The sequence below is a fragment of the Aromatoleum aromaticum EbN1 genome, from assembly GCF_000025965.1.
In the GTDB taxonomy this organism is placed as follows: Bacteria; Pseudomonadota; Gammaproteobacteria; order Burkholderiales; family Rhodocyclaceae; genus Aromatoleum; species Aromatoleum aromaticum.
In genome coordinates, this window is record NC_006513.1 from 1 (window position 1) to 230,686 (window position 230,686).

201 protein-coding genes, 4 tRNA genes, 1 other RNA gene and 2 pseudogenes (1 of these 208 cut by a window edge) are annotated in these 230,686 nt (G+C 63.6%); 96 read left to right on the top strand and 112 right to left on the bottom strand.

The genetic code is table 11. The features are described 5' to 3' along the window. Nucleotide 1: 1 nt before the first annotated feature. Nucleotides 2–412 carry a helix-turn-helix domain-containing protein gene (locus EBN1_RS00005; protein ID WP_011235864.1) on the bottom strand — a complete coding sequence of 137 codons (411 nt, stop codon included), beginning with the start codon at nt 410–412 and terminating at the stop codon, nt 2–4. Between the two features lie 74 nt (nt 413–486). Between EBN1_RS00005 and EBN1_RS00010 the strand changes: the two genes are divergently transcribed. The 3 genes from EBN1_RS00010 to EBN1_RS00020 all read left to right on the top strand — a co-directional run bounded on the left by EBN1_RS00010 (nt 487) and on the right by EBN1_RS00020 (nt 2,120). Next, nucleotides 487–1,176 (top strand): LexA family protein, encoded by a 690-nt coding sequence (locus tag EBN1_RS00010; RefSeq protein WP_011235865.1) that lies wholly within the window; start codon nt 487–489, stop codon nt 1,174–1,176. Between the two features lie 67 nt (nt 1,177–1,243). Then, nucleotides 1,244–1,549 (top strand): hypothetical protein, encoded by a 306-nt coding sequence (locus EBN1_RS00015; RefSeq protein WP_041645316.1) that lies wholly within the window; start codon nt 1,244–1,246, stop codon nt 1,547–1,549. A 22-nt stretch (nt 1,550–1,571) separates the two neighbouring features. Continuing rightward, nucleotides 1,572–2,120 (top strand): hypothetical protein, encoded by a 549-nt coding sequence (locus EBN1_RS00020; protein WP_011235866.1) that lies wholly within the window; start codon nt 1,572–1,574, stop codon nt 2,118–2,120. Between the two features lie 130 nt (nt 2,121–2,250). On the opposite strand, the gene EBN1_RS00025 is transcribed toward EBN1_RS00020, so the two are convergent. After that, entirely contained in the window at nt 2,251–2,685 is a 435-nt protein-coding gene (locus EBN1_RS00025) for a pilin (RefSeq protein ID WP_011235867.1), read from the bottom strand. A gap of 213 nt (nt 2,686–2,898) precedes the next feature. On the opposite strand from EBN1_RS00025, the gene EBN1_RS00030 reads away from it, so the two are divergent. Continuing rightward, on the top strand, nt 2,899–3,441 hold the full coding sequence (locus EBN1_RS00030; protein WP_011235868.1) for a tetratricopeptide repeat protein: 543 nt from the start codon (nt 2,899–2,901) through the stop codon (nt 3,439–3,441). Between the two features lie 238 nt (nt 3,442–3,679). Here EBN1_RS00030 and EBN1_RS00035 read toward each other — a convergent pair whose 3' ends face one another. Further along, a complete protein-coding gene (locus EBN1_RS00035) occupies nt 3,680–4,150 on the bottom strand; it encodes a hypothetical protein (protein ID WP_041645318.1) in 471 nt (156 codons plus the stop codon). Nucleotides 4,151–4,345: 195 nt separating this feature from the next. Here EBN1_RS00035 and EBN1_RS00040 point away from each other — a divergent pair, with 195 nt between their 5' ends. The 16 genes from EBN1_RS00040 to EBN1_RS00115 all read left to right on the top strand — a co-directional run bounded on the left by EBN1_RS00040 (nt 4,346) and on the right by EBN1_RS00115 (nt 12,035). Continuing rightward, nucleotides 4,346–4,651, top strand: a complete 306-nt coding sequence (locus EBN1_RS00040; RefSeq protein WP_049780123.1) for a DUF7673 family protein — start codon at nt 4,346–4,348, stop codon at nt 4,649–4,651. 34 nt (nt 4,652–4,685) lie between these two features. After that, nucleotides 4,686–4,889: a hypothetical protein gene (locus tag EBN1_RS00045; protein ID WP_041645320.1), complete on the top strand. Its 204-nt coding sequence runs from the start codon at nt 4,686–4,688 to the stop codon at nt 4,887–4,889. A 57-nt stretch (nt 4,890–4,946) separates the two neighbouring features. Next, on the top strand, nt 4,947–5,297 hold the full coding sequence (locus EBN1_RS00050; protein ID WP_011235870.1) for a hypothetical protein: 351 nt from the start codon (nt 4,947–4,949) through the stop codon (nt 5,295–5,297). 37 nt (nt 5,298–5,334) lie between these two features. After that, nucleotides 5,335–6,183, top strand: coding sequence for a YfdQ family protein (locus EBN1_RS00055; protein ID WP_011235871.1), 849 nt, complete (start codon nt 5,335–5,337; stop codon nt 6,181–6,183). Between the two features lie 4 nt (nt 6,184–6,187). Beyond that, nucleotides 6,188–6,592: a DUF6378 domain-containing protein gene (locus EBN1_RS00060; RefSeq protein ID WP_049780124.1), complete on the top strand. Its 405-nt coding sequence runs from the start codon at nt 6,188–6,190 to the stop codon at nt 6,590–6,592. After that, nucleotides 6,589–7,728, top strand: a complete 1,140-nt coding sequence (locus tag EBN1_RS00065; protein WP_011235872.1) for a hypothetical protein — start codon at nt 6,589–6,591, stop codon at nt 7,726–7,728. The genes EBN1_RS00060 and EBN1_RS00065 overlap by 4 nt, the downstream gene beginning before the upstream one ends. Continuing rightward, nucleotides 7,728–7,985 carry a hypothetical protein gene (locus EBN1_RS00070; RefSeq protein ID WP_041645323.1) on the top strand — a complete coding sequence of 86 codons (258 nt, stop codon included), beginning with the start codon at nt 7,728–7,730 and terminating at the stop codon, nt 7,983–7,985. The genes EBN1_RS00065 and EBN1_RS00070 overlap by 1 nt, the downstream gene beginning before the upstream one ends. Nucleotides 7,986–7,995: 10 nt before the next feature. Next, the gene (locus EBN1_RS00075) at nt 7,996–8,340 is read left to right on the top strand and encodes a hypothetical protein (RefSeq protein ID WP_157866539.1); all 345 of its coding nucleotides are present in this window, start codon (nt 7,996–7,998) and stop codon (nt 8,338–8,340) included. Continuing rightward, nucleotides 8,337–8,792: a hypothetical protein gene (locus tag EBN1_RS00080; RefSeq protein ID WP_041645326.1), complete on the top strand. Its 456-nt coding sequence runs from the start codon at nt 8,337–8,339 to the stop codon at nt 8,790–8,792. Before EBN1_RS00075 ends, EBN1_RS00080 begins: the two co-directional genes overlap by 4 nt. Next, nucleotides 8,789–9,112: a hypothetical protein gene (locus EBN1_RS00085; protein WP_041645328.1), complete on the top strand. Its 324-nt coding sequence runs from the start codon at nt 8,789–8,791 to the stop codon at nt 9,110–9,112. Before EBN1_RS00080 ends, EBN1_RS00085 begins: the two co-directional genes overlap by 4 nt. A gap of 67 nt (nt 9,113–9,179) precedes the next feature. Then, nucleotides 9,180–9,665: a hypothetical protein gene (locus tag EBN1_RS00090; RefSeq protein WP_041645330.1), complete on the top strand. Its 486-nt coding sequence runs from the start codon at nt 9,180–9,182 to the stop codon at nt 9,663–9,665. Nucleotides 9,666–9,727: 62 nt separating this feature from the next. Further along, the gene (locus EBN1_RS00095) at nt 9,728–10,003 is read left to right on the top strand and encodes a hypothetical protein (RefSeq protein WP_041645331.1); all 276 of its coding nucleotides are present in this window, start codon (nt 9,728–9,730) and stop codon (nt 10,001–10,003) included. Between the two features lie 105 nt (nt 10,004–10,108). Beyond that, complete coding sequence (locus tag EBN1_RS00100) at nt 10,109–10,375, top strand: hypothetical protein (RefSeq protein WP_041645332.1); 267 nt, start codon at nt 10,109–10,111, stop codon at nt 10,373–10,375. After that, the gene (locus EBN1_RS00105; protein WP_041645335.1) at nt 10,372–10,728 is read left to right on the top strand and encodes a hypothetical protein; all 357 of its coding nucleotides are present in this window, start codon (nt 10,372–10,374) and stop codon (nt 10,726–10,728) included. Before EBN1_RS00100 ends, EBN1_RS00105 begins: the two co-directional genes overlap by 4 nt. Nucleotides 10,729–10,795: 67 nt before the next feature. Then, complete coding sequence (locus EBN1_RS00110) at nt 10,796–11,803, top strand: integron integrase (protein ID WP_011235876.1); 1,008 nt, start codon at nt 10,796–10,798, stop codon at nt 11,801–11,803. Nucleotides 11,804–11,810: 7 nt separating this feature from the next. Beyond that, on the top strand, nt 11,811–12,035 hold the full coding sequence (locus EBN1_RS00115; RefSeq protein ID WP_083782910.1) for a hypothetical protein: 225 nt from the start codon (nt 11,811–11,813) through the stop codon (nt 12,033–12,035). Here EBN1_RS00115 and EBN1_RS00120 read toward each other — a convergent pair. Further along, nucleotides 11,947–13,056 (bottom strand): site-specific integrase, encoded by a 1,110-nt coding sequence (locus tag EBN1_RS00120; protein ID WP_157866540.1) that lies wholly within the window; start codon nt 13,054–13,056, stop codon nt 11,947–11,949. The two genes, EBN1_RS00115 and EBN1_RS00120, sit on opposite strands and share 89 nt — an antisense overlap. A gap of 164 nt (nt 13,057–13,220) precedes the next feature. Here EBN1_RS00120 and EBN1_RS00125 point away from each other — a divergent pair. Further along, nucleotides 13,221–13,295, top strand: a tRNA-Arg gene (locus EBN1_RS00125). Nucleotides 13,296–13,334: 39 nt separating this feature from the next. Here EBN1_RS00125 and EBN1_RS00130 read toward each other — a convergent pair. The 11 genes from EBN1_RS00130 to EBN1_RS00180 form a co-directional block, all read right to left on the bottom strand. Then, entirely contained in the window at nt 13,335–14,132 is a 798-nt protein-coding gene (locus EBN1_RS00130; RefSeq protein WP_011235878.1) for a S1 family peptidase, read from the bottom strand. Continuing rightward, nucleotides 14,129–15,085, bottom strand: coding sequence for a transglycosylase SLT domain-containing protein (locus tag EBN1_RS00135; protein ID WP_011235879.1), 957 nt, complete (start codon nt 15,083–15,085; stop codon nt 14,129–14,131). Before EBN1_RS00135 ends, EBN1_RS00130 begins: the two co-directional genes overlap by 4 nt. Nucleotides 15,086–15,141: 56 nt before the next feature. After that, entirely contained in the window at nt 15,142–16,422 is a 1,281-nt protein-coding gene (locus EBN1_RS00140) for a nucleotide sugar dehydrogenase (RefSeq protein WP_011235880.1), read from the bottom strand. Nucleotides 16,423–16,475: 53 nt separating this feature from the next. Next, nucleotides 16,476–19,262: an XrtA/PEP-CTERM system TPR-repeat protein PrsT gene (gene prsT, locus EBN1_RS00145; protein ID WP_011235881.1), complete on the bottom strand. Its 2,787-nt coding sequence runs from the start codon at nt 19,260–19,262 to the stop codon at nt 16,476–16,478. Between the two features lie 2 nt (nt 19,263–19,264). Continuing rightward, on the bottom strand, nt 19,265–20,623 hold the full coding sequence (gene prsR / locus EBN1_RS00150; RefSeq protein WP_011235882.1) for a PEP-CTERM-box response regulator transcription factor: 1,359 nt from the start codon (nt 20,621–20,623) through the stop codon (nt 19,265–19,267). Next, complete coding sequence (prsK, locus tag EBN1_RS00155; protein ID WP_241762885.1) at nt 20,616–22,721, bottom strand: XrtA/PEP-CTERM system histidine kinase PrsK; 2,106 nt, start codon at nt 22,719–22,721, stop codon at nt 20,616–20,618. The genes prsR and prsK overlap by 8 nt, the downstream gene beginning before the upstream one ends. Before the next feature lie 94 nt (nt 22,722–22,815). Then, on the bottom strand, nt 22,816–24,201 hold the full coding sequence (locus EBN1_RS00160; RefSeq protein WP_011235884.1) for a TIGR03013 family XrtA/PEP-CTERM system glycosyltransferase: 1,386 nt from the start codon (nt 24,199–24,201) through the stop codon (nt 22,816–22,818). A gap of 307 nt (nt 24,202–24,508) precedes the next feature. Next, nucleotides 24,509–25,453, bottom strand: a complete 945-nt coding sequence (locus tag EBN1_RS00165; protein ID WP_011235886.1) for an alpha/beta hydrolase — start codon at nt 25,451–25,453, stop codon at nt 24,509–24,511. A 104-nt stretch (nt 25,454–25,557) separates the two neighbouring features. After that, entirely contained in the window at nt 25,558–25,887 is a 330-nt protein-coding gene (locus EBN1_RS00170; RefSeq protein WP_011235887.1) for a hypothetical protein, read from the bottom strand. A gap of 90 nt (nt 25,888–25,977) precedes the next feature. After that, the gene (locus EBN1_RS00175) at nt 25,978–26,238 is read right to left on the bottom strand and encodes a hypothetical protein (RefSeq protein WP_049780125.1); all 261 of its coding nucleotides are present in this window, start codon (nt 26,236–26,238) and stop codon (nt 25,978–25,980) included. Nucleotides 26,239–26,434: 196 nt separating this feature from the next. Next, complete coding sequence (locus EBN1_RS00180) at nt 26,435–28,864, bottom strand: DUF3141 domain-containing protein (protein WP_011235890.1); 2,430 nt, start codon at nt 28,862–28,864, stop codon at nt 26,435–26,437. A 403-nt stretch (nt 28,865–29,267) separates the two neighbouring features. On the opposite strand from EBN1_RS00180, the gene EBN1_RS00185 reads away from it, so the two are divergent. From EBN1_RS00185 to EBN1_RS00195, 3 genes are all read left to right on the top strand, one after another. Beyond that, nucleotides 29,268–30,170, top strand: coding sequence for a DUF808 domain-containing protein (locus EBN1_RS00185; protein ID WP_011235891.1), 903 nt, complete (start codon nt 29,268–29,270; stop codon nt 30,168–30,170). A 223-nt stretch (nt 30,171–30,393) separates the two neighbouring features. Beyond that, the gene (locus EBN1_RS00190) at nt 30,394–30,672 is read left to right on the top strand and encodes a type II toxin-antitoxin system HicA family toxin (RefSeq protein ID WP_011235893.1); all 279 of its coding nucleotides are present in this window, start codon (nt 30,394–30,396) and stop codon (nt 30,670–30,672) included. Between the two features lie 126 nt (nt 30,673–30,798). After that, entirely contained in the window at nt 30,799–31,263 is a 465-nt protein-coding gene (locus EBN1_RS00195) for a ferritin-like domain-containing protein (RefSeq protein ID WP_011235896.1), read from the top strand. 31 nt (nt 31,264–31,294) lie between these two features. Here EBN1_RS00195 and EBN1_RS00200 read toward each other — a convergent pair whose 3' ends face one another. The 19 genes from EBN1_RS00200 to EBN1_RS00290 all read right to left on the bottom strand — a co-directional run bounded on the left by EBN1_RS00200 (nt 31,295) and on the right by EBN1_RS00290 (nt 48,658). Beyond that, nucleotides 31,295–32,155 carry a PA4780 family RIO1-like protein kinase gene (locus EBN1_RS00200; protein WP_011235897.1) on the bottom strand — a complete coding sequence of 287 codons (861 nt, stop codon included), beginning with the start codon at nt 32,153–32,155 and terminating at the stop codon, nt 31,295–31,297. Between the two features lie 419 nt (nt 32,156–32,574). Next, nucleotides 32,575–32,814, bottom strand: coding sequence for a hypothetical protein (locus tag EBN1_RS00205; RefSeq protein ID WP_011235898.1), 240 nt, complete (start codon nt 32,812–32,814; stop codon nt 32,575–32,577). A gap of 34 nt (nt 32,815–32,848) precedes the next feature. Next, on the bottom strand, nt 32,849–33,475 hold the full coding sequence (locus tag EBN1_RS00210) for an SAM-dependent methyltransferase (protein ID WP_011235899.1): 627 nt from the start codon (nt 33,473–33,475) through the stop codon (nt 32,849–32,851). Nucleotides 33,476–33,774: 299 nt separating this feature from the next. Further along, complete coding sequence (def, locus tag EBN1_RS00215) at nt 33,775–34,302, bottom strand: peptide deformylase (RefSeq protein ID WP_011235900.1); 528 nt, start codon at nt 34,300–34,302, stop codon at nt 33,775–33,777. 42 nt (nt 34,303–34,344) lie between these two features. Continuing rightward, nucleotides 34,345–34,803, bottom strand: a complete 459-nt coding sequence (dtd, locus tag EBN1_RS00220) for a D-aminoacyl-tRNA deacylase (RefSeq protein ID WP_011235901.1) — start codon at nt 34,801–34,803, stop codon at nt 34,345–34,347. A 474-nt stretch (nt 34,804–35,277) separates the two neighbouring features. Beyond that, nucleotides 35,278–36,324: a Fic family protein gene (locus EBN1_RS00225; RefSeq protein WP_011235902.1), complete on the bottom strand. Its 1,047-nt coding sequence runs from the start codon at nt 36,322–36,324 to the stop codon at nt 35,278–35,280. After that, nucleotides 36,321–37,226, bottom strand: coding sequence for a restriction endonuclease (locus EBN1_RS00230; RefSeq protein ID WP_011235903.1), 906 nt, complete (start codon nt 37,224–37,226; stop codon nt 36,321–36,323). The genes EBN1_RS00225 and EBN1_RS00230 overlap by 4 nt, the downstream gene beginning before the upstream one ends. 89 nt (nt 37,227–37,315) lie before the next feature. After that, nucleotides 37,316–37,579 carry a hypothetical protein gene (locus EBN1_RS00235; protein ID WP_197531840.1) on the bottom strand — a complete coding sequence of 88 codons (264 nt, stop codon included), beginning with the start codon at nt 37,577–37,579 and terminating at the stop codon, nt 37,316–37,318. After that, a complete protein-coding gene (locus EBN1_RS00240; RefSeq protein ID WP_011235904.1) occupies nt 37,576–37,824 on the bottom strand; it encodes a hypothetical protein in 249 nt (82 codons plus the stop codon). The genes EBN1_RS00235 and EBN1_RS00240 overlap by 4 nt, the downstream gene beginning before the upstream one ends. Before the next feature lie 236 nt (nt 37,825–38,060). Further along, complete coding sequence (gene istB / locus EBN1_RS00245) at nt 38,061–38,795, bottom strand: IS21-like element ISAzo4 family helper ATPase IstB (RefSeq protein ID WP_011235905.1); 735 nt, start codon at nt 38,793–38,795, stop codon at nt 38,061–38,063. 22 nt (nt 38,796–38,817) lie between these two features. Next, nucleotides 38,818–40,377, bottom strand: a complete 1,560-nt coding sequence (gene istA / locus EBN1_RS00250; RefSeq protein ID WP_011235906.1) for an IS21-like element ISAzo4 family transposase — start codon at nt 40,375–40,377, stop codon at nt 38,818–38,820. A gap of 205 nt (nt 40,378–40,582) precedes the next feature. After that, entirely contained in the window at nt 40,583–40,891 is a 309-nt protein-coding gene (locus EBN1_RS00255) for a hypothetical protein (protein WP_011235907.1), read from the bottom strand. A gap of 84 nt (nt 40,892–40,975) precedes the next feature. Then, nucleotides 40,976–42,319, bottom strand: a complete 1,344-nt coding sequence (locus EBN1_RS00260; protein ID WP_083782911.1) for an IS4-like element ISAzo5 family transposase — start codon at nt 42,317–42,319, stop codon at nt 40,976–40,978. A 468-nt stretch (nt 42,320–42,787) separates the two neighbouring features. Next, nucleotides 42,788–43,912 (bottom strand): ISAs1-like element ISAzo3 family transposase, encoded by a 1,125-nt coding sequence (locus EBN1_RS00265; RefSeq protein ID WP_011235911.1) that lies wholly within the window; start codon nt 43,910–43,912, stop codon nt 42,788–42,790. Nucleotides 43,913–44,014: 102 nt separating this feature from the next. Further along, a complete protein-coding gene (locus EBN1_RS00270; RefSeq protein ID WP_157866542.1) occupies nt 44,015–44,242 on the bottom strand; it encodes a nuclease-related domain-containing protein in 228 nt (75 codons plus the stop codon). A 347-nt stretch (nt 44,243–44,589) separates the two neighbouring features. Continuing rightward, nucleotides 44,590–45,027, bottom strand: a complete 438-nt coding sequence (locus EBN1_RS00275; protein WP_157866543.1) for a hypothetical protein — start codon at nt 45,025–45,027, stop codon at nt 44,590–44,592. Nucleotides 45,028–45,168: 141 nt separating this feature from the next. Beyond that, on the bottom strand, nt 45,169–46,293 hold the full coding sequence (locus EBN1_RS00280) for an ISAs1-like element ISAzo3 family transposase (RefSeq protein WP_011235911.1): 1,125 nt from the start codon (nt 46,291–46,293) through the stop codon (nt 45,169–45,171). Between the two features lie 80 nt (nt 46,294–46,373). Then, complete coding sequence (locus tag EBN1_RS00285; RefSeq protein WP_041645351.1) at nt 46,374–46,907, bottom strand: hypothetical protein; 534 nt, start codon at nt 46,905–46,907, stop codon at nt 46,374–46,376. A gap of 446 nt (nt 46,908–47,353) precedes the next feature. Further along, a complete protein-coding gene (locus EBN1_RS00290; RefSeq protein WP_241762783.1) occupies nt 47,354–48,658 on the bottom strand; it encodes a hypothetical protein in 1,305 nt (434 codons plus the stop codon). A 332-nt stretch (nt 48,659–48,990) separates the two neighbouring features. Between EBN1_RS00290 and EBN1_RS00295 the strand changes: the two genes are divergently transcribed. After that, nucleotides 48,991–49,335 (top strand): hypothetical protein, encoded by a 345-nt coding sequence (locus EBN1_RS00295; protein ID WP_041645357.1) that lies wholly within the window; start codon nt 48,991–48,993, stop codon nt 49,333–49,335. A gap of 44 nt (nt 49,336–49,379) precedes the next feature. Next, nucleotides 49,380–49,661 (top strand): hypothetical protein, encoded by a 282-nt coding sequence (locus EBN1_RS00300; protein ID WP_011235915.1) that lies wholly within the window; start codon nt 49,380–49,382, stop codon nt 49,659–49,661. Here EBN1_RS00300 and EBN1_RS00305 read toward each other — a convergent pair. Further along, nucleotides 49,658–49,885, bottom strand: a complete 228-nt coding sequence (locus EBN1_RS00305) for a type I toxin-antitoxin system ptaRNA1 family toxin (RefSeq protein ID WP_041645359.1) — start codon at nt 49,883–49,885, stop codon at nt 49,658–49,660. The two genes, EBN1_RS00300 and EBN1_RS00305, sit on opposite strands and share 4 nt — an antisense overlap. 107 nt (nt 49,886–49,992) lie before the next feature. Continuing rightward, entirely contained in the window at nt 49,993–51,597 is a 1,605-nt protein-coding gene (trbL, locus tag EBN1_RS00310; RefSeq protein ID WP_011235917.1) for a P-type conjugative transfer protein TrbL, read from the bottom strand. Nucleotides 51,598–51,662: 65 nt separating this feature from the next. Here trbL and EBN1_RS00315 point away from each other — a divergent pair, with 65 nt between their 5' ends. After that, nucleotides 51,663–52,787 (top strand): ISAs1-like element ISAzo3 family transposase, encoded by a 1,125-nt coding sequence (locus EBN1_RS00315; RefSeq protein ID WP_011235911.1) that lies wholly within the window; start codon nt 51,663–51,665, stop codon nt 52,785–52,787. A gap of 357 nt (nt 52,788–53,144) precedes the next feature. On the opposite strand, the gene EBN1_RS00320 is transcribed toward EBN1_RS00315, so the two are convergent. The 13 genes from EBN1_RS00320 to EBN1_RS00380 form a co-directional block, all read right to left on the bottom strand. Next, nucleotides 53,145–53,426, bottom strand: a complete 282-nt coding sequence (locus EBN1_RS00320) for a helix-turn-helix domain-containing protein (protein WP_011235918.1) — start codon at nt 53,424–53,426, stop codon at nt 53,145–53,147. Continuing rightward, nucleotides 53,423–53,761 carry a type II toxin-antitoxin system RelE/ParE family toxin gene (locus tag EBN1_RS00325; RefSeq protein WP_011235919.1) on the bottom strand — a complete coding sequence of 113 codons (339 nt, stop codon included), beginning with the start codon at nt 53,759–53,761 and terminating at the stop codon, nt 53,423–53,425. The genes EBN1_RS00320 and EBN1_RS00325 overlap by 4 nt, the downstream gene beginning before the upstream one ends. Before the next feature lie 325 nt (nt 53,762–54,086). After that, the gene (locus EBN1_RS00330; protein WP_197531842.1) at nt 54,087–54,728 is read right to left on the bottom strand and encodes a helix-turn-helix domain-containing protein; all 642 of its coding nucleotides are present in this window, start codon (nt 54,726–54,728) and stop codon (nt 54,087–54,089) included. A gap of 885 nt (nt 54,729–55,613) precedes the next feature. Further along, nucleotides 55,614–55,689: transfer RNA gene (locus EBN1_RS00335), tRNA-Ala, on the bottom strand. 50 nt (nt 55,690–55,739) lie between these two features. Beyond that, nucleotides 55,740–56,795, bottom strand: a complete 1,056-nt coding sequence (locus EBN1_RS00340) for an L-threonylcarbamoyladenylate synthase (protein WP_011235924.1) — start codon at nt 56,793–56,795, stop codon at nt 55,740–55,742. Then, on the bottom strand, nt 56,782–57,942 hold the full coding sequence (locus EBN1_RS00345) for a 5-(carboxyamino)imidazole ribonucleotide synthase (protein WP_011235925.1): 1,161 nt from the start codon (nt 57,940–57,942) through the stop codon (nt 56,782–56,784). The genes EBN1_RS00340 and EBN1_RS00345 overlap by 14 nt, the downstream gene beginning before the upstream one ends. 82 nt (nt 57,943–58,024) lie before the next feature. Continuing rightward, a complete protein-coding gene (gene purE, locus EBN1_RS00350) occupies nt 58,025–58,519 on the bottom strand; it encodes a 5-(carboxyamino)imidazole ribonucleotide mutase (RefSeq protein ID WP_011235926.1) in 495 nt (164 codons plus the stop codon). Between the two features lie 4 nt (nt 58,520–58,523). Next, a complete protein-coding gene (gene folD, locus EBN1_RS00355) occupies nt 58,524–59,396 on the bottom strand; it encodes a bifunctional methylenetetrahydrofolate dehydrogenase/methenyltetrahydrofolate cyclohydrolase FolD (protein WP_041645364.1) in 873 nt (290 codons plus the stop codon). Between the two features lie 62 nt (nt 59,397–59,458). After that, nucleotides 59,459–60,067: an indolepyruvate oxidoreductase subunit beta gene (locus EBN1_RS00360; RefSeq protein ID WP_011235928.1), complete on the bottom strand. Its 609-nt coding sequence runs from the start codon at nt 60,065–60,067 to the stop codon at nt 59,459–59,461. Nucleotides 60,068–60,072: 5 nt separating this feature from the next. After that, on the bottom strand, nt 60,073–61,944 hold the full coding sequence (locus EBN1_RS00365; protein WP_011235929.1) for a thiamine pyrophosphate-dependent enzyme: 1,872 nt from the start codon (nt 61,942–61,944) through the stop codon (nt 60,073–60,075). Between the two features lie 107 nt (nt 61,945–62,051). Next, complete coding sequence (locus tag EBN1_RS00370) at nt 62,052–62,222, bottom strand: hypothetical protein (protein WP_157866544.1); 171 nt, start codon at nt 62,220–62,222, stop codon at nt 62,052–62,054. Nucleotides 62,223–62,347: 125 nt separating this feature from the next. Then, nucleotides 62,348–62,983, bottom strand: a complete 636-nt coding sequence (locus EBN1_RS00375; RefSeq protein WP_011235930.1) for a response regulator transcription factor — start codon at nt 62,981–62,983, stop codon at nt 62,348–62,350. Further along, a complete protein-coding gene (locus EBN1_RS00380; protein ID WP_041646686.1) occupies nt 62,958–65,666 on the bottom strand; it encodes a PAS domain-containing sensor histidine kinase in 2,709 nt (902 codons plus the stop codon). Before EBN1_RS00380 ends, EBN1_RS00375 begins: the two co-directional genes overlap by 26 nt. A 253-nt stretch (nt 65,667–65,919) precedes the next feature. Here EBN1_RS00380 and EBN1_RS00385 point away from each other — a divergent pair, with 253 nt between their 5' ends. From EBN1_RS00385 to lpdA, 4 genes are all read left to right on the top strand, one after another. Then, a complete protein-coding gene (locus EBN1_RS00385; protein WP_041646687.1) occupies nt 65,920–67,098 on the top strand; it encodes an ABC transporter substrate-binding protein in 1,179 nt (392 codons plus the stop codon). A 419-nt stretch (nt 67,099–67,517) separates the two neighbouring features. Continuing rightward, nucleotides 67,518–70,193, top strand: a complete 2,676-nt coding sequence (gene aceE / locus EBN1_RS00390) for a pyruvate dehydrogenase (acetyl-transferring), homodimeric type (protein WP_011235933.1) — start codon at nt 67,518–67,520, stop codon at nt 70,191–70,193. 21 nt (nt 70,194–70,214) lie between these two features. Further along, nucleotides 70,215–71,966 carry a dihydrolipoyllysine-residue acetyltransferase gene (aceF, locus tag EBN1_RS00395; RefSeq protein WP_011235934.1) on the top strand — a complete coding sequence of 584 codons (1,752 nt, stop codon included), beginning with the start codon at nt 70,215–70,217 and terminating at the stop codon, nt 71,964–71,966. A gap of 12 nt (nt 71,967–71,978) precedes the next feature. Continuing rightward, entirely contained in the window at nt 71,979–73,826 is a 1,848-nt protein-coding gene (gene lpdA / locus EBN1_RS00400) for a dihydrolipoyl dehydrogenase (protein WP_011235935.1), read from the top strand. Nucleotides 73,827–73,941: 115 nt separating this feature from the next. On the opposite strand, the gene EBN1_RS00405 is transcribed toward lpdA, so the two are convergent. Both EBN1_RS00405 and EBN1_RS00410 read right to left on the bottom strand, forming a co-directional pair. Then, nucleotides 73,942–75,330 carry a DUF3482 domain-containing protein gene (locus EBN1_RS00405; protein WP_011235936.1) on the bottom strand — a complete coding sequence of 463 codons (1,389 nt, stop codon included), beginning with the start codon at nt 75,328–75,330 and terminating at the stop codon, nt 73,942–73,944. Beyond that, a complete protein-coding gene (locus EBN1_RS00410; RefSeq protein WP_041645367.1) occupies nt 75,323–76,741 on the bottom strand; it encodes a DUF2868 domain-containing protein in 1,419 nt (472 codons plus the stop codon). Before EBN1_RS00410 ends, EBN1_RS00405 begins: the two co-directional genes overlap by 8 nt. A gap of 375 nt (nt 76,742–77,116) precedes the next feature. Here EBN1_RS00410 and ssrA point away from each other — a divergent pair. Beyond that, nucleotides 77,117–77,443, top strand: a transfer-messenger RNA (tmRNA) gene (gene ssrA / locus EBN1_RS00415). A 70-nt stretch (nt 77,444–77,513) separates the two neighbouring features. On the opposite strand, the gene EBN1_RS00420 is transcribed toward ssrA, so the two are convergent. Both EBN1_RS00420 and EBN1_RS00425 read right to left on the bottom strand, forming a co-directional pair. Further along, nucleotides 77,514–78,752 carry a glycoside hydrolase family 2 TIM barrel-domain containing protein gene (locus EBN1_RS00420; protein ID WP_011235938.1) on the bottom strand — a complete coding sequence of 413 codons (1,239 nt, stop codon included), beginning with the start codon at nt 78,750–78,752 and terminating at the stop codon, nt 77,514–77,516. Further along, the gene (locus EBN1_RS00425; RefSeq protein WP_011235939.1) at nt 78,749–79,450 is read right to left on the bottom strand and encodes an SOS response-associated peptidase; all 702 of its coding nucleotides are present in this window, start codon (nt 79,448–79,450) and stop codon (nt 78,749–78,751) included. The genes EBN1_RS00420 and EBN1_RS00425 overlap by 4 nt, the downstream gene beginning before the upstream one ends. 264 nt (nt 79,451–79,714) lie before the next feature. On the opposite strand from EBN1_RS00425, the gene EBN1_RS00430 reads away from it, so the two are divergent. Next, complete coding sequence (locus EBN1_RS00430) at nt 79,715–80,209, top strand: methyltransferase family protein (protein WP_011235940.1); 495 nt, start codon at nt 79,715–79,717, stop codon at nt 80,207–80,209. Nucleotides 80,210–80,211: 2 nt separating this feature from the next. On the opposite strand, the gene EBN1_RS00435 is transcribed toward EBN1_RS00430, so the two are convergent. After that, nucleotides 80,212–80,733, bottom strand: a complete 522-nt coding sequence (locus EBN1_RS00435) for an O-acetyl-ADP-ribose deacetylase (RefSeq protein WP_011235941.1) — start codon at nt 80,731–80,733, stop codon at nt 80,212–80,214. Between the two features lie 212 nt (nt 80,734–80,945). Here EBN1_RS00435 and EBN1_RS00440 point away from each other — a divergent pair, with 212 nt between their 5' ends. The 3 genes from EBN1_RS00440 (at nt 80,946) to EBN1_RS00450 (ending at nt 86,075) form a co-directional block, all read left to right on the top strand. Next, entirely contained in the window at nt 80,946–81,284 is a 339-nt protein-coding gene (locus EBN1_RS00440; RefSeq protein ID WP_011235942.1) for a 4a-hydroxytetrahydrobiopterin dehydratase, read from the top strand. Nucleotides 81,285–81,672: 388 nt separating this feature from the next. After that, nucleotides 81,673–83,469, top strand: coding sequence for a thiamine pyrophosphate-requiring protein (locus EBN1_RS00445; protein ID WP_011235943.1), 1,797 nt, complete (start codon nt 81,673–81,675; stop codon nt 83,467–83,469). A gap of 65 nt (nt 83,470–83,534) precedes the next feature. Continuing rightward, a complete protein-coding gene (locus EBN1_RS00450) occupies nt 83,535–86,075 on the top strand; it encodes an NAD-dependent epimerase/dehydratase family protein (RefSeq protein ID WP_011235944.1) in 2,541 nt (846 codons plus the stop codon). Nucleotides 86,076–86,113: 38 nt separating this feature from the next. Here EBN1_RS00450 and EBN1_RS00455 read toward each other — a convergent pair whose 3' ends face one another. The 4 genes from EBN1_RS00455 to coxB are packed head-to-tail and all read right to left on the bottom strand — an operon-like array spanning nt 86,114 to nt 90,598. Further along, on the bottom strand, nt 86,114–86,923 hold the full coding sequence (locus EBN1_RS00455) for a cytochrome c oxidase assembly protein (protein ID WP_041645370.1): 810 nt from the start codon (nt 86,921–86,923) through the stop codon (nt 86,114–86,116). Further along, entirely contained in the window at nt 86,914–87,261 is a 348-nt protein-coding gene (locus tag EBN1_RS00460) for a hypothetical protein (protein ID WP_041645373.1), read from the bottom strand. The genes EBN1_RS00455 and EBN1_RS00460 overlap by 10 nt, the downstream gene beginning before the upstream one ends. After that, a complete protein-coding gene (gene ctaD, locus EBN1_RS00465) occupies nt 87,261–89,768 on the bottom strand; it encodes a cytochrome c oxidase subunit I (protein ID WP_011235946.1) in 2,508 nt (835 codons plus the stop codon). Before ctaD ends, EBN1_RS00460 begins: the two co-directional genes overlap by 1 nt. Continuing rightward, complete coding sequence (coxB, locus tag EBN1_RS00470; RefSeq protein WP_083782912.1) at nt 89,765–90,598, bottom strand: cytochrome c oxidase subunit II; 834 nt, start codon at nt 90,596–90,598, stop codon at nt 89,765–89,767. Before coxB ends, ctaD begins: the two co-directional genes overlap by 4 nt. A gap of 36 nt (nt 90,599–90,634) precedes the next feature. On the opposite strand from coxB, the gene EBN1_RS00475 reads away from it, so the two are divergent. After that, on the top strand, nt 90,635–91,138 hold the full coding sequence (locus tag EBN1_RS00475) for a DUF2231 domain-containing protein (RefSeq protein WP_011235948.1): 504 nt from the start codon (nt 90,635–90,637) through the stop codon (nt 91,136–91,138). Here EBN1_RS00475 and EBN1_RS00480 read toward each other — a convergent pair. After that, the gene (locus EBN1_RS00480) at nt 91,133–91,546 is read right to left on the bottom strand and encodes a CopD family protein (RefSeq protein WP_041645375.1); all 414 of its coding nucleotides are present in this window, start codon (nt 91,544–91,546) and stop codon (nt 91,133–91,135) included. The genes EBN1_RS00475 and EBN1_RS00480 overlap by 6 nt on opposite strands. Before the next feature lie 494 nt (nt 91,547–92,040). Between EBN1_RS00480 and EBN1_RS00485 the strand changes: the two genes are divergently transcribed. Together EBN1_RS00485 and EBN1_RS00490 are read left to right on the top strand one after the other, a co-directional pair. Further along, the gene (locus EBN1_RS00485; protein ID WP_049780126.1) at nt 92,041–95,226 is read left to right on the top strand and encodes an EAL domain-containing protein; all 3,186 of its coding nucleotides are present in this window, start codon (nt 92,041–92,043) and stop codon (nt 95,224–95,226) included. Next, complete coding sequence (locus EBN1_RS00490) at nt 95,213–95,320, top strand: GntR family transcriptional regulator (protein WP_241762784.1); 108 nt, start codon at nt 95,213–95,215, stop codon at nt 95,318–95,320. The genes EBN1_RS00485 and EBN1_RS00490 overlap by 14 nt, the downstream gene beginning before the upstream one ends. A 91-nt stretch (nt 95,321–95,411) precedes the next feature. On the opposite strand, the gene EBN1_RS00495 is transcribed toward EBN1_RS00490, so the two are convergent. From EBN1_RS00495 to acs, 6 genes are all read right to left on the bottom strand, one after another. Beyond that, nucleotides 95,412–97,493 carry a sodium:solute symporter family protein gene (locus tag EBN1_RS00495; protein ID WP_011235951.1) on the bottom strand — a complete coding sequence of 694 codons (2,082 nt, stop codon included), beginning with the start codon at nt 97,491–97,493 and terminating at the stop codon, nt 95,412–95,414. A gap of 70 nt (nt 97,494–97,563) precedes the next feature. Beyond that, the gene (locus EBN1_RS00500) at nt 97,564–99,732 is read right to left on the bottom strand and encodes a 3'-5' exonuclease (RefSeq protein WP_041645378.1); all 2,169 of its coding nucleotides are present in this window, start codon (nt 99,730–99,732) and stop codon (nt 97,564–97,566) included. A 3-nt stretch (nt 99,733–99,735) separates the two neighbouring features. Further along, nucleotides 99,736–100,107: a response regulator transcription factor gene (locus tag EBN1_RS00505; protein WP_011235953.1), complete on the bottom strand. Its 372-nt coding sequence runs from the start codon at nt 100,105–100,107 to the stop codon at nt 99,736–99,738. A 29-nt stretch (nt 100,108–100,136) separates the two neighbouring features. Beyond that, the gene (locus EBN1_RS00510; RefSeq protein WP_011235954.1) at nt 100,137–102,893 is read right to left on the bottom strand and encodes a sensor histidine kinase; all 2,757 of its coding nucleotides are present in this window, start codon (nt 102,891–102,893) and stop codon (nt 100,137–100,139) included. A gap of 11 nt (nt 102,894–102,904) precedes the next feature. After that, complete coding sequence (locus tag EBN1_RS00515) at nt 102,905–103,102, bottom strand: hypothetical protein (RefSeq protein ID WP_011235955.1); 198 nt, start codon at nt 103,100–103,102, stop codon at nt 102,905–102,907. Nucleotides 103,103–103,299: 197 nt separating this feature from the next. After that, complete coding sequence (acs, locus tag EBN1_RS00520) at nt 103,300–105,282, bottom strand: acetate--CoA ligase (protein WP_041645381.1); 1,983 nt, start codon at nt 105,280–105,282, stop codon at nt 103,300–103,302. Between the two features lie 248 nt (nt 105,283–105,530). Here acs and EBN1_RS00525 point away from each other — a divergent pair, with 248 nt between their 5' ends. From EBN1_RS00525 to EBN1_RS00595, 15 genes are all read left to right on the top strand, one after another. Then, complete coding sequence (locus tag EBN1_RS00525; RefSeq protein ID WP_011235958.1) at nt 105,531–107,063, top strand: fumarate hydratase; 1,533 nt, start codon at nt 105,531–105,533, stop codon at nt 107,061–107,063. A 184-nt stretch (nt 107,064–107,247) separates the two neighbouring features. Next, nucleotides 107,248–108,096, top strand: a complete 849-nt coding sequence (locus EBN1_RS00530; RefSeq protein WP_011235959.1) for a DUF6502 family protein — start codon at nt 107,248–107,250, stop codon at nt 108,094–108,096. After that, nucleotides 108,096–109,625, top strand: coding sequence for a DUF5666 domain-containing protein (locus EBN1_RS00535; protein WP_011235960.1), 1,530 nt, complete (start codon nt 108,096–108,098; stop codon nt 109,623–109,625). The genes EBN1_RS00530 and EBN1_RS00535 overlap by 1 nt, the downstream gene beginning before the upstream one ends. Then, nucleotides 109,622–110,374, top strand: a complete 753-nt coding sequence (locus EBN1_RS00540; protein ID WP_011235961.1) for a hypothetical protein — start codon at nt 109,622–109,624, stop codon at nt 110,372–110,374. Before EBN1_RS00535 ends, EBN1_RS00540 begins: the two co-directional genes overlap by 4 nt. 291 nt (nt 110,375–110,665) lie before the next feature. Beyond that, a complete protein-coding gene (locus EBN1_RS00545; RefSeq protein WP_011235962.1) occupies nt 110,666–111,091 on the top strand; it encodes a c-type cytochrome in 426 nt (141 codons plus the stop codon). A gap of 37 nt (nt 111,092–111,128) precedes the next feature. Further along, the gene (locus EBN1_RS00550; protein WP_011235963.1) at nt 111,129–112,511 is read left to right on the top strand and encodes a cbb3-type cytochrome c oxidase subunit I; all 1,383 of its coding nucleotides are present in this window, start codon (nt 111,129–111,131) and stop codon (nt 112,509–112,511) included. Nucleotides 112,512–112,700: 189 nt separating this feature from the next. After that, nucleotides 112,701–113,297, top strand: coding sequence for a cytochrome c oxidase subunit 3 family protein (locus EBN1_RS00555; protein ID WP_011235964.1), 597 nt, complete (start codon nt 112,701–112,703; stop codon nt 113,295–113,297). A gap of 13 nt (nt 113,298–113,310) precedes the next feature. Further along, nucleotides 113,311–113,616, top strand: coding sequence for a cytochrome C oxidase subunit IV family protein (locus EBN1_RS00560; protein WP_011235965.1), 306 nt, complete (start codon nt 113,311–113,313; stop codon nt 113,614–113,616). Beyond that, nucleotides 113,613–114,413 carry a CbbQ/NirQ/NorQ/GpvN family protein gene (locus tag EBN1_RS00565; protein ID WP_011235966.1) on the top strand — a complete coding sequence of 267 codons (801 nt, stop codon included), beginning with the start codon at nt 113,613–113,615 and terminating at the stop codon, nt 114,411–114,413. Before EBN1_RS00560 ends, EBN1_RS00565 begins: the two co-directional genes overlap by 4 nt. Nucleotides 114,414–114,454: 41 nt before the next feature. After that, on the top strand, nt 114,455–114,862 hold the full coding sequence (locus tag EBN1_RS00570; protein ID WP_011235967.1) for a hypothetical protein: 408 nt from the start codon (nt 114,455–114,457) through the stop codon (nt 114,860–114,862). A gap of 3 nt (nt 114,863–114,865) precedes the next feature. Continuing rightward, nucleotides 114,866–115,936: a 4Fe-4S binding protein gene (locus EBN1_RS00575; RefSeq protein ID WP_011235968.1), complete on the top strand. Its 1,071-nt coding sequence runs from the start codon at nt 114,866–114,868 to the stop codon at nt 115,934–115,936. Between the two features lies 1 nt (nt 115,937). After that, nucleotides 115,938–117,803, top strand: a complete 1,866-nt coding sequence (locus tag EBN1_RS00580) for a nitric oxide reductase activation protein NorD (RefSeq protein ID WP_011235969.1) — start codon at nt 115,938–115,940, stop codon at nt 117,801–117,803. 2 nt (nt 117,804–117,805) lie between these two features. Further along, nucleotides 117,806–118,585 (top strand): Crp/Fnr family transcriptional regulator, encoded by a 780-nt coding sequence (locus EBN1_RS00585; RefSeq protein WP_011235970.1) that lies wholly within the window; start codon nt 117,806–117,808, stop codon nt 118,583–118,585. 73 nt (nt 118,586–118,658) lie between these two features. Next, nucleotides 118,659–119,816, top strand: a complete 1,158-nt coding sequence (locus EBN1_RS00590; protein ID WP_011235971.1) for an HD-GYP domain-containing protein — start codon at nt 118,659–118,661, stop codon at nt 119,814–119,816. Between the two features lie 97 nt (nt 119,817–119,913). After that, a tRNA-Thr gene (locus tag EBN1_RS00595) sits at nt 119,914–119,989 on the top strand. 169 nt (nt 119,990–120,158) lie between these two features. On the opposite strand, the gene EBN1_RS00600 is transcribed toward EBN1_RS00595, so the two are convergent. The 6 genes from EBN1_RS00600 to EBN1_RS00625 all read right to left on the bottom strand — a co-directional run bounded on the left by EBN1_RS00600 (nt 120,159) and on the right by EBN1_RS00625 (nt 124,738). Next, a complete protein-coding gene (locus tag EBN1_RS00600) occupies nt 120,159–120,362 on the bottom strand; it encodes a hypothetical protein (protein WP_157866546.1) in 204 nt (67 codons plus the stop codon). 74 nt (nt 120,363–120,436) lie between these two features. Further along, nucleotides 120,437–120,628: a hypothetical protein gene (locus EBN1_RS00605; protein WP_041645388.1), complete on the bottom strand. Its 192-nt coding sequence runs from the start codon at nt 120,626–120,628 to the stop codon at nt 120,437–120,439. Between the two features lie 544 nt (nt 120,629–121,172). After that, on the bottom strand, nt 121,173–121,907 hold the full coding sequence (istB, locus tag EBN1_RS00610; protein WP_011235973.1) for an IS21-like element ISAzo4 family helper ATPase IstB: 735 nt from the start codon (nt 121,905–121,907) through the stop codon (nt 121,173–121,175). Between the two features lie 22 nt (nt 121,908–121,929). Then, nucleotides 121,930–123,498: an IS21 family transposase gene (gene istA / locus EBN1_RS00615; protein WP_011235974.1), complete on the bottom strand. Its 1,569-nt coding sequence runs from the start codon at nt 123,496–123,498 to the stop codon at nt 121,930–121,932. Between the two features lie 212 nt (nt 123,499–123,710). Beyond that, the gene (locus EBN1_RS00620; protein WP_162014364.1) at nt 123,711–124,073 is read right to left on the bottom strand and encodes a hypothetical protein; all 363 of its coding nucleotides are present in this window, start codon (nt 124,071–124,073) and stop codon (nt 123,711–123,713) included. Then, the gene (locus tag EBN1_RS00625) at nt 124,070–124,738 is read right to left on the bottom strand and encodes an AAA family ATPase (protein WP_011235975.1); all 669 of its coding nucleotides are present in this window, start codon (nt 124,736–124,738) and stop codon (nt 124,070–124,072) included. Before EBN1_RS00625 ends, EBN1_RS00620 begins: the two co-directional genes overlap by 4 nt. Before the next feature lie 302 nt (nt 124,739–125,040). Here EBN1_RS00625 and istA (EBN1_RS00630) point away from each other — a divergent pair, with 302 nt between their 5' ends. Both istA (EBN1_RS00630) and istB (EBN1_RS00635) read left to right on the top strand, forming a co-directional pair. Beyond that, a complete protein-coding gene (gene istA, locus EBN1_RS00630; RefSeq protein ID WP_011235976.1) occupies nt 125,041–126,561 on the top strand; it encodes an IS21-like element ISAzo12 family transposase in 1,521 nt (506 codons plus the stop codon). A gap of 12 nt (nt 126,562–126,573) precedes the next feature. Continuing rightward, nucleotides 126,574–127,362 (top strand): IS21-like element ISAzo12 family helper ATPase IstB, encoded by a 789-nt coding sequence (gene istB, locus EBN1_RS00635; protein ID WP_011235977.1) that lies wholly within the window; start codon nt 126,574–126,576, stop codon nt 127,360–127,362. 369 nt (nt 127,363–127,731) lie between these two features. On the opposite strand, the gene EBN1_RS00640 is transcribed toward istB (EBN1_RS00635), so the two are convergent. From EBN1_RS00640 to EBN1_RS00665, 6 genes are all read right to left on the bottom strand, one after another. Continuing rightward, entirely contained in the window at nt 127,732–129,243 is a 1,512-nt protein-coding gene (locus EBN1_RS00640) for an AAA family ATPase (RefSeq protein WP_011235978.1), read from the bottom strand. A gap of 9 nt (nt 129,244–129,252) precedes the next feature. Beyond that, nucleotides 129,253–129,687, bottom strand: coding sequence for a hypothetical protein (locus tag EBN1_RS00645; RefSeq protein ID WP_049780127.1), 435 nt, complete (start codon nt 129,685–129,687; stop codon nt 129,253–129,255). Next, nucleotides 129,684–129,881, bottom strand: a complete 198-nt coding sequence (locus tag EBN1_RS00650; RefSeq protein WP_041645397.1) for a hypothetical protein — start codon at nt 129,879–129,881, stop codon at nt 129,684–129,686. The genes EBN1_RS00645 and EBN1_RS00650 overlap by 4 nt, the downstream gene beginning before the upstream one ends. A 142-nt stretch (nt 129,882–130,023) precedes the next feature. After that, nucleotides 130,024–130,803: a hypothetical protein gene (locus EBN1_RS00655; RefSeq protein ID WP_011235980.1), complete on the bottom strand. Its 780-nt coding sequence runs from the start codon at nt 130,801–130,803 to the stop codon at nt 130,024–130,026. A 100-nt stretch (nt 130,804–130,903) separates the two neighbouring features. Further along, a complete protein-coding gene (locus EBN1_RS00660) occupies nt 130,904–132,322 on the bottom strand; it encodes a tyrosine-type recombinase/integrase (RefSeq protein ID WP_011235981.1) in 1,419 nt (472 codons plus the stop codon). A 330-nt stretch (nt 132,323–132,652) separates the two neighbouring features. Further along, nucleotides 132,653–133,537, bottom strand: coding sequence for a universal stress protein (locus EBN1_RS00665; RefSeq protein ID WP_011235982.1), 885 nt, complete (start codon nt 133,535–133,537; stop codon nt 132,653–132,655). 253 nt (nt 133,538–133,790) lie between these two features. On the opposite strand from EBN1_RS00665, the gene EBN1_RS00670 reads away from it, so the two are divergent. Further along, nucleotides 133,791–136,526, top strand: coding sequence for a cation-transporting P-type ATPase (locus EBN1_RS00670; RefSeq protein WP_011235983.1), 2,736 nt, complete (start codon nt 133,791–133,793; stop codon nt 136,524–136,526). A 55-nt stretch (nt 136,527–136,581) separates the two neighbouring features. Continuing rightward, nucleotides 136,582–137,124, top strand: a complete 543-nt coding sequence (locus EBN1_RS00675; RefSeq protein ID WP_011235984.1) for a hypothetical protein — start codon at nt 136,582–136,584, stop codon at nt 137,122–137,124. A 91-nt stretch (nt 137,125–137,215) separates the two neighbouring features. Here the strand turns inward: EBN1_RS00675 and EBN1_RS00680 are convergent, their stop codons facing one another. Next, entirely contained in the window at nt 137,216–137,578 is a 363-nt protein-coding gene (locus EBN1_RS00680; protein WP_041645400.1) for a YajD family HNH nuclease, read from the bottom strand. A 216-nt stretch (nt 137,579–137,794) separates the two neighbouring features. Here EBN1_RS00680 and EBN1_RS00685 point away from each other — a divergent pair, with 216 nt between their 5' ends. Beyond that, the gene (locus EBN1_RS00685) at nt 137,795–138,691 is read left to right on the top strand and encodes a ketopantoate reductase family protein (RefSeq protein WP_011235986.1); all 897 of its coding nucleotides are present in this window, start codon (nt 137,795–137,797) and stop codon (nt 138,689–138,691) included. 57 nt (nt 138,692–138,748) lie between these two features. Here EBN1_RS00685 and aroD read toward each other — a convergent pair whose 3' ends face one another. Beyond that, the gene (gene aroD / locus EBN1_RS00690) at nt 138,749–139,531 is read right to left on the bottom strand and encodes a type I 3-dehydroquinate dehydratase (RefSeq protein WP_011235987.1); all 783 of its coding nucleotides are present in this window, start codon (nt 139,529–139,531) and stop codon (nt 138,749–138,751) included. 231 nt (nt 139,532–139,762) lie between these two features. On the opposite strand from aroD, the gene EBN1_RS00695 reads away from it, so the two are divergent. The 8 genes and pseudogenes from EBN1_RS00695 to EBN1_RS00730 all read left to right on the top strand — a co-directional run bounded on the left by EBN1_RS00695 (nt 139,763) and on the right by EBN1_RS00730 (nt 153,485). Beyond that, nucleotides 139,763–139,839: transfer RNA gene (locus EBN1_RS00695), tRNA-Met, on the top strand. 343 nt (nt 139,840–140,182) lie between these two features. Continuing rightward, a pseudogene (locus EBN1_RS23035) lies at nt 140,183–140,626 on the top strand (type II toxin-antitoxin system YoeB family toxin); the annotation flags it as partial. Between the two features lie 954 nt (nt 140,627–141,580). After that, nucleotides 141,581–143,380, top strand: a complete 1,800-nt coding sequence (locus tag EBN1_RS00705) for a putative bifunctional diguanylate cyclase/phosphodiesterase (protein WP_011235989.1) — start codon at nt 141,581–141,583, stop codon at nt 143,378–143,380. A gap of 332 nt (nt 143,381–143,712) precedes the next feature. Next, a complete protein-coding gene (locus tag EBN1_RS00710) occupies nt 143,713–144,099 on the top strand; it encodes a helix-turn-helix domain-containing protein (RefSeq protein ID WP_083782916.1) in 387 nt (128 codons plus the stop codon). Further along, a complete protein-coding gene (locus EBN1_RS00715) occupies nt 144,021–144,662 on the top strand; it encodes an IS630 family transposase (RefSeq protein WP_157866549.1) in 642 nt (213 codons plus the stop codon). Before EBN1_RS00710 ends, EBN1_RS00715 begins: the two co-directional genes overlap by 79 nt. 405 nt (nt 144,663–145,067) lie before the next feature. Then, on the top strand, nt 145,068–145,940 hold the full coding sequence (locus tag EBN1_RS00720; protein ID WP_011235993.1) for a BrxR family helix-turn-helix transcriptional regulator: 873 nt from the start codon (nt 145,068–145,070) through the stop codon (nt 145,938–145,940). A gap of 8 nt (nt 145,941–145,948) precedes the next feature. Next, nucleotides 145,949–148,891, top strand: coding sequence for a DEAD/DEAH box helicase (locus EBN1_RS00725; protein WP_011235994.1), 2,943 nt, complete (start codon nt 145,949–145,951; stop codon nt 148,889–148,891). A gap of 58 nt (nt 148,892–148,949) precedes the next feature. Beyond that, the gene (locus tag EBN1_RS00730; RefSeq protein ID WP_011235995.1) at nt 148,950–153,485 is read left to right on the top strand and encodes a DNA methyltransferase family protein; all 4,536 of its coding nucleotides are present in this window, start codon (nt 148,950–148,952) and stop codon (nt 153,483–153,485) included. On the opposite strand, the gene EBN1_RS00735 is transcribed toward EBN1_RS00730, so the two are convergent. Beyond that, nucleotides 153,436–154,779 carry an IS4-like element ISAzo5 family transposase gene (locus EBN1_RS00735; RefSeq protein WP_083782911.1) on the bottom strand — a complete coding sequence of 448 codons (1,344 nt, stop codon included), beginning with the start codon at nt 154,777–154,779 and terminating at the stop codon, nt 153,436–153,438. The genes EBN1_RS00730 and EBN1_RS00735 overlap by 50 nt on opposite strands. 346 nt (nt 154,780–155,125) lie before the next feature. Between EBN1_RS00735 and EBN1_RS00740 the strand changes: the two genes are divergently transcribed. From EBN1_RS00740 to EBN1_RS00775, 8 genes are all read left to right on the top strand, one after another. Beyond that, nucleotides 155,126–155,578, top strand: a complete 453-nt coding sequence (locus EBN1_RS00740; RefSeq protein WP_041645406.1) for a hypothetical protein — start codon at nt 155,126–155,128, stop codon at nt 155,576–155,578. Further along, entirely contained in the window at nt 155,575–156,930 is a 1,356-nt protein-coding gene (locus EBN1_RS00745; protein WP_011235997.1) for a hypothetical protein, read from the top strand. Before EBN1_RS00740 ends, EBN1_RS00745 begins: the two co-directional genes overlap by 4 nt. A gap of 104 nt (nt 156,931–157,034) precedes the next feature. After that, entirely contained in the window at nt 157,035–158,192 is a 1,158-nt protein-coding gene (locus EBN1_RS00750) for a sacsin N-terminal ATP-binding-like domain-containing protein (RefSeq protein WP_041645408.1), read from the top strand. Nucleotides 158,193–158,306: 114 nt separating this feature from the next. Next, a complete protein-coding gene (gene istA / locus EBN1_RS00755; protein WP_011235999.1) occupies nt 158,307–159,803 on the top strand; it encodes an IS21-like element ISAZo16 family transposase in 1,497 nt (498 codons plus the stop codon). Continuing rightward, nucleotides 159,800–160,597, top strand: coding sequence for an IS21-like element ISAZo16 family helper ATPase IstB (istB, locus tag EBN1_RS00760; protein WP_011236000.1), 798 nt, complete (start codon nt 159,800–159,802; stop codon nt 160,595–160,597). The genes istA (EBN1_RS00755) and istB (EBN1_RS00760) overlap by 4 nt, the downstream gene beginning before the upstream one ends. 146 nt (nt 160,598–160,743) lie before the next feature. Then, the gene (locus EBN1_RS00765) at nt 160,744–167,130 is read left to right on the top strand and encodes a hypothetical protein (RefSeq protein ID WP_157866550.1); all 6,387 of its coding nucleotides are present in this window, start codon (nt 160,744–160,746) and stop codon (nt 167,128–167,130) included. Then, nucleotides 167,111–169,765, top strand: coding sequence for a DEAD/DEAH box helicase (locus EBN1_RS00770; RefSeq protein WP_041645414.1), 2,655 nt, complete (start codon nt 167,111–167,113; stop codon nt 169,763–169,765). The genes EBN1_RS00765 and EBN1_RS00770 overlap by 20 nt, the downstream gene beginning before the upstream one ends. Nucleotides 169,766–169,882: 117 nt before the next feature. Next, entirely contained in the window at nt 169,883–173,623 is a 3,741-nt protein-coding gene (locus EBN1_RS00775; RefSeq protein WP_011236003.1) for a DEAD/DEAH box helicase, read from the top strand. A 114-nt stretch (nt 173,624–173,737) separates the two neighbouring features. Here EBN1_RS00775 and EBN1_RS00780 read toward each other — a convergent pair whose 3' ends face one another. Beyond that, nucleotides 173,738–174,775 (bottom strand): IS5-like element ISAzo11 family transposase, encoded by a 1,038-nt coding sequence (locus tag EBN1_RS00780; RefSeq protein WP_011236702.1) that lies wholly within the window; start codon nt 174,773–174,775, stop codon nt 173,738–173,740. On the opposite strand from EBN1_RS00780, the gene EBN1_RS00785 reads away from it, so the two are divergent. The 11 genes and pseudogenes from EBN1_RS00785 to EBN1_RS00835 all read left to right on the top strand — a co-directional run. After that, nucleotides 174,725–177,562 (top strand): DUF1998 domain-containing protein, encoded by a 2,838-nt coding sequence (locus tag EBN1_RS00785; protein ID WP_157866551.1) that lies wholly within the window; start codon nt 174,725–174,727, stop codon nt 177,560–177,562. The genes EBN1_RS00780 and EBN1_RS00785 overlap by 51 nt on opposite strands. Then, nucleotides 177,559–179,634 carry a UvrD-helicase domain-containing protein gene (locus tag EBN1_RS00790; protein WP_011236006.1) on the top strand — a complete coding sequence of 692 codons (2,076 nt, stop codon included), beginning with the start codon at nt 177,559–177,561 and terminating at the stop codon, nt 179,632–179,634. Before EBN1_RS00785 ends, EBN1_RS00790 begins: the two co-directional genes overlap by 4 nt. A 66-nt stretch (nt 179,635–179,700) precedes the next feature. Continuing rightward, nucleotides 179,701–179,934 carry a TrfB-related DNA-binding protein gene (locus EBN1_RS00795; RefSeq protein ID WP_083782917.1) on the top strand — a complete coding sequence of 78 codons (234 nt, stop codon included), beginning with the start codon at nt 179,701–179,703 and terminating at the stop codon, nt 179,932–179,934. Between the two features lie 104 nt (nt 179,935–180,038). Beyond that, nucleotides 180,039–180,461: an IS66 family insertion sequence element accessory protein TnpA gene (gene tnpA / locus EBN1_RS00800; RefSeq protein ID WP_157866552.1), complete on the top strand. Its 423-nt coding sequence runs from the start codon at nt 180,039–180,041 to the stop codon at nt 180,459–180,461. Beyond that, on the top strand, nt 180,458–180,805 hold the full coding sequence (gene tnpB / locus EBN1_RS00805; protein ID WP_011236007.1) for an IS66 family insertion sequence element accessory protein TnpB: 348 nt from the start codon (nt 180,458–180,460) through the stop codon (nt 180,803–180,805). The genes tnpA and tnpB overlap by 4 nt, the downstream gene beginning before the upstream one ends. A 78-nt stretch (nt 180,806–180,883) precedes the next feature. Beyond that, the gene (gene tnpC / locus EBN1_RS00810; protein ID WP_157866553.1) at nt 180,884–182,182 is read left to right on the top strand and encodes an IS66 family transposase; all 1,299 of its coding nucleotides are present in this window, start codon (nt 180,884–180,886) and stop codon (nt 182,180–182,182) included. Between the two features lie 189 nt (nt 182,183–182,371). Further along, nucleotides 182,372–183,931, top strand: a complete 1,560-nt coding sequence (istA, locus tag EBN1_RS00815; RefSeq protein WP_011236009.1) for an IS21-like element ISAzo4 family transposase — start codon at nt 182,372–182,374, stop codon at nt 183,929–183,931. Between the two features lie 22 nt (nt 183,932–183,953). Then, nucleotides 183,954–184,688: an IS21-like element ISAzo4 family helper ATPase IstB gene (gene istB, locus EBN1_RS00820; RefSeq protein ID WP_011236010.1), complete on the top strand. Its 735-nt coding sequence runs from the start codon at nt 183,954–183,956 to the stop codon at nt 184,686–184,688. A 266-nt stretch (nt 184,689–184,954) separates the two neighbouring features. Next, complete coding sequence (locus EBN1_RS00825; RefSeq protein WP_041645420.1) at nt 184,955–185,206, top strand: type II toxin-antitoxin system ParD family antitoxin; 252 nt, start codon at nt 184,955–184,957, stop codon at nt 185,204–185,206. Between the two features lie 66 nt (nt 185,207–185,272). Beyond that, nucleotides 185,273–185,509: a type II toxin-antitoxin system RelE/ParE family toxin gene (locus EBN1_RS00830; protein ID WP_083782918.1), complete on the top strand. Its 237-nt coding sequence runs from the start codon at nt 185,273–185,275 to the stop codon at nt 185,507–185,509. Nucleotides 185,510–185,953: 444 nt separating this feature from the next. Further along, nucleotides 185,954–186,464, top strand: a pseudogene (locus tag EBN1_RS00835) (IS91 family transposase); the annotation flags it as partial. Nucleotides 186,465–186,762: 298 nt separating this feature from the next. Here EBN1_RS00835 and EBN1_RS00840 read toward each other — a convergent pair. The 15 genes from EBN1_RS00840 to EBN1_RS00910 form a co-directional block, all read right to left on the bottom strand. Then, nucleotides 186,763–187,113, bottom strand: coding sequence for a c-type cytochrome (locus tag EBN1_RS00840; RefSeq protein ID WP_157866554.1), 351 nt, complete (start codon nt 187,111–187,113; stop codon nt 186,763–186,765). Further along, nucleotides 187,110–188,756 carry an FAD-binding oxidoreductase gene (locus EBN1_RS00845; RefSeq protein WP_011236014.1) on the bottom strand — a complete coding sequence of 549 codons (1,647 nt, stop codon included), beginning with the start codon at nt 188,754–188,756 and terminating at the stop codon, nt 187,110–187,112. Before EBN1_RS00845 ends, EBN1_RS00840 begins: the two co-directional genes overlap by 4 nt. Further along, a complete protein-coding gene (locus EBN1_RS00850; protein WP_011236015.1) occupies nt 188,756–189,418 on the bottom strand; it encodes a twin-arginine translocation signal domain-containing protein in 663 nt (220 codons plus the stop codon). The genes EBN1_RS00845 and EBN1_RS00850 overlap by 1 nt, the downstream gene beginning before the upstream one ends. 127 nt (nt 189,419–189,545) lie before the next feature. After that, nucleotides 189,546–190,553 carry a zinc-dependent alcohol dehydrogenase family protein gene (locus EBN1_RS00855; protein ID WP_011236016.1) on the bottom strand — a complete coding sequence of 336 codons (1,008 nt, stop codon included), beginning with the start codon at nt 190,551–190,553 and terminating at the stop codon, nt 189,546–189,548. 110 nt (nt 190,554–190,663) lie between these two features. Continuing rightward, the gene (locus EBN1_RS00860) at nt 190,664–190,981 is read right to left on the bottom strand and encodes a hypothetical protein (RefSeq protein ID WP_011236017.1); all 318 of its coding nucleotides are present in this window, start codon (nt 190,979–190,981) and stop codon (nt 190,664–190,666) included. 43 nt (nt 190,982–191,024) lie between these two features. Beyond that, a complete protein-coding gene (locus EBN1_RS00865) occupies nt 191,025–192,209 on the bottom strand; it encodes a lipid-transfer protein (RefSeq protein WP_011236018.1) in 1,185 nt (394 codons plus the stop codon). A 37-nt stretch (nt 192,210–192,246) separates the two neighbouring features. After that, nucleotides 192,247–192,993: an SDR family NAD(P)-dependent oxidoreductase gene (locus EBN1_RS00870; RefSeq protein ID WP_011236019.1), complete on the bottom strand. Its 747-nt coding sequence runs from the start codon at nt 192,991–192,993 to the stop codon at nt 192,247–192,249. A gap of 45 nt (nt 192,994–193,038) precedes the next feature. Continuing rightward, complete coding sequence (locus EBN1_RS00875; protein ID WP_011236020.1) at nt 193,039–193,842, bottom strand: glucose 1-dehydrogenase; 804 nt, start codon at nt 193,840–193,842, stop codon at nt 193,039–193,041. Nucleotides 193,843–193,864: 22 nt separating this feature from the next. Further along, a complete protein-coding gene (locus EBN1_RS00880; RefSeq protein ID WP_011236021.1) occupies nt 193,865–195,400 on the bottom strand; it encodes an FAD-binding oxidoreductase in 1,536 nt (511 codons plus the stop codon). A gap of 74 nt (nt 195,401–195,474) precedes the next feature. Continuing rightward, a complete protein-coding gene (locus EBN1_RS00885) occupies nt 195,475–196,356 on the bottom strand; it encodes an HAD-IIA family hydrolase (RefSeq protein WP_011236022.1) in 882 nt (293 codons plus the stop codon). Continuing rightward, on the bottom strand, nt 196,349–197,677 hold the full coding sequence (locus tag EBN1_RS00890; RefSeq protein ID WP_422103701.1) for a biotin carboxyl carrier protein: 1,329 nt from the start codon (nt 197,675–197,677) through the stop codon (nt 196,349–196,351). Before EBN1_RS00890 ends, EBN1_RS00885 begins: the two co-directional genes overlap by 8 nt. A 160-nt stretch (nt 197,678–197,837) precedes the next feature. Further along, on the bottom strand, nt 197,838–199,220 hold the full coding sequence (locus EBN1_RS00895) for an acetyl-CoA carboxylase biotin carboxylase subunit (RefSeq protein ID WP_011236024.1): 1,383 nt from the start codon (nt 199,218–199,220) through the stop codon (nt 197,838–197,840). Beyond that, nucleotides 199,217–199,708 (bottom strand): acetyl-CoA carboxylase biotin carboxyl carrier protein, encoded by a 492-nt coding sequence (locus EBN1_RS00900; protein WP_011236025.1) that lies wholly within the window; start codon nt 199,706–199,708, stop codon nt 199,217–199,219. The genes EBN1_RS00895 and EBN1_RS00900 overlap by 4 nt, the downstream gene beginning before the upstream one ends. Continuing rightward, on the bottom strand, nt 199,705–200,946 hold the full coding sequence (locus tag EBN1_RS00905) for a Tm-1-like ATP-binding domain-containing protein (protein ID WP_011236026.1): 1,242 nt from the start codon (nt 200,944–200,946) through the stop codon (nt 199,705–199,707). The genes EBN1_RS00900 and EBN1_RS00905 overlap by 4 nt, the downstream gene beginning before the upstream one ends. A 36-nt stretch (nt 200,947–200,982) precedes the next feature. Continuing rightward, entirely contained in the window at nt 200,983–202,977 is a 1,995-nt protein-coding gene (locus EBN1_RS00910) for an acetoacetate--CoA ligase (RefSeq protein WP_011236027.1), read from the bottom strand. Between the two features lie 299 nt (nt 202,978–203,276). Between EBN1_RS00910 and EBN1_RS00915 the strand changes: the two genes are divergently transcribed. Continuing rightward, nucleotides 203,277–205,097, top strand: a complete 1,821-nt coding sequence (locus tag EBN1_RS00915) for a sigma-54-dependent Fis family transcriptional regulator (RefSeq protein ID WP_011236029.1) — start codon at nt 203,277–203,279, stop codon at nt 205,095–205,097. A 152-nt stretch (nt 205,098–205,249) separates the two neighbouring features. Here EBN1_RS00915 and EBN1_RS00920 read toward each other — a convergent pair whose 3' ends face one another. The 5 genes from EBN1_RS00920 to EBN1_RS00940 form a co-directional block, all read right to left on the bottom strand. Continuing rightward, a complete protein-coding gene (locus tag EBN1_RS00920) occupies nt 205,250–205,702 on the bottom strand; it encodes a universal stress protein (protein ID WP_011236030.1) in 453 nt (150 codons plus the stop codon). Nucleotides 205,703–205,721: 19 nt separating this feature from the next. Continuing rightward, complete coding sequence (locus EBN1_RS00925; protein WP_011236031.1) at nt 205,722–208,121, bottom strand: efflux RND transporter permease subunit; 2,400 nt, start codon at nt 208,119–208,121, stop codon at nt 205,722–205,724. Beyond that, nucleotides 208,121–209,230 (bottom strand): WD40/YVTN/BNR-like repeat-containing protein, encoded by a 1,110-nt coding sequence (locus tag EBN1_RS00930; RefSeq protein ID WP_049780129.1) that lies wholly within the window; start codon nt 209,228–209,230, stop codon nt 208,121–208,123. The genes EBN1_RS00925 and EBN1_RS00930 overlap by 1 nt, the downstream gene beginning before the upstream one ends. Before the next feature lie 163 nt (nt 209,231–209,393). Continuing rightward, entirely contained in the window at nt 209,394–210,758 is a 1,365-nt protein-coding gene (locus EBN1_RS00935) for a DUF1329 domain-containing protein (RefSeq protein WP_011236033.1), read from the bottom strand. 36 nt (nt 210,759–210,794) lie between these two features. Further along, nucleotides 210,795–212,480: a DUF1302 domain-containing protein gene (locus EBN1_RS00940; protein ID WP_011236034.1), complete on the bottom strand. Its 1,686-nt coding sequence runs from the start codon at nt 212,478–212,480 to the stop codon at nt 210,795–210,797. 159 nt (nt 212,481–212,639) lie between these two features. Here EBN1_RS00940 and EBN1_RS00945 point away from each other — a divergent pair, with 159 nt between their 5' ends. The 4 genes from EBN1_RS00945 (at nt 212,640) to EBN1_RS00960 (ending at nt 215,953) form a co-directional block, all read left to right on the top strand. Continuing rightward, the gene (locus EBN1_RS00945; protein WP_277813118.1) at nt 212,640–212,768 is read left to right on the top strand and encodes a hypothetical protein; all 129 of its coding nucleotides are present in this window, start codon (nt 212,640–212,642) and stop codon (nt 212,766–212,768) included. Nucleotides 212,769–213,779: 1,011 nt separating this feature from the next. Further along, nucleotides 213,780–214,169, top strand: coding sequence for an HIT family protein (locus EBN1_RS00950; RefSeq protein WP_011236038.1), 390 nt, complete (start codon nt 213,780–213,782; stop codon nt 214,167–214,169). Next, nucleotides 214,166–215,221 carry an HNH endonuclease gene (locus EBN1_RS00955; protein ID WP_011236039.1) on the top strand — a complete coding sequence of 352 codons (1,056 nt, stop codon included), beginning with the start codon at nt 214,166–214,168 and terminating at the stop codon, nt 215,219–215,221. The genes EBN1_RS00950 and EBN1_RS00955 overlap by 4 nt, the downstream gene beginning before the upstream one ends. A 99-nt stretch (nt 215,222–215,320) precedes the next feature. Next, complete coding sequence (locus EBN1_RS00960) at nt 215,321–215,953, top strand: SOS response-associated peptidase (protein WP_041645439.1); 633 nt, start codon at nt 215,321–215,323, stop codon at nt 215,951–215,953. A 49-nt stretch (nt 215,954–216,002) separates the two neighbouring features. Here the strand turns inward: EBN1_RS00960 and EBN1_RS00965 are convergent, their stop codons facing one another. Next, complete coding sequence (locus EBN1_RS00965; protein ID WP_011236041.1) at nt 216,003–216,386, bottom strand: H-NS histone family protein; 384 nt, start codon at nt 216,384–216,386, stop codon at nt 216,003–216,005. 292 nt (nt 216,387–216,678) lie between these two features. Here EBN1_RS00965 and EBN1_RS00970 point away from each other — a divergent pair, with 292 nt between their 5' ends. Continuing rightward, complete coding sequence (locus EBN1_RS00970; RefSeq protein ID WP_011236042.1) at nt 216,679–217,020, top strand: helix-turn-helix domain-containing protein; 342 nt, start codon at nt 216,679–216,681, stop codon at nt 217,018–217,020. A gap of 16 nt (nt 217,021–217,036) precedes the next feature. On the opposite strand, the gene EBN1_RS00975 is transcribed toward EBN1_RS00970, so the two are convergent. Further along, the gene (locus EBN1_RS00975) at nt 217,037–217,282 is read right to left on the bottom strand and encodes a hypothetical protein (RefSeq protein ID WP_041645442.1); all 246 of its coding nucleotides are present in this window, start codon (nt 217,280–217,282) and stop codon (nt 217,037–217,039) included. A 301-nt stretch (nt 217,283–217,583) separates the two neighbouring features. Between EBN1_RS00975 and EBN1_RS00980 the strand changes: the two genes are divergently transcribed. Next, nucleotides 217,584–218,318 (top strand): DNA/RNA non-specific endonuclease, encoded by a 735-nt coding sequence (locus tag EBN1_RS00980; RefSeq protein WP_157866555.1) that lies wholly within the window; start codon nt 217,584–217,586, stop codon nt 218,316–218,318. Between the two features lie 146 nt (nt 218,319–218,464). Here the strand turns inward: EBN1_RS00980 and EBN1_RS00985 are convergent, their stop codons facing one another. Further along, nucleotides 218,465–219,403 (bottom strand): GIY-YIG nuclease family protein, encoded by a 939-nt coding sequence (locus EBN1_RS00985; RefSeq protein WP_011236045.1) that lies wholly within the window; start codon nt 219,401–219,403, stop codon nt 218,465–218,467. A gap of 114 nt (nt 219,404–219,517) precedes the next feature. Beyond that, nucleotides 219,518–220,066, bottom strand: coding sequence for a superinfection exclusion B family protein (locus EBN1_RS00990; RefSeq protein ID WP_011236046.1), 549 nt, complete (start codon nt 220,064–220,066; stop codon nt 219,518–219,520). A 209-nt stretch (nt 220,067–220,275) separates the two neighbouring features. Between EBN1_RS00990 and EBN1_RS00995 the strand changes: the two genes are divergently transcribed. Then, a complete protein-coding gene (locus EBN1_RS00995) occupies nt 220,276–221,619 on the top strand; it encodes an IS4-like element ISAzo5 family transposase (protein ID WP_083782920.1) in 1,344 nt (447 codons plus the stop codon). Between the two features lie 608 nt (nt 221,620–222,227). Here EBN1_RS00995 and EBN1_RS01000 read toward each other — a convergent pair. Then, the gene (locus EBN1_RS01000) at nt 222,228–223,673 is read right to left on the bottom strand and encodes an alkaline phosphatase D family protein (protein ID WP_011236049.1); all 1,446 of its coding nucleotides are present in this window, start codon (nt 223,671–223,673) and stop codon (nt 222,228–222,230) included. Nucleotides 223,674–223,847: 174 nt separating this feature from the next. On the opposite strand from EBN1_RS01000, the gene istA (EBN1_RS01005) reads away from it, so the two are divergent. Next, nucleotides 223,848–224,936 carry an IS21-like element ISAzo17 family transposase gene (gene istA / locus EBN1_RS01005; RefSeq protein WP_011236050.1) on the top strand — a complete coding sequence of 363 codons (1,089 nt, stop codon included), beginning with the start codon at nt 223,848–223,850 and terminating at the stop codon, nt 224,934–224,936. Further along, nucleotides 224,933–225,712, top strand: a complete 780-nt coding sequence (istB, locus tag EBN1_RS01010) for an IS21-like element ISAzo17 family helper ATPase IstB (RefSeq protein ID WP_011236051.1) — start codon at nt 224,933–224,935, stop codon at nt 225,710–225,712. The genes istA (EBN1_RS01005) and istB (EBN1_RS01010) overlap by 4 nt, the downstream gene beginning before the upstream one ends. 646 nt (nt 225,713–226,358) lie before the next feature. Here the strand turns inward: istB (EBN1_RS01010) and EBN1_RS01015 are convergent. The 6 genes from EBN1_RS01015 to EBN1_RS01040 all read right to left on the bottom strand — a co-directional run. After that, nucleotides 226,359–226,772 carry a single-stranded DNA-binding protein gene (locus EBN1_RS01015; protein WP_011236053.1) on the bottom strand — a complete coding sequence of 138 codons (414 nt, stop codon included), beginning with the start codon at nt 226,770–226,772 and terminating at the stop codon, nt 226,359–226,361. Between the two features lie 68 nt (nt 226,773–226,840). Continuing rightward, nucleotides 226,841–227,095: a hypothetical protein gene (locus EBN1_RS01020; protein WP_157866556.1), complete on the bottom strand. Its 255-nt coding sequence runs from the start codon at nt 227,093–227,095 to the stop codon at nt 226,841–226,843. 193 nt (nt 227,096–227,288) lie between these two features. After that, complete coding sequence (locus EBN1_RS01025; protein ID WP_049780131.1) at nt 227,289–228,434, bottom strand: PFL_4669 family integrating conjugative element protein; 1,146 nt, start codon at nt 228,432–228,434, stop codon at nt 227,289–227,291. Between the two features lie 11 nt (nt 228,435–228,445). Next, nucleotides 228,446–228,844: a hypothetical protein gene (locus EBN1_RS01030; protein WP_041645447.1), complete on the bottom strand. Its 399-nt coding sequence runs from the start codon at nt 228,842–228,844 to the stop codon at nt 228,446–228,448. A gap of 189 nt (nt 228,845–229,033) precedes the next feature. Further along, entirely contained in the window at nt 229,034–229,588 is a 555-nt protein-coding gene (locus EBN1_RS01035; protein ID WP_011236056.1) for a DUF2857 domain-containing protein, read from the bottom strand. Between the two features lie 145 nt (nt 229,589–229,733). Continuing rightward, on the bottom strand, nt 229,734–230,686 hold the 3' portion of the coding sequence (locus EBN1_RS01040) for a hypothetical protein (RefSeq protein WP_193759530.1). It continues 547 nt past the right edge of the window; 953 of the gene's 1,500 nt are visible here — the last part of the coding sequence; the start codon falls outside the window, past its right edge; the stop codon is at nt 229,734–229,736.

Below are 230,686 nucleotides of genomic sequence, written 5' to 3' on the forward strand. Positions count from 1 at the left end.
ATCACGCCCTCCCATCCCGCCGATCCACCGCCCGACGATCCTTCCGCCGCTGCTCGCTCCGCACGCGCCGGTCACCATCGCGACGTTCCACCGCGCGGCGGTCGTCATGGACGGGCTCGACATAGGTTCGCTCGGCCACATCAACCGGAGTTGGCACGAAGGCGGGGAGCGTGGTTTCGCTTTCCACGTCGCCAGTCCCGCGCAGATACCCCCAATCCACGTCGGGGCGGAGTTCTTCGCAGCGGACGGCGCCGGCTGTGGCGCGCTCGATGGCCGGGCAGCGCTCGGCGGGGATCGGTCGAACGCCAGTAACCCACTGGCTGACCGCAGCAGGCGTCACGCCGAGAGCACGGGCCAAGGTTGCTTGGCCGCCTACGGATTCGCACGCCAAAAGGATCGGGTTTCGGTTCATGCCACGACTATAGCACCGCTACAGATTACATATCAAGCCATGCTATTCATTCCAATAGATAGCATTGCTTCATCATGCTGATATGGTCACCGCACGAAGAAGCAGAACGTCTTAAGGCCCGTTTTGGAGCGGTCCCCAACCGGGAGAAGTTCGCTCGAGAAATTGGACTTCACGGCGGCGGATCAATGATCTACCAGCACATAAAGGGGATTCGCCCGATCAGCCGCGAAGCGGCGGTTGCGTATGCGAAAGGCTTCAATTGCAGGCTCGAAGAAATCAGCCCGCGAATCGCCCTTGAGATACAGCAGGCCACTTCTGTCTTGTCGCCAACGCCAGACCGTCCGCCCGAGTCGCCGAACATCTGCGCCGGACCGGACCGCAAAGGCAAGGTGCCGCTAATCTCGTGGGTGCGCGCAGGTGAGTTCGCTCATGCCGCTGATCTTTTGCCGGTCGGCGAGGCCTATGAATGGGTGGAGACCGGCGTGAACGTGCAGCCCCACACTTTTGCGCTGCGCGTCCAGGGCGACTCGATGGAGCCGGAATTCGTCGCTGGCACGATCATCGTGATCGAGCCGCACATGGTCGCTGAGCCCGGCGACTACGTCATCGCCCGCAACGGCGACAACGAGGCCACTTTCAAGCAGCTCGTGCGCGACGGGGCGGACCTGTACCTCAAACCGCTGAACCCCCGCTACCCGATCAAGCCGCTGGGCGCCACGGCGATCATCGGCGTGGTTCGAGAGGCCGTGAAGCGCTATCGGTGAGCGGGTGTTTTCCAGGCCATCACCCCTTGCCCGCAATCTGTAACAGCCTCCCAACAACAACAGACTCATGCTATTTTTCAAGGGCTTGAACGGCCCGAAATTTGTCAAGTCCATCGTCGAAGGGGTCGGATTGTGGCTCGGTATCGTCAGCGGCTTGGCGTGGCTGTGGTCCGAATTGGCGATCGTGAAGGTCGAACTGACATGGGCCGTGACAGTCACGACCGGATTTTTCGTGTTCTACGTCGGGGTCCTGCTTTGCTTCACGCGGCAGGGGGTTCTGCAAACGCGCATCGACGAATGCGCCCAGGCCAAGAAAGCGCTGGAAGAAGAAGTGCTGCGCAAGCGGCTGTCGTCCAGGAAAAAAGGCCGGTGAGGCTGATGGGGAGAAGTGGAAAATGAGCGTGATTGCCATTCACGCGGCGATCGTCGGCGTGACGGTCGTCGTCGCATACGTCCTGCACATGCGCACGATGCGCATGAAAGCCTGTTTCAACCTCTTCCGCGTGCGCGACCGCTTCGTCCTGCTCGTCGCCAAAGACATCCTGCCCGAAGACAGCAGGGTGTTCGTCCACTACTACGGACGCATCAACAAGCTGCTTTGCGACGCCCCGAAAGTCGGCATCGACGACATGCTGGCCACGATCTTTCGTCACGTGCCCAATGGTGAGTTCGACCAGGCACTGGAGCGCGCCCGCTCCCAGTCGCAAAAAATGCTGGCCGATCCGCTCATGCAGAACGACGAAGTGCGAGCGGCCGTGGCCGATTACTACCGCGCCATCCGCGCGATGCTGCTGTCCCACAGCAGCATCCTGAAGGTCATCTACCTGCTGTCGCACCGCTTCGCCACGTCGCTCCACTCCGGCTGGATCGGCGGCGAAGTCAGCCGCGGGCTGAAGGCCGCCGACTACGCCGACGAAGAAGCTGCCCTGTTTAAACCCGCCTGAGGTTATGGCGCCGGGGTGACGCCACGGCAGCCGGTCCTCGACACGGCCGGCTATGTTGTGGTGGGTGGCGGCATAAAAAAAGACCGCCGAAGCGGTCTTTACGTGGAATATGCAGACTCTTGCCCTACTCTTATTCCGCTGCCGCCGCCCGGCAGGTCGACGGGCGATACTTCGCGTCCACAGATCCGGCGCACGCCCACACTAGCACGCCAGTTGCGTCGGCCTTAGGCGTCAGCGTGATCGTCTCTGCGGCAATCGCGTCGTTTGCATCTACGCCGCCGGTCGATGTAATGACGCCGCTTGGTCCGATTGCGACGCTGGCGGTGTACTTACCCACGGCACCACCGTAGCCCGCAGCGGCATCACTGGCAGGGAGGGCGCCAGTCGACTGAAAAGTTTCAGCAACGGCAACCTTGGCGCCATCTGTCAGGGACATCAGTTCTGAAACCTGAGCCCGGATCGTGTAATCCTGATACGCCGGCAGCGCGACCGCTGCCAAAATCCCGATGATCGCGACGACGATCATCAGTTCGATCAGCGTGAAACCTTGTTGGACCTTTTTCATTTTCAGCTCCCTTGCTTGTTTGACGGGACGTCCCGTGCACATCGTCACGCAACAAGCGTGCCAACCACCAAAGCGGCATAATCGCCCCGGAGTGCCACCCATGTCGCACTTATTACTGTGACATTCGGGCGAATGTCGCAGCGTGGCACACGACACGCCGCCCCCTTCCGGGCTTGAGCGCAGCCCTCTAAACTCCGTGCCCTGGAGGCTCCCATGACCGCAATCACCGTTCCCACCGCCGCACTCATCCTCGACCGGACCACGCGCACCATCTGGCGCCGCATCGCCGACGGATCGCTGCCGGCGATCACCGAAGACGACCGGCAGAAGATCCCGCTCGACGCCGTCATCCGCGAGGCGTGCATTCCGATCGACCCGGACGACTACGAGCTCGTCACCGGCACCGACGCCGGCGATGCCGAATCGCAGTGCGACCTCGCACTGCTGTTCCTGCTGCGCGACCGCCCGCACATCGCCATGCCGCTGCTCAACCTGGCCGCCAAGGACGACTACCCGGAGGCGCTCTACCAGATCGCCCGCTGCCACATCGCCGGCAAGGGCGTGCCGCGCGACGGCAACGCCGGCATCATGTGGCTCGCTCGGGCCGCCAGCCGCGGCCACTCCGTAGCCCAGGAGCAGATGCGCGTCGTGCGCGAGTCCGGCACCGGCACCGACCTCGACGCCCTCGACGCGCTGCTCGAGCGCATCGAACAGCGAGTCGTGTTCGCTGCACTGGAAACCACCGCAACCCGCTAGACCCCCCGCGCTTCGCAATCTGCCCGCCGCTTGAGCGGGCTTTTTTACGTCCGTAGCTTAAAGCCATTTCGCTGATATATAGCTGCGCTATTGACATTAAATATAGCGTTGCTATTATTTCTCCAACGCCTCCCTCGAGGCACCGGAGACCGCGATGCCCCCCGCTGCACCCCATCCCGTCCCGCCCGAAAAAAAGGCCGCACTCGGCGGCCTCGTTGCCTGGTGTTGCGGAGCTGCGTCAGGCGATCAAGGCGACCAGCTTCTCGCGGCACCCTTCGCCGTAGCACGCGGCCTCGTCGAGGCCGCGCTCGCGGACCACATCGTTGTAGGCGAGCCGCTTCAAGGTGTCAGACACGATGATGTCGTCGTCGGCGCACAGCGCCTGGTAGGCATCGTCGAGCGCCGCGTCGTCGAGCGCGCGGGCCCTCGCCTGCAGGGCCGCGTACTGCCGACGCTGCGCCAGCGACTTCGCCGCCACCTCGGCCGGGTGCAGCGCGAACTCGACCGCCTGGAAAACGGCGAACACCACGCCGAGGCCCACCGCCCAGCCCGCGTGCTCGGCGCCGATCGCCCCGATCGCCCCAGAACCGGCCAGCAACGCCATCACCCGAACGGATGCGTCCAGACGTCGCCACAGGCAGGCGTGTCGTTCGAGCACGCGGGCGGCGTAACGGACGTTGAACGAAGTGTCGGCGCGGCTGGGTTCCATGATCAGGCTCCTGTCATTTCGGCTTGGGTGCCGGCTTCGGCGGCACTTGGCCTTTCACGTTTTCGGGATCAATTTCCACGGCGGTTCCTTGTTTGTGTTGTTGATGGGCTTGTCCTGGTAGACGCCCCCATTTTAGCAAGAAGCCGCCGCCCCTATTCCGTTGGCAATTTGAGCGCATATGCGCAGGAGGCAACCATGGCCACACCCACCCCCCAGCAGCTCGAAGCGCTCGACCGCCTGTGGCAAGTCGCCAATGGACACAGCGGCCAGTGCCGCACCGTCGCCGCGTTCCTGCTCGGCCTCTACAACGGCCAGCGCTTCCCGTTCGATCTCACGAACTTCCGCTGCCTGGACGCCGAAATCTTCAAGGACTGCCTGCAGGTTCTGGTGATGGACAGCCGCCCGCGCGCCGAAGTGCACGTGCTGCTCGGCGTGCCAGGCAGCGACTTCGAACAGCTCGCCACCGGCTGGAACATCCGCGACCGCGAAACCGGTCAATAACTGCCGCCCATCTCGTCACCCCGGAGTAACGACCATGTCCTTCGCCCTGACCGCAGCCCTCACCCGCCCCCGCGCCCTCGAACGCGAGCGTGCCCGCCTCGCCGAAATGCGCGACAACGCCGCCGCGCTCCTCGGCGCCCAGGCCGACGTCGTCGCCCGCCTCGAAGCCGGCGCGCCGACCTCCCGCGACATCGTCCGCAGCGTCGAGCGCCGCGCCAAAGCCGCAGTTTTTGCCTGACCCGCACAAACCCACGCCGGCGGGGCTGACGCCGGCAAACAAGATCAGGAGATCACCATGAGCACCAGACCGTTCTTCGACACCGCGCGCGAAATCCGCCGCGGGCAGTTCCTCGAGGACTGCGCAGCCGAACTGCAGAAAGCCGTGCGCGCCGTCGACGAAACCGGCAAGCCCGCCAAGCTCGTCGTCACGATGACCATCAAGCCCGCCAGCAAAGGCCAGGGCGCCTATGTGATCAGCGACAAGGTCGCCGCCAAGCTGCCCGAGCTGCCGGTCGGCGAAACCATCATGTTCGGCACCCCCGAAGGCAACCTGCAGGCGCGCGATCCGCGCCAGGGTGAAATGGAACTCAAGGCCATCACGGCCGACGCCCCGCAAGCCGCCCAGCTCAAGACCGTCAACGGCTAACCCTCCCCCCTCTCCACCGACAACACGGACCCACAACATGACGGAAAACGTCCTCGAAATCTCCACCGGCCTCGTGCAGGACATCGAAGCCCTCGCCCGCAAGCCCTTCATCGTCGACGACATCGACGGTGTTGCCCTGGCTGCGGTGCCGGACGGCTACAAGCTCGTCAGCCTCGAAACCCACAACGCCTCGCCGGCCCGCAAGTCCGGCAGCACCACGCTGCACGACGCCGACAGCTTCATCGCGATGGTCAAGCGCCACGGCACGGCGGAAGACTGCGCGGTGTACATCGACGCCGACTATGCCGCGCAGAAAATCAGCGCCGTCGCCCTGTTCAACGACCACAGCGAAGACGGCCCCGGCTGGCGCGACCACCGCGCCGTCTTCGCCCCGCGCTTCACCGAAGAGTGGAAGCGCTGGACGGGCAAGTCCGGCGTGCCGATGAAGCAGGCCGAGCTCGGCATGTTCCTCGAGGCCAACGTCGGCGACATCGTCGCCCCGCCCGACAGCAAGCTCCCGACCGGCAGCGACGTGCTCGGCTTCGTCCTCACGCTGCAGGAAAACCGCAAAGTGCGCTACGGCAGCGCGGTCAATCTGCAAAACGGCATGGTCCAGATCGAATTCACTGAAGAAGGCGATTCGGCGACCAAAGGCAAGCTCGAAGTCTTCCGCGAATTCGCCCTCGGCCTGCGCCCGTTCGCCAACGGCCAGGCGTACCAGCTGAGCGCCTTCCTGCGCTACCGGGTCGACCGCAACACGGGAGAACTGAATTTCTGGTTCGAGTTGCAGCGCCCCGACCGCGTGCTCGAAGACGCCTGCCGCGAAACCGTCGAGCTGATCCGCGCCCAGGCCAGCGTACCCGTCGTCTTCGGCCGCCCCGACTGACCCCATGCCGCCGCTCATCACGCTGCCCGCATTCGACCGCTGGTGGACGGCGGCAATCACTCATCTGCCCATCCCGACGACCATGAACAGCCGCACACCATTCCCCCCCCTCACGACTGATACCGTCGACGCCACCGAAATCCTCGTCGCCGCAGCCGACTGCATCGGCGACCGCGCCAGTCAGCGCGACCAGGCCGACGGCGAGCGCTCGATGAGCCGCGCCGTCGACACCTTCAACGTCTTGACCGGTCACAGCTTGAGCGAGCGCGACGGCTGGATCTTCCAGGCCGTCCTCAAGCTCGCCCGCGCCCAGGGCGGCCGCCACGTCCTGGACGACTACATCGACGGCGCCGCGTACCTCGCGCTGGCCGGCGAATCCCTGCGCGTGCGCAGCGAGGCGCAGTCATGAGCGCGCCGAAGACCCGATTCCGCCGCCCGAGCGCTGCTCCTGCCTCGCTGCGCGACGAGATCGTCGACGTGCTGACGCGCGACGGCGAAGCCACCGCCAAGCACATCGCCTGGCAGACCAACGCCGCGAATTTCCCCAGCCGCGTCGCGAACGAACTCAACAAAATGCTCGCCGACGCCCTCGTCGAGTGCGAAAAACGCAAGGGCCGCGGCAACGAGTATTTCTACTGGCTCGTCACCGCATCCCCCGCCACGGGCGCCGCCGAACACGGCACCCGGCCCCAGCCGGAGGTGGGTCAAAACACCGGCAGCGACGGCGAGGAGGTCAACCTTTCCTCCCCGGCCGTCGCCGTCCCCGAGCCCGCGCCGGCCGCCCCCGCCACTCCTGCGGCGGCACCGGTCGCGGAGGACGTCAGCGACAGCGACCTCGAGGTGCAGTATCTGTCGCCCGAAGATTACGAAATGCCGCCGGCAAATCCATCCCTGCTCGCCAGCGCGAACCGGATGATGTCCCAAGCCCTGGACGCCTGGCGCGACCTCGCCAATCGCAACGGCTGCACCACCCCGGAAGGCCTCGGCGCGCACATCACCGACACCGAACAGCGCCTGCGCATGGCGCTCGACGTGGCGGCCGTCGTCAAGGCAGACTGGGAGGCCATCCACGAGGCGCTAGGCCGCGACGACATTGAGATCGAGCCAAACGACATTGTCGGTGCGATCGGCGAGTTGCGCGAAACGTTGAGGCTGCTGAGTCGCGAGGCAACCCGACTGCGCGAATCGACAGCCGCAGCCATCGCCGAACGCGACAACGCCACCGCACTCGCCGACAAGCTGCAGCACCTGCTCGACTCCAGCCGCCATGAGACCGAAGCGCTGCGCGCCGAAGTCGAGCGCCTGCGCGCATCCACCACCGCCACCGTCGAATCGTTCGAGCCCGCCGCCGCAGCCGACGTCCTCGACACCGCCCGCGGCTATCTCCTCCGCGTGCCGAAGCGCCCTGCGCGCATCCTCACCCAGCCGCACAGCGCCCGCGCCGCAGCGATCGCCGCCGCACGCAACGGCGCCGCACGCGCCGAGGTGTTCGCCCTGGTGCACGTCGGCACGGCCCGGCCCGCCGCGGAATGGGGGGAGGCGTGATGCGCCCACACGCCCCTGGCGACGCAGGTTGCATCCGCAGACACGCGCGGCGCTATGTCGCCTGCGTGAATGCGTGCGAAGGCATCAGCACGGAGACGCTCGAGCAGCGCGGCATGGCCCCGATTATCTCGCTCGAGCAGCAGCGCGACGAACTGCTCGCGGCACTGAAAAAAATCGATCAGTTCGGCTTTGCGATGGGCATGGCTGAGTGTCAACGGTTGGCACAGGCCGCCATCGCCCGGGCGGAGGCCGCCTGACATGCTGCCCATGCCCGCTCTCATCTCCATCGGCGACCAGGCGGCCGCCCTCGCGCGCGACTGGCAGCACTGGTCGACGCACAGCGCCGCGGCGCAGATGCGCCTCTCCCGCGCGAATGCCGCCCGCTGCACCGGCCTGTTCGAAACCCTCATCAGCATCCTCGCCACGCGTCCGCATCTGTGGTGGGCGTGCAGCGACCTCGTCGAGCCGCTCGCCGCACGTGGCATGACGCGCACCGCCACCCAGATCGGCAAATGCCTGAGCACCGCCGCAGCCGCCGGCCAGGTGCGCAAGCGCGTGCGCGATGACCGGCGCGTGACGTACGGCGCACCGCAGCGGGAGGCCGCCGCATGAGGCCCCACTACACCGACCGCGCCGGCATGAACCGCGCCTACCGCGCCCGCGTCATCTTCGCCCCCTACTACCGCCTCCTCAACGAGCTGCAGACCGTCGAAGTGACCGCGCTCGACGACGCCCCGGCGATGGAATGGGAAGGCGAATACGAGCTCGCCGCGCCGGTGCTGCACGGCTTCGCCGCCGTCTGGGAGCGCATCCAGCGCGATCGCCCGTGCGGCATCGACCTCGCGGCACTCACGCACCTGGCGACGCAGCTCGAAACCGGCGCACCGCTCACCGAGCGCGACCTGCACCGCGCCCGCGACAGCCTCGACGCCTGCCTGCGCGCCTACAAGCGCCTGCCCCTCACGCTGATCGCGCGGCACGCCAACACCGAAGAGATGGCGATCAAGCTGCACGCGCTCGTCGGCAACCTCGATCAACGCCCCACCGCGCCGGCCGCCCGATGAGCACCTACGACGAGCTCGAGTGTTTGAAAACGAACCCCTTCGAGGGGGATTTCGGCAGCCCAGGCGACAGGACGCTGAAGGACAAGATCGTCACAGCGCGCAAGGGCGGAACCTGCGGCATGTGCCGACAAGAGATTCAGCCCGGCGAGCGCGTACGACTGCTGGCGGCTGTGTTCGACGGCACGCTGATGAGCTACCGCTGGTGCTCGGCGTGCTGCGCGGCAATGGCGGCGAGTTGGACCGATAACGGTGATGCCTGGACGGCCCGAGCGAGGCTCGGGCGCGAGTCATCTAACGACCAAGGCAAGCGGACCCCGTAGGCGCTGCGAAGCGGCGCCGGAGGCGGTCCGCTTGGGCGCAGAGTTGGCAGGCATTTTGGAGGCAGGCATGAGCATGACAGAGGAACTGCGCAACGCCGGCCGCGGCCGGGAAGAGTGGCGCGTGGCAGACCCGAAGGATGGCAGCTACTGCATGGTGTTTTCGCACTATGACGGCCACACCTTCAACCCGGAACGCGAAGCGCATGAATGGCTTGATGATCACCGCCGCCGGTTCCCTGACAGTCAATTCGCCGGACACGAAGTTCGGCGCGTGGTGGCGCGCGACCGCACCGACGACTTGCTGCACTCGGCTGCGGAACACATCGAGCGCCTTTCGGCGCGCGCCCTTGAGCTTGCCGCGGCGAACGATGACATGCGCGGGCTGCTGCTCTGGACGCTGTACCACCACCAGGGCGGCAGCAGTGACATCGGCCAGCCGATCCGGAGGGCGCTCGGCATCGGGCAGCACGACCACCTGACGGCAGAGCAGATTGCGGAGGCGAAGGCTGCCGCGGCCATGCCTGCCAACGCAGAGGTAAGCGGCGGGCTTTAGCCCGTCGCGCTTGAGCGCCCAGTTGGGCGCAACCGTTTCCAATTTGGAAGGAGTTGAAGGACATGAACAAAGAACAAGCCTACGACGAGCAGATTGCCCCGCTGATGACACAGATCATCGAGGTTGCGAAGGAACACGGAATTGCGATGTTCGCCAGCTTCATGATTCCGAACGACGAAGACCCGGAACTGTGCTGCACGACTCACCTGCCGGACGGAGACGGCGATTTCAGGCCGGAATACAGCCGCGCGCACGCCGACATCCACGGGCGACCGGCGCCGCTGCACCTGCGCACCGAGCACGGCGACGGCTCTACGACCATGACGGCGATTCTGTGACGCCCAACGCGTAGCTGTGCGGCCTGCGCGGCTTTTCGCGCAGGTCCGAACGAGCGTTGTGTTATGCGGCAGCTGTAAAGGATTCCTTGACAACTGGAGAGACGAATGCAAGCGGATTTGTTTGACGGCGTGCGACACGACCCGAAAGCGGCCCCAGTGGGATATTTCGCCATGCTCAAGGCGAAGGCGAAGCCGTCAGATGGGAGCAACATCTGCCGCGCCTGCGACTGGCGACCGGAGTGCCAGCGCCCGGAAACCGACTTCACGCGGACGAACCACCGCTGCATGCCGTGGGCTCGCGATGACGGTAGCAGCGTGCTGTTCAAGCGCCTGACGCCCATCGCGGGCGATCGAAACGGAGAACGACAATGACGGACTACAAAAGCATGTTTGAGCAGGCAGTGAGGGCGCTGGCTGCGATTGATGAGGCGCTTGGAATCGGCGATGACGGCTGCGGAGACCCCGACCAGACGCTGACCGCGATTGCTGCCTTGAAGGCGCGCGCGGCTGGTGTCGGCGATGGGCGCGTGACACGTGAAATGCTCACGGCAGCGCATGGCGTGACGTTGGAGAGCGGCGACGTGGTGCTGTCGGCGCGATTGCTGGAGCGCATTTACTCGGCGATGACGCAGGCTGCTCCGCCGCACAGGACGCCGTTTGACACCTGCCCGACGTGCGAGGCACTGGCCCGCACGGTGATGATGGATCAGACAGGCACGGCATGAGGCATAACTCCAATTGAACTGCACTTTTTGTCTGTGAACGTTCCATCGCGACCCGGAGCCCCGCGCCATGACTGAAACCATCGAACGAAACGCGACACTCGCCACCGCAGTGCAGCAGCCGCGCCTGATGGATCGTGTGCGCGCCTCTCTCCGGGTCGCGCACTACGCGCTCAGCACCGAGCGCACGTACTGCCACTGGATCAAGCGGTTCATCTTCTTCCACAACAAGCGACACCCGATCGAGATGGGCGCGCCGGAGGTTGAAGCGTTTCTGTCGCATCTCGCAACGGCCGAGAACGTCTCCGCGAACACCCAGAACCAGGCAATGCACGCCGTCCTCTACCTTTACAAGCACGTCCTCGGCATCGACTTGCCCTGGCTCGACGGCATCACCCGGGCCCGGGAAAGCAAGCGCCTGCCGGTCGTCATGACCCAGCGCGAGACTCAGGCCCTGCTCCGCCACGTGCACGGCACGTCCGGCACGATCATCAAGCTGCTCTACGGCACCGGCATGCGCCTCCTCGAAGGCCTGCGACTCAGGGTCAAGGACATCGATCTTGAGCGACGCGAGATCATCATCCGCGAGGGCAAGGGCAACAAAGACCGCGTGACCATGCTACCCGCCAGCCTGGTCGATGAGCTACGCGACCATCTGCAGGCGCGCCGCGTCATACACGACCGCGACCTCTCCACCGGTCACGCCGACGTTGAACTGCCACATGCCATCGAGCGCAAATACCCGCAGGCCGGGCGGCAATGGGCGTGGCAGTACGTCTTCGCCGCGAAGAGCTACAGCACCGACCCGCGCACCGGGATCTATCGCCGCCACCACGTCGGCGAATGGGTCATCCAGCGCGGCGTCCGCGCTGCGGCACGGGCGGCGGGCATTCCGAAACTCGTGCATCCGCACACGCTTCGACATTCATTCGCCTCGCACTTGCTCGAGAACGGCAGCGACATCCGGACCGTACAGGAGCTGCTCGGCCACGCCGACGTCAAGACAACCATGATTTACACGCACGTACTGAACCGCGGCGGCAAAGGCGTCACCAGCCCGCTAGACCGCCTCGCCTGAGATCACCATGAGCCTACTGACCCACGCCTACCTGCTCGAAAAATACGGCCCCCTGCTGACCACCGAGCAGCTGGGTTCCGTCCTGCACCTCGAACCCGGCACCGTGCGCAACCAGACCGGCGCGCAGACGCTCGGCATCCCCGTTATCCGTCGCGGGAAGACGCCCCTTTACCACGCGCAGGACGTCGCCGCGTACCTCGACCAGCTCCGCTCTCTGTCGCAGGCCGCGTAGTGGGCTTCAATGCCAGCGCCGAGGGGTCGAGGTTCACGTACCGGTCGAGGTGCTCGGAGCGCTTGTGCCCCGTGACGACCCGCGCCTCGTGCGGACTCCAGCCCGCCTCGATCAACGCGCTGGCCGCCTCATGGCGCATGTCGTGAAAATGCAGATCCGGAATCGCCTTGGCACGGCACGCCTCGAGGAAGTACTTCGAGACCGTCTGCGGATGATGCGGAAAAACCCGGGCATCGTCCCGCGGCTGGCGCTGGATGATCGCCAGCGCGTCGCCCACTAGCGGCACCCACTGGTCGTTGCCCTCCTTTTTTCGAGGGTCCTTGCGGTCACGCACCAGGATCAACCGCTTCGCCGCGTCCAGATCCGCCCACGCCAGGCGGAAGATCTCTCCGCGCCGCAGCCCGACCTGAATCGCCAGCCGGATGATGTCCGGCAGCGCCGCGAACACCGGCGACACGGCGGCCCGCTCCGCGCAGTACTCGAAGATCCCCGCGAGCTCATCCGCCGTCGGCCGCCGCTCCCGCCGGCCGCCCCCACCGATCAGCCCCAGGTGGTGCAGCACCGGACGCGCCATGCCGACGACGTCGGGGGCGCGGAAGTTCAGCACCGCCGCCGTGTGCCGCAAGACGGTGCCGAGCTTGCTGACATCCATATTGATCGTGTACGGGCCGGCGCCCTCGCTCCGGCGCGCCTGACAGAACTCGACCAGGTGCGCCACTTCCATCTGCTCGGCGCGGCGCGTGCCCAGGCGGTCGGAAAGCGTCCGCAGCTGGTAGTGTTCATTCGCCGTATCGGCCACCGGGCGCCCCGACCGCTCCCGCAAGTCGCGGTACGCCGCGATCACCTGCGCCACCGTTATCCCGCTCGCGGCCTGGTACTCGCCCGTGTCGATCTGCCCTTCGACCTTGCGCGCCCAGGCCTCGGCAGCCGCTTTGGTCGCAAACGTTTTGCTGCTAGACTTCGCCCCGGCACGGCGCACCTGCGCCCGCCAGCGAGTCCCGACCTTGATGATGCTCGCCATACTTCCCCGCTGTAGCAATCTCTGTAGCAAATCGCGTGCACTCAAGTGTGCAATTGCGTGGTTCAGAGTGTAGCAGCGTGAAGTTAAGGAGGCGAACGAAAGCCGGGATTCACTAGGAAAGACGCGGATTTGCTGGAAGTTCGACGTCATTCCTATTTACCGCACTCCTCGTAGTTCAATGGATAGAACGAGCGCCTCCTAAGCGCTAGATGTGAGTTCGATTCTCGCCGAGGAGACCACTTCGCAACCTCGGGCACCGTCGGGAGCGGGTTGCCCCGTCATTCCAGCCCTTTCAGCAGCGCCTTCAGATACTCGACGGGAATCGCATAGCTGATGCCCGACGGGTCGCTCAGAATGTTTTCCTTGGTGGACTTGACGAACACCATGTTGATCACCCCGACCAACCGCCCCGTCTCCGAATCGAATACCGGGCTTCCGCTGTTTCCGGGGTAAGTCGTCGCATCGAGCTGATAAATGCGGAAGGGGTCTTTCGACAAGCGGCGGATCAGCGCCTGATTGAGATGCTGCGCACGTAGCTGCGGAATACCGATCGGGGTGATCGCGGCGACGATGCCACAGTGCGTCACGGGTGACAGTCCCAGGACGCTGCCGATCGGAAAACCGGTCAGGGCGATGCTCTGACCTTCGCGGACGCGGTCCGAAGACACGTCGACGGACAGGGAAGGCAGCGGCGGTCCGCCTTCGAGCCGCAACACTGCCAGATCGTGGTTCTTGTCGATCGCAAGCTTGCTGACCTTGCGGATCGTCGCCTGCCCCTCGCCGGGAACTGCCACCGCGAGCGTTTCCATCTGATCATCGGCCAGCGCATCGGGGACGACGTGCGCATTGGTCGCGATCATCATTCCATCGCCGACTGCGAAACCCGTGCCGAGGAACTTGAAGGCGGGAGCCCGGGTGCGCTGGAAAGTCCCCACCGCAACCACCGAAGGCTTGATGCGCGACACGGTATCGACCAGATCTGCCACCGCCGGAAGCGGAACCAGCATTGCAGCGGCCGTGGTTGCGGCGACAACGAGCCTGCGCCGAAGCGTACGGTTCGCCGCGCTGAAATTCATGTATCGCTTGCTCCCTCACTTGCCGCCTGCGCTGCCGGCATTTTTGCACTGGGCCGTGCGATGCGGCTGTCGAACGGATGGTCTCGGCGGGCGACGAAGTTCAATATACGGCTCACATAGGCGCGAGTTTCAGGGTAAGGCGGCACGCCCCGGTATCGGTCGACTGCGCCCTCGCCCGCATTGTAGCCGGCGGCTGCGAGTGCGATATCGCCGCGAAAATACGCGAGCAGCCAACGCAAATAGGCAAGACCCCCCTTGATGTTTTCGCGCGGATCGAACGGATCGCGGACATTGAAGCGTGCCGCCGTGTCCGGGATCAGCTGCATGACGCCCATTGCATTCTTCGGCGAGACGGCTCCCGCATCGAGCCGCGACTCGGCCACCGCGATCGCCAGCGCGAACCGGGGGCTGATCTGATAGGTGGGGGCGAGCTCGATGATCATGCGCGCAATGCGCTGCCGTTCGGCTGACAGCGAGCGGATGTGGGTCTCCGGATTCCATTCATGATCGTCGAGCGCGACCGCCGGCGCGGCGTTGAGGCAAGGGGGAACCTGCCCGCTGTGACCGCCGGTGAAGCGCAGCATCCGTCGTGCCTGCACGTCCCCGCGCGCGGCCGCCATCGCGAACAGCGTTCCGGCATATGCATCGTTACGCCGCGTCCCCCGTCCGTTGGCATACATCCAGCCGAGGGCGTACATCGCTTCGGCATCGCCGAGGCGCGCTGCCTCGCAATAATGCGCGACTGCGCGGGCGGGATTGCGCGGTACGCCTTCGCCGTGTTCGTGGGCGACACCCTGCTGGACGAGATAGCGTGCATGCGCTGCGAGCTTCGCGTCGGGGACACCCTGCTCCTTGCGCTCGCCGGCATACGCGGACGGCGCCACAGTGCCGGCCGCAAGGACGAAAAGCAGCGCTGCACGACAGCGATCATGGCGGAGTTTGTAGCGTTTCATCATCCCCCCCAATGGCATTGGCCCGGCTGCCGATACAGGTGTTCTAGCAGATGCTCCTAGAGTCGCCAAACCGTTACACCCGCCTTGGCCAATGCATCGGCGTCATAGGACGATTTCACATCGGAAAAAACGCCTCCCGGCAGCAGCTTGCCTGCGAACTCATCCAGCTGCATATCGAGATAGGGCGCATGGGAAACGGCCGCCACCATTGCCGCGGCCTTCGGCAGCGCTTCCCACGGCTCCAGACGCATGCCGTATTCGCGGGCTGCCTCGGCCGGCGCGGCGACAGGGTCATGGACATGCACGGTGCAACCGAAGCTCTCGAGCTCGCGGATCACGTCGATGACCTTGCTGTTGCGCAGGTCCGGGCAATTTTCCTTGAATGTGAGCCCCAGCACGATGACATCGCAGCCCCTGATCGAGTGCCCCGCCTGGATCATCTGTTTGACGGTTTGTTCGGCGACATATTTCCCCATGCCGTCGTTGATGCGCCGCCCGGCGAGAATGACCTGCGGATGATGACCGAGCATTTCCGCCTTGTGCGTCAGATAATACGGGTCGACTCCGATGCAGTGGCCGCCGACGAGGCCGGGCCTGAACGGCAGGAAGTTCCACTTCGTCCCGGCCGCCTGCAGCACTTCGGTGGTATCGATTCCGATCTTGTGGAAAATCACCGCCAGTTCGTTCATCAGCGCGATATTGAGATCGCGTTGTGTATTCTCGATGACTTTCGCCGCCTCGGCGACCTTGATGGAACTGGCGGGATAAACTCCGGCGCTTATGATCGCCCCATAGACTTCCTTGACCTTCTGCAGCGTCTGCGGCGTATCGCCTGAAACCACCTTGACGATTTTCGTCACCGTGCGCTCCTTGTCGCCCGGATTGATGCGCTCAGGTGAATAACCGACAAAGAAATCCTGCTTCCACTTCAGCCCCGATTCCCGTTCGATGATCGGAATGCAGACTTCTTCTGTCGCTCCCGGATACACCGTGGATTCGAACACCACTACCGCGCCGCGCTTGAGATTGCGGCCCACCGTTTCCGACGAGTGGATCAATGGGGTGAAATCCGGCTTATGAGCAATATCGACCGGCGTCGGCACGGCCACAACGATGAAGTCCGCCTCGCGAATGTGGGCCGGATCGGAATGACAACCGAGATGAATCGCGGCGCGAAGATCGTCCGACGACACTTCCCCGGTCGGATCGACGAAGTCGCGGTAAGCGGCGACCTTGTCGGCCGAGAGGTCGAAGCCGATGGTCTTGAATTTCTTGCCGAACTCGACAGCAAGGGGAAGCCCGACGTAGCCGAGGCCGATCACGGCGATGATGGTCATGAATGCGAGTCCCTAAAGGTTTCCGATACGCCGGTGCCTGAATGCTCGAGACCTTACAACCCTTGCTTCAGTTTGGTCGCTTCGGCATGCAACGGACTTCCCGCAGGCGCCTGCCCGAGCAGATTGTCGAGTTCCTTGCGAGCGTCGTCCTTGCGATCGGCTTTGAGGTAGGCCTTCGCGAGATTCAGCCGGAGCACCCCGGCCCCCGGAGACAGTCCAACAGCCTTGCGAAGATTTTCGAGGCCCTCGTCGCGTTGGCCGCGCTCCACCTGAAGCGTACCCAGCGTGTCAAGAATCGCCGGGTTATTGGGCGCCAGTTTCAGCGCCCGCTCGGCCAGCGCGAGCGCCTCCGGATCCTTACGCTGCCCGGCGATCCATGCCAGGTTGTTCAGCACCTGAGCATTGTCCGGACTTAACTCATCCACCTTGTGAAATAGCTTTTCGGCCTCGTCAAGCCGCCGCTCTGCAAGTGCCCGCCCGGCAAGATAGCTGCGCAATACCACGTCCTTCGGGTGGGTACGGAGCCAGTCGGCAGCCGTCTTCGCCGCATCCGGTGCCTTGCCGGCCAACACTTGTGCGGCATGCAACTTGGCAGCAGTTTGAGCCAAAGCCTCAAGCTCGAGTGCCTTGCGATATGCCTGCACGGCCGGCTCCCAGTTGGCACTGGCGGCGTGGATCTGACCTTCAAGAAGCGGGCCGGCCGCCGCCTTCGGACGCTGCTTCTGAACTGTTGCCGAAATTTTCAGAGCCTCATCCGTCCGCTTGTCTTCGGCCAGCAGCGAAGCAAGGCGCTGCTGGGCTTCGAACATGTCCGGCTTATGCTCGAGCGCCCGGCGCAGCGACCGCTCGGCCCCTGCACGGTCCTTCGCAAACCGTTGCATATCCGCTACTTCGGCCAGCGATGGAGGAGATTGCGACACCAGCTCAGACAACTTGTTTAGTGAGGAGACCGCCTGTTGTTGATCGCCCGCTGCCAGCTGGGCCCGCGCCAGCATACTGATTGCCTGGGGCTGATCGGCGTGGCCGGCGGCGGCTTCCTGCGCGATCAAGAGCGCTTTTTTCGGGTCTTTGCTGCCAAGGTAATAGCGCACCAGTGCAAGTTTCGGCGCAAGCGCAGCCGGATTCGCACCGGCCGCACGTTTGAGCATCGATACTACTTCTGCCGGTTTTGCCTCGGTGCGGGCCAACAGATCGGCAAGCAACAAGTGCGCTTCGACGTTTTTCGGATTGGTTGCGACGATCTTTTCGAAGCGCTTGCGGGCGTCATCGGGGCGTTTCTCCCCAATATCCATCCGCGCGAGATTTGCCGCCGCGGCCACGGAATCAGGATTCAGTTCGAGGGCTTTTTCGAAAGCCAGGCGAGCCCCTGCAGCATCCTTTCGGGCGAGCAGAATTCCTCCCTTGAGCACATGCGTCTGCGGGTTATTCGGCTGCTTGGCTTCGAGTTGCCGCTGCGCAGCCATCGCCTTGTCGAGCTCGCCGCTGCGAAGGTACGCAAGAATCATGATCACATCAGCATGCCCCGTGTCGGACTCGAGATCCGACGCCGCTTCGAGATCGGCAAAAGCCTCGCTGGCGTCCCCGCCCAGCAACTTCGACACCCCGAGGCGCGTCCGCGCCATTGCATTCTCCGGCTCTACCGCCGCCACCTTGGCAAAATACTCCGCTGCACGGTCAAGATCGCCATTGGCCACGTGGATCCGCCCGGCCAGGCCCATCGTCGCGCTATCTACGGACGATGCATCCAGCAGCGGTTGCAGGGTCGTCAGCGCGCGACCCTGATCTCCGGACGCCATTAGCGACATCGCAAGCATTCGACGCGCTAGCGGCTGTTTCGGAGCCCGGGCCAGAACTACCCCCAAGTGTTCCTGGGCCAGGACGTGTTGATTCAGGCGGATGTGGATGGCTCCGGCGAGTAGGCGCGCGGGCAGATAATCCGGAGCCAGCCGCACCGCCTCGGTGACGTTGTCGCGCGCCTCCTCAATTCTGTTGTTCCGCAGATCGACCAACGCCTGGAGGTAGCGCGTCGAGGGATGCTGCGGCGCACTCTTCTTCATCGCCTCCAGATGCGGCATCGCTTCGTCTACGCGGTTTTCCCGCAGCAGCATCGATACCAGCGCGAAGTGGTAGTTCACCGCCTTCGGCCGAGCCTTGATCGCCTCCTCAAGGGCGGCCGCTGCGCCGGGAATGTCCTTCCTCATCAGCAACACATCAGCTCGAACGGCATGAGCATCGGCGGCGCCCGGGTCTGCCGCAATGGCGGCATCGGCGTCGGCGAGCGCTCCGTCGAGTTCTCCGGCGGACAACTTTACCTGCGCCAGGCCTGCCCGTGCGGACCCGCTGGATGGATCGGCCACCGCCGCGGCCTCATACGCCGCCCGGGCCTTTTCGAGGTCCCCCTTGGCGAAATGCGCACCACCCACCGCGCCGAGCAGCACGGCCTGTCCGGCACGATCGTCGAGCGTTTTGCCCTCGAACTCCTTCAGCACCTGGTCGAACTCGCCGGACAGCAGAAGGGCTCGCGCCAGCAGTGGGCTGACCTGTGCGTCCGGATAGCCGCGTTCCGCAGCCCGGCGCAAGTCCTTCACTGCGCCCGCAATGTTGCCCTGTTCGAGGTTTACGCGGCCCAGAAGAAAACGCGCTTCTATCAGATTGCCATCTTTCTGGAGCGCATTCTTCAATTGAATCCCCGCCGCATTGGGGTCGTTCTTGGCGAGATAATCCTTCGCGGAGCGGAGCATGGTTTCCGGGTCATCACTGCAGGCCGTCAACAGCGCAGCGCTTAGGGCGACGGTAACAATTCGGCGAACAGTTGCGCCTGAAGCCTTCCGATTGGACACGGTCAGTTCTCCTTCTTCAAAGCGAAACGGTTCATGAGGTCGTAAAGCGACGGACGGCTCACGCCGAGGATCTCGGCCGCGCGGGCAATATTGCCGTTGGTGCGCGCCAGCACCCGCACGACGGCCCGCCGTTCCGCCTCGTCGCGCACCTGTCGCAAGTTGAGGTGCTGCAGATCGGGGTCGACGCTGTCCAGACCGAGATCGTCGGCCGTGATGCGGCTTCCCTCGGTCATGATGACGGCGCGCTTGAGGCAGTTCTCCAGTTCCCGCACGTTGCCCGGCCAGCGATGCGATTCGATTGCCGCCACCGCGTCGTCGCCCAGGTGCATCGTTCCCCGTCCATTGGCCTGCGCGAAGCGCTGCACGAACGCATGCGCGAGAAGCACCGCGTCGCCGTCCCGGTCGCGCAGTGGCGGGATTTCGATGACGATTTCGGCAAGGCGGTAATAGAGGTCCTCGCGGAACAGCCCGGCGCTGATCTGCGCCTTCAGGTCGCGGTGCGTCGCGCACACGATCCGTACATCGACCGCGATCTCTTCCCTGCCGCCGATCCTCTCGATGACCCGCTCCTGCAGGAAACGCAGCAGCTTCGCCTGCAGCGCCATCGGCAGATCGCCAATTTCGTCGAGGAAAAAAGTCCCCTTGTGCGCAGCTTCGATCTTGCCCTGCGTCTGTTTCACGGCCCCGGTAAAAGCCCCTTTCTCGTAGCCGAACAGTTCGCTTTCGAGCAGCGTCTCCGGGATGGCGGCACAGTTGATCGCGACAAAGCGCTCCTTGGCGCGCGTCGACATCGCGTGCAAGCCGCGCGCCAGGATTTCCTTGCCAGTGCCGCTTTCTCCGAGGAGCGCGACCGTCACGTTCGCCGGCGCCACTTTCTCGACGGTGCGGCAGACCTTGAGCATCGCCGAATCCCGCGTCAGGACGGCGGCCAAGCCGCTTCCCTGGAGCGCCACCAGACGCAGGTTTTCCATTTGCAGGTCGTGCAGGCGAAAAGCACGGTCGATCGTCAGGCCGAGCAACTCAGGTTCAAAAGGCTTGCCGAAGAAATCGTAGGCCCCCATCGCGACCGCCTTCACCGCGTTTTCGCGGTCATGCTGCCCGGTCAGGACGATGACTTTGGTATCGGGGGCCAGCGCGAGCATCTCGCCCAGCAGGCGAAATCCCTCGACGCCGTCATCGGGCGTGGGGGGCAGCCCGAGATCCATCGTCACGACCGCCGGCTCATGACGTCTCAATTGCGTGATCGCGCTTTCCCGATCGCTCGCGACAACTGTTTCGAAAGCGTCGAAAGCCCAGCGCATCTGTTTCTGAAGTGCCGGATCGTCCTCGACGATCAGCAGCGTACGCCGCTTGTCATTCATGATTTTCGCGTACCCTTTCCCGTGTTGCTGGCAAATCCGGATCGGCCCGGGCAGAAACGGGCAATACCACGGTCACGCAGGTACCGCGCCCCGCTTCACTGTCAAAATGAATGCGGCCTCCCAGTTCGTGAATGTACTGCTGGGTCTCGTAGACCCCAATACCCATTCCCGTGGATTTACTTGTGTGAAATGGCTTGAACAGGCGCTCTTTCATGAACTCGGACGTCATCCCGCAGCCGCTATCCTCGACCGCGACACGGGCCGAGGACGGATCCGGCATATCGACCCTTATTGTCACCTTGCCATCGTCCTGCGTCGCATCGAGGGCGTTCTGCACGAGATGCCCGATCACGCGCTCGAGCCGTTCGGGATGCGCCTGGACTTCGAGTCGGTGATCGCGGTCCGCGAACACCTCCACCGTCGGCTGCTGGTGACGCTTGGTCGCCTGGATACGATCGGCCAACGCACAAAGATCGACCCGCCTGTGCGGATCGATCGAACGTTTTTCCTGCAATTGCGCCATCAGCGCGCGCATGCGCGATTCGACATGCGCGACCGTGTCGAGCATGTCTGCCTGGAACGCCGGATTGTGCTTGTGACGCTCGGCGTTGCGCAGCATCAGCGACAGTTGGGCGACGAGATTCTTCAGGTCGTGAACGACGAACGCGGACATGCGGTTGAAGGAGTCGAACTTGCGCGACTCCAGCAAGGCTTCGGTCACCTGCATGCGTGCGAGATAGCTCGCGGCCTGGCGCTGTGCCGTCTTGAGCAGGTCGAGCACTTCCCAGTCGACCTCGAACGCGGTGCGAGGTGAATTGAGCACCACGAAGCCGACCAGCGCGCCCGGCGACTTGAGCGGCACGACGAGCCACGCATCGGGTATCGCGGACAGCCACAGCGGCAACACCAGACCGTCGTAATGAGCGGGACGGGAGCGGAACTCCTCGAGATTGAGGATCCATTCACGCTCGTCGAGAAAACGGCATAGAGCGCTGCCCTCGTCCTCGAAAGCGTCCGAAGCCCCTTGATTGAGGCGCGCGTTGACAGAGAAGCGATCGCTCGCGTCCTTCAGCCAGAGCGTTCCGCCGGAACTCTCGACCAGATCCGAAAGTGCCTTTATGACCGATTGCCCGAGGTCCAGGGTGCCGCCGGCGGACGAAAGCGCCTGAGTGAAGCGCAACCATTCGTTGCGGTAATCGTAGCGGTAGGGGAACAGGTGCTTGTTGATGAACACTCTAAGGCGGGCCCGCTGCGACCCCGAGAAGAGGAAAACCAGCAGCAGCAGGAGCCCGGCGAAGAGCAGGGTCAGTTGCAGGGCCCGGCCCCAGTTCCCGCCAAAATAGCGAACGTAGTATCCGGCTGCGGCGATCACCAGCAGGTACAGGCCCGACACCGCCAGCGCAGTGGAATGAAACGCCATTTCCCGCGATACCGAGATCCGCAGCGTCCACGACGGCGTACGCGCCGCTGAAACCGCGATCAGGGGAATCACCAGAGCATGGGCGATGCCCCGCACTCCCCACACATCGGGATCGAGGCGGCCGAACAGGTATCCGTCGGCGAACAGGTACAGTTCGAATACATAGCCTGCGGCCAGGCCGAGGCACAATGGTTTCAGTCCCCAGCGCGATTCCGCCGGTATCGCACGGAAAAGCTGCTCGACGAGCACCAGGCCGAACACCGCAGCCACCAGAAAGGCGGCGAGCATCAGGTTTGCCGGTTTGAGATCGACGGGCAGATCGAGACCGGAAAGCGCTATCGCGATGAACTCGGCGGAGACCACGAGCACAGCGAACCCTGCCGGCCACCGCAGCCGGTTTCCCCCCAACGGGCGCAGCAGCACAAGCAGGAAGGCAAACCAACAAGCGCTGCGGAAGACATCCAGCGCCGCGGCCACTACCGCCAGCCACGCGCTCGGATAAAGGACGAGAAAAGTGCCCGCAAGGGCCCATGACGTGCTGCTGCCCACGGCAAGAAGCAGAAAACCGCCCGCAATGCCGCCGCGCCATGCAAGCAGAAGATACAGACCGAAAAGAAGGTAAGCTGCCGCGGCTCCGCCGTAGCCCCATACCGCGACGTCGGACAGCTCAACACCCATCAGCCCCCCCCAAGAGCAAGTCGTCTCGTCAACTGAACAGGACACGGATTCTGGCCCTCCGCTGGGTCTGCGAAAGTCGCCAGCCGATATCCAGTCAGTGTGCACCCTCTCCGGTCAGGACGACCCTGACCGTTTCGAACAGTACGAGGGTATCGAGCACGATGGTGTGGTTCTTCACGTAATACAAATCGTATTGCAGCTTCTGAACGGCATCGTCCACCGAAGCGCCATACTGGTATCGGACCTGCGCCCAGCCTGTGACCCCCGGCTTGACGCAGTGGCGAACGGCATAGAAGGGGATCTCCTGAGCCAGTTGATCGACGAAGAACGGGCGCTCCGGGCGGGGTCCGACGAGACTCATTTCACCTTTCAGGACGTTGAAAATCTGCGGGAGCTCGTCGATGCGCAGCTTGCGGATCACCCTCCCGACCCGAGTCACCCTGTCGTCCCCGGATACCGCCCAACGCGGCTTGCCGTCCTTTTCGGCGTCGCGCCGCATGCTGCGAAACTTGATGACACGAAACACCCGCCCGCCCAGCCCGACCCTCTCCTGCCGATAGAAAATCGGCGCACCATCCTCCAGCGCGATCAGCAGCGCGGTGACCGCCATCACCGGCAGGGCGGCCAGCAACAGGATCGACGATGCAGCCAGATCGAAGCAGCGCTTGACGAACGCGCGCGCGAGGCCTTGTCTGAAACCGTCGCCATAGATCAGCCAGCTGGCCTTCAGCGAATCGATGCGGACCTGTCCCTGCACGCGTTCGAAGAAGGACGACAGATCCAGCACCCGGACGCCCCACACCTTGCAGTCAAGTAATTCACGAATCGGAAGGACACCTCCGCGGCGTTCCCGCACGGCGACGATCACCTCGTTCACCCGAAGCTGCCGGACAGTCTGAAGAAGGTCCTTGCAGTCGAGTACACGCCCCCGGTCGACGTCGACCGAATCCTCCCCTTCCACCGCATAGAAGCCGACTACCTCCATGCCGCTGCGCCTCGGGCTGCCCAGCGATCGCTCCACCGTCACCGCGTCCGCGCCCGTACCGATGATCAGCACGCGCGGGGCGAACATCGAAGTCGCCCAGTGGCGGTTGATCACCGCCCGCATCAGGAGGACCAGACCCAGCAACAGCATTACCGAAATCTGCATTGCCTCGGAGGCGAAATAGTTCCACGGAAGCACGAGGAACACCCCGAACGCCACCGGGATACTCACGACAATCGAGATCAGCACGCGGCCTATCGCGGTGCGCGTCGACCACTCGCCTTCGGCCGGCCGGTACAGTCCCATCGCGCTGTTCAGCAGGATCATCGCGATCGCGAAAAGCAGCGCCGAAGGCACGATGACGCGCCAGTCCACCGCCCCGCCGCGCACCTGTACCGCCACCGCGAATATCACCGCCATGAAAAGCACGAGGGCGTCGAAGACGACCTGTTGCAGGACGTGGGACGGAAAATAGTGACTGAAGATTTTTAGCATCGGCACATCCTGGATTACGCGAGCAATTGGAATCACCTGGTCCCGAAAGGATCTCCTTCGTTTCCGGGTCGAGACACGTACCTACTGCGATTCACCCACTCCCGGCTCGTCCACACGATAGTCCCTGCGGAACGCCCTGTACATCATATCTGCATAGGGGCGACGTTTAACCCACACTATGGGATCGCGATGGGCGTTGCTCTCTGTGTAATTCGGATTGCGGCAACGCAGCAGTTCCTCCCATCCGCTCCCCACCACCGCTTCATCCGGCCTCCAGGCTCAGGCGTTGCACTCGACGAATCGACCGTCAGGGCCGGACTGCCCGGCGCAGGCCAGCGGTGATCCGATCCACGGCATGCGTGGCTTCCGGAAAAAACTGTCCGAGCGTGATGAACCCGTGGACGACGCCGTCCACTGCGACATGCTCGATCTCCCCCCCCTCCGCTCGTACCCGCTCTGCAAAGGCCATGCAATCGTCGGCAAGAGGATCGCACTCTGCCGTGACGAGAAGAATCGGCGGCAATCCGGCCAACGACGGCGCGCGCATCGGTGACGCACGCCAATCCTCGTCATTGCCGGCCGGAAGGTAGTGACCGTAAAACCATTCCAGGCTCTCCCCGTCGAGGAGATACCCCTGGCCGAAAAGTTGGCGCGACGGGCGGTCGCTGGCGATCTCGGTACTCGGATACACCAGGAACATGAACCGGATGGCAACACTCGCCCGCTCATGCGCCAGCAGCGCGCCGACAATCGAAAGGTTTCCGCCCGCACTGTCCCCCCCCAATGCGATACACCCGCGGTCTATGCCAAGCCGTTGCGCCTGCTCTGCCGCCCACTCGATAGAAAAAATAGCATCCTCGACTGCTGCCGGAAAGGGATTTTCGGGCGCAAGTCGATAGTCGATCGACAACACCGCGCAGCCCGAGCCGTTTGCCAACTGCCGACAAAGAACGTCATAGCTTTCAAGGTCACCGACGCACCAGCCGCCGCCGTGAAAGTAGATCAGCAGCGGGAGCTCGTCGTCCCGCGAGCTTTCCAGCGGCCGGTACAGGCGTGCGTTCAATGTGCTCCCGTCCACACGGGTCATCGCCACTTCGACCGTCGCCGCAACGGCCGGAGACGGCAGACCGAATGCCCATTGCAGCTTCCGGAATGAATGGCGCGCCTGATCGACGGACAGCTCGTGAAAACGCGGGGCGCCGACACGGTAGACCATGTCCAGCAGTGCCTTGGCCTGGGATGAGAGGGGCATGTGCAGAATCCGGGGCGCGGCACAGGGCTGAACCCCGATATGAAAATCAGGAGGTCCCGATTCTAACGGAGAGCACTGGCACGATGGAAAATGGAAACAGACGGTTAATGTTCGGACGGGACGATGCGGGCACCGGACTGCCGCAGGATGAGTTCCATCGCCCTGCGGTCGGTGTTCGACGCGATTTCCACTCTCAGCACGCACGCTCCGGTATGCGCCATGTCCGCAACATCCGGCAATTCCTCGCCCGGCCCCTGCCCCGGCTGATTCGAATACGTCTGACCGGGAAATTCGGCGGCGACGCCGTCAGCGGTGAGATCCGTGCTGATGGCAATGCAGTTTTCCGCCATGCCGGCTTGCAGAAGGCGCGACTTTGCCTGCTCCGCCTCGCCCGGACTGGCGAACACTCCCGTCATTACGGTATTGCGTGTCATCTTCGACTCCTTGTTCATCGCGAGGCCAGAAACGCTTTCGCCTGGGCGAGTTCGGGGCGCTCGGCATCCCGGGCATCCGGGGTAAGGCGATCAGTTCGCCGGATCCTTCTTGCCGCCCTCCTGGAAAGCCGGATTCGAATGGTCGTTCGCCTGCCCCGGGAGCGGCGTGGGTGGAGTAGGCTCTTTCGGCCGATCCGGCTCGGGAAGCGGGGGAGTCGGGGTCGCGGGCGGCGGGGCGTTTTCCTGCTGCGCAGACGGTTGGGCGGGGACATCGGGAGGCGCCTCTTCTTTCTTCTCACATCCGGCAAGGAACAGTGCCGCAGCGATGACGATTGGTACCAGGTACGTCATGGTCCGCATCCTTCGGGAATGTCTCGTTTATTCTTAGCATCCGCTGTCGTCCATCGCCAGCCGCATGGCGCCGCATTGAATGACGTTGGCATTGAAACGACGCAGCCGCACGAGGCCGTGCGGCTGCGCTCCCCCTCGCCGTCCGGCCGGTCAGTGGCCGGCGGACGCAGGGGACGTGGTGCGACCGCGAACGCGGTCAGGCGTTGCGTGGTTTGCGCGGTGCGCGTCGTCCCGGAGCAGCGGCGGGCTTGTCGCCGTCTGGCATGCGGCCAGTGTCGCTAGCCTGTGCGCCCTGCGACTCGGACACAGGTAGACCGCTCGTAACCGTTTGTCGTGGCTCCGCTGCCTTGGCGATCGGTGCAGGCGAAGCAGGCTCGTTCATGGCGGCCGACGGCGATTGCGGGGCCGCGCCCGGGGACGTCAATGCCACCGCCGTGGCGTTCGGGCGGGCACGGTGGAACAGCGACTTGATGCGTTTGAAGCGATCCGCAGCATGCGCGCTGAGCTCGCCGCTGGCAGCCAGTACGTGCTCGATCTGATTCAGGTGGGTATCGATCTGGGCAGCGCTCTGTCCTTTGAGCAAGGTCGGAATCGCCTCCAGCGCCGCCTCGCGGTCGTGCTTGAGGATGAAGAACTGCTCGCGCAACAGGTTCTTGAAGTCGGCCAGCTTGAGGCTCGGCTCGAGTTCCGCACGCGACGCACGCATCCGCTTGAAATTACGCTCATCGGTGGCAGGGGCTCCGCCCAGTACGTAGATGATCGAACGCATCTTGGCCTCGTGACTGCCGCCCGCTGCAATTCGATCGTGAAGCTCGGCCTGACGGCGCTGGATGAAGCGACGATGCTCCAGTTCGGTGCCGGGACGCCGGCGGTGCGGCTGCCCGTCGGCGCGCAGACCGACGAGAACCTGCAGCAGCGGCTGGCCGTAGATACTCATGAAAAGCTGCTCGCTGGCCTTGTCCCGCAAGTCGCTCCACGTGTCGAGACCGCGGGCGATCTGCTCGGAAACCAGCGTCTCGGCCCTGCGGAAGACGTTATCCTCGCCGACCGGATGGCGGTCGGCCCGTACCTTCTCGGCGAGCGCCGGCAGCGACAAGGTGAGCGGATTGCGGTCGGAAAGCAGTCGGTAGCCGAGACGGTTCGGATGCATGCGCCGCATCCACTTGGCCGACGAGGGGGTCGCCAGCGCGCGCACCCAAGGCTGCAAGAACAGGCGATAGAGACCCAGGTTGATCTCGGAGATGCGGGCGACCGTGGCAAAACGCGCTTCATCGTCGGGCTGATGCCCGATCTCCCGGTCGAGTTCCGCGACCGTGCGCGGCGTGAACTCCAGCAGGTACTCGCGCTCGATCAACCCGGCATCGGCACGCTCATCGGCGCGCGAGATCGACGTCTCGTAGAGCCCCGGCGGCAGCACGTCGATGTAGTCCATGTTGGCGGTGAATTCGGTGTGCTCCTTGCGCGAGACGCTGCCCGAGACGAAGATCCCCAGGTGACCCGTGCTGTCGTGTACGCAGTAAACAATCGTCTGCTCGTTGGCAATGATGCCGTCAACCCCTTCATAGAGATCGCGCACCCAGCCCAGGGCCTGAGGCGGCGGGGTGATGTCGTCGCCCCGCGAGCAGAACACCACGACCGGCGAACGCACGTTGCGCAAGTCGATGCGCCGCCCGTCGGAGGTCATCAGCTGGGCGGTCGAAAGACGGTTGCCGATGAACAGGTTATCGACGATGTACTGGATCTCCTGGCCACCGAGCACTACATGGCCGCCCCACCAGCGCTCGAACTCCAGGTAACGCACAGCCTCGGTATCCACGTTGGCGAACACCCGGTACTGCTTGGTCCACCATGTGTTGGCCGGGTTGAGGTTTTCGAAGTTCTGCACCAACCAGGCGCCGTCGAACAGCCCGTTGCCCAGATCGCTCAACAGCGCCGTCATCCAGCTGCCGCCGGACAGGCCGCCGGTATAGCGCAGGGGCGCCTTGCCACGCTCACCCGCCCAATACGAAAGCGGCGAACCGGCGATAAGGATCGGGCCGAACAGATCCGGTTCCAGCGCCGCGGCCATCATGATCTGCCAGCCGGCTTGGCAATTGCCCACGACCATCGGCTTTTCCGCGGTTGTCGGATGACGTTCGATAACGCAGCGCAGGAACGCGACCTCCGCCTCGACCACGTCTTCCACGGTCTGGCCCGGTTCGGGATAGGGCAGAAAACCGACGAAGTAGCACGGGTGTCCGGCACGCAGCGCGACACCGATCTCGCTGTCGGGCTTGAAGCCGCCGATGCCGGGGCCGTGCCCCGCACGCGGGTCGACGACGACGAAAGGCCGCCTCTGCGGGTCGATCTCGATGCCGGCCGGAGGCAGGACCCGCATCAGCTCATAGTTCACCGGCCGCGGCAATTCACGGCCGTCCATCAGCACTTCAGTCTCGAAGCCCAGTACGCTGGGTTTGGTTTTCTCGATGTGCTCGAGGTACTGGTTGCCACGATGGCGCATCACGTCCATGAACAGCACGCTGCGCTCGACTGCATCCCGCCAGTAGTCGAAAGCGGACCGTGCGAAACCGAACGGATCCATCATGGGCAGTGTCGCTGCCGAAGGTACCGGTATCGGGAAATTCATTCTGAACTCCATGTATTGTCGTGGCGGAGGGCAAGTGCCATGCTCCACGAAAGTCTAATCTGCCGCCCGGCCTCGTAAACCGGGCCATGCCAGCGTTAGGGGACACTCGCAAGTGGAAAGTGTTCCAGGCGCTCGCTGCCAATCCTGGCGTCGTTCGGACAACGGCCGAAGGAAGCGGTTGCGGTTGGCGTTCCCCTCGGCTTGCCTTTATTGTCCGACGCTCGTGGGCATCAATGTTCCGCCTACAAGCTCCAGCCGTCTACCAGGACGTCGCATTCCCGGGCCGGAATTTGTCGAAAGTGACTCGCGTCGGCACTGAGTTTGTCGAAATCCGTGCGTTCCCTCGTCCAAATCTGCTACAACCCTCCATCCCCTCTTTTCTGCCCGTCACGGAACCCTCGCCATGGCCGGAACCACCTTGCTCGCGCTGATCGACGACATTGCGAGCATCCTGGACGATGTCGCCACGATGACCAAAGTGGCAGCCAAGAAGACCGCCGGAGTGCTGGGCGACGACTTGGCCCTCAATGCACAACAGGTCACGGGCGTACAGCCCGACCGCGAGTTGCCGGTCGTCTGGGCGGTGGCAAAAGGTTCGTTGTTGAACAAGGTGATCCTCGTCCCCGCCGCGCTGTTGATCAGCGGGCTCGCCCCCTGGCTCATCGCCCCCTTGCTCATGATCGGCGGTGCATTCCTGTGTTTCGAGGGCTTCGAAAAGCTGGCCCACAAGTTCCTGCACGCGCCCGCCGACGAAGCGGAACACCGGAAAACCTTGCGGGCGCTGACGGACCCGAGCGTGGATCTGGTTGCGCTGGAAAAGGAAAAGATCAAGGGGGCGGTGCGCACCGATTTCATCCTTTCGGCCGAGATCGTGGTCATCACACTGGGAACGGTGGCGGCCGCTTCCCTGATGCAGCGGGTGAGTGTACTGGTCGGCATCTCGCTGCTGATGACGGCAGGCGTGTACGGTCTGGTGGCAGGCATCGTCAAGCTCGACGACCTCGGGCTACACCTGCAGCGCAGCACGTCTCCGCTGCGTCGCAGCATGGGCGCCGGGCTGCTGCGCACAGCACCCTGGCTCATGAAGACCCTCTCGGTCCTGGGCACCGCGGCGATGTTCATGGTCGGCGGCGGTATCCTGATGCACGGCTGGCCCACGCTCGCTCATGCCGTGGAAGAATTTTCGGCGGCCTTCGGCGGGCTGTTGAGCGGCTTGCTGAATACGGCGGCAGGAGCCGGAATCGGTGTGATCGCGGGCGCCGTCGTGCTGGGCGCCGTCACCTTGCTGCAACGCTTGCGCCGGTGACTCGGGCGGCATGACCGAATGAAAAAGAGCGAGCGCGAATCGAGGGTCAAACCGATCGCAAATTGCTTGGCAGACCGGCCAAGGCCAGGATTCCTTCATTCGTGCCGCATGGCTTCGCGAGACGGCGGGACGTTCGACAAGGCAAGCCTTCGCCATACTTGCCCTTGCGTACTGGCATGGCCAGCCGACCGAGCGTGATGCCCCATCGATAGGAAGCCGGATCATGAGTCACAAACACCGGGCTGTCTTGGAATCGATCTTTCACGAACCGCCCAAAAGCAATATTCAGTGGCGCGAGGTGGAGTCCTTGCTCAACCACCTTGGCGCCGTCATCGAGGCAGGCCACGGCGGACGCTTCCGCGTCGAGTTAAACCGTCACGAATTCTTCCTCCACCACCCCCATCACAGCAACGAGTTCAGCAAACAATCGATCAAGCAGTTGCGCGAGTTTTTGGCCGACGCCGGAGTGACTCCCTCGCTCTACGACGCGAATCACGAATAAGGGATGCCGACCCGGACCACGCGCCTCCGAGGTTGCACTCCCTGCGCCGGCGGCGCAGCGGGTCGTGGTCTAGAGTGAATCGACGCGCGGGCGCATCTCGCGCGAAATGTCACAACGGAGGGCGTCATGGGGGAATTCGACAAGGACCCGGTCGTCGCGGTGCTGAACCGCATCCTCGAATCCGAGCTGGCCGGCGTGGTGCGCTACACACATTACTCCTTCCTCGTGTTCGGCTTCGGCCGCATCCCGATTGTCTCGTGGCTGCGCGAGCAGGCCGACGAGTCGCTGATGCATGCGCGCCAGGTCGGCGAATGGGTGACGACGCTTGGCGCCTACCCGTCGCTCACGATCGGCCCGTTGCTCGACTCGCACAAGCACGACATCGGGGCGATCCTGCGCGAGTCCCTCGAAGCCGAGCGCGCCGCGCTGCAGCTGTACCGCGATCTCCTCGCGCTCGTCACCAACCGCTCGGTCGCGCTCGAGGAATTTGCGCGGCGGATGATCGGGGTCGAGGAATTGCACCATGCGGAAGTCGACAAGATGTTGCGCAAACCCGGCGACGTGTCGGCGTTCGCACCGCAGTCACCGTAGGAATGGGCGCTGGCGCTGGGCGCGCCGGGATTCAGATCGCGGGAGTCTCGGCAGCAGTTCGGCCCGCTTGGCGCACCGCCTCCTCCTTGCGCGCCGCCTCGATGACCTGCATGACTTCGTCGAGGTCGGCGAGCCCGTCTTCGCACTGGAAGACGCCGGTGAGTGCGCTCTCGGGCCGCAGCTTCCCGGATTCGTACAGCGACCAGATCTCCTTGCCGTAGGCGGTTTCCTGCAGCTCCGGCGCGAACTGGCCGAAGTACGCGGCGAGGTTGTCCACGTCGCGCTCGAGCATGGCGCGGGCGTTGTTGTTGGCCGCGGCGTCGACGGCCTGCGGCAGATCGATGATCACCGGGCCGGCACGATCGACGAGCACGTTGTACTCGGAGAGATCGCCGTGGACGATCCCGGCGCAAAGCATGCGGACGACCTGTCGCACGAGATCGGCGTGATACTGCCGCGCATCGTCCTCGCTTAGTACTACATCGTTGAGGCGCGGAGCCGGTTCGCCGTCTTCATCGGTCACCAGTTCCATCAGCAACACGCCCTCGTGGAAGTCGTAAGGCATCGGCACACGCACGCCTGCTGCCGCGAGGACGCGCAGCGCATCGACCTCGGCGTGCTGCCACGCGGCCTCCTGTTCCTGCCGCCCGTAGCGCGAGCCCTTGGCCATGGCACGCGCCTGGCGGCTGTTCTTGATCTTGCGCCCTTCGGTGTAGTCGACCGCCTTGTGGAAACCGCGCTTGTTGGCCTCCTTATAGACTTTGGCACAGCGCACTTCGTCACCACACTGGACGACATAGACCATGGCTTCCTTGCCGCTCATGAGCTGGCGAATGACGTGGTCGACGAGACCATCGGCCACCAGCGGTTCGATTCTGCTCGGAGTTCTCATGCGCGGGGATCCGCTCCTGTGCGGGTTGCATTGGTGCATGCGCGATTTCTGCGCAGCGTGTGGGGAAGGTCGCGAAAGTCGAACGGCAGGCCAAGCCCCTCTCTCCCCGGCATAGTACGTCACCACGTCAGGAAGCTGGCAGAAGGCTTCTACGGGGCGTTCCACCGGTTGCGCGCCGCACCATGTCATTTCCCTATTCCTGGCACGGGAATATCGGAGTGACAGAGGGAATGCGGAAGATTAATCGACGGATAAAAAAATTCGTTGTCTATCTTGTTGCGACGCACAAGCTCTTCGCCTACTCTTCAGTTGTCTCCTCCACCCTCCTCCTTTGGTGTGGATTTCAGCCCGGGCCCGAAAGTGCTCGGGCTTTTTCTTGGTTTCTGCTGACCTCGTTTCTGCGGACCTCTCGGGGGACGTCAGGCGTCCGGATCGTTCTTCCTGACGCCGCGCAGGTTCATCGCGAAAAGCCCGATCTGCAGTCCGATCAGTGCGTATGCGCCATCGTGCCAGCCCCACGCGATCCACAACCCATTGCTTGCAATAAAGCACCAGAAACCCCAGTTGCGCTTGCGCGAATCCCGCGAGCCGACGAACCAGGCGGCGACGAGCGTCACGATCATCGCCGGCCACTGCAGCGCGTCCAGAAATTCCGTCATCACCGCCCGGCAGGGAGGAGTCGAGAACGCTTCTTCAAGACTTGCGCGCCACGAGCCCGATCAGCGCCGAACAGCCCCGATGCGCCGCACCTTCCGAGAGGTCATCCTCGTATTCGACGAGTTCCTCGATCTCCCAGTCGGAGAACGCATCGCGCAACAGTTCGCTCGTGTACAGATTCTCGACTGCGGAAGGCCCGCCGGTGCGGTACTCGAGCTGTTTCGGCGTGTAGCCATGCAACAGAATGCGTCCGCCCCGGCGCGCAAGCTGCTTCATCGCGGCGAACTGCCGTTCGCGCGCCGCAGCGTCGACGAACTGGATGAAGATTCCGACAACCCAGTCGAACGCCTCAGCGAGCTTGGCCGGCGGCCAATCGGAGGCCATCATGTCCGCCCGGATGAATTCAACCTCGATACCGCGGCCGGCCGCGAGGCGACGTGCCTTTTCGATTGCAACGTCGGAAATTTCGACCGCAGTCACGTCAAGCCCCTGCTCGGCCAGCCACACCGAGTTGCGGCCTTCGCCATCGCCCACCGACACTGCGTTGCGCCCGCTCGCAAGAAGCGCCGCGCGGTGCGCGAGGAAGCGGTTCGGCCCGGTGCCGAACAGGTACTCGTCGCCGGCGTCACGGTAGCGCTTGCTCCAGATGAATTCCTGCTCCATTCGATTCCTTCCCGTTATGGTGGATAAAACATCCCGGTCGCATTCTCAAGATCCTGCCGCAGTCGACCGGCCTCCTTGCCGACAGTTCGCAGCAGGCCTGCGAATGGAAAGAACAATCCGGGTAATCTCCGCACAAAGCGCGGTGAATTTCTTTCCCCTGCGGAGAATGCGCACCACAATCTCCGCATGACTAGCGGAGATCAAGGCTACATCCGACGTTCTGCCCACCCGCGCGCTCGGGATGGATCACGGTGATCCCGAGTTTGTCGGGCGGGATCACGACCACGAATCGAATCGGACTATGCCTTGTCCAGATCGGGAAACAACACCTCCGTGTAGCCGAAGCGGCTGAAGTCGCGCACCCGCATCGGGTAAAGCACTCCAGCCAGATGGTCGCACTCGTGCTGCACCACCCGGGCGTGAAAACCTTCGGCAATGCGATCGATCGTCTGCCCTTGCGAATCAGCGCCCTGGTAGCGGATGCGGCTGTGGCGCGGAACCATGCCGCGCAGTCCGGGAACCGACAGGCACCCTTCCCAGCCCTCCTCGACAAGTTCGCCGAGCGGGGTGATCACTGGGTTCAGCAAGACCGTTTGCGGCACCGGTGGAGCGTCCGGGTAGCGTTCGCTGCGCTCGAAACCGAATATCACCATCTGCAACCCGACGCCGATCTGTGGCGCCGCAAGCCCGACGCCGCCATGGGCTGCCATCGTGTCGAACAGGTCGACGACGAGTGCGGCGAGCTCTACGGTGCCGAAGGCGTCGACCGGCTCGGCGGGCTGTAGCAGGCGCGGGTCGCCCATGCGAAGAAGAGTGCGGATCGTCATGGATTCGGTCGGCTATTGAAAATAATGAAAACAACGATCGGATCAGACCGGCAGCGCCGTCGGCACGATCCTCAGCGGCACAGTGACCGGCCCGTCGTTGACCAGATGAACCTGCATGTCGGCACCGAACTGGCCGCTCTCGACCTCGGGGTGCAAGGCGCGGGCACCCCGCACGAACACCTCGTACAGGCGCAGTCCGTCGGCGGGCGCGGCGGCTCCGCTGAAGCTGGGCCGATTGCCGCCCGAGGCGTCAGCAGCGAGTGTGAATTGACTCACGATCAACAGTCCTCCGCCCACATCCTGCACCGACCGGTTCATGCGTCCCTGAGCATCTGCGAAGATGCGCAGCTTGAGCAACTTCACGAGCAGGCGCTCGCCTTCGGCTTCGGTGTCGCCGCGCTCGGCACACAAGAACACCAGCAGCCCGCGGCCGATCCGACCTACGACTTCGCCCTCGACGACGACGCGCGCCTCGCAGACCCGTTGTACCAGTGCCAGCATCGTATCAGCCTTCCCGAGGGCGATCCCCCGAGTCGCCGCGCCCCCAATCGACGTTCACGGTTTTGCTCGCATCATCATCTCGCACTCGGTCCCCCTCGCCCACCAAATTACGATTCACACTGCCCCTCGCAACGTATAGGGCACGTGCGAAACGCCTTTCCACAAACACAGAGCAGAGAGTCCTCTCTGCCTCATTTTTATGCAATTTATGACAAAAGTGGGGTTTCAGATGCGCCCACACCTTTCGCACGGATCGGCGGAACCCGCCCCAACACTGGTGTTTCGGGCAGACGTGAAGAAGGCCAGAGCAATGTCTGGCCTTTTTGAATTGGTGGTGCTGAGTTGACTACCGAAGAATCGCTCTTGGGGCTGGAGGGTAATGGCGAGCAATGCTGCGGACGTGTGGCGCTTCTCATCCAGGAATAACCTCAGACCTGAGTTGCTACCCTTTCTATTACCCTTACTAAAGGGTAATTACCCTTTCTTCTTCCACTTCGCCGCCGGCCCGCGTCCCTGGCATCCGACCTTGCCGGCGGCCTGCTGCTCGCGCAGCACCCGGCGCACCATGTCGCGGCTGACGCCCGGGCAGTGCAGTTCGAGCTGGCTGACCGAAAACTCGCCGGCGAACTGCTGGATGGCGGCCAGCACCTGGTCGGTCTTCACGCCGCGCGGTGCCTTGGTTTCACCCACCCGATCAGCAAATTCCTTGTACGCCGTCTTCAGGATGAAGAGCACGTAATTGATGTAGTGCCAGGGATCGTGCTTCCCCTCGTGCCAACCCTGCGAGCTCTTCTCCAGGGTCTCGTAGTAGCGCTCCTTGTTCTGCTCGATCAGCCGCTCCAGGCTGATGTAGCGGCCCACCTCGTAACCGAGTTGGTAGCTCTGCAGCAGCCAGAGCAGACGTGATACCCGGCCATTGCCGTCACGGAAGGGATGGACGCACAGGAAATCGAGGTTGAATGCCGCCAAGGCGATGAGGGGCGGCACCCACCTTTCGTCCTGGCAGCGCCGCCAGTCCGTCACCAGATCGGCCATGCAACTTGGCGTATTGGCGGCGGGCACGGTGCGAAAGCGCACACGCTCTCTACCATCCGGGTAGCGCTCGATAATGTCGCCATCCCTTTCCTTGTACAGGCCGGCGTCCCAGATCTGGCCGCGGGTGATCGCTTGGAGGCGTTTGACGGTCTCCTCGTCGACCGGGATCGTCGCCGACTCGGCATGAATCCAGGCCAGCGCATCGCGATAGCCGCGCACTTCCTCTTCGTCGCGGTCACGGAACAGCGGCTTGGGAGCCGCAAGAATATCCCGGACCCGGGAGGGATCGACCGAAACGCCCTCGATGCGGTTGCTCGAGACTGCGCTTTCGATGAGCGCGTGTTCGCGCAGGGCCTTGAGGCGCTGAGGGGACTGCCGCGTGTAGAGCTCCTGCTTGCCGCGGAATTCCCCCAGGTCAGCGAGATACCAGGCCGTTGAAGGAGGTATCGCGATCTGGCCGGTGGCGAACTGACGGAGGGTATTCATGGTGCTGTGCTCAAGCGCCTATCAGCGGCGGCCCGTACCCCTCGGCATTTCGGAAATTCGGTGCATCCCCAAAACAGCTGATCGGCCTTCGATCCCTGCTTGGCAATGCGCTTCACCATCGCGCCGCCACAGCGGGGACAACTCGGGTCGACCGCAGCCGTAACAGGCACCGTAGACATCGCGGCACCCCCGGAGATTGCGACTTTCTCAGCGGGGGTGCTTGCCCCGCTCGCGGTACGGGCCTTTTCGATCATCGCAGCCAGCGCCGGGCCATCGATCAGCTCGATATTCCGCCCGTTGGCGAAGGCCTGCGCATCACGGGTGAAAACACCGGAGGTCACGACGAAACCGCCCACGGCACCCTCGGCCGCCATCACGCCGAACAGTTCGCGGACGACGTTCACCGATACCTTGTAGGCCCGCCACTGCTTGCACTGCACGAGAAACGCCTCGCTGCCTTTCTGCAGCTTCAGATCGACGCCGCCGTCCGCGCCCCCGCCGCCGGTCTCGGCCACTGCGAACCCACGCATCCGGAAGGCTTCACCCACGAGTAATTCGAAGTCGCGCCAGCTCATGTTGCGCAGCGCGTCACCAGATCGATCACCGGCAACGCCGCGAACCAGTCCCTCACGCTTGCGCCGGCCGAAGTACGAGGCAGCGGCACCGGCCAACAGCAATAGCGGCACGATGTATTGTCCGTAGGTCGCAAGCGCCTTCGTCATCTGCCCAGCGACCATCTGGCCGATCTGTCCCGGCGCGACATTGGCCGGCACCTCCGCGGCGGCGTACCGATGCAGAACGCCGTAGGCCACGGCGGCGAGAATCGTCCCCACCCACCACGGCAGCATCGCCGCGAGCTCGAACAGGTCTTCAAAGACGCTGGTGTTTTTTCTTCTTGCCATCGTGTGCTCCCCCTTGCGGTCATTACTGCCGGATCGCCTTCAGTCCGGACTCGTCGCCGAGGTGAAAGAAGATCCCCCCTTCCACGGGATCACCCTTGAGCCGCAGCCAGCCGCGTCCACTCATCGGGTCGTTCTCGTCGGAACCTTCCCACGAGAAATCGAAGCGTGCGCGCCATCCAGGGTTTCCACCCGCCCATCCAGTTCCCCCTGCACCAGACCGAACTGAAAATCGTGCTCAGATCCTTGCGGATCGTGATGTGCGCCGGCACTTCCATGTTGAGGTAGTCGGCATCCCAGGCCTCCATCTCGGTAATTCGCCACTCGCCCACGAAGGCGCGGCCGATCTTCTTCATTCACCGATCTCCAGGCCGGCGCGTCGCCAGAGCGCATCGAAGTCGTCTCCCACGCCCCACCCCACGTTTTGCCCCATCGCGCGGACATCATCGAGACGGCCGAGAAAGGTTTCGCGCTGCGGCTCGGGCAGGCTGACCACGATCTTCAGCGCCTGCTCGAACATTCGCACCAGGGCACTGTAGTACCCCTCGTCGTCCAGCCCGAACTCGCTGCTGAAACCGATCGCCTGCTCGCAATAGAACACCGTCAGATCCGCGAGCCCCGCCGGCTGGCCTGCGCATTCCGACGAACGTGACCGCCTGCACCGACGAACGTGACCGGGGGGTCTGCGCGCGAAGCGTGGTGTTCAGATTCTAACCGTGTCGGTCACGATCACGGTCAATTCGGGGCACGGCGCAGGCTTATCCACAGGCGGCCGCCAGCGCGCCTCATACGCTGGCGGGCGGGCGCCTGTGGGTAAGGCGTCTCGCGCGCACGGCCTCATGCCTTTTCCTTTCTTCTCATCGACTCGCCCTTGAGGGCGAGCTTGTGCGCGGCGTGCACGACGCGATCGAGGATCGCATCGGCGAAGGTCGGGTCGCCCAGGTAGGTGTGCCAGTGCTCGATCGGCAGCTGGCTGGTGATCACGGTCGAACGCGTGCCGACGCGGTCGTCGAGCAGCTCCAGCAGGTCGCTTCGCTCCTGCGCCGACGGCGCGGCCAGGCCCCAATCGTCGATGACGATGAGATCCATGCGCGCGAGCTGCATGAGGCGTCGGCTGAAGCTGCCATCGGCATGCGCGATGCGCAGCTCCTCGAAGAGCCGCGGCAGACGCACGTAGTAGGCCGCGAGGCCCTGCCGGCACGCCGCGTTGGCGAGCGCGCAGGCGAGCCACGTCTTGCCGCTGCCGGTGGGGCCCGTGATGAGGCAGTTCTGGTGGTGGCGAATCCACTGGCCGGTTCCGAGCGCGGCGATCTGACTGCGCTCGAGGCCGCGCCCGGCGCGGTAGTCGACGTCCTCCAGGCAGGCGGCAGCGGCTTTGATGCGGGCGGCCTTGAGCAGCCGATCGATGCGTTTGCCGTCGCGCAGCAGGATCTCGCGATCGATGAGCTGGGCGAAGCGCTCCTCGAAGCTGAGCGCGGTGATGGCGGGCTGGGTGAGCTGCTCCTCGAAGGCGCGCGCCATGCCTTCCAGGCGCAGGGTGCGCAGTTGTTGCAGGCTGTGTTGTATCAGCATCGATGTTCTCCGGTGGGTGGAATCAGTGGTAGTAGCGCGCCCCGCGCAGGTTCTCGTGAGCGGCCGGTAGCGCGAGCTCGCTTTGCTGCGCAGTGGATGCGGGGAGCGGCGCGCGGTCGAGCCCGCTCTTGAGGATCGAGGCGACGTTGCGGTAACGCATCGCCCCGAGGGTGACGGCGCGGGTCGCCGCGGCTTCGAGGCGTTCGTTGCCGTATTGGCGACCGAGGCGCATCAGCCCGAGGCACGCCCGGTAGCCCTGCTCGGGGTGCGGCATGCGTTCGAGTTGGTGGCTGACCACCTGCTCGGTGTGAGGTCCGACCGTGGCACCCCAGGCGATGAGTTTGCCCGGGGACCACTGGCGATGCGCCTGATGGGATGCGGGCATGTGCTCGGTGAGCGTGGTGAACGCTCCGTACCGGGGGCTTCTCGCATGCACCGCGACGCGGCGGCCCGCCGCAAAGCATTCGATGCTGCTCGCGGTGATGCGCAACTCCACCGGTTGGCCGGCGAGCGCATACGGCACGCTGTAGTAATGCCCGTCGAACTCGACGTGGTAATCGATATTGGGCTTGGCCCGTTTCCACTGGGCGAACTGGAACGCGGTGGCGGGCAACGGGCGCAGCGCCGGCCGATCGAGCGTCTCGAACGCTTCGTGGCGCGAGCCTGGCAGGCGCCGGAAGGCACGCGTGTTCAGCGGCTCGAGTAACGCGGCGATCGCCTCGTTCAACTCTCCCAGCGAGAAGAAACGTCGATGCCGCAGCCGCGCCAGAATCCAGCGCTGCACGATCTGTACGCCGACTTCGACCTTGGCCTTGTCCTGCGGCTTGTAGGGGCGCGCGGGCAGGATCGCCACGCCGTAGTGCGCGGCGAACTCGGCGGTGGTGCGCTGCAGTTGCGGCTCGTAGCGGTCGGCTTGGCCAACGAGCGAGCGCGTATTGTCGGGCACCACGAGCTCGGGCACGCCGCCGATGAAGGCCAGCGCCCGGGCGAGCGAGCCCAGCCAGTCGGCCTGCGACTGCGTCGCCGTGGCGCAGGCGAACGTATAGCTCGAGGCGCCGAGCACCGCGACGAAGATCTGCGCGCGCGAAATCTCGCCCGTGTCGGCGTCGACGATCGGCACCGTGTCGCCCGCGTAATCGATGAAGAGTTTCTCGCCGGCGCGGTGCACCTGGCGCATCGAGCGCTTGAGCGTGCGGGCGAACGCGCGGTACAGGTCGCAAAAGCGCGAGTACTGATAGCTCGGCCCGTCGGCCGTCTGCACGTACTCTTCCCACAGCAGCGCCAGCGTGACGTTCTTTCGCTTGAGCCCCTGATGCACCGCCGCCAGATCCGGCGGCACATTCGCGACGCTCGCGCCACGTCCACGCCGGGCGACCCCCAGCACCCGGCGCAACTCGGCCTCGTCGGCCGCCGACAACTCGGCCCACGGCCGGCCGCACTCCTCGGCCGCCTTCACATACTTGGCGACCACGCCTTTGGAAATCGACAGCGCGCGGGCAATGCGCTCATGCGACAGCGCGCAGTCGTATTTGAGCCGTAACAGCTCCCTGATCTTGTGCATGGCAATCCGCTCCGCCGGCATCCTCGGTCTCCGCGCAAAGCGCGCGAGGGTAGCCGGCCTGACAAACGACGTTGCCACGCTTGGCCTCACAAACCCGTTCCGATTTGATCGTGACCATTGATTCCGACATCGTGACCGCCCATTCCGACAACTCGCCGAAATCGGTCACGATCAAATCGGAATCCGCGGTCACGACCGCGGATTCACCGGTCACACTATTTCGGAGTCAGCGGTCACGTTGGGTCGGAATCCGCAGCTGGCCGATGGCCTTCTTGTAGTCGGCAATCGGCTTCTTGGCCTTGGCGACGGAGTAATCCTGATTCTTGTACACGTCGGGGCACAGCCAGCGGTCGATGGTGGCCTTGTAGGATTTCAACACGTCGCCGCCCAGTGCGAAGCGGGCGTGGAGGAAAGCCTGATTGTCCTTGCTCGCCGCGTAGAGGTCTTGCAGCAGGCCGATCAGGCCGGCGCGGTCGAAGTCGGCCAACTTGGCTTTGACGTCGCTCCAGTTGGGAGTGTTCTTTTTCGTGGCCATCGGCTTATTCCTCGCCGCTGGCCGGGCCCTTGCCAACCTCAATCTTTTTCAGCAGCCGGTCAAAGTCATGTCGTTATACACAACTCAGGCCGCCTCATCGCGTAGCGCCTGTATGGTGGCGGCGGCATCCATGACGCGCTGCAAGCCCAGCCAGATGGTCTTCACACCCGGCTCGCCGTCGCCCTTGCGCGCCAGGAAGCCGCCGAGGGTGGCGATCAGGCGCAGCACTTCGTTGATGGTGGGCGGGGTGGCGGGCGGTTTCTTCTTCGTGAGCAGATACGCGCCGCGGATCTCGTCGGGGTCGAAGAAGAGCGTGGCATCCAGCTCGGGGCAGGTTCGGCCGGTGCGCATCAGATGCGCGATGCGCCAGGCGACGACCATGAACAACGCCAGCGCGCGCTCCAGGCGCTCGATGGCGGACAGTTGCAGCGCTTCGATCCGACAGCCGTTCTTGAGCACGTGAAAGAAAGTCTCGATCTCCCAGCGCGCCCGATACCAGTCGATCAGCTCGACCACGTCGGCAGCCGTCGCAGCTTCCCGGTTGGTGAGCAGGCGCCACTCCACGGGCTTGGTGCCGGCCGGCGCGCCGATCTCGCGCGCCACGATGCAGGTGGCCGATACCGTGCCCGCCTTGCCCGCAGGCAGGCTGACCCGTCGGGCCCACAGTTGCTGGCGCACCTCGCGCGCCTTCTGGCCGTGGCGCGAGCCCATCGTGAACACGATCTCGCCCAGCGGCTCGCCTGCGCAGGTGTGCGACCACAGCTTCGCGCCCTCTGGCAAGCAACGGTTGTGCTTGGCCCGCACCAGCCAGTCGGCCGGCGTGCCCAGCGTCTGGGCGCGCAGCATCATTTCCATCAGATCCGCTTCGCGGTCGGCTACATACACCAGGCGGGTGGTCGCCATCCCCGTGGCCAACTCCGCGACCCGCTCGTAGCCTTCGGGCCAGCGCGCGCTCTCCTTGATGCTGGTGCGCTCGCCTGGTTCATCGACATCCTCGCGCGCCCACATCCACGCATCGAGCACGCCCAGCGGTTCGCGCTCGGGCGTCACCGCATAGGTCGGGTGCAGGTACATGCCGCGGCGCGCCTCGTAGTTCAGCCGCCCCAGACCCGCGATGCCCTGCCCGTTGAAGTCCAGCTCGGTCGTGTCCTGCAGGCACAACACCACCGGATGGGCACGCATGCGGCTGCGGGTGCGCTCCCAATGCGGCGCCAGGATCGCCTGCCAGTCGACCTCGTCGTTGCCCAGGAAGCGGTACGCGCCAACCGTCTCGCCCCAGCCCCGGCACGCCATCGGAATGCCCGCCGTCGGCTTCGCCGACAACCGCTCCATCAGCACCTTCGCCCGCTTGTTCAGTCTCTCGTCGCCCAGCGCCATCCCCGCAAACTCCTCCACCACCCAGCTCTTCGTCGCCAACAGGTCACCCAAATTGCAAAAGTAGACGCGTTTTTATATGGGTTTACAAGCACTTCGTGTAAGTCATTGAAGGTCAACGATTATTCAGATCGGCGTGCCGGCGGTGCGGAGTTGTGTATAACGAGATGGCGTAGAAATCTATTTTCTTGGATTTGTAGTCTTCTTCGTTACGCCGTGACTGTTCGTGAAGCCGATCAAGGTGTGAGTTATACAGACTGTGTATGGCTCGCTTGGTCCCGTGGTGAAAATACACATAGGTCTTGATCATCCTGAAGAAATTGGGACTCTTCAGACTCTTTTCCAAGAGCCCGTTGACATGAATCTCAAAGAAATTCTTCTTGTAGGCGTAGACCTGCTGAAAAGGGGATTTCACCCGCTGTGAGAGAGCCTTGACTGACCATTTATTATTGGAGTCAATGATGTAGAGATCGAGATTCCAGTCCCAGGGCAATTGCACCGTCTTGTCATAACCCGAGGCGCTCAAATGGCCAACCCAAGTAACTCTTCGCGAAAGTCATCCTCCATGCAGGCGAGCAGTCGCTTGGACTTGATGCTGGCCTTGCGGGTGGTGTTGTGGCGCAGCAGGTTCAGTACGATGTGGCGCAGCACCACGAAGTTGTTGGCCGCATAGCCTCGGCGCACACGGGACTGATCATCGTTGAACTGCACATCGAGCGACCAGTGAAGCTGATTTTCGACCGCCCAGTGGCTGCGCACGGCCTGCGCGATTCTGGCGGCATCTGCGGGCAGGGAACTGATGTAGTAATGGCGCTCGACGCTGGTCTTGCCGTCGACGGTGCGTTCGCGCTCGACGAGCGCAAACGATTGCAGCCCGGCCCACTGCTCGGACTTGTACAACTGGCTGACCGCATCATAGGCCCAGCAGCGGCGCACCTCCACGCGGCCGTGGCCCTTGGTTTGTTCTTCGAAATGCGAAGCCGGCGCGATCTTTTCCGCCACGCCGGCCAGGGTGAGCAGAATCGAGTCGGTCAGCGTGGGGTGGTTGTCTTTGACGCACAACACGTAGTCTGCGCCACGACTACGGATGGTGCGGGCAATCGCTGCCTGGGTGCCCATCGCATCGATCGTGACGATGGTGCCTTCGAGCGCCAGCATGGCGAGCAACTCGGGAATCGCCGTGATCTCGTTGCTCTTCTGATCGATGGCGCGCTGCCCCAGCACCAGACCCATCCCGGCGGCAAAGGCGCTGACCATGTGCAACGGCCCCGACGTATCCTTGCCGCCACTGCGCCGACTGGTCTTGCCATCGATGGCCACCACGCTGTCCGGCGCCAGCGCCGGCACCAGCACGCCCACCCAGCGCAGAAAGGCCGCCTCGAAGGCCGCGGGATCGATCATCGCGAGCACCCGGCAGAACGTGTCATGCGAGGGCACGCCCGCCTTGAGCTTCAGGAACTTGCGCAGCCAGGCCAGGTTGGACTTGCCCCACAGCGCCACATCCACGAAATCGTTCGCCCCGCACAGCACCGCGCACACCGCCACCGTCAGCAACTCGGACAGATCGTGCCGGGCCTGACGCTTGCTGCGCGGGTCGGGTACCGACACGAACACTTCGCTCACGGGCATCAACTGGCCTGTCTTCATGGGCGTCCCAAAAAGACAGTAAGCTACACAAAATATGACGTTGTGAACAGGGGCTCGCTAAGCGCATGATCGTAAACGGTTTACCTGTATCGGTTATGCATTTTAGGTGCGATTGCCCTGATTCCAGTCCTTGACCTCAATGATGATGACACCTGCGTTCGGAGACAACAGCACTATGTCTGGACGATCACCGTTGAAGCATGGCTGAAAATAGACTTCTACTTGATGGTCAAAATGGCCCGCCAAAAACTCCAGGAGAAATATCTCACCTTCAGTTGGTTTTTGTTTGGATCCCTTAGCTGCTTCTAAGGCGGGAATGAGGATTGCCATAAGCTCAAGAAACGGATGGGGTTCAGGAGAGCAAAAGCAGGGGGAAAAGGGGCAGGGTTCGCATGTTCGCACTGCGCCTCACAACGCCAACTCTCCTTGACCTTTGCTTGCCGCCGGATTGCCTGGGAGTAGGTGCGGCCGCCCGCGAGGCTATGGTTCGCGGCGCTGCCCGGTCATCTCGTCGATCCTGGCATAGAAGCGCGTTGCCAAGCGGCTGACTCTGGTTCAACGTCAGCCGGATGTCGTCGATCGTCACCTGGTCGAGTTGGGAGCGGAACAATGCGCGATACGTACTTTGGCGCGGCCCCGAGCGCACGGTACAGCACATTCTGCACGATTTGGTTCCGTCACTCTTCCTTGTACAACTCATCGTAGAAATTGGGTCGCTCAATTTCTTTTAGGTAGTTCCGGCTTGCTGCATCGTCGCCGTAATACCTGAGCAAGTTGCCGTACATCACAGTCAGAACTTCAGTGATGAATTTCAACGTCATCTCAGGCGTATCGATGTGTATCAGGATGGATTCCAGTTGCACCACGAACATCGCATCGCGCGCAGGGTACGTCTCCTGATGCTCGAAGGCGACGCTAAAACGTTTCAGGATAAGGGCTACCAACTCGCCACATTGCTCACAAGCGGCGACCAGCCCCAGGAATCCGGCGACAGTTGTGGGCAACTGGCGATGAACCCGATAGAAAGACAGTACAACTTCGTGCAGCCGTGCTTCGACTTCCTTTTTCTCTAAGATATAAAGCAGGATCGGCTCCGCCACCATTTCCTCGCGCAAGAATTTCTCAGGCGACCGGGCATGTTGACGATGATTCTCTGGATTCCTAAATTGCAGCAGATGAATGTGCTCATGCGATACGGTAGACGCGTCGCTCTTGCGGACAGGGCAATTGCACCGTCTTGTCATAACCCGAGGCGCTCAAATGGCCAACCCAAGTAACTCTTCGCGAAAGTCATCCTCCATGCAGGCGAGCAGTCGCTTGGACTTGATGCTGGCCTTGCGGGTGGTGTTGTGGCGCAGCAGGTTCAGTACGATGTGGCGCAGCACCACGAAGTTGTTGGCCGCATAGCCTCGGCGCACACGGGACTGATCATCGTTGAACTGCACATCGAGCGACCAGTGAAGCTGATTTTCGACCGCCCAGTGGCTGCGCACGGCCTGCGCGATTCTGGCGGCATCTGCGGGCAGGGAACTGATGTAGTAATGGCGCTCGACGCTGGTCTTGCCGTCGACGGTGCGTTCGCGCTCGACGAGCGCAAACGATTGCAGCCCGGCCCACTGCTCGGACTTGTACAACTGGCTGACCGCATCATAGGCCCAGCAGCGGCGCACCTCCACGCGGCCGTGGCCCTTGGTTTGTTCTTCGAAATGCGAAGCCGGCGCGATCTTTTCCGCCACGCCGGCCAGGGTGAGCAGAATCGAGTCGGTCAGCGTGGGGTGGTTGTCTTTGACGCACAACACGTAGTCTGCGCCACGACTACGGATGGTGCGGGCAATCGCTGCCTGGGTGCCCATCGCATCGATCGTGACGATGGTGCCTTCGAGCGCCAGCATGGCGAGCAACTCGGGAATCGCCGTGATCTCGTTGCTCTTCTGATCGATGGCGCGCTGCCCCAGCACCAGACCCATCCCGGCGGCAAAGGCGCTGACCATGTGCAACGGCCCCGACGTATCCTTGCCGCCACTGCGCCGACTGGTCTTGCCATCGATGGCCACCACGCTGTCCGGCGCCAGCGCCGGCACCAGCACGCCCACCCAGCGCAGAAAGGCCGCCTCGAAGGCCGCGGGATCGATCATCGCGAGCACCCGGCAGAACGTGTCATGCGAGGGCACGCCCGCCTTGAGCTTCAGGAACTTGCGCAGCCAGGCCAGGTTGGACTTGCCCCACAGCGCCACATCCACGAAATCGTTCGCCCCGCACAGCACCGCGCACACCGCCACCGTCAGCAACTCGGACAGATCGTGCCGGGCCTGACGCTTGCTGCGCGGGTCGGGTACCGACACGAACACTTCGCTCACGGGCATCAACTGGCCTGTCTTCATGGGCGTCCCAAAAAGACAGTAAGCTACACAAAATATGACGTTGTGAACAGGGGCTCGCTAAGCGCATGATCGTAAACGGTTTACCTGTATCGGTTATGCATTTTAGGTGCGATTGCCCTGCTCTTGCGGACGTGGCGACCTGATTTGACGACGATATGCGAGGTGTTCTCAAAAAGCGGCATAAAGTGCCCCAAGATGCGTCGCCTTGGGCCATTACCCACGCGCTTAAGAGTTGTCCGAGCGAGCATCCAGCCGAGCCCTAGGACTACAAATAGTCGTTCCGCGACCTTCGAGCCTCGACCAAGCTTGCTGATTTCGCGTTGAAGGGTACGTATTTCGTTGACGCCAAAGGCTGTCACGAAGTCGCTGGACAAAAACTGCATGTCCGAAACGGCCGCCTGCAGGAGTGCCTTGCGCACTACGAACTCGTGATAGAGCTCGCCAATACCGCGGACCCTGGTGACGCTGAACTCGCCCGTCAGACTTTCGCAGCGTAACGGTTCTGGAGGGAACTCACCAAAATCATCCTGTAGCTGTTGCTTAGACGACTTTTTCTCGATGGAGTGTACAGCATGAACTAGGCGGGCAAGCAATTTCACAAAGAGGATGTCCATTTGACGACTATTTCATGAGTATACCGAGGTCCTACCATCCATGAATGGTCGTAACGAAGGCTGCTCCCCTCCGAGACCTGCCGTTGCCCCTTGATCTTGCGACCGGCAACTACGGGTCGGGGTGCGACCAACGCCTACTCGGGTTCATCGCCGGAAAGCCGCCGCTGGAGATTCGCTTCCCGTAAGCTGCCGCTCGCCGATTAGTCGTCTCGACCCATCAGCGACATCCGCGCCCTTGAACTCGTCACCCCGAAGCGGCCGGTCGGCCTTGTCTGGGCCAGTTGAAATTCCTATGCTCTGGGTGCAGCGAAGCAACTGGGGCCTCTATCCCGTTCCTGCCCCTTCCGACCTCCCGTTTCAAGGGTACGGGGCCCTGCTGACAGGGGCATCCACGGAACCGCTTCGCACTGGCCAGCTTTCCCGGCGTACCAACTGGCCGAGGCGGCCTATTCCGTCATCTCCGCCGCTCTCAGAGGGCCGCGGAAGCTTGAATGCCAGAGCGGGCTTTCCTCCTTCAAGAAAAAATTCGTTGCTCCGCCCGAGTCTGTGCTGCCATCGATAGCGAGAAGAAGGCCGCTTCTACTGCTGAACACAACACCGACAATATGGCCCGGCGCACGATTGAGGAAGTTATTAACTCCGAGTTTCAATCCCGTTGGTTGCTCGCCTGGGGCACTGACTTGTTCGTGTAGCGACAGCAACTGATTTGCATCGAGGCCTTGCAATGCAACCCAGAACAAAGCGCCACGCTTGCGTGTAAACTGTCGTGCCGCGGAGTCGTCGAGGGTGGCAAACACCTGATCCAGCACGTCGTCCTCAACTGCACTTTGCATCACGAACGCCAGCATTCCGCCCGCAGGGGTCCCGTACACGACTGCTTCGCGATTGGCAGTGCCTGTCGTCGCGTCGATGGCCTTCCTCCACTCGTCGCGGCCCTTATCCTTCGCCGCTTCAATCGTGGCAGGATCGAAGGGTGCTATGCGAACTTCCGCGCCTCCACGCAAGGTCGCGCTGCTCCCAGCCACGATACGCGCAACGACTTCTCTCGCGAGTGCGGATCTTTCCCCCGTGTCTACCGGTAAGCGATAAGGAACGGTCAGCACAACCGCAAGCCCCGAGCGCAGGCTCTGTGCAATGCCACCCACGTCTCTCCATAGCTCGCCCCAGAACTCCAGCGCAGCGCGGCGATGGATACGGCGTCCCTTGTTTTCCGAGATGGACTTGCACTCGACCTCAAGCCCACTGTGGCCGAGATCTTCGATCAGGAGATCAAAAGAGCCCCCGTTGTTCTCTCTGTGCCAAGCCACACGTTGCCCACGACGGACGAAGTGGGTCGCTGCCTGCATCTCCAAACTCAGACCGTGCATGTTCTCGGAACTGCTGAAAGCCGTTCGGACCCGTTTGACGAATGTTCTGGCCTGCTTGACCGTGCTCCTCTCCAGGACTCCGAGCACCTGTGCAGCGAAGGCCAGAGACGGAAAAATGCTCGAATCGTTGCAGGCCTCGTGCGGCACGGTGCCAAACCTCGCGACCAGTCTTCGCAAGCCCTCCAACTGGTATGCGATGGCGTACTCCGAACGTAGGTAGTCACCGAGAAACTGATTGGACCGAATCGCCTCTTCCTGCCGGGCCACCGCACCTTGCCAATGTTCCGCACCAATTGCGCTCGCCAGGCGCCGGTACACCCCGGGCACGTCCGCTGTCGTCATCTCAGTAGCTGGCACGTCGCCTCTTTCTTGCTGTTCGATCAAAAGTCAAGACTACCAAACTGGCGGGCCTCGAAAGCTGACCGTCGTGACGGTCTCGCCAAACGCCAGACGCGGGGACCGAACCCCACAACTTAAATGGGCAAAGAGGGGCGCAAGCTGAGAAGCCGGAGCGATATCGAGTTGCAATGCTCTCCAGGGCATCGCGCAGGAAACGCGAAACGTGTCCGCGTAGCAGATCGTCGATACAAGACTGCGTAACGTCGAGGCGCTCCGCCGCCTCGACCTTCCAGGGCGCGTGGCGATGGCTGCGGCCGTTCGAGCATGCGCGACAATTCCATTATCATTCCGCTCCGGAACCAAGATACAGGTCGTCTATGAGCACACGTTACGGGCGTCGCGCCGCCGATGGTACGCTGGAGTACCACGACAGCAAGGAAACGCTGATCGCGGCCGAGCGCCGCGAGAGCAGCGAGAGCCGCGCGGGTTTCTTCGGACTTATCGGTCTGCTGCTTGGCGGCGTGCTGGCCTACGTGGCCATTCTCAAGCTGGACGTCATGGACTGGCCGAAGTGGTTGCGCCTCTCGTGCATCGTCCTTGGCGCTGGCGTCGGTGCGTTCACGCTGTCAAAACTAGCCGATCTCATCTGGAGTCTCATCCAATTCCTCATCGGCATCGCTGTTTTGTACGGGATCGGCTCGATTCTATGGAAGGCCCTGTAAACCCTGCTCGCATCACAACGGACGCTGAAGGGAAGTAATACGATATGACCTCATGGACCGAAGACGACGCCCTCGCCTATGAGTGCGCCCGTGAATGCATCAATCACGTGGTCGCGATCTGCTCTGCCGAGCTATGGGACGAGGAACACAAACTCGCGCCGGATTCAGCCCGGATAGGACTGATCAAGGAGGAAATGACCCGCCTCGCTGGCGAGCGGCGGGCCTTGCGCCTGGGCCAGCACGCTGAGATAGCCCGCGTCAGGGCTGAATACGGGGCGCAGATCCGAGCGGGCTGGAAACCTGTCAACTCGCCAGGTCTTCTTTAAGTCGCCAGCGTCTGCCGCACAGCCGCCAAGGCTTCATGAAAATCGGCTGGCGTCGCCTGGCCAGTTTCGGCCTGATAGAACAGCACCACGAACATGTTCGCCACTGCTTCCGCCAGCGGCGAAATCTGACGTGCTCCCTCCTGATCTACCCATTCGAGCGCCGTCAGTCGAGCGGCGGCCTGGTGCACGATTTCCGTTGCTTCTGTAGCATGCCGAGTTGCCATGATTCACCTCTCCATCAGGTGTTGAGTGGACGTGCCGGCTGGCCCGCAATGCCGGCCGGCACGCTTGGAAGAAGACGAAAACGTCGGTTGTGCTGCGGTCCGAACTGCTACCGCCGAATAGTGCCTTCCGCTTCGGCCGACTCCGCCCGCGGCCGATTCACGAATGACGCGACCTCGTCATCATGATCGGCCGACAGCCCTCCAAGCCCTGCGCCGGTCAGGCTGTTACCGTCAAAGGCGGGGGACTGCTGTTCTGCCATACTGGCCAGAATTGAAGCGCCCAGACGCCCCCCGGCAGTCTGGCTGATACGATCCGCAGCTGCGTTTTTCGCCGCCTCGGCAAGAGCACTCGCGAGTACCGCTCCAGTTTCCACCGCGACCCGCCCCGCCTGCGCCGCAGACGCCACGACACCGTCGCCCTGAGCGCCCTTTGGGGGTTTCTGAGGCGCCCCACCTGAACCCTGCGGGCTCCCGCTCCTGGTCTGGCCGCTCCCTTCGCTTTTACCCGTCGAGCCTGAGCTGCCCATCCTGGCGCCGACCGGGCCGGTCCCGCCGCCGTCTGCCAAGCCCGCAGCCTGAGCGAAGCTGCCCGCTCCGTCGGAATTGCCGTCCAGTCCGATACCGCCGAACAGACCGGCCAATGCATCCGTACCGGAAGCGACGTTCTGGCTCGCCTTGGAGACAGCGGCCATGAGTGCTTGTGCTCCACCCGCCGCCGCGGCGCCCCCTGCCACCAGGGCCGCCCCGCCCGAAGCGAGGGCTGCACCCGCGCCCAAAGCTGCGCCGCCGACCGCCCCGGCGCTAAACGAACTACCGGAACTGGCTGCGTGACCGCCGCCTGGGATCAGACCGGCGATCATGTTGGGAATCGAATGGATGAGCACCGCCAGGACGAGCGCTACAACAAAAATCACCAATAGCTCACGCAACGGAGCGCCTTCCTGCAGGTCGGCGTGATACCCGTCCATTACAGACACCGCAACTCCAATCAGCAGCGTCATGGTCATCAGTTTGAGCGCGATGCCCGTGACGGCCCGGAAGTAATTGATAGCGATGTCACTCGTCCATCGCGACCCGCCGAAGCCGAGCACGAAAATTCCCGCATAGGCCAGTACCCACGCGTTCACCAGCGCCAACAGCACGTTCGCGGCCACAACACCCATGCACGCCAGGATCGCCAGTGTCGTGAAGAATATCGACAGGTTGTCGATCGGACTCAGAACCGTGTAGCTCTTGCCGGCCTTCACAAGGATGTCAAAAGCAATGTCGATCGGCCGCGATGGGGTGAGATCCCGAGAAATGCCGGCGGCAACAGATCCGATATTGCGAAGCGAGTCGATGATCGACATGGCGAAGCCCGGGCCATTGAGGAGGAGCCACCAGAAAAAACCGGTAAAGATGGTGAACTTCACCAGCTCCGCAAAAAATTCGCCTATATCCGCCTTACGCAGAGCCATCATGCCGAAAGTCCAGACCATCGAAATGACAACGAGCGTCCAGAACAGCCATGTGGCGTACTCCGTGATTTTCGAAGCCCAAGCCGCGCTTTCCGTCAGGAAACGATCCGCTACCTGATCGAGCACGCCGCTTGGCTCTATCGCCGCCGATGCAGCTCCAGACAGAAGCAGCATGGACATCATCAGCATCAAGCGCAGTACAGGGCAATCGCACCTAAAATGCATAACCGATACAGGTAAACCGTTTACGATCATGCGCTTAGCGAGCCCCTGTTCACAACGTCATATTTTGTGTAGCTTACTGTCTTTTTGGGACGCCCATGAAGACAGGCCAGTTGATGCCCGTGAGCGAAGTGTTCGTGTCGGTACCCGACCCGCGCAGCAAGCGTCAGGCCCGGCACGATCTGTCCGAGTTGCTGACGGTGGCGGTGTGCGCGGTGCTGTGCGGGGCGAACGATTTCGTGGATGTGGCGCTGTGGGGCAAGTCCAACCTGGCCTGGCTGCGCAAGTTCCTGAAGCTCAAGGCGGGCGTGCCCTCGCATGACACGTTCTGCCGGGTGCTCGCGATGATCGATCCCGCGGCCTTCGAGGCGGCCTTTCTGCGCTGGGTGGGCGTGCTGGTGCCGGCGCTGGCGCCGGACAGCGTGGTGGCCATCGATGGCAAGACCAGTCGGCGCAGTGGCGGCAAGGATACGTCGGGGCCGTTGCACATGGTCAGCGCCTTTGCCGCCGGGATGGGTCTGGTGCTGGGGCAGCGCGCCATCGATCAGAAGAGCAACGAGATCACGGCGATTCCCGAGTTGCTCGCCATGCTGGCGCTCGAAGGCACCATCGTCACGATCGATGCGATGGGCACCCAGGCAGCGATTGCCCGCACCATCCGTAGTCGTGGCGCAGACTACGTGTTGTGCGTCAAAGACAACCACCCCACGCTGACCGACTCGATTCTGCTCACCCTGGCCGGCGTGGCGGAAAAGATCGCGCCGGCTTCGCATTTCGAAGAACAAACCAAGGGCCACGGCCGCGTGGAGGTGCGCCGCTGCTGGGCCTATGATGCGGTCAGCCAGTTGTACAAGTCCGAGCAGTGGGCCGGGCTGCAATCGTTTGCGCTCGTCGAGCGCGAACGCACCGTCGACGGCAAGACCAGCGTCGAGCGCCATTACTACATCAGTTCCCTGCCCGCAGATGCCGCCAGAATCGCGCAGGCCGTGCGCAGCCACTGGGCGGTCGAAAATCAGCTTCACTGGTCGCTCGATGTGCAGTTCAACGATGATCAGTCCCGTGTGCGCCGAGGCTATGCGGCCAACAACTTCGTGGTGCTGCGCCACATCGTACTGAACCTGCTGCGCCACAACACCACCCGCAAGGCCAGCATCAAGTCCAAGCGACTGCTCGCCTGCATGGAGGATGACTTTCGCGAAGAGTTACTTGGGTTGGCCATTTGAGCGCCTCGGGTTATGACAAGACGGTGCAATTGCCCTGATCCATGAGCGAGGCGACGTCTCGATCCGGTACATATCCACACCGCGCGGTGGCGGCGCCGAAGACGCGTGACGCTTGACCTACGCCCCCAAGCCCCAAAGGCGCTTGCGCGTAAGCCTATGGCGATCAGCGCGTGACGTATCGAGACGACTTCTTGACGCTTGAAGGGGTCGCCTCAGGAAACCGAAAAAATCGTACGCTGACGGCTTCTCGCAGACCTTCGTTTGCGAGAAGCGTTGCTGAGAAGGCGGCGTTTTGTCGCGACTGTGGGCTGGGGAGTTCTCGCTTGAAGCTACGCAGAACGGCGAGTTTCGAGATGGTCAGGCAGCTTGAAGTACCCGCATTTCGACGTGCAGACCAGCCGCGGCAGCCATGTTCACCAAGGCATCGAGGCCGAACAGGCTGATCTTCCCGCGCATCAGGTCGGAGACGCGCGGCTGCGTGACACCGAACAGCTTGGCCGCCTGCGACTGGCTCATTTCGGTGCGGGTGATGTGATCCTTGAGTGCCATCATCAGCTGAGACCGCAGCTTCATGTTTTCGGCCTCGGACGGCGTGTCCTCAATGGCGTCCCAAACGCTGGAGTATCGTTGCTCGCTCATTGCCCTAGCTCCTTCACCAAGTCGCGGTAACGCTTCGCGGCGAGATCCACGTCGGCCTTGCTGGTCTTCTCCGTCTTCTTCTGGAAGCAGTGAAGCACATACACGGCGTCGGTGATCTTCGCCACATAGATGATCCGGAACGCGCCACTCACGTCCCGAATCCGAATCTCCCGAACGCATTGGCCTACGGTGCTCATCGGCTTCCAGTCGTCGGGCTCGCGGCCCCTCTGCACCTGGTCGATCTGGTGGCCGGCCTCGCGTCGCGCAGCCAGTGGAAAGGCGCGTAGGTCATCGAGGGAGCTTCCCAGGAACTCGACGGGCTTGGGATTAATCATGTCACCACTATACAAACTTTTGTATGCTCGAACAAGTGGACGGGACAGGCAACCGGCTTAGGGTACGATTTTTCCCGTTTGCTGAGACGCCTCCTTGAAGGCTGTCCGGAGCCCTCCCCATCCTGGCGTCACATACCATCCTTACACCTGCCCCACCAGGTTCCACCGCGAAGCGCCACTCTTTTTCAAATAAGATTCTTATCTCTTTAGGAGCTCATCCATGAGCTGTTTTCCCCGCGAAAACGGCTCATCCATGAGCTGTTTTCCTGTTATACACAGCTCACGGATGACCTGGCTCATGGGTGAGCTGTGTATAACGTCGCCCCTATTCCCGTCCTTCGTTCTTGCGAATCCGACTCGCCGACCAACATGCCGTCAGCTTATTGCGGAGTTCCTCCGGTAGTTGATCGAGGTTGGCCATGAACTCTTGCACGTTGAAGTTCACTGCGTTGTCGTGAAGGTGATTCACATTGACCTGCAATCGCTCGATGTGGACGACTCTGGCGCCGCCGAGGTCGCCGCTCACCAGCACGTTCTTGAGATCCGCAACGGCCCGCTGCACGGTACTCGGCAGATAGTCCCACGTCGCAACGGCAGCCGGTCGCCCGTCGTCGGCGCGGATTTCGACCTTCTCCCGCAGCCGGTACTCGTTCCGACGGCCGACCCTGGTCTTCGTGATGTACCCATACTTCTCGAGGACATTGATCTCGCGTTTCACCTGGGCGAGGGAGATGCCTGACTTCGTCGCGATGGTTTCGAGCTTCGGGAACGCACAGCCCGTCTGGTAGTTGGTATGAGCCTTGATCACCAGATACACCTTCACCGCCGAGCCAGGGATGCGCGCCAGGTCGCCGCTGTCGATCATCGCCTTGAAGAGGTGGAACCACTGCGTTTGCGCTTCGAACAGATCGGGCTGCATCGGTAAGCACGGAAGCCCCTGCGCCGCCACGGGCGCGATGATCTTCATCATCTGCCCTCGGCAGCCGGGCGCCGCTGCGCCATCTGTTCAGCTTTCGTGGGCCGCCCCCGACGGCGTTGCGTAGTGACTTGCACCGACAGCGCGCCCTGCGCAGCAGAGGACGCCACGTGAGCCGCTAGCCAGCTCTCGACGTCCTCGACACGCCACAACAGCCGCTTCGTACCTGGGAGGCGACAGATGGGTGGAAGAGACCGCGGGTTTCGGGTCGCGTCACTGCGAATGCTGGCAATGGATTTGTGAAGGTATTGGGCCAGTTGATCGACCGTCAGGAGGGCTCTCATGGGCGCGCACCTCCCGTTTTGGCAACCCCTCCGCAGGCTGTCCGATTGAGACTGCTGGTATCTCTATTCCGAACACCAGCCGACGCCGGGCACGGAACCAGGCAGCCGATGTGGACGAAGACGAGCTTGGTCCTCGCGACCGAAATCCGCTTCATGTCGATAACCCCGTTTCGAGTGGCTAGGGTCATCGAGCAACTGCGCCACGTGGCTACTCGGTGATTGACCGGGGCGACACCGGAGCCCGGCCTTTTGTGTTTGAAGTCACGGCGTCAGAGTACGCGGCCGGCCAATACGCGCGGCTGCGAGAGGCGTCGATCAGCCACGGAGTGCGCAGCTGATCGGTCTTGACCAGGGCGACACCGAGGCCCGGCCTTGTGCTTTTGAAGTCACGGTGTCAGAACCGCTAATCGCCCGAAGAACTCGGGCAGGCAAAGTCTAGCAGCAGCGATGAGCAATGTCATGCCCATGTTCGCAACTACTGCAGACACAGTTGCCACAAACTTGCCACACACGTACCGCAAAAATCTGCCCTATAAAGCAAAACAGCGCATCACACTGCGATGTGTAATGCGCTGTTCTAACTACCAAATTCTGGTGGACCGAAAGGGGATCGAACCCTCGACCTCTGCATTGCGAACGCAGCGCTCTCCCAGCTGAGCTATCGGCCCTCAAGAGCGGCGAATTATAGCGGTGACGTTTTCATTTTGAAAGGGGTTTTTCAAGTTTCGTCGGCGTCGCCCGAGCCGGCCGCGGCGCGTCGGAGGCGATCATTGACCGCTTGCCAGTCGGGGGTGGCGGGTGGAGTTTCGACGACGATGAAATCGGCCCCGCAGGCATCGAGGTCGCGCAGGTTTGCGTAGAGCGCGTGCGCATAGCCGGCAGCGTCGAGCGGGGCGGCGCGCCAGATCAAGCGTGCATCCTGAGGGTCCTGACAGCCGTACGCCAGAACCGCGACACGGCTTCCTTCGGCGGCGAGCGTTGCCGCGAGTTCGGCGAGTTGCGACGCGGCCGTCATCTGCAGTGGTGTGCGCGGCGCGTAGTGTGCCGACAGCGAGCCCGATACGCGGGGTTCGCCGTCGCCGGTGGCGCCGTCCCTGTGGTCTCCGGCGCTGGCCTCGCCGGTCGGTATTGGGCGGGATCGCGGGGGGCAACCGATCACGCGGGCGATGTCTTCAGCGGAAATCGCGCCGGGGCGCAGGATCTGCGGTGTGTCGCGTGACAGGTCGAGGATCGTGGATTCGATGCCGACCACGCACGGGCCGCCGTCGAGGATCAGGGCGATCTTGTCGCCGAGTTCCTGCCGCACGTGCTCGGCGGTCGTCGGGCTGATTCGGCCGAAGCGGTTGGCGGATGGCGCAGCGATGCCGGAATCGAAAGTCTGTAGCAGCGCGAGCGCGACCGGGTGGTCCGGCACGCGCAGGCCGACCGTGTCCTGGCCGCCGGTGAGGGCATCGGGCACGCTGTGCTGGCGCTTCAGGATCAGGGTCAACGGCCCGGGCCAGAAGGCGCGGGCGAGCGCGAAAGCGTCGTCCGGAATCTCGCGCGCCCAGCGCGCCAGATGGCCGGCATCGGGCAGGTGGACGATCAGCGGGTGGTCGGCGGGGCGGCCTTTCGCAGCGAAGATCTTGCCGACCGCGGCAACGTTCAGCGCATCGGCGGCGAGCCCGTAGACCGTCTCGGTCGGCATGCCGACGAGTTCGCCTGCGTGCAGCAGCCCTGCGGCGCGGCGGATCTCGTTGTCCGGGATCGCCGGAGCGACGTCAGCGCTCGTCATCGCGGATGCCGATCACTGCCCGCCCGTGCAGCGCCGCGGCGAGCGTTTTTTCGGCGTCGCCGCCGATCACGGTGAAATGCCCCATTTTTCGCCCTGCGCGCGCGTGATGTTTTGCGTACAGGTGCAGGCGGAGATTCGGCACTGCGTGGAGCACGGACCAGTCGGGCTCACGGTATGTGCCACCCATATGCGCGCCGTCGTACCAGAGTTCGCCGAGCAGATTCACCATCACCGCAGCGCTGTGCGCGCGCGGCTCGCCGAGCGGCAGTCCGCACAGCGCCCTCACCTGCTGTTCGTACTGGCTCGTGACACAGGCATCGATCGTGTGATGGCCGCTGTTGTGCGGGCGGGGCGCCATTTCGTTCACGTAAAGTGCGCCGCCGCAGACGAAGAACTCGACACCGAGCGTGCCGACATAGTCGAGCTTTTCGGCGATTTGCCCGGCGACCTCGCGCGCCCGCGCGATGAGTGCCGAAGCGACCCCGGCGGGCGCGATGGTGATGTCGAGAATGCCGTGGCGGTGGCGGTTTTCGGAGGGGTCGAAACAGCTCACGTTGCCCGCCTCGTCGCGCGCGAGGACGACCGACAATTCGCAATCGAGACTCAGCATCTTCTCGAGCATGCACGCTTCACCGCCGAACTGGTGGAACGCGTGCAAGGCTTCGTCAGGGTTCGCGACACGCGCCTGCCCCTTGCCGTCATAGCCGAAGCGCGCCACCTTGAGGACTGCGGGGAACAGCTCGGGCGCGGCATTGCGGACTTCGGCCTCGCTGCGTACGACCGCGAACGGGCCGTGCGGCAGGCCGTTGTCGGCGAGAAAAGTCTTTTCTGCGATGCGGTTCTGGCACACCGCCACGGCGCTCGCCGAAGGGTGCACCGAAAGGAATTTGGCGAGGTAATCGAGCGTCGCGGCCGGGACGTTTTCGAACTCGGTCGTCACCCCGGCACAGGCCCCGGCGAGCTCGTCGAGTGCGGCGTAGTCATCGTAGGCGGCGACGAGGTGGCGGTCGGCGATCAGGCCGGCCGGGCTATGCGAGTCGGGATCGAGCACCCACACGCGGTAACCCATTTCGTGGGCGGCAGAAACGAAGAAGCGGCCGAGTTGGCCGCCACCGAGCATGCCGAGGGTTGCGGGAGGGAGGATCATCGCGCCCTCCGCCAGGGCGGCTCCGGAAGGACGTTCGCCTTCAGGGGCAGCGTAGCGGCTATCGCCGCAAGCGTGAGGGCTGTCATATCGGGTCCAGGGTCATATCGAGCACCGCCTGCGTCTGGCGGGCGCGGAACGCGGCGAGTTTTTCGGCGAGCGCGGTATCCTCGTTGGCGAGCAGCGCGATGGCGAAAAGCGCCGCATTTGCCGCACCGGCTTCACCGATCGCGAAAGTCGCGACCGGGATGCCTTTCGGCATCTGCACGATCGACAGCAGCGAATCCTGCCCCGACAGCGCCTTCGACTGCACCGGCACGCCGAGCACGGGCAGCGTCGTCTTCGCCGCGACCATGCCGGGTAGATGGGCCGCGCCGCCTGCGCCGGCGATGATCGCCTTGAGGCCGCGTTCGCGCGCGCTGTCAGCATAGACGAACATCAGGTCGGGCGTGCGGTGGGCGGACACCACGCGGGCCTCGTACGGCACGTCGAATTCGGCGAGCATCTTCGCCGCCGCCTGCATCGTCGGCCAGTCGGAATTCGAGCCCATGATGATCCCGACGAGGGGCTTGTCGCTCATCGTCTCAACCTTTGCTGCGCGCGACGCGCTCGGCCGACTCGACGGTGTTCGCGAGCAGCATCGTGATCGTCATCGGGCCGACGCCGCCCGGTACCGGCGTGATCAGCGACGCCACCTCCTTCGCCGATTCGAAGTCGACGTCGCCGCACAGCTTGCCGGCATCCGGCCCTTCGGTCAGGCGGTTGATGCCGACGTCGATGACGACCGCCCCCGGCTTGATCATGTCGCCGGTGACGAAGCGCGGCTTGCCGATCGCGGCGACGAGGATGTCGGCGCGGCGGGTGTGGAACGCAAGGTCGCGCGTCTTCGAGTGGGTGACGGTGACGGTCGCCCCGGCGTTGGTCAGCAGCATCGCCATCGGCTTGCCGACGATGTTCGAGCGGCCGATGACGACCGCTTCGGCGCCCTGCACCGGCACGCCCCCGGCTTCGAGCATCTTCATGACGCCGTGCGGCGTGCACGGCAGAAACGCCTCCTGGCCCTGGGACAGGCGGCCGACGTTCTCGGCGTGGAAGCCGTCGACGTCCTTCTCGACGCGGATCGCCTCGAGCACTTCGGCTTCATTGAACTGCTTCGGCAACGGCAGCTGCACGAGGACGCCATGCACCGCGGAATCGGCATTCAGCTCGGCGATTTTCGCCATGACTTCGGCGGCATCGACATCGGCGGCAAAATCGAAACGCAGCGAACGGATGCCCGCTTTCTCGCACGCGGCAACCTTGTTGCGCACGTACACAGCCGACGCGGGGTTCACGCCGACCAGGATCACCGCGAGACACGGCTGCACACCCCCGTCGGCAAGGGCAGCGGCGCGCTCGGCGAGTTCGCCGCGGACGCGCGCGGAAAGGGCGTTGCCGTCAAGAATGCGAGCGGTCATCGTCGTTATCCCAAAAACCGGCGATTTTATCGCACGATCAGGGGCTTGTGCGCGTGCGACGCTCACGCGGCGAGCGTTTCTCCCGCGACCGCGCGCCGGCCGGCTTCGAACGCTTCGCGATTGGCGTCGACGAGCGTCGGTTTGCGGCTGCCGAAGCGTGCCAGCACCGCTTCGCGCAGCACTTCCGCCGGGAACGGCAGCCAGTCCGAACTCGCGCCGAGCATTACGGTATTGCCGAGCCGGATGTTGCCGAGCTGCACCGCGAGCGCCGTCGCGTCGAAGTCGTGCACCCGCAGGCCGAGCGCGCGCATCTGCGCGACGGGTTCCTCGGGATAGGCGAACAGCCCGATATTGACGACCGGCGGGACGATGCGCCCGCTGTTGACGAGCGCGACCCCGCCGGAGCGCAGCATGTGACCCCAGCGCAGCGCTTCAGCCGACTCGAAGCCGACCAGCAGGTCGGCTTCGCCGGGAAGAATCTGCGGCGACAGCACCTCGGAGCCGAAGCGCAGGTGCGACGTGACGACGCCGCCGCGCTGGCTCATGCCGGCGACTTCGGTTTTCTTGACGTCGAAGCCGAGCGAGATTGCCGCTTCGGCGAGGATTTCGGTGGCAGTCATGACGCCCTGCCCGCCAACGCCGCACACGAGAATGTTGGTCACTTTCGACATGTCGCTCATTTCCTGACGAACTGCACGGGCTGCAGCGTTTGCACGGGCTCGGCGTGGATGATCGCTTCGGGCGCGCACGGCTGAACGCACAGGCCGCAACCGGTGCAGGCCGAAGTGTCGATGCGCACGAACGAGAGGTCGACTTCCTTGCCGGATGCCTTGACCTCCTTGTCGCGACGTGTCACGTGGATCGCCGGACAGCCGACATCGACGCAGTTGCCGCAGCCGGTGCAGCGATCCTCCTTCACCAGGTACGGCTTCGTCGGCGCGTAATGGTCGATCAGCACGCACGGGCGATCGGTGATGATGACCGACGGCTCCTCGATCTTCGTCTCTTCGCGCAGCGCCTTGAACAGCACCGGCAGCTGGTACGGATCGAGGACGCGGATGCGCTCCTTCTTCACGCCGAGCGCCTCGCACAGCTTGGCGAAATCGACGCGCGTGGTTTCCTCGCCGTGGAGGTCGCGCCCGCTGCCGGGGTTGTCCTGCCCGCCGGTCATGCCGACGGCGCGGTTGTCGAGCAGCAGCACCGTGACGTTGCCGCGGTTCCACGTGATGTCGAGCAGGCCCTGCATGCCCATGTGCATGAAAGTCGAGTCGCCGATGACCGCGACGACCTTCTTGTTCTCATCGACCTTGCCGCGGCCCTTGTCCATGCCGAGCGCGGTGCCCATCGACGCGCCCATCGAGATGCAGGAATCGAGCGCGTTCCACGGATGGCCCGCGCCGAGCGTGTAGCAGCCGATGTCGCCGGCGATCATCACGTTGCGCATCTGCGACAGCGTGTAATAGACGCCGAGATGCGGGCACGCGACGCACATCGTCGGCGGACGCGGGAACACTTGCTGGGGCACGACGTGCTCCGGCTCGACGACGACTTCGCCGCGCAAGCGGGCGACGCCGAGGTGCAGCGCGTCGGGTGTGAGCTCGCCGGTACGCGGCAGCACATCCTTGCCGTGGCATGCGATGCCGGCGGCCTTGAGCTCGGTCTCGAGCAGCGGCTCGGTCTCCTCGACGACCAGCACGGTGTCGACGGTCGCGGCGAATTTGCCCAGGCTTTCGAGCGGCGGCGGACAGGAAAGACCCAGCTTGAAGACCGGCGCATCGGGGAAAGCCTCGCGCACGTGCATGAACGCCGGGCCGGAAGTCACGAAGCCGATGCGCCGGTCAGTGCCCTCGACAACGAAGTTCAACGGTGAATTCTCGGCCTCCGCGCGCACCGCGGCTTCACGTTCGAACATCAGCGGCAGGCGCGGTTTTGCGTTGCCCGGCACCATCACCCAGCGGCGCGGGTCTTTCTTGAAGCCGCCCGGCTCGACCGCCTCGCGCGCGCCGGCGGCGACGACACCCTTGACGTGGCAGATGCGCGTCGTCAGGCGCAGGATCACCGGCGTGCGAAAGCGCTCGGAGAGTTCGAACGCCGCACGCGTCATCGCATAGGCTTCCTGCGAGTCGGCCGGCTCGAGCACCGGCAGGTGCGCGAAGCGCCCCCAGTAGCGCGAGTCCTGCTCGTTCTGCGACGACGACATGCCGACGTCGTCGGCGACGGCGATCACGAGGCCGCCTTCGGTGCCGGTCACGGTCATCGTCATCAGCGCGTCGGACGCGACATTCAGGCCGACGTGCTTCATCGCGCAGAACGCGCGCGCACCGACCATCGAAGCGCCGAGCGCGACTTCGAGCGCGACCTTCTCATTGACCGACCATTCCGTGTACAGGTCGGGATACTTCGCCAGCACCTCGAGAATTTCGGTCGACGGAGTACCAGGATAGGCGGCGGCGACACGAGTGCCGGCCTCCCACACTGCACGCGCCACGGCTTCGTTGCCGGACAGGAAAAGCCGGGCCGCTGCCGGCACGGGCTGGGACGCAGACATCGCATGAACCCCGGGGATTAAAGACCGCAAAGATTACCGACCGGTCGACGGTACTCCGTTGATCCAGATCAAGCGGCGCAACGTTGTCGCGGCAGGACACGAAAAAGTCAGCCGATATGGAATCCGGCCGTCAGTTGCTCCAGCGCTTCTGCGCTGTGCCTGAGCCGCGCTATCGACGCGTTGCTGCCGCGGATCTCGGCGCTGCTGCGCTCGGCGAACGCGATCAGGACGATGAGACGCAGGCGAGTGCCCACTTTCAGATGGAAAAAATTTGGCATGAAAACACCCCGGGGGAAATATTGAAGCGGAAACCGACGGGGTTCTTATCGGACCGGCGCAGCGAAACTTCAGGCGCGTCGCCGTCCGCGCCGGGCCGCAGGCGGCTGCTCGGGGGTGAAACCGCTCAGCGCGCGGTGTCCGGCTCGGCGCAAATCACATGCCGCACGAGCTTGGCGAGCGAGTGAGCGCCCATCTTTTCCATCACTCTTGCGCGATGCACTTCGACGGTCTTGATGCTGATGCCGAGGACGTCGGCGATCTGCTTGTTGAGCTTGCCGGCGATGATCAGGTCGAGCACTTCGCGTTCGCGCTGGGTCAGGCTGCCGAGGCGGCGCGTAGTCTCCGCTTCGAGCCGGCGCTTGCCGCGGCTTTCCTGTTCGGCGGCGAGACACCCTTCGATCAGCCCGAGCATGTCGCGGTCGCCGAACGGTTTCTCGATGAAATCGACTGCGCCTTTCTTCACCGCCGACACCGCCATCGGCACGTCCCCGTGCCCGGTGATGAAAATCACCGGCAGCGTCGAACTCTGCCGGCGTAGTTCGTCGAACAGTTCGAAACCGCTCATGCCGGGCATCCGCACGTCGAGCACCAGGCAGCCGGTCATCGCCGGCTGGTACGCGGCGAGAAACTGCTCCGCCGATTCGAAGGCGACAGCGCGGTAGCCGCTCGATTCGAGCAGCCACACGAGCGAATCGCGCAGCGCCTCGTCGTCGTCGACGATGTAGATGTTCTGGTCAGGCACGCCGGACGATTGGCTCACTGGCAACCTCGGTAGGCAGCGTAAAGGAGAAGATGGTACCGCCTTCGGGGTTCGAGTCGACTACCAGGCGCCCATCGTGGAACTCGATGATCGAACGGCAGATGTTCAGCCCCATCCCCATCCCTTCGGTCTTGGTCGTGTAGAACGGCGTGAAGAGGCGTGCACGAGCGTCCTCGTCGATGCCGTGACCGCGGTCCATGACCGACACTTCGATGGCGCTCGGCCCGAGCGCACGCGCACGCACGACCAGCACGCGTTGGTCGCGCGGCAGGTCGGACATCGAATCGAGGCCGTTCTTGACGAGATTCAGCACGACCTGCTCGATCATGATGCGGTCGGCAAACACTGCCGGCAGTCCTGCCGCGACATCCGCGACGATGCGCGAGCTCATCCGTCTGGCGTCGATCTCGGCGAACCCGATCGCGTCGTCGAGCACCTCGCCGATCTGCACCGCGCTGCGACGCGGCTCGCTCTTCTTCACGAACTCGCGCACGCGCCGGATGATCTTGCCGGCCCGCTCGGCCTGGAAGCTCGCTTTCTGCATCGCCACGAGCAGGTCTTCGCTGCGGACGTTCCCCGACTGGATGCGGGTCACGCAGCCCATGCAATAGTTCGCGATCGCCGCCAGCGGCTGGTTGAGCTCGTGCGCCAGCGTCGAAGCCATCTCGCCCATCGTGATCAGGCGCGACGTGCGCTGCAGGCGCTCGGCCTGCTGGCGCGAGACTTCAGCCGTCTGCTTGCGCTCGGTGATGTCGGTAGCGATTCCCATGCGCACGACGCGGCCGTCGACCCAGCGGGTCGCGCGCTCGCGCACGTGGTACCAGCGTCCCGACAGCGGATGCTGCAGTTCGCCATCGAAGAGTTCGCGCGGCACGTCGGCGGGCTTGAGGGCGCGCGGATCGAGCCGGTAGTCGCCGCGCTCGGGCTGCGGCACCGCGACCCCCTGCACCGTCCGTCCGACCGCATCGAAACCATGGATGCTCTTGAATGCGCGGTTCGCGAACAGGATTTCGTCGCTGCCTGCGTCGGCGACGAACACCGCCGCTTCGAGCCCGTCGAGCACCGCCTCGAAGCGCTCGTGGGCGGCTTCGAGCGCCGCGCGGATGCGCTTGGGCTCGGTGATGTCGGTCACCGACGCCATCCAGCCGGTCTGCGTGCCGCTGTTGTCGATCAGCGGGGACAGGTAGAAGCGCGCGTCGAGCCGCTCGCCGTTCTTGCGCCGGATGCGCATCTCGAACCCTGCGGGCGGCGCACGCCCGAGCAGGGTCAGGTCGAGGTTGTCGCTGCACAGCTGCAGGTCCTCGAGCGGCCAGTACGGGAACGGCCGCGACACGCCGATGAGTTCCTCGGGCTCGAAGCCGACCATGCGGCAAAAAGCGGCATTCGCGTAGGTGATGCGTCCGTCGAGATCGATCGCGCGCATCCCGGTGACGACCGATTCCTCCATCGCCTTGCGGAACGACGACTCGGCGCGCAGCGCATCCTCGCCCGCCTTGCGACCGGTGATGTCGTGCGCGACGGCGTAGACGAGCTTCTCCTCGCGCACCGGGTTGATGCTCCACGCGAGCCACTTGAAGCTGCCGTCGACGCAGCGGCAACGGTTCTCCAGGCTCACCGGCTCGCCGCCCGACAGCCGGCGCATCTGCTCGACAGTGTCCGAGACGTCGTCGGGGTGCACCAGATCGAGCAACGGGTGGCCAGGCAGATCGTCAGGGGCGTAGCCGAGAATCCGCTCGAATGCGGGGTTCGCGCGGCGGAACACGCCATCGAGGCCGACGATGCACAGCAGGTCGAGCGACAGGTTGAAGAGGCGGTCGCGTTCCTTCTCGACCTGCACGCGGCGCTGCACGTGGGTGCGCAGCAGCCACAGGCTCCACAGCACGATCACCGACAGGCCGAGGATCATCGCCGTCGGCAAGGCGTGAGGCAGCTGGCTGCCGGTGCGGAACGCGGTGGCCCGCAACGTCAGCCCGTTGCCCGGCGGATCGAGCGGGATCTGGTACGACACGCTCTCGTCGAGATCGCGCACGCGCGAATTGACCGCGAGGCTTTCGCCCTTGTCGCTGATCAGCGCGAGCCGGTATTTCTCGGCAAACCAGCTCGGCACGAGGTGGCGGACCATGCGGTCGATCGAATACACGCCGACCACCGCGCCGAGGAATTCGCGCCCGCGCCGCGCCGGCACATAGACTTCGAGCACCACCTTGTCGCGCGGATTCGCATAGGGCGCGCCATAACTCGGCCGTGAAAGTTCGCGCGCGCGGTAGAACGCCTGCGTCTGCAGCCCGGACAGCCCGTCGCCGACGAGCCAGTCGGTGGTGTCGAACGGCGCCGACCAGCGCACCGCCTCTTCCGGGCCGACCCACACGATGTTCACCAGCTCGGCGTTGTTCGCGATGTGCTGGTTCGCGCGCACCTGGAAACCGTCCATGTCGAGCGCGTCGGCGGCCAGGTCGCGCGCGAGCTGCCCGAGAAACTCCTCGGTGCCCTGCATGTGCAGGCGCATCGTCTGCTCCGCCCACTGGACGTCGCGCGCCACCGCGTTGCGCTCGCTCTCGGCTTCGCGCGTCTGCAGCAGCCACACCAGCGCGAGCATCGTCAGCGCGAACACGCCCACCGCCACGTACGGCGCGGTCCAGTACCAGCGGGCTCGCGTGAAACGGGACGAATCGAGGTCGTTCATGAAAGCGAAGGCCAGGGCAGACGGCAGTTCCGGAATGAAGCGCACGGCAACGAAAGCGTCGCCCGATGGCTCGAGCGCATTCTTGCCGCGGCGCGTCATCGGCGACATCGGGTCTTTCCCCTACCGTCGGAGCCGATTCAGGAGGCCCGCACGCGAGATGGGAGGCGGTCCCGCGTTGCGGGTTTTCGCCAATTCTTGCCCGGCCGCATGTCGCGTAAATTGCGTCTTCGACGACAACCACGGCGGACTTCGCGTGCCACGCCTGATCCTTGCCCTATTGTGCCTGCTCGCGCTGTCGGTCCAAGCCGCGCCACCGCTGCGGATCGGCGTGTCCGGTCCCTTCACGGGCGGCTCGAGCCCGATGGGCATCTCGATGCGCGAGGGGATCCGCATCGCCGCGGCCGAAATCAACGCCGGCGGCGGCGTCCTCGGCCGGCCCATCGAACTCGTCGAACGCGACGACGAGGCGCGCAACGAGCGCGGCGCCCAGGTCGTCCAGGAACTCATCGAGAAGGAGCACGTCGTCGCCGGCCTCGGCATCGTCAACACCGGCGTCGCGCTCGCGAGCCAGCGCGCATACCAGCACGCGCGCATTCCGGTGATCACGTCGGTGGCGACCGGCTCGGTCATCACGAAGCAGTTCGTACCGCCGCAATATCCGGACAATTTCGTCTTCCGCATCTCCGCCAACGACACGCTGCAGGCGGCGATGATCGTCATGGAGGCGATCGACCGGCGCGGCCTGAAGCGGGTGTCGATCTTCCACGATGCGACCAATTACGGCCAGCTCGGACGCGAGGACCTGGAGCGGGCACTCGCCGCACGCGGCGTCCATCCGGTCACGGTCGAGCGCTTCCAGATCCGCGAATCCGACATGACGACGCAGCTGCGCCGCGCACGCGAGGCCGGCGCCGAAGCGATCCTGACCTACGGCATCGGCCCCGAACTCGCGCAGATCGCCAACGGCATGGCGCGGATGAACTGGCGCGTGCCGCTGATCGGCAGCTGGACGCTGGCGATGTCGAACTTCATCGACAACGCCGGGCCAAACGCCGAGGGCGCGCGGATGCCGCAGACCTTCATCGCCGAGCCGACGACGCCAGGGCGCCGCGCGTTCCTCGACGCCTGGAAAAAATCCAGCGGCAGCGCGCGTATCCCGGTGCCGCCGGCCGCGGCGCAAGGGTATGATTCCCTCCTATTGCTCGCCGCCGCAATCCGGCAGGCAGGCAGCACGGAAGGCGACCGGATACGCGAGGCGCTTGAAGAACTGCGCGAGAAGGTCGAGGGAGTCATCATGACTTATCACCAGCCCTTCTCGAAGGACAACCACGAGACCATCACCAGCGTCCATGACATTTTCATGGGCGAGGTACGAGACGGCAAAGTGGTGTTCGCCTACGACGAGGATCGGCGCAGAGCGTCAGGCAAATGAGCCGGGCGCTTCCTCTCCCGTTTTACCCATCGGCCGGGGGACCTCTCCCTCCCTCCCTCTCCCCCGGCCGATTTTTTTCTGCCGGTCCGCATCTTTCGCCGCCGCGCACTTTTGCGCGACTTGGCGCCGCCGCGACCGCTTCCGCCTCCCCCTCGCTTGGCAACTTCGGCCCGCGCCGCGGCGAAACACGTTCAACCTGGTCATTCGCTTCCCGCGAGGGGTTGCCTGCGATCCTGCCTGCAAGACTCCCGCCGTGAACCGCTCGTCGTGAAATTTGCCGCGCTTTTATTGCACATCACGAAAACACATTTTAGAATGTGAAACTTGCCGACCGGATGCAGGGTCGGCGATCCACGATTCAGCTCCGACTGCTCCACAAGAGCGGAAACCGCAAACCTCAATCGATGAGGAGACAGAGAATGGCCGCTACATCGAACGTGATCCTGAAACCCGACCAGGACAGCCAGGAAACCCAGGAATGGCTCGATGCCCTCGCCGGCGTCGTCGCCAACGAAGGCCCCGAACGGGCCCATTTCCTGATCGAGAAAATGATCGAGGCCGGCCGCGAGGAAGGGATCGACCTCCCCTATTCCGCGACGACCCAGTACATCAACACGATCCCCGTCAGCCAGCAGCCGAAATATCCCGGCAACCCGGACATGGAGATCAAGCTGCACTCCTACATCCGCTGGAACGCGATGGCGATGGTCGTGCGCGCAAACAAGCACACCAACGTCGGCGGACATATCGCGTCGTTCGCGTCGGCCGCTGCTCTTTATGACGTGGGTTTTTCGCATTTCTGGCGTGCGCCGACGAAGGACCACGGCGGCGACCTGATCTTCTTCCAGGGCCACTCGGTGCCGGGCGTCTATGCCCGCGCGTTCATGCTCGGGCGCCTCACCGACGAACAGCTCGACGGCTATCGCCAGGAAGTCTCCGGCAAAGGCATCTCGTCGTACCCGCACCCCTGGCTGATGCCGGACTTCTGGCAGTTCCCGACAGTGTCGATGGGTCTCGGGCCCTTGTGCGCGATCTACGCGGCACGCTTCATGAAGTATCTCGACAGCCGCGGCATGGTCGAGGCGAAGGACCGCAAGGTGTGGGCATTTGTCGGCGACGGCGAGACCGACGAAGTCGAGACACTCGGCGCGATCGGACTGGCTGCGCGCGAGAAGCTCGACAACCTGATCTTCGTCATCAACTGCAACCTGCAGCGCCTCGACGGCCCGGTGCGCGGCAATGGCAAGATCATCCAGGAGCTCGAAGCCGAATTCCGCGGCGCGGGCTGGAACGTTATCAAGGTCATCTGGGGCACGCACTGGGATCCGCTGCTCGCGCGTGACACGAAGGGGCTGCTGAAGAAGCGCATGATGGAAGCGGTCGACGGCGAGTATCAGACCTTCAAGGCGAAGAACGGCGCGTATGTGCGCGAACATTTCTTCAACACGCCGGAACTGAAGGAAATGGTCGCCGACTGGACGGACGACGAGATCTGGCGCCTGAACCGCGGCGGCCATGATCTGTTCAAGATCTTCTCCGCGTACAAGGCGGCCGTCGAACACAAGGGCCAGCCGACACTGATCCTCGCCAAGACGATCAAGGGCTTCGGCATGGGCCAGGCCGGCGAGGCGATGAACATCTCGCACCAGCAGAAAAAGCTCGACACCGACGGGGTGCGTCGCTTCCGCGACCGCTTCGAGCTGCCAGTGCCCGACGACCAGATTGCAGAAGTGCCTTACCTCAAGTTCGCCGACGATTCGCCGGAGCAGAAATACCTGCTCGAACGCCGCATGGCGCTCGGCGGCTTCCTGCCGGCCCGCCCGCGTCGCGCCGAAACGCTGCCGGTGCCGCCGCTCGCCACTTTCGCCGCGCTGCTGAAATCCTCCGGCGAAGGCCGCGAGCTCTCCACGACGATGGCGGTGGTGCGCATCATGAACACGCTGATGAAGGACAAGCAGATCGGCCGCCATGTCGTGCCGATCGTGCCGGACGAATCGCGCACTTTCGGCATGGAAGGCATGTTCCGCCAGTACGGCATCTGGAACCAGCAAGGGCAGAACTACGTGCCGGAAGACCATGACCAGCTGATGTTCTACAAGGAATCGAAGACCGGCCAGGTGCTGCAGGAAGGCATCAACGAAGCCGGCGCGATGGCCGACTGGATCGCCGCGGGCACCTCGTATTCGGTGCATGGCGTGCAGATGATTCCGTTCTACATCTTCTATTCGATGTTCGGCCTGCAGCGCACGATGGACCTGTGCTGGGCGGCAGGCGACCAGCGCACGCGCGGCTTCCTGATCGGCGGCACTTCCGGACGCACGACGCTCAACGGCGAAGGCCTGCAGCACGAGGACGGCCACAGCCTGCTGCTCGCGAACATGATCCCGAACTGCGTCAGCTACGACCCGACTTTCCAATACGAAGTCGCCGTTATCGTGCAGGACGGCATGCGCCGGATGTTCGCCGAACAGCAGGACGTCTATTACTACATCACCGTGCTGAACGAGAACTACGAGCACCCCGAGATGCCCACCGGCGCCGAAGCGGACATCGTCAAGGGCATGTACGCGTTCCGCAAGGGCGGCGAGTCGACCAGCAACCTGCGCGTGCAGCTGCTCGGTTCCGGCTCGATCTTCCGCGAAGTCATCGCCGCAGCCGACCTGCTGAAGAACGACTGGGGCATCGAATCCGACCTGTGGGGCTGCCCGAGCTTCAACGAGCTGGTCCGCGATGGCCAGGACGTCGATCGCTTCAACATGCTGCATCCGCTCGATGCGCCGCGCGTGAGCCACGTCGAGAAGTGCCTCAAGGACACGACCGGCCCGGTGATCGCCGCGACCGACTACATCAAGCTGTTCGCCGAGCAGGTCCGCCCCTTCGTCAAGCGCACCTACGTGACGCTCGGCACCGACGGTTTCGGCCGTTCGGACACGCGCGAGAAGCTGCGCCACTTCTTCGAGGTCGATCGCCGCTGGATCACGGTCGCCGGGCTGAAAGCGCTCGCCGACGACGGCCTGATCGAGCGCGACAAAGTCGCCGCCGCGCTGCTGAAGTACCAGCTCGATCCGAACAAGCCGAACCCGATGACTGTCTGAGCGCCCCAGGGAGACAACAACATGAGCGAACTCATTGAAGTGAAAGTCCCGGACATCGGCGATTACGCCGACGTCCCGGTGATCGAGCTGTTCGTCAAGCCCGGTGACACGATCAAGGTCGAGGACCCGATCGCGACGCTCGAGTCGGACAAGGCGACGATGGACGTGCCCTCGACCGCCGCCGGCGTCGTGCGCGAAGTGCTGGTGCAGGTTGGCGACCGCGTGGCCGAAGGCAAGGTGCTGATCAAGGTCGAGGCAGCCGGCGCCGAAAACACCGCTGCACCGGAAGCCGCCGGCAACGCGGCGGCGCAGGCGACCCCTGCGAGTTCCGGCGCGGCGTTGGAACAGTCGGAAGCGTCCGCCCCCTCGGCCGCCTCCGCCGCAACTGCGTCGGCCCCGACCCCAACCCCGACCTCCGCCCCCGCCGCAACCGGAGGCAGCACCGAAGTGAGAGTCCCGGACATCGGCGACTTCTCGGACGTCCCGGTGATCGAGCTGTTCGTCAAGGTCGGCGACACGATCAAGGTCGAGGACTCGATCGCGACGCTCGAATCGGACAAGGCGACGATGGATGTGCCGTCATCGGCCGCCGGCGTTGTCAGGGAAGTGAAAATAAAAGTCGGCGACCGGGTTTCCGAAGGCGCAGTGCTGATCGTCGTTGACAGCGCCGCTGGTGCGGCTACCGCCCCCGCTCCCGCTGCAACGCCCGCTACCGCCCGCATCGCAGCCGCCGACGCGACGCCCGCCGATGCGCCCGAGGCGTTCGAGCAGTCGAAGCTGTCCGCCCCTGCGGCGGGCCAGGCCGGCGCCCCGTCCGCAGTGGCCCTCGGCGGCAGGGTGCATGCGAGCCCGTCCGTGCGTGCCTACGGTCGCGAACTCGGCGTCGATCTCGCCCAGGTCCGCGCGACCGGACCGAAAGGCCGCGTTGTTCGGGAGGATGTCACCGCGTTCGTCAAAGGTGCGATGCAGACCGGCATCGTCCCGGGCAAGGCGGCTGCGGCCGGCGCGGGCGTGAGTCTTGGCGGCGGGCTCGATCTGCTGCCGTGGCCGAAAGTAGATTTCTCGAAGTTCGGCGAGATTGAAACCAAGCCGCTGTCGCGGATCAAGAAGATCTCCGGCCAGAACCTCGCGCGCAACTGGGTGATGATCCCGGCGGTCACGTACCACGAGGACGCCGACATCACCGACCTCGAAGCTTTCCGCGTCGCGATCAACAAGGAAAACGAGAAGTCCGGCAAGAAGCTGACGATGCTCGCGTTCATCATCAAGGCTTCGGTGCGCGCGCTGCAGCAGTTCCCGGAGTTCAACACCTCGCTCGACGCGAGCGGTGGTGAAATGAGCCTGGTCTACAAGAAGTACTTCAACATCGCGTTCGCCGCCGACACGCCGAACGGGCTCGTCGTGCCGGTCATCAAGAACGCCGACCGAAAGAGCGTGTTCGAGATCGCCGCCGAATCGGGCGAACTCGCGAAGAAGGCACGCGACGGCAAACTCGGTCCGGCCGACATGTCCGGCGCGTGCTTCACGATCTCTAGCCTCGGCGGCATCGGTGGCACCTACTTCGCGCCGATCGTGAACGCGCCCGAAGTCGCGATCCTCGGTGTCAACAAGTCGGCCATGAAGCCGATATGGGACGGCAAGCAGTTCGTGCCGCGTCTAACCTTGCCGATGTCGCTGACTGCCGATCATCGGGTCATCGACGGGGCGCTCGCGACGCGCTTCAACGTCTATCTCGCCCAACTCTTGTCCGACTTCCGTCGGGTCATGCTGTAAGGAGGCCGTGACATGAGCCAGATCGTTGAAGTGAAAGTCCCGGACATCGGGGATTTCTCCGACGTCCCCGTCATCGAGCTGTTCGTGAAGCCGGGCGACTCGATCAAGGTCGATGAGTCGATCTGCACGCTGGAATCCGACAAGGCGACGATGGATGTGCCGTCGTCGGCCGAGGGCGTCATCCGTGAAGTCCTCGTCAAGGTCGGCGACCGCGTCGGCGAAGGCGCGGTGCTGCTGAAAGTCGAGCCGCAGGGCGCAGGGGCCGCACCGGCGGGGGCCGGCGAGGCGAAGCCCGTTCCGGCCGCTGCAGCGCCTGCGGCGTCCCCATCCCCCTCAGCGGCGGCACCGGCGCAGACTGCCGCGAAATCGGGTGCCTACGCGGGCTCCGTCGACCTCGAGTGCGACATGCTCGTACTCGGCGCCGGCCCCGGCGGCTACTCAGCAGCGTTCCGCGCGGCCGACCTCGGCCTCAAGACGGTCATCGTCGAGCGCTACGCCACGCTCGGCGGCGTGTGCCTGAACGTCGGTTGCATTCCGTCGAAAGCGCTGCTGCACGTCGCCCAGGTCATGGACGAAGCCGAGCACATGGCCGTGGCCGGCATCAAGTTCGCGAAGCCCGAAGTCGACCTCGACGCGCTGCGCGCGCACAAGGACAAGGTCGTCGGCAAGCTCACCGCCGGCCTCGCCGGCATGGCCAAAGGCCGCAAGGTCGAGGTCGTGCGCGGCCTCGGCACTTTCCTCGACGCGAACCATCTCGAAGTCGAGCTGAGCTCCGGCAGCGGTCAGGACAAGACCGGCGAGAAGAAAGTCGTGCGCTTCAAGCAATGCATCATCGCCGCCGGCTCGGCCGCGGTGCATCTGCCGTTCATCCCGAAGGATCCGCGCATCGTCGACTCGACCGGCGCGCTCGAGCTGCGCACTTCCGACGGCAAGGCGCCCGCGAAGATGCTCGTCATCGGCGGCGGCATCATCGGCCTCGAGATGGCGACTGTCTATTCGACGCTCGGTACCCGCGTCGATGTCGTCGAGATGCTCGACGCGCTGATGCAGGGCCCGGACCGCGACGCGGTCAAGGTGTGGGAGAAGCAGAATGCGCAGCGCTTCGACAACATCATGCTGAAGACGAAGACCGTCGCCGTCGAGGCGAAGGACGACGGCCTGTGGGTGACGTTCGAAGGCGAAAAGGCTCCGCAGGGCCCGCAGCGCTACGACATGATCCTGCAGGCGGCCGGCCGCAGCCCGAACGGCAAGAAGATCGGCGCCGACAGGGCAGGGGTGGTCGTCACCGACCGCGGCTTCATCGAAGTCGATGCGCAGATGCGCACGAACGTGCCGCACATCTTCGCGATCGGCGACGTCAATGGCAACCCGATGCTCGCACACAAGGCGGTGCACGAGGGGCACGTCGCGGCCGAAGTCGCCGCCGGCGAGACACAAGGCAAGTCGGAGCTCGCCCGGTCGGCGTTCGACGCGACCGTGATCCCAAGCGTCGCCTACACGCACCCGGAAGTCGCGTGGGTCGGATTCACCGAAGAGCAGGCGAAGAAGGAAGGCCGCAAGGTCGAGACCGCCAAGTTCCCGTGGGCAGCTTCGGGACGCGCGATCGCGAACGGCGCCGACTACGGCTTCACGAAGCTCATCTTCGACGCCGAAACGCATCGCATCATCGGCGGCGCGATCGTCGGCCCGTCTGCAGGCGACATGATCGGCGAAGTGTGCCTCGCGATCGAGATGGGCGCGGACGCGGTCGACATCGGCAGGACGATCCATCCGCACCCGACCTTGGGCGAGACCATCGGCCTCGCCGGCGAAGTCGCGCACGGTAGCTGCACCGACATCCCGCCGATGCGCAAAAAATAGGCTCGACCGCTTCACGGAGCAAGCACGGGGCGCTGCGGCGCCCCTGTTTCATCCGGCCTCGGCCATCGAAAAAAGGCCGGGGCAGCGGCCGACTGCAGGATGCTTTTCCCCGCCTTCAGGCGGTCGCTGTTGCTGCTTCCGAAAACGATTGCGCCAGCGTATCGACTGCTTCCTGTCGCGCATCGTCCGCCTGCCCAGCGCCGAAAAGTTCCGACCATTCCTGATGGGCACGCGCCCGCAGCAAGGGCTCCGGGATCGGCCCTTCGCGCCATTGCCGCAGTTGCGGGTCGACCAGCCGGATCGGCGCCATCGCGGCGTGGCCGCGGGTTTCGAGCGCGTCGATGAGGCGCAGCTGGCGCAAGGCGAGCAGCCTCAGGATCGCGTCGTCTACGCTGAGCTCGCGCTGCCCGCGCAGTTTCTCGACCACGCGGTCGCCGAACTGCCGCACCGCCTGCCAGCCTCCGCCGGCGAGCGCTCCGAGCGCAGCAGCGGTGCCGAGCGTCAGTCCGCCGAGCATCAGGTCGATGCCGACTCCGGCGGCCGCTCCCGCCGCCGCGCCGGTGCCGAGCCGCACGCCCATCGCACGGAAGGTCTCCGGGTTGAAGAGATCGTTCTCCCAGCGCCCGTCAAGCAGCGGCAGATCGCCCGCATCGACATCGTCCGAGCGGAACCGGTAGAGCGCGAGCAACGCGTCGACGCAAGCCTGCTCGCGCCGCCGCACATGCTCGTGCAGCGTCACGACCGCGTGCTCGATCGCCTGCGCTTCAGTCGCGACGGCGACCCGCGCCGCGGCGACGTCGACCAGCAGTTCGGCAACGAGACTCAGCGCAGCGTCATGCCGGGTCCGCGCCTCGCGCTCACGGCACGCGACGAGGCGTTCGAGCGCCGGACGATGGACGTCGACGAGCGTCGCGAGCTTCTCGTACAGGCGCCGCTCGCCGTCGCGCTCCGGCGCGACCGTATCGAAGCGCACGATCGCATGCAGTCCGAGCCGCGCGAGCGCCTCGCGCCACGACGATTCGTTGGCGGCCGAATCGCGCACGAAGTTCAGCACCGGCAGCAGCGGGATCGCGCAGCTGCCGAGGATCGTCAGCTCGTCGCGGTGCTTCGCGAGGACCGGATCGCGCACGTCGACGACATAGAACGCCGCATCGCTCGCGAGCATCTGGCGCAGCACTTTCGCCTCCTGCTCGAAGCGGTGGCCGGCGACCGGAGTCGCAAGGAAGCGCTCGATTCGTGCCGTGTCGTCAAGCCGCTCGCCGCCGGGCGCCTCGATCGCCTCCAGCCGCTCGAGGAGCGCGATCGGGTCTTCGAGCCCGGGCGTGTCGTACAACTCGACGAGCACCTCGCCGTCGGCGAGCAGACGGGCGCCTTCGACATGACGGGTCGTGCTCGGCCGGCTCGACACCTCGCCGAAGCCGGTGTCGCGCGTCAGCGTGCGCATCAGCGACGTCTTGCCGGTGTTGGTATGCCCGACGACGGCGATGCGCAGCGGTCTAGTCATTTCCGGCTCCCGTCCCGACGCCACGCAGCCAGTCCATCGCGACCGCCGGGGTGTCGATGACCCGTTCGGTCGTCATGCCGATACCATCCAGCGACTCCCGCCAGTGTGGCGCATGCCCGCCGGCGTCGCCCCCTGTCAGCCATACCCGGCAGTCGCCCGCGTGGCGCGACAGCTCGGCAATCAGTTCGAGGCTGCCGCGATCCGGCGTCTGGCGCGCGTCGCACGCAACCAGTAGCCGCGCCGGCGGGTCGACCTGCAACTCGCCGACGAGGCGCTTGCGCTGCGCGCGGCTGTCGATGACTCCTGCATCGCGCACCCCCGCCGGCAGCGCGGGCGGCCATCCCGCGCCAGCCGGCAGCTCGAGGCCGACCGCGAGCGGTGAGCCGCTGCCGAGCGGGTGCGCGCCATCCGCCCGCGGCCCTGCGAAGCGCCCCGGATCGGCGTCGGTGATGCCGATCCGCTCGCTCGCCGGCGCGAGCCGCGCGGCGAGCACCGCGTAGCCCGGCAATGCCAGGTCGAGCCGCAGGCGCGCGCGCCCGACGCGCCACAGCGCAAGACACATCGCCCACAGCAGCGCCCGGGGCACGATACCGTACATCGTCACGCAACCCACGAGCCACGACGACCATGCGATGCGCGCCGCCTCGTCGACGGCGACGGCTGCGCCGCTTGCGCGTACATGCTCCGCATCGGGCACTGCGAAGCCGACCTGCGCCGGCAGCCAGCCGACGATGCGCACGAGATGCACGAACACGTCCGCCGACAGGATCGTCGTTTCCCAAGCGAAGCCGTAGCGCCGCGCGGACAGGGTCGCGAGCAGGCCGACCAGCGCCCCGCACAGTGCAGCGAGCCACAATCCGTGCGTCACGGCGCCGAGCCACCAGCGCAACAGCCGGGCGCGCCCGAGCAGGCCCACGAGCGCCTTCGCTACGTACACCGCGGCGGGGCCGGCCCGCGACAACCGCGCCGACAGCCACAGCCAGGCGCGCCCGAGTGCACCGCCCGCATCCCGCCCGCCGAGCGACAGTCCGACTCCCCACAGCAACAGGCTCAGCAGGTGCACGCCGAGCAGGCCGCCGAGCGCCCACACGACGTTGACCGCGCGCGTGCCGTCACCCAGCACTGCGAGCGCGGCGCCGAATCCGCTCACCAGCGCGACGGCCGACGCCAGCATCAACACCAGCCGGGACCGCGCGCGCCACGCCGCGATCATTCCGACCATTCCCTCGCGCTCGCCCAGCAGCAGGGCGCGGTGCACGATCCGCTCCTCGACACCGCCGTCGGTCGCGCGCACCCCGGCTACCGCATCACGGTCGTCGAACGGGCCCGCCGCCTCCTCGCGCAGCCGGATCGCCTCCGCCAGCCAGCGCGATTCGAAAGTCGTCAGTCGGATGGAATCGAGGGCACGCATGCGCGAAATCAGGTCCGGGTCACGATCAGGACGACAGGATAGCGGATCAGCGGCTGCAGTCCCGCGCGCTCGGGCGCCGTCCGTCGTCTTTCTCTCCCTGATCCCAATTCCGACGTCGATGCAGGATGCGGGAGAAAGGGGGGCGAGAAGCCCGGGAGAATATGATTCTCGCATAGATAAAAAAATATACCCGTCAAACGGCAAAAGGCCTCAAGCGTGAATTAATCCGGGGTTCCGACCGCTGCCCACAAGACATTCACAACCGACTGTCGCAGAAAGGAAAAACGAATCGCCACAACAGTTTTCAGGAAAAAGGCGAGAAGGGTCATGAATGCCTGCTTCAACCAAAAAAACATTGTCACGCCAGCGTGTAAAAAACTCCCGTAGACTTGAATCGAAGGGGCACTGCCCTTATAGTGCAAAGCATGGTTGTAATTCCGGCAACCCGGAGACGTTCTGGACGCGGGTTCGATTCCCGCCACCTCCACAGTGGGCATTCTCAAGAGTGTTCAGTGTGGGGGTGCACCGGTTTCGACAGGGCGGGCAATGGTGAGCAGGCAACCCGAGAGGCGACGGACGTAATCCGCGCAAATCCACAAACGCCAACGATGAGCGTTTCGCTGTAGCCGCTTAAGGCAACAGCCGGGGCCGCCTGAGCCCTGTTACCAAAGACGGCTGGCGGGGGCTTCGGCCCCCGCTTCACGTTCACCGTAGTTGGTCATCAGCTGCAACCTGGCTGTCCTTCTCCCGTGATCCTGTCCGCCAACGGGGCTTACCGCACCAGGAACGGCAGGTTTGCCGTTGCAGCCTTGCCGTTGCTGTCGCGCAAGGTGATGAAGAGCCGGTAGGGGCCGGGCTGGCGGGGGGCCACGAAGCGGACAGTGGCGGCGTCGGCATGCAGCGTTTGCACCGGAACACGGGCGGGAACCGGCTCGGCGTCGGAATCTGGCTTCCAGCCCCGGCTCTCGGCCAACACTTTCCATTCCGTGGTTAACGTCGATCCGTCGAAGGACACCGCGTCGACGCCGGCCGAAATTTCCTGCCCTGGCGCGAACTCGTCGGCGGCAATGCCGATGCCGCGAATCAGCGGAGCGGACTCGGGCACCGGCTTGCCCCACGCACGGCTTAACGCATCGGTCATCGCAGTAAGGCTGCCATCTGGCAGCAGAAGGCCGTGCCAGGTTTCAGTTTGCTCCTGCTTCGCACCCCACAGGAAGGGGAAAACGCCGACGACCTGGGGCTCGCGCGCGAGATGGTCGAGCGCGTCGCGAAAATAGGCTGCCTTCTCGGTGCTGGTGGGCTCCACCGGCGCGCCCCAGGGCTTGCGTCCGGCCTGCCATTGACCGAGCGGGCCCAACTCGGCAATCACGATCGGTTTGGTGACGCCTGCCGCTTGCAGCCGGCGCACGATCTCGAACACCGAACCGCCGAAAGCGTTGACGCCCAGCAGATCCGCGTTCGGGCAGCAATCAGCGAGCCGTCGGAGATTCTCGTTGCTGTTGTCGGACACCACCATCAACGTCGGGTGCGCCGGGTCGAGCCCCTTGACAATACCGGCGAGGCGGTTCACCTCGCGCCAGGCTGGTATCGGGTCGGGCTGCGCGAGCTCCACCTCGTTGCCCACGCCCCAAGCCAGCAGCGCAGGATGACTGCGGTGCCGTAGCACAAACTCGCGTATGCCCTGCTCCTGTGCGTGCACCATCGCAGGGTCGTCGAGCCCGAAGCCCAGGCGCGGATGAGCCACCCACAGTCCCATCACCACTTTCAGCCCGAGGCGCTCGGCCTCGTCGAGCACCCAGGCGTCCGCCTCGCTGTACACCCGCACGACGCGGGCGCCCGCATCGGCGAGTTTCTTCAACCCGATCCGGTCGCTGCTGAAGGCCGCCCCCTGCCACCGCGACTGCCCGACGGGAACGTCTGCCGACAATGCGGACAAGGCCAGCGCAGACAGAAATGCCGCTGCGAGCGCAGCAGCGAGACAACGGATGGAAGCAGTCTTTCTTATCGTCATACCCTTGAACGTCCTTCGTTGCCGGCTTCGAGCGGCGCGACGAGTTCCGGCCCTTCGTTGCGCACGTTGCCGACGCGTTTCGTCACGGGGTGCATCCGGACCAGAGCCGAGTCGTACGGCACGAGCAGCCGGCGGACCAGCTCGGGATGGGTGTCCTTGCTCAGCCACAGGTCGTAATCGTCCTCGGGGACGATGACGGGCATGCGCTCGTGCAGTTCGCCCATCGCGTCGTTCGCGTCCGTCGTGATGATCGCGAAGGTGTCGAGCGTCTCGCCATCGGGCCTGCTCCACCGCTCCCATAGCCCTGCGAAAGCGAACAGGCGGTCATTCGCCGGACGAATGAAATACGGCTGTTTGCCGCCCACGACTTTCTGCCATTCGTAAAATCCCGAGGCCGGCACGAGGCAGCGGCGGCTCTTGAACGCGTTGCGGAAGCTCGCCTTCTCGGCCAGCGTCTCGCAGCGGGCGTTGATGAGGCGCGCGCCGATCGTCTCGTCCTTCGCCCAGGACGGGATGAGGCCCCAGCGCAACAGATGCGCCACCCGCTCACCTGAGGCCCGCTGCCGGATGACGGGCAGCTTCTGCATCGGCGCCGCGTTGTAGCGCGGAGGAAAGTCCTGAACCAGCGGGTCGATATCACAGCCGAACTGCTCGCGCAGCCGGGAGATCGAACCATGGAGGGCGTAGCGACCGCACATGCCGCGACTCCTTTGGCGAAGGGGGTGTCAGCGGCAATAGTAGTTCGTTTGTCGCCCGGCGGATAATGCGGTCCAGCGTCAGTTGGACAGCGCGCCGTCGCGACGCTGCGGACGGATGTCGGAGGGGCAATTTGCGGCGCATCCCGGAACGGGCCGGAATCCTGCACCGCCATCAAGCGGCCGGGCACCTCCAAGCTGCATCGCAAGTTCGACAAGGGCGACTTCGATACTCACTCGCGGGATGGACGGACAGGAGAAGAAAACATGCATTCTGTGAAGCAACCCTGGTGGAGAGGCCGTCGTGGCGAATGGTTAGTCGTCCTGCAGGCATTCCTTATCGCCCTCGTCCTGTTCGGGCCGAGAACCATTCCCGGCCTGCCACCCTGGCCGGAAACCGCAGCCACCGTCATGTCGGCCGTGGGCGCCTTGCTGATCGCTGCAGGATTGGCGATGTCAGTCGCCGCGGCACTGCACCTCGGCTCCAACCTCACTCCCCTGCCCCATCCCAGGGACCACGCCACGCTCGTGGTGACCGGCCCGTATCGCTGGGTGCGGCATCCGATCTACAGCGGATTGATATTGATGGCGGTCGGCTGGGCGCTGTTCATCCACGGATGGCTGACGCTGATTTACGCCGCCGGGCTGTGGCTGTTCTTCGACATCAAGTCGAGACGCGAGGAACGCTGGCTGATCGAACGCTTCCCTCACTACACCGAATACCAGCAGCGGGTGCGCAAGCTGATTCCGTTCATTTACTGAGCTCAGTCCGGGTCGCCCGACAGCAACTCGTCATAGCGCGTGAGATCCGCCGAACTGAAGCAACAGAAAATCACTTCCCGGATGCAGCCGGGCTGCTCCAGCGCCGTCCGCACCGTATCCACCGCGATTTTCGCGGCAAGGTCGGCCGGATAGCCATAGACGCCGGTGCTGATGCACGGAAACGCGATCCGCTCGACGCCGTGCTCTCGGGCAAGCCGGAGCGCCTGCGCATAGCAGGCAGCGAGCAAGCGGTCTTCGCCATCCTGGCCGCCGTGCCAGACCGGTCCGACGGTGTGGATCACGTAACGCGCTGGCAGGTTGTACCCGCCCGTGATCTTCGCCTCGCCTGTCCTGCAGCCCCCGAGAGTGCGGCATTCGGCGAGCAAGCCCGGGCCCGCTGCCCGATGAATGGCGCCATCCACGCCTCCGCCGCCCAACAACGACGCGTTGGCCGCGTTGACGATCGCGTCTACGGCCAAGCTGGTGATATCGGCCTTGACGGCGCGAAGCATCGCTTCCGACATATCCCCGTCCAATATGATCAAACGTCAAGTTTCACATCTGCTCCCCGGTCATTGTAGACCCACCCTCAGAACCGCTTCCACCGTCGTCCTTCCAGCCTTCGGCGGCTGCAGCATTTGAACGTTGCTCCGGGACGATCTACATTGGATCGTTGGTCGGGAGGCGCAGCGTTTGTGTTCGCCCGCATCGGACTCGTCTTTGGAGGAATCCCGACATGAGCGACGAGCTACAGTCCAGGACATGCACGCCGTGCCGCGGCGACGTGCCTCCGATGACGAAAGCGGAGGCCAAGCGCCAGCTGGCGCAGACGCCGGCCTGGACCCTTTCGGACGACGGGCGCTGCATCGAGCGCAGCTTCACTTTCGACGACTTCAAGGACGCGATGAGCTTCGTCGCGAAGCTCGGCGAGCTGGCTGAAACCGAGGGCCATCATCCGGACATCTGCTTCGGCTGGGGTTGGGCCCGCGTGACGTGGCAGACGAAGAAGATAAACGGCCTCCACGACAACGATTTCATCATGGCAGCCAAGACCGACGGGCTGGCGCCGACGTGACGCGCGGAGGTCCCTTCCCGTATTCCCCTCGCCGCCGCCGTTCGTGAAAGCCTTGCCGCAAGCGCCGGCACCGCTGCCTCGAACGGGAAATTGTTTCAACGCGCTGTAGTTTTTTCAGCCGGACGACGAGCTGCAGACGCTGCCGCACGCTCGAAGATCGGAGTCCGGGGGCGTCTTCGACAGCCCGCCCGCGGAGTATCGCCTTGTCGCTCGACAGGCCTTTCAACGAAGGCCTGCAGTTGCAGTGCTGCAGCGCGCAGGCGGCCCTGGCGGCAGTTCGTTTTCCGTTCACCGTAGCGCACTGGCTCGTACCGACAGACCGAATCTTCTTCCCCGGCATCTGCCTTGCAGCGTTCGGCACTCCGAGAGCCCGGGACGGAGAACGATCATGAGCGACACAGTCGGCGACTTCCTGCTCCAGCGCCTGTCGGCGTGGGGCGTGCAGCGGGTGTTCGGCTATCCGGGCGACGGCATCAACGGCATCATGGGGGCGTTCGGCCGCTACGGCGAAGGGCTGCGCTTCGTGCAGGCGCGCCACGAGGAGCTCGCGGCGTTCATGGCGTGCGCGCACGCTAAATTCACCGGCGAAGTCGGCGTGTGCCTGGCCACGTCGGGCCCCGGCGCGATCCATCTGCTCAACGGGTTGTACGACGCGAAGCTCGACCACCAGCCGGTCGTCGCGATCGTCGGCCAGCAAAGCCGCGGCGCGCTCGGCGGCGACTACCAGCAGGAAGTCGACCTGCTATCGCTCTTCAAGGACGTCGCGCACGAGTTCGTGCACATGGTGACGGTGCCCGAGCAGGTGCGCCACGTCGTCGATCGAGCCATGCGCATCGCGCGCGACCGGCGCACCGTCACTTGCATCATCTTCCCCAACGACGTCCAGGATCTGCCCTACCAGGCGCCGCCGCGCGAGCACGGCACGGTCCATTCGGGCGTCGGCTACACGGGGATCCGCATCGTGCCGCGCGAGGAGGATCTCGTGCGGGCGGCCGCCCCCCTCAACGCCGGGCAGAAAGTGGCGATGCTCGTCGGTGCGGGCGCACTGGACGCGACCGACGAGATCATCGAAGTCGCCGAGCGGCTCGGCGCGGGCGTCGCCAAGGCGCTGCTCGGCAAGGCGGCCGTGCCCGACGACTTGCCGTTCGTCACCGGCGCGATCGGGCTGCTCGGCACGAAGCCGAGCTGGGACCTGATGAACGACTGCGACACGCTGCTGATGGTGGGCTCCGGTTTCCCGTATTCGGAGTTCCTGCCGAAGGAAGGCCAGGCGCGCGGCGTGCAGATCGACATCGAGCCGCGCATGCTCAACCTGCGCTATCCGATGGAAGTGGCGCTGCTCGGCGACGCGAAGGAGACGCTGCAAGGGCTCTTGCCGCACCTGGTGGCGAAACCGGACCGCGCGTGGCGCGCGACGATCGAGCACGGCGTCGAACGGTGGTGGCGCGTGCTCGAAGGCCGGGCGCTCAACACCGCGCACCCGATCAACCCGCAGCGCGTGTTCTGGGAGCTGTCGCCGCGTCTGCCCGAGCGCTGCATCCTCACCTGCGACTCGGGGTCGGCGGCGAACTGGTACGCGCGCGACCTGAAGATGCGCCGCGGCATGATGGCCTCGCTCTCGGGGGGGCTCGCGACGATGGGCCCGGCCGTACCGTATGCGATCGCGGCCAAATACGCCCACCCCGACCGCCCGATCATCGCGCTCGTGGGCGACGGGGCGATGCAGATGAACGGCATCAACGGGCTCGTGACGATCGCCAAAGTGTGGCGCGAGTGGAAGGATCCGCGCCTCGTGGTGATGGTGCTCAACAACGGCGACCTCAACCAGGTGACGTGGGAGCAGCGCGCCATGGAAGGCGACCCGAAGTTCGTCGACGCGCAGGCGGTGCCCGATTTCCCGTACGCCGAATACGCGCGGCGGCTGGGCTTGGGCGGCATGCGCGTCGACGACCCGGGAGAAGTCGGCGCGGCGTGGGACGCGGCGCTTCACGCGGAGCGCCCGACGCTCCTCGAAATGGTCACCGACCCGGACGTGCCGCCGCTGCCCCCGCACATCAGCGCGAAGCAGGCCAAAGCGTACCTGTCGGCGCTGCTGCACGACGACCCCGACTCGCTCGGCATCGTCGTCGCCAGCTTCAAGGAAAGCTGGGACAGCCTGTTCCCGCCCGGATCGATTCCTGGCTGAGCGCAAAGCCGTTCTTTTTTCCGCGACTTGGCCGTCTTGTGCGTGCCGATCGCGAGGAGGGTTTCATGGCGTCAACGAAACCGCTGGTACTCATCACCGGTTCGGCAGGCCGGCTCGGCAGCGCGATCGGTGCGGAGCTCGGCGAGCGCTTCACGGTCGTCGGGTTCGAGCGCGACTGCAAGCAGGCGGCCAACTGCATCGACGTCGACATTACTTCGGCTGACGCGCTCGCGGCAGCCTGCCGCACCCTTCGCGAGCGTCATGGCACGCGTATCGCGTCGGTCATTCACCTTGCCGCCTATTACGATTTTTCCGGCGAGCCGGATCCGAAATACGACGAAGTGAATGTGCAGGGCACGCGCCGGCTGCTCGAGGCGTTGCAGGATTTCGACGTCGATCAGTTCGTTTACGCGAGCACGATGCTGGTCCACGCGCCAACCGAGCCGGGCGCCCCGATCGACGAGAACAGCGAACTCGCGCCGAAGTGGCCGTACCCGCAATCGAAGCTCGAAGCCGAAGAGGCCGTGCTCGCAGCACGCGGGCAGATTCCGGCCGTGATCCTGCGCATTGCCGGCGTCTACACCGACGACTGCGAAGTCCCGTCCCTCGCCTACCAGATCCAGCGCATCTACGAGCGCCAGATGCTCGGCCACGTCTTCCCCGGTGATCCGACCCACGGCCAGGCTTTCGTGCATCTGGACGACGTCGCTCAGGCGTTTCGGCTCGTCGTCGAGAAACGCCATGGGCTGGGGGACGAAACCACGCTGCTCATCGGCGAGCCGGTGACCGAAAGCTACGAGTCGCTGCAGAACCTGATCGGGCAGCTCATCCACGGCGAGCCCTGGGGGACGCGCCGGATACCGAAACCCGTCGCAGCGACCGGCGCGTGGGCGCAGGACGTTGTCGAAAAAGTCACTCCGGACGCAATCGACCGCGGCATCGAGCCTTTCATCCAGCCGTTCATGGTGTGGCTCGCGGACGACCACTACGAGCTCGACATCTCGCGCGCGACCGAGCTCCTGGGCTGGCGGCCGCAGCACAGCCTGCGCCGGGTCCTGCCGAAAATGATCGGCCGGCTCAAGCAAAGTCCGGCCGCGTGGTACAAGGCGAACCGCATTCCGCTGCCGCTGTGGCTCGAGGATCTGGCCGCGCAGCCGCAGCCCGAAGCGCAGCTCCTCGCCGAATACGACGCGCTCGATCGGCGCGAACACCGGCAGACGATCTGGTGCCACTTCGCGAACGCGGCGCTCGGGCTGTGGCTCGTTTCGTGCCCGTTCATCTTCGGGCTCGCCGATCGCTGGATGGAGCCCGGCGAACTCATCGCCCCCAACGAGCGCGGCCTCGTCCTTTCCGACACCTGGATGACCGCCAGCGACATCGTCAGCGGACTGCTGATCACCGCCTTCGCGCTGGCCTCGCTGTCGCGGCGCATCGCGTGGGCGCGCTGGGCGACCGCTGCTCTCGGCACCTGGCTGCTGTTCGCGCCGCTGGTGTTCTGGAGCCCGAGCGCCGTCGCCTATGCCAACGACACGCTCGTCGGCGCGCTGGTGATCCTGTTCGCGGTCGGCGTGCCCTCGACACCGGGCGTCGGCCCGATTGCGCGTCTCGCCGGGCCGGACACGCCTCCCGGCTGGGACTACAGCCCGTCGTCGTGGAACCAGCGCATCCCGATCATCGCGCTGGCCCTGGTGGGCCTGTTCATCTCGCGCTATCTGGCCGCGTTCCAGCTCGGCCATATCCCCGCAGCGTGGGATCCGTTCTTCGGCGACGGCACCGAACGCATCATCACGTCTTCCGTTTCGGAAGCCTGGCCGGTTTCCGACGCCGGACTCGGCGGTGCCGTCTATGTGCTCGAGATCGTCACCGGCATCATCGGCGACAAGCGGCGCTGGCGCACGCTGCCGTGGCTGGTGCTGCTGTTCGGCGTGCTGATCGTCCCGCTCGGCGCCGTGAGCATTTTCTTCATCATCATCCAGCCGGTCGTGATCGGCACGTGGTGCACGCTGTGCCTCGTCGCCGCCGCGGCGATGCTGCTGCAAATCCCGTACTCCTTCGACGAGATTCTCGCGACTCTCCAGTTTCTCAAGGAGCGCCGCCGGCAAGGGAAGTGGCTGTGGCACGTGCTGCTGCACGGCGACACCATCGAGGGCGGCAGCGCGGACTATTCGGACAATTTCGAGGAACGCGCTCCGGTGGTGCTGCGCGAAATGCTCAAGGGCGGCGTGACCGTACCGTGGACGCTGGCGCTCAGCATCGTCCTCGGCGCGGTCCTCATGCTCAGCCGGCTGCTGTTCGACACGACCGGCACCGCGGCCGACAACGATCATGTCGTCGGCGCGCTGGTGATCACCTTTTCGATCATGGCGCTCGCCGAAGTCGCGCGGCCGTTGCGCTTCATCAATGCCGCTTTCGGCGCCTGGCTGCTGCTCGCGCCCTGGCTTCTCGACGGCTATACCGGCCTCGGTACCGCGACGGTTTCGATCATCGGTCTGCTGCTGGTCGCGCTGGCCTTGCCGCGCGGCGCAGTCGAAAGTCACTACGGCGCGTGGGACCGCTATGCGAAAGCGGGAGAGCGCTGGTCGAGACTGGCGACGCCCGGTGGCTGACGCTGCTCGGTCGCGACAGCTGGCGACGCCCTCCCCCTTCAATCCCGCGCCGGCACCGCGGCAGGCGCGGTTTCTTCGCCGAGCCGGCGCCACACGATCCAGCCAGCAGCGGCCAGATAGGCGAAACCGCCCGGCACCCACATGATGAGCCCGGCCAGCTGCTGGTCCTCGAGCGCGCGTGCGTCGCCGTAGAACGATACCCTGCCGAAAGTCAGCAACGCGCCCAGCAGCCCGGTGTGGATCAGCGTCAGCAGGATCGCGAGCAGCGCCGGAGCGAGCCGGCGGCCACGCAGGACGGCCCACCAGAAGAGCCACGCACTCGCGACGAACGACACGTGCTCGACCAGGTGCCACCACGGATCGTCGAGCGCGAGCAGGTACAGGCGCGGGGCGTGCCACAGCCAGATCAGCACGCCGTGCACCATCGCCGCCGCGAGCGGATGACGACCGCAGCGCTGGATCGCCCCCCACAGCGGGCGCAACAGCGTTCCGGTCGCGGCGCTCCACTGCGGCAATGGGCCGGCCAGCGCTCCGAGCGGCGCGACCACGACGATGAGGAGCATGTGCTGCACCATGTGCAGCGCCGTACTGTTTTCCGCCCAGCGGTCCAGTGGTCCGAACACCGCCAGCGCGCCGATCGCCATCGCGGCGCAAAACCACGTCGCTTGCACCCGGCCCGGCGGCACGCGTCGCGCCCCGAGGCCGTAGAGCCCGCACGCCGCACCGAGCAACGCCGCGATCAGAAGCAGCGGAAAACTTGCGGGCAGCGACCCGGCAAGCGCGTGCGCCGCGGCCGGCCGCACCGTGACGAGTAGCGTCACCAGAACAAACGCCGCGATCAGACGCATGGCGGCAGGCCCACGATCGGCAGCGCGATGAACAGCGTCGCCAGCGCCGCGACCAGATGCACGCTCGCACCGACTCGTGCGATGAAGCGCTTCGCCCGCTCGTTCTGGCCGACCCGGCGCGACGCCCGCCAGCACAGCGCCGACAAGCCGAGCAGCAGCGCTACCGTGGCGAGCGACACGCCACCCAGCACGGCGTTGAGCCAGTTCCACGGCCCTGCTGCCACGTCCGGCGGCGCGATCGCGCAACCGACCGACAGGCCGCTGTACAGCGCGATGAACCACACGCCCCACACGATCAGGCCGAGCGGAATCTGGAGCGGATGGTAAAGCCACGTCATCAGCCGCCTCCCCACGTCGCAGGAAACAGCACCAGGGCGACGTAGGCAGTCCACACCACGCCGAGGTTGTAATACCAGAGCTGCCCGAGCACGATCGGCTCGTACGGCGCGGCACGATCGACATAGCCGTAATGGACTCGCCACGCCTGCAGCGTGGTCGCGATTCCCGCCAGGACGCAGTGGAAAAGGCCGTAGCCGAGGACGACGACAATTACTGCGTCGTGGGCCGTCGCCTTCGGTGCGAGATCCGACGTGTACATCAGCCACAACAGATGTGCCGACTGCAGCAGGCCGAGCGCCGCGATCGCGGCGAGCTGCCCGCGCAGCCCCTTGTCCGAGCCGCGTCGCAGCGCCGCGAGAACCCGCCGCAGCCACAGCGTTGCCGCGCTCAGCAGCAGCGCATTCGCGAGCATGCCGCGAGCGTCGAGCGGAGACTGCGCCGGCACCTGCCACTGCGGGGCGACGGTCCACAGGTAGAACCAGCCGAAGAGAAGCGCCGCATAGAGGGCGCCGTCCGCGAGCAGCGTCACGCCCATGCCCCAGCGTCCGGGGCCGTTGTGGGTACGCCAGTGCAACGGCGGGTCGCCGGTCGAAACCGGAACTCCCATGCCGGACTCTTCGTGGGCGCCGTTCTCCCACGACCAGCGCAGCACGAGGATCGCCGCCACGACGGTCGCGAAGCTGGCCACGGCATACGCTTTCACCAGCAGCCCGATGCACACCACCGACAGCACCAGCGCGACGGCGAACGGCAGCCAGGTGTTGCCGGGCAAGTGGATGATCTCGCGCACTTCGCCGGTCACGGCATCGGTGCCCCAGGTTTCGCGGCGCCCGTGCGCGACCGTCGCCAGGCCCTGCTCGCCGCGCGCCATCTCTTTGACCAGGTCCGGGCGATCCCACAGCGGGTAGCGGCTATCGACGCTCGGCAGGCTGATGAAGTTGTAGGCGGTCGGCGGCAGCCGCGTGGCCCATTCGAGCGTATCGGCGTGCCACGGATTCGGCGCGGCCCGCACGCCGAAGCGAAAGTGCAGCAGCACGTCGACGAGCACCGTGGCGATGCCGATCGCCATGATGAAGCTGCCGATCGAGGAAACCAGGTTCGGAACGTCCCAGCCGAGCCCCGGCGCATACGTGTAGGCGCGCCGCGGCATCCCCAGCAGCCCGGTCCAGTGCATCACGAGGAAGGTGAGGTTGAAGCCGCCGAAGACCAGCCAGAACCCCCAGCGCCCGAGGCGCGGCGACGGCATGCGGCCGGAAAAATGCGGCAGCCAGTAATAGACCGCTGCGACCAGCGGAAAGAACATTCCTCCGACGAGCACGTAGTGGAGATGGGCGACGACGAACTGGGTGTCGTGCACCTGCCAGTTGAACGGCACCAGCGCCAGCATCACGCCCGTCAGCCCGCCGGCGACGAATATCACGAGGAAGCCGAAGAGCCACAGCATCGGCACGTGATAGACGGGCCGGCCCAGCCACAGCGTGGCGAGCCACGAGAAGACCTGCACACCGGTGGGAATCGCGACCAGCATGCTCGCGGCCGAAAAGAACGCCTGCGCCAGATGCGGGATGCCGACGGTGAACATGTGGTGCACCCACAACGCGAAGCTGATGAAGCCGGTCGTCAGCACCGCGACGACGACCCAGCGGTAGCCGACGATCGGACGCCGGGCGAACACCGGCAGCATCGTCGACACGAGGCCCGCCGCCGGCAGGAAGATGATGTACACCTCCGGGTGGCCGAAAAGCCAGAACAGGTGCTGCCACAGGATCGGGTCGCCGCCGCGCGCGACGTCGAAAAACGCCATTCCCGCAGCGCGCTCGAGTTCCAGCAGGATGCTGCCGAGGATCAGCGGCGGGAAACCCAGCACGATCATCATCGCCATCGTCAGGATGTACCACGCATAGAGCGGCATGTGCTGCAGCGTCATCCCAGGCGCGCGGGCGCGCAGGATCGCCACCACCAATTCGACCGCCGCGGTGACGGCGGAAATCTCGACGAACGTGATCCCCAGCAGCCAGAAATCCGAATTCACGCCCGGGCTGTACGGCAGGCTCGACAACGGCGTGTACATGAACCAGCCGGCATCGGGAGCGAGCTCCAGGAACAGGCTCGCGGCGAGGATCAGCCCGCCGAAGAGGTAGCACCAGTAACCCAGCGCCGACAGCCGGGGAAACACCAGATCGCGCGCGCCGAGCATTTTCGGGATCAGGTACACCGCCAGGCCTTCCATCATCGGCACGGCGAACAGGAACATCATCACCGTGCCGTGCATCGTGAACACCTGGTTGTAGGTGTCGGCGTCCATGAAAGTCTGGTCCGGCAGCGCGAGCTGGGCGCGGATGAGCATCGCCAGCAGGCCACCGAAGATGAAGAAACCGAGGCCCGTCAGAAGGAACAGCAGGCCGATGCGGGTGTGGTTCACGATCGTCGCCGCTCGCCAGCCGCGGGGGTTGCCCCACACCTCTTCGAACTGCTGGTGGAGCTCGTCGGGGCGGCCGTCGATCATGGCGTGAAAACCGCGCCGGCGACGAGGCGAGGCGCATCGCGCGCGGCCCCCGGAGGCGCGGGGGCAGGAAGGGCTCCGCCCGGAGCCGCGCCGGCCGGGACATCTCCGCCCGCAGGCGCCGTTGCGGTCCGCTCCGCGAGCCACGCGGAAAAATCCGCCTCGCTATGCACCTGCACTTTCAGCACCATGTGCGCGTGCCCCGTGCCGCAGAATTCCGAGCACTGGCCGCGCAACGATCCCGCCTCGTCGGCCTGCAGGCGCAGCACGTTGGTGCGCCCGGGCACCGCGTCGATCTTCGGCCCGAGCCGCGGCACCCAGAAGGAATGGATGACGTCGGCGCTGGTGACGTGGAGATGCACCGGACGACCCGCCGGCAGGTGCAGTTCATCGACGAGCACGGCGCCGCCGCCCGGATACGCGACGTCCCACTGCCATTGCCGACCGGTCACGTCGATGCGCAGCGGCGCTTCGTCGCGCCGCGGCAGCATACGGTCTGCGGCGGGAACTCCGAACCCGAGCAGCAGCACGATGCTTGCCGTCGGCAGCAGGATTCCGCCGTTGACGACCCACCGCCTGCTGATCCGTTTCGCCTCATTGGGGCTGAAGTCGCGCGGCCTGCGCAGCATCGCGACGATCCACGCGACAGTGACACCGACGAGCACGAGGGTGGCGACGATCAGCATCGGCCACCACAGCAGCGTCACGTCGCGCGCCGCGGGGCCGGCCGGGTCGAGGATCGATTGCGGCCCTTCGCACGCGGCGAGCCACGGCACGGCAAGCACCGGGAGCACCGATTGCACCGCCAGCGCAGCGGCTGGCGCCGATCGCATCGGCACGGCTGTCCCCCGTTTCCCTGCGAGGTCACGATGCCCGTACCTGCCGACTCCGGCGCCGAATCGATCGTCAGCCGCGCCGCGCTGCGCGGCCACCCGCTTCACCCGATGCTGATCCACTTTCCGGTCGCAGCACTCATCGGGCTCGTCGCGACCGATGTCGCGTGGCTCGTGAGCGGCGATCCGTTCTGGGCGCGCGCCGGCCTGTGGCTCGCCGGCGTCGGCGCGGGCGGCGGCTGGATCGCGAGCCTGCTCGGTGTCGCCGACTTGCTGCTGGTCGAGCGCATCCGCGAAAAGATCACCGCGTGGTGCCATGCCGTGATCGCCGTGATGATGCTTTCGCTCGCTTCGTTGAACTGGGCGATGCGCTACCGCGAAGGGGCCGAACAGCTCGCCGCGTGGGAACTCTACCTGTCGCTCCTGACAGCCGGCACGATCGGCCTCGCGGCTTATCTCGGCGGGCGGCTGGTCTATGAGCACGCGGTGGGCGTCGAACTCGGTCATAAGGCGGCCATCGAGGACTCGACCGGGCTATAGCGGCTTGGCCAGCACCAGCCACAGCGTGACGCCGAGCAGGACCGTCAACACGCTGCCGAGGAGCGTGCAATAGCGGCGAATCCTTCCCTCCGGGCGACGCTCGATTTTCAGGATCAGGACGCCGCACAACGCATGACCGACCACCAGCAGGCAGACGACCGAAAGCTTCAGGATCAGCCACGGCTCGAGCGCGGCGGCGCCGGGAAACAGCAAAGTCCCGGAAACGATCGCGAGAAGCGCCGCCGGCGACGAAACCAGCGTGAACATCAGCCTCATCAGATGAGTGTGGTGACGGTAGAACATCGGCTGGTTGTGATGCGTGCCTGCGGCGATCATTGCCGGCATGTACAGCAGCGTGCCGCACCAGGCCAGCAGCGCCGCGAAGTGAAGCAGCTTGAGCAAGTGCATTCCCGGCCTCCGTTCGACAGTGTCGCCACGGCCCATGTGACTCCGTCGTGGGCGCAGAAGCAAAACGGGGGCCTATGGCAGCGCTGGTCGCGCCAAGCATCGGGACGCGTCGTCGGACGGCAACCGGACAGCTGCTGTAAGAATTTCAACCGGAGCAGCAAAGAAAGGCTCGAACGCACAAAAAGCCGGATTCCGTGTCCCGCTGCCAAATCCTGAACGTTACCCGTGCGGAAAATAATGCACACTAGTGCCGGTTCCATGCGAGGTGTTCTGCGCGGAATCGACCTGATGCATTATATTTCTGTCATATTTTTACTCTACATGATAGTTCGTCACCGCCCTGACATTGACCGTATCTCCGGGCACTTGGCCCGACCGCCCGACCTGGCCCTGCCGCGTCTGCCCGACCGGCACTGCCACCCGTCAGACAGGATAAGAGACTCGAGAGCGAGAGCGCGAGCGAAACCGTCGGCGAACACGCGGCGCGCGCCTTCATGACGGTCGATCGTTCGAGCAAGCTTTACCGCAAACAGGCGGCCACGCTGCCACGCGCGTGCAGCGTCGGGCTCCCCCACGCGCTTCCCGCGAACGGCGCAGGCACGCCGGAAGAGCTCGAAGCGGAGCTGCTCGCAACCCGCGAACGGCTGCACGAGATGATCGTCGAGCTCAAGAACAGCCATGAGCATATCGATCTCACGAACGAGGAACTGACCGCGTCGAACGAGGAGCTGCAGAGCGCCAACGAGGAATTGAAGTCGGTCAATGAAGACCTCTACATCCTCAACCGCGAACTCGAAGACCGCAATGCAGCGCTGGCAAACCTGAACCGCGACTACGATCACCTGCTCGCGAGCACGAAGATCGGCACCGTGTTTCTCGATGCCGGGCTGCGCGTGCGCCGCTTCAGCGCCGCCGTCGAAGACGTTCTCGCGTTGCGCGCCTCGGACGCAGGCCGTCCGCTGGCTGAGATCACCTACCGCGCCGGGGACGCATCGCGCTTCCTGGCCGATCTTCAGCACGTCGCCACCACCGGCGAAGGCCGGGAGCGCGAGGTGGACGTCGGCGGCCGCTGGTACCTGGAACGCATGCTGCCGTTTCACGGCGAAGGCGGCGTGCGCGACGGCGTCGTGCTCACCTACACGGATATCAACCGCGTCAAGACCGCGCAGACCGAAGTCGCCGTGCTCGCGGCCGAGCGCACGCGCCTGCAGGGCATTCTCGACGCGCTGCCCGACGGCGCGTACATCGTCGGCGCCGATCACGTCATCGAGTATTTCAACCCGGCGCTCGAACGCCAGTTCGGCGCGCCGGCCGGACGCAAGTGCTTCGAATACCTCCACGGCCGCAGCGAAGCCTGTACGTGGTGCAACAACGATGCGGTGTTCGCAGGCGCGTCGCTGCAGGCGGAATGGACGGCGCCCAGCGGGCGCAGCTACGACCTGTTCGAAATGCCGTTCCGCAATCCCGATGGCACGCTCAGCAAGTTCGAGATTTTTCACGACATCACGCCCGTCAAGGAGAGCCGCCGCCAGCTCGCCGAGGCCACCCTGCTGGCACACGTCGGGTACTGGGAATGGCAACTCCCGGCCGGCGTCCTTCACTGGGGAGAGCAAACCGATCGCCTCCTCGGCCACGCGCCGGGCAAGGTCACCCCCAGCGGCGCGACCTTCCTCGCGCACGTTCATCCGGACGACCGCGAGCGGGTCGCCGGCGAGTTCGCGGGCGCGGTCAGGAACCAGTGTTCCTATGTCAGCGAATTCCGCCTCATCCGCGCCGACGGCGCGCTGCGCATTGCGCGCGCGAACGGTCACCTCCAGTACGACCGGGAAGGCCGCGCGGTGCGCGTGTGCGGTGCGATCCAGGACATTACCGAGTTGCGCGCCACCGAAACCGCGCTGCGAAACAGCGAAGAACGATTTTCGATCGCGATGACGGCAGCACCGTTCGCAGTCGCGATCACGCGCGTCGAGGACGGACGATTCGTCGAGGTGAACGACAAGTACGAACTCCATTTCGGCTGGAAACGGGAAGAGCTCATCGGCAAGACTTCGGTCGAGACCAACCTGTGGCCCGATCCCGAGAGCCGCCAGCGCTGGCTCGAAATGCTCCGGCAGCACGGTTCGGTGCTCGATTTCGAGACGCTCGGGTGCGAGCGCAACGGCGCAGTGCGCCAGGTCAGCCTGTCGTCCAGATACATCGACATCGACGGCGAGAAACACGTGCTCACGTTCGTGCACGACATCACCGATCGCAAGGAAGCCCAGGCACGCATCGAGTATCTCGCCCATCACGATGCGCTCACCGGACTGCCGAACCGCGTGCTGTTCCGCGACCGCTTCGCGCTGGCCACCGCATGGGCGGAGCGCGCGCACGCGAAAGTCGCGCTGCTGTTCGTCGATCTCGATCATTTCAAGACCATCAACGACACGCTCGGCCACCCGGTCGGCGACGGCCTGCTGCAAGGGGTCGCGCTGCGGCTGCGCGAGTGCCTGCGCGAGACCGACACCGTGAGCCGCCTCGGCGGCGACGAGTTCCTGATCGCGCTTACCGATATTCGCGATCCGCAGGCGATCAACAGCGCGACGGCGAAGATCTTCGACACGCTGACCCGCCCTTTCGAACTCGAAGGCCATGAGCTGACGAACACGATGTCGATCGGCATCGCGATCTGGCCCGACGACGGCGAGGATTTCGACACCCTGCTGAAGAACGCCGACACTGCGATGTACCAGGCCAAGCGCGCCGGCCGCAATACGTGGCGCTTCTACACCGAGCAGATGAATGCCAACGCCGTCGAACAGCTGCAGCTCCGCACGGCGTTGCACAGCGCGCTCGAAAACGACGAGTTCCTGCTGCATTACCAGCCGCAGATCAACCTCGCGAGCGGACATGTCGTCGGTGTCGAAGCCTTGCTGCGCTGGCACTGGGACAAGCGCGAACTGGTCCCGCCGGACCGCTTCATCCCGGCAGCGGAGGAAAGCGGCCTGATCGTCCCGATCGGCGACTGGGTGCTGCGCGAAGCGTGCATGCAGGCCGTCCGCTGGACGCGGCAGGGCCTGCCGGAGCTGACCATCGCCGTCAACCTGTCGGCCGTGCAGTTCCGGCGCGGCGACCTCGAACGCAGCGTCGTGCGGGCGCTGTCGCTGTCGGGCCTCGATCCGGCGCGGCTCGAACTCGAACTGACCGAGTCATTGCTGCTCGTCGACACCGAATCCGTCATCGAGACGCTGCGACGGCTGAAATCGCTCGGCGTGCGCCTGTCGATCGACGACTTCGGCACCGGCTATTCGAGCCTCGCCTACCTGAAGCGCTTCGCCGTCGACAAGCTCAAGATCGACCAGTCGTTCGTCCGCGACATCGCCACCGACCCGGACGACGCCGCGATCGTGCGCGCGATCGTCAGCATGGCGCACACTCTCAAGCTGCAGGTCATCGCCGAAGGCGTCGAAAGCGAGGACATCGACCGCTTCCTGCACATCTTCAACTGCGACGAGGCGCAGGGCTACCATTACGCGCGGCCGATGCCGGGCGACGCGCTGGCCGAATGGCTGGTGGCCAGCGGTCGCGGGTCGGGGGGCCGCGATAAAAAACGTCGCGATCGCCGGCTGGAAGATTGTGATTCGATGGGGAGCCGCCCGCGAAAACACGGCGAGCACGAGGAAGCGGATGAATCTTTATGACCGCCTGACGCTGGACATCGAACAGCGCATCCGCGACGGCGTGCTGCGGGCCGGCGAACGGCTGCCGTCGGTGCGCCAGGCGTGCCGGTCCTAGCACCTGAGCGCCTCGACGGTGCTGAAAGCCTATTACCAGTTCGAGAGCCGCGGGCTGATCGAGGCGGGGCCGTCCGAAGGATGATCGCGGCTCAGCTCTGACTCCGGCGTCGCACTGCGACCGAGTCCGGCTGCGCCTCGCTGTCCTCCACCGGGAGCCGCGGATAGCGCATGTAATCGACGAGATCCTGGATCTCCGGGGACGGCGGGCGGGTCAGCAGGCTCACCAGCACGATCATCGCGAAGCCGAGCGGGACACCGAACACGCCGGCCGAGATCGAGTTGATGTCGAACCAGGCTTGGGTCATCGAACCGCCGAAGAACGGATGGGTGCGCGCCGCGTAGTACAGCGTGATGACGAGCCCGGCAAGCATGCCCGCGACCGCTCCGGGGCGGTTCGCGCGCTTCCAGAAGATTCCGAGCACCAGCGCGGGAAAGAACGCGGCGGCGGCAATCGAGAACGCGAGGCCGACCATGAACAGGATGTTGTCGGGGCGCATCGACGCGACCCACGCCGCGATCACCGCGACGACGAGCAGCTGGGATTTCGCGATCACGAGCCGGCGCTGCGTCGACGCACGCGGATTGACGACCTTGTAATAGAAGTCGTGCGAGAGCGCGTTCGAGATCGTCAACAGCAGCCCGTCGGCGGTCGATAGCGCGGCGGCGAGTCCGCCCGCCGCGACCAGCCCCGACACGACGTACGGCAGGCCCGCAATCTCCGGCGTCGCGAGCAGGATCACGTCGGTGTTGAGCCGCAGTTCGGCCAGCTGCAGGATGCCATCGCCATTGATGTCCTCGATCGCCACCATCCCGACCTTGCCCCACGACGCGACCCAGTTCGGCAGCAGCGAAAGACTCGATCCGATGAGGTTGTTGTACACCTCCCATTTCGCGAACACCGCGTAGGCCGGCGCCGTGACGTACAGCAGGAAGATGAAGAACAGCGACCAGAACACCGAGCGCCGCGCCTCCACGACCCCCGGCGTGGTGTAGTAGCGCACGAGCACGTGCGGCAAGGCGGCGGTACCGATCATCAGCACGAACACCAGCGCGAGGAAGTTGTTGCGCGCGACGCGCTTTTGCTCCGGCGTGTCGCCGGGGTGCGCTTCGGCGTGGCGGGGCGGCGGCCGCGACCGCGCGGCAGCTTCGACGCGCGCCTGCTCCCACGTCGCCCGCGCCTGCTCGGGCGTCTTCGGCAGGTCGCGCAGCGCCCGTTCGGCGTGCGCGATTTCGCGCGCCGCGGCGTTGTCGATGCGCAACCGGTTCAGGCGTTCGATCAGCGAACGCCGTTCTTCCTCGAGCGAATCCGGCAGCGCGGCGATCTTCGCTTCGTAATCCGCCGCGCGCTGGCCGAAGCGTTCGCGGACCTCGATTTCGCGCGGCTCGACGAACAGCTCGGTCTCCTTGGCGGAAAGCCGGTCGAGCACGCTGCCATACGCTGCCGGGGGAACCGGCACGCCGGTGACCTTGTACGACAGGATCACCACCGGCGCGAGATAGGCGACGATGAGGATCACGTACTGGGCGACCTGCGTCCAGGTCACCGCCCGCATGCCGCCGAGGAACGAACAGACGAGGATGCCCGCGAGGCCGACGAACAGGCCGATCTCGAACTCGACGCTGACGAAGCGGCTCGTGATCAGGCCTACGCCGTAGATCTGCGCGACGAGATAGACGAAGCTCGCCAGCACCGTCGCGACGAGACCGACGATACGCGCGACATTGCCTTCGTAGCGCGCACCGAGAAAGTCGGGAATCGTGTATTGGCCGAACTTGCGCAGGTAGGGCGCGAGCAGCAGCGCGACAAGAACGAAGCCGCCCGTCCAGCCGGTGACGAACGCGAGGCCTTCGAAGCCGGAAAAGTACAGCGTACCGGCCAGGCCGATGTAGGACGCAGCGCTCATCCAGTCGGCGGCGGTGGCCATGCCGTTGAAGACCGCCGGCACCCGCCGGCCGGCAACGTAATACTCCGACACGTCGGAAGTGCGGCTCATCACGCCGATGCCGGCATAGATCGCGATCGTCGCGAACAGGAACACGTGCCCGATGACGCCCGGCGACAGGCCGAACTGTTCGCCGATCGCGAGCAGCCCGACGAACGCGAGGAAGCTGCCGGTGTACCAGCCGTAATAGCGCCGCAGGCGGCGGCCAAAGGCGGACTGCGTGGTCAAGGGCGCACCGCTTCAGTCCATTGACGGGCCTGCAACCCGCACACCGTAACCCCAGCCACCCGTTCGGGTTTCAATATTTGACCCTCGCGTAATACGATTTTTCAGCCGCCCGGCGCGCCTCGCCGAGCGTGTGGATGCCTTTTTCGGCGAGCAGCGGGATCAGCTTCAGCAGCACTTCGGCGGTCACGATCGCGTCGCCGAGCGCGGTATGCCGGCCGATGATCGTCAGATTGAGGCGCTCGGCAATCGCCTCGAGGCGGTGCGACTCCTGGTTCGGATGGACCACCGCCGACAGCAACAGCGTGTCGAGCACCGGCTGGTCGAAGCGCAGGCCCGTCATGGTCTCCTTGAGCTGCAGGAAGCGCATGTCGAACGCCGCGTTGTGCGCGATCAGCACCGTGTCCTGCGCGAACGCGTGGAATGCCGGCAGCACCCTGGCGATCGTCGGCTGGCCGGCGAGCATGTCGGGGGTGATGCCGTGGATCTTGACCGACTCCGGCGACACCCCGCGCTCCGGATCGATCAGCTGCTCGAAGGATTCCTGGCGCAGCAGCTTGCTGTTGACGATGCGCGTCGCGCCGATCTGGATGATCTCGTCGCCCTTCGACGGATCGAGCCCGGTCGTTTCGGTGTCGAAGACCGTGTAGGTCAGCTCGCTGAGCAGGCGATCCTCCAGCACATGCGATTTTTCCGACCATTTGAAGAGATCGAAATCGTAGTACTCGGGCCGCCCCTCGCCTTTGAGAAATGCCGCCGGGTCGAGCTCCTCCTGGGGCAGCGCGGCCGGCAGCACGATGCGAAAAAACGCGCGGTGGCGCACTTTCTCGCGCTCCAGCCACATCTCGCCGTCATTGCGCTCGATGACGTCGCGTACGGTGAGCGGGCTGTTCTCGTCGGCGAAGCGCATCGGTTCGAGCTCCCAGCTCATCACCGTCTCGGTGCTCATCGCCTGCCCCGACCAGATCAGGTCGAGGTGCACCAGGCGTCCCGCCCCGCTCAGCCGGAAACGCACCTCGCGTATCTCGAACTCGTCCGACAGCCGGCTCGCGAGGTAGGTCAGCGCCTGCAGCAGCGAGAAGCTGTCGACTTTCACCCACAGCGACTCGTCGACCTCCTCGAGCTTGGCCGGCACCTTCAGCACCTTGACGATGCGCCGCTGCGCCGCGGCAAGCAGGTCCGCGCCGAGCATCTCCTCGAGCGGCCAGCGCGCCTTCAGGGCATCGGCGAACTCGTTCGCGGTCTCGTCGAGCCGCCCGCTCATCGCGCGGATCTCGTCACGGATGACCTTGCGAAAGCGCTCCTGGAGCTCGCTCTGCAGATCGGGGTAGTCGAGCATTTCCGCCGCTGCCCGCACGTTCGCCAGCGCCGCGCGGTTGCCCTCGGTCAGCGTGTGCAGCATCTGGTCGCGGCGCGATTCGTTCTCGAAATTGCGCGTGATGTCGTCGAGCATCAGGATGAACCCGGTGATGCTGCGCTCGGGGGCATCCTCTTGCCCCACCGACAGCACCGGCGCCATCTGCGCCCGCAGCAGGTGACCCGCACGCGTCGTGGTGACGAATTTTGCCACCGGCTGCACGTTGCTGCGCCGCAGCCGATGCTGGATGCTTTCGAGCGCGTGGTTGATCAGGTTGCGGTCGAACACGCCATAGATCGAACGCCCGAGCCCGATCAGCTCGCCGCCGTTCGCCACTCCCGGAGCCTGCGACAGCGAGCGGAACTGCGCGCGCGCGCGGTTGTTGTAGAGCAGGATGCGTCCGTCGAGGTTGCAGACGAGAACGCTTTGCGTCAGCTCGGACATCAGCGCGGCGAGGCGGTTCTTCTCTTCCTCGAGCGACTCCTTCGCTCGCGCGATCTGCGCCTCGACGTCCTGCAGCAGCGCGTCGCGCTGTTCGGCCAGGGCATTGACGTAGCGTGCCAGCGCCTTCACTTCCGGCGGCCCCTCCTCCTTGACGCGAAACTCACGGTTTGCGCCGAGCATCAGGTTGAGGTTCTCCCCCATTCTCAGAAGACCCTGCACGTAGCGGCGAAAGAGGTTGCGCAGCACGGCGATGCCCATGACGAAACCCATCAGGGTCATCAGCGTGCCCAGCGGCAGGTGCGGGGCGATCACGTCGATCAGCAGTTCCCTGCTGCCTTCTCTCGTCTCCAGCCAGACCAGCAGTGCGGTGACGACGAACGGACCGGTCATCAGCAACGCCAGGACGATCACCGCCAGCAGGAAACGTGTGCGTGCCGTCATCCGTCAGCTCGCCGCGAGCATGCTGCGCACGCACTCCACCAGCTCCTTCGTCGAGAACGGTTTGGTCATGTAGGCATCGGCCCCCAGCGCCAGCCCCTTGGCAACTTCGGTGTCGCGCCCTTTTGCCGTCAGCATCAGGACGCGCACCGACTGCAGGTCGGGATCAGCCTTGATTTCCTGGCACACCTCGAACCCGCTTTTCTTCGGCATCATCACGTCGAGCAGCACCAGGTCGGGCAACTCGGCGCGGATTCGCGCGATCGCCTCCTCGCCATCGTTGGCGATCGAAACCTCATACCCTTCGCGCTTCATCAGGAATTCGAGCGAAATGACGATGTTCTGTTCATCGTCCGCGATCAGTATCTTCTTGGCCATGCTTCTCCCTCTCTCCCGGCTATTCTATGTCATTGCACGACAGCCACCGTGTCGGGATGGGGAGCGTGCAGCGGCAGCACGAACGTAAATACCGTGCCGTGCCCCGGCGGCGACTCCACCCACAGCCGTCCGCCGAAATGCTCGACGATCTGGCGGCTGATCGGCAACCCGAGGCCGGTGCCCTGCGGCCGCGAACGCTCGTCGCCACCCTGCCGGAATTTCTCGAATATCACACCGTGCAACTCCGGCGGGATGCCCGGCCCGTTGTCCGACACCTCGACGCGCACCTGCCCCGCTTCGGACTTCAGCGCGACTCGGATGCGGCCCGCGCCCTGCGGCACGAACTTCGCCGCGTTCGACAGCAGGTTCAGCATCACCTGCACCAGCCGGTCGTGGTCCGCTTTCAGGTGCGGCGCTTCGTCCGGCAGCACCAGCTCGACGGTTGCGCCGCGGTCGCGGAACAGCTGGGCCGTGGTGTCGACGGCCTGCTCGACGAGCGCGCGCATGTCGATGTCGCTGTTGTGCCACTCCGCATGGCCGGATTCGATCTTGGCAAGGTCGAGCACCTGGTTCACGAGGCGCGTGAGGCGCTCCGTTTCGGACACGATGATGCCGAGAAATCGCATCCGGTCCGGGAGAGCGATGTCCGGATCGTCGAGCAGCATTTCGGAGAACGCGCGGATCGACGTCAGCGGCGTGCGCAGTTCATGCGACACCGACGACATGAAGTCGTCCTTGAGCCGGTCGAGTTCCTTCAGCCGCTCGTTGGCCGCGCGCAGTTCGGCGGTGGCCGATTCGAGCGCCCGCGACTTCTCCTCGAGCTCGTGCGAATACGCGCGCACCTGCGAGGCCTCGTCGAGGATGTCCATGACTTCGTCGAGTCCCAGCGGCTCCTCCTGCACGACCGAGGCCACCATGACGCGCGCGGAGGCGCTGCCGATCGCCCCGGCGAGCTGCGTTTCGGCGAACTGGACGAGCCCGGCATCGGGCTGGATCTGGTCGATGCCGGCGAGCCCGCGCTGCCGCGCATAGTCGGTGAACGCGCGCTCTGCGCGGGCCGTGCCGAGAAAGCGCGCCACGAGCGGCAGCAGGTCGCGCACCTGGGCGCTGCCGCGCCAGAACATCGCAGGGGACGTGCGGCCGCGCCGGAAGACATCGACGAAAAGCGTCGCCTGGCTCGCCTCCTGCCCGGTCGGCGTGCGCAGCAGCGAAACGAAAAGATAGCAGGCGATGTTGACCGTGAGACTCCAGAACAGCGCATGGCTGATGTTGTCGAGCCCCCGTAGCCCGAACAGCTGCTCGGGCCGGAGGAGCGCGATGCCGAACAGGCCGTGCTCGAGGAACGCAGGGTCGAGCCAGCCCGATTTCGCCACCGACGGCAGCATCAGCGTGTAGGCCCAGACGACGAAACCGGCGAGCAGTCCGGCCAGCGCCCCTTCGCGCGTGCCGCCGCGCCAGTACATTCCGCCCAGCATCACAGGCGCGAACTGTGCGACCGCAGCGAAGCTGATCAGGCCGATGCTGACCAGCGCGTAGGCTTCGCCAGCGAGATGGAAATACAGATAACCGAGCAACAGCACCACCAGGATCGCGCCGCGCCGGATTCCCAGCAGCAGGCCGGTGAGATCCCCGTGCGGCGCCCGGTGGAAGCTGCGGCTGCGCAGCACCAGCGGCATTACCAAGTCGTTGCACACCATCGTCGACACCGCGATCGTCTCGACGATGACCATTCCCGTCGCGGCCGACAGTCCGCCGACGAACGCGAGCAGCGCCAGGGCCCCGTGGCCGTGGGCGAGCGGCAGCGACAGCACGAAGGTGTCGGGATCGACCGTGCCGCGGCCGAAAAACAGCAGCCCGCCGAGCGCGATCGGCAGCACGAAGATGTTGATCAGGAACAGATACGTCGGGAACAGCCAGGTCGCGCGGCGCAGGTGCTGTTCGTTCACGTTCTCGACGACCATGACCTGGAACTGCCGCGGCAGGAAGATCACCGACAGCATCGCCAGCAGGGTCAGCGTGAACCATCCGCCATAGCCGGCCCCGCTGGCGCTCTCGACGGTGAGGAGCCCTGCGAGTTCGGGGTGGGCGAGCGCGCGCGTGAAGAGATCGCCGAAACCGTCGTACATGCCGTAGGTGACGAACACGCCGAGGACCAGAAACGCGAACAGCTTGACGACCGATTCGAACGCAATCGCGGCGACCATGCCTTCGTGCCGCTCGGTCGCGTCAAGGTGGCGCGTACCGAACAGAACCGTGAACACCGCCAGCGTCAGTGCGACGTACAAAGTGCTGTCGCCCACCCAACTACCCGGCGCGAGCGGAAGAAACTGTTCGTCACGCTCCCCGGTGAGTACCGCATAGCCGCTCGAAACCGCCTTCAGCTGCAGCGCAATGTATGGAATCATCCCGACCACTGCGATGATCGTGACGAGCCCGCCGAGCAGATGGCTCTTGCCGTAGCGGCTGGCGATGAAGTCGGCAATCGAAGTGATGCGGTAGGTTTTGGCGATGCGGATCATCTTCAGCATCACGATCCACGACATGGTCATCGCAAGCGTCGGGCCGAGATAGATCGGCAGGAACCACACTCCGCCAGAGGCCGCGCGACCGACGCTGCCGAAATAGGTCCACGCCGTGCAATAGACGCCGAGCGACAGCGCGTAGGTCCACGGATTCGAGATCACCGAGCGCCCCTGCTCCGCGCGACGATCGGCGAGATAGGCGACGGCGAAAAGAAGCAGCAGGTAGGCGAACGAGACAACGACGACCGTGGTACCGGTGAGCATGCGGCCAATCCTCAGCGTGCGCCACGCTCGACGATCCACGCGACTGCGACCAGCAGCAGCGCCCAAATGCCGAACAGGAAAACCCACAGCATCGGCAGGCCGAGAAAAGACTCGGGCCGATCGAACAGTGAAAGCACCGGATAGTTGAACAGCAGCACGCCGGTCAGGAAAACCGCCACCAACCGCTGTCCCGCAAGACCCTTGCGCATCAGGGACTCCTCATGATGACGACGGCCCCCGGATTATAGCGACACGCGGAATTCGCCCTTCGCCGCCAGCCCCGGCATGCTGCAAAAAAAAAGCGCGCTTTCGCGCGCCTTCTCCTCCTCCCACAGGTCAGCCAGAGCGGCTGCCTCATTATTCTGGTCAGGGTCGGGCCTTTGCGGGCCCGTGCCTCGCAAGGGGTTCAGCTCAGCGGCTGGCCAAGCTGATCCAGGATCGCCGGATTCTCGAGGGTCGACGTATCCTGGGTGATCTCCTCCCCCTTCGCCAGCTGACGCAGCAGCCGACGCATGATCTTGCCCGAACGGGTCTTGGGCAGGTTCTCGCCGAAACGGATGTCCTTCGGCTTCGCGATCGGCCCGATCTCGTGGCCGACCCAGTTCTGCAGCTCCTTGATGACCGCCTTGGCCTGCTCGCCGGTCGGGCGCTCGCCCTTCAACACGACGAATGCCACGACCGCTTCGCCGGTCACGTCGTCGGGGCGGCCGACGACTGCCGCTTCGGCGACTTTCTCGTGTGCGACCAGTGCGGACTCGATCTCCATCGTCCCCATACGGTGGCCCGAGACGTTCAGCACGTCGTCGATGCGGCCGGTGATCGTGAAGTAGCCGGTGTCCTTGTCGCGGATCGCGCCGTCGCCGGCAAGATACAGCTGGCCCTTGAAGTCGTCCGGGTAGTAGGACTTCTTGTAGCGCTCCGGGTCGCCCCAGACGGCACGGATCATCGACGGCCAGGGACGCTTGACGACGAGGATTCCGCCCTGCCCATTCGGCAACTCGGTTCCGGTCTCATCGACGACCGCCGCCTGGATGCCCGGGAACGGCAGCGTGCAGGAGCCCGGCACGAGCGGGGTCGCGCCCGGCATCGGTGTGATCATGTGCGCACCGGTCTCGGTCTGCCAGAAAGTATCGACGATCGGGCAGCGGCTCGCGCCGACGTTCTCGTAGTACCACTCCCACGCCGCCGGGTTGATCGGCTCGCCGACCGAGCCGAGGATGCGCAGGCTCGACAGGTCGTATTTCTTCGGGTGCACCGCAGGGTTGTTGTCCGCAGCCTTGATCAGCGAGCGGATCGCGGTCGGCGCAGTGTAGAACACAGTGACCTTGTGGTCCTGGATCATTTTCCAGAAACGCCCCGCGTCCGGGTAGGTCGGCACCCCTTCGAAGACGATCTCGGTCGTGCCGCAGGCGAGCGGGCCGTAGGTGATGAAAGTGTGGCCGGTGACCCAGCCGATGTCGGCGGTGCACCAGAAGACGTCGTCCGGCTTGATGTCGAAGGTGTACTTCATCGACATGATCGCGTGCAGCAGGTAGCCGCCGGTCGAGTGCTGGACGCCTTTCGGCTTGCCGGTCGAGCCCGACGTGTAGAGCAGGAACAGCGGATGTTCGGCGTCGACCCATTCGGGCTCGCAGGTCTCGGACTGGGTTGCGCAGACGTCGTCGAACCACTGGTCACGGCCCTTGTCCATCGCGACTTCCGCGCCGGTGCGCTTGACGACGATGACGTTCCTGATCGATTCGCAGCCGCCCATCGCCAGCGCCTCGTCCGCGATCGGCTTCAGCGGCAGCGCCTTGCCGCCGCGGTGCTGACCGTCGGACGTGATCAGGGCGACGGCGCCGGCGTCGTTGATGCGGTCGCGCAGCGCCTGGGCCGAGAAGCCGCCGAACACGATCGAGTGGGTCGCGCCGATGCGGGCGCAGGCCTGCATCGCGACGACGCCTTCGATCGACATCGGCAGGTAGATGACGACGCGATCGCCTTTTTTGACGCCCATGCCGCGCAGCGCGTTCGCGAACCTGCTGACACGGACGAGCAGATCCTTGTAGGTGACGCGCGTAACTTCCCCGCTGTCGGCTTCGAAGATGATCGCGACCTTGTCACCGAGACCGTTATTGACGTTGCGGTCGAGGCAGTTGTACGAGACGTTCAGCTGGCCGTCGGCGAACCACTTGAAGAACGGCGCGTCGCTCTCGTCGAGGACCTGGGTGAAGGGCTTCTTCCACTCGACCAGTTCGCGGGCGTGGCGCGCCCAGAATCCTTCGTAGTTGTCTTCCGCCTCCTTGCACAACGCAAGGTAGCCTTCCATGCCGGAAACCGCCGCGTTCTTGACCATCTCTTCCGAAGGCTTGTAGATGCGCGCCCGGGTCTGCTGTTGCTCGTTCGACATATTCACCTCTCCTCAACTGTTCTGAATGGTTGAAGCTGCCCTGTTGCGGGGCGGCCGGTTGGTTCCAGCCTGTATTGTCGTTCGCGAAAGGCTCCGCGATCTGCTGCGCATTTAAGAGCAGCTATCTTACACAGGACTTACATGCCCTGCGGGGGCGTCAAATCCGGTCTCTTCCTGCACCGCAACACGCATCCGGCCCCGGGCTGATAGAATTGCGGCCCATTGCCCCGCCACCTTGGAGACGCCTCATGACCGTGATTCGCGAAGAAGACCTCATTCAGTCCGTCGCGGATGCCTTTCAGTTCATCAGCTATTACCACCCCCTCGACTTCATCGAGGCGCTCGGTGAGGCCTGGAAGCACGAGGAGAACCCGGCGGCGAAGGACGCCATCGCGCAGATCCTGACCAACTCGCGCATGTGCGCCGAAGGCCACCGCCCGATCTGCCAGGACACTGGCATCGCGGTCGTCTTCCTCAAGGTCGGCATGAACGTGCAGTGGGACGCGAAGATGAGCGTCCAGGAGATGGTCAATGAAGGCGTGCGCCGCGCGTACACCAACGTCGACAACAAGCTGCGCGCCTCGGTGCTGCTCGACCCGGCCGGCAAGCGTCAGAATTCGAAGGACAACACGCCCGCTGTCGTGCATTACGAGATCGTCCCCGGCGACCACGTCGAAGTCACCTGTGCGGCGAAGGGCGGCGGCTCGGAGAACAAGTCGAAGTTCTACGCGCTGAACCCGTCCGACTCGATCGTCGACTGGGTACTGAAGACGCTGCCGACGATGGGTGCCGGCTGGTGCCCGCCGGGCATCCTCGGCATCGGCATCGGCGGCACGCCCGAGAAGGCGATGCTGCTCGCGAAGGAATCGCTGATGGCGCCGGTCGACATCCACGAACTACGCGCAAAAGCTGCTTCGGGGGCGACGCTCACGCGCGTCGAGGAATTGCGCCTCGAGCTGATGGACAAGGTCAACGCACTGGGTATCGGCGCGCAGGGTCTCGGCGGCCTCACGACCGTGCTCGACGTCAAGATCCTCGACTACCCGACGCACGCTGCGAGCCTGCCGGTCGCGATGATTCCGAACTGCGCGGCGACGCGCCACGTGCATTTCGAGCTCGACGGCTCCGGGCCGGCGAAACTCGAGGCGCCGAAGCTCGAGGACTGGCCGGACGTCACGTGGCAGGCCGACACCAAGGTCGCCACGCGCGTCAATCTCGACACCCTGACGAAGGAAGAAGTCGCGTCGTGGAAGCCCGGCCAGGTGCTGCTGCTGAACGGCAAGATGCTGACCGGCCGCGACGCCGCACACAAGCGCATCGCCGACATGCTCGCAAAAGGCGAGAAGCTGCCCGTCGACTTCACGAACCGCGTCATCTACTACGTCGGCCCGGTCGACCCGGTGCGCGACGAAGTCGTCGGTCCGGCCGGCCCGACCACCGCGACGCGCATGGACAAGTTCACCCGCATGATGCTCGAACAGACCGGCCTGATCTCGATGGTCGGCAAGGCCGAGCGCGGCCCGGCGGCGATCGACGCGATCCGCGACAACAAGTCGGCCTATCTGATGGCAGTCGGCGGCGCAGCCTACCTCGTCGCGAAAGCGATCAAGACCGCCAAGGTCGTCGGCTTCGCCGATCTGGGCATGGAAGCGATCTACGAGTTCGACGTGCAGGACATGCCCGTGACCGTCGCCGTCGATTCGACCGGCACCAGCGTCCATGAAACCGGCCCGAAGACGTGGCAGGCGAAGATCGGAAAGATCCCGGTCGCGACCGCCTGATCGACCAGCTGCGTTCGATCCATACAGAACCCGACCAGGGAAACCGGTCGGGTTTTTTTATCGTCGCCTCGCACGTGGACGGGGCGGACGGTCTGCGAGTGTATACGGCTGGATGTGGGCTGGATATGGAATTCCGTACGGGAGGGCGATAGTATGAAAAACGCTCCGGAAAGGATTTCATCCAATGCATTCTCCCGCCCCGCCGGCGTCCCTGCTGCATGCGCTGCGTCGCGTGATGCGCCCGCTGGTGCGCCTGATGCTCAGGAAGGGCGTGACCTACACCTATTTCTCCGACATGCTCAAGGGCATCTTCGTCGAGATCGCTGCGACCGAATTCCGGCTCGGCGACAAGGCGCCGAGTGACAGCCGGATCAGCCTGATCACCGGCGTGCATCGCAAGGACGTGCGGCGGCTGCGCGAGGCGGCGCCCGAATCGGATGTCCACCTGCCCGAGGCGCTGTCCCTCGGCGCGCATCTCGTCAGCATCTGGATGAGCCGGCCGCCGTTCTGCGAACACCCCGGCCGACCGTTGCCGCTGCCGCGGCTCGCGAGCACCGGCGGCGAGTGCTCGTTCGACGCGCTGGTCGCGCAGGCGAGCAAGGACATCCGCGCACGCGTCGTGCTCGACGAGTGGCTGCGCCTGGGCATCGCCTGCCTCGACGAACAGGACCGGGTCCATCTTCAGACGACCGCTTTTGTCCCGCAAAAGGGCTTCGACGAGAAAGCCGCCTATTTCAGCCATAACGTCCATGACCACGCCTGCGCTGCGGTCCATAACCTGACGACCGACGCCCGGCCGTTCTTCGAACGCAGCGTGCATTACGACACGCTGTCGCCGGCGAGCGTCGAGACGCTGCGCGACGCAGTCGCAGCCGAAGGCATGCAGGCACTGATGAACTTCAACGCGCTCGCCGCAAAGCTCGAAGCGGGCGACCGGGCAGCAGCGGTCGAATCGCCGCAGCGGATCACGATCGGCCTGTATTTCTATACCGAGCCAGGCGCGGAGCCAGCCCCTGTAGGGGGGGAACCCTGATGATGCTGCGCACACCTCGGTTGGCTGCGCTTGCTGCATTGGCCAGGAAGTGCGTACTCGGGCTCGGCCTTGGCTTATGCGCACCGCTGGCGTTCGCGGCCGCGCAGGTATGCGTCGACCCCGGTGGCACGGGCGGAACCGGCGACACGCTTCGCGAACATGGCATCGGCGGCACGGGCGCACCGGCACAACGCGATCCGGGCGGGATCGGCGGCACGGGCGCGGTCGCGAACGAAGGCGGGACCGGCGGGACCGGCATTGTGGGCACGATCACCGGCTTCGCGTCGGTGTGCGTCAACGGCGTCGAGGTGCATTACGACAATGACATCGAACTTGCCGAGAACGGCGTGCGGGCCGATATCGAACGCCTGGCGATTGGGCAGGTTGTCGCGATCGAGGCCGGCCTGTCGTCACGCGGCCTCGAGGCACGCAACATCGCCATCCTGCACGCCTACGAAGGACCGCTGACCGCACTTCCCGCAGGTCCGGCGCCGCTGCGCGTCATGGACCAGCCCGTGCTGATCGCGCCCGACGCCCATGTCGCCGAAGGACTGCAGCCGGGCGAGCCGGTTCGCGTCAGCGGACTGCGCAACGCCCGCGGCGACGTCCTCGCGACCCGCATCGAACGCGCCCCTGCCCTGACGACGGCAAGCGCGATCGGGACGCTCGTGCGCGGCTCGCTGCAAGGCCTGCCGCTCGTTGGCACCCACCCGGCGCTGCCGGCTTCGCCGACGAAAGTCCTCCTTGTGCGCGGTCGCTGGAGCGCCGCCGGCTTCGATGTCATCAGCATCCGCATCGATCCGGACATCCCATTCGCCGGGCGCGTCCGCAATGCGCTCGTCGAAGGCCTCGTCCGGGCTCGTGACGGCAAGCGTGTCACGCTGGACGGATTCTCGGTAACGCTGGATTCGGATACGCAGTTCGACGGCGGCGACCCGGGTGAAATCGGAAGCGACCGCCGCGTGCGCGTCAGCGGCACGTTCAGCGGCGCCCGCGAGGTGAAGGCCGGGCGCGTCGAGTTCGTCCGGGAACGTCCGGACGGCCGACGGGACAGCACCGGCGCGTCGAGGGGCGACGGGGCGGACGATGCGTCTGGACAGGGCGGCGAAAAACGACCGCAGAACGAATCCGGCACCGGGAAGACCGAAAACGGCCTCGACGCGACCGGCCGGCCGCAACACGGAGCGAATGAAAACCGTCCGCAAGACCGGATGGAGCGTCCCGACCGCAACGAAAAGGCAGACAAACCCGATCGTGTGGAGCGTTTGGACAAGCTGGACCGCCCGGAGAAGGTGGAGCGTCCGGAGAAGGTGGAACGACCCGAAAAAGTCGAGCGCCCGGAAAAGGTTGAGCGCCCGGAAAAGGTTGAGCGCCCGGAAAAGGTTGAGCGCCCGGAAAAGGTTGAGCGCCCCGAAAAAGTCGAGCGTCCCGAAAAAGTCGAACGCCCCGAGAAGGTCGAGCGTCCCAAGCGCGGCGACCTCGACGACCAGAACGATTTCGCATCCAGACAGGCTCGGAGAATTTCATGAGAATTGCTCGAATGCTGCCGATGACGCTGCTGGCGGCCTTCGCCCTGCCGGTCACCGCCGGCGAACTGACGACCTCGATAGGAATGGATTATTCAAGCGGCGACTACGGCACCGACAGTACAAGTGAAACCTGGTACGTTCCCGTGGTCGGGAAATACGAGAGCGGACCGCTTGCGCTGAAACTGACGATCCCGTACCTGCGCATTACCGACCCGGCAGTCGGCCCCGAGGGCGAACCGCTGCCGGGAGGTTGCCGTGAGACCGAGAGCGGGCTCGGCGACATCGTCGGCAGCGCGGGCTACGCGCTGCTCGACGGCAGCCAGGAGCACGGGGTGCTGCTCGACGTCATCGCCAAGGTGAAGCTGCCGACCGCGGATGAAGACAAATGCCTCGGCACCGGCGAGACGGACTACTCGCTGCAGTTCGACGCGGCGAAATCCTTCGGCGCCGTGACCGGCTTCGGCACGCTCGGCTGGAAGAAATTCGGCGATCCGTCGGACAGGAACTTTCGCAACCCGGTCTTCGCCTCGCTCGGCCTCGCGACGAAGCTCGCGCCCGCCACGACGATCGGCGCCGTATATGACTGGCGCGAGAAGGTCACGTCGAATGGCGACGAGATCAGCGAAGTCGCGCTGTTCGCGAGCCAGAAGCTCGACGAGGCCTGGAAACTGCAGCTGTACGCGGTCAAAGGGTTCTCGGACGCGAGCCCCGACTGGGGTGGCGGCCTCGTCGTCAGCCGCGCCTACTGAGCGACTTCCGTCTGACATCGACCACCGTGCCCGGAATTGCTGGAAGGGGAACTTTCAGCAATTCCGGGAGCATGGGGAGTTGACAGCGACGAAAAACTTCCGGCCATTTCGCGGCTTTTCGCCTAAAACCATTGAATCGACAGGGAAATACACTAGCCCTTCGGAGGAGGCCAGTTTGTTGTAACTTGATTCAAATCATGGAGCCCCCTTCCCCCTCTGCTCAGAATGCGGCTAACCTTCGGGTTATCCATCAACCAAGCGGACGCATGACAAAACAATGAGGGGAAAACCATGAGCGGCACCTTCACAAAGGCGATGGCTCGCAACATCTTCTACGGCGGGACAGTGTTCTTCTTCCTGCTTCTGGTGGCGCTGACCGTCGACACGACGACCAACCTCCATAAGTCGGACAACAGCGCGAACCTGACGCCTCAGGTAGTAGCGGGCAAACATATCTGGGAAACGCGCAACTGCATCGGTTGCCACACCCTGCTCGGTGAAGGTGCGTATTTCGCGCCGGAGCTCGGCAACGTCTATACGCGGCGCGGGCCGGAGTTCATCAAGGCGTGGATCCAGTCGCAGCCGACCGGCGCGCCGGGCCGCCGGCAGATGCCGCAGTTCCATCTCACCGACCAGGAACTGGACGATCTGGTCGCCTTCCTGAAGTACACCTCCGGAATCGACGCCCAGAAATGGCCGCCCAACATCGAGGGTTGAGCGCAGCGAATCGAAAACCTCAAGGGGATAACAAACCATGAAATACACATCGCAATCGGTCGCGCTGCCATACTTCATAGCGGCGATCGGTCTCTTCGTCGGTCAGATCGTTTTCGGCCTGGCCATGGGCCTGCAGTACGTAGTTGGGGATTTCCTGTTCCCGGAAATCCCGTTCAACGTCGCCCGGATGGTCCACACCAACCTGCTGATCGTCTGGCTGCTGTTCGGCTTCATGGGAGCGGCCTACTACCTGATCCCGGAAGAAGCCGAAACCGAGCTCTATAGTCCGAAACTCGCGCTGCTGATGTTCTGGATCTTCCTGGTCGCCGGCGCGGCCACGATCCTCGGCTACCTGTTCGTCGACTACGCGACGCTTGCCGAGATGACCGGCAACAACATCCTCGCGACGATGGGACGGGAGTTCCTAGAGCAGCCGCTGCTGACCAAGATCGGTATCGTCATCGTCGCGCTGGCCTTCCTGTTCAACATCAGCATGACGATGTTGAAGGGCCGCAAGACCGTGATCAGCATCGTCATGCTGCTCGGCCTGTGGGGTCTGGCGATCTTCTTCCTGTTCTCGTTCTACAACCCGGGCAACCTGGTCAAGGACAAGTTCTACTGGTGGTGGGTGGTGCACCTCTGGGTGGAAGGCGTGTGGGAACTGATCATGGCCGCAATGCTCGCGTTCGTGCTGATCAAGGTCACCGGCGTCGACCGTGAAGTCATCGAGAAGTGGCTGTACGTGATCATAACGCTGGCGCTCGTCAGCGGCCTGATCGGCACCGGTCACCACTACTTCTGGATCGGCACGCCGGGTTACTGGCAGTGGTGGGGTTCGATCTTCTCGGCGCTGGAACCGATCCCGTTCTTCGCGATGACCGTCTTCGCGTTCAACATGGTCAACCGTCGCCGCCGCGAGCATCCGAACAAGGCTGCCGTGCTGTGGGCGCTGGGTACTGGCGTGATGGCCTTCCTCGGCGCCGGCGTGTGGGGCTTCCTGCATACGCTGGCTCCGGTGAACTTCTACACGCACGGTTCGCAGATCACCGCGGCCCACGGCCACATGGCGTTCTATGGCGCCTACGTGATGGTGGTGCTGACGATGATCAGCTACGCGATGCCGCTGATGCGCGGTCGTGCGGCGAACAGTCAGCGCGCCCAAGTCGCCGAGATGTGGAGCTTCTGGCTGATGACGATCTCGATGGTTTTCATCGTCCTGTTCCTCACCGCCGCCGGCATCCTGCAGGTGTGGCTGCAGCGCGTCTCCGACACGCCGATGCCGTTCATGCAGGTGCAGGACCAGATCGCGCTGTTCTACTGGATGCGCCTGTGGGCGGGTGTGGTGTTCGCGGTCGGCCTGGTCACGTACGTGGCGAGTTTCTTCATCAAGGGTGAAAGCAAGCCGCTGATCACCCCCTGAGCAGTCTCGAAAGTGGTCCTTCAACGGCGTTGAAGGACACGATCACGGGGCGGCGCGAGCCGCCCTTTTTTTTCCTGCTTACGCAAATCGTTCTCGTTACATTCCGCCGGAATGAATTAACCAGAATCAAGGTCCAGAGGAGGTACCCTCCCTAGACTGGTCCCCATGAATACAAGCAGCGAAACTCTGATGACACCTCTCTCCGCCTCCAACTCTGCGTCGGAGATCACGGCGCGACGCCTTCCCGGCGATCTCGCGATATGGTTCTTCATCCTCGCCGAGTTGCTGGCGTTTGGCGTGTTTTTCGTCGTATACGCCTTCACACGCGCCAATCACGTGGAGCTCTTCAACGCCGAACAACTCACGCTCGACCGCAATTCCGGTGCGATCAACACCGTGCTGCTGCTGACCTCGAGCTTCTTCGTCGTGCGCGCGGTGCAGGTCGCCGAAGCGGGATTCAGTCGCCGCGCCGCGCCGTGGCTGGCCGCAGCGTTCGCATGCGGCGCCGGTTTCGTCGTCGTGAAGATCTTCGAGTATGCGGACAAGATCGGTGCCGGCATCAGCCTGTCGTCGAGCACGTTCTACATGTTCTACCTGTCGTTGACGTTCTTCCACTTCATGCACGTGATCCTCGGCATGGTGATCATCGCGGCGATGTGGAACGGCGCTCGAACCGGCCGCTACGGTCCCGATAACATGAACGGGATCGAGACCGGCGCGGCGTACTGGCACATGGTCGATCTGGTGTGGCTGATCCTGTTCCCGCTGATCTACGTGATGCGCTGAGAGGTCCAAGACAATGCAATCCTCGCTTTCCTCCCCCCCGCACGCCTCGTCCCACGGCACGCCGAATCGCGCGGCGATCATCTGGGCAGCGCTGATCTTCGCCACGATGCTGACGTGGACGGTCGGCGAACGCGCCGATGCCGGTCCTGCGATCACCGCACTCCTGATGACGATCGCGTTCGCCAAGGGCACCCTGATCATTCTCGACTACATGGCGCTGCGCCGCGCGCCGCTGATGTGGCCGCTGATCGCGCTCGGCTGGATGCTCCTGGTCTGCTCGATGATCGGCCTGGCCTACTGGAAAGGACTTGCAGCATGAAGATGGAAGCGTCCCTCATGGAAATTCCGTTCTACGAGCCGGCCGGCGATGAAATCAGCGTGTTCGAGCACGCGTGGAAAAATCGCCTGCCGCTGCTGATCAAGGGTCCAACCGGCTGCGGCAAGACGCGTTTCGTCGCGCACATGGCCGCAAAGCTTGGCCTTCCGCTCTACACGGTCGCCTGCCACGACGACCTGACAGCCGCCGATCTCGTCGGCCGTCACCTGATCGGCGATGGTCAGACCGTATGGTGCGACGGCCCGCTGACGCGCGCAGTGCGCGAAGGGGGCATCTGCTACCTCGACGAAGTGGTCGAGGCGCGCAAGGACACCACGGTGGTGCTGCACCCGCTTGCCGACGACCGCCGCATCCTGCCGATCGACCGCACCGGCGAGTTGCTGTCCGCGCCGCCGTCGTTCATGCTCGTCGTCTCATACAACCCGGGTTACCAGAACCTGCTGAAAGGCATGAAGCCATCCACGCGGCAACGGTTCGTCAGCCTGCGCTTCGATTTCCCTGCCAGCGCCCGCGAGGAATCGATCCTGCTCGGTGAAGCCGGCTGCGCCCCCGACCTAGCACGTCGCCTGGTGTCGATCGCGCACGCGTTGCGCACGCTGAAAGACCAGGATCTCGAGGAAGCGGCGAGCACGCGGCTGCTCGTCTATGCGGCGCTGCTGGTGCGCGACGGCATGGACCCGGTCACCGCGTGCCGTGCGGCGATCGTCGAGAGCCTGACCGACGACCCCGAGGTTGCCGAAGCCTTGATGGAAGTCGTGGCGGCGACCTTCGGCCGCTGAAACCGGGCCGGCAGCCGGTCCGAGCGCAAGGAATCGAGGCGATGCCAGAGCCGGAACACGATCTGCTGAAGGAAGACATGCCCGGCCCGCCGCTCGCGGTGGCCGCCGAATCGCTGTTCCTCGTGAATCTGATGATCGCCCCCGGCCTTGCATTCATCATCCTCGTCGTGCTGTGGTGGCGGTATCGGCTCAGCGCGCCGTCGCTCGCGCGCAATCACCTCAGGCAGACCGTTGTCGCTAGCCTGTGGGGCGGCGGCCTGCTGGTGGGGGTCAGCGTGGCGGTGTTCCTGCTCGGCGGCTTCATGAACCCGTGGTCGTGGGTCGTCGGGGTGCTGTACTTCGTCTGCTTCCACGCGATGCTGATCCTGTTCGGCGTGATCGGTCTGAACCGCGCGATGCTCGCCCGCCCCTACCGTTTTCCCATCATCGGCCCAAAGCTCGTCGAGTAGACCATGAACGCCCCGCAGTTTTCGCCCCTTTCACCGCAGACTTCGCCCGATCCGGTTCAGGCCGGCAAGCCGGGGGCCGCGCGCAAGCCGTCCCGCCGGGTCATCCCGATCGCCGCGGCGAAACCGGCCGGGCACAACCGCACGCAGAAAAAGCGCATCGCGTTCCAGGTCGGCTTTTTCACGCTGTTCATTCTCGCGCCCGTACTCGACCTGTTCCGCTACGACCTCGTCGCCGGCCATGCCTGGCTGCTAGGCATGGAATGGCGCCTGGGGCTCGACGACTTCGTCGCCGGCCGCATCAGCGCGCTCGAAGCCGGTTCGAACGTGATGTTCCGCCTGTTCGTGCCGATCCTCGTCGGCGCGGCTGCTTTCCTGTGGGTTTCGTGGAAGTGGGGACGACTTTACTGCGGCTGGCTGTGTCCGCATTTTTCGGTCGTCGAAACGATCAACAAGCTGATGCAGCGCGCATCGGGCAAACCGAGCGTGTGGGTCCGGGAGCCGCTGCCGCCATGGAAGGCCGACGGCACGCCCTGGCGACCGGACGCCCGCTGGTGGGCCGTCGTCGTGCCGGCCGCGGTGTTCTTCGCGTTCCTGTGGTCGGTGGTGTTTCTGAGCTACCTGCTGCCTCCGGCCGAAGTCTACGGCAATCTCTTCGGCGGTGAGTTCACGCGCAACCAGACGATCTTCCTCTCCGCGGCGACGGTCGTGCTGACGATGGAATTCCTTTTTGCCCGTCACCTCTTCTGCCGTTATGCCTGCGCAGTCGGCCTGTTCCAGAGCCTCGCATGGATGAGCAACCGCGACGCGATGGTTGTCGGTTTCCAGAGAAAGCGCGCCGTCGACTGCGCCAGCTGTCTGCCCGACCGGCAGTCCGCGTGCGACGCGGTCTGTCCGATGCGCCTGACCCCGCGCAACATCAAGCGCCTGATGTTCACCTGCACGCAGTGCGCCCAGTGCGTCGAAGCCTGCGAGCAAAGCCAGCGCGACAACCCCCAGGGCCCGCTGCTCGCCTGGGTGAGCAGCGAAGCCGCCCGCCAGAATGAAGCCGGGTTCCGCTCCGGCAAGGAACGCTAGGATGGAAGAAGCCGTTGGCAAAATCTGGCACCGCTGGGTCACCCGCACGGCGCTGGGCAATCACCCCGAAGCTGTCGTCAAGCTGAAGGAGATCGAGCGCACCGCTGGCGTGTTCTTCCGCGCCCTCGGCGGCGATCCCGGCCTGCGCGTCGCCGCTGCCACGGAGGACGAACATGGCGCGCGGCGCAGCCTGTTGAAACGCATCGCGGGCGCTGGCGAGCGGGCCGCCCGAGCACGCATGGACGCCTCGACGCTGCGGCTGCCGCCGGAGATCGACGCTTTCCCCGAGCGCTCGTTGAACCGCGACCTCTACCTGTGGCTCGCCGCGCTCGCAGCGGCGCACGGCAGCATCGAAGCGGATGGGCCGGACGCGGCCGACAACGATTTCCGCTGCAACCAGTTCGCGACCTGCGCGGCGCTGCACATGTGGCCAGGGATCGAACCGCGCTACCGGCGCCTCGTCGCGGCCTATCTGCCGACGCGCCCGCGTCCCGAGAAACTCCCTGCGGCCGAGGCCGAACGCGAACGTGCGATTCGCCAGGCGCTCGAAGCGCCCGGCACCGTCCGCGCGCTGCCGCCGGTCCCGGCTGGGACGCCCCCCGCGCAACCGGTATTGCTGTGGCTCACCGGTTCCCTGTCCGGCACCGCCGCGAGCCGACGCAACACCGGCGCCGACCCCGAGCAAACCGCCGACGGCGGGCCGCCGTCATTCGATGAAAACGAGCGCCACGCCCACCGTGCCGAGCAGGTCGACATGCCGCAGGAAAAGAACGGCCTGCTGATCTTCTTCCGCGCCGAAAGCCTGCTTGCGGTCGCCGAGTTCCTGCGTGTCAACCGTCCCACCGACGACGAGCCCGATCCGAATGCCGCCAGCGCCGCCCGCGACCTCGATCACTTGTCGCTCGCGCAGGACACGGACCGCGTGGCCTCGAAAGTGCGCTTCGATCTCGACCTCCCTTCGGCAGCCGAAGACGACATCGTACTCGGCGCCGGCATCCCGCTGCCGGAATGGGACTACCGCAAAGGCGTGCTGCTGCAGGATCACGTACGTCTGGCCGAGCTTGCCGCGCGCGACGCCCCGCCCTGCCCGCTGCCCGAACCGCTGCGGCGCACCGCGCGGCGCCTGCACCAGCAATTCGCCGCGCTGCAGCCGGGCCGGCGCTGGTTGAAGGGGCGCTCCGATGGCACCGAACTCGACCTCGACGCGGTGGTCCGCGCACAGACCGATCGCTCGGTCGGGCGCAATCCGTCCGATCAACTGTATCTGTCGCTCGAAAAACGCGAACGCGATCTGGCCTGCATGGTGCTCGCCGACCTGTCACTGTCGACCGACAGCTGGGTGTCGAGCGAAGCGCGCGTCATCGACGTCATCCGCGACGCGCTGCTGCTGTTCGGCGAGGCGCTCGGCGCGACGGGGGATCGTTTCGCGATGGCCGGGTTCTCGTCGGTCAAGCGCAGCCAGGTCCGCTTTCATCGGCTGAAAGACTTCAACGACCGCTTCGACGATCGCATCCGCGGGCGCATCAGCGCGATCAAGCCGGGCTACTACACCCGACTGGGCGCGGCGCTCCGGCACGCAAGCCAGCTGCTTGCAACAGAACAGGCCGCCCGGCGCATCCTGCTGATCCTGTCGGACGGCAAGCCGAACGATCTCGATCTGTACGAAGGACGCTACGGCATCGAGGACACTCGCGTCGCCGTCGGCGAAGCGCGCAAACAGGGCCTCGTTCCGTTCTGTGTCACAATCGACCGCGAGGGCGCGGGCTACCTGCCGCACCTCTTCGGCCCGGCCGGTTACGCGGTGATTCGCAAGCCAGAGGAACTGCCGGCGCGACTTCCGCTGTTCTACGCTCAACTGACACGGTAATCATGCCGCGTATCGCTTGTTCGCCCGGAACCCGGGGCGAAACCCTCTCTTCCACCGCGTGCCCCGCGATCGGGCAAGAGCACGCCGAGACTGAGCGCTTGTGCAGACTGCTCGTTCACGTGCCGCTCCTCAGCGGCTTCAGTCCCGCCGAGATCGCCCGCTTCGCTCACGGCGTGCGCGAGCAGAACGTGGATAGGGGCTGCGTGGTGTTCCACAAGGGCGACCCCTGCCACGGCTTCCACCTGGTGCTGGCCGGCCAGGTCAAGCTCGCATTCACGTCCGCCGAGGGGCACGAGAAAGTCATCGAGATCATCCTTCCGGGCCAGACGTTCGGCGAGGCGGTGATGTTCATGGACAAGCCCTACGTCGTGATGGCCCAGGCGCTGACCGACTGCAAGCTGCTGCATATCTCGAAGAGCGTCGTGTTCGACGAGATGGACCGCGATCCGGTGTTCTGCCGCAAGATCATCGCCGGCCTGTCCCACCGCCTGCACCACCTGATCGCCGACGTCGAGACCTACTCGCTGCGCTCCGGGCGCGAGCGCATCGTCGGCTACCTCCTGCGCCAGGAGGAAATCGACGGCGAACCGAGGACGAACGGCTACGTGTCGGTGCGCCTCCCGACCAGCAAAGGCACGATCGCGTCGCGCCTGAACCTCACCCAGGAACATTTCTCCCGCATCCTGCACGAACTGATTGAAGCCGGGTTAATCTGTGTCGAGGGACGCACGATTCACATCCCGGATATCGAGAAGCTGCGCACGACGCAGGGCCAATTCTAGCTCCTGTCGATCTTGACACTGCGTTCCCGGCAGCGAAGCAGCAATTCCCGAAATGGGTCGCGAGGTCAAGGTTATGGACGCCCCGGTAAGCTGGCAGGAATTCGCCGCCTCGGCAGCTCGCCAGGCGAGCAACCTGCATTTCTCTTCGGTAGCCGCAAAGATGCGCGGGGTGCATGAGCGTATCCACGAGCGGCATCCGCTCATCGAACGCCTCGCGGTCGCGCTCTACGACCCAGACCTGAAACGGCTGCGCACGTTCGTCGACAGCACCGACAGCGGCACCTCGCTGCGAGCTTACGAGTGCCCGCTCGCCGACGTGCCTTCGCTTCTCGCCATTGCCCAGAGTGGCAAGGCCCGAGTCCTCAACGACCTGAGCGCTGCGATCAGCCCCGATTCGCCGCATTCCCGCTGGTTGCTCCACGAAGGCTACCGGTCGAGCCTGACCGTCCCGATCATGCGGAACGAGCAGCTGCTCGGTTTTCTGTTCTTCGATTCGCGCACGCGCGACGCTTTCCCGGACGATGTTGTCGCCGATCTGCTTCTCTCCGGCCATCTCATCGGCATGATCGTCACGCAGGAACTCGCGACAGTGCAGATGCTCGTCGGCGGCCTGCGGCTTGCAAGCCAGTTCGCGCATGTGCGCGATCTCGAAACCGGCGCCCACCTCGACCGCATGGCGCGCTACGCTCGCGTGATCGCCCGGGAACTCGCTCCGGCCCACGGCCTGTCCGACGACTACATCGAAAATGTTTTCCTGTTCGCTGCGCTCCATGACATCGGCAAGATCGGAGTCCCGGACAGCATTCTGCTCAAACCCGGACGGCTCGATGACGCCGAGCGGGACGTGATGCGCGAGCACGTCGCGATGGGCGTCCAGATGGCCGAACGGCTGATCAATGATTTCAGCCTCGCCGGCCTCGAGAACATCGGCATGCTGCGAAACATCGTCAGCGCCCATCACGAACGCATGGACGGCAGTGGCTACCCGAACGGACTGGCGGGCGAGGCCATCCCGCTCGAAGCCCGCATCGTTGCAACAGCCGACGTCTTCGACGCCCTCGCCTGCGCCCGCAGCTACAAGACGGCCTGGACGCTCGACAACGCTTTCGACGAAATCTCCCGGATGGGCGGCGCCAAGCTCTACGCCCCCACCGTCGCGGCCCTGCTCGACTGCCGCGAAGAAGTGGAAGAGATCTACCGCCGCTTCCAGGACGACACCCGGACTCACTAGATCCCCGCTGCCGCGTCCCGGAGCAATGAATCGCCCCGCACCCGGAAGATCGGGGTACCCGTCTCCACCCCCGCACTTGCGCTATAATCCGGCCCGCGCCGGCATAGCTCAGTTGGTAGAGCAACCGCCTTGTAAGCGGTAGGTCATCTGTTCGAGTCAGATTGTCGGCACCAGCAGAATCAAATACTTACGCCAGCTCTTCGGGGGTGGCGTTTTGCTTTCTGGTCGTCGTGTAGCCACGGTGTAGCCAAATCCGGCAGGTGTAGCCGGGCGAGCCCCCACAAACGGAAAACCCGGCGCGCGGCCGGGTCGGGGATGGGGGCGGGTCAGAAGTCCAAGCGTTCAGGGGCCGTTACCGGCTGGCTCCATCGCTGCGCACAGCCGCGAAATGGGGCGGTTTTTCTGATGATGCACGCGGCCGGATTTCGCGGCGGCGATGTCCTTGGTGCGGCCCTGCTCAGACATCTGGGAAATATTTCCCGAATGTTCAAGGTCCGTCCGCTGCCCCTGCCGCTTTCCCAGCCGCTCCGCAATCGCCTCCGCCAACCGCAGGCTTTGCGTAGTCGTTTTTTCGCGGAAATGAAAATCTGTCGAACCGGCCGGTCCCGTGGTCGGAAGGGTCAGAGATTTGACGGCCCCCCTCCCTCTTGCACTTGCAGGTGCGCAAGCAACTCCGCATGGGTCGCGCCATTGGCCCTCAAACGCTCCAAATCGGCCAGCAGGCGGCTTTTGACGGCTTCGGCATATGCGAGCCCTTCCGCATGGCTGCGGCGGTTCAGGAGGCTTGTAACGGTTCGGGGAAGATTCTGCATGATGCTGTTCTCCTGCGCGTGCGAGCGGATGTGCGCTCGGGAATTTTCCGGGTTAGGACTTGCATGGCACTTACCGGGCGGTTGCCGTGCTCGAAGGGCCGGACTTTCGACCCGCCCCCTGTCCTTTTTTTGGTTAGGCATTGCGCGGGAGCGGGAACCGGGCGGTTACCGCGCTCCAAGCGCCGGACTTCTGAACCGCCCCCCGTTTGCTGATTTGAATTCCGCTCAGGAGGGGGATTTTTTCCGCGAATGAGAAACCTGGCGGTTTCCGGGCCGGCAGGGGTCCAGACTTCTACCCCGCCCCTCCCCTGCCCCCAAATTCCCGGCAGGCCGGCCGGTGCGCATTCCGACGAACGTGACCGCCTGCACCGACGAACGTGACCGGGGGGTCTGCGCGCGAAGCGTGGTGTTCAGATTCTAACCGCGTCGGTCACGATCACGGTCAATTCGAGGCACGGCGCAGGCTTATCCACAGGCGGCCGCCAGCGCGCCTCATACGCTGGCGGGCGGGCGCCTGTGGGTAAGGCGTCTCGCGCGCACGGCCTCATGCCTTTTCCTTTCTTCTCATCGACTCGCCCTTGAGGGCGAGCTTGTGCGCGGCGTGCACGACGCGATCGAGGATCGCATCGGCGAAGGTCGGGTCGCCCAGGTAGGTGTGCCAGTGCTCGATCGGCAGCTGGCTGGTGATCACGGTCGAACGCGTGCCGACGCGGTCGTCGAGCAGCTCCAGCAGGTCGCTTCGCTCCTGCGCCGACGGCGCGGCCAGGCCCCAATCGTCGATGACGATGAGATCCATGCGCGCGAGCTGCATGAGGCGTCGGCTGAAGCTGCCGTCGGCATGCGCGATGCGCAGCTCTTCGAAGAGCCGCGGCAGACGCACGTAATAGGCCGCGAGGCCCTGCCGGCACGCGGCATTGGCGAGCGCGCAGGCGAGCCAGGTCTTGCCGCTGCCGGTGGGCCCGGTGATGAGGCAGTTCTGGTGATGGCGGATCCATTGCCCGGTGCCGAGCGCGGCGATCTGGCTGCGCTCGAGCCCGCGCCCGGCGCGGTAGTCGACGTCCTCCAGGCAGGCTGCAGCGGCCTTGATGCGGGCTGCCTTGAGCAGCCGGTCGATGCGTTTGCCGTCGCGCAGCAGGATCTCGCGATCGATGAGCTGGGCGAAGCGCTCCTCGAAGCTGAGCGCGGTGATGGCGGGCTGGGTGAGCTGCTCCTCGAAGGCGCGCGCCATGCCTTCCAGGCGCAGGGCATGCAGTTGTTGCAGGCTGTGTTGCATCAGCATCGATGTTCTCCGGTGGGTGGAATCAGTGGTAGTAGCGCGCACCGCGCAGGTTCTCGTGCACGGTGGGAAGCGCCAGTTCGGTTTGGCTAGCGGCAGTGGGAGTGGGAGTGGGGAGCGGTGCGCGGTCGAGCCCGCTCTTGAGGATCGAGGCGACGTTGCGGTAACGCATCGCCCCGAGGGTGACGGCGCGGGTCGCCGCGGCTTCGAGCCGTTCGTTGCCGTATTGGCGACCGAGGCGCATCAGCCCGAGGCACGCCCGGTAGCCCTGCTCGGGGTGCGGCATGCGTTCGAGTTGGTGGCTGACCACCTGCTCGGTGTGCGGGCCGACGGTGGCGCCCCAGGCGATGAGTTTGCCGGGCGACCACTGGCGATGCGCCTGATGGGATGCGGGCATGTGTTCGGTGAGCGTGGAGTAGACGCCGGGCCGGTGGCTTCTCGCATGCACCGCGACGCGACGGCCCGCGGCAAAGCATTCGATGCTGCTCGCGGTGATGCGCAACTCCACCGCTTGGCCGGCGAGCGCATACGGCACGCTGTAGTAATGCCCGTCGAACTCGACGTGGTAATCGATATTGGGCTTGGCCCGTTTCCACTGGGCGAACTGGAACGCGGTGGCGGGCAACGGGCGCAGCGCCGGCCGATCGAGCGTCTCGAACGCTTCGTGGCGCGAGCCTGGCAGGCGCCGGAAGGCACGCGTGTTCAGCGGCTCGAGTAACGCGGCGATCGCCTCGTTCAACTCTCCCAGCGAGAAGAAACGTCGATGCCGCAGCCGCGCCAGAATCCAGCGCTGCACGATCTGTACGCCGACTTCGACCTTGGCCTTGTCCTGCGGCTTGTAGGGGCGCGCGGGCAGGATCGCCACGCCGTAGTGCGCGGCGAACTCGGCGGTGGTGCGCTGCAGTTGCGGCTCGTAGCGGTCGGCTTGACCGATGAGCGAGCGCGTATTGTCGGGCACCACGAGCTCGGGCACGCCGCCGATGAAGCTGAGCGCCTTCGCGAGCGAGCCCAGCCAGTCGGCCTGCGACTGCGTCGCCGTGGCGCAGGCGAACGTATAGCTCGAGGCGCCGAGCACCGCGACGAAGATCTGCGCGCGCGAAATCTCGCCCGTGTCGGCGTCGACGATCGGCACCGTGTCGCCCGCGTAATCGATGAAGAGTTTCTCGCCGGCGCGGTGCACCTGGCGCATCGAGCGCTTGAGCGTGCGGGCGAACGCGCGGTACAGGTCGCAAAAGCGCGAGTACTGATAGCTCGGCCCGTCGGCCGTCTGCACGTACTCTTCCCACAGCAGCGCCAGCGTGACGTTCTTTCGCTTGAGCCCCTGATGCACCGCCGCCAGATCCGGCGGCACATTCGCGACGCTCGCGCCACGTCCACGCCGGGCGACCCCCAGCACCCGGCGCAACTCGGCCTCGTCGGCCGCCGACAACTCGGCCCACGGCCGGCCGCACTCCTCGGCCGCCTTCACATACTTGGCGACCACTCCTTTGGAAATCGACAGCGCGCGGGCAATGCGCTCATGCGACAGCGCGCAGTCGTATTTGAGCCGTAACAGCTCCCTGATCTTGTGCATGGCAATCCGCTCCGCCGGCATCCTCGGTCTCCGCGCAAAGCGCGCGAGGGTAGCCGGCCTGACAAACGACGTTGCCACGCTTGGCCTCACAAACCCGTTCCGATTTGATCGTGACCATTGATTCCGACATCGTGACCGCCCATTCCGACAACTCGCCGAAATCGGTCACGATCAAATCGGAATCCGCGGTCACGACCGCGGATTCACCGGTCACACTATTTCGGAATCAGCGGTCACGTTGGGTCGGAATCCGCAGCCGGGGCGGTTTGCTGAAGAAGTTCATCGCCAGGGGTGAAGCATTTTCCGACTTCCCCCGGCACCTCGAAGGGGAGAGAAAAGCCGAACTGTGCGGCTTTCTCTTCCCCCTTTAGGGGGGCACAGTTGCACAGTTCATTTTTCCCTTTTAAATCAATGACTTGCAAACTGTGCAGGGCTTCGGCACAGTTCGATTCTGGCACAGTTCCATTGTCATAAAAACGGGCCTGAAACCCGCGCCAATACTGGGAGTGTGCTTCGCTTCCAAACTGTGCAGGGCTTGGTACTGTTCCGAACAGTTCGGATTCCTGCACAGTTCGGCACAGTTCGCCGGGCCTCATTCCGCCACCTCTGGCGCGACGTTTTCGGCCTCTGGCGTTGCCCCTTCCGGCGGGGTCGGTACGGCGGTTTCCGCATCAGCCGGCACGAGTCGCGCGCCTCCCCGGTAGCTCAGGCGCTTGATGTTCCCTTCGGCCAACAGCTTGCCGGCCTGCTCCTCGAACCATTGGCGCGGCTTCTCGTGGAAGCTCTCGGGCAGCTCGAAGCGGCGGCTGTGCAGGCCGTTGCTGCCTTGGCTCGCGGCGAAGGCTTCCCCGCGCTGCCATGCCTCGCGGATGGCGCGCAACAGGTCGGTGCGCATGGCGTCGGTGTCGCCACCTGACAGGGCGTTGTATGCCTGCGTGCGGTCGGTCAGGATGCCGCGCTCGTTGCGGACGAACACGGAACGGTCGCGCCTTGCATCCCCGTAGGCTTTCGCCACGAGCCCGAAGGCAACGCGGCCTTCCTTGAACTCGCTGCCCAGCACCTCGCACACGTTGCGGCCCCCATCGGCCGGCGGCCACAGCACGTAAGCGGCTCGCGCGCTGCCGGCAATGGCTCCGCTTCCCCGGATGGCTTCCATCGCATCCAGCGCGCTCCTGATTTCCTTCGTGCTGCCCTTGGCGACGTGATGAATCAGCATGACGCATGCACCGGTCGCGCGGGCCAGTGCGGTTGCCTCGTTCATCAGGGGTTGCGTGGCCTGTGTCACCGATCGCCGTAATGGCGCCAAAGCGGGATCGGCGTAAAGGCGCCACGTGGTGATCGGCGTTATGGCGCCAGTGCCGGATCGGCGTAAAGGCGCCAGCCGGTGATCGCCGTATAGGCGCCAGCCGGTGATCGCCGTATAGGCGCCACCGCAAGATCGCCGTAAAGGCGCCAGGAGGCGGCGCCGAGAGGAAGAAGTCAGCGTTTCGAACGTCCACCCACCGGGCTTAACCTGCCGAGTTTTTTCGGCCGGAAGAGTCCATGAGCAAACGGAGGTTCGAGATGTATCAATACCGACAGGTCCTGGTGCGCATGCGCCAGGGAGACGCCGACCGCGACATCGAGCGCTCGGGGCTGATGGGGCGCAAGAAGCTCTCACGACTACGCAAGACCGCGCAGGATCACGACTGGCTGGCGGCGGAGCGTCCGCTCCCCGAGGACGCCGAGCTGGCGGCGGTGTTCCAGGAACGGCCGCTACCGGCGAGCTGCGTATCGAGTCTGGTCGATCACCGCGAGCGGATCACCGCATGGGTCGAGGCTGGCGTTGCCGGCACTGCGATTCATGCCGCATTGGTCAGGAACCACGGTTACGCGGGGAGCTACTCCTCGGTCCGCCGCCTGCTTCAGTCGATCGACGCGAGCACGCCGCCGGCCTCGACTTGTCGCCTCGATTTCGAAGCGGGTGAGGCCGGCCAGGTCGATTTCGGCGCCGGCCCGGTGATGACCGACGTGATGACTGGGGCCAGCTTCAAGACCTGGTTCTTCGTCATGACACTTGCCTGGAGTCGCCACCAGTACGTCGAGTTCGTCCGCGACCAGACGGTCGAGACCTGGCTGGCCTGCCACCGCAATGCGTTCCAGTGGTTCAACGGCGTCGTCGCCCGGGTCATCATCGACAACCCCAAGTGCGCGATCACCCGCGCCTGCACCCGCGACCCGCAGGTGCAGCGCGCCTACGCCGAGTGTGCCGAAGGATTCGGTTTCAGGATCTCCCCGTGTCCGCCGGCCGATCCCCGTAAAAAAGGGATCGTCGAGTCGGGAGTAAAATATGTCAAACGCAACTTTTTGCCGCTGCGCGAGTTCAGGAGCCTCGCCGACGCCAACCGGCAGGTGGCCGACTGGGTCATGGGCGAGGCCGGCAACCGCTGCCACGGGACGACGCGCGAGAAGCCGCTGACGCGCTTTGCCTCGGTCGAGAAGGCGCTCCTGCTGCCGCTGCCGACGGTGCCGCCGGTCCTGGCCACTTGGGTGAAGGTGACGGTCCATCCCGATACGCACGTCAAATTCGGACTCTGCCTCTACTCGGTGCCGTTCCGCCTCGTCGGGCAGGAACTGTGGCTACGGGCGACGCACACCTCGGTACAGGTGTTCCACGAGCACCAGCTCATCGCCAGTCATCCGCGGCTCAAGGATCCGGGGCGCCGCTCGACGGTGCGCGACCATCAGCCGCTCGAGGCGCAGGCCTATCAGCTGCGCGATCCGCAGTGGTGCCTCGAGGCCGCGACCCGGATCGGTTCGGCCTGCGCGGCGCTGATCGAGGCGCTCTTCGCCGACCGCGTCCTCGACAACCTGCGGGCCGCCCAGGGCATCGTCCGCCTGGCCAAGACCTACGGCAGCGCGCGCCTGGAGGCCGCCTGTGTCCGGGCGCTGTCCTTCGGCAGCCCGCGCTACCGCACGGTCAAGACGATCCTTGCCAAGGGGCTCGACCAACAGGCGGCGCAGAGCTCGTTCGATGCGCTGGCCGAGACCTATACCCGCGGCGGGCGCTTCTGCCGCGATACCAAATCCCTGCTGACCCACTAAAGGCGCATCATCATGAATCCGATTCCCGAACTCACTGCGTTCCTCAAGCAACTGCGCCTGTCCGGCATCCTCGATTCGCTCGATCTGCGGAACCGCCAGGCGATCGAGGGCAAACTCGCCTACACCGAATTCCTCTCCATCCTGATCGGCGACGAGGTCGCCCGGCGCGACCAGAAGAAGGTGGCGATGCGCCTGCGGCGCGCCAATTTCCGCGGCGAGAAGACGATCGAGGCGTTCGACTTCGACCGCCTGCCGAACCTCAATCGCAGCCTGATCCAGGATCTGGCGACCGGCCGCTACCTGAGCGAGAAGGTGGCCATCCTGATCGCCGGCCCGTGCGGCACGGGCAAGAGCCATCTGGCGCAGGCGCTCGGCCATTGCGCCGTGCGCCAGGGGCATGACGTCGTGTTCACGACGCAGACGCAACTCGTCGGCTCGCTGCACGCCGCGCGCGCCATCGGCAGCTTCGAGCGGCGCTTCCAGCAATTGGCTCGTGTGCCACTCCTGGTGATCGACGATTTTGGTCTGAAACCCCTTCGTCCACCGCACGACGAAGATTTCCACGACCTCGTCGCCGAGCGCTACGAGCGCGCATCAACGATCGTGACGAGCAACCTGGACTATGACGAATGGGGCGATGCCTTCCCGGCCAACCGCATGCTCGGCGCCGCCACCCTCGATCGGCTGCGGCATGGCGCCTACCGCGTCGTCCTCGACGGTGAGAGCTACCGCGCGCCGAAGCCATCGCCGGACTCGACCAGGGCGCCCGCGCGCTCGCCGGCGGCGGCCAAGGCGCGCTGAGGACGCCAGCCGTTTGCAGCGCCGTCCTCGGCGCTGCAAACCCCTTCAGCGGCGATCCCGCGGCCTCAACCCCCTGGGGCTCCGCCCCACACCCCGCGCTCGCCGCGGGGCAGCCGCCGGGGATGAAAAACATCCCCGGCACCTCCCCGGAGCATTGGCCACCCTCCACGGCGTCAAGGGGCTTTCGCGGCATAAACGGGCCGATGAAACCGGCCCATTTATTCCACGGTCCCCGTGACCCCGTTCCAGGCGAAAAGCCGGCCCCGCATCGTCCCGCTTTCGCCGGCGTCCGCCGGGTCCGTCCGCCCCTTTCTGAGCCTTCCATAACGCATATTTCGGTCCAATTCGACCCTTGCGCTTATGAGCGTTTTACCCCATCCTCCGCACCGTTCGAAACGCCACTTTCAAACCCCTCCAAGTGGCGCCATTACGCCGATCATGCCCGGCGCCTTTATGCCGATCCGTGACAGCCTGTGTCGTGTTCGTGTCGCCACTCGTCAGGGCTTGCAGCGTGTCGAGAATCACGAGCCGAACATCCGGCAGTGCGCGGATTTCGTCGGCAAGCTCGAACCATTCGCGGGTCGCTCGAAACTCCTTCGTCACCGGGTCGGGCTCGATGATGCCGAAGTGCCCCACGTCCGGCAGAGACAAGACATGCAGCCGGTCGGGCATGTCGTTGCCGCACAGGGCATGCAGGCGGCGGTGAATCTCGGGCTCGTCATCCTCGGCAGAGACATACACGGCGCGGCCATGCGCGGCCACGAGTGCGCCGAAGGCTACCGGCGGGCATTCCCCGTCCCGGCGGCCGGCGACCTTCGCGGCCAGCTCAAGCGCGAGGAACGATTTCCCGACGTTCGGCGGGCTCGCCAGCAGGCAGGCCACGCCAAGCGGGAAAATGCCCGTCACCAGCCAATTGACGGGGGGCGGCTCGCCTTTGAACAGGCGCGCGGCGGTGCGCTCGGCCAGCTTGAAGCGGCGCGGCTCCACGGTGTCACGAATCAGCCGGGCTACAGCCTCGCGGCCGGCCTGCTGCGTCATGTCGTTGAAGTCGCTTCCCTCGGGACCGTCGAAGCTCGGGAATACCGTAACGGCATTCACCAGCTTGGCGGCCTCAAGGGCTTTAGCGCGGCCGGGGTTGCCCTCGGTCTTGCGGTCGTCGTCGCCGGCAATCACCAGCTTGGCGCGCGGGAATCGCTCGCGCACGTCGCAGGCCACCGGGCGAAGGTTTCCGGCGGTGAAGGTCACGCATACCGGCCATCCGGTCGCCTCGCGGAGACTCGCGCCAGTCGCGTAGCCCTCGCACAGCACCAGCGGGCCGGCGTCGGTCGGTTCGCCAAGCCAGCAGCGGCCGCCGGTCATCTTTCCGCCGGGCATGAACCGCTTTTCCCCGGTCGGGCTCACGCTCTGCACGCTCTGAACATTGCCGTCGTTGTCGAATACCGGAATGACAAGCGAGCCGTTCCGCTCACGGGCGATATGCGGGGCGATTCCCTTTGCAGATAGGTAGGGGTGCCCTTTTGCCTGCTCGGCCGCTTGAAGCGTTGCAGCGGCCTTGCTGGCGGCCTGTCGATAGCCTTCCTCGCGCTCGGCTTCGGCTTCCTTGCGGATGCGCTCAGCATTGGCGCGGATGCGGGCCAGTTCGGCGGCATCGGGGGCGGGGCCGTCCTTCTCGCGCTGCCACGTCCAAGCGGTGCCGTCGCGCCAGCTTCCGAATACCGCGCCCTCTGCGTCGGGGAATACGCGCAGCCAGCCGGCGGCATCGTCCTTGCGGCCATTGGTCGGGAATCGGCACAAGCGGCCGGGCTCGGGCTCGCGCTCGGGGAACGGCAGGCCGGCACGCTCGAAGGCGTCGGGCAGGGTCGGGGCGAATACCAGATTCATGCGAGCCCCTTACAGCCAGCCGGCCAGCATCGCGCCGCCGACTGCCAGCAACAGCAGGACGACGGCCAAATCGGGCGAGAGGAAACCGGCGTGCCGGCGGGCCTTCAGTGCGGCGGCGGTTCCGGGGTGCTGCCGGTCGAGCGTGTATTCGGCAATCGGGCGGGCGCAGCGCGGATGCTTGAAGAGGCGCGAGCGGATGCCCCATCCGTCGTATTCGAGGCTCTGCACGTAGGCGGCCAGTCGCCAGCCGGGGCCGTAGTCGCACTGGTTCTGCGGTCCTGCAATCAGGGCTTGCAGCGCGGCGGCGGCGCGGGTGCCGTCGGCAGGCCAGCGCGCGGCCGTTACGGGCGGCTCAATCTCGGGGAAAAGCGAGGCAGTCGGGTTAAAATGGCGCTTGTCAGGGGCGCTCGGCTTTCCTTCAATGGGGGTCGGGCGCTTTTTCATGCGACCACCTCGCCAGATGCGAGCGCATCAACCTTCGCTGCATCCCACAGCAGACGCCCTCCCGGAAGCTTGGCGGGGCGAATGCCGTGGAAATGGCCCTTGAGGCACAGTTCGCGGCGCAGGGTTTGAGGCTGATACCGCACGACGGCGGCGGCCTCGGAAGTCGTATAGCGGCGGGGGGTATTGGTTTCCATGTGGCTCACTCCTATTCAACGAGTGATGCCACTTTGATTACCGGCAACATCCGAAACGCTTACCGCCGGTAGCGAATCCCAGCAGCGGCGCGGGTTTCAGCCACGCCTGCCGGTAAGGTTACCGGCGATGCGTGCCGGTAATTCAGAGAAAGCCGCCTTTCTCTTCCCACGCATCCAACCAATCCGGAAACTCATGACGGACAATGGCGGCGGCCGCCCCTTTTCCGATATGCCCGTTCGACACCATACAAAATGCGAACTGCGCAGGGTTCCACATGGCGGATACACCACGCTTGCCGTTCGATTCCCGCGCGGTCTTCAGCCACGCCGGGCAGTCCCCGAGATACTCGCTGCTTGCCCACCGTTCAGCATTCACGGACTTGGGCGGGGGGAATGCCTCGCAAATGCGTGCCGTCGTCGCGTAGTCCTTGGCTTCACGGGTGTCGTTCGCTTCGTGCCTCGGGGTTCCGCTCGGCTCTTGCGCTTGCTCTTGCTCTGGCGCGGGCAGCGCGGGGACGGTTTCTTTCAGCGTCAGCGGGGCATCGTTGCCCCTTGCATCGTATTCAGTGATTGGGAGCCAGTGCGAAAGGGGATTGCTTGCGCGGACTGGCGGGCAGTTTGCCCAAGTCAGCAAGTCGGTTGGTAGCAAGCCATTGTCCCCAAATGGGATGATTGAGGCTATTTCCCCGGCTCGCCGTGCTGCGCTGATTCGCTCGCCAAGCTCGATAGCGGCGGCTTCGTCGTGGGGGAAAAACAGATGCCCTATGTCACGATATCGGAAGGCTAGATTGTCTATGGTTTTGCCGGTTGCTGCCTCGGCAAGCTTTCCCGCCATTGCTCGCCGTCCGTCAGACGCATGGTGCGGGGCAAGGGTTTTAACGATTGCGTTTAGGGCACTTCGGAAATTGGCGTAATCGGTCATCGGTCGCGCTCCTTCTGGCACTCCTTCGTTTGGGTGCCGCGCCAGCCGGGTGAAGGTGTCCCGGTTTTCCCTCCGTCGAGGTAGGCGCGGCATTGCTCAGTCAGGCCACCACGCGCAGGCCGGCCTGTTCTTCGGTCGGTTGCTCGATGCCGGCCTGTTCCAGAATCCAGCCCTCAATCTTCGTATGCCATTGGCGCAACAGGTCGAGCGGCCGGCGGCGGTAATGCTTCTCCGCGATGGCGGATGGCTTGTGCCCCATGATTTGCGCACTGATGCCGGCCGGGCATTCCACCCATTCCGCCAAGGTGCCGAAAGAGCGGCGCAGGCCGTGCAGAGACAGTGCCGGCAGACCGGCGGCAGTCAGTGCCTTGTTGTGCCCTATGCGCGGCTCCTGAAGCCTTCCAGACGCGGCCGTGCGGCTGCTGAATACCCACGGCGAAGGCTTCCACTCGGGCGCGTCCTCTGCGTCGCTCTGGCGCAACTTGCGGGGCTTTTTCGGGGGCGTCTCGTTTCGGGCTTTCAGGTCGCGCAGCAGGGCGGCGACATGGGGCGTAAGCGGAATGGTGCGCTCCCCTTCCACCTTGTCCCGAATCGTGAGGCTCTTCCACTGGAAGTCGACGTCATCCCATTTGAGGCCGGCCAACTCTTCCCGGCGCGCTCCCGTAATCAACAGGGCTTGAAGGTATGCGCCATGCACTGGATTGGACAGCCTGCGGACATGCTCGAACCATAGCGGCAACTGTTCGCGCTGTAGGCAATCGTCCTTGGCGCGGGCCTTGGGCAGCGTGTCGCGGGCCATGCGTCGGTTGCAGGCGTCGGCATGAACGATGCCGCGATATTCCGGCCGGTCGGCGCACCACGCGACGAAGGCGCGCAGGGCTCGGTACGTCTGCGCTGCCTGCGTCGGGGTGCGTTGCGCGAGCGGTTCGAGCCACGCTTTCACCGCGTCGGCGTCGAGGTCGGATAGACGTAGCGCCAGCAGTGAGTGCAGCGGGCCGGGTTGCGTCGTAGCGGACTCCCCTCGCCTGCGGCCGCGCGTGCGGGGCTCGCCCCCCGCCTTCGCCATGTTCTCGTGATTCAGCATGTGCCGCTCGCCCCACTTCGGCCGGCGCGCTTCCAGATAGACGGTCCATGCCTCGCCCACGGTCGCCTGCTGCCTTGTCGCCTCTTCGCGCTTCGCCTCTACGACCGCGATGCGCTCGGCCCTCTCTTGGCGCGGGTCTATGCCTTGGTCAATCAGAGTTTGCAGGCGGCGCGCCTCTTGACGCGCGCTCGGTCGGATAACCTCGCCGGTCGTCTTATCGCACTCTTCCTCAATACCCCAAGCGCGCACGTCGCCTATCGTGATGCGGATGGTTTGACGATTCAGCTTCGATTCGAAGATGAAAGACTTCGCGCCAGCCGTTGCGCGCACTGCCAGCCGGGGCGCTTCGGTGTCCCACAGGAAAGACTGTTTCGCGCCAGCGTCGCAGGTATAGCGGCGGATGCGCTCGGGCGTGAGACGTTCGCGTTTGGGCATGTTGTCGGGCTCCCGGCCGGGTCGGTAGGTGGCTACATCGCTTACCGTGTAGCCACGGTGTAGCCAGATTCTACCAATACCGTTCAACGCGCTTCAACATTTATTTTCCGAAATTGCAGCAAAATCAACGGATTTGCGCTTTCCTCTGCATACGCTTCAACGTGGGAAAATGCCGTTTTTTCCCGCCTTGTAAGCGGTAGGTCATCTGTTCGAGTCAGATTGTCGGCACCAGCAGCATGAAGGCATCAGCCCGCCCCATGGTCGGGCTTTTTGCTTTTTTGCGCCGGAAGCCTGAGCACTCTCCGCCGCTTCTTCCCTGCAAGCCACGGTTCAGACCGACACCAGCACGTCCCCCTGGGACTCGGCCAGCACGTGCTTGGTGACGCTCCCGAGCAACAAGTCTTCCAGCACGCTTTCGCCGTGCTTCCCCATCACGATCAGGTCGCAATCCTGCTCCTGCTCCTGCTCGATGATGTTCCGCGACGCGTCGCCATGGAGGACGATCAGGCGCGTGCGCTCCGGCGGCAACCCCACTTCGTCGCGCAGTTCGCGCAGTTTCCCCAGCGCCTCCTGTCGGGCGGCGATGCGATAACGGGCAAGCAGCTCGTCTTCGATACCCGCGAATCGCAGCTTGCTCTCGAAAGGCACTTCGAACGCATGCAGCAACACGACGTCCGCCCCGGGAGCGACGGCTTGTGCATTGCGCAGCGCGCGCAACGAAAACGGCGAAAAGTCGACCGGCACGAGCAGGGTCCGGTAAGGCTCGTGGGGAGGTTGCTTGGCGACGAGCATCGGCCAGCGCGTCTTGCGCACCATCCGTTCGGCGGTGGAGCCGACTAACAGATGCCGCATAAAACTGCTGCCGCGTGCCCCGAGCACGAGGAGATCGGCGGATATCGTGTCGGCGTGGCCGATGATTTCCGCCAGCACCGGACCCGATGCGACCTGGACCCCTGCTGCTATGCCATGCTGCTTCAGCATATTCGCCGCCAGCTCGCGCATTTCTTCTCGTGCAGCATCGAGCACCCGCTGTCCGGTTTCGGCCGGGACGTCGGCAATGAGGAGGCGGAGCTTTTCCACCGCCGTAACATTTGCGACGTGGAACAGGTCAAGGCTCGCGCCCACTTCGCGGGCCACGAGCGCGGCGCGGTCGGCGGCATGACGCGCCGGAGCGGAAAGATCGGTTGCGACTAGCAGCCGCTTGACGGGATTCATGGCTGCGGCCCTCCATTCGGCAAGAGATGCATTGCAGCGAGCATAACTGCCGTTGCGTTCGACATGACGCAGACCGATCGGTAGAATTTCCCGGCGCTCGCTGCAGTGCGTCAACACATGGCTACGATTCAACACATGGCTACGATATTACCTTACGCCTGCACGAAGGAGTCCCGATGACGCAGATTCGCCCGGAGAACCTGTCAGTGACCGACGTGCGAGACATTCCCGGTCCGCACGCCGCGTCGGTCCGATGAACGCCCGGTCAACAGCCGGGTCCTTCGAACGCGCGCCTGACCAGTGGCACACGCTCCGCCCGGACGAAATCCGGCATCACCTGCAGACACCTCACGGCGGATTGCCGGAAGCCGAAGCCCGGCGCCGGCTCGCGCAATACGGACCGAACCGGCTCGCCCCGCCGAAGCGCCGCGGACCGTTGCTGCGTCTGCTGATGCAGTTCCACAACATCCTGCTCTACGTGATGATGGGCGCGGCAGCGATCACCGCCGTGCTCGGTCATTGGGTCGATACCGGTGTGCTGCTCGCGGCCGTGGTGATCAACGCGATCATCGGCTTCATCCAGGAAGGCAAGGCGGAAGCCGCGCTCGACGCCATCCGGGCGATGCTGTCCCCCCATGCCACAGTGGTTCGCGACGGCCACCGGCGCGAAATCGACGCGGCCGACCTCGTGCCGGGCGACCTCGTGCTGCTCGGTTCCGGCGATCGCGTTCCAGCGGACCTGCGCCTGGTTTCGGTGCATGAGCTGCGCGTCGAAGAAGCGGCCCTGACCGGCGAATCGCTGCCCGTCGAAAAAGGGACGGAAGCGGTGGCGGCGGATGCGCCGCTCGGCGATCGCTACGGCATGGCCTATTCGGGCACGCTGGTCGTCTATGGCCAGGCCAAAGGCATCGTCGTCGGCACGGGCGGGGCGACCGAACTGGGCAAGATCAATGAGTTGCTTACCGGCATCCAGGCCCTGAGCACTCCGCTGTTGCGCCAGATCGACCGTTTCGGCCGCTTCCTGGCGATCGCGATTCTCGCCATCGCGGCGGCGACGTTCCTGCTCGGCACGCTGGGACGCGGCCATTCCCCTTCGGAAATGTTCATGATGGTCGTGGCGCTGGCCGCGTCGGCGATTCCCGAGGGACTGCCGGCGATCATGACCGTCACGCTCGCACTCGGAGTGCAGCGCATGGCGCGCCGCAACGCGATCGTCCGACGCCTGCCCGCGGTCGAAACGCTGGGCTCGGTCACGGTAATCTGCTCGGACAAGACCGGTACCCTGACGCGCAATGAAATGACAGTGCAGCGCGTCGTGTGCGCGGGCCACGTGTTCGACGTCGGGGGCGTCGGTTATGCTCCTGTGGGCGATTTCAGCGTCGACGGGCACATCATCGACACCGACCGCTATCCGGCGCTGTCATTGGCGATCCGTGCCGCGGTGCTGTGCAACGATGCGCATCTGCGCGAAGACGACGGCCTGTGGCGGGTCGAAGGGGATCCCACCGAAGGCGCGCTGCTGGTTCTCGGCGACAAGGCCGGCTTCACGCGGAACGTCGCGGATTCCGACTGGCCTCGCCGCGACAGCATCCCGTTCGAATCCCAGCACCGCTTCATGGCCACCTACCACCGCGACGCCGACGGCGAGCCGTGGATCTTCGTCAAGGGAGCACCGGAACGCATCCTCGACATCTGCACCCAGCAATTCGATCACGACGGCGAGCGCCCGCTCGATGCCGATTACTGGCGCCGCATGGCTACCGACACCGCCGCCCAGGGGCTGCGCTTGCTCGGCCTCGCGTGCAAGCGCGCCGCTCCCGCGGAAGACCACCTGCGTTTTGCCGACGTGGAGGACGGCTACACTCTGCTCGCACTGGTCGGCATCATCGACCCCCCGCGCGAAGAGGCGATCCACGCCGTCGGCGAATGCCACCGCGCCGGCATCCGCGTCAAGATGATCACGGGCGACCATGCCGAAACCGCCCGCGCGATCGGCGCACAGCTTGCGATCGGCATCGGCAAGCCGGCGGTCACCGGCGCCGAGGTTGCGATCATGGACGACGCTGCCCTGCGCCGCGTGGCGATGGAGGTGGATGTTTTTGCCCGTGCGAGCCCGGAGCACAAGCTGCGCCTGGTGCAGGCACTGCAGGACGACGGCCAGGTAGTCGCGATGACGGGCGACGGCGTGAACGACGCTCCGGCGCTCAAGCGCGCCGACGTCGGCGTCGCGATGGGCATGAAGGGCACCGAGGCGGCCAAGGAAGCGGCTGACGTAGTGCTCACCGACGACAATTTTGCGACGATCGCCGCAGCGGTGCGCGAAGGTCGCGCTGTCTACGACAACCTGAAGAAGTTCATCCTGTTCATGCTGCCGACCAACGGCGGCGAGGCGCTGGTCGTGATCGCCGCGATCCTGTTCGAGTTGACCCTGCCGCTGACCCCGGCGCAGGTGCTGTGGATAAACATGGTCACATCCAGCACGCTGGGTCTTGCGCTGGCTTTCGAACCTCCGGAGCGGAACATCATGGGGCGCATGCCCCGTCCGCCCCGGGAGGCGCTCCTCTCCGGCTTTTTCATCTGGCGCGTCGTGATGGTCTCGTTCCTGATGATGACCGGCGCACTCGGTCTGTTCCTGTGGGAAATGGAACACGGCACGAGCCTCGAAACCGCTCGTACGATGGCGGTCAACGCGGTGGTGGTCGCCGAAATGTTCTACCTCGTCAACAGCCGCTACATTTTTGCGCCGGTGACCAATCGGGAAGGACTCACCGGCAACCGCTACGTGCTGGCCGCCATCGCCGCGTGCATCCCGCTGCAGCTGGCCTTCACCCACGCTCCGGCGATGCAGGCGATTTTTGGTTCGGCGGACCTGTCGGTCATCGAATGGCTCAAGGTCGTCGGCGCCGGGCTCCTGGTATTCTGCGTCGCGGAGCTGGAGAAACTGGTGATGCGGCGGGCACGGGTGGCTGCGGCCGAAGGACCGGCTTGAGCGAAGCGGCGGCGGGAACCGCGCTCCCAAGCGCCGCAGGACGTAAAATCGGCCAATGACATCGAATCCAATCAATGATCAGGCCGAGGACGACTCGCCGCCTTCCGTGAAGGAAGCGCGGCTGTGGCGGGACGACGGATGGACCGCCCGCGTCATCAAGAACGAAGACGACGAAGGATGGGCTGTCGAGATGATCATGGACGGCGAACCCGAGCCGGCCTTGGTCGGACCGTGGACGATGGGGCGCGACAAGAAGAACCCGAAGCCGCTCGACGTCAACGCGTTTCACACACTCGTCAAGACCGCTTCGGAGGTCCTGCGCCGCCACGAACAGCAACGGCACGCGATGTTCCACAAGAAAGTCACCGTGAACACGCCTTCCGGACGGATCAGCGTCACGCTCGACATCGTCCCGGACGAATTCGACCCGCACGCCTTGCTCGCGGCGTTCGATGCCACGGGCGAGGAGTTGGCTGTGCTGCGCGTGGATGCGGGGTTCAAGCTGACCACGGCCAGCGCGAACGCGTGGCTCGAAACGCTGTTGCCGGATTCAGGCGACCTGACTCCGGATTCCGTTCACCGCGATAACGGGGATTGACACGAAGCGGACACACACTCCCTTGGCACAGCGGCCGCCATCGAAGCGATGGGCGAGTGCGACGTATTTTCGTGGCGCTCGCCTGACTTCGCTACTTAGGTCCCTCGAGCAGCGATTTGAGGTCCGCGAACGGCTGGTGCGTGGCCGGGGATACGCCCTCGCCCCCTCCCGTACGGCCTGCGGAATCCAGGAGTCGCGAATGCTCGGCTTCGTGGCAATACAAGCAGAGCAGCTCCCAGTTGCTGCCGTCGGGCGGGTTGTGGTCGTGGTTGTGATCGCGGTGATGGACGGTGAGCTGGTGCACGTTCTCGTGCGTGAATTCGCGTGCACAGCGGCCGCAGATCCACGGATAGATCTTCAGTGCCCGCTCCCGATACCCCTGCTCGCGCTGCTCTCTGGTACGTCGCGCCTCGGCGACGAGCCGGTCGAGCCGCTCGTGATCCGGCTTGCTCATCTCGACTGCTCCCGCGAAATGACCATGTTGAGTCATTGTCGCGCGGCAAGCGAGGCGATTCAAATACCCCGGCACGATCGGGGATCGACTTGGCCGAAGCAAGGATGCCCACCCGCCCCGATCGGCCTTCGCGCACGATGGCGGCACCATGAACGGCTACGACAACCATGACTGGACACGCCTCGCAACTCGAGGCGGCACTTTGGAGCGAGCAGGATGGATATTGCAGTGATGGGTGCCGGAGCGGTCGGCTGCTACTACGGCGGAATGCTCGCCCGTGCGGGCCACGACGTGGTTCTGATCGGCCGGGTCCCGCATGTCGAGGCAGTGCAGCGCGACGGACTGTTCCTCGATACGCAGACTTTCCAGGCCCACGTGCCGCTACGGGCGAGCACCGACGCAGGCGCCGTGCAGGGGGCGCAACTCGTGCTGTGCTGCGTAAAGTCGACGGATACCATCGATGCAGCGGCGGAAATGGCGCCGCATCTTGCACCGGGTGCGATGCTGCTGAGCCTGCAAAACGGCGTCGACAACGCGTCGCGGCTGCAGGCGCTGCTCGGACGCGAGGTAGCCCCCGCAGTCGTCTATGTCGCGACCGAAATGGCCGGGCCGGGCCACGTCAGACACCATGGACGCGGCGAACTCGTGATCGGCCCGTCGGCCGCGAGCGAGTCGTTGGCGAAGCTGTTCGCCGAGGCCGGCGTGCCGGTGCAGATCTCGGACAACGTGATGGGCGCGTTGTGGGCCAAGCTGATCCTCAACTGCGCATACAACGCGCTGTCCGCGATCACGCAACTGCCCTACGGTCGCCTCGTGCGCGGCGAAGGAGTCGAAGACGTGATGCGCGATATCGTGCGGGAGTGCCTTGCGGTCGCGCAGGCCGAAGGCGTGAAGGTGCCCGGGGATTCATGGGACGCGGTGCAGCAAATCGCGCGCACGATGCCGACGCAGTTCTCCTCCACCGCGCAGGACCTCGCGCGCGGCAAGCGCAGCGAGATCGAGCATCTCAACGGCTACGTGCTGCGCAAGGGCGAAGCGTCCGGTATTGCGACGCCGGTCAACCGCGTCCTGCACAGCCTGGTCAAGCTGCTCGAAACGCGGCAGGCCGACTGAAAATCCGGCAGGCCATCCCGACCTGTACGCGCGGAAAGCCGCTCCGCGCGGCCAGGCTTATTCGCCCTTGAGCGAGCGCTGCAGGACTTCGAGCACCGTCCTCAGGTCTTCGATCGGCACCTGGCCGGGCGCGGACGCCTGCTGGCCGACGGCGAAGCTCACCGACGAGCCGAACACCCAGCCGAACAGGCGGCTCAGCGAGCCATAGGCGCCCATCGACATGCTGATGACCGGAAGCCGAATCTTCTTCTGCGCTTCCAGGGTCGCCTGCAGCAGCGTCAGCACATCCTCGAGCCCCTGCGGCATCACCGCGACCTTGGCGATGTCGGCGCCCGCCTCCTCCATCGCGACGAGCTTCGCGACGATCTCGTCGACGGGCGGTGTCTTCCCGAAGTCGTGGAACGACGCGATGAGCTTCGTGTCGGTCTCGCGGGCAAGCGCGACGGCCTGCTCGAAATGCTCCGGCTGGCTGCTCAACTCGTAGTCGAGGAAGTCGACCGCACCCGAACGGGCAACGGCCCGGTACATCGACAGCACCTCGTCCTCGGAGAGGCCAATCGGCTCGCCGCCTTCGCGCGTCGAGCGGCGCGTGAAGATGACCGGAATGCCGGCGGAACTCCTGCGGATCTCCTTCGCGAGCTCGACGACACGTTCGACGTCGGAAATGCCGGAATAGAAGTCCACTCGCCACTCGAGGAGATCGGGCCGCTTCGCGACGATCACCTCCAGCTCGCGCAGCACCGCTGCTTCGTCCCTGCCGACGAGCGGCGCGCAGATCAACGGCTCCTTGCCGCCGGCGACCAGTTGGCCTTTCACTTCGAGCGACCGCGTCATTGCCATGAGGTTGATTCCTTGAAATCTCGAACAGGTCCGGGTTCCGGTACACCGCCGAATCCCTGACGGAGGAATGCCGGGATTCCCGAAAACACAGTTCCGGTACTACAAACCCGACCCGCCGACAGCATAGCCTCGCCCGTCCGTTCCTTGTGGCCGGGGCGCAGCCTGTCTCGGAATTTTCCCCAAAATTCATTGACGGCACCCGTGATATCGACTATAGTTCTGTTTCTCCGACGCGGGGTGGAGCAGTCTGGCAGCTCGTCGGGCTCATAACCCGAAGGTCGCAGGTTCAAATCCTGCCCCCGCAACCAACGTTATTTGACGTCGCTTCGATTCCCGGGATTGAGGTGACGGCAATGAAGATGAACCCGCCGCGAGGCGGGTTTTTCTTTTCCGGATGCCCTCTGCACTTGCGGAGGCCTGGCTCCGGACGAACGCCGATGTCCTCCTCGTAGGATGGCCCGCCTATTAGCGAAGGCCGACGACCGTTGTGAGCCAGGGGACATCAGTTCCCAGTCTTACCGCTAACTCACTCCTGACGCAGCAGGATGTTCTCGTATAACCCCGAGATGATTCCGGCCGCAACGTTCGAAGTTACGCCAAAACCTACCCCGGCAGGAAACTGCCGGGGACGTTGATTTCAACGCAGCCCCTCGCATCAACCCGCTGATTCGCGACATCCAGCACGCCCCGTTCGCGGGCATCGGCAAACGGGAGCCATGTCGACGCAACTTATCCGGATACTGGTCCCGCCGCGTCAACGACGAGCAACGCCTCGTTTGCCCGGTGGAGATGCCTACCTTCTCATCGCCGCGGGCGGTACCGCTGATGAACTCTCGCATGGCTGCCGATCAGGCTGCGCGACGAAGGGTCCGCGGGAACCCGTCCTGGCGAGCCTTGTTGGACGACATCATAATATCCTCGTCGGCCGGATGGGGCGCACCGCCTTATCCCTCCCGAATCGTGAAGGTAATCGGCAGATGGTCGCTGAAGCCCTCCACGTCGACACCGCCACCGGCCGACGGACGCGAGAATCGTCGCGGGTGCCCGTTCTTGAGGCGGCTCGAACAGTTCCGGTTCCTCGTTTCGCTTGCCTGAATTGCGCTGGCAGTTGGGCACGACTAAGCTTTGAAGGAGCGCTTGCCACGGGCTCGCGCGGCATCCGGTCAGCCCCTGCAACCGGAACGGCCTTCGGGCCTGGGGCCCGGTGTTCCCACACCTCTCGACGCAGACATCGTCTCGGGACTTCTCCTCGGCAGATAGCGCGGCCGGGATCGCGGCTTGTCTCCACTCGAACGAGCGGTTACGCCGGCGTCCTTCTCACGCCGCCCCGTCATCGATACCTTGCCCTTTGCCTCCTGGACAGTCTGGCCGGGGGAACTGACTACAGCGCGAGGGACAAGCCCCTTCCGAACGGCGCACCTCGCTCGTGCGTCGCTTCATGCTCCCCGAGTCGCACCGCGCCGACAGGCAGCCAATCAAGACGGCTGCAAGGCGATCGATCATCCATGAGCGGGCCGGAGCCATTCGCCCCGGCCGCAGCGTTCTCCGGCAACAGAAAACCCCACTGGGCGCTGCTAGCCGAGATGCCGCGAAGCGCTTGCAGAGGAGGTTGCTCGGGCGTACATTTTGAGCCGTCGCAACGACACTTTGCTCTTTCCATCGGCTCAGGGCTGCCCCAATCGCCCTGCTGCCCGTCCTTCTCGCAGCCGTCTTGCTTTCGTTGAGTCGCGCACTGCGCCGCTCAACCTCATCGCTCTCGGCACTCGCCATTTGTTGCGCGTTGCGAACCGTTGCATCGTCATCGGCTGTTGCTGGGCCGAGTTCGCCGTGAGCAACCCTGAACACGTTGCTCCTCCCGTCGGCGCCTCATCGTTTCGACGCATGAATGCGGACCGCTTGCCGCCCGCAGTGTACGTCCTCCTTGCAGTCGGCGCTCTCGGTCGCCCTCGGGCTGCGTCGCGGCTTCGACATTCGGCGCCAAAAGGCCCAAAGGGCCAAGCCAGCAGGTCATCAGCAAACGAGCAGAGAAAGACACGATGGAGAGATGCCATGCATACGAGAGCCAAGCTTCCCCGTGAGGACACCAACGATCCGGGCGGCCTGACAGGTGCGCTGCTCGACGGCAACCAGAGTAACGATGCGGATGAACCGAAGGATCTGACGAGTGCGCACGTGCTCATCGTCCACGACGACCACAGAAAACGCGCAGCGCTGCGCGATGCCCTGGAACTGAACGGCTTTGTCGTCGACGAGGCCGACAGCGGTCCATCGGTGATCGGGCGCATCGCGCGCATACGCCCCCACCTCCTGCTACTCGACGCGGTGCCCCCCTGCATCGACGGCTTCACTACCTGCAGGCGGCTCAGGGAACTGCCGCAGTGCGGGGAACTGCCGGTAATCATGATTACGTCACTCGACGACCGGCAGATCGAGCGCGCCTTCGCCGTTGGTGCGAGCGACTACGTCATTGAACCCCTGCACCCCCACGTCGTCGTGCATCGTGTGCGCCGCACCCTCGAAACGAGCCGCGCCGAGCGCCATGTCCGCCACCTCGCCTGCACCGATACGCTCACCGGTCTGCCGAACCGGACCCGCTTCGAAACGATGTTGCAGGCCCGGCTCGCACCCACCCGGAACCCTTTACCGGCGCTTGCAGTGCTGTTGCTCGAACTCGACCGCTTCAAGTTTGTCAACGACACCCTCGGTCACGAACTGGGCGACCGCTTGCTGCGAGCAGCCAGTCGTCGACTCGTGCGTGCGGTCGGTACCGGCGCCTGCGTCGCGCGCCTCGGCGGCGACAAGTTTGCCGTCATGCTCCAAAATGTCTCCGCTCCCACCGTCGCATCGGTCGCTCGAACGATCACGACCGAGCTCGCAAAGCCCTATGTGCTCGACGGCCACGAGATCTTCGTCAGGGCCAGCATCGGAATCGCTGTCCATCCAAGCGACGGCGAGGACGCCGGCGCCCTGCTCCGCCATGCGGAGGCCGCAATGTACCGCGCGAAGCGCTCAAGCCAGCGACGCGCGTTCTATGAAGCTGCAATGGAGGGGAGCGCCCGCGCGCACCTGCGGCTCGAAAGCGATCTGCACCACGCCCTCGAGCACAGCGAGCTCGTGCTCCATTACCAGCCCGAGATGGAGGCGGCGTCTGGCCGCATGGTCGCGGTCGAGGCGCTGGTGCGCTGGCAGCACCCGTCGCACGGCCTGATCGGCCCGGACACGTTCATCCCGCTCGCCGAGGAAGTTGGTCTCATCGGGCCGATCGGCGCGTGGGTACTCGACAGCGCGTGCGCACAGCTGAAGGCGTGGCGCGACGCCGGCCACTCTTTGCGGGTCGCCGTCAATTTTTCCGCTGACCAGTTGCAGGATAGGGACATCACCGACAGGGTCGCCGCCGCGCTCGAGCGCTTCGGCCTGCAGGCCGACGACCTCGTCGTCGAGATCACCGAAAGCGTGTGGCTGGATCCTGAAAGCGCTGCGATCGACAATCTGCACCATCTCAAGCGCCTGGGTGTTCGCCTCGCGATCGACGACTTCGGCACCGGCTACGCTTCGCTCAGCTACCTGAAGCACCTGCCCGTCGACATCCTCAAGATCGACCGCAGCTTCGTCACCGACCTCGCCGAAGTCGGTGTGGACGCCGCGATCGTTCGCGGGATCGTCTCGCTCGCGCACAAACTGGATCTCGAAGTCATCGTCGAAGGCGTCGAGACGCAGACGCAGTGCGCGCTCGTGCGTGATATGGGCTGCGACGTCGTGCAGGGTTACCTGCTCGGCAGAACCTTGTCTCCGACAGCGTTTTCGGATGCGTATTTCAGCGAAGCGTCATGCGAAGGATCGACTACCTGACGGCGACAGCCACCACACCAATCGGGCAAGACGGATCTACATAAGACCGAACTGCGGGAGATTGCCTTGCTCTTGCTCAGAACATCGGCAGTATGGGCGCTACTGACGTTCATCTCACAGAACGCAGCGACGAGCCGATGATCTCACCAAGCCGGGAGCACTCTATCGAAACCGATTCGAAATCAGCCGCCGACCTCGGCCCGCATCCCGCTGGCGGTGGTGCCCCGAACAACCGCTGACAGCACGGTATGTGTCATGCGGGATCGCAGCGATTAAAGCGGTTTTGCTTTGCGTAGAAGGAACCAAAGTGCTGCCGGCGTGGTCGTCTGGCCATGGCACCTTACTCAGTTGATTTGCGCCAGAAAGTGGTCGATGCATACGAGCGCGGGGTGGGTTCACAGCGCCAAGTAGCCGAGCTTTTTGGCGTCAGTATCTCGTTTGTCGAGAAGCTTTTCATGCGGCTGCGAAGCACCGGCACCGTGGCGCCAAAGCCGCACGCTGGCGGAAAGCGATCGCGTCTGGATGAAGTCGCGCGCCAGCGCCTGGCGCAGTGGCTGCACGCGCAGCCCGATCTGACGCTGGACGAGTTGGCGCAGCGCCTGAAGAGCGAATTGGACATTCATATCGGTTTGCCCCGACTGTGTCGGGTGCTCAAGCAGATGCAACTGTCGCGAAAAAAAAGACGCTCCATGCGACGGAACGTGACGCCGACTCGGTAATTGAAGCGCGCGCGGCCTACCGGGAGGAAATGGCCCAACATCCGCCGTCACGATTGCGCTTCATCGATGAGTCGGGCGTGAACATTGCGATGACTCGTCATTACGGTCGTGCCCTGCGGGGAGAGCGGGTGCCCGATGCGGTGCCGAAGAACCACGGTCGCAATGTCACCCTGCTTGGCGCTGTGTCCTGTCGAGGCATCGACGCTGTCATGACTGTTGAGGGCCCGACCGACGCTGCAGTGTTTCGAGCTTATGTCGATCAAGTGCTGGTACCGGCACTCGCGCCCGGTGATATTGTCGTCATGGACAACCTGAGCGCTCACAAGGTCAAAGGCATTCGCGAAACGATCGAGGGCGCCCAGGCCGACCTGCTTTATCTGCCGCCCTATTCCCCGGATTGGTCCCCCATCGAACCGTGCTGGTCGAAACTCAAGACTGCCTTGCGGGCCGCCAAGGCGCGGACGCGCGAAGCCCTGGATGAGGCCCTCAAACGGGTTCTCGACACGGTGAGCGCCGCCGATGCCCGCGGCTGGTTCGCACACTGCGGCTATGCCTTACAGTGATCGGCATCCGCTTTAACACCCGCTTGTCCTCGACATTCCCTTCGTTTGAGAGAACGTGGGCGACCGCCACGGGATGATTGCTGTACGGGGACATCGCGGCATCCTTTGGCGCTGTTCCGATGCTTGACTGACGCGAATGCTATGGCCTGTATGAACCGGGTCACGCGCTTTGACCCTGTATGCCTTTAGACTCGACGGGCGAGTCGCCCCGCGTCAATCCGTTAAAGTGGACCGCATTCGCCCCGCATGCTCACTCAAGCTGCCTGCTTCAAGACATCCGCGTATCCCACACCCTTGACTTGCTCCCGATTACCGGCAAAGATTCTATAGGTAAAGTTTCTTTTCCCTTCCATTCGTGCTGGCTGTCACGGTTGTTCCGCACACCTCTGTAGGTCGGCTTGCTAAATGGGCAAGAGCATCAACCGTTATGCGATCGAAGGCCGACTCAGCTTCATTGAGTTCCGGCTTTATTGGGAAGGGCACGTCAATCGCTCGGACATCGTTGAAAAGTTCGATGTGTCGGTCGTTCAGGCATCGAACGATTTGAACCGATACCTCGAGCTGGCCCCAGGCAACATGGCATATGACGGCTCGGGTCGCACTTACCGCCCGACGCAAAGCTTTATCCCGATCTACTTTAAGCCGGATGGCGCGCGGTACCTCGCCCAGATCCGTTCCGTTGGCGAAGGCATCACGCAGACCGACGACACCTTTCTCGGCTGGATGCCCGACATCGCCCTGGCCGTCGCCCCTGCACGCAGCATAGAGCCCGATCGATTACGAACTATTGTCGGCCTCTTACAGCAATGTCAATCGGCGGAGATCCTCTACCAGTCACTCTCCCGCCCCGAACCAATGTGGCGCCGCTTTGCGCCGCATTCGTTGGCATGGGATGGCTTTCGCTGGCATGTCCGCGGGTTCTGCTTCATCGACGGTGTGTTCAAAGACTTCGTCATTGCGCGGGTTCTCGACATTCGAAACCATCTGCCGGTCGATGACCAACCCGCGCTCGCCTCCGCCGACGCCGACTGGCAGCAATTATTCTCACTAAAAATTGCGCCTCACCCAGGCCTTACCGCCGCACAGCGCAAAGGTATCGAGCTCGACTACGGCATGGTCAACGGCGTGGCCGAACTGCGCACTCGCAAGGCCCTGCTCTACTACACGCTCAAACGTCTTGGGCTCGATACCAACGCCAGTGCCCGCTCGCCTGCCGACCAGCAAATCGTGCTGGCTGAGCCCCCTGCGCCGCTTACCGCCACGCTCAATCAGGAATAGAACCAAGAATGCTGCCCTACGCCCCCGGTGCCCGCGTCGTCATCCGCGATGAAGAATGGCTGGTCCGTCGTGTCGACCCCTCAAGTGATGGTGGCCATCTACTCAACTGTGACGGCGTCTCCGAACTCGTACGCGGCCGCTCTGCCCTGTTCCTCACTGCACTCGAAGATGACATCAAGGTACTCGACCCGGCCCGGACCGAACTCGTCGCCGACACCAGCTCGCATTTCAACAGCACCTTTCTCTACCTTGAAGCGCAACTGCGCCGCAGTACGCCCAACGACGACAAGATCCACCTCGGTCACCGCGCCGTAATGAATCTGGTGCCCTACCAGCTCGACCCAGCTTTGCAGGCGCTCAAACAACCGCGCCAGCGCATCCTGATCGCCGATGCGGTGGGACTGGGCAAAACGCTCGAAGCCGGTATTCTCACCACCGAGCTGATCCAGCGTGGACGCGGCGACCGCATCCTTGTCGTCACGCTAAAGAGCATGCTCACCCAGTTTCAGAAGGAGTTCTGGAGCCGCTTCTCGATCCCGCTTGTGCGGCTCGACTCGGTCGGTCTGCAACGGGTACGCAACACCATTCCAAGCAACCACAACCCCTTCAACTATTACGACCGCAGCATCATCTCCATCGATACCCTCAAGGGCAATCTCGAGTACCGGAACTACCTCGAGAACGCCTGGTGGGACATCATCATCATCGACGAATGCCACAACGTCGCCGCCCGCGCGTCGGAAGACGGCATGTCGCGCCGCGCCCGTCTTGCCCGCATGCTCGCAGGACGTTCGGACACCATGATCCTGCTCTCGGCCACGCCGCACGACGGCTCTGCGCGCAGCTTCGCCTCGCTGATGAGCCTGCTCGACCCGACCGCGATCTCCGACCCCGACGACTACACCCCGGAAGATTTTCGCAACAAGGGGCTGGTGATGCGCCGCTTCAAGAAGGACATCCGCGACCAAGTCAGCGCCGATTTCCAGGACCGCGTCACTGTGCGCCTGCAGCAGGACGCCAGCCAAGACGAAGAGTTTGCCTATATGGCACTGCTCGCGATTCCCTTTACCCAACGCGGACAAGCCAAAGCCGGCCGGCAGCAAGAACTGCAACGCGTGGGCATGCAAAAAGCGATCTTCTCCAGCCCCGCCGCGGCCCTTGACTCGACTCTGCGCCGCATCGAGCTGCTAAAAAACAAGGACAACATCACTGGCGACGAGGAAGTCGAGGTCGCTGCCCTGCAAGACTTCGCCAACGCACTGCGCCGCATTGACGCCGCAAGCTTCAGCAAATTTCAGCGCCTCGTGCGCCATCTCAACAGTGCAGACTTCGCCTGGCAGCCAAGCGCCCCCAACGATCGTCTGGTGATTTTCTCCGAGCGCATCGAAACCCTGTGCTGGCTCGCCGAGCACCTTCCGACTGCCACCAAGCTCAAACCGAACCAGATCGAGATCCTCCACGGTGGCATGACTGACACCGAGCAGCAAAGCATCGTCGAGCGCTTTGGCCGCAAGGAGGACCCGATCCGGCTGCTGCTGTGCTCGGACGTCGCCTCCGAAGGTCTGAACCTGCATTACTTCTGCCACCGCCTGGTGCACTTCGACCTGCCCTGGTCGCTGATGGTCTTTCAGCAGCGCAACGGCCGGGTGGACCGCTACGGTCAGACCCACCAGCCGCAAATCATCTATTTGTTTACCGAAACGCGCATCCAGCGGGTGAAGGGCGACTTGCGCATCCTCGAGATCCTGCAAGAGAAAGACGAACAGGCCAACCGCAACCTCGGCGACCCCGCATCCTTTCTTCATATCTACGACCCTGAGAAGGAAGCCGAAAAGGTCGCGGAAATAATGGCCGAAGGCACCACGCCCGAAGTGTTCGAAGCGACGCTCGATGCCGAACAACCCACCACCAGCGAGGACGAAGGCGACTGGCTGCTCGACCTCTTCGCCAACCCCGAAGGGCCTGATTCCGTCGTCGCAGCACCCGAACCCAGCACCGCTCACATCCGCGCCGGCCTCACGCTGTTCGGTACAGATGCCAAGGGCACCAGCAAGCCCCCGCTCAGCAGCGACTACCTGTTCGCCAAAACCGCGCTGCATCAGCTTTCGCAGCCCACGCCGCTCGCGCAATTCAGCACCGATGACACCGGTCAGACCGTCACCCTCACCGCCCCGCTCGATCTGCAGGAACGGCTTCGCCTTACGCTCCCCACCGAGGTGCGCGACGCGAACCACCGCTACACCCTGTGTGCCCACACGGCTCGCATGGCGCAAGCCATCGAAGAAGCCCGCCAGGCAAACGCCGAGGAAGAAAGCTGGCCCGCCCTGCACTACCTGTGGCCACAACACCCGATCATGGACTGGCTTGCCGACCGCGTGCTCACCGCCTTCGGCCGTCATTGCGCCCCGGTCATCCAGTGCCCGCAACTCGCCGACGGCGAGCACGCTTTTATCCTGATGGGCCTCATTCCAAACCGTAAAGGCCAGCCCCTGCTGGTGGAATGGCAGGTCGCCATCGGGCATGCAGGTAACGCAGGCGGCTGGACCTTGCAGCCCTTCCCCGACTTTGTCGCCCGCTCCGCCCTCAAGGCCGGCACCCTGCCTAATCGGGGCCAAAGCATCGAAACCACACCGCTGCAAGCTGTCTTACCTGGCGCGGTCGACACGATGAAGCGGCATCTGATCACCCAGCAGAAGAGCTTCTCCGCCGACATGCAGCAACGCCTCGCCGGCACCCTCGCCGACCTCGAACGACTGCAAGGACGGCAATTCGAGCAGCTCGAATTGCGCCTCGCCGCCAACCAACAGGCCGAGCAGTTCAAGAAATCACGCCGCGAACAGCGTACCCAGCAAATCCGCAAGGTGTTCGACGAATACCGCCAGTGGGTGGAAGACACGATGACCACCGAGCCGCAGCCCTTTATCCAGGTGCTGGCCGCCGTCACCCGTTGAGCCACGTCAGTCCGCCGATCCGCTGCACGCGCCACAGAACTGAAGCAGGAGCCTCACCATGCCCGTCGCCGAAGCCGTACAAAGCTTTGCCGGTATCGCCAACGAAAACGAATTCTACGGCCACCACTATCTGGCCGAAGTGTTCAAGGGCGACATCCGCGCCCTGATCGAGACCTGGCAGGCGGCCGAAGACGCTGCCGAAGAGAAGTCTGCCGACTCCCGCGCCCCGCACAGGCGGCTTGGCGGTCTGGGTAGCAAGTGGTTCGCCGCACTCGCCGGCCATCAACGCCTGCGCGACGATGCCGAGCGCCTCAAGGCTCACGCCCAGCTCCACGCCCCGCTGTTCGAGGCCCTCGGCTACACGCTCAAGGCACAGACGCTTGAGCTGCAAGCGGGCATGCCGATTCCGGTGTGGGCCAGTTATGGTGAGGCCCACAAGGCACCCCAGCTCGTCATCGTCCCCGCCTACCAGCCCGGTCGCGAGGACGACGACCCGCTCGAGCACGCCCTGTCCTCCGCCCACTACACTGCCAACCACGATGTTGCCGAAGTGCCGAAGTCGCTCAAGGGCCTGACCTGGCTCGAGATCGTGTCCGAGGCGCTGCTCGGCACCGACGCCCCGCCGCGCTACGTCATCCTGATTGGCTACAAGGAATGGCTGCTGCTCGACCGCTACAAGTGGCCCAACAACCGCCTGCTGCGTTTCGACTGGAGCGAGATCCTCGACCGGAAGGACAACCTCACCCTGCAGGCCACCGCCGCCCTGCTCCACCGCGACAGCCTCGCCCCACAGACCGGCGCAAGCCTACTCGACGGCCTCGACGAAAACGCTCACAAGCATGCCTACGGCGTTTCCGAGGATCTCAAGTACGCGCTGCGCGAAGCCATTGAACTGCTCGGCAACGAGGCCGTGCGGCAACTGCGCCAGAAGGCGCAGGACGCAAAACAGGGTTTCTATTCCGGCAAGGATGCAGTCGACGCCGGCGAGCTCAGTCTCGAAGCCTTGCGCATGGTCTACCGCCTGCTCTTCATGTTCTACATCGAAGCGCGCCCCGAGCTCGGCTACGTGCCCATTCAGAAGAGCGAGATTTACGCCAAGGGCTACAGCCTCGAATCCCTGCGCGACCTCGAACTCACCGCCCTTAACACCCCCGCCGCGCGCGACGGCCGCTACTTCGACGCCACCCTGCGCCGCCTGTTCAGCCTCATCGCCCAGGGTTGCGGCATCACCAGCCAACCTCACCTCATCGCCGGCAGCGTCAAAGAAGCCTTTGCGCTGGCCCCGCTCGACAGCAAGCTCTTCGACCCCGACGCCACCCCGCTGCTCAACCAGGTGGTGTTCCCCAACCATGTGTGGCAACGAGTCATTCGCCTGATGTCGCTCTCGGGCGGCAAGGGCAAAAAGAAGGGCCGCGTCAGCTACCAGCTGCTGTCCATCAACCAGTTGGGTGCGGTGTACGAAGCGCTCTTGTCCTACCGCGGCTTTTTCGCCCAAGAAGACTTATACGAAGTGCAGCCGAAGCCAAAGAAAGCGGCGAGCAGCACAAGCGAAGACGAAGATGACGACGACGGCAGCGACGGCGACGAGCCCGCCGCTGGCACCGGCGGTGGCAGCACCGACATGCTCGATTCCGCCTGGTTCGTACCCGCCAGCCGCATCCATGAATACGAACCCGCAGAACGGGTGCACGACGTGGACGAGCACGGCCACAAGGTGCTGCGCAAATATCCGCGCGACACCTTCATCTACCGCCTTGCTGGCCGCGACCGCCAGAAGAGCGCCAGCTACTACACCCCGCAGGTACTCACCCGTTGCCTGGTCAAGTACGCGCTCAAGGAACTGCTCGCCGACAAGACCGCCGACGACATCCTCAAGCTCAAAGTGGTCGAGCCCGCGATGGGCAGCGCGGCGTTCCTGAACGAGGCCGTCAGCCAGCTCGCCGAAGCCTACCTGGAACGCAAACAGCTCGAACTCGGCCGCCGCATCCCGCACGACACTTATGCCACCGAACTGCAAAAGGTGCGCATGTACCTGGCCGACCGCAACGTGTTCGGCGTCGACTTGAACCCGGTCGCCACCGAGCTCGCCGAAGTCAGCCTGTGGCTCAACGCCATTTATGGCGAAGAAGGCAGCGACGGCCAGCCGCCGCGTGCCGCGCGTGTACCGTGGTTCGGCTACCAGCTTTTCTGCGGCAACAGCCTCATCGGCGCCCGCCGCGAGGTTTATCGCGCAACCAGCTTGCGCCCCCGTGCCAAGCCCGCCTGGTTTGACGAGCCCCCCCGTCGCCTCGACCCACAAAGCCTCGCCTCGCGGCCAGCTTCCGCTGGCGACGCTGCCAGCCCGGATGCGCTGCGACTAGCTAAAGCCTCCCCTGCCGATGCGGTACTCGCCGCAGAACCTGGCCACCGAGCGCCAGACGAGATCTACCACTTCCTGTTGCCTGATCCGAGCATGGCCGACTATGGCGACAAGGTGGCCAAGGCACTCTACCCGGAAGATTTCGCACGCCTCAAGGACTGGCGCAAGGCGTTCTGCAAGCCGCTGGAAGACCACGAACTGTGCCGCCTGCAGCAGTTGTCGGCAGCCATCGACCGCCTGTGGGGCGAGCACACCCGGCAATTGGCGGAAGACCGCGCCCGCACCGAGGACCCACTGCCGGTATGGCCGGCCAGCGTCGAAGCGGGTGAAAGCCCCCCCTCGTGCAGCTCCCGCGCGCACAAGGAAGCCATCCGCAAACAGGGCCTGCTCAACGAAGACGGCCAGCTCGCCACCCCTTACCGGCGCCTCAAGCTGGTCATGGATTACTGGTGCGCATTGTGGTTCTGGCCTATCACCCAGTCCGCCACCCTGCCTAGCCGTGAGCAATGGTGGATGGAAGTCGGTGCCATTCTTGAAGGCAACATCATCGACTTGACGCCGCAGGGCGGGCTGGATTTCTCGGCCCCGGCCGAGCCGCAGGTCCTGCTGCCGGAAGTGGCGCCAGACCTGTTCGGCGCGGTGCAGCCGGAACTGTCCGTTCCGGCCCAAGGCCCCAACCTGCACGACAAGTACGGCCAATTACGCATCAGCAAGTTGCGCGAACACTTCCCACGCATCCGCCACGTGGAAGCCATCGTCAGGGAGCGCCGCTTCATGCATTGGGAACTGGCCTTTGCCGACGTCTTTGCCCGGCAAGGGGGTTTCGATTTGGTGCTGGGTAACCCACCCTGGCTGAAGGTGGAATGGCAGGAAGCCGGCGTGCTGGGCGAGGCCAACCCGATGTTTGCGATTCGCAAGCTGTCGGCCAGCGAATTGGCCAAATTGCGCGCGGAAGCCTTCGATGCGCTACCCGGCCTGCAGGCGGCATGGACCACCGAGTTGGAAGAGGCCGAGGCAACGCAGGCTTTCCTGAATGCGGTGCAGAACTATCCGCTACTCAAGGGCGTACAAACCAACCTGTACAAGTGCTTTCTGCCGGTGGGCTGGAAACTTGCGGGCGAACGCGGCGTTTCGGCCTACTTGCATCCCGAAGGAACTTACGACGATCCAAAAGGCGGTGGGCTGCGGGAGGCTGTTTACACACGACTGCGCGAGCATTTTCAGTTTTCAAATGAGGCTCACCTCTTTGCAGAAGTACACAATCGCACTCGATTTGGCATAAATATATATGGAGCAACTACTCATTCGCCGAGATTTGATCACATCGCAAATTTGTTCATTCCGACGACTGTCGATGCAATCTATGCACACGACGGCTCAGGAACAATTGGCGGATTTAAGAACGAGAAGGATGAATGGAATGTTTCTGGTCATAAGGACCGTGTCGTCACCGTCGACAACGAAGCGCTGAAAGTATTTGCAGACTTATACGACGAACCCGGCACACCCTCATTCCGCGCTCGGCTTCCGGCACTTCACGCTCGGCAGTTCGAAAGTGTTCTAGCTAAGATTGCCTCTTACCCCCGTCGTTTGATCGATCTAGGAGCGGAATGCACTTCGACTGAAATGTGGCACGAAACCATGCAGCAAAAGGATGGCACCATCGTCCGTCGCCCACCTGACTCTGATGGCTTCGCGTCCACTCCATCCGATTGGATAGTATCCGGGCCACATTTTTATCTAGCAAATCCGATCAACAAGACCCCACGTAAAATTTGCACAGCGAACAAACATTACGACATCATCGATCTCGAAAAAATACCAGACGACTATCTGCCTCGGACAAACTACGTTCCCATGGCCAACCGTGATGAGTATCTGCGCCGAACACCTCCGATTATCAGTTTATCGTCTGATGGCTCGGCACCGCGGCCGATTACCGATTTCTTCCGCCTGACGTTTCGAAACATGTTTCAGCCTAGCAATGAACGGGCGTTACTTTGTGCGATAACACCAACAGGACACGCGCATGTTCACTCGGTAATATCTTCCGCATTTCTTGATCACGGAGCGCTTGCTGCCGCTGCAGTTGTCTGCCAGTCGATTATCGGGGACTTCTTCATCAAGACGTCTGGCCGTACTGGACTATATTCCACCTGGCTCAAGCCATGTCGTTATACACAACTCAGGCCGCCTCATCGCGTAGCGCCTGTATGGTGGCGGCGGCATCCATGACGCGCTGCAAGCCCAGCCAGATGGTCTTCACACCCGGCTCGCCGTCGCCCTTGCGCGCCAGGAAGCCGCCGAGGGTGGCGATCAGGCGCAGCACTTCGTTGATGGTGGGCGGGGTGGCGGGCGGTTTCTTCTTCGTGAGCAGATACGCGCCGCGGATCTCGTCGGGGTCGAAGAAGAGCGTGGCATCCAGCTCGGGGCAGGTTCGGCCGGTGCGCATCAGATGCGCGATGCGCCAGGCGACGACCATGAACAACGCCAGCGCGCGCTCCAGGCGCTCGATGGCGGACAGTTGCAGCGCTTCGATCCGACAGCCGTTCTTGAGCACGTGAAAGAAAGTCTCGATCTCCCAGCGCGCCCGATACCAGTCGATCAGCTCGACCACGTCGGCAGCCGTCGCAGCTTCCCGGTTGGTGAGCAGGCGCCACTCCACGGGCTTGGTGCCGGCCGGCGCGCCGATCTCGCGCGCCACGATGCAGGTGGCCGATACCGTGCCCGCCTTGCCCGCAGGCAGGCTGACCCGTCGGGCCCACAGTTGCTGGCGCACCTCGCGCGCCTTCTGGCCGTGGCGCGAGCCCATCGTGAACACGATCTCGCCCAGCGGCTCGCCTGCGCAGGTGTGCGACCACAGCTTCGCGCCCTCTGGCAAGCAACGGTTGTGCTTGGCCCGCACCAGCCAGTCGGCCGGCGTGCCCAGCGTCTGGGCGCGCAGCATCATTTCCATCAGATCCGCTTCGCGGTCGGCTACATACACCAGGCGGGTGGTCGCCATCCCCGTGGCCAACTCCGCGACCCGCTCGTAGCCTTCGGGCCAGCGCGCGCTCTCCTTGATGCTGGTGCGCTCGCCTGGTTCATCGACATCCTCGCGCGCCCACATCCACGCATCGAGCACGCCCAGCGGTTCGCGCTCGGGCGTCACCGCATAGGTCGGGTGCAGGTACATGCCGCGGCGCGCCTCGTAGTTCAGCCGCCCCAGACCCGCGATGCCCTGCCCGTTGAAGTCCAGCTCGGTCGTGTCCTGCAGGCACAACACCACCGGATGGGCACGCATGCGGCTGCGGGTGCGCTCCCAATGCGGCGCCAGGATCGCCTGCCAGTCGACCTCGTCGTTGCCCAGGAAGCGGTACGCGCCAACCGTCTCGCCCCAGCCCCGGCACGCCATCGGAATGCCCGCCGTCGGCTTCGCCGACAACCGCTCCATCAGCACCTTCGCCCGCTTGTTCAGTCTCTCGTCGCCCAGCGCCATCCCCGCAAACTCCTCCACCACCCAGCTCTTCGTCGCCAACAGGTCACCCAAATTGCAAAAGTAGACGCGTTTTTATATGGGTTTACAAGCACTTCGTGTAAGTCATTGAAGGTCAACGATTATTCAGATCGGCGTGCCGGCGGTGCGGAGTTGTGTATAACGAGATGGGCTCAAGCTACCATGGCTTAACTGTACGCCGGACTTCATCTCCCGATGTCTCGCCCTTAACTGCCTGACCATACACTACGCCCCTTTCTGGTCGGAAGTCTTCGACTCCACCTTCAGGCTCCAGCGCTGGAGCCAGGCCGATAACCCACGTCTATCGCGAGACTTCTTCGCCCGCCTTACCCTCGACTGGCAGCGCCACTGCGCGCTGCGCACCGACTACGCCCGCCGCATGGCGCTGGTGGAAATCGACGTGCTCGTCGCCCAGGCGCTCGGCCTGACCTTAGACGAACTGTTACTGATCTACCGTGTGCAATTCCCAGTGATGCAGCAGTACGAGCGCGACACCTGGTACGACATCCACGGTCGCATCGTGTTTACCAACAGTAAGGGGCTCCCCGGTGTCGGGCTCCCCCGCAAAGCCGCCCGCAGAGACCCCAATTGCCGTATCACCACCCCCGACGGCATCGCGCGCGAAGGCCAGTTTGGCTGGGAAGATCTCTACAAGAACGGCGAACCCCAGGTCCCCGACGGCACCCTCGTCCAGCAATGGGTAGAAGACGACACCCTGCCCTCCGGCAAGTACATCAAGGAACGGCGCTGGACGGCACCGTTTTCGCGGGCGAACCGGGAGGAGGATTACCGGATCGCGTGGGCGTTTTTTGAGCAGGAACAAACCGCATGACAAACGCCGCCTCCACTTTCACGGTTGTCAATGACGAAGTGCTTTGCAGTGCGATTGCTGGAACGAGCAGCACGCTCGTCTATGTGGCGCCCGGCATCACCAAGCCGGTGGTCGAGGCTTTAGCCGCCAGCCTGGATTCCCAGCCGAATCTGGTCGCAACCGTGATCGTCGATCTCGACCCCGAGGTATACCGCCTGGGTTACGGCACAGAGGAAGGATTACGCGCGCTTCAGGCGCTTGTCTCACGGCAGCATCTGGAGCTGCGCCAGCAGGAAGGTCTTCGTATCGGCTTGCTGATTACTGATGGTCAGACGATGCTGTACTCGCCGACACCGCTTCTGATCGAAGCGGGCTCGACATCATCGAATAAACCAAACGCGGTCGTAATCCGTGCCGGGAGCGACTCTACCGCAGCCTTGATGCAAGCCTGCGCAGTGCCTGGTCACGAAAACGAAGCAACACCGAATCTCGCCGAGGTCGGGCGGACAGCCGCCACGCCTGTTGCTGTGGACGCGTCCCTAAAGGCGCTCAAGGAAATCCCACCAAAGAGGTTTGACGTTGCACGAATCGAGCGGGTTTTCGAGTCGAAGATCCAGTTTGTAGAACTCGAGCTGACCGGCTACCGACTTTCAACAAAGAAGGTGACCATCCCGAACGACCTCCTTGTGGGCGAAGACGCGGCACTCAAGGAAAGGCTGAAGAACAGCTTCACCCTGCTCCAGGGCGAGCAAATGCTGAAGATTGAGATCCCGGACTTCGACGCCAACCTCGAGCAGGTCACGGGCGAAGATGGAAAACCGAAGACAGTTACCTGGTCTGAAGCGGAACTCGAAAAACAGCGCAAAGCACTCTATGACGACTTTCTGATCAACGTGCCGCGCTTCGGCCAAGTGATCATGCGCAATCGTCGACCCGATTTCGACGCCAGGCTGATGCGGCTGCGGAAACAGATCGAAGCGTTCAAGTCTGCGGTCGAACAGACCATTGGCGAATCCATATCCAATGCGATTGCGGACCTCGCCAAGACGCTAAGCCCCCGAGTAAAGGAAAAGCTGCCGGCGCGATACGCCAAGTTTCTGACTACGAACGATCCTACCGATGAAGACCTGCTGTGCTTGATCACCAACGACCTTGATCGCACGTTCGGAGGTATCAAGGGGCTGTTCAACCCGGAGCTTCGTTGTGTCTTCAAGGATGTGACCTATGAGTCGATCCAGGACAAGAACTTCAGGAATCAGCTGAGTGAGGCGATGCGCAAGGAGGGGGGCGAGCACCTTGCCCGGCAGTTATTCTCGGAGCATGACGCCGCACCGGAAGCTTGCGAATCGCAGAAAGAATTGTTTCCGGGCTGAATCGGCGGGCTCACCTGATGAGCCACGCCCCTGAGTATCCTCGGATACGGGGTCTGTCCAAACAACAAGAAATCGTTCCTTGATACGAACGCGGGGGTCCAAGAATGCCAGGCTTCAGATCAGATCACATCAACCTGATTGCTACAAATCTTCGCGATCGCTACAAGACGGGCTTCCCGATCCTGAAGGAGCTGATTCAGAACGCCGACGATGCAAAAGCCCGCAGTCTTGCCTTTGGCTATCACTCTGGCTTTGGCGCGCAGTCGCAACACCCCCTGTTGCAGGGCCCCGCACTGTGGGTGCTGAACGACGGCGAGTTTAGCGAGACCGACAAGAGGGCCATTCAGTCCTTCGGTCTGAACAATAAGGCCGGGGAATCGGGCTCCATCGGCAAATTTGGTCTGGGCATGAAGAGCGTCTTTCATCTTTGCGAGGCGTTCTTCTATGTGGCCTTTGACGGCCACGCCAAGCACGGCATGCTGCTTAACCCCTGGTTCGACCCGCAGGAAGAAGACCTCTTCCAGAATCGGTGGGAGCAAGTCGCTGCCGAGGATTTCGATCGTTTGCACACCATCGTAGGTGAGCAGCATCAGGGCCAACCGGCTAACAGCTACTTGATGTTGTGGATTCCACTCCGAATGCGGCAACACGTGCCGCCGAGAAATGGAAATTCCTACGGTGCGATCATCGAAAAATTTCCGGGCGATGATGCCTCTCAGGAACTCTCTTTTCTGCACGAACCTTCGCTGCCCGGAAGGATTGCGTCGATCTTGCCCCTGCTGAAATCCTTGGAGTCCGTCGAGTTTGCGGGCAACCAGAACGCAGATGGGTTCAAACTGAAGCTGGCACTGGATGCCGATTCCCGACGCGTTGATCACAAATCGCGCGCGATGAAGGCAACCGGCATTGTTCAAGAAACGCGTTCTCGCGGGGAGCAGCTCAGGTTCTATGTCAGACAGGTCGCGCAGCCAGCCAGCGCCCCCTTCCAGCAATTGCAGCGGCTGGACACCTGGCCGAAAACTATGCGCCAGAATGCCAGCGGTGCGCGTGAGCAGGTGTCGGATACGTCGGAGGCAGAAGGCGCGGTGATGATTGCGCATGCCGATGGTGATGTTGCGCACTTGCAGCTGCGCTGGGCCGTCTTCTTACCGACTGAGGAAGGCACTCAAACGTATGAAGCGAGCTTCGGCTCAGGCAAACGCCGCTATCAAATCGTGCTTCATGGACAGTTTTTTGTGGATGCGGGCCGACGTGGTCGGTGACAATTAGCCTGGCCGGTCGACGACAACTATCTTGGCCGGTTGGATCTGTAGCCGGGAAGGTCCGGAAGCGAGGGATAGAGTGCTCTTCTGACGAGAGACGTTGGGAGACGCTCAGTGCCCGGCAGGAAGATCACGGACGAACAAGTGCGCAAATACAAGGAAGCAAGAAGGCAGGCGACGCAGCAGATCGCCGCGGCCCGGATGGGCATCAGCGTACGCTCGGCACGGCGCATCGAGCAGGCCGACGGACTGCCGTCGCAAGAAGGAGCGAGGACATGGCGAACGCGTGCCGACCCGCTGGCGGGGGTGTGGGAGGAAGAGCTGGTACCGCTGCTCGAGCGCGAGCCGGGGCTGCAGGGCCGTACGCTGCTCGAGGAGTTGCAGCGCCGGCACGGTGAGGTGTTCGGCGATGGCGTGCTACGCACGCTGCAGCGGCGGATTCGCCTGTGGCGGGCCGAGCATGGTCAGGAGAAGGAGGTCTTCTTCGCCCAGTCCAACCCGCCCGGGCGGCTGGCACTGTCCGACTTCACCGTGTGCAACGAACTGAATGTCTCGATCGCCGGCGAGCACTTCGAGCATCGCCTGTACCAGTTCGCGCTCGCCTACTCAGGCTGGCGCCATGCCGAGCTCGTGTGCGGCGGCGAGAGCTTCGCCGCGCTGGCGCAGGGGCTGCAGAATGCCTTGTGGGCCCTGAGCGGCGTGCCCGAAGAGCACCGCACCGACAGCCTGTCGGCCGCCTTCAACAACCTGGCCGAAGCGGAAACGCTCACGCGCCGCTATGCAGACCTGTGCCGGCACTATGGCATGCGTCCGACGCGGAACAATCTTGGGCAGTCGCACGAGAACGGCGCGATCGAATCGCGCCAGGGCAGTCTCAAGGGCGCGCTCGATCAGGCATTGCTGCTGCGCGGGCATCGCGACTTTGCCACGGTCGCCGACTACCAACGCGTCGTCGCCGATGTCGTTGCACGGCTGAACCGACGCATCCAGACGCAGCTGACCGAGGAGCGCAGCCAACTCAAGGCGCTGCCGATTCGCCGCACCAGCGAGTACGAGGAGATCGAGGCACGCGTGACCAAGTTCGGTACGGTCAGCATCCGGCGCGTGCTCTACAGCGTGCCCTCGCGCCTGATCGGCCACCGGCTCCAGTTCCGTCTCTACCCGGAGCGCCTGGAAGGCTGGCTCGGCGGAGTGTCCGTGTTCGAGAGCGTGCGTGGGACGGTGCCGGCGGGAAAACCACGCGGCAAGCAGATCGACTACCGCCACCTGTTGCCCGCGCTCAAGCGCAAGCCCGGCGCCTTCGCCCGCTGGGCGCTGCGCGACGAGATGTTCCCCCGCACAGAGTACCGGCAGACCTGGGAGCGGCTCGTCGAGAAACTACCCGAGCGCCAGGCGTGCAAGCTCATGGTCGGCCTGCTCGATCTGGCCGCACGCGGTGCCTGTGAAGCGCAACTGGCACAGGTGCTCGGCGAGGTGCTGCAGGCGGACGCCGTGCCCGATCTGGACACGCTGGCGGAGCGCTTCGCACCGCGCGAGACACCGATGCCGGTGGTCACCGTGTCGTTGCCGACGCTGTCGGCCTACGACGACTTGTTCGCGGTGGCGGCATGAGCGCGCTCGAGGCCGCCACGCTGCCGATGATGCTCACCGAACTGCGCTTGCCCACCATCAAGCGTCTGTGGCCGGCCCTGGCCGAGCAGTCCAACCGCGAGGGTTGGCCTGCCGAGCGGTTTCTGGCGGCACTGTGCGAGCACGAAATGAATGAGCGCGAGCGGCGCCGTATCGATCGCCATCGGGCCGAGTCGGCCTTGCCGCCCGACAAGCGGCTGTCGGCGTTCGACTTCGCTGCCGTGCCGACGGTCTCCAAGGCTCACGTCACTGCGCTCGCCGAGGGCGACAGCTGGCTCGAGCAAGGCGCCAACATCCTGCTGTTCGGTCCGCCAGGTGTCGGCAAGACACACTTGATCGCCGGCCTGGGCCACGCGCTCGTCGAACGCGGATACCGCGTGCTCTTCACCCGCACGAGCGATCTGGTGCAGCGGTTGCAGGCGGCTCGGCGCGATCTGCGGCTGCCGGCCGAACTGGCCAGGCTCGACCGCTTCGATCTGCTGATCTGTGACGACTTCAGCTATGTCCGCCGCGACCAGGGCGAGACCTCGGTGCTGTTCGAACTCATCGCCGAACGCTACGAGCGAAAGAGTTTGGCCATCACGGCCAACCAGCCATTCTCCGGCTGGGACCACGTCTTTGCCGAACCGGCCATGACGCTGGCCGCAGTCGATCGTCTTGTACATCACGCCACGATCTTCGAGATGAACGTCGAGAGCTTCCGCCGCCGCGTTGCTCAGAAGGGGCTCGCCCCTTCTGAGCAACGCAAACCCACAACCTCGAAACCGAAAGGCTGAACCCCTCATGCCTCGCTTCCACCGGCCAGGATAATTGACGTCGACAGGCCACGGTAATTGACGCCGGGCACCGACGTGGCATCGGCGGTGTGCGCCACCTCGCAGCCCCCCAGATTGAGCCCAGACCCGACCTTGACGATTCCGATTTGCACGTAGCCTGGAATCAGGCCATCGCACAGCGTGTGGTGCTACCGGAGGTTCTCCCTGCCCTTGCCGAATACGTGGCAAAGCACGGCTTGTCTGATGCCGAGATCGAAGAAGTCACTGGACTGATCGCAAATGCTGCGTCCACTGAGGTCGGGGGAGCACGTACCGTGTTCTGCTCCATCTTCCGTGACTTCATATTTAGCCGTCACGCATGGGTGTGCGAACTGCTTCCGACTGGTCGGCATTGGAGACTATTGAACCTGGAGCATCACCGCACCCTGCTGCGTCTGCCACACTCCAAGGACTTGGCGAAACCTTGGACTGTCATGCCCGCGCTGACTCAGATTCCCGATGCGATCTACTGTGATGCTCTAGCCAGCGCCCTTGTGCCTCGCTTCGATGAATGGGACGAAGCACGGCTGCTGACAGCACTACAGGTGAATATCGACGCGGCCTTGTGCGACCAATCCGGAGTCGAATATCTCACGGAGTTCTTGCGAACATCCGGCCGGATTTTCCTGAACACGCAGCGAGTTCAGGAGGCGCTCGTACAACTCATTCAACTTGGCCTGCGTACCAGGAAAATTGAAGGTTTCCGAGCAGTAAGGTCGAGCTTCAGGGAGTTGGTCGCGCTCGTTAAACCAGAGAATCGAGTTTCTGTCGGTCATGCAAACCCTTCAGCCGTAGGCGCGCTATCTCCCAGCACCTTGGCTTTACTGTTTCGCTGCAAGACCAAAACGCTGCTTATTCCTGCCGATCTCGATGCGAACGTTGAACGCGCAACCGGGAAGCCGACTGACGAAGATTTTTCGGCGTGGCTGCTCGCGATAGATCGGGAAATCTCCGATCAGTTGGCGGCCGAAGATGCTGACAATCAAGAGTTCGCAGCAAGGATCGTTGCGCTTCTCAAGGCAGCGACTGTAGTTCTCGAGTTGTGTGGGCAGAAAGGCGATGCGAAGTCCCGGATTGTTCGCCAGCACCGAAATGCCCGGATTCTCGGTGCACTCGACGTCCGCGATGGTCGGGAGCTCGCTGAAAGTCTCGAATCACTTGAGGCTAGTCAAGCCAACCGACGACTCTTCACGCAAACAACGTTCAAGCAGACGGCAGACGTACGAGACAAATTCGGACATACGAAAAAGCTTGCCAGTGCTCTGAATGATGAGCGCGTTCTGATCATATCTTCCGAAACGGCAGGCTTTATCCAGTTGGATGGGTGCCCCGAAGTGCCGTCTGCTGCGGATGCAAAAGCAATCCTCGAAGCCTTGGGAAAACCGGGCCAGCCTGTCGCTCTTTCAGGAGTTGAAGCTCGTAGATCTCTTTTGAAGTCAGTCCATAAGGACCCGGTCACGGGAGATGCGCGCCGTGGCTTGCGATATCTCTTGCACGGTTCCCCAAACGGCTTCATGGCCGACGAGACCACTCTATGGGTCGATCCGGGCAAAGGCGATTCGCCCTGGATCAAGCTTTGGCGGGAGATCGAACCTGGCTCCTGGTTTGTGTTGCCCGAAAGCCTCGCCAGTGATGTGCCCCCCAACGATTGGGAGATGCTGGGTATCAGCCAGGTCCAGGAAACCGAAGTCGTGCGTAGATTACAGCGCAACGTCGACCTATCGATAATCAACGGACACGGTTTTTCCGATGCCGAACGCGAAACGATTCTTGCAGCGGTGAACGATGTCGCGCTTTGGCGCCTGCTCCCTCTGCACATCGACACCAAAGGCCATATCGCTGGCGTCGATGCTGACACATTTCTCGACAATGCAGCCAACGTACCTGCCTCCCTGGCCGAGGGGTGTCGCTTTGTGCGGCAAGCACGAAATCAAGACCACGCCCAGAAACAGCGTCAGTGGCTACCGCATTGGAGCAGCGAGACCACGATTCTCCGCGCGCTAGCGAGCAAGGAACCTCATCGACACTGGGAATTGATCCTCAGCGCTGTTACTCAAGTCACGACGTCGAGCGAGTCGAGCACGCTCAAACAACTCCGCGCAATCCCTTGGCTACCACTCGCTACGGGAGGCATGATCAGCCCTGACGATGTGATCAACATTGAAGAGCTGACCGACGAGATCGACTACCTGTCGTCGCAGTGCGGATATCCCTTTGCTGGGGTCTCCGGCTTGCATCAAGATGTACGGAGACATCCGGCCTTTGCAAGCCTCCGCCGGCTTTTCTCTGTACACGCGGAGGCCCTTTCACGTCTCGGCCAATTGATGGCTGAGGTTCCCGGCCACGATATTGGGCCTATTGGCATACTTGACCGCAGCCAGCTGGAGGATGTCGCCCAAGTTCTCTCGGGCATCACGACCCTACCCGCTTGGACCATCATCGCCAAGGCAATATCCGTTTTTGACAGCGATTCGGTAGTCAGTCATCTGCTCACCGAAATTTCCAGACCGCTGCCTCTTGACCTTATTTCGTCGGCATTGACCTCCATAGCGGACTCCGGGGGCGACCCGCGCCACAAGCTGGCCTTTGATCTTTATCTCCGGCAACTTGCCCAAGCGGGGTCGGCGGGGAAAAACACTCTTCGGACACTACGCCTGCGATCACAGGCTGGAACCTGGGAGGGTGCAAGCTCGCTGTGCGTCGGGGCTGCGGGGGTGGTGGGCCGCTGCCTGCTCGACACGGCTCAGGCAAGAATCCTTGGCGGGCTGATCGTAGACAATTCTGGGCCGGCATCGGCAGAGTCGACACAGGAAGCGGTTGCCGCTAGTGAGGGTTTTCTGCACGCAGATGCGCTTGGTGGGGCACTAACGGAGTATTTCCGCCCATGGGGTGAGCTCATGCCATCGCCACCCATCGGCGCGTTCCTCTGCCTGCTAGGTTTGACGGTACGGAGTCTTGGGGAAAAGTATCTCCAGCCTCACAGCCTGACATGGCTCACCGAACGCCTTGACTGGCAGGATCCCGGCCAAACAACGGACGGGACGTGGCAGTGGATGAGTCGCATGACCGCACTCGAAGCGCTCGATAAGCTCGACCCACGCATTCGGGTGTCAGCGGACACCCGTGTGGACGTTGTTGGCATTACAGGTGATGCGATGTCTGTCGAACTGGAGAGTTCGATGGAAACCATATTTGCCGGTGCATTCAGCTGGCAAGGGGGCTTCGCGCTAAATATTCAGCTACGGCACATTCCGCACGTGGCCGATATGTCCGCCGAAACACTCTCACATCTCCTAAAGCGCAGCGCCTTGCACTTGCTCCACAATGCATACAACCAGCGGAATTCCAGCATCACCCCGCTTTGGGATGAGCTTGAAAAAAGCGACCAGTTGTCTCTGGACATCGCCCGTGACCTGATCCTTGAAAACCTGCCCTTCTACCTTCAGCAACTCAAGGTCGCGAAGCAGAACGAGAAACTGGCGGACGCCCTTTCTGACCACAAGCGACTCCAAGGCGAAAAGTCTGAAGCTGCGAACAGCAACCAGACCGGAGTTTCGTCACTCGAGCGCCGAGTATCGGAGGCAAAGAGGAACATTGCTCGCCTGATGGTGGAACATCCGGATGTGCAGCAAGCCGTTCTGGCGGGCGTTCGAGATCGAGTTCAGCAAAGCCAGTATGAATTGTCGAGCATTGCCTTTGAGCTCTTTCAAAACGCCGACGATGCGGTTGCGGAAATGCAGGCGCTGCATCTGAATGCGGGGCTAAATCCCCTCCCGCCAAAAGCGGTAGGTCGATTCGTGCTCGACGCCGATGGCGCCATCTTGCGCTTCATACACTGGGGGCGCCCGATCAACTACACCGGTCAGGGCAGCACGGCCAAGGTGGCGTATCGCGATGACCTGGAGAACATGCTGATTCTGTCCGCATCGGACAAAGACGCTGGTCAGCACGTTACGGGCAAGTTCGGTCTCGGCTTCAAGAGCGTATTACTCGCTACTGACAGCCCGCGGATTCTGAGTGCGGATCTCCGGGTCAAAGTGGTTGGCGGCTGCCTTCCAGAGCGCTGGACCGGACCTGAGGTCGATCGTGCACTGGATGCCATCGAGAGGCATCGGTCGACTGAAGGTCCGCGCCTTCGTGCGACCTTGATCGAATTGCATGTCGGTACATCCGCGCAGCAAGCGCAAGTGCTTGAGCGGTTCGAGGCGCTGGCTGGTATTCAAGCGGTTTTCAGCAACGAGATTCGCCGCATTGCCGTGAAGGGTCAGGAGATCGAATGGAGTCCAGTGGCTCTGACCGATGATTGCCCCAGGGTTGGAATCGGCACCATTCGAGTGCCGACAAAGAGCGGATTTGCGCAGACCCGTCTAATGGTCTGGCGCGGGCATAAGGGCGCAGTCGCGCTGCGTCTGGACTCCCGCGGCGCGACCCTCTTCGAAAGCACGGCGATCCGTGCGATACCTTCGATATGGGTAACGGCTCCCACTCGTGAATCGCCAGCAGACGGTCTCATTCTGAATGCACGTTTCGAACTCGATGCAGGCCGCGGAGCGCTCGCACATGGCGAGGGAGCACAGAGAAACCAAGCCCTTGCCCTTGAGATTGCACAAGAATTCGCCCGCGACTTAAAGCTCGTAGTCCAAGCCTCACGAGCTGACTGGGTGGCCTGTCGAGAGAAACTGATGCTAGCTCAGGACGTTTCTGCGGCTGCGTTCTGGGGGAGTTTCTGGAAACATGCATGCTACGCAAGCGCCAGCGCTGATGCATCTCAGTCTGCTCAACTGCTACATCGATTCCAGGGCTGTTTACTTGAACGATTTGTCAGCCTGGCGAGCGAGGTCCCCAACGGGATGCCCGATGACCTGGCAAGTTTTGTGGCTGTCGACAAGATAAGCCTTGCCGTGAGCGAGCGATGGCTTCCCGCTCTGGCTGCTTTACGCAAATGTTCAGTCCTGACCGATCACTACCCTGTCACGGGCTGGATACACAAGGACGTCGCGAACGCACTTGAGGCGGCCAAGGATGAGGCCGAGGGCAGCGTCTACCCCCGGCTAAGTGCGGAACTGCTGACAAGTTGCGTCCCGGCGCAGCAGTGCTCCCCCGAGACTGCTACCGCCTTGTCGCTGGTCTTGACATGTATCCATCCGCTTGATGCCTGGCAGATCAACACCAGCTTCAATGAACTCACGTTCATGGCAGCGGACCGATCATGGCAGCTCGGCGCAGAACTGCTGAAAGACTTGAATGCCCCTGAAGAAAAGCTGTGTATCGCGTTCGCACCAGACAAGTATGTCCTTCACGGTAACTACGGGAGCATGGCGCGACAATTCGCTGTGGATCACAGTCCAGTGTGGAGCGGCGCGGAAGCTCTGATCGCAAGCTGGATCCTCGGCGCCCCAGACCCTGCCAAGAAGAATGCCGCTTTGCGTTACCTCTTGGAGGGCAGACTGAATTTTTCCGTTCGGCTTCACTTGCGTGCGCACATTATCGGAACCTGGCTTGAATCGCTCCAGATGGATTCTAATGTGTTGTCGTCATTTTCGGAGGATGACAGGAAACAGCTTATTGCCATGTTGAACCCGGCAGTCATTGACTTTGCGATGCCTTCTACCGAACCCGATGTTTCAATGCTGGTGCGCGAAGCCGCATTGGAACGGATTTACGAGTGGTGGCTCGACGAAGGAAGCGCGCACCTTGCGCACTACGACAAGAACTTGTGGCCGGCCTCTGTTCCGAAAAGGTTCGCGGATACCGAGAACAATCGGACCTCATGGATGACCCTGTTTGCACTTGGATTGATGCAGCGTTTGGGACGAACACGGGACTTCCAGCACCGTGGTTTCATCGACTTCACCGACTCAAAGGGCTGGTGGCAGGTCTTCTGCGAAGTACGACCTCAGGATGATCCTGAAGCATGGATCAACATTCTGAGGGAGTACGCTGAGCAGCCCGTTGCCGATGAAAAGTACATCCGCTGGATGGACTGCTTTCCAAGCTTGTATCGAATCGCTCGCTGGATGGATGTTTATGCGCACGTTTTCATCAGCCTTGATCAGCGAACGATTACGGAGGTGAGCTCGTATCTCACGCCAAACCAGGACCCGGTTCTGGACGGATCGGACATCGTCGCGCCTTCGTTACGCAACAGCTTGCGCAAAGGACAGCATCTCATCGTTCGCGAACTACTCCGGGCGGGTGAGTTGAAGTCGGACACGGCAAAACGTCTGGCGTATATGGCAAGTTACGGGGTAAAGAACCTCCTCACGCGGATTGGGTATCCGATCCCCAGTAACGGTATTGATCTCTCGCGACTCATCATCGATGGGCTTGGCGACCGTGCAGACTTTGGCGGCGACTACGACATCCCGCTCATCGTGCTTGCCGGCGACAGCGCCCTGTTATGGAAGGTGCTCGACATCCCGAGCGCAGACGAGGATTGGCAAAGCGGGGGCACCCTTTTCGGCATGGAGTTTGATGATGAACCGTTTGCATGAAGGCGCTCGCATCACACATCCCCGTCATGGGCAAGGCGAGGTAGTTTTCGGTCGCGGAGAAACTGCTGTCGCCCGGTTTTCGCATGGTCTTGAGGAAGTTCGAACAAGCGAACTTGTTCTCGTGGTGGACTTGGCTTCCGCCATCAGCAAAGGCGATGTCTCACCTGTCGAACTAACTCGTTTGCGAGCACAGGCTGCCGCGATACGCTCGGTCAACGACGCGTGGGGGGTGTTCTCTCGCTCAAGGATTTCGTTGCTGCCGCACCAGCTGTGGGTATGCCACAAGGCGCTCCGACAATGGCCAGTCAGGCTCCTGATCGCCGACGACGTGGGCATGGGGAAAACCGTTGAGGCGGGTCTGATACTCTGGCCTTTGCTTGCAAAGGGAGCCATCAAGCGCCTACTTGTCCTGACCCCAGCGAAACTCGTTGAACAATGGCAACTCCGCCTCCGGCAAATGTTCGACATTCGCCTTGCGATCTACACTGCGGACGCAGACACACCTCGAACAGACTTCTGGAACACTCAGGATCGGGTGGTCGCGTCTCTCCCGACGCTCAAAGCCGACAACAACGGGCGCCATGACCGGCTGCTCTCCGCTCCCGAATGGGACATGGTTATCGTGGACGAAGCACACCACCTAAACGCCGACGAGAACGGCGCCAAGACGCTGGGGCTTCAACTCCTCGAAAGCATGCAGGAGCTCGGAAAGATCACATCCTGCATTCTCTTCACCGGCACCCCGCATCGAGGGAAGGACTATGGTTTCTGGTCGCTCATGAGCCTGCTCGACCGTAACCTCTTCAGCCCCAAGAAATCCAATAGCACCATGCTGACAGAGCTGCCTCGTTTTCTCATCCGAAATGCGAAGCAAAAGGCGACCGACATGAGCGGGAAACGTCTTTTCCAGCCGGTGAAGCAGTATCCCGAAACGTTTGAATACACCCCAGAGGAAACGGCGTTCTACAGCTTGATGAGCAGCTTCGTTCTAGCCGGAAAAGCCTACGCGTCCAGCCTGAGCAAGACTCAACGAGGTCAGGTCATTCTGGTGTTGATTGCGCTACAAAAGCTTGCGTCTAGCTCAGTTGCTGCGGTGCGGTCCGCGTTGGAAACGCGTCAGGCACGCCTGATCGGCACTGCTAACCAGTACCGCAATGAACTCGCGCACGAAACGGATGACCCTTCGTCCGACGAGTTGGAACATGCACTGTGGGAATGGTCGCGCAGTGACCGTCAGGGGAAGATCCTGTTGATGGAGAACGAAGCCGAACATCTAAGCGACCTCATCGCTGCAGCACATGCAGTGAAAGTCGAGACCCGCATTCAACGTGTCATCGAAATCATAGAGACCCGCTTCCCTGGACGCTCTGTTCTGCTATTCACCGAGTACAAGCGCACTCAGGCACTCTTGATGTCGGCACTGATCGCGCATTTTGGCGATGACTGCGTCGGCTTCATCAATGGCGATAACAGACTGGACGGGGTTGTGTTTGCGGATGGTCGAACCCTAAGTAAGTCGGCACTACGGGAAGATGTGTGTGACGCCTTTAATGCAGGAGAGATACGTTTTCTTATCTCTACGGAGGCCGGTGGCGAGGGCATTGACTTGCAGGAGCATTGCAGTGCATTGATCCACGTCGATCTACCCTGGAACCCGATGCGGCTTCATCAGCGGGTTGGGCGTCTCAATCGCTACGGCCAGACGCAGTCGGTGGAGGTCGTGTCCCTGCGTAATCCGCATACCGTGGAATCGATGATCTGGGAGAAGCTGGAGGAGAAGCTTGGCAACATCATGCTGGCACTTGGGTCCGCAATGGATGAACCTGAAGACCTTCTGCAATTGGTGCTAGGCATGGCCACCCCGGGCTTCTTCAACGAACTGTTTGCGGGTGCAGCTGAGGTCCCGACGGAACGGTTGGCGGAATGGTTTGATGAACACACGCATACCTTTGGCGGCGTATCAGCGATAGACACGGTCAAGAGCCTTGTCGGCCACGCTCAAAGTTTCGATCTGTCCGGACTAAAGGACGTTCCGCCACTGGATCTACCTGACCTCCTGCCCTTCTTCCAAAGTATGTTGGAGCACAACGCCAGGCGTCCAAAGCTTGAAGGCGGTTTGCTGTCCTTCAAAACGCCGGATAAGTGGATCAATCATCCTGCGATCAAACGCGAATACAAGAACATGAGCTTTGATCGGAAATCCGACTCCGGTGGAGAAGGTGGCTTACTTGGGGTAGGTCACCCATTGGTGACACGAGCACTGGAACAGGCCGACCAACTGGAATCGGTGCTCTCATACGTCAACGGCCTGGAGACACCACTTCTTCTTCTTCTGGCCTCCGATCGTGTGACGGATGGTGGCGCGCACGTCCGAATTTCTGCCATTGGCGTGGTGCAGGACGATGGCGGCCACAAGGTTTTGCGGGACTGGGAAGTGTTGCAGCTGTTGAATCAACTCGACGGTTCACGTAGCAATCCTGACACGGGGGGCGCTGAAGCTACAGAGATGAAGCGGTGGGTCGACGAAGCGAAGCATGTTGCGGAAAGCCACTTGGCAACTTTTGACCTCCCGTTTTCCGTACCGATGCTCAGGGAGCTTTTGCTGATCTGGCCTTTAAAGTCCCCGAGTAGCTGAACGACTGTTTTCAGGTCTCCGGATTTAGCGAGCGGTGACGCTACCCGTATTGGTTAAGCTTATGATCGCCCTCGACGATCGAGCACGCGCATACAAGAACAACAGGATAGAGACCTAATGCTGCCTTCCCTCCTCGCCCGCGACATCCAGAACGGGTTGAAGCAGTTTCTGATTACTGGTTTCGAGCCGTCCGATCCGCTTTTCTCCGGGGTGATGAAGCGTTTTGCAAACGATGAGGCTCGCTGGCTGAAGGGACCCTACTTGCAGATCGGCCTACCCTTTCGGGCCGGCAGCGCAGGGAGGCATTTCTTTGGTGGCTTTGAGCTCGAATACCCGGGTTACTCGCATCAAGAGGCCGCTTGGCAGCGTCTATCAACAACGCGAGGGGCGGCGAGCACGCTGGTGGCTACTGGCACGGGCAGCGGCAAGACGGAGTGCTTTCTCTACCCTGTGCTCGACCACTGCGCGCGCGCACTACTCGACGCACAGGCGGGCATCAAGGCGCTGATCATCTACCCGATGAACGCCCTGGCCACCGACCAGGCAAGGCGCTTTGCCGAGGTCATCGCCCAGACATCCCGGTTCAGGGACATTCGCGTGGGCCTGTTCGTGGGCGGGCGCTCGGGCAAGGACGGCCGTGGCCAGATGGCGATGACTGCGAATGGGGTGATCACTGACCGCGAAACCTTGCGCCGCGACCCGCCTGACATCCTGCTGACCAACTACAAGATGCTGGACTACCTGCTGATCCGCCCCAAGGACCGGCAGTTGTGGGACAAGAACGCGCCCGACACACTGCGCTATGTGGTGGTCGATGAACTGCATACGTTCGACGGTGCGCAGGGCACGGATCTCGCACTGCTGCTGCGCCGACTGCGCGCACGCCTTCGCTCGCCCGAGGAACATCTGATTTGTGCCGGCACCTCGGCAACGCTGGGGGGGAACGCGGATTCAGCGCCGCTGCGCGAATACGCACGGCAGGTTTTTGGCGTGGACTTCCCGCCGGCATCGGTAGTGACCGAGGATCGAAAGTCCGAGTCCGAATTTCTGGACGACGTTGCGATTGAACATGTTCTTTATCCGCGCGACGATTTCGCCGCGGTCCTCGATGCTTCACCCTACTCAACGCCGGAAGCTGCGGTTTCCGCCTGGTTCGAGCTGTTCTTTCCGGGTCACAAGGCACCACCGGATGTGGCGAACGCGGCCTGGCGCGGCGCACTGGGCAACATGCTTAAGAAGCATGTGCTGTTCGTGAATCTGCTCAAGCTGTTGCGTGGGCGCATTGTCGATTTTGCCGAGCTGCAGGCACAGATGATCGGTCCCTTGCCAGAGGCTGCCCGGCCGCACATCGCCCGCGTGCTCGACGCCTTGCTGGTGCTGGTGGCGTGGTCGCGTGATCCGGCGGCTCCGGGCCGGCCATTGGTTACGCTCCGCGTTCAGCTGTGGATGCGCGAGCTGCGCCGGATGGTGACTCAGGTGCTGTCGGATCCGAAACGCATCGAGTTGGTGCCCGACAGCAGCGTAAAGCGACAAGCGGGAAAGCTCTACTTGCCGCTGGTGCAGTGCGCAGACTGCCACACTACCGGTTGGTTGGGCCGTAAGCCCAACGGGCAGACAGTCATCAGCACGGACCTGGACGAGATCTACAACACCTGGTTCTCTGGCCAGCAGGAAGCGCTGCGGCTGTATGCGACAGAGGGCTTGAGCCGGCCACTTTGCGACGGCATCTCTCAGCACCTGTGCACCAGCTGCGCTCACCTGCAGAGCGCCGGCCACTGCACTGCCTGCGGGCATGAGGATCTGGTGGCGGTTTTCCGCGTTACCGCAACCCGCAACAGCACGAACAAGGACGGGCTTGCTTTCGCGTGGCACGACCCAACCTGCCCGGCCTGCGGCAGTCGGCATCGCCAGATTCTGCTCGGTGCCCGCAACGCCACGCTGGGTGCAGTCGCCATCGAGCAGAGTTGGGCGAGCCCGTTCAATGATGACAAAAAACTGATCGCGTTTTCGGATTCGGTGCAGGATGCCGCGCACCGTGCGGGTTTCTTCACCGCGCGCACCTATCTGAATACCGTGCGTACGGGTCTGGCGAAAGTCATCGACCAGATGGCCGCCCAGGGCGATGAACCACTGCGGTGGAGCTCCTTCCTGGAACGGGCGGCGACGACTTGGCGCACAGGTGGTAGTACGCTGGAGATGCCGAGGGAAACCTTCGTCGCTGAGTTCATCGGCCCGAACATGACTTGGCAGCGCGACTGGGCCGAATCACTGCAGTTGCACGACCGACTGCCGGGCGATAGCAAGTTGCCCGAACGCGTCAGGAAGCGGCTGGGATGGCAAGCGTTTGCCGAATTTACTTATCTGAGCCGTCGCGGGCGCAACCTCGACACCATCGGAAAGGCCACCCTTGCGCCAAAGGCAGACGAGCTCAGGGGGGCGGTTACGAGCTTGTTGCCACGCCTGCATGAGACGTTTGGCATTCGTCATGCCAACGCCGACACGGTGTTTCAGTGGGTGTGGGGTTTGTTGTGCCATTTGCGTCAGCGCGGCGCGGTGGCGCACCCTGAACTGGGCACCTACACTCGTGATGGCAACATTTTTGCGTTCACTCATACCCAAGGGCGCGCCGAATGGTTGCCCGGCTTGGGGGAAAAGACACCCCATCCGGTGTTTCTTACGCTGGGGCAACACCGGGGATTTGATCGAGTCGTCGGGTCGGCCGGAGCAAGTTTTTACCAGACCTGGTTTAAGGCCTGCTTTGCCAGCGGACTTCTGCCAGAAAAGGCCGATCTCGAGATTTATACAGCAGCCATCGAGGTGCTCGTAGAGCACGGATTGCTGCTGCGCCTCGATTCCACACAGGGCGATGTGATCGCGGCCAACCCCGATGCCCTTTTCCTGCATACGCGAGTGGCACGCATTGGCTCGGCGCAGGGCAAGCGCCATTTGAGCGTGCCGGCAGACGTTGCGTCTGCTCTTCTCGGCATGCCTTGTCTCGACGCTCCCCAAGAGCGCTACGCCGAAATTGACACAGCAGATGGTTGGCTTGCAGACCGCTTCAGTCGCGGCGACCTGCGACGTGTGTATTCCGCTGAGCATACCGGCCTGCTGCAACGCGACCAGCGCGAGGCGCTCGAAGCGCGTTTCAAGGCCAAGGATCCCGCGCCTTGGTACGAGAACCTGCTGTCAGCCACCCCGACGCTGGAGATGGGGGTGGATATCGGTGACCTGTCGTCCGTGATGCTGTGTTCGGTGCCGCCCAACCAGGCCAGCTACCTGCAGCGCATTGGCCGTGCTGGCCGGCACGATGGTAACGCCCTGGCAACCACGCTGGCAGACGGCGCCAGTCCGCACGATTTGTACTTTTTTGAAGACACAGCAGAGATGCTTGCCGGTGAAGTCATGCCGCCCGGCATCTTCCTGAAGGCGGCAGAGGTGTTGCGCCGGCAACTGTTCGCGTTTTGCCTGGACGACTGGGTGGGGTCCGGTGTGCCAGAGACCGCCCTGCCCGACAAGACATCAGCTGCGCTTGATGCGCGCGACAGCGTGGACACCACACGCTTCCCCGCGACCTTTCTGGATTATCTGCACCTTCACGAGGATCGCTTGCTTGCCGGCTTTATGGCCTTGCTGGGCAGTGATCTCGACGACCGGGTCGCTGCCCGCCTTCAGGGCTTTATGCAGGGCACCGAGCACGAAGACGCCTTGCGACTGCGGCTGAACAAGTTTCTGGAGGAACTGGCAAAGGAGCGTCAGTCCCACAGTCAGCGCGCAAAACAGATCAAGAAGCAGATCGACATTCTGAAGGGCACCTCGAATAACCCGAGGTCTTCAATGAATCCTGCCGCGCATCTATGACCGCGAGCGAATCCGGTCCAATTTCTCTGATGAATCACCGCTTTTTCCCGGCGGTGTCGCCCCGTTTTCGCTTCGAATCGCCTGAGGCAGCGGCGATTCGACCCATTTCGGGCGTCAGAAGGCCTCGATTCCGGCCTTCCTGAAATAGACCAGCCGCTTCAAGTTGTAGCAGGCCGCCATCATCGTCATCGCAAAGTTCGCCCGCTCCTGACCGATGGTACGCAGCAGCTTGCCACCCATCTGCTCGATGGCCCCGAATACGTGCTCGACCCGCGCGCGCGTCTTGGCGATGCGTTTGTTGCGCCGTTGCTGGCACTCGGACAGCGGCTTGTTGCGCTTGCCCTTGCGCTGGATCCGATTCCGAAACCCGTTCTCCTTCAGCCAGGCTTCACGCTGCTCGGACGGGTAGCCCCGGTCGGCATAAACATCGCGGCTCGTGTTGCGCGTGTCGAAGACGTTGTCGAAGTGCTGGCTGTCGTGCGTGCTGGCCGTGTCGGTCTCGAGTCTGCGGATGATCTTGTATTTCTTGTCTGCGTTGATCGAGAGCTTGTAGCCGAAGTGGCTCTTGCCGTGCTTCTTCGTCCAGGTCGCATCGAGATCCTTCTGGCGCCGCTTCGCCGGGCGCCACGAGGCGGGCATTGCGCCTTGCTCGATCAGTTCCTTCTCGCCGCGCCTGTTGTGCTGCTTGGGCGCCGGCACCAAGGTGGCGTCGATGATCTGACCGCCGCGCGCGATGAAGCCCTTCTGGAGCAGCTGCGCCGAGACCCCGTCGAACAAGGCCTTCGCCCCCGCCTCACCGATCCGGTTCTCGAAGGTCCACACCGTGGTGCGGTCCGGGACGTTCGTCGCGTTCGCCAGGCCGCAGAAGCGCTTGTAGCTCATGCGGTCGAGCAACTGGTATTCCATCTGCTCGTCCGAGAGGTTGTACAGGCGCTTCACCACCAGGATGCGCACCATCGTCTCGGTCGGGTACGGCGGGCGCCCGCCTTGCGCACTCACCGGACGGGGCGCCACCCGATCAACCTCGGCCGCCAACGCCGCAAAGTCGATGTGCGACTCGATCTCGGCCAGCGGGTCGCCCAGCGCGTCGATCTTCTGTCGGTGGGCATCAAAGGCAAACAGGTCGGTCTTGATGGCGCTGCGCGGTTTCATCGATGTCGGCTGTGGCGAGATTCAGGAGGATGTAATTTTACCAAGAGCGGGAGAGGCGAGGTTTTTCGAGGCGCCCTGAAGAAACGGCCTCAGGACGAAGCCACCGGAGCCGAGATCGACCAACTCGACCGCGAGCGGCAGAAGGCCCTGGAACTGGTGAAAGAGATCAATCAGCGCGAGCTGCTCAATACCCTGACCGATGCGGGTTTGATCCCGAACTACGCTTTTCCTGAAGCCGGTGTGGAGCTCAAATCCCTGCTTTGGCGCAAGCGCGGTAGCGACGACCCTGACACCGCGGCGTATATTTCGCTGCCCGCAGAGCGCTATGAGCGTCCAGCCCAGTCGGCACTGTCTGAGTTCGCACCCGAGAACGTATTCTATGCTAACCAGCGGCGGGTAGAGATCGACCAGATCAACATGACTTTGTCGTCGCTCGAGTCGTGGCGTCTGTGCCCCACCTGCCAGCACATGGAGAACCTCGAGATTCAAGCGGACAGCCGTGCCGCCTGCCCGCGCTGCGGGGATCCGATGTGGGCGAATATTGCGCAGAAGCGTTCGCTATTGCGATTTCGCCAGGCTATCGCAAACAGCAATGACACCGAGGTTCGCATCGACGATAGCGCCGAGGACCGCGAACCCAAGTTTTACGTACGGCAGCTACTCGCGGACTTCGAACCCGAGAAGGTTGTGGAAGCCTGGCGCCTGAAGGCTCGAGACCTTCCATTCGGCTTTGAATTCATCGAACAGGTCCAGTTTCGCGACATCAACTTCGGCGAGCCGACCAAACCCGGTGAAGCCTATAACGTGGCGGGTCAGCAAAGATCCCGCCCGGGCTTCAAGCTCTGCCGGCACTGCGGTCAGATTCAGCGGGCGCCACGCAATGCCCGCGAGCGCGATGCTGGTCAGTTGCATGCCTTCGACTGCGAGAAGCGCGGCACGAACGACGTCGAGAACCTGATCGACTGTCTGTATTTGTACCGTGAGTTTTCATCCGAGGCATTGCGCATCCTGGTGCCGTACACCCGCTCAGGCGTGGATGAAGAGGCGGTTCAGTCCTTCATGGCGGCGGTTCAACTTGGCTTGAAAAAACGCTTCGGCGGCAAGGTGGACCACCTGCGCATGCTGACGCAGCAAGAAGCCGGCAAGGACGGCGCGCCAGGTAGGCAGTATGTGCTGTTGTACGACTCGGTACCCGGTGGCACCGGCTATCTGCACCAGTTGTTGGCCAACGAGGCCCAAACCCTGGTGGACGTCCTGCGCCTTGCCCTGTCGCATCTGAGCGCATGCGCCTGCAATGCAGATCCGGAGAAGGATGGCTGCTACCGCTGTGTGTATCAGTATCGGCTTGGTCGTGCCATGGCCAGCGTCTCGCGCGATCGGGCACGTTCGATTCTTGAGCATTTGGTGGCCGGCCTCGACCATCTCGAAAAGGTGCCCACGGTCGCAGAGATCTACATCAATCCGAACTTCGATTCCGAGCTCGAGGCGCGATTTATCGAAGCCTTGCGCCGGCTTGGCGGCGAGGCCGGACTGCCGTTCGTAAAGCTGGTGCAAGACATTGTCCACGGTAAATCCGGTTATCTGCTGCAGGTAGGCGAGCAGCAGTACTGGGTTGAGCCGCAGGTGGACCTCGGGCCCACTGACGGCGTGATCGTGCCATGCCGCCCCGATTTCATGCTCTGGCCGGTACAAAGTCGCTCCAAGCGGCGACCGATTGCAGTGTTCTGTGACGGCTGGGCCTATCACCACGATACGGCTCGCGTCGATGCGAAAAAACGAAACGCGCTGGTGATGAGCGGCAAATACTGGGTGTGGTCGGCAACCTGGGAAGATGTGAAAACTGCGCTGGACGGTTCGGTTGAAACCGCGCTTGCGGGCATGCTCGAGCCAATGTATTACGGTGGCCAAGAGACTCTTTCACCGCCACTGAGGGCGATGATTGACGAGCGCTTCGTGTCGCGCAATGCCGTGGCCGTGCTGATCGACTGGCTCGGCAAACCAGTTGGCGAAGCGCTTGACGAACACAGTTTGCGCATGGCGCGCTCCGCCGGGGCGACCGCCTTTCGCATGGTGCCGAATCCAAGGGTGCCGGAACTCGCCGATGCTCGAGATGAACTGGCCAAGTTCTGGCTGAACGTGGGCGCCCTGCCCTGCGACCGACCAGAAAAGTACGTCCCCTGCGGCAACATCACGCAACCCGAGGTACGCCTGCGCTATCTATGGCCGGCCCTGCTGGCCGGCGGCTCTGCCAACGGTATGCCAGAGAAAAGCCCGGGCTTCGTGATACTTGATGACGCTTTCGCTCACGACGAGCCTGCGCGCCATCTCGCCTGGCGCCGCTGGCTGGCGCTCTTTAACCACTTCCAGCTTCTGCCAGGCATCATGCTCGCCACGCAGGACGGTCTGGAAGCGGCAGATCACGCCTCGTTGTCGATGCCAGCTTCGAGCAACCCGGCAAGCTCGTCCCAGGGGGCGGCGCTGGCAGCGGCCTGGGAGCAAGTGCTCGATCAAGCGATGTCCGAACTCACACCGAGCCTGATGGACGTGGTCGGTGCGGGGGTTCCTCCACCCGACGAAGTGGGATTCGAGTACGCTGACCCGAAAAATGCCGACACCATCATCGCAGAAGCCGAATTGGCTTGGTGCGCCAAGAAGCTCGTATTGCTGTTGCCTGCTCACACGAACTATCAGGCTGTGTGGAAAGCACACGGCTGGACCAGCGTCGTTGCCGAAGGTGAATGGACGCAGCGGTTGATAAGCGAAATCAAAGAAGGAACAACGGCATGAGCCTGAAACCCAAGGTCGCACTCTCGCAAGACTTTCTGGCGCGGTTGGCAAAAATTCCGGGATCAGTGCAGGGAAAGATCCTGAAATGGGCGCTGAAGTTTCAGAATGACCCGACCTCGTCCGGCATCAACTATGAGTCGATCAATGGCGCACGAGACCCGAACCTGAAGTCGGTCAGGGTCGATCAGGACTGGCGTGGCATCGTATTCAAACCGCCGGCGGGTGACGTCTACGTCCTGCTCTATGTCGATCATCATGACGACGCTTACCGTTGGGCGGAAGGGAAGAAGCTTGCGGTTAACCCGGTCACCGGTGCCCTGCAGGTGTTCGCAGTCGAGAGTGTCATGGAACCGGTACTGGCCCAAGCACGTTCGGAGGCTGCGACGCATAGGGAGATTGAAACGGAAGCACCTTCAGCCTCGTTGTTCGGCGAACAATCGGACCATGAACTGCTCAGCCTTGGCGCCCCGGCGGAACTGCTTGGGCAGCTAAGGTCGATCGCAACAGATGTCGAACTCGACGCCCTGCAATCCCTGCTGCCGGTAGAGGCTTACGAGGGCCTGTTCCTTGTCGCTGCAGGCGATACCGTTGCGCAGGTGCTGGGCGCCCGCGAAACCCGAGTCGATCAGAAGGTAAATACCGACGACTTTGCCGGAGCCATCGAAACACCTGAGTCTCAAGCTCGCTTCATAGTCGTCGCTGACGAAGAAACGATGACCGCGATCCTGAACGCACCCCTTGCGCAGTGGCGCGTGTTTCTTCACCCGACGCAGCGCAAGCTTTCTATCGGCGATCGCAGTGGTTCGATGCGGGTACTGGGCGGAGCAGGAACCGGCAAGACGGTCCTAGCGATGCATCGCGCGAAATGGCTCGCCGAAAACCGGGCGAGCAGCGACAGCAAAGTGTTCTTTACCACCTTTACCCGAAATCTTGCTGCAGACATTGAGGACAACCTCAAGACGCTGTGTCCGCCCGCCACGATGCAGAAGATCGAGGTAAAGAACCTGGACGCTTGGGTCCATGGTTTCCTGCGTCGGCACAAGTACGAACATGCAATCATCTACAACCGCAACGCGGGAGAAGCGGCCGAAGCGTGGCAGCGCGCACTGGCATTACAAGACACCAGCATGGGCCTGCCCTCAACGTTCTACGAGGAAGAACTGGAGCGAGTGGTACTGGCGCAGGGCGTAACCACTCGCGACGAATACCGCATGGCGAAGCGGGCTGGCCGTGGAACGATTCTGAGTCGCAGCAAGCGCGACGCAATCTGGCCTGTGTTCGAGGAGTACCGTGCACAACTGGCAAGCCGCAAGCTTAAGGAAGTCGATGACGCCTATCGCGATGCAGTCAGTCTGCTCAGGAACGCTCCAGTGACTTACTGTGCGGCCGTGATCGACGAGACGCAGGATTTCGGCCCCCAGGCACTTAAGCTGTTGCGCGCAATGCTACCCACGGGGGAGAACGATCTCTTCTTCGTTGGCGACGGACACCAGCGCATCTACAGCCGCAATCGTGCTGCCATGAGCGCATGCGGCATCAACATCCGCGGGCGCTCACGGAAACTGTATCTGAACTATCGCACAACCGAGGAGATCCGCCTGCAGGCCGTGGCGGTCCTGGAAGGCTGCGAGGTGGACGACCTTGACGATGGCTCGGACGAGGTCAAACGATACAAGTCAATCTCGCACGGCCCAGCCCCTGAGCATCTGCAATTTCAGCATCTGGACGAAGCCCTCAGGGCGATTGACGTCATTGCCGCCGCAAGCCGCGATGGGGGCGAGTCGCTGTGTGTGATTGCGCCGACCCAAGCAATGACGGAAGCAGTAGCGCGACATTTGAAGGAATGCGACATCTCTACAAAATTGTTGGGACCTGAAGAGCGCGACCAGCCCGACTCGACTACTGTGCGCATTGCGACCATGCACCGGGCGAAGGGTCTGGAGTTCGATGAAGTTGCCCTGCTTATTCCCGAAGCGTGGGGCAAAAGTGGCGATCGTGCACAGGATCAACGTCGCCTTCAGTACGTTGCAATGACGCGGGCAAAGCGCAAAGTCACGGTCATCCGTTACTGACCCAGCCGCGACGAGCGGCCCGCGCGCAATCTACACCAGCGCTGTTCCCGCGACGAAAATCGCTCGATGACACCAGAACAATTCGAAGCACTTGCCAAGCTCATCCGCGCGCGAGAGGGGCCTGCCCGATCCGCGGCGCGGCTCGTGCTCATAGAAGGCAAGCGGGTGAAGGCCGCCGCCGAAGCCTGCGCGTTGACGAGCCAGTCCGTCAGCAAGACAGTGCGACGCTTCCGGGAGGCGCACGCCCTACTCTGCGCGGCTTACCCACCACAAGCAGAGAAATCCGAACGTGAAGCGTGAATACCTGCGGGGGCAGCGTGGTATCCGTCCGGAAACCCCCGTTCTTCCGTTCCTGCCCGCGTTGTTGGATCGTTGTCGCTCCTTGAATAGCGGAGCAGGTGACGATGGAAGGACAGTTGGGTTCGGATGGCGACAGCGGTATGGGTGCGGCGGGCGGTCGGATCGACTGGCGCACGGGCAAGCCGATGGTGGCCCGCGACGACAGGTTCTGGCAGCAGCATGAAGCGCTGCGTCGCGAGCAGGGCCTGAGCATCCCGCAGTACTGCGAGGCGAACGGGTTGGCGCTGTCGACGTTTCGGCATCGGGTCGGGCGTCTGGTGCGCGCCGAGACCGACGTCGAGCCCGCGTCGCGGGCAAAGTCGAAGTCGGCCGATGCGCGGGGCCAGTTCATCGCACTCCCTCATGGTGCGGATGCGTCCTCCCGCAGCGCGGAAATCGAAGTGCGCCTGCCCGGCACGATGACGCTGCGTCTGCAAGGGACGGCCGCGCAGCAGGTGCTCGATCGCATCCTGGCGCAGTTGCCGTGATCCTGTCCTCGGCGGTCAGGGCCTATGTGTATAGCGAGGCGGTCGACATGAGGAAATCGATCGACGCGCTGGCGCAGCTGGTCGCCTCCTGCATGGGCATGGATCCGCTGTCGGGGCAGGTGTTCGTGTTCATCGGCCGGCGCCGCGACAAGGTGAAGCTCCTGGTGTGGGACCGCCACGGCTTCTGGGTGCTGTACAAGCGCCTGGAACGGGGCCGCTTCGCCGATCCGGCACGCCTTGCGGCCGGCGCTCTGGCGATGAGCGAACTGGTGGCGTGGCTCGAGGGTATCGATCTGGCCCGCGTGCGGCGCCTCCCGGCGGTGGCCGCGTCCCGCGTGAGCTGAGTGCGAGGCCGCGCTCTGCCATGCAATTGGGGTTTGACCGACTGCCCCGAGGCGGCGCCCGCTGGCAAGATGGGCGCCATGAATCGCCCTGCCGTCATCGATCGCGCGACCCTGCCCACCGCCGTGGAGCCGCTCCAGGATATGGTGCTGGAGATGGCCGCGCAGCTCGACGGGTTGCGGACGCAGTTCGACGCACAGATGGAGAGCCTGCGCCACCAACTGGCCGAACTGCGCCGGCGGCTGTTCGGTCCGCGCAGCGAAGCGATCCACGCGGGGCAAGGCGAATTGTGGAGCGAGACGGTCGAAGTACCGGTGCCGCCGGAAGCGTTTCGCGAGGTCGAGGCGCACCGCCGGCGCCAACCGGGGCGTGCCGCGATCGGTGAACACTTGCCGCGGCGACGCGTCGAGCACGATCTGTCCGCGGATGAGAAGGCCAGCTTCGCCGCGGTCGAGCGCATCGGCGAGGAAGTCTCCGAGATGCTCGAGTACCTCCCGGCGCGCCTCGAAGTCATCCAGAACGTGCGCCTCAAATACCGCTGCGAGCGCGCCGACGGCAGCAGCACGATCCGCACCGCCACCGCCCAGGGTTCGCCGATCGCCAAGAGCAACGCCGGGCCGGGGCTGCTCGCGCACGTGATGGTGTCGAAATACCTCGATCATTGCCCGCTCGCCCGTCAGCAGCGCATCCTCGCCCGCGACGGCGTCGTGATCGCGCGCCAGACGCTGTGCGACCGCGTGCTCGACGGGGCCGAGCTCTTGAGCGTGCTGATGCCGGTGCTGCATCGCCACGTGCTCGCGAGCCCGGTGATCTTCACCGACGACACGACGCTCGCGCTGCAGGCACCGGGCAAGACCGTCACGGCGCGGATGTGGGCATATATCTGGCCGGCGGCCATCGCAAGGATGAGCACGGGCGTTGGCAGGCGGTGGCGCCGGCGGCACTGTACGACTTCACGCTCGATCGCAGCGGCGCGCACCCGCATCCTCGGGGACTGGCGTGGCTATCTGCAAGCCGACGACTACAGTGGCTATCACGCGAGTTTCCGCGAAGGGGTGACTCACGTCGCCTGTTGGGCTCACGCGAGGAGGAAATACTTCGACGTGGTCAAGGCGATGCCCAAGGGGGCCCGGCCGGGACTTGCGCATCATGCGCTGCGCTTCATCGGGTTGATCTACCGCATCGAAGGGCAGATCGCGGAGGCCGATCCCGACGTCCGACGCCAGCTCCGACAACAGCGCACGAAACGCGTGCTCGCCTGGTTTCATCGCTGGCTCACCGCGCACGCCCCGACCCTGCTGCCGAAGTCGCCGCTGGCGAAAGCCTTCGCCTATTGCGGATTCCGACCCAACGTGACCGCTGACTCCGAAATAGTGTGACCGGTGAATCCGCGGTCGTGACCGCGGATTCCGATTTGATCGTGACCGATTTCGGCGAGTTGTCGGAATGGGCGGTCACGATGTCGGAATCAATGGTCACGATCAAATCGGAACGGGTTTGTGAGGCCAAGCGTGGCAACGTCGTTTGTCAGGCCGGCTACCCTCGCGCGCTTTGCGCGGAGACCGAGGATGCCGGCGGAGCGGATTGCCATGCACAAGATCAGGGAGCTGTTACGGCTCAAATACGACTGCGCGCTGTCGCATGAGCGCATTGCCCGCGCGCTGTCGATTTCCAAAGGCGTGGTCGCCAAGTATGTGAAGGCGGCCGAGGAGTGCGGCCGGCCGTGGGCCGAGTTGTCGGCGGCCGACGAGGCCGAGTTGCGCCGGGTGCTGGGGGTCGCCCGGCGTGGACGTGGCGCGAGCGTCGCGAATGTGCCGCCGGATCTGGCGGCGGTGCATCAGGGGCTCAAGCGAAAGAACGTCACGCTGGCGCTGCTGTGGGAAGAGTACGTGCAGACGGCCGACGGGCCGAGCTATCAGTACTCGCGCTTTTGCGACCTGTACCGCGCGTTCGCCCGCACGCTCAAGCGCTCGATGCGCCAGGTGCACCGCGCCGGCGAGAAACTCTTCATCGATTACGCGGGCGACACGGTGCCGATCGTCGACGCCGACACGGGCGAGATTTCGCGCGCGCAGATCTTCGTCGCGGTGCTCGGCGCCTCGAGCTATACGTTCGCCTGCGCCACGGCGACGCAGTCGCAGGCCGACTGGCTGGGCTCGCTCGCCCGGGCGCTGGCCTTCATCGGCGGCGTGCCCGAGCTCGTGGTGCCCGACAATACGCGCTCGCTCGTCGGGCAGGCCGACCGCTACGAGCCGCAACTGCAGCGCACCACCGCCGAGTTCGCCGCGCACTACGGCGTGGCGATCCTGCCCGCGCGCCCCTACAAGCCGCAGGACAAGGCCAAGGTCGAAGTCGGCGTACAGATCGTGCAGCGCTGGATTCTGGCGCGGCTGCGGCATCGACGTTTCTTCTCGCTGGGAGAGTTGAACGAGGCGATCGCCGCGTTACTCGAGCCGCTGAACACGCGTGCCTTCCGGCGCCTGCCAGGCTCGCGCCACGAAGCGTTCGAGACGCTCGATCGGCCGGCGCTGCGCCCGTTGCCCGCCACCGCGTTCCAGTTCGCCCAATGGAAACGGGCCAAGCCCAACATCGACTACCACGTCGAGTTCGACGGGCATTACTACAGCGTGCCGTATGCGCTCGCCGGCCAACCGGTGGAGTTACGCATCACCGCGAGCAGCATCGAATGCTTTGCCGCAGGCCGTCGCGTTGCGGTGCATGCGAGAAGCCACCGGCACGGGGCTTTCACCACGCTCACCGAGCACATGCCCGCATCGCATCAGGCGCACCGTCAGTGGTCCCCGGGCAAACTCATCGCCTGGGGCGCCACGGTCGGGCCTCACACCGAGCAGGTGGTCAGCCACCAACTCGAACGCATGCCGCACCCCGAGCAGGGCTACCGGGCGTGCCTCGGGCTGATGCGCCTCGGTCGTCAATACGGCAACGAACGCCTCGAAGCCGCGGCGACCCGCGCCGTCACCCTCGGGGCGATGCGTTACCGCAACGTCGCCTCGATCCTCAAGAGCGGGCTCGACCGCGCGCCGCTCCCCGCATCCACTGCGCAGCAAAGCGAGCTCGCGCTACCGGCCGCTCACGAGAACCTGCGCGGTGCGCGCTACTACCACTGATTCCACCCACCGGAGAACATCGATGCTGATGCAACACAGCCTGCAACAACTGCGCACCCTGCGCCTGGAAGGCATGGCCCGCGCCTTCGAGGAGCAGCTCACCCAGCCCGCCATCACCGCGCTCAGCTTCGAGGAGCGTTTCGCCCAGCTCATCGATCGCGAGATCCTGCTGCGCGACGGCAAACGCATCGATCGGCTGCTCAAGGCCGCCCGCATCAAAGCCGCTGCCGCCTGCCTGGAGGACGTCGACTACCGCGCCGGGCGCGGCCTCGAGCGCAGCCAGATCGCCGCGCTCGGCACCGGGCAATGGATCCGCCATCACCAGAACTGCCTCATCACCGGGCCCACCGGCAGCGGCAAGACCTGGCTCGCCTGCGCGCTCGCCAATGCCGCGTGCCGGCAGGGCCTCGCGGCCTATTACGTGCGTCTGCCGCGGCTCTTCGAAGAGCTGCGCATCGCGCATGCCGACGGCAGCTTCAGCCGACGCCTGATGCAGCTCGCGCGCATGGATCTCATCGTCATCGACGATTGGGGCCTGGCCGCGCCGTCGGCGCAGGAGCGAAGCGACCTGCTGGAGCTGCTCGACGACCGCGTCGGCACGCGTTCGACCGTGATCACCAGCCAGCTGCCGATCGAGCACTGGCACACCTACCTGGGCGACCCGACCTTCGCCGATGCGATCCTCGATCGCGTCGTGCACGCCGCGCACAAGCTCGCCCTCAAGGGCGAGTCGATGAGAAGAAAGGAAAAGGCATGAGGCCGTGCGCGCGAGACGCCTTACCCACAGGCGCCCGCCCGCCAGCGTATGAGGCGCGCTGGCGGCCGCCTGTGGATAAGCCTGCGCCGTGCCCCGAATTGACCGTGATCGTGACCGACACGGTTAGAATCTGAACACCACGCTTCGCGCGCAGACCCCCCGGTCACGTTCGTCGGTGCAGGCGGTCACGTTCGTCGGAATGCGCAGCATGGAGGCCCGGCAACCTGATTCTTGCCGAATTTTGCCAAGCCACTTAGGCTGAAGCCATGAGCACGATGAACATTTCCTTGCCCGACAGTCTGAAGGCCTTCGTGGATTCCCAGGTCAGCGAGCGTGGCTACGGCACCAGCAGCGAGTACGTGCGCGAATTGATCCGCAAGGATCAGGACCGCCAGCGGTTACGTGGCTTGCTCCTGGCGGGCGCCGCCTCTGCACCGGCATCGCCAGCCGATGCCGCTTACTTCGAAAAGCTACGTGACCGGGTACGCAAGGCTGCCAAGCCTGTTTCTCGCGGGTGAAGATCAAACCGGTAGTTCCCGCGCGAGCAGGCCAACGAGGAGGTTGACGGCGCGGTCGCCTACTACCTGGAAGAGGGCGCCGCGTCGGTCGCACTCGATTTCATCGACGCATTGGAACAGGCCTACACCCACATCGGTCGCCATCCCAGCACGGGTTCGCCTCGCTATGCGCATGAATTGCACCTTCCTGGTCTGCGCGCTTGGGCGCTGTCTCCCTACCCCTACCTCGTCTTCTATGTCGAACGGCCAGATCACATCGGTGTCTGGCGTGTGCTGCATGGCCAGCGCGACATTTCCGTATGAATGCAAGACCCGGAGGCCTTCGCCTGACGCCCCCGCCCGGCGTTCCAGGAGCCAGTAATGCACACCGAGGCGGTCGAACGCGACGACGCGCCATCGACGACCCTCTACGACTGATACCGCTGTTCGTCGTTCGGGCTTCGGTTCGTCAGCTTCCAACGGTTGAGCCGCCATTCGGAAGTGCCAGGTGACCGGCAAGTGATCGACCGCGGACTAAACCGCTCGCGCGGTAGGGCGTGCTGAACCGCTTCGAACAGTCAGGACGTCGCGGGTGCGCATCGGCAGTGCTCTGCCATGTTGGAAATGAGGCGATCCGCCTCGTTTTCGACAGGAGCACATCATGGAAACGACTGTCCGCCCCATCAGCCCACTGCGCCAACGCATGATTGAGGACATGCGGATGCGCAAGCTGGGCGACAGAACCCAGGAAGGGTACGTGCGCGCCGTGCGCAACTTCGCGAAGTATCTTGGGCGCGCTCCGGACTGGTGCCGCTGCGCAGGTGCGAGTGGGTGGTGTATGCCAAGCGTCCGTTCGCCGGTCCCGAGGCCGTATTGGCCTACCTCTCCCGCTACACCCACCGGGTGGCCATCTCCAACCGCCGATTGGTGGCGATGGATGAGAATGACGTGTCCTTCCGCTGGAAGGATTACCGGGCCAAGGGGCGTACCCGCCACAAGACGATGACGCTCGCCGCCGACGAGTTCATGCGGCCGCTTCCTGTTGCATGTGTTGCCAAGGGGTTTCCACCGCATCCGTCACTACGGACTGCTGGCCAATGCCGGGCGACAGCAGAGTCTCGCCACGGCGCGTGCCTTGCTCGATGTGCATCGACCCGAACCGGTCGACAACGAAAGCGCCGTAACGCCACCGCCGACCTTCGTCTGTCGCTGCTGCGGCAGCGCCATGCTTGTCGTCGAGATCATGATGCGTCGACAGCCGATTCGCGCACCGCCATGATGCACAGCTTGCCGCTCTTTCGTCGCACGACAGCACCGGCGCCCCAGTTCCCGGCGCCGGGAGCGGCCGGCTGTTGCTCGATGCCGTATCGCCCGCATTCGCCGCTTCTGGCACGCGCGATCGTGGCGCCAATGACCGCCGTCGGTGCCGATCTGTGCCTTGCCGACGCTTCAATGCATCAATCATCGGTCATCTTTGGAACACCGGCTGGCCTCAAATCCCCATAGCGGCAGAGTGCGCCCGCTGCGATTGAGCCGCTCCGCGACGAGGATGTTTACAACATTTATTTGGTGAAATGCTATCGTGGGTTATTGCGCGACAGGTAGGCTCCCAGCGTATCGAGCTCAGCGTCACTGATCTCGGTCTTGCGGAAAAACGGCATGACCGAGATCCCGTTCCGGACGAATGACTTGACGATCTCGGGCGACAGATCGGTGCGCTGCTCCAGTGCGCCCGGAAGGACGCCCTGATAGCGATGATCGAGTGCCTGGGTTCCCGGATGGCCCGGACCGATTCCGTGACACGAGACACACCATTCCTGGAATACGGCCAAACCGCGCTCGGCCTCCGTCTGCCCGCTGGCCTCTATAGGGCCGGATGTCACTGCCATTGCGATGGCAGTGCATGCACCAAGCAGTTTTTTCATCATGAATTCTCCCGGTATCGCTTGGGCCAGATGCCTCCGCGTCCTGGCGCCAAGATTCCGTGGGGATCGATGGCATCCTTGAGCCGCTCCTGGAATCTGAGCAGGATGTTGTTGTTGAAGGAGTAGGTCGCTGCCACCGCATCTTGGAATATGGGGGGCGTGCGATATTCGGACCACCCATTTTCGGCGGCCAGTGTGATGAGCTTGTTGAAGTCGTCAACGGACTTCCTGTTGCGCTCCTTGTCAGAACGGGAAACGAAAACAGGGAACAAGTAAAGGTAGGTACGGTACTGCCATGACATGGGCACGTTGGTAACGCTGATGGGGGCGGAGGTGATGTTCATTTCGCGCGCGGCCTTAGTGAATACCTTGTGCGCGTGGATGAATTCCTCACCGTTGCGGGGGACGATCGGTGAGAACCACGCATGGCCGTCCCCGGGTTGCGGCATGGCCGCAGAGCGGGCCCCGATCGAGAAGATCGACATGTTCGGAATGCCCAGCGCAACCTTATGGCGGACTTTCTTGATCGCTTCCGCATTTTCGAGCGGGAACGCATAGTTCTCGATTTCCTCGAACCGGACGCCGGGAATGGCGGCAAAGACTGTCTTTTTCGCATATTCCCAGTTGGCGTAGACAGTTTCCTTCGGACCGTAAAAGTTCAGTGTCACATTCCAGAATTCGTGGCCCTGTTTCTCGGCATAGGCTTGATATTCCTCAACTGAGGAACCGCCTGGGCGGCTATTGAGGGCCATCAGTTCGGGAGTTGGCTTGTATATCTCCGGCTCGATCTGCATGCAAAGGGGATCCATCGGGCAGCTGTAGCGCGGGTGGCCGATCAGCCCCTGGTCTTCCATCCGGTTGACGCCGTTTATCAGCGGGATCAGGTCGTGGTATTTCGGAACCTTCACCAAGCCGTTCAGGAAGTGGTCCGGTTGCGGTTGCATCCAGAAACCCATCTTGGTGACGATGCCGAAATTGGACTGGGCGAACAGCCCATCGACGTAGGCGCCATAGCCGTACTTATTTTCAGCCCAGGTCTTGGCGCCAGGCACTGCCGCCATCCCGGTACGCATGATCTCGCCATCCGGGAGCACCACTTCCATGCCGCAGTGGGAGCCGAAGTGGTCACGATAATTCATCCAAGTGTAGCCAATGCCATGGTCGACCGCATTGCCCAGCGGGCTCCCCCAGCCGGGATCGGGTACGTCCATCATGACCTTGAAGCCGTGTTCGTGAATGTGCTTGTACAGATCAAAATAGGAGACCCCCGGCTCGACGATGCAGAAGTTCCTTTTATCATCGACCTCGATGATTTTCTTCAGGCGCTTGAGATCGATGATGACGTTGCCGGCCATGTTCGGAGCGGAGCCGCCATAGCCCAGATTCTTGCCCGTGGAAATGGCAAACAGCGGGACCCTGTACTTGCTGGCGACCCGCACTACTGCCTGCACTTGCTCGACGTTTTCTGGCGCAACCGCCGCGGATGCGACCAGTTCACTGGGCTCTTCCCAGGCCAGGGAATAAGCATCTCGATAAAGATGCATATCCTCATCGTTGGTGAATACCCATTCTTCGCCAACAACCAGACGAAATTCTTTTAGTGTGGCATTGAAGTCTGCCGCACTGACACCTTTGGGAAGTTTCATTACACGATCCTTTCGACAGTATCAAAACCATTGCAGGCAGGCAGGGAGGAAGACCGCGGGGCAATGACCCACGAAACCAGCGGGACGTCGTCGCGGCGGGCGTTCGGTTCGAGGCCGGACCGGGCCATGAGCGACAGGGTCGCTAAAACCTGTTCCGGGCCGTGGCAATGGGACAGGACGCCAGCCATGCAGGCGCCAAGACTGGCGTGCTCCGAAACGGTGGTTTTGAACGCATTCAGCATGGAGGCCGGGCCGGACAGCCGGTGTTCAATATCGCCGTTGGCCTGGAACTGATGGCGGGCGCGGAAAATGACGCGCAAGCCATGATCCCACCCCATGCGTTCGAGCACGAACAAGGCACTGGCGTGTGTCAGACCCGCAATGGCCACCGGCTCGCGCTGCCACTGCTCGGCCAAGTGATGCACCCAGAGTTCGGTAATGTCGCCGTCGATGTCATGGGTCGAGTAGCCTTGCTCCTCGGTCGCAGCGCCAAAAGCTGCGCTGGCGGGAAAACCGTTGTCGTATATGGCAGAAAATAGGGATAAAGGGGCCTTGTACTGGCTAAGGGTCGCAGGGGCAGCGAAGCCTGGGATCGAAGTCCCGGCAAGCGCTAAACCTCCCATTGCCACTGACCCTTGCAGGAAAGCTCTTCTTGAAATCACCGTGAGTCTCCAGGAGGTTGTTGGGCGAACAGTGTTATTTAAGACTTAAGACGCTGCATACTGAGCAGGCGGTGTCCGGGCTCCAGTTGCAGAGCCTGGTGTGCCTTTCGAAAACCTGGGGTTGCGGTCAAAATTCAAGGCTTATTTTCCCGAAATGCCCTCCCGCCTTCTGTAACCGGAAGGCGTCGGCAATGGTTTCGAGCGTGAAGGATCGGTCTATGACCGGAAAGATCCCGGTCGCTTCGATGGCACGGACCAGTTCGTTCTGCTGACGACGATTCCCGACGATCAGTCCTTGCAGGCGTTGCTGGCGCTTCATGAGCGCCGCAGTGGGCACCACCCCTGCTCCTCCCGTCAGCACGCCGATCAATGCGATGTGGCCGCCTATCCGGCAGGCCTGGATCGATTGAGCCAGGGTGCCGGGGCCTCCGACTTCGATAACGTGATCGACGCCGCAGCCGCCGGTGAAATCGAGCACGCGCGAAGCCCATTGAGCTTGGCTGCAGTAGTTGATGGTGTGGCTGGCGCCGAGCGCTCTGGCATGCTCGAGTTTCTCGTCCGAAGATGAGGTGGCGATCACGGTTGCTCCCATTGCCTTGGCAAACTGGAGTGCAAAGATCGATACGCCACCCGTGCCCAGCACAAGTACGCTGTCCCCGGCTTTCAAGCCGCCGTTGTAGATCAGCGCGCGCCACGCGGTGAGCCCCGCGGTCGTCAGAGTGGCGGCCTGGGCGTGGCTGTAGCCCCGCGGGCTGTGAGTGAAGGCCGTCGCCGGTCGAACAACAAGTTCGCAGGCGTAGCCATCGACTCCGTCGCCCGGGGTGGTGGAGAAATCGGCGATCGGGGCTTCGCCATCGAGCCAGTGCGGAAAGAAAGTCGAAACGACCGCGTCGCCGACGGCGAACTCATCGACCCCCTCGCCGATCGCTTCGACGACTCCGGCGCCATCGGACATCGGAATGCGGTTATCGGCGACCGGCATGGCGCCGCTGACGACGCCAAGATCGTGGAAATTCAGGGAACTGGCGTGAATCCTCACCCTGATCTCGCCCGGTCCGGGCTGTCCCGGGTCAGGAAGTTCGACGAGTTCAAGGCGGTCGAGACCGCCGGGGCTACGTAATGTGATCGCTTTCATGCAATTTACCTGTCAAAAATGCTGCTGCATTGGCAGTCCGTGCCCCTGTAAAACAGTTGCGACGCCATGCCGGTAATAGGCGGTCTGCGCGCATGACTGTCATCGACTGCTCAGGCGTGGAAAACTGAGACTTCGTCAGTGACGTTGTCGATCGTCATGAGCGTATCGACATGCCTTACTTCAGGGCGGCATCCAAAAGTTTTTTCAAACGCATGCAACATTTCGGAGGTGAAGAAGGCTTCTGCGCACGACAAGCTTTCCCAGAGGTAAACGCTCGTTCCAGTGGCGTCGGAGGAGTTGTAGCAGAAATATTTTTTCAATAACCCTTTGGTATGGATGAATTTTTCCTGGGCCGCTTTGAATTTTTCAAGAATTTCACCCCTGGTTAGGGCGGAAGGAAGCTTGTATTCGACAATCGTTGTGATCACGATCCGTCCTCAGTTGGAAAATGAAGCAAATCAGATCAGATATTCAGGCGCTTTTTCCGTACAGGGTGACGACACAGGCTCCCCCCAGCCCCAAGTTATGCTGAAGCGCAAGGCGCGCCCCACTGACCTGCCGCGCTCCGGCCCCCCCTCTCAATTGGGAAACCAGCTCGGTACACTGGGCGAGGCCCGTCGCCCCCAGCGGGTGCCCTTTTGACATGAGTCCGCCGGAGGGGTTGATGACATATTTTCCGCCGTACGTGTTGTCACCCGCTGCGATGAATTTTTCCGCTTCTCCATCGCCACAGAGTCCCAGCCCCTCGTAAGTGATGACCTCGTTCGAGGTGAAGCAGTCATGCAGTTCGACGACGTCAATATCCTCGGGGCCGATCCCGGCCTGCGCGTAAACTTGCGCGGCGGCGTTGCGGGTCATGTCGGCACCGGCGAGATCGATCGGGTTGTCGTTGCGCGCCGGACGGTCGGTGGTCATCGCCTGGGCGAGGATGTTGATGCCGCGGGCAAGGCCGTGGCGGCGGGCGAACTTTTCACTGCACACAATGGCCGCCGCCGCGCCGCATGAAGGCGGGCAGGCTTCGAGACGGGTCAGATAAGGGGCGAAAATCACCGGTGACTGCATGACTTCTTCGACGGTGAGGGGCTGGTTGAAGATCGCCAGCGGGTTGTTCATCGCATGCTTGCGGGTCTTCACTGCCACCTTGGCAAAGATGTTGGGGTTGGCGTCGGTCTTCTCGATGTAGGCCAGAGCGGCGGAGCCGAACAGGCGATGTGCGTTGGACGCAGACGGTAGGCCCGGCACGATCTTTTCGAGCTGATCTTCCATCTCGAGCAGCGGGGAAGTGCGATCGTTCCAGACCGCGCCCAGTGCGCCCGGACGCATTTCCTCGAAACCGAAGGCCAGGGCGCAGTCGACGCTGCCGGAAAGAACGGCCTGCCGGGCAAGGAACAGCGCCGACGAGCCCGAGGAGCAGTTGTTGTTTACATTGAAAAGCGGGATGCCCGTCATGCCGACCCGGTACAGGGCGGCTTGGCCACAGGCGCTGTCGCCGAAGACGTAGCTGGCGTAGGCCTGCTGGATTTTGTCGTAGCTGATGCCGGCATCGGCAAGGGCGGCGCGAATGGCCTTCGACGCCATGATTTCATAGGGCTCATGAGCGCCGGGCTTCACGAACTTGACCATGCCGACCCCGATTACCTGAACGTGTGCAGACATTGATATTCCTCTGATTGATTTTAGTGAGCGATGAGGATCATCGTGCGAGGTAGCCGCCGTCGACCGCGTAATAGCTGCCGGTGACGAAGCTGGCCTTGTCGCTGCTCAGCCAGGCGACGAGATTGGCGACTTCTTCCGTTTCGCCTAGGCGGCGCAGGGCGTGCATCTGTTCGAGCTGCCGGCGTGTTTCGAGGGGAACGTTCTGAACCAGCGTGGTATTGATGAAGGCCGGACCGACCGAATTGATGCGGATGCCCTTGCTGCCATATTCCCAGGCGACCGTTTTCGTCAGACCCACCACGCCGTGCTTGGCGGCGGTGTAGGGCGTGATGCCCTCGATGCCGATCTGCCCGGCAATGGAAGAAATATTGACGATCGCGCCGCCTCCGGTTTCGAGCATGGCGCGAATCTGCGCACGCACGCCGTAGAACACGCCCGACAGGTTGATGCCGATGACTCGTTGCCACTGGGCGTCGGTCGTTTCCGCGGTAGGGGTGAATTCGCCGCTGATGCCGGCGTTGTTGCAGGCAATGTCGAGGCGGCCGAAGGCGCGTTTGGCCGCGGCGATCAGCTCGTCATGGTCTTCGGGGTGGGCGGTGTCGGCGTGTTGGAAAACGGCTTTTCCGCCCTTGCCTTCGATCAGGGCGAGTGTTTCCCGGCCCCATTCGTCACTGATGTCGGAAACGACGACGTTCGCCCCTTCGGCGGCGTAGGTGAGCGCGATGGTGCGGCCGATGCCGTTGCCGGCACCCGTCACCAGCGCGGTTTTCCCTTCGAGCAGCATGATGTTCTCCTTTGGTCTGGTCTTTCTGGCATGGCCGATGGGGGGTCAGCTGATCGTCATTCCCCCGTCCACCACGATTTCGGTCCCGGTGATCCAGCTCGATTGCTCGCTGGCGAGGAAGAGGGCCGTGCCGGCGATGTCGCCGGGGACGCCGGTGCGGCCGATGGGATAGGTTTCGAGCATTTGCCGCAGCGCCGTTTCGCGATCGGCGAAGACTCCAAGCCCGACGAAATCATCCACCAGCTTGACGCCCATGTCGGTATCCACGAGGCCCGGGTGGATCGAGTTGACCCGGATGCCGTAGCCGAGCCGGCCGCACTCGACCGCGGCCGCCTTGCTGAGCAGCCGCACCGCGCCTTTCGTGGCGCTGTACACGCCCAGCGCGGGAGTGCCGATCAACCCTGCCACCGATGACAAATTGATGATGCTGCCGCCTTTGCCCGCACTGCCGCCCGGGCGCATCGTCCGGATCGCGTGCTTGTGGCCGAGGATCACGCCGGCCACATTGACTGCCAGGAGTTTGTTGATGTCGGCGAGTTCGACGTCTGCGAGCAGGCCGGTCTGCTCGATGCCGGCGTTGTTGACGAGGAGGTCCATTCCGCCGAACTCCTCGACTGCGCAGGCAAGCGCGCTTTCCCATTGCCGCTCGTCGGAGACATCGTGGTGAATGAAAAGCGCCCTGCCCCCCTGCTCCCGGATGTGTGCGGCAACGGTCTCGCCGCGCTCCACCTGGACGTCTCCGAGAAGCACGGATGCGCCTTCCGCAGCAAACACCCGCGCAATGGCGGCGCCGATTCCCGAGGCCGCACCGGAGACATACGCTACTTTTCCAGACAAATTCTGCTTCATGAAATACACCTCGGTTACCGGGTTATGAGCGATTGGCCAGATCGATTCCCGACTTGCCTGGCGACAGGATGTTGTTTGGGTCGAAGAGCTGTTTCAGGTCGTGGCAGAGGTCCCTGAACGGACCCAGCTTGCGCATCAGGTAGTCGCCGGTGGAGAGTCCGGTCCGGTAAGGCAGGTAGCCAACCTCGCAGTAGCGGTCGTACATTTCCCGCTCGCACTGCTCGGCGCGGCTGCGTTCTTCGGCATCGCTGCGATCGAACAGCAGCCAGATGATGTGATGCAGATCGCGACCGGTCCCGAGGATCAGTTCCGCAGCATAGTGGAAGCCATATTTGGCGTAAGTCTCTTCGGCGATCCGGATCTGCTGCCCGACGGCATCGTTGGTGACGGGGGCGACCGGTGAAATCCACAGCGCCCCTGCCTTGCCTTCCCAGTCCGACATGTCGAATTCCCACAGCGGCTCGCCGCGCATCGCCTTTTCCCGGGCACGCCAGTAGGGACTCGCCGCTTGTTCTTCGGCGCTCAGGAAACGGCATCCGGGAAGGGCCGAGCGGAAGGCGTTTTCGACGATCCGCCGGTAGGTCTGGACGGTTTCCGGCAAGCCGTAGAGCGCGCCGGCGAAGTTCCATTCGCCCAGTCGGTATGTTTGCTTCAATTCCCGCAGGGTTTCTGGGCTGTAGTCGAAGCGCCGGCCGACCTGGGGCAGGATGTTTTTTCCCTCACCCCAGCACGCCGTCAGCCCCAGCGCCTTGCGCACGTGGGTGACACAGGCACCGTTCGGGATGACCATGTTGAGCTTGAGCGGGCGCAGCACTTCGACCGCCTTGTAGACCGCTTCCGGTTCATCCATGATGACCGCAAGCGGTTCGTAGGCCGGGGGGCGCGGCATCAACCAGAACCCTGCCTTGGTGACGATACCGAAATTGGATTGGGTGAACAGTCCGTCGAGGGACGGCCCATAACCCCACTTGAAAATCTGCCAAGTCTGCGAATTCGGCAGTGTTCCGGTGCCGGTCCGGATCACTTGTCCGTTGGCGAGGACGACTTCCATGCCGCAACTGAACAGGAACTTCTCCCCCAGCGGCGTGTACCCGGCCCCCCGCTCCGTGATGTTACCCAGGCAGGAGCCTTCCGGGCTGCCGCTCGGGACATCCATCCACAAGGGAATGTCATTGTCCCTGAGATAGCGATAGAGCTGGGCGAATGTCACGCCGGGTTCGACCAGCGCGTAGGCAAGCTCGACGTTGACTTCGAGGATTCGATTCATCCTTTTCAGGTCGATGATGATGCTGCCTGGTTTGGCTGCGCAGGCCATGCCGTAACCGCGGTTCTGCCCTCCGCTCAACGGCCATACCGGCGTCTTGTAAGTGTTGGCAATTTTCACTACCTGCTGAAGTTCTTCCGTCGAGGCCGGCCGCACCACCGCCGCGGGCAGAATGTCACCGGTGGCAAGCATGTTGACGGAATATCCTGCCAGGGTCGCGGCGTCGGTCAGCAGATGCGCCGCGCCGACGATACCCTCGATCTCCTTCAGTCCCTGTTCTTCAGTCAGTTTCATTGCACTGCATCTCCGTTGCGTGTGTCGCTGGATTTGAATGGGCGGCTCGTCCGGGGCGGGGAATCCACTGATGCCTAAAGCGCCTGGCGTTGCAGCAATCGCAGCAGCTCATCGACCCCATGCACGGTCAAATGCGGCCCTCGTGTCGGGGGCAAGTGTGAGAACGAATCGGCATTGCCCAAGCCGGTATTGACCGCGATGGCCAGCGAGCGGCCGCGGTGGGCCATCGGGACTTCCAGTTCGGGATCATCGCCAACGACCGCCATGTCCTTGAGCCGCACGCCGAGGCCGCGGCTTGCGGCCTTCAAGGCGTGAATCGAGGGTTTGCCCACGACCTGCACCCGGCAGCCGGTCAGATCCTTGAGCATCGCGGAGATGGCGCGGGATGTCCCGAGCGTCTTGCCGGCCGCGGTGGCAAAAAACAGCGCCTGCGAAGCGCTGTAGGCCTGGGCGCCGCCCCAGACTGCGTAGCAGGCCGCTTCCAGATTGTTCATCGTGAATTCGCGATACCAGCCGATCATCACCGCATCGGCCTGGGGCTTGCCGACCGGGGCGACGACCTCGATGCCGGCCTTGCGCAGCGGCATCGCCAGCCCGTCGCCGCCGAGCACCAGCACGCGCTTGTAGCCGCGCTGGACGAACAGATCCACCGCGCTGCTCGCCGGCGTCATCATCGCTTCGTCGGGCAGCGCGAAGCCGAGCTTGCCCAGCATGGCTGCGTACTCCTCGGGCGGGCGCGTGGTCCCATTCGTGAAGATGGCAAACGGAATGCCGCGTTCGGTCAGCCAGTGAGTGATTTCCAGCGCGCCGGGCAGCGGCTTTAGGTCGTGGTTGCGCTCATTGCCGAGCAACAGTGTTCCGTCCATGTCGAAGACGAAACCGCGTGTCTGGCCGAGGCGGGTGAGTGCGGCTTCAGGGATGTTCTGTCCGGCAAAAGCGACGCTGTCGTCACGCATGGGTGTTCTCCTTGCTGCTGTTGCCGTGCAGCTCGAGGCGGAAATTGGGTTTGTCGATCACGACGTCGGAGACGTCGGGGCGTGTTTGCAGCTCGCGCATCAGCTTCATGATGGGCTGCACATCCGGGTTGTAGTGCCGGCGTGCAGGACCGGCCGCGATCATGGCCTCGACCTGTTCGGACGGCATGGTTGCACGGAGCAGGAACTCTTCGTCCGAGATGCCGGGCGGGAACTGCCGGCGCATTTCCGCCAGCGTCGGCGGTGGCGGCTCGTTCATGAGTTCCTTGGCACGGGGGCGGGCGAGGATCCGGTCCTTCACTTGCGGATCGATGACGCCGGTGGGCCGGCCGAAATTGCCGAGAACGTAGCGGATCACCTGGTCCGAGACGTTGGCATAGCGTTCGCTACCGATCACGTTATAGAAGGCTTGCGAACCGAGCATCTGCGGAAAGGGCGTGACCATGATGGGATAGCCCAGCTCAGCCCGCACCCGGCTCAGCTCTTCCATGACCTCGTCAAAGCGATGTTCGAGCTTGAGTTCCGCAAGTTGCCGCCGCGTGGTCGAGATGTAGCCGCCTGCCGCCTGGTGGCGCAGGAAGGCGGCATCGAATTCCTGGGGCATGCCGACCGGCAGGTTCTCGGCGGCCGCGATGCGGGTGAAGTAGTCCGATACCCGGGCCAGCGCGCGGTCGTCGATGTCCACCGTGTGGCCCAGCTCGCGCAGGTTGGCGACGACGCGCTGCGCGTTCGGCAGCGCCGTGCCGGAGCTCAGCGCGCCGCAGCCGACCTGCAGGACGTCGATGCCCAGCTCGGCCGCAGTCATGTAGGTGATCGGGGCCAGTCCGATATTGCAGTGGGAATGCAGTTCAAGGGCCTTGCCGCCCAGTTGCGCACGGATCGCCGGGATCAGCGTGCGCGCCCGTTCAGGAGTCAGGATGCCGGCCGGATCCTTGATGTAGAGGCGGTCGATGTCGGGCGAGCGGACCAGTTGCGCGGCAAAGTTCGCATAGTAGGCGTCGTCGTGCACGACGCTGATGGTGTAGGTGAGGGCCGCGATGATCTCGCGTGCGCCGGCCTTGCGCATCATGCCCGCCGATTCGAGCATGGCCTGCGCATCGTTCATCGGGTCCATGACGATAAAGCGCGAAATGCCGTTGATGACGAGCCGGTCGTAAACAAGCTGCATGAATTCCGGGTGCTGGCTCTCCCAGGAGATGAAGCGCAGCCCGGTACCGATGAATTCCAGCGGCGTGTCGGGCATCGCCGCGTGGGTCAGGCGGATGCGCTCCCAGGGGTCTTCGCGGTGGGTCTTGACCGCCATCCCCATGTGTGTACTGGACGCATAATTGATGGCGCGGAAACCGACCCGGTCGAGAACCGGCGCGATCGACAGGATCTGCGGCGTATTGAGCCCCGTCGCGCCCCACAGGCTTTGGTTGCCGTCACGGATCGAGGTGTCGATGAGCTGGAGATGAGCCATGTCAGTTTCCTTTCGCGACACGCTGGTCGCGCAATGCGGTCGCCCGGTTTTCCAGGAACCACGGGAAATACGCAGTGTTCACGCCGCCGCGGGCGAACTCCTCCTGCTGCATCAGTTCGACGTGCATCGGCAGGTTGGTGCTCACGCCGGAAATTACGCACTGCGCCAGCGCATGGCGCAGGCGCTCGAGGGCTTGGGTGCGGTCGGTACCGTGGACGATCAGCTTGGCAAGGAGGGAATCGTAGAATGGGGGCACGCGGGCGCCGGTCTGGATGTGCGTATCCACACGCACGCCTTCGCCCAGCGGAAACACTGCGCGGCTCACCGTGCCGGGGCTGGGGCGGAAATCCTGTGTCCAGTCTTCGGCGTTGATGCGGCACTCGATGGCGTGACCGGTGAGGTGCACGTCGTCCTGCGTCAAGCGCAGCGGTTTTCCTTCGGCGACCGCGATTTGTTCGGCGACCAAGTCGAGCCCGCAGATCGCCTCGGTGACCGGGTGTTCGACCTGGATGCGCGCGTTCATTTCCAGGAAGTAGAACGTGTCCCGCTCGCAGTCGACCAGCAACTCGACGGTGCCGAGTCCGCGGTATTCGAGGTGCTTCGCGAAGGTGATCGCGGCACAGTGCATGTCGGCCCGCAGGCCGTCGCGCAGGTTCGGGGCAGGCGCTTCCTCGACCAGCTTCTGGTAGCGACGTTGAATCGAACAATCCCGCGTTCCGAGATGAATCACGTTCTCGCCGTCTCCCAGCACCTGCACTTCCACATGGCGTCCGGACGCGACGTAGCGCTCCAGATAGACCCGGGGATCGCCGAATGAGGCGTGCGCTTCGGCCATCGCCAGTTCGATCGTCGCGGCGAGTTGGTCCGGTTCATGCACCAGCTTCATGCCGCGGCCGCCGCCGCCGCTGACGGCCTTGATCAGAATCGGCCAGCCTGTTTTTTCGGCTAGGGCACGCGCGTCCTCGACGCTGTCGACTTCGCCACCCGGCACGACCGGGAGCCCGGCGGCCAGGGCGTGGCTGCGCGCCTTGAGCTTGTCGCCAACGGCATCGAGCTGAGCTTCGGTCGGTCCGATGAAAATAATCCCGACAGCGGAACAAGCCTGGGCGAGGCGCTGATTTTCGGACAGGAAACCGTATCCAGGATGGATCGCATCGACTTTTGCCGCAAGCGCGGCGCCAACGACGGCGTCGACACTGAGGTAGCTGGCGGATGATTTCGGCGGTCCGATGCAGATCGTCTGGTCAGCCAGGCGCGCGGCCTGCGAATCGAGATCGGCCTCGGAGGCGGCGAGGACGGTTACGATTCCGAGACGCTGGCAGGTGCGCACGATGCGCACCGCGATCTCGCCGCGGTTGGCGATGAGAATGCGGCGGATGGTCATGTGCTCTCCGGCTCGATGCGCATCAACACTTCGTCGTGCTCGACGGTTGCCGCGTCCTTCGCGCAGATTTCCACGACTTTCCCGGCCGTTCCCGCGTATACCGAATTCATCAGCTTCATCGTTTCGACGATGCCGACCAGGGTGTCCGGCTCGACGTGGCTGCCTACTTCCACGAACGCGGGGGCGCCAGGCTTGGGCGTGCGATAAAAGGTGCCCAGCAGCGGCGTGCGGACAGAAACGAGGTGTTCCGTTTCTGCATGCCTGGATTGCTGCGGCGCATGGGCTGCGCTGGCGGGCGGCGTTGCTGCCGTCGTGGCCGGTGACAGCAGGTTGGGGGCGGAAAGGATCTGCCCGTCCTGCGTCCACATGCCGTCGCTGCCGCGCCGCAACTGCAGCTTGAAGCGCAAGGTCTGCAGATTCAGTTCATTGAATGGGCCTGCGTCCAGCAGCTGCAGGATCTCGTTGACATCTTCGTTGGTCAGTTTCATTTGCTTGCAGCCTCGCTGCGATATTTCGAAAAAGCGACGGCCTGCTCGACCAGCGCATCGGCAAATTTCTCGTCGTTGATATGAAGCGGCAACTCGACCACCGGCACGCCCGCGGGCATCACCGTTTTCAGGTGCGCGAGGAACACCGGCGGCAGCGACGGGTCGTGGAGGTGGCCGTCCGGGCTGTCGTGATTGGAAAAACCCTGCAGCGGCACGAAGAAGCTGACCGGCCCCCGGGCAGTCCTGATCAGGCCTGCCAGGTGCTCGGCATCGTTGCGGAATTCTTGCGCTTCGGCGCGTACCGCAGTCAGTGCCGGGTTGTGCTCGTGATAACGCCTGCCGGGGAATCGCACCTTGGCTTCTGCCAGCGGCCCCGCCACGAGGAAGTCCAGGTTGCCGGGGGCGAAAATGGTCGGCACCCCTTTCTCCAACGCCGCCTTGCCGCGATCCGGTCCCGTCGCGCACAAGCCGCCATGAAGATATTCACTGACCTCGATCAGCGACATGTCGATGACGACCGCAACGTCGCGCTCGCGGATGATCTGCTCCATCGCCGCACCGCCAGTACCGAGGGTATGAAACACCATGACCTCGAACCCTTGCTGCTCGAGCGAACGGCGGACACGCGCGCTGCATTTCTCCGTGGTGCCGAGGGTTGAGACGGTGATCAGCGGCTTGTTTCCGCCGGCTTCCCCGGACTGGTAGTCGTGGGCCATTGCCGCCACTGCGAGCGCGCCACTGCGGAAGGCGTTGCGGGTGATCGAGTTCAGCCCCGAAATGTCGCAGACCGGATTCACCATCATGATGTCCTTGGCGCCGACGAACGGGCCGGTCATACCCGAAGCCATGGTGGAAATCATGACCTTGGGCAGTCCGTAGGGAAAGGTCTGCATGATCCGGGTGGCAAGTACCGTCCCCATCGAACCGCCCAGGCCGAGAATGCCGCTCAGGCCCACGTTGCGGTTCAATTCATCGGCGCACTTGAGTGCGCCCCTGATCATCACCTCCAAGCATAATCCTTCATGCCTGAGCGCACGGATCTCGGGCATCGTCATGCCCGCAGCGCCGGCAATCTTGTCAGGTCCGATCGCCACGTCCCCGTCCAGCGTGCTGCGGATACTGGCGTCCAAGTGGTACACCTCGACTCCCGCATCTTCCAGGCACTGCCGTATGTATTGCGATTCCTCGTTCTTGGTGTCCCGTGTGGCCACTAGAAGCACCTTAGGTTTGTCGGCCATGACTGTCTCCTGATTTTATAGTTGCCGTGCCGGCTCTCAGACCAGCGAATAGTCCTGCTGGGACTTCGCGTAGTGGATGAAAAAATCGAGCGCCTGGGGATTGGCCATGGTGTTGCGGTTGACCGCTTTTTCGACCGGCAGGCCCATCAGGATCTTGCGCACGGGCACTTCCATTTTCTTGCCCGTGAGCGTCGCCGGGATGCCAGGCACTGCGATGATCCGGTCCGGCACATGGCGTGGCGTGTATTCCTTGCGCAGGAGAGTGGTGATGCGCTTTTCCAGGTCCGGATCGAGCTCTACGCCTGCAGACAGTTTCACGAACAGCGGCATGAAAAACTGGTTGTGCGGCAGGTCGAGATTGACGATCAGCGCATCCTCGATTTCGTCGAGCGTCGCCAGTGCCCGGTAGATCTCCGCGGTGCCGATGCGCACCCCCTGGCGGTTCAGCGTTGCGTCCGAGCGACCGAGCACAAAGCATCCCCCGCGCGCATTGATGCGGAAGAAATCGCCGTGGCGCCAGACGCCCGGGAATTCCTCGAAATAGGCTTCGCGGTAGCGCACCTGTTCAGGGTCGTTCCAGAAGCAGACGGGCATCGACGGCAAGGGTTCGGTGATCACCAGTTCCCCGACTTCATCGATGACCGGTTCGCCCTGCTCGTTGAATGCCGCTGCGGCTACACCGAGCGACGGTGCCTGAATTTCACCGGCATAGACCGGCAGGGTCGGCACACCGCCCACGAAGCCGGTGCAGCAGTCGGTGCCGCCGCTGCCGGTGGCGATCCACAGGTCTTCCTTGACGTTCTGATAGAACCAGGCGGTGCACTCGGGAGACACCGGCGAGCCTGCCGGCATGATCGCCCGCAGCTTCGACAGGTCGTACCGGGCGGCTGGCACGATGCCGGTCTTGTTCATAATGTCGACATAGGTCGGGCTGGCACCGAAAAAAGCGGCGCCACAATCCTGGGCCATCTTCCACAGCACGTCCGGGGTCGGATAGGCCGGGTTGCCGTCATAGAGCACCGGGCATGCGCCCACCAGCAGCGAGCTGGCCACCGCGTTCCACATCATCCAGCCGGTGGTGGTGAAAAAGAAGGTGCGCTCGCCGGGGTGAATGTCCATGTGGAAGGCGAGCAGCTTGTGCATTTCGAGAAGGATGCCGCCATGGCTGTGCACGATGGCCTTGGGCAGACCGGTCGTGCCGGACGAGAACAGAATCCACAGCGGATGGTCGAAGGGCAGCTGTTCGAATTGGAATCCGTCCGCCGGGACGGGAGGGTGATCGAGCAAGGTTTCCCACGACCGGACCCGTTTGTCTGGGGGGGGCGGGTTGTGCGGCTCCAGATAGGGAAGATGTATGACGTGTTCGATGCTGTCGAGCGCGCCGATGATTTCCCCAACCTCACCGCGGCGGTCGAACGCCTTGCCGCCGTAGCGGTAGCCGTCCACGCAAAACAGGACTTTGGGTGCGAGTTGGGCGACGCGGTCGAGAACGCCATGCGAGCCGAAATCCGGTGAGCAACTTGCCCAGACTGCGCCGATGCTCGTCGTCGCCAGCATGGCAATGATTGCCTGCGGGATATTGGGCAGGTAGGCAACAACCCTGTCGTTGGGCTTCACGCCCAGCCGCCGCAATTGCGTCGCGACGATGCGCACTTGGCCGGCCAGATCCTCCCAGTCCATGCCGGTCAGGGGGGTGTTCTCGCTCAGATACATGATGGCGTGGCTGCCGGCGCGTTCCTGGCGCATGACGTGCTGTGCGTAGTTGAGCTTCGCTCCGGGAAACCAGTGTGCGCCGGGCATTTTCCGGGAGCCGAGCACGCACGAGGGCGCTGCCGATGCTTCGATCGAAAAATAGTCCCAGAGCGCCCCCCAGAACGATTCCAGTTCAGTGACCGACCAGCGCCAGAGTTCACCGTAATTCGCAAATTTCAGCTTACGGGTGTCTTGCAGCCAGTTCATGAACGCAGTTACGTTCGCGTTCGTTACCCAGTCGGCGCTGGGGGTCCACAACAAATCCCCTTCCTTGATCATCGATGCATCCCGGGTCCGTTAGACAAAATTGGTTTTTTCACTTGCTTTCATCGTTCGAGTCTGGATTGTTCTGTATTGTGCTGAGCAAGACGGATGCCAGTGCAGTGATACAAGTCGGATTGCGCAGTGCAGCATTTCCGGGTGAGGGACTTTTCGATAGACAATACTGTTAGAAGGATAAAAAATACTGCTTTGCAGCATTTTTTATCCTTGAGCCGAGTTCATGAAATCGTGAAAATGGCGATGGGAAGGAGGCTGTTGACTTCATAAAAATAGAAGCAGGGTTCAGGAGACATTTCGTGATAAAGAACAAGGACAGGGCTGCGACCGGAGAGGGCGGCATACGATCCTCGGCGTCGCCACTTGGCGATTATGCAAGCTTGCGCTCCGATGCTCCGCCATCGTTGTCGGACATTTCGGCATGTTTGTCATTTTCTCCCGATGACGGATATATCTGGCTCAATGACCAGCGCATGCTATTGCTGCATGGCAATGTATTCGGGGCGCTAAGGCGCGAGCTGATCGACAGCTTGGGGGTGGAAAAAGCAAGAGGCCTGTTTACGCGCATAGGCTATATTGCCGGCGCGCGCGATGCCCGCATGGAGCAGGCTCGCTGGCCCGATGCTGACCTGTCCGCGCTGTACAAGGCTCGCCTTCATTCTTTTGAAGGCATGGTGAAGGTCGAACCCGTAAGATTCAGCTTCGATCAGAAGAGCGGCCAATTCGACGGTGAGTATTTATGGCATCACTCGATCGAGGCGGACGAGCACATTGCCGCGTATGGTCTTGGAACTTCAGCCACTTGCTGGATGCTAACCGGTTATGCAATGGGGCACGGGAGCACCTTGCTCGGGCATCTCGTGATTGCGCGGGAGGTCAGCTGCCGGTCGATGGGTGATTCAGTATGTCGTCTGATTGCAAAATCTGCTGAGCTGTGGGACGACATCACCGAGGACATGCGGCGTCTCAATGCCGAGGATTTTGTCGGCTCTCCGACGAGCCATACCGCTGTAATAGCGGCGGTGGCGGGTCGAGAACGTACAGACATTTTTACGCAGAACGCGCCGTACCATTCTGCAATGGTAGGCGCTTCTGCTGCTTTCAATGCAGCCTGCCATCAGCTCCAGCGTGTCGCCAAGACCGACGCTACTGTCTTGTTCACGGGAGAGTCCGGGGTAGGCAAGGAAATGTTTGCCCACATGCTCCATCGCATCGGCAAGCGTGCTGAAAATCCCTTTATCGCTGTTAATTGTGCAGCGATACCGGAGACGCTGATCGAATCCGAATTGTTCGGCGTCGAGCGTGGGGCCTACACCGGGGCCGTGGCTTCACGTCCCGGCCGATTTGAACGGGCAGACGGGGGGACCTTGTTCCTCGATGAAATCGGGACATTGAGCCCGATCGCACAAGGAAAGTTGCTCCGGGCACTGCAGGAAGGGGAAATCGAAAGAGTGGGTGGCAGCCGGTGCATCCGGGTCGATGTAAGAGTGGTCGCTGCAACCAATGTCGACTTGCGGCAGGCGGTACGGGATGGAAATTTTCGCGAGGATTTATTCTACAGGTTGAATGTGTACCCTATTCGACTTCCTCCACTTCGTGCTCGCAGGGACGATATCCCGCTGCTGATGAATTATTTTCTAAATTTTTATTGTGAAAAATATAATCGAAGAGTGGTCGGGTTTACGCCGGCAGTCATCAGGGCCTTTCTTTCTTATGAATTCCCTGGAAACATAAGGGAACTGCAGAACCTGGTCGAGCGCGGGGTGATATCTGCCGAAGAAGAGGGGACGATAGACTTGCCGCATCTGTTCACCAGTGGTGAAACCCTGCCTCCGGACGTTTTGTCGGTAGCCATGGGAGCGGGAAAAGGAGTGCTCAAGAACGTGCAGGCCAAAACGGACGAAATTTCCGGTGCGTCATCCGATTTGCTAAAGATGTTGTTGCGGACTCAAGAGGATGGGAAAACTGTATCCCTGGAGGGAATAGAAAGGGCCTTGGTCGAGAATGCCGTCGCCATTTCAAATGGAAATTACTCCGCTGCGGCGAGGCTGCTTGGCATTACCCGATCGCAACTGGCGTACCGATGCGAAAAATACAAGCTCGCTGAAGGCGAGAGTTGACCGTCGGAGGACCGGATAGATCAGTGCCGGTGTTTCGACGCTTGGAGTGGGCCGTCTGCACTACGCTACGCCCACTTTTGCATTGCAGGACCGGGGGACCACGCCCTCTGTCCTGCAGAGGGTTCGCCTCCCTGCAGCGCCGTCCGCAGCATTCAACTACCCGCCGCAGCCTTGGCGACAAAAACTGGAAGCGGCGAGTGGGTCAGCACTTTTTGGGTCTGCGATCCGAGCATCAAAGCCTTCAGTCCCCGACGGCCGTGCGATGCCATATAGATGAGATCGCAACCCTTTTCCCGTGCGACCTGAATAATCTGTACATATGCTTCTGAGCCGACGCGCACTACCGCTTCACAGACGAGCGCCGCGGCTTGACCGGCCTCCATGGCTTTCAACAAGATGTCCGCGGCTTCGCGTTTCATCTCGTTGTCAAACGTTTCGGGAGACAGCGTGCGCATCAGCGCACCCTCCTGCGTGGCGCCGTAATCCTCCGCCATCGTGAAGAAGGTTATTCGGGCGCCGAGGGCACAGGCGAATTCCAGTGCTTGCGCGAGCAGAGATCCAGCCAGTTCTGATCCATCGAGCGGGACGAGTATGTGACGGTACATTCCATTTCTCCCCTTGTTTTCAGCCCAGCACAGCTTTATTAGGTCGTAGCAGGAAATGCCCCAGTGCCGGCAGCAGGATGAGTGCGCCGAGCATGTTCCAGATGAACATAAACGCAAGGAGTATCCCCATGTCGGCTTGGAACTTGATCGGCGACCAGGCCCAGGTGGCCACGGCCAGACCCAGGGTGATCCCGGTCAGCACCACCACCTTGCCGGTGAAGATTAAGGCCTTGTAGTACGCTGCGGACAGGCTCATGCCTTCCTTGAGTCGCGCCAGGGTGACCGTCATCACGTACAGCGCGTAGTCGACGCCGATCCCCACCCCGAGGGCGATCACCGGCAGGGTCGCGACCTTGACGCCGATGTTGAGCCACACCATCAGCGCCTCGCACAGCACCGAGGTGATCATCAGCGGCACCACCGCGCACACCACGGCCCGCCACGAGCGGAACGCGATGAAGGCGAGCACGATCACCGCCGCATAGACCAGGAACAGCATCTGCACGTTGGCCTTGCGCACCACGATGTTGGTTGCCGCTTCGATGCCCGCGTTGCCCGCCGCGTTCAGGAAGCGCACCTCATCGGTGCCATGGCGCGCGGCGAAGGCTTCGACCACGTTGACCACGCTAGCGAGCGTATCGGCCTTGTGATCCTTGAGGTAGGCATAGACGGTGAGCAGGTCGCAGTTCTGGTTGAACATCTCGCGCGGGGCGCGGGTGATGATCGCGTTGAGCATGTCCTGCGAGCGCGGAATCTCGAACCACTTCAGGCTGCCCTCGTTCATGCCGGCGTTCGACACCTTGGCCAGGCCGGCTAGCGAGCTGGTCGCCTCTACGCCGGGCAGCTGCTGCAGCTCGCGCTCGAGCGCATCGACCGCCATGAGCGTGTCGTACTGGCCGCAGGCATATTGCGGCGTGCGGACCATGACGATGTACACGTCGCTGCTGGCCGCATAGTTGGCAGTCATGAACGCGTTGTCGCGGTTGTAGCGCGAGTCCGGGCGCAGCTCGGGGGCGCCGGGATCGGTGTCGCCGATCTTGAGCTGAAAGCTCACTGCAAGCCCCACCGCCCCCATCGCCAGCCCCGCCAGCACCGCAATGCGGGCCCATTTGCGCTGCGTGAACAGGTCGAGGAAGGCCCAGAACGGATGCTTGCCGTGGGGGGCGCCGCCCGCCTCCATCAGCTCGGCCTTCAAGCTGCGCTGGGCGGCGACCGGGCTCACGCCGGTGTAGGACAGCAGGATCGGCAGCAGCACGAGGTTGGTGAAGATCAGCACCGCGACCCCGATGCTGGCGGTGATCGCCAGATCCTGGATGACCTGGATATCGACGACCATCAGGACCGCGAAGCCGACCGCGTCCGCCAGCAGGGCGGTCAGCCCGGCAAGGAACAGACGGCGGAAGGTGTAGCGTGCCGCCACCAGACTGTGCGTGCCACGCCCGATGTCCTGCATGATGCCGTTCATCTTTTGCGCGCCATGGCTCATGCCGATGGCGAAGACGAGAAAGGGCACCAGCACCGAGTACGGGTCGAGTTCGTAACCGAGCGTGGGCAGCAGGCCCAGCAGCCACACCACGGCCACCACCGAGCACCCGACCACCAGCAGCGTACTGCGCAGGCAGCGGGTGTACCAGTACAGCACGCCGGTGCAGATGACGATCGCCACGGCGAAGAACATCATCACCTGCTGCAGGCCGTCGATCAGATCGCCCACCACCTTGGCGAAACCGGTGACGTGGATCCTGATCTTCTCCGACTCGTACTTCGCGCGCAGCACCTCGATGCGCTTTGACAGCGCGTGGTAGTCGATCCGCTCCCCGGTCTCGGCGATCTTGTCCTGCAGCGGGACGAAAATGATGCTCGACTGATAGTTGGCGGCGACCAACTGGCCGATCTCGCCCGAGCGCTCGACGTTGACGCGCACCTGCTCGATCGATTCGGGCGAGCCGTCGTAGTCGTCCGGAATCACCGGCCCGCCGTCGAGCCCTTCCTCGGTCACGCCGGTCCAGCGCACGGCGGGCGCCCACAGCGACTTCATGTAGGGCCGGTCGACGCTCGGCATCAGGAACAGCTCGTCGCTCATCTTGCGCACGGTATCGAGATACTCTGCGTCGAAGATGTCCCCTTCCGTCGCCGCCACGGCGATGCGCAGGCTGTTGCCCATGCCCGCGAGCTGGCTGCGGTTGTCGAGGAAGTTCACGATGTAAGGGTGGCTGGTCGGGATCATCTTGTCGAACGCGGCGTTCAACTTGAGTCCGAACGCCTGGTAACCGAGCACCAGCGTTGCCAGAAAGCACAGTGTGACAATGACCAGGCGGTTGTTGAAAAGCGCGCGCTCGGCAAACGAACCGGAGCGTGTATCGAAGTCTGCGAGATCGACAATGACCGCTTCGGCCGGAAGTGAATGTGCAACAGCCATTATTGATTTTCCGTAACAACGAGTTGAGCTGCGTCGACGCGGCTCAGGCCGCGTGCTCCGGACATGACGAGTGCGCCGTCGTCGATCTGCACCAGCGCGGTGACCGCGTTGGGAGCCTTGGCTTTGAGCGCGCTGAAACTGCGCCCATGGTCGTCGCTGCGCAGCAGCCGCCCGCTTTCGTCAGCAAGCACGACGGCGCCGTTCTTGAGCCGCACGCCACTTGTGATCGTAATGTCGTGATCGAGGGCGATTTGTGTCCAGGCCGTGCCCCCGTCCCCGCTGCGCCAGACATTGCCCCTCAAGCCGTACGCCAGAACGGTGTCTTCAGCGAGCGAAAGCGCACCAAAGAACGTGCCGGGGTAGGGCGTCCTGACTTCGGCGAAGGAAAGCCCTGCGTCATCCGAGCGAAACAGCGCCCCCTGTTCTCCAGATATGAGCAGCCGGGCACCGTCGGCACGAACCTGATAAAGGTGCTTGCCGCGCGGATTCGGCAGGCGTGCCATGAAAGCCTGCCAGGACTGGCCTCCATCGTTGGTGGCAAGCGCCAGTCCGTAGGCGCCGACCACATAGCCACGACGTTCGTTCTTGAAACTCACGCTCAGCAGCGGCTTGTCCGGACCGTCTTCGACCATCCTCTGTGCGTCGCGCAGCAGTCGCTCGGCGCCTTCCCTGCCGGTCGCTTCGAGGGCCTTGGCTTCTTCCAGCACCTGTTGCGCCGCCTGGCGGCCCTCCAGTTGGCGCACCCAGGTTTCGCCGCCATCCCGGGAATGCAGCACGATGCCGCTGTGGCCGACCGCCCAGCCCAGCTTGTCGTTGACGAAGCAGACAGCGGTCAGCGCCACGCTCGACGGCACCGAACCTGCCTGCCGCCAGGTTTTACCGCCGTCGTCCGAAAGGAGCACTGTTCCCCGGGGGCCCACCGAGACCAGCCGATCACCGGCTCGGGTGACCGCCAGCTGGACAGCGCTGATGGCGCGCACATCTATGCTTGCCGCCACCTCCATCAGATCCGGCACAGGCTGGCCGGCAGGCGCCGCCACCGCAAGCTGACCCATCAAACTCAAAAGGGTGGCAGCCATCAGGGGCCGCACTGCAGTGTTCAGAACCATGTTGCCTACTCTCATTCGCGCTTCGCCACGCCAGGCCAGACCCTGTGGATCCGCGCGGTGGACGGAGCGTCGTTCAACAGCGAAAAACCCGGCCTGAAAATCAGGGGCCTGCCTGCCTACGCCCAGGCAGGCCCTTTGACGACTGCCAGGCAGCCAGGCGAGATCAGCGTGAAGCGTCGGCGGCGACGGCATCTCCGGTGAAGAAAGTCTCGGGTTTGCGCGGCACGACACGATACGACTCATCGTTCAGGCCTTGCACCGTGCTCATCGTGCCCGCCTGCAGGTTGAATACCGTCACCTGTTTGACCAACATCGCCGGAACGGCGGGCACGAAGAAATTCGGCATCTGCGAGGTGCGCCACAGCTTGCCTTCGGAGTCGTAGCCGTCCATCAACACCAACAGCCCAGTATCCTCATCGAAGTAAAGCTTGCGCTTCGGAACCGCATGGCGCTTGCCCGAAACCACCGTGGCTTCGACTTCCCACACGCGATGCAGCTCCCAGCGCATCTTGGCGGGGTTCAGGTGGAACTTGTCGTAGGCTTCCGAGAGCTTGGCAGTGACCAGTTCATTGTTGTTGTAGGGAATGTACATCTCCCGCTTGCCGACCAGCTTCCATTCGTATCGGTCGGGGTGGCCGAAGAAACCTTGCGCCTCGTCGAAATAGTTCGCGCCCGATGCGACAAAGTCCGGCGTGTCGTAGGCAACGGTCGGGGCGCGGCGCACGCGCCGCTGGCCAACCAGATACTGCCACGCTTGGCGCGGGGTTTTGGGATCGATGCTGTCGCGAATGACGAGCGACTCGCCCACTTTGAAAGACGGCGCCGTAGTACTAAAACGCTGCAGGAAGTATTCGCCTTTCCCGTCCTTCGACCACGTCTCCCACGAACCGTCTGTGTAGTAGTAGGGATGCTGGAAGAAATTGTCGTTGCGGGTGGCCAGGGTGTGATTGCCATCCGAGGAGCCGACAATGTTCTTGAACCCAAACTCGATTGATTCGGGTTCAACCCGAAGTAGGTAATTCCACACTACCTCCACGCCGGTCTGCGGGATCGGGAACGGGAGGCCGCCGAAACAGCCCTCGATTGACTTGCCGCCTTCTGTCGTCTTGCAATGGGTTGCATTCTTTAAGGTATTTGCGGCCACGTGCTCCGGCACCGTGGCGGTGCGATGCGTCGGGTAAACCTCAAGACGAAAGGTGTCCGGGTATTTCGTCAGCAGTGCCTGTGTACCTTCGGAGAGCTTGTCCGCATGCTGGGCCATGTTGGACGCGGTGATTTGCAGGACGGGCTTTTCATTCGGGAAAAGGCTTACCGGAATGTCGCCCACTTTCGCGCCTGCGAACGGACCGGTATGCCCTCCCGTCCAGGCCGGGATGCTTCCCTCTTTGTTGCCGGCTTTTTCCCCGCCGAGCGGCGTAAGCGAGGTTTTCAGCTTGCCCGCTTCTTCCGCGCTGACTGCGGCCCACGCCGGCTGAATGCCTGCGATCAGTGCCAATGCCATCGTGCATACCACTGTTTTCTTGTGCATGATTAGTCTCCGTCTCCTCAAGCTTTGGGTCCGATATCAGAACGTGCGCTGGATCGTGAGCGATACGAAATCGCGGTCACCATGGAAATTGTCATAGGACAGCTCTCCTTCCGGATTGACGATCGAACCGGAGGAGCCGATATAGTGGGTGTAATTCAAGCCGCCCTGCCAGGTTTTACGGTAATCGGCCTTTACGCCAATGCTCAGGCTGCCGCCATTTTCAGAGGGGAACAGCACGCCATTGACCGAGGAGCGCCCCGCCAGGCCGTAATTGACCCCGATCGGCACCTGCAGATCGAGCCCGGGCATGACTTGGAAATATTCCGGGGTAAAAACGAACTGGATGGCGCTGGCTTCGCGGGTGGCGTTCGGATCAAGCGCCGCCTTGTTGTCGGTGACGCTCAATACACGGTTGTAGGCGAATTCCCCGACAAAGGCCGCCCCCTCCCACAGCGCATTCGCCGGCAGAACGGTGATCGCCGATAGGCTCACATGCATCGTCTTGCCTTTCGGGAAGGTGGCGTTGTCGTCGTTGTCCGCTCCCCCCAGACCCAGCGCGATGTTGCCCGAAGCCACCAGCGGCTGATTTTCGCGGAAGGACAGTTCGCCCGAGACGTTCGTCTCCCCCAGCAGCGTGGCAAAGCTTGCGCCGATGGTGCGGATGTTTTCCGCAAAAACCAGGACGTAATCGCCGTCCGTGCCGTTTGCCGGATCGGCGTTCAGGCCCGGTCGTACATAAAACTGCGGGAGCTTGTCGTGAAACTGGGCGGCGTATAGTCCGTATTCAGTGTCGCCGGCACGGAATTTGACCTGAATGCCGCCCTGGCCAGAGTCTTGGGCATCCAGGTCACCTCCGCGGTGCAGCGTCCCGTTTAATCCGAAAGGGCCATACAGAAATTCACCGCCAGCCCCGGGAAAATCCGCAAACGCAAAATAGCTCCCCGCTCCCGGCAGTCGCGACTCGCGCCATTCGTACTGATAGTAGGCGCCGACGGACATATCTGGGCTTAGTTGCAATTGCGCCGAAACCTGCCCAACCGGGCGGGCGACTTCCTTGAACTGCGAGTTCGGCACTGACAGGGCACGGGCCAGATCGAGCGGGGTCTGGGCTCCGGCGATCCCGTTGGCGCCGAAGAAAAGGGTTTCGCCGTAGAGCTGGGTAAAGCGCCCGGCCTTCAGATTGAGGCCTTTGCCGGCAATATCCGTTCGCCCATATATGAAGGCATCGAGGAATTCCGCTTTTCGGCCGTGTAGTTTTTCAGTGGCCGTCGTGAACTCGTCGAAATCGGCGGAGCGTTGGTTGAGGGATGCGGCGTGGCGTAGGCTACGGTCGTTCGACTCGTTGTAGACTTGGTCGTACCAGGCTGCGCCGCTGACCCGGATGCCCATGTTGTTGCGGTAGCGCAAATCGAACTCAGAGAGCAGGTCGAGCCGGTTCGAAATCAGGCCTCGGCTGAAATTACGGTCGCCGTCATTGGTGTTGATCTGCGCGCCTGCATCCGAGGCCGGCCCGCTCGCGTCCTGCTGCTCGACACGCCAGCTCGCATTGTATTTGACGGTATTGTCCCTGCGCATCGAAAGATCGGGATTGCCTGTATCGATGGTGACGCCGAAAACTGCCCCCGAAACCGTCATGCCTGCGCAAAGGGTGGCGACGGCCGCGCTGATTAACTTGATTCGTGACGTGCAACTGTAATTAAACCGATATTGCTTGTCGTTCACGACTTCCTCCTCAGGCAATACAATCATGGTAATTGCAAAATTGATCTTTTTATATGGGTCGAAACATTTAGGATTTTCAACGGTATTTCGAATAGCAGGCCTAATCGAATGTTGTTATTTGCCCTTTAGTGTTTCGATAAATTGACTCTTGAATAACGAATGATCGCGGTGAACTTCGGCTTTTTCAAAGATTCGTTCTCTGGTCTTGCTGCCCGCATGAACGCCGGAGATGCCCGCTTCTGGATGACAACGAATAAAAAGCATGGATCGTACCAGTTGCTTTTTTAATGTCTCTGCTGCATCGCAGTAAAAAATTACCCCTTCAAAAATGTGGCTTTAAGCGTGTGATACCACAGTGTTTTGCGCAGTGCGGAAGAAAGTCGATTTGCAGCGGGTTCATAAAATTGTGAAACCCCTCTCAGAAGGTGCTGTCGAACTTCATAATTTTCGTGCTTCCGTTCATGGTCTTGTACTTGCAGTTTTCCGCATCAGGCAGGCCGGCGGCGCGGACCCTCGAATTCAGTAATAAGAGTGAATCGCATTCGCGGGGTGTGCATCGTGATCCAGCGAAGTTCGGTGAAAGCCTCGATGCCAGCCTTGCCGCCGAAGCGCCCGTATCCCGAATCCTTAAGTAGAACAACGTGGCCGCCAACGCCTGATGGGTGCGGAAGTCGCCACCTCGTCCTCTGCCCACGACTGCACTTCCCTCTGGGCACCCGAATGGGCGTCCATACCGCTGCGCTTGCCCATGACTTTGCCTCGCAGGCTGACACTCGCTTGCCAAGGCTTAGCCAACGCTTTAACAAAGCACTACAAAGCAATGAAACTTGTAGGGGGACCTCGAAAAACCCGCAATTTTGTCGAAATTGTCTCTGTAAGCCGTTGATTTATTGAGACTGCAATTTTGGGAAATGAGGTTTTTCGAGGTGCCCGTAGGTAATGGAAAGCCGTCAGACAGGTGTCAGGCAACCGTTTCTTCTCCGCTTCATGATTTCTCATGAGGGCTAAGGGCGTTGGCCCGGCCACGCCTGCCGCCTGATCGCGATCAGCGCATCGTGGAGGAAGGACAGAACTGTCATCGCCTCCTCCGAAGAGCGATCCGTGCCCACGCCAGCCCGTACGGATGCCTTGCGGTTTGCCCTGTAAAGGAAGGTATGGCTACCGCCCAACCGTCTCAACCGGCACGCCTGCCGCGTTCGTCACTCTGGCCGCCGGAGCATTTCAGCCAGCGTGACCAAACGTGATTGAACTGCCTGGCGTCAGGGTGACCCGGGGCGTCTTCGTCGGTATGCTACTAGGATGAAGATACCCGCCTGCCCATTCTGCACCCTGCCTCCCGAGCGCATCGAGTTCTCCAACATGCACGGGGTGGTGATCCGCGATGGCTATCCCGTTTCCCCCGGCCACACCCTCGTAATCCCGCGCCGGCACATGGCCTCCTACTTCGATCTCGAAGGCGAGGAGCGGGACGCCCTGCTCGCCTTGCTCGACGAGGCGAAGCGCCGCCTAGACAAGGCGCTGCATCCCGACGGCTACAACATCGGAATCAACGATGGGGCGGCGGCGGGCCAGACCGTCCCGCATCTGCACATCCATCTCATCCCGCGCTATCACGCGGACCGGCACGACCCGCGCGGGGGCGTGCGCTGGGTCATCCCGGACAAGGCCGACTACTGGACGCCCCGATGAGCGTGCCTAGCGCCGAGGCGCAGATCCGGTTCCTGCAGCAGATCCAGCGCCTCTTTGGCGAAGGGGAGTTTTCCGCCACCTACAAGTTCGCGCTGCTCCTGTCCTTGGCCGAGTTCGCGGTCGAACGGGGCGACGACAGCGGCGCGGCGCTCGAACTGCCGCTCACAGCCGTGGCCGAGAAGTTCGCCGAGCTCTACTGGCGGCAGCTGGCCGTCTACAGCTCGGGGCAGGCAGGCGCGCAGGCTGCGGTGCTGCACCAGAACCATGGCGCCCAGGCCGCCATCGTCCAGCACCTCGCGCCGATCCACCGTGAGGTCCAGGGCCAGTACGGTGCCGCCCGACAACACCCCGCGTGGGAGGCGGTGCTACGCGCAGTGGCAAACACCGTGCGCGCCATGCCGCTGCGCCACCTGCAGATGCTCGGCGACACGCTCGAGCCGTTTCTCTACGATTACCCGTGTCCACGAGGGCTCGTCCGCCTCAAGCCCGGTGTCGCCTTCAACCTACGGCGCTACCACGTACTCATCCAGCAACTGGCCCGGGCGGGCTGGGTCGAGCACGTGCGAGGCAACCGGCTCAACGCGCCCATGTTGGGCCGGCTGGACGATCTCGAAACGTTCATGTTCGGTGCCCCGCGCGCGCCGCTTGCCGAGGTGGCCCGCGTGCTCGGGCCGCTGCAGTCGCATCGCTGTTTCTACTGCCGTGAGCCGATCACGAGCCAGGCCGAAGTCGATCACTTCATTCCGTGGTCGCGCTACCCACGGGACACGGCTCACAATTTCGTGCTGGCTCACCATCGCTGCAACAACGACAAGCGCCAGATGCTCGCGGCAGGCCGCCACCTGGAAGCCTGGATGGAGCGCTTCGGGCGCTACGGCAACGAGATCGGGCAGGCCTTGTCCGACAAAGGGTTCGTGGTCGATCCGCAGTGCTCGATCCGGGTCGCGCGCTGGGCTTACGAGGAAGCCTTTCGCATGGGCGCTTCAGCCTGGAAAGAAAAAGGCATCACGGAGTTGCTCAGGCCGTCGAGCCTCGCAGTGTTCGCGGACTGATTGGGCGAGACGCTCGCCCGGCCCCTCCGGGGCCGTGCCATGCGGGCCGGCGGATCGCAGCGGTGCGTCCCGATCCGCCATGATGGGAGGATTCCGAACATGTGTTCCAACTATCGACCTGCTCGGCGTGCGGAGCTTGCGCATTTTGGCGTCGCACCGCCTGAACTCCCGCTGGAGGACAAGGACGCCTATCCGGGCAGTGCCGCACCGATGATCTATCAGCCGCCCGAAGGCGGCGGCTGGTCGTGCGTGGCCGGCACCTTCGGACTGCTGCCCGTCTGGACCAAAGACCGGGCCTTGGCCAAGCGCACCTATAACGCCCGGGTGGAGACGGTCGCCGAGAAACCCTCGTTCCGAAGCGCCTGGCACAAGCGCCAGGTGTGCATCGTTCCGGCCGCGGCGATCTACGAGCCGTGCTACGAGACCGGCAAGGCCGTCTGGTGGCGCATTGCCCGGGCCGATGGCGCCCCCATGGCGATTGCGGGGCTGTGGGAGCGCAAATCGTGGGAGGCAGGCGCGCCGAGTTGGTCCTTCACCCTGCTCACGGTGAATGCCGAGACGCATCCGCTCATGCGCCGCTTTCACAAACCGGATGACGAGAAGCGCACGGTGGTGGTGCTCGATGGCGACGCCCCCGAGGCGTGGCTCGCGGCCGAAAGTAAGGCCGATCTGCGGGCGCTGCTTAGGCCGTGCGCGGAGACGCTTCTGGTTGCCGCCCCGGGCAGGCTCTAGCGTAGGGAGAAGCGAGTCGGAGGGTCACCGATCCGGTCTCGCAGCAAATTCAGGCGACATCAGGCTGCTGCCGCGCAAGCTTTTGCGCCGCCACTGCCAGCGCATCGAGCGAGCCGCCGTTCGCAAGCCACGCTTCGACCCAGTGGGGTTTTCGCCCACGTCCGGACCAAGCCAGTTCCCGGTTGTTCGGGTGGCGGAACTTCACCGGCACGGGCGCCTTGGCGGGTGCAGCCGTCTTCGATTTAGCTTTCCGGGGTGCTGCGACCACGGGGCTTGCCATCACCTCGTCGAGCGACAGGCCGTGCTCGCGGGCGAGCTTCTGCAGTTTGCGAAGGACGACGGCCTTGCTTGCGGACTGGCGCTTTCCGATTTCCTTGTCGATCCGCCCGCTCAACTGCTTGAGCTGGGGGAGCGTGAGCTGATCGAGATTCATGACGTATTTGCAATGACTTCGTGATGAGGGCATGAGCGGCGCATCATGCCACGGCAGGCGGCATCCAGATACGTGCGAGTAGTACGAAAGTAATAATTCGTCCCGCCCTAGGTTCGGCGCTTGGCGGACTGTCGTCGCGCGTCCCACCGCAGCAATGCCCGCACGAGCTTCCCCGGGCCATGGTCAGATCGTCTGCACGAAAAGAACCACGGGAGATCGTCGGTGTCGCAACGACGCATGAAATGCCGATAGAATATCCGGCGATTCGACATCGACCAGTGAGGAACGTCCCATGCCGCCTGCGAAGACCAGCAATTTTTGGTTCCAGACAAACGCCGACGTTGTCGCTCGACGCAAGATGCTCGGCCTGAACCAGAGTGAATTCTGGATGCGGCTCGGCATCACGCAGTCAGGGGCATCTCGCTATGAATCCGGGCGCACTATCCCGAATCCGGTGAAGATCCTGCTTCAGGTGGCATACGGTTCCGACGCGCAGATGATCGTGACAGTCGCAGAACTGCGGGAGATGCCTAAACAGCCGGAAAAGCAAACTGAAAAGCGACCGCAGAAGCTGATTGCCAAAAAAACTCCCCGCACGAATGATCAGCCGAGGAATTTCGGCTACCTGCCGTAAGTTGGCTCAAGGCAGGTCAGTTCCCGACGGCATCCCCCGCGCACTTCTTGGTGAAGCTGGCACGTGCAGCGCCCGCGAGTTTCTTCTCGGTCGCCGCGACTTCGCAGGCCGCTTGTGCGTCCCGCGAACACTTCTTCATGAAGCTCGCTTTGGCGGCGCCTGACAGCTTCTTCTCGGCAGATCGAGCGCTGCACGAGCCTTCTTCCGCATGGGTTGCGACACTGACGAGTGCCATCAGAAGAGCCAGAATCAACGCGCGCATTTATATCTCCGCAGGGGGCTCGATCACGCCGATCGCGCAGCCAAGGTACCCCATCATCATGACGTCTTCAAGTTGAATTCTCCTGCGATACACTCAGATCGCGATGCCGCAGAACACTTAGCCCCTTTGTAGGCGGCACCTCTCGTCGACGCTGCGGTCGTCCAGCCGATGCGCGCCCCGCCGACGACCCGGGTCCTGCCACGAACGACCTCGCCGCGCCAAAGCGACCACGGAGCTTGACGCTAACAGCGGCCAGTGGGGTATGGTGGCGCCCCCGCCCAAGACTGACTCACGAAAACGTATGCGAACGCGTTCCGTCGTTGCCCTAGCCGCCCTGCTGCTGACAACCACTAATTATGCCGCTGGCAACGGCTTTCGCAGTTGCCCGGACGCTTTCCCGGGCCCCCCTCCGGTCATCAAGCGGTCCGCGGATTGGAAGCTGCGCGAACTGTGCTACGACGCGTTCGCACTTCTGCATTCAGGCAAGACCCGCACGCCGCTGTTCGTGGTTGAGAAGCTCACCCGCGCAAGCTTGGCTGACGCGGACGACGAGGAACGGACCAATCGGTTCTTCGCCGACGCCCGCCTGCCCAGATTAGAGCGCGCGCACCTCGAGGATTACTACCGGTCGGGCTTTGACCATGGTCACATGGCACCGGCGGCGGACATGCCAACCGCTCAAGCGATGGCGCAGAGTTTTTCGTTGGCGAACGTGGTTCCCCAGGCGCCGAACAACAACAGGCGGGTTTGGGCCAAAGTCGAGCGGGATACCCGCGCCTACGTGAAGCGCAGCGGATCGACCGTTCACGTATTCACAGGCCCGGCATGGCAAGGGCACCGAGCCACCATTGGCTCCAGTCCCGTCGCGGTACCGACCCATGTGTACAAGCTCGTGTATGACGCTACCAAGAACCGCGCGTGGGCGCACTGGCTGCCCAACACTGATGAAGCTCGCCTGGGCAGGCCCATCTCGTACGAGGCGTTGACGCAGCACCTGGGGTTTGAGCTGTTGCCGGGGAAGCGCCCTTCCCCCTAAACCCGGTGGTCGTGCGGCGGGAAGCTACGATCAGGAATGGCGGCTGTCGAGTAATGGTGAATGGGTGCTTCCGACCCAAAGCAGTCATTGGAACCCGAGGAAAGCTGTCGTTCAACGTTTGAGATATCGTGCGCGTTCGCCTTTCGCTATTGGGACGTAGCCTCAGCCTTCAACCGCTCTATGAACATACGAGCAGCACGAAGTCGTCCTTGCTTGAACTCGGCGTAGCCTTTATCCTGGTCGTCATCTAAAGTCGCTATCCAATTTTCAATGCCGGCAACCAACAAAGACGCGAAATGAACCACGGTTAAGTCGTCAACGCTGTGCTCAAGCTCGCCGGTTGCTACCGCCTCACAGTACCAAACACCATATAGACGAATATTGAGATCGCGAACCTCGCCATAATTGTCACGTGCGGCTTCAAAGAACTGGTTCCAGTACTTCTTGGCAGTGTCTGTCTGTTTTCTCTCTGCGAATATTCCAGCGATAACAGCCAGATCTGACCACGTGCCGAGATCCACAGATCGTAGATAGATGCTCAACGCCATTTCGAGGTCTTGCTTCACCCCACCGCTACCCCAGCGATACATGCTACCTGCGGCCGAACATGCCGCCGCATGTCCGAGGGCTGCGGCCTGTTCAAAACATTTGACGGCTTTTCCCGTGTCCGGCAGCGTTGTGTCGGTGCCATTCATATACGCGAACCCCAAGTCATACAGATCTTCCGCCAACTGCTCAGAGGATTGAGTTGATATTTGGCGGGCGTCCTCGCCGTCGCCTGCAGTGATAGGGATGAGCTTGGCGGCCTGGGCGACGATTTGAACTACGACGTGTAGAGGTGCATTGAAGAACTCGCGATTCTGTGCGTGGCGATACCCGCCTCTCTCGAGTTCGCTATGCACCCAGGCTTCAGCGCTGTGACAGTCTGCAACCGGCTGCTGAAATGCAAGAGAGAAGGGCTGCGGCACTCCAGTTGGGGAGGACAGCTCGGCAACACGAATATCTGGCTCTCTTGTCGTCTTTCCGACCTTGGTAAGGCCAGGCATCGTCGGGTTGGTCAAAACGTATAGAAATCCTTTGGCCACTGGAAGCTCCGTTCGAACTACGTAGTAGGGACTGTATTCGCGATGCCTAACGATTAAGGTTAGATCGTGGCTCGCTTCGCGCTCACGATCTAACCTTAATCGTTAGAGTTCGGGCTACCAATACGACTCCCGTTTGTCAGTCCGGCAAGTGTTGGTGGTTCCTTCGAGCAGATGCGGATGTACGTGGAGATAATCCCACGCGAAGTCGCTGATGTTGTGTGCGAACCCCTCGAGAGCATTACCCACCGAGGCAGACAAGTGAATGATTCCGTTAGCTTTGAGCCCTTGCACGACGCCATCGTCAATGCGGAGCGTGTTTGCGCGAGTATTCGCGGCGAGGTAGGATCGCAAAATCTGCTTTTCATCTTCGGTTAGACATTGCAATCGCTCTGCTACGCGCCGATAACGGTGCCTCCTGAGCCACCGCTGCTTGACGAGTGCGATTCCATCGCCGGCCACGGAAACAGCAAACAGAGCGCCAGTAACAACGAGGGTGAGCCCAAGCATCGGGCGGTTGTCCTGTGCAAACTCAAATACCCCGATGAACTTGAGAAACACCTCGCTGGAAAAAAGAAGAACGGCGGCCATGACGCCGAGTGCTATGAGATAGCGTGGTGCGAGCTTCAGGAACTCAAGAAACGTCTTGGCAGCTTCAGCGATCATATTGAGAGGTCCAACTCAAAAAAACCGGATTAGGTATCGCTCTGTTCTATAGGAGCTTTTGTGTGTATATCGATTTATACACGGACTTAAACCCATCTCGTTATACACAACTCCGCACCGCCGGCACGCCGATCTGAATAATCGTTGACCTTCAAGGACTTACACGAAGTGCTTGTAAACCCATATAAAAACGCGTCTACTTTTGCAATTTGGGTGACCTGTTGGCGACGAAGAGCTGGGTGGTGGAGGAGTTTGCGGGGATGGCGCTGGGCGACGAGAGACTGAACAAGCGGGCGAAGGTGCTGATGGAGCGGTTGTCGGCGAAGCCGACGGCGGGCATTCCGATGGCGTGCCGGGGCTGGGGCGAGACGGTTGCCGCGTACCGCTTCCTGGGCAACGACGAGGTCGACTGGCAGGCGATCCTGGCGCCGCATTGGGAGCGCACCCGCAGCCGCATGCGTGCCCATCCGGTGGTGTTGTGCCTGCAGGACACGACCGAGCTGGACTTCAACGGGCAGGGCATCGCGGGTCTGGGGCGGCTGAACTACGAGGCGCGCCGCGGCATGTACCTGCACCCGACCTATGCGGTGACGCCCGAGCGCGAACCGCTGGGCGTGCTCGATGCGTGGATGTGGGCGCGCGAGGATGTCGATGAACCAGGCGAGCGCACCAGCATCAAGGAGAGCGCGCGCTGGCCCGAAGGCTACGAGCGGGTCGCGGAGTTGGCCACGGGGATGGCGACCACCCGCCTGGTGTATGTAGCCGACCGCGAAGCGGATCTGATGGAAATGATGCTGCGCGCCCAGACGCTGGGCACGCCGGCCGACTGGCTGGTGCGGGCCAAGCACAACCGTTGCTTGCCAGAGGGCGCGAAGCTGTGGTCGCACACCTGCGCAGGCGAGCCGCTGGGCGAGATCGTGTTCACGATGGGCTCGCGCCACGGCCAGAAGGCGCGCGAGGTGCGCCAGCAACTGTGGGCCCGACGGGTCAGCCTGCCTGCGGGCAAGGCGGGCACGGTATCGGCCACCTGCATCGTGGCGCGCGAGATCGGCGCGCCGGCCGGCACCAAGCCCGTGGAGTGGCGCCTGCTCACCAACCGGGAAGCTGCGACGGCTGCCGACGTGGTCGAGCTGATCGACTGGTATCGGGCGCGCTGGGAGATCGAGACTTTCTTTCACGTGCTCAAGAACGGCTGTCGGATCGAAGCGCTGCAACTGTCCGCCATCGAGCGCCTGGAGCGCGCGCTGGCGTTGTTCATGGTCGTCGCCTGGCGCATCGCGCATCTGATGCGCACCGGCCGAACCTGCCCCGAGCTGGATGCCACGCTCTTCTTCGACCCCGACGAGATCCGCGGCGCGTATCTGCTCACGAAGAAGAAACCGCCCGCCACCCCGCCCACCATCAACGAAGTGCTGCGCCTGATCGCCACCCTCGGCGGCTTCCTGGCGCGCAAGGGCGACGGCGAGCCGGGTGTGAAGACCATCTGGCTGGGCTTGCAGCGCGTCATGGATGCCGCCGCCACCATACAGGCGCTACGCGATGAGGCGGCCTGAGTTGTGTATAACGACATGACTTAAACCAACGGACCAACGGCGAAACCCGGCAGTAAGTTACAGTCACTTCGACGGACCTCCAAGCTTCAATGCCGAACGGGTGAAGTGTAACAGCGACAGACCGCTTCTGGCCGACAGCACGAGTTCCGATCTCTTCCGGGAAGCAGCCGGCCGCTCGCCGGTGAACAATCAGACTCCGATCAACAGGCAAGGAGTCTCGCATGGAATCCTATGAGCATCGGGATCCCTGGAACAAGGGAAAGCTAGTGAGAAGGCGCCGCTCAAGCCCAAAGACGTCCGGGCATCCGTATCCATCTGCAGAACGCCCACGAGGTGCGTGACCTCGCCATGTTCAACCTCGCGATCGACAGCAAGCTCCGAGGCTGTGATCTCGTCAGCCTGCGGGTTCGCGACGTGACGCACGGAATCCAGGTGCTCTCAAGGGCGATGGTCGTGCAGCGGACGACGCAGCGGCCGGTCCAGTTCGTGATCCAGACCGCGTTGCTCGACCCCTTGCGCTGGACCCTTTTTGCTCGCGCACCTGAAGAGCGAGGACCAGCGGTGCGCAGACGAGTCGTTGTGGATATCCCGGCGGCGGGTGGGCGCGCTCACGGCGTGCGCAGCCGCGCGGCCGCAAACTCCTCCTGCCACAGGCGCGTGCCTGCGGCATTCCACGCGGCGACGCGCAGCAACCGCGCGCCGGCCGGCCCGGAGAACTCCAGCGTGCAGAAGTTGCGCTGTGTGACCAGCGTCACGGGCACCTCGCGCACCGGGAATGGGCGGGGATGCACGCGCGCGGTCAGCGGCGAGCAGGTGAGCTCGGTCAGCGGGTAAGTGCCGGGGCGCTCGCGCTCGGTCAGGTGAGTGTAGTGGATGTCGCCGGAGAGAAAGAACACGCCGTCGATGCGCTCTGTAGCGAGCCAGTCGAGGAACGCCTGGCGCTCGCGCGGGAAGTTGTGCCAGCCCTCACCGCCGCGGCTCTCCGGCGACGGGCGGTCGCTGAGCATGCGGCTGCCGTTGGCGACCAGCTTGAAGGTGGCAAGCGAGTCGCGCAGCGCTGCCTTGAGCCACGCGAGCTGCGCCGCGCCCAACATCGTCCGCGCCGGGTCCTCGCCGGCATCGTCGTCGCGGTGGTAACGGTCGTCGAGCAGGAACAGCTCGACGTCGCCGAGCGGCACCCGGGCGAAGATCCCGGGCACGCCGGGCAGTCCGTAGCTGGGGTTCGCCCAGTAGTCCTGGAACAGCTCCAGCGATGTCCCCTTGAGCGCGAAGTCGCGGTTCGAGTTGTTCGGGCCGTAGTCATGGTCGTCCCAGATCGCGACGTGCTGGCCGGTGCGCAGCAGCCGCTGCAGCGACGCGAAGCCGCGCGTGGCCGCCCAGCGCCGCTGCATCCGCGCGCCGGCCTCGTCCGCGGGCGCGAAGTCGCCGTCGCGGTAGTAGATGCTGTCCCCGAGCCACAGCATCACGTCGGGCCGCCGTGCGACGATGGTATCGAAGATCTCGAAGCCGGCGCCGAAGGAGTCCGGCGTGACCTCGTAAGGGGGGTCGGGGACGTAGTTGCACGAGCCGGTGGCGATGACCAGCTCGCGAGGCGCGGCAGGATCCGCGGGCGCGGTGGTGAACGCCGGCACGTCGCCGAGCTCGACCGGGGTCCCGTCGAGCAGCACGCGGTAGGCGTAGCGGGTGGCGGCGTGCAGACCGTCGAGGTCGACGCGCGCGGTGTGGCCGCGCTCCGGGCTGACGGCGACGGGCGCGCTGCGCCGCGCCGCGTCAGGCTGCCCGTGCGGCCAGTACTCGAGCTGCACGTGGGCGGGGCCGTCGGTCATCAGCCACACGACTACGCGCCCGGACGTCGCCGGCCCGGCCATCGGGCCGCCGGCCAGGTTAGCTGCGCTGGCGCCGGCCGCGTGCAGCGCCAGCAGCAGCCAGGGCAGCGCCAGGCGGCGCAGGGCGCGCCACGCGAGGCCGGGGCACAATAGGGGGACGGACCTGGCGGCATGCAGCGGGCTACGGTGTGAATAGAACCCGTGTAGGACGCAATAGCCGAAGATCATTGCGCCGCATGCCTCATTCCATCTCACCGTGCGCATCGGCGAGACCACTCCCTGCCCAATCGAGCGAATAGACCCCCCACGCCCCACCTTGTCACTGCCGGATGTAAGTTGATACGGGCTGCCGATTGAAAGTTGATACACCGAGTTGAGAAGATCGGGCCATTTGGAGCCCGGGTGATCACAGACGAGGTGTATGTGGAAATCGAACTGTTGAGGCGTCACGGGTTGAGCCTTCGGCGGATCGCCGCCGAGGTGGGGTGTGCGGTGAACACGGTGCGTGCGCACCTGGCGTCGCCGGAGCTGCCACGCTACGCGCGCAAGGTCCAGCGGGTGACGAAGCTGGCGCCCTTCGAGGCGTACTTGCGCGAACGCCAGGCGGCGGCGCATCCGCACTGGATTCCGGCCTCGGTCCTGATGCGTGAGATCGTGGCGCAGGGCTATCAGGGTGGCGCCAGCCAGCTGCGCGCGTTCATGCACATGCTCAAGCCGGCGCAGCCATCGGAGCCGGTGGTGCGCTTCGAGACGGCGCCGGGCCACCAGATGCAGGTCGACTGGGTGGAGTTTCGCAAGGGCGCGCAGCCGCTGTACGCGTTCTGCGCCACGCTCGGCTACAGCCGCATGAGCTACGTCGAGTTTGTCACCGACATGAAGGTGACGACGCTGATCGGCTGCCACGAGCGCAGCTTCGCGGCGTTCGGGGGCGTGGTGCGCCAGGTGCTGTACGACAACATGAAGACCGTGGTGCTCGAGCGCGATGTCGACGGCGAAGGCGCGCACCGCTACCACGCCGGCTTTCTGGACTACGCCCGTCACGCCGGGTTCGTGATCAAGCTGTGCCGCCCCTATCGGGCACGGACCAAGGGCAAGGTGGAGCGCTTCAACGGCTATCTGCGGCGCTCGTTCTACGTGCCGCTGGTGGCGCAGTTCAAGCAGGCCGGTCTGGTGCTCGACGCCGCCACGGCCACGGTGCAGGTGCGCCGCTGGCTCGACGAAGTCGCCAACGTGCGCGTGCATGGCACCACCGGCGAGCAACCGGTAGCGCGGCTGGCGGCCGAACGGGCTGCGCTGCAGGCGCTGGCACCGCCGTGGCGGGGCGACATCGAGGGCGCCCGGCCGCAGGCTGAGGCGGCACACGACGAGGGCCCCGTGCGCCCGCCCGCCGTGCGTGCGCACCTCGAAACGGCGCAACCCGCCCAGCATCCGCTGGCCGTCTACGACGCGTTGCTGCAGACGCTGCAACAGGCGCAGGAGATCGGCGCATGAACCTGCAATACGAACGGATCCAGGCGCTGTGCCAGACGCTGAGCCTGCCGCTCACCGCCCAAGGCTATGCCGCAGCGGCCCAGCAGGCGGCCACCGATCAACTGGCCTACAGCGACTTCCTCGAACAGTTGCTGCGGGCCGAGGCGGCCGGTCGTCAGAGCCGCAAGCAAAGCATGCTCACGCGCCTGGCGGGCTTCCCCGCGATCAAGACGCTGGAGGATTTCGACTATGGCTTTGCCAGCGGGCTCAAGCGCAGCCAGATCGAGGAGTTGGCCAGCCTCGCCTTCGTCGAGCGTGCCGAGAACGTTGTGCTGGTGGGCCCCAGCGGGGTGGGCAAGACCCATCTGGCCATCGCGCTGGGCTACCGCGCCACGCAGGCCGGCATCAAGACGCGCTTCACCACCGCCGCCGACCTGCTGCTGACGCTGGTCCTGGCGCATGAGCGCAACCAGCTCAAGAACGTGATGCAGCGGGCGATCAACGCCTACCGGCTGTTGATCGTCGACGAGATCGGCTACCTGCCGATGACGCGCGAGCAGGCCAACCTGTTCTTCCAGGTGATCGCGGCGCGCTACGAGCGGGGCAGCCTGATCGTGACCAGCAATCTGTCGTTCGGGCAGTGGGACAGCACCTTCGCCCAGGATGCGACGCTCACGGCGGCGCTACTGGATCGGCTGCTGCATCACGCGCACATCGTGCCGATCAGCGGCGAGAGCTACCGGCTGAAACACCAGCGCAAGGCCGGGATGGTGCAAGCGCTGGCGGTCGCCGGCTGAGGGCCGCGCGACGGAGCGCCCCTGCGGTCGGGCCTTCGGCCCTCCCTTCGGGGCGCTCCGTCGCACATGTCAATGGGATAGAGGTGTATCAGTTTTAAATCGGCAACCGCCGGGAAAGCGTGTCAGTTTTAAATCGGCATTGACACACCTAGGCGTGGAACGTCGAATGAGCCCAGTCTGCCACCCGCTGGACATCCACGTATTTGACGAGATTGAAATGCAGTAGTCGAGGTGCGCACGATAGTCCTGCTCGTCATGAATCAGGTGTTCCCAATAGCGCCGCTGCCGTATCCCCGCTGTCCTCGCGCCCAGGGAACCACGGAGCGCCTCTCGGTGGCAACCAAGACCTTTGAAGCCTGCCTTGAACAATCGCCAGCGGGAGGCGAAATCCGTATCCGATGACGGCAATTCCCGCCCGCAGTGCAGGTGTTACGCCAGCACGACCCAACCGTGGAAGGCGAACCGATGCCGGCGGCGAACGTCCCGAACAACGCAACAGGATCAGCAAATCATTGTCCACGCGCTGCGGGGCATCGACCGTGGATAACTTGTTACCGCAGCGCCATTCTTGGCATCCATCAAACGGGGACAGCTCCAATTCCCCATCCCTTCCGCCCTGGCTGTGACTGGCCGATCTGTTCAGCGCTCAAGCATCCTCATGTGCTTCGCTCGCAACCCCCGCCTGCGCGCGCTTGGGCTTGTATTCGATCCGGGATACTCGCCCCAGGCACAAGGTGATGTCGTCGGCGGTGACCTGGAAGCCCGGCACTTTCTCCGGGGCCCCCTCCGGCAGATACATGAACTGCTTGAGCGTCCCTTCGACCTGAACGCGCGTACCCTTCCTCAGCAGACGAGCGGCATCCTCGCCACGCTGCCCCCAGAGCGAAACGCGCATCCAGAATCCGCCGACCTGCTGATACTCGTCGTTGGCTTCGTCGTAGGCGTAGTCGTCGAAGAACACGCGCATCTCGGCCACCACCTCGTTGCCACCGTTGACCGGGATGTGCTTGAGGGCGGGGGCATCGCCGAGATTGCCTTTCCCCTTGAAGACGTTGGGCATGTTTCTCTCCTTGGCGTCGCATTAGAAGACGCTGGAAGCGGACGCCGACGTTCCCAGCGTGTGAAACGCTACCGGCAACGCTCCTGGGCATGCCTCAACGCCAGTCGGGCCTCGATCTCACGGCGGTTGAGTTCGAGCGCGCGCCGATGCGTCTGGTCGTACCACTCTCGGAGAACGCCTGGAAGGCGAACGAAGTAGCCCTCGATGTCCCCCCACGGAATGTGGCCAGCATGAGGACCGGCGCCTGCGGAGCGCCAGCGCAGATGCACCTGGCCGGTCGTCTTGCGCCGATGGATCGACAGGTAGAAGGTGCGTCCGCTCACGCGCCGCGTCAGCCGGGACAGGTCTGCCTGGGCCCGATGAATCTTGTCGACACGCGCAGCTGCCTGCCGCACCTCAGCCGGGGCTTCGCCCCTACCCGTAAGGCCCTTTGCGCCACACTCCGGTTGACCTGACTCAGAGGACGTTGCGCCACGCTTCGATGGATTGCATTGCGTCATCGCCCGGCCCGCGTGATCAGTCCACCAAGCCATCGTCGGTTGGCTCATCGACGGCTGCGCCACGCTCCTGATGGATGCCGGCAAGCTCCGCGGCGACGCGCTCGAGCATGACCTTCTCGGTATCGGAGATCGACACACGGCGCTGGGAGTGACGCGAGCCCTGGTGGCCTGCGTAGATGCCGGATGGCACAGGGCCGAAGATTCCGGTGACCGCAGCGACGCGGCGCTGGGCGGCGGCGTCGGCGCCCGGCAGAAAATCGGTGCGGCTAAGCGGCAGCAGCTCGGGCTTGCTGAGCCATGTCTCGAACCGGATGAACTCCTCGAAAGCCGCCCGCATCGGCCGGGTGAATTGCCGGATTGCGTCGTGCACCTGCTTGTCGGAGAAGATGGCCTTGCGCCCGAGCGTCTTGACGACGCGCACGTAGTAGTCAAACTCGACGATCAGTTCGGCGATGGCGTAGCCGTAGGGGCTGCGGAAACCGAGTTCGAGCACTTTGGGCTGGCGCGACTTGAGGATCGCAAAACCCAGGCCCTTGTCGGCCCGCTTCCGGATCTCGGCGTCGAACGCCTGCGCTTGCTGGTCCAGGCCACGCCGCAGTTCGGGAATACGGTGGTCGGCCCGCAGAAGTGCCCAGTCGGCGTAGGGGTTGTTGTTGCGGCTCAGCGTCCACAACGCCTTGAGGCTGGACGCGACCCGCTTCCCGCCCGGGATGGCGTTGTACTGACCGGCCGGGTCGCGCCGACGTCCCATGAACATTCGGAAGCCTTCCTTGGTATGGAGCGTCATCGTATCGACGCCATCGTCGACCAGCGCCCCGAGGTCGCGAAGCTGCGTGGCCACGCCCGCCTCGACCGTCAGATCGGCACCCTCGGTCACACGGTATTCCGCCTCCATCTGCTTGAGCCGGTCGTTGCGCTGCAGGTAGAGCTCGTAGCGCGGCCAACGCGGATCGGTGGGATCCGGGTCTTCCGATTCGATGAGCTCGATGAGCCTCTCCCGCTCCTTGGCAAGGCTGTAACCGTCGTCGAAGGGCGAACGCTCCTCGGTTTCGAAGGGAATGGGATTACCGCCCGGGAAGATCGGATCGCTGAGGCCGGGGTGATCGGCAGGAAGATGAGGAGAACGCGGCGGAACAGGAGTGGAGGGGTCGGGAGAGGCCATGAGACATTCCTTCACGTGAAGGGGGTGGGCGGGGCCGCGCCCGCTTCCGCCGCATCGCGGAAGCGGGCGAGCGCGGGAATCGGCGTGAAGCCGGGGAGAAACGCAGTGCTTGGGAGCGGACTGCCCAACAACTGGCGCAGCACCGGAACATTGACCTGATAGGCGGCAGTGGCACGCGGAATCTTCCTGGCGATGACGAGGGACCGACACTCGAGACGCTGGAGCGCACGCTGCACCACCTGATAGCCCAGCCCGGTGCAGGCTGCCAGGCTGCGACTGGAAACCTGGACCGGCATCCGGTCGGCGGACCGCCAGAGCAGCGCGAGCAGCATGGCCGTGGCGGGATAGTCGCCGCCCAGCCGGGCGAGGATATCGAGCGTGATCTGTTGCTCGGAGGCGAGTGAAGTCATGGGGGGTGGACCGGGTGATTCCACCGCACAGCAGATCGTCGCCTGGGTCGATCGAACCCAGCGTCAATGGGATTTCCGCTGGGTCGATTGAACCCAGCGGGACGGCAAGACCGCTCGGGCAGTTGGACGCCGCGTCCGCTTTCCGCGTGATCCTCGCCCCAAGAGTGCGGCGCAGCGGCGTCGGCCATTTCAGCCCGCCTCGCAATCGTCGAACTCGTGGACGACATACCAAAGGGTCGCGATCGACATCGTGGGAAAGGCGCGGTGCAGTTCGACGTACTGCTGCTGTGGCGGAAAGTTGCTGCGTATTTGCGGCCAGGCCCGCTGGACGGCTTCGCGAACCTCAGCGCGGGGAAGCGAAGGACGCCCGCGCGCGAGCGAGCCCGGGCACAGCAAGGCGCGTTGCTCGCGGACCTGCTCCATGGTCATCCTGAAGAGATGCACCAGCAACTGAGGATGCGCGCCGTGCCTGACGTGGTACTCGAGGAGTTCACGGGCTTCCGTCATGGCCTCGTGGCGCCGGTAGGCGGCCTCGAGCATCGCGGGGTCGAAGCGCACGGAAACATCGAACTGGGGCATGCCGGCGATGGCATGCAGGTCTCTGACCGAGGCGGCGCGAAGGGTGTCGAGGATGTCGGGACTCAGCCCTGCTTCCAGCAGCGTCTCCACCTCACCCGCCTCGAGCAAATGGATGAGATGGGACAACACAGCGACCCGCAGCTGTTCGCTCCTGATGGGAATCATGCGCGAACACCCCCCTTGTCAGTTGGGCTTCGGGACGGCTCGCCAAGCGGAACCCTGGCAGAGCCGGTCCGGCGATCCGGTGTCGCGACCGCGGCCTTGCACCGGGAGGCGGAAACGACGGACGCAGTCTCGGCACTCATGGCGGCTACTCCACGCGTCCGTCCGTAACACGACGCCCGTGATAGGCGTCCATCAGCGTCCGCATCAAAGGCCAGTAGGCCGGTTGCAGCAGGAGGGAGACAATGTGCTGGGCGTCGGCCTCAGATCCCCCGGCATCGTCCGACAGGCGGAGCAGGAGCCGATGCGCTGCATGCCGCGCCCGGCCCTCCTCCCCGTCCGCCGTGAGATCGTCACCCGCCAGCGGGTCGACGCGAAACCCCGGGGCCACGTCGGGATCACTGCGCACCAGGGACGAAATCCGGAACTGCGCCGAAAAGCCGTCAAGCGCGGCGGCAAAGCTGAGGTCGTCCACGGCGTCGCTGGAGCGGGCGCTTGACGGGCTCGCGCGCTTGGATTGCACCGCGGGCGGTTGCTGCACAGGGAGATCTTCGACGCCGGAATCAACCTCCTCGGACGTCGGCATCACGGCGGGAATCTCCAATGGCGCACCGCCGGAAAGCCGCGCCCGAATCTCTGCCGCAGAAAGTGGTTTGGCCGCCGCCATTACGGCGCGCAAGGTCTGCTCCACGGCCGAAACCGGGCAGTTGGCCTGGCGGGCGAACTGGGCGTTCATCTGCGCCAGGATGCGTTCCACCTCCATTACGGTGAGCCGCGGCGGATTGTCCTGCTCGCGAACGGCATTGATCGCAGTGCCGGCATCGGACACCAGCTCCTGGAACTCGGTCTGACGGACATAGGGATCCAGGTTGAGCGCTTCCGCGAGCTTCTCCAGGTGACCGAAGCGGCCGCGGATCGCACCTGTGCTCTCATGGGTGAGGTGCGCACCGAAGGCCGCCAGCTGTTCGACGGCGAAGAGGTAGTTCACCGCCGTAACCGTGTGGAGCTTCAAGCCGTACTTCCCCGCGCGCTCGGAGAAGGCACGCAGGCTCAGCGGCGACCCGAGTTCCGATTCCAGCAGGCCCTTCAGGTCGGCTGCTC

Bases quoted from the DNA above. Each gene is read 5' to 3' on its own strand.
- EBN1_RS00005 (WP_011235864.1), bottom strand. From the start codon at position 412: ATGAACCGAAACCCGATCCTTTTGGCGTGCGAATCCGTAGGCGGCCAA.
- EBN1_RS00010 (WP_011235865.1), top strand. From the start codon at position 487: ATGCTGATATGGTCACCGCACGAAGAAGCAGAACGTCTTAAGGCCCGT.
- EBN1_RS00015 (WP_041645316.1), top strand. From the start codon at position 1,244: ATGCTATTTTTCAAGGGCTTGAACGGCCCGAAATTTGTCAAGTCCATC.
- EBN1_RS00020 (WP_011235866.1), top strand. From the start codon at position 1,572: ATGAGCGTGATTGCCATTCACGCGGCGATCGTCGGCGTGACGGTCGTC.
- EBN1_RS00025 (WP_011235867.1), bottom strand. From the start codon at position 2,685: ATGAAAAAGGTCCAACAAGGTTTCACGCTGATCGAACTGATGATCGTC.
- EBN1_RS00030 (WP_011235868.1), top strand. From the start codon at position 2,899: ATGACCGCAATCACCGTTCCCACCGCCGCACTCATCCTCGACCGGACC.
- EBN1_RS00035 (WP_041645318.1), bottom strand. From the start codon at position 4,150: ATGGAACCCAGCCGCGCCGACACTTCGTTCAACGTCCGTTACGCCGCC.
- EBN1_RS00040 (WP_049780123.1), top strand. From the start codon at position 4,346: ATGGCCACACCCACCCCCCAGCAGCTCGAAGCGCTCGACCGCCTGTGG.
- EBN1_RS00045 (WP_041645320.1), top strand. From the start codon at position 4,686: ATGTCCTTCGCCCTGACCGCAGCCCTCACCCGCCCCCGCGCCCTCGAA.
- EBN1_RS00050 (WP_011235870.1), top strand. From the start codon at position 4,947: ATGAGCACCAGACCGTTCTTCGACACCGCGCGCGAAATCCGCCGCGGG.
- EBN1_RS00055 (WP_011235871.1), top strand. From the start codon at position 5,335: ATGACGGAAAACGTCCTCGAAATCTCCACCGGCCTCGTGCAGGACATC.
- EBN1_RS00060 (WP_049780124.1), top strand. From the start codon at position 6,188: ATGCCGCCGCTCATCACGCTGCCCGCATTCGACCGCTGGTGGACGGCG.
- EBN1_RS00065 (WP_011235872.1), top strand. From the start codon at position 6,589: ATGAGCGCGCCGAAGACCCGATTCCGCCGCCCGAGCGCTGCTCCTGCC.
- EBN1_RS00070 (WP_041645323.1), top strand. From the start codon at position 7,728: ATGCGCCCACACGCCCCTGGCGACGCAGGTTGCATCCGCAGACACGCG.
- EBN1_RS00075 (WP_157866539.1), top strand. From the start codon at position 7,996: ATGCCCGCTCTCATCTCCATCGGCGACCAGGCGGCCGCCCTCGCGCGC.
- EBN1_RS00080 (WP_041645326.1), top strand. From the start codon at position 8,337: ATGAGGCCCCACTACACCGACCGCGCCGGCATGAACCGCGCCTACCGC.
- EBN1_RS00085 (WP_041645328.1), top strand. From the start codon at position 8,789: ATGAGCACCTACGACGAGCTCGAGTGTTTGAAAACGAACCCCTTCGAG.
- EBN1_RS00090 (WP_041645330.1), top strand. From the start codon at position 9,180: ATGAGCATGACAGAGGAACTGCGCAACGCCGGCCGCGGCCGGGAAGAG.
- EBN1_RS00095 (WP_041645331.1), top strand. From the start codon at position 9,728: ATGAACAAAGAACAAGCCTACGACGAGCAGATTGCCCCGCTGATGACA.
- EBN1_RS00100 (WP_041645332.1), top strand. From the start codon at position 10,109: ATGCAAGCGGATTTGTTTGACGGCGTGCGACACGACCCGAAAGCGGCC.
- EBN1_RS00105 (WP_041645335.1), top strand. From the start codon at position 10,372: ATGACGGACTACAAAAGCATGTTTGAGCAGGCAGTGAGGGCGCTGGCT.
- EBN1_RS00110 (WP_011235876.1), top strand. From the start codon at position 10,796: ATGACTGAAACCATCGAACGAAACGCGACACTCGCCACCGCAGTGCAG.
- EBN1_RS00115 (WP_083782910.1), top strand. From the start codon at position 11,811: ATGAGCCTACTGACCCACGCCTACCTGCTCGAAAAATACGGCCCCCTG.
- EBN1_RS00120 (WP_157866540.1), bottom strand. From the start codon at position 13,056: ATGGCGAGCATCATCAAGGTCGGGACTCGCTGGCGGGCGCAGGTGCGC.
- EBN1_RS00130 (WP_011235878.1), bottom strand. From the start codon at position 14,132: ATGAATTTCAGCGCGGCGAACCGTACGCTTCGGCGCAGGCTCGTTGTC.
- EBN1_RS00135 (WP_011235879.1), bottom strand. From the start codon at position 15,085: ATGAAACGCTACAAACTCCGCCATGATCGCTGTCGTGCAGCGCTGCTT.
- EBN1_RS00140 (WP_011235880.1), bottom strand. From the start codon at position 16,422: ATGACCATCATCGCCGTGATCGGCCTCGGCTACGTCGGGCTTCCCCTT.
- prsR (WP_011235882.1), bottom strand. From the start codon at position 20,623: ATGAATGACAAGCGGCGTACGCTGCTGATCGTCGAGGACGATCCGGCA.
- prsK (WP_241762885.1), bottom strand. From the start codon at position 22,721: ATGGGTGTTGAGCTGTCCGACGTCGCGGTATGGGGCTACGGCGGAGCC.
- EBN1_RS00160 (WP_011235884.1), bottom strand. From the start codon at position 24,201: ATGCTAAAAATCTTCAGTCACTATTTTCCGTCCCACGTCCTGCAACAG.
- EBN1_RS00165 (WP_011235886.1), bottom strand. From the start codon at position 25,453: ATGCCCCTCTCATCCCAGGCCAAGGCACTGCTGGACATGGTCTACCGT.
- EBN1_RS00170 (WP_011235887.1), bottom strand. From the start codon at position 25,887: ATGACACGCAATACCGTAATGACGGGAGTGTTCGCCAGTCCGGGCGAG.
- EBN1_RS00175 (WP_049780125.1), bottom strand. From the start codon at position 26,238: ATGACGTACCTGGTACCAATCGTCATCGCTGCGGCACTGTTCCTTGCC.
- EBN1_RS00180 (WP_011235890.1), bottom strand. From the start codon at position 28,864: ATGAATTTCCCGATACCGGTACCTTCGGCAGCGACACTGCCCATGATG.
- EBN1_RS00185 (WP_011235891.1), top strand. From the start codon at position 29,268: ATGGCCGGAACCACCTTGCTCGCGCTGATCGACGACATTGCGAGCATC.
- EBN1_RS00190 (WP_011235893.1), top strand. From the start codon at position 30,394: ATGAGTCACAAACACCGGGCTGTCTTGGAATCGATCTTTCACGAACCG.
- EBN1_RS00195 (WP_011235896.1), top strand. From the start codon at position 30,799: ATGGGGGAATTCGACAAGGACCCGGTCGTCGCGGTGCTGAACCGCATC.
- EBN1_RS00200 (WP_011235897.1), bottom strand. From the start codon at position 32,155: ATGAGAACTCCGAGCAGAATCGAACCGCTGGTGGCCGATGGTCTCGTC.
- EBN1_RS00205 (WP_011235898.1), bottom strand. From the start codon at position 32,814: ATGACGGAATTTCTGGACGCGCTGCAGTGGCCGGCGATGATCGTGACG.
- EBN1_RS00210 (WP_011235899.1), bottom strand. From the start codon at position 33,475: ATGGAGCAGGAATTCATCTGGAGCAAGCGCTACCGTGACGCCGGCGAC.
- def (WP_011235900.1), bottom strand. From the start codon at position 34,302: ATGACGATCCGCACTCTTCTTCGCATGGGCGACCCGCGCCTGCTACAG.
- dtd (WP_011235901.1), bottom strand. From the start codon at position 34,803: ATGCTGGCACTGGTACAACGGGTCTGCGAGGCGCGCGTCGTCGTCGAG.
- EBN1_RS00225 (WP_011235902.1), bottom strand. From the start codon at position 36,324: ATGAATACCCTCCGTCAGTTCGCCACCGGCCAGATCGCGATACCTCCT.
- EBN1_RS00230 (WP_011235903.1), bottom strand. From the start codon at position 37,226: ATGGCAAGAAGAAAAAACACCAGCGTCTTTGAAGACCTGTTCGAGCTC.
- EBN1_RS00235 (WP_197531840.1), bottom strand. From the start codon at position 37,579: ATGAAGAAGATCGGCCGCGCCTTCGTGGGCGAGTGGCGAATTACCGAG.
- istB (WP_011235905.1), bottom strand. From the start codon at position 38,795: ATGCTGATACAACACAGCCTGCAACAACTGCGCACCCTGCGCCTGGAA.
- istA (WP_011235906.1), bottom strand. From the start codon at position 40,377: ATGCCGGCGGAGCGGATTGCCATGCACAAGATCAGGGAGCTGTTACGG.
- EBN1_RS00255 (WP_011235907.1), bottom strand. From the start codon at position 40,891: ATGGCCACGAAAAAGAACACTCCCAACTGGAGCGACGTCAAAGCCAAG.
- EBN1_RS00265 (WP_011235911.1), bottom strand. From the start codon at position 43,912: ATGAAGACAGGCCAGTTGATGCCCGTGAGCGAAGTGTTCGTGTCGGTA.
- EBN1_RS00270 (WP_157866542.1), bottom strand. From the start codon at position 44,242: ATGGCAATCCTCATTCCCGCCTTAGAAGCAGCTAAGGGATCCAAACAA.
- EBN1_RS00280 (WP_011235911.1), bottom strand. From the start codon at position 46,293: ATGAAGACAGGCCAGTTGATGCCCGTGAGCGAAGTGTTCGTGTCGGTA.
- EBN1_RS00285 (WP_041645351.1), bottom strand. From the start codon at position 46,907: ATGGACATCCTCTTTGTGAAATTGCTTGCCCGCCTAGTTCATGCTGTA.
- EBN1_RS00295 (WP_041645357.1), top strand. From the start codon at position 48,991: ATGAGCACACGTTACGGGCGTCGCGCCGCCGATGGTACGCTGGAGTAC.
- EBN1_RS00300 (WP_011235915.1), top strand. From the start codon at position 49,380: ATGACCTCATGGACCGAAGACGACGCCCTCGCCTATGAGTGCGCCCGT.
- EBN1_RS00305 (WP_041645359.1), bottom strand. From the start codon at position 49,885: ATGGCAACTCGGCATGCTACAGAAGCAACGGAAATCGTGCACCAGGCC.
- trbL (WP_011235917.1), bottom strand. From the start codon at position 51,597: ATGATCGTAAACGGTTTACCTGTATCGGTTATGCATTTTAGGTGCGAT.
- EBN1_RS00315 (WP_011235911.1), top strand. From the start codon at position 51,663: ATGAAGACAGGCCAGTTGATGCCCGTGAGCGAAGTGTTCGTGTCGGTA.
- EBN1_RS00320 (WP_011235918.1), bottom strand. From the start codon at position 53,426: ATGAGCGAGCAACGATACTCCAGCGTTTGGGACGCCATTGAGGACACG.
- EBN1_RS00325 (WP_011235919.1), bottom strand. From the start codon at position 53,761: ATGATTAATCCCAAGCCCGTCGAGTTCCTGGGAAGCTCCCTCGATGAC.
- EBN1_RS00330 (WP_197531842.1), bottom strand. From the start codon at position 54,728: ATGAAGATCATCGCGCCCGTGGCGGCGCAGGGGCTTCCGTGCTTACCG.
- EBN1_RS00340 (WP_011235924.1), bottom strand. From the start codon at position 56,795: ATGACGAGCGCTGACGTCGCTCCGGCGATCCCGGACAACGAGATCCGC.
- EBN1_RS00345 (WP_011235925.1), bottom strand. From the start codon at position 57,942: ATGATCCTCCCTCCCGCAACCCTCGGCATGCTCGGTGGCGGCCAACTC.
- purE (WP_011235926.1), bottom strand. From the start codon at position 58,519: ATGAGCGACAAGCCCCTCGTCGGGATCATCATGGGCTCGAATTCCGAC.
- folD (WP_041645364.1), bottom strand. From the start codon at position 59,396: ATGACCGCTCGCATTCTTGACGGCAACGCCCTTTCCGCGCGCGTCCGC.
- EBN1_RS00360 (WP_011235928.1), bottom strand. From the start codon at position 60,067: ATGTCGAAAGTGACCAACATTCTCGTGTGCGGCGTTGGCGGGCAGGGC.
- EBN1_RS00365 (WP_011235929.1), bottom strand. From the start codon at position 61,944: ATGTCTGCGTCCCAGCCCGTGCCGGCAGCGGCCCGGCTTTTCCTGTCC.
- EBN1_RS00370 (WP_157866544.1), bottom strand. From the start codon at position 62,222: ATGCCAAATTTTTTCCATCTGAAAGTGGGCACTCGCCTGCGTCTCATC.
- EBN1_RS00380 (WP_041646686.1), bottom strand. From the start codon at position 65,666: ATGAACGACCTCGATTCGTCCCGTTTCACGCGAGCCCGCTGGTACTGG.
- aceE (WP_011235933.1), top strand. From the start codon at position 67,518: ATGGCCGCTACATCGAACGTGATCCTGAAACCCGACCAGGACAGCCAG.
- aceF (WP_011235934.1), top strand. From the start codon at position 70,215: ATGAGCGAACTCATTGAAGTGAAAGTCCCGGACATCGGCGATTACGCC.
- lpdA (WP_011235935.1), top strand. From the start codon at position 71,979: ATGAGCCAGATCGTTGAAGTGAAAGTCCCGGACATCGGGGATTTCTCC.
- EBN1_RS00405 (WP_011235936.1), bottom strand. From the start codon at position 75,330: ATGACTAGACCGCTGCGCATCGCCGTCGTCGGGCATACCAACACCGGC.
- EBN1_RS00410 (WP_041645367.1), bottom strand. From the start codon at position 76,741: ATGCGTGCCCTCGATTCCATCCGACTGACGACTTTCGAATCGCGCTGG.
- EBN1_RS00420 (WP_011235938.1), bottom strand. From the start codon at position 78,752: ATGACGATAAGAAAGACTGCTTCCATCCGTTGTCTCGCTGCTGCGCTC.
- EBN1_RS00425 (WP_011235939.1), bottom strand. From the start codon at position 79,450: ATGTGCGGTCGCTACGCCCTCCATGGTTCGATCTCCCGGCTGCGCGAG.
- EBN1_RS00430 (WP_011235940.1), top strand. From the start codon at position 79,715: ATGCATTCTGTGAAGCAACCCTGGTGGAGAGGCCGTCGTGGCGAATGG.
- EBN1_RS00435 (WP_011235941.1), bottom strand. From the start codon at position 80,733: ATGTCGGAAGCGATGCTTCGCGCCGTCAAGGCCGATATCACCAGCTTG.
- EBN1_RS00440 (WP_011235942.1), top strand. From the start codon at position 80,946: ATGAGCGACGAGCTACAGTCCAGGACATGCACGCCGTGCCGCGGCGAC.
- EBN1_RS00445 (WP_011235943.1), top strand. From the start codon at position 81,673: ATGAGCGACACAGTCGGCGACTTCCTGCTCCAGCGCCTGTCGGCGTGG.
- EBN1_RS00450 (WP_011235944.1), top strand. From the start codon at position 83,535: ATGGCGTCAACGAAACCGCTGGTACTCATCACCGGTTCGGCAGGCCGG.
- EBN1_RS00455 (WP_041645370.1), bottom strand. From the start codon at position 86,923: ATGCGTCTGATCGCGGCGTTTGTTCTGGTGACGCTACTCGTCACGGTG.
- EBN1_RS00460 (WP_041645373.1), bottom strand. From the start codon at position 87,261: ATGACGTGGCTTTACCATCCGCTCCAGATTCCGCTCGGCCTGATCGTG.
- ctaD (WP_011235946.1), bottom strand. From the start codon at position 89,768: ATGATCGACGGCCGCCCCGACGAGCTCCACCAGCAGTTCGAAGAGGTG.
- coxB (WP_083782912.1), bottom strand. From the start codon at position 90,598: ATGCGATCGGCGCCAGCCGCTGCGCTGGCGGTGCAATCGGTGCTCCCG.
- EBN1_RS00475 (WP_011235948.1), top strand. From the start codon at position 90,635: ATGCCCGTACCTGCCGACTCCGGCGCCGAATCGATCGTCAGCCGCGCC.
- EBN1_RS00480 (WP_041645375.1), bottom strand. From the start codon at position 91,546: ATGCACTTGCTCAAGCTGCTTCACTTCGCGGCGCTGCTGGCCTGGTGC.
- EBN1_RS00485 (WP_049780126.1), top strand. From the start codon at position 92,041: ATGACGGTCGATCGTTCGAGCAAGCTTTACCGCAAACAGGCGGCCACG.
- EBN1_RS00490 (WP_241762784.1), top strand. From the start codon at position 95,213: ATGAATCTTTATGACCGCCTGACGCTGGACATCGAACAGCGCATCCGC.
- EBN1_RS00500 (WP_041645378.1), bottom strand. From the start codon at position 99,732: ATGACGGCACGCACACGTTTCCTGCTGGCGGTGATCGTCCTGGCGTTG.
- EBN1_RS00505 (WP_011235953.1), bottom strand. From the start codon at position 100,107: ATGGCCAAGAAGATACTGATCGCGGACGATGAACAGAACATCGTCATT.
- EBN1_RS00510 (WP_011235954.1), bottom strand. From the start codon at position 102,893: ATGCTCACCGGTACCACGGTCGTCGTTGTCTCGTTCGCCTACCTGCTG.
- EBN1_RS00515 (WP_011235955.1), bottom strand. From the start codon at position 103,102: ATGCGCAAGGGTCTTGCGGGACAGCGGTTGGTGGCGGTTTTCCTGACC.
- acs (WP_041645381.1), bottom strand. From the start codon at position 105,282: ATGTCGAACGAGCAACAGCAGACCCGGGCGCGCATCTACAAGCCTTCG.
- EBN1_RS00525 (WP_011235958.1), top strand. From the start codon at position 105,531: ATGACCGTGATTCGCGAAGAAGACCTCATTCAGTCCGTCGCGGATGCC.
- EBN1_RS00530 (WP_011235959.1), top strand. From the start codon at position 107,248: ATGCATTCTCCCGCCCCGCCGGCGTCCCTGCTGCATGCGCTGCGTCGC.
- EBN1_RS00535 (WP_011235960.1), top strand. From the start codon at position 108,096: ATGATGCTGCGCACACCTCGGTTGGCTGCGCTTGCTGCATTGGCCAGG.
- EBN1_RS00540 (WP_011235961.1), top strand. From the start codon at position 109,622: ATGAGAATTGCTCGAATGCTGCCGATGACGCTGCTGGCGGCCTTCGCC.
- EBN1_RS00545 (WP_011235962.1), top strand. From the start codon at position 110,666: ATGAGCGGCACCTTCACAAAGGCGATGGCTCGCAACATCTTCTACGGC.
- EBN1_RS00550 (WP_011235963.1), top strand. From the start codon at position 111,129: ATGAAATACACATCGCAATCGGTCGCGCTGCCATACTTCATAGCGGCG.
- EBN1_RS00555 (WP_011235964.1), top strand. From the start codon at position 112,701: ATGACACCTCTCTCCGCCTCCAACTCTGCGTCGGAGATCACGGCGCGA.
- EBN1_RS00560 (WP_011235965.1), top strand. From the start codon at position 113,311: ATGCAATCCTCGCTTTCCTCCCCCCCGCACGCCTCGTCCCACGGCACG.
- EBN1_RS00565 (WP_011235966.1), top strand. From the start codon at position 113,613: ATGAAGATGGAAGCGTCCCTCATGGAAATTCCGTTCTACGAGCCGGCC.
- EBN1_RS00570 (WP_011235967.1), top strand. From the start codon at position 114,455: ATGCCAGAGCCGGAACACGATCTGCTGAAGGAAGACATGCCCGGCCCG.
- EBN1_RS00575 (WP_011235968.1), top strand. From the start codon at position 114,866: ATGAACGCCCCGCAGTTTTCGCCCCTTTCACCGCAGACTTCGCCCGAT.
- EBN1_RS00580 (WP_011235969.1), top strand. From the start codon at position 115,938: ATGGAAGAAGCCGTTGGCAAAATCTGGCACCGCTGGGTCACCCGCACG.
- EBN1_RS00585 (WP_011235970.1), top strand. From the start codon at position 117,806: ATGCCGCGTATCGCTTGTTCGCCCGGAACCCGGGGCGAAACCCTCTCT.
- EBN1_RS00590 (WP_011235971.1), top strand. From the start codon at position 118,659: ATGGACGCCCCGGTAAGCTGGCAGGAATTCGCCGCCTCGGCAGCTCGC.
- EBN1_RS00605 (WP_041645388.1), bottom strand. From the start codon at position 120,628: ATGCAGAATCTTCCCCGAACCGTTACAAGCCTCCTGAACCGCCGCAGC.
- istB (WP_011235973.1), bottom strand. From the start codon at position 121,907: ATGCTGATGCAACACAGCCTGCAACAACTGCATGCCCTGCGCCTGGAA.
- istA (WP_011235974.1), bottom strand. From the start codon at position 123,498: ATGCCGGCGGAGCGGATTGCCATGCACAAGATCAGGGAGCTGTTACGG.
- EBN1_RS00620 (WP_162014364.1), bottom strand. From the start codon at position 124,073: ATGAGGCCCGGCGAACTGTGCCGAACTGTGCAGGAATCCGAACTGTTC.
- EBN1_RS00625 (WP_011235975.1), bottom strand. From the start codon at position 124,738: ATGAACGAGGCAACCGCACTGGCCCGCGCGACCGGTGCATGCGTCATG.
- istA (WP_011235976.1), top strand. From the start codon at position 125,041: ATGTATCAATACCGACAGGTCCTGGTGCGCATGCGCCAGGGAGACGCC.
- istB (WP_011235977.1), top strand. From the start codon at position 126,574: ATGAATCCGATTCCCGAACTCACTGCGTTCCTCAAGCAACTGCGCCTG.
- EBN1_RS00640 (WP_011235978.1), bottom strand. From the start codon at position 129,243: ATGAATCTGGTATTCGCCCCGACCCTGCCCGACGCCTTCGAGCGTGCC.
- EBN1_RS00645 (WP_049780127.1), bottom strand. From the start codon at position 129,687: ATGAAAAAGCGCCCGACCCCCATTGAAGGAAAGCCGAGCGCCCCTGAC.
- EBN1_RS00650 (WP_041645397.1), bottom strand. From the start codon at position 129,881: ATGGAAACCAATACCCCCCGCCGCTATACGACTTCCGAGGCCGCCGCC.
- EBN1_RS00655 (WP_011235980.1), bottom strand. From the start codon at position 130,803: ATGACCGATTACGCCAATTTCCGAAGTGCCCTAAACGCAATCGTTAAA.
- EBN1_RS00660 (WP_011235981.1), bottom strand. From the start codon at position 132,322: ATGCCCAAACGCGAACGTCTCACGCCCGAGCGCATCCGCCGCTATACC.
- EBN1_RS00665 (WP_011235982.1), bottom strand. From the start codon at position 133,537: ATGAATCCCGTCAAGCGGCTGCTAGTCGCAACCGATCTTTCCGCTCCG.
- EBN1_RS00670 (WP_011235983.1), top strand. From the start codon at position 133,791: ATGAACGCCCGGTCAACAGCCGGGTCCTTCGAACGCGCGCCTGACCAG.
- EBN1_RS00675 (WP_011235984.1), top strand. From the start codon at position 136,582: ATGACATCGAATCCAATCAATGATCAGGCCGAGGACGACTCGCCGCCT.
- EBN1_RS00680 (WP_041645400.1), bottom strand. From the start codon at position 137,578: ATGAGCAAGCCGGATCACGAGCGGCTCGACCGGCTCGTCGCCGAGGCG.
- EBN1_RS00685 (WP_011235986.1), top strand. From the start codon at position 137,795: ATGGATATTGCAGTGATGGGTGCCGGAGCGGTCGGCTGCTACTACGGC.
- aroD (WP_011235987.1), bottom strand. From the start codon at position 139,531: ATGGCAATGACGCGGTCGCTCGAAGTGAAAGGCCAACTGGTCGCCGGC.
- EBN1_RS00705 (WP_011235989.1), top strand. From the start codon at position 141,581: ATGCATACGAGAGCCAAGCTTCCCCGTGAGGACACCAACGATCCGGGC.
- EBN1_RS00710 (WP_083782916.1), top strand. From the start codon at position 143,713: ATGGCACCTTACTCAGTTGATTTGCGCCAGAAAGTGGTCGATGCATAC.
- EBN1_RS00720 (WP_011235993.1), top strand. From the start codon at position 145,068: ATGGGCAAGAGCATCAACCGTTATGCGATCGAAGGCCGACTCAGCTTC.
- EBN1_RS00725 (WP_011235994.1), top strand. From the start codon at position 145,949: ATGCTGCCCTACGCCCCCGGTGCCCGCGTCGTCATCCGCGATGAAGAA.
- EBN1_RS00730 (WP_011235995.1), top strand. From the start codon at position 148,950: ATGCCCGTCGCCGAAGCCGTACAAAGCTTTGCCGGTATCGCCAACGAA.
- EBN1_RS00740 (WP_041645406.1), top strand. From the start codon at position 155,126: ATGGCGCTGGTGGAAATCGACGTGCTCGTCGCCCAGGCGCTCGGCCTG.
- EBN1_RS00745 (WP_011235997.1), top strand. From the start codon at position 155,575: ATGACAAACGCCGCCTCCACTTTCACGGTTGTCAATGACGAAGTGCTT.
- EBN1_RS00750 (WP_041645408.1), top strand. From the start codon at position 157,035: ATGCCAGGCTTCAGATCAGATCACATCAACCTGATTGCTACAAATCTT.
- istB (WP_011236000.1), top strand. From the start codon at position 159,800: ATGAGCGCGCTCGAGGCCGCCACGCTGCCGATGATGCTCACCGAACTG.
- EBN1_RS00770 (WP_041645414.1), top strand. From the start codon at position 167,111: ATGATGAACCGTTTGCATGAAGGCGCTCGCATCACACATCCCCGTCAT.
- EBN1_RS00775 (WP_011236003.1), top strand. From the start codon at position 169,883: ATGCTGCCTTCCCTCCTCGCCCGCGACATCCAGAACGGGTTGAAGCAG.
- EBN1_RS00780 (WP_011236702.1), bottom strand. From the start codon at position 174,775: ATGAAACCGCGCAGCGCCATCAAGACCGACCTGTTTGCCTTTGATGCC.
- EBN1_RS00790 (WP_011236006.1), top strand. From the start codon at position 177,559: ATGAGCCTGAAACCCAAGGTCGCACTCTCGCAAGACTTTCTGGCGCGG.
- EBN1_RS00795 (WP_083782917.1), top strand. From the start codon at position 179,701: ATGACACCAGAACAATTCGAAGCACTTGCCAAGCTCATCCGCGCGCGA.
- tnpA (WP_157866552.1), top strand. From the start codon at position 180,039: ATGGAAGGACAGTTGGGTTCGGATGGCGACAGCGGTATGGGTGCGGCG.
- tnpC (WP_157866553.1), top strand. From the start codon at position 180,884: ATGAATCGCCCTGCCGTCATCGATCGCGCGACCCTGCCCACCGCCGTG.
- istA (WP_011236009.1), top strand. From the start codon at position 182,372: ATGCCGGCGGAGCGGATTGCCATGCACAAGATCAGGGAGCTGTTACGG.
- istB (WP_011236010.1), top strand. From the start codon at position 183,954: ATGCTGATGCAACACAGCCTGCAACAACTGCGCACCCTGCGCCTGGAA.
- EBN1_RS00825 (WP_041645420.1), top strand. From the start codon at position 184,955: ATGAGCACGATGAACATTTCCTTGCCCGACAGTCTGAAGGCCTTCGTG.
- EBN1_RS00840 (WP_157866554.1), bottom strand. From the start codon at position 187,113: ATGATGAAAAAACTGCTTGGTGCATGCACTGCCATCGCAATGGCAGTG.
- EBN1_RS00845 (WP_011236014.1), bottom strand. From the start codon at position 188,756: ATGAAACTTCCCAAAGGTGTCAGTGCGGCAGACTTCAATGCCACACTA.
- EBN1_RS00855 (WP_011236016.1), bottom strand. From the start codon at position 190,553: ATGAAAGCGATCACATTACGTAGCCCCGGCGGTCTCGACCGCCTTGAA.
- EBN1_RS00865 (WP_011236018.1), bottom strand. From the start codon at position 192,209: ATGTCTGCACACGTTCAGGTAATCGGGGTCGGCATGGTCAAGTTCGTG.
- EBN1_RS00870 (WP_011236019.1), bottom strand. From the start codon at position 192,993: ATGCTGCTCGAAGGGAAAACCGCGCTGGTGACGGGTGCCGGCAACGGC.
- EBN1_RS00875 (WP_011236020.1), bottom strand. From the start codon at position 193,842: ATGAAGCAGAATTTGTCTGGAAAAGTAGCGTATGTCTCCGGTGCGGCC.
- EBN1_RS00880 (WP_011236021.1), bottom strand. From the start codon at position 195,400: ATGAAACTGACTGAAGAACAGGGACTGAAGGAGATCGAGGGTATCGTC.
- EBN1_RS00885 (WP_011236022.1), bottom strand. From the start codon at position 196,356: ATGCGTGACGACAGCGTCGCTTTTGCCGGACAGAACATCCCTGAAGCC.
- EBN1_RS00890 (WP_422103701.1), bottom strand. From the start codon at position 197,677: ATGGCGGTCAAGACCCACCGCGAAGACCCCTGGGAGCGCATCCGCCTG.
- EBN1_RS00895 (WP_011236024.1), bottom strand. From the start codon at position 199,220: ATGACCATCCGCCGCATTCTCATCGCCAACCGCGGCGAGATCGCGGTG.
- EBN1_RS00900 (WP_011236025.1), bottom strand. From the start codon at position 199,708: ATGAAACTGACCAACGAAGATGTCAACGAGATCCTGCAGCTGCTGGAC.
- EBN1_RS00905 (WP_011236026.1), bottom strand. From the start codon at position 200,946: ATGGCCGACAAACCTAAGGTGCTTCTAGTGGCCACACGGGACACCAAG.
- EBN1_RS00910 (WP_011236027.1), bottom strand. From the start codon at position 202,977: ATGATCAAGGAAGGGGATTTGTTGTGGACCCCCAGCGCCGACTGGGTA.
- EBN1_RS00920 (WP_011236030.1), bottom strand. From the start codon at position 205,702: ATGTACCGTCACATACTCGTCCCGCTCGATGGATCAGAACTGGCTGGA.
- EBN1_RS00925 (WP_011236031.1), bottom strand. From the start codon at position 208,121: ATGGCTGTTGCACATTCACTTCCGGCCGAAGCGGTCATTGTCGATCTC.
- EBN1_RS00930 (WP_049780129.1), bottom strand. From the start codon at position 209,230: ATGGTTCTGAACACTGCAGTGCGGCCCCTGATGGCTGCCACCCTTTTG.
- EBN1_RS00935 (WP_011236033.1), bottom strand. From the start codon at position 210,758: ATGCACAAGAAAACAGTGGTATGCACGATGGCATTGGCACTGATCGCA.
- EBN1_RS00945 (WP_277813118.1), top strand. From the start codon at position 212,640: ATGATCGCGGTGAACTTCGGCTTTTTCAAAGATTCGTTCTCTGGTCTT.
- EBN1_RS00950 (WP_011236038.1), top strand. From the start codon at position 213,780: ATGAAGATACCCGCCTGCCCATTCTGCACCCTGCCTCCCGAGCGCATC.
- EBN1_RS00955 (WP_011236039.1), top strand. From the start codon at position 214,166: ATGAGCGTGCCTAGCGCCGAGGCGCAGATCCGGTTCCTGCAGCAGATC.
- EBN1_RS00960 (WP_041645439.1), top strand. From the start codon at position 215,321: ATGTGTTCCAACTATCGACCTGCTCGGCGTGCGGAGCTTGCGCATTTT.
- EBN1_RS00965 (WP_011236041.1), bottom strand. From the start codon at position 216,386: ATGAATCTCGATCAGCTCACGCTCCCCCAGCTCAAGCAGTTGAGCGGG.
- EBN1_RS00970 (WP_011236042.1), top strand. From the start codon at position 216,679: ATGCCGCCTGCGAAGACCAGCAATTTTTGGTTCCAGACAAACGCCGAC.
- EBN1_RS00975 (WP_041645442.1), bottom strand. From the start codon at position 217,282: ATGCGCGCGTTGATTCTGGCTCTTCTGATGGCACTCGTCAGTGTCGCA.
- EBN1_RS00980 (WP_157866555.1), top strand. From the start codon at position 217,584: ATGCGAACGCGTTCCGTCGTTGCCCTAGCCGCCCTGCTGCTGACAACC.
- EBN1_RS00990 (WP_011236046.1), bottom strand. From the start codon at position 220,066: ATGATCGCTGAAGCTGCCAAGACGTTTCTTGAGTTCCTGAAGCTCGCA.
- EBN1_RS01000 (WP_011236049.1), bottom strand. From the start codon at position 223,673: ATGATCTTCGGCTATTGCGTCCTACACGGGTTCTATTCACACCGTAGC.
- istB (WP_011236051.1), top strand. From the start codon at position 224,933: ATGAACCTGCAATACGAACGGATCCAGGCGCTGTGCCAGACGCTGAGC.
- EBN1_RS01015 (WP_011236053.1), bottom strand. From the start codon at position 226,772: ATGCCCAACGTCTTCAAGGGGAAAGGCAATCTCGGCGATGCCCCCGCC.
- EBN1_RS01025 (WP_049780131.1), bottom strand. From the start codon at position 228,434: ATGGCCTCTCCCGACCCCTCCACTCCTGTTCCGCCGCGTTCTCCTCAT.
- EBN1_RS01030 (WP_041645447.1), bottom strand. From the start codon at position 228,844: ATGACTTCACTCGCCTCCGAGCAACAGATCACGCTCGATATCCTCGCC.
- EBN1_RS01035 (WP_011236056.1), bottom strand. From the start codon at position 229,588: ATGATTCCCATCAGGAGCGAACAGCTGCGGGTCGCTGTGTTGTCCCAT.